This is a genomic window from Herbaspirillum sp. LeCh32-8 (genome assembly GCF_017814915.1).
Taxonomy (GTDB): domain Bacteria; phylum Pseudomonadota; class Gammaproteobacteria; order Burkholderiales; family Burkholderiaceae_D; genus Herbaspirillum.
On record NZ_JAGIPZ010000001.1, the window covers coordinates 260,343 to 435,458 of the forward strand.

Annotated in this window: 160 protein-coding genes, 5 tRNA genes and 1 pseudogene (1 of these 166 cut by a window edge); 101 read left to right on the forward strand and 65 right to left on the reverse strand. The window is 64.7% G+C overall.

Features of this window, described 5'->3' with window-relative positions; genetic code table 11:
• On the forward strand, nt 1-3,074 hold the 3' end of the coding sequence (locus J8I26_RS01230) for a calcium-binding protein (protein ID WP_245200013.1). It extends 4,921 nt beyond the left edge of the window; only the last 3,074 of its 7,995 coding nucleotides appear in the window; its start codon lies off the left edge, out of view; it ends in the stop codon at nt 3,072-3,074.
• 55 nt (nt 3,075-3,129) lie between these two features.
• On the opposite strand, the gene J8I26_RS01235 is transcribed toward J8I26_RS01230, so the two are convergent.
• Nucleotides 3,130-4,557: a PLP-dependent aminotransferase family protein gene (locus tag J8I26_RS01235; protein WP_245200073.1), complete on the reverse strand. Its 1,428-nt coding sequence runs from the start codon at nt 4,555-4,557 to the stop codon at nt 3,130-3,132.
• A gap of 238 nt (nt 4,558-4,795) precedes the next feature.
• Here J8I26_RS01235 and J8I26_RS01240 point away from each other — a divergent pair, with 238 nt between their 5' ends.
• From J8I26_RS01240 to J8I26_RS01270, 7 genes are all read left to right on the forward strand, one after another.
• The gene (locus J8I26_RS01240; RefSeq protein ID WP_209603303.1) at nt 4,796-5,854 is read left to right on the forward strand and encodes a threonine dehydratase; all 1,059 of its coding nucleotides are present in this window, start codon (nt 4,796-4,798) and stop codon (nt 5,852-5,854) included.
• On the forward strand, nt 5,851-6,213 hold the full coding sequence (locus tag J8I26_RS01245; RefSeq protein WP_209603305.1) for a DUF2917 domain-containing protein: 363 nt from the start codon (nt 5,851-5,853) through the stop codon (nt 6,211-6,213). Before J8I26_RS01240 ends, J8I26_RS01245 begins: the two co-directional genes overlap by 4 nt.
• A gap of 1 nt (nt 6,214) precedes the next feature.
• The gene (locus J8I26_RS01250) at nt 6,215-6,829 is read left to right on the forward strand and encodes a LysE family translocator (protein ID WP_209603307.1); all 615 of its coding nucleotides are present in this window, start codon (nt 6,215-6,217) and stop codon (nt 6,827-6,829) included.
• Nucleotides 6,830-6,879: 50 nt separating this feature from the next.
• Nucleotides 6,880-7,800, forward strand: a complete 921-nt coding sequence (locus J8I26_RS01255; RefSeq protein ID WP_209603309.1) for a DMT family transporter — start codon at nt 6,880-6,882, stop codon at nt 7,798-7,800.
• Between the two features lie 207 nt (nt 7,801-8,007).
• Nucleotides 8,008-8,466 carry a RidA family protein gene (locus tag J8I26_RS01260; RefSeq protein WP_209603310.1) on the forward strand — a complete coding sequence of 153 codons (459 nt, stop codon included), beginning with the start codon at nt 8,008-8,010 and terminating at the stop codon, nt 8,464-8,466.
• Between the two features lie 157 nt (nt 8,467-8,623).
• A complete protein-coding gene (locus J8I26_RS01265) occupies nt 8,624-9,820 on the forward strand; it encodes a PLP-dependent aminotransferase family protein (protein ID WP_209603311.1) in 1,197 nt (398 codons plus the stop codon).
• Nucleotides 9,821-9,835: 15 nt separating this feature from the next.
• Nucleotides 9,836-10,165, forward strand: coding sequence for a DHCW motif cupin fold protein (locus tag J8I26_RS01270; RefSeq protein WP_209603313.1), 330 nt, complete (start codon nt 9,836-9,838; stop codon nt 10,163-10,165).
• A gap of 120 nt (nt 10,166-10,285) precedes the next feature.
• Here the strand turns inward: J8I26_RS01270 and J8I26_RS01275 are convergent, their stop codons facing one another.
• Together J8I26_RS01275 and J8I26_RS01280 are read right to left on the reverse strand one after the other, a co-directional pair.
• Nucleotides 10,286-11,347 carry an MBL fold metallo-hydrolase gene (locus J8I26_RS01275; protein WP_245200074.1) on the reverse strand — a complete coding sequence of 354 codons (1,062 nt, stop codon included), beginning with the start codon at nt 11,345-11,347 and terminating at the stop codon, nt 10,286-10,288.
• Nucleotides 11,348-11,554: 207 nt separating this feature from the next.
• Nucleotides 11,555-11,938, reverse strand: a complete 384-nt coding sequence (locus J8I26_RS01280; RefSeq protein ID WP_209603318.1) for a tautomerase family protein — start codon at nt 11,936-11,938, stop codon at nt 11,555-11,557.
• Between the two features lie 220 nt (nt 11,939-12,158).
• Here J8I26_RS01280 and J8I26_RS01285 point away from each other — a divergent pair, with 220 nt between their 5' ends.
• On the forward strand, nt 12,159-13,007 hold the full coding sequence (locus J8I26_RS01285) for a LysR family transcriptional regulator (protein WP_209603320.1): 849 nt from the start codon (nt 12,159-12,161) through the stop codon (nt 13,005-13,007).
• A gap of 5 nt (nt 13,008-13,012) precedes the next feature.
• Here J8I26_RS01285 and J8I26_RS01290 read toward each other — a convergent pair whose 3' ends face one another.
• The gene (locus J8I26_RS01290) at nt 13,013-13,465 is read right to left on the reverse strand and encodes a carboxymuconolactone decarboxylase family protein (RefSeq protein ID WP_209603321.1); all 453 of its coding nucleotides are present in this window, start codon (nt 13,463-13,465) and stop codon (nt 13,013-13,015) included.
• A 135-nt stretch (nt 13,466-13,600) separates the two neighbouring features.
• The gene (locus J8I26_RS01295; protein ID WP_209603323.1) at nt 13,601-15,046 is read right to left on the reverse strand and encodes a PLP-dependent aminotransferase family protein; all 1,446 of its coding nucleotides are present in this window, start codon (nt 15,044-15,046) and stop codon (nt 13,601-13,603) included.
• 98 nt (nt 15,047-15,144) lie between these two features.
• On the opposite strand from J8I26_RS01295, the gene J8I26_RS01300 reads away from it, so the two are divergent.
• From J8I26_RS01300 to J8I26_RS01325, 6 genes are all read left to right on the forward strand, one after another.
• Nucleotides 15,145-15,630: a GNAT family N-acetyltransferase gene (locus J8I26_RS01300; RefSeq protein WP_209603325.1), complete on the forward strand. Its 486-nt coding sequence runs from the start codon at nt 15,145-15,147 to the stop codon at nt 15,628-15,630.
• Nucleotides 15,627-16,244: an NAD(P)H-dependent oxidoreductase gene (locus J8I26_RS01305; RefSeq protein ID WP_209603327.1), complete on the forward strand. Its 618-nt coding sequence runs from the start codon at nt 15,627-15,629 to the stop codon at nt 16,242-16,244. Before J8I26_RS01300 ends, J8I26_RS01305 begins: the two co-directional genes overlap by 4 nt.
• Before the next feature lie 168 nt (nt 16,245-16,412).
• On the forward strand, nt 16,413-16,868 hold the full coding sequence (locus J8I26_RS01310) for an Hsp20 family protein (protein WP_209603329.1): 456 nt from the start codon (nt 16,413-16,415) through the stop codon (nt 16,866-16,868).
• 478 nt (nt 16,869-17,346) lie between these two features.
• Nucleotides 17,347-18,552, forward strand: a complete 1,206-nt coding sequence (locus J8I26_RS01315) for an MFS transporter (protein ID WP_209603331.1) — start codon at nt 17,347-17,349, stop codon at nt 18,550-18,552.
• 175 nt (nt 18,553-18,727) lie between these two features.
• The gene (locus tag J8I26_RS01320; protein ID WP_209603334.1) at nt 18,728-19,096 is read left to right on the forward strand and encodes an Hpt domain-containing protein; all 369 of its coding nucleotides are present in this window, start codon (nt 18,728-18,730) and stop codon (nt 19,094-19,096) included.
• A 219-nt stretch (nt 19,097-19,315) separates the two neighbouring features.
• Complete coding sequence (locus tag J8I26_RS01325) at nt 19,316-20,284, forward strand: chemotaxis protein (protein ID WP_209603335.1); 969 nt, start codon at nt 19,316-19,318, stop codon at nt 20,282-20,284.
• A 96-nt stretch (nt 20,285-20,380) separates the two neighbouring features.
• On the opposite strand, the gene parC is transcribed toward J8I26_RS01325, so the two are convergent.
• The 11 genes from parC to J8I26_RS01380 all read right to left on the reverse strand — a co-directional run bounded on the left by parC (nt 20,381) and on the right by J8I26_RS01380 (nt 35,622).
• Complete coding sequence (parC, locus tag J8I26_RS01330; RefSeq protein WP_209603337.1) at nt 20,381-22,696, reverse strand: DNA topoisomerase IV subunit A; 2,316 nt, start codon at nt 22,694-22,696, stop codon at nt 20,381-20,383.
• A gap of 39 nt (nt 22,697-22,735) precedes the next feature.
• A complete protein-coding gene (locus J8I26_RS01335) occupies nt 22,736-23,653 on the reverse strand; it encodes a lytic transglycosylase domain-containing protein (RefSeq protein WP_209603339.1) in 918 nt (305 codons plus the stop codon).
• A gap of 1 nt (nt 23,654) precedes the next feature.
• Nucleotides 23,655-25,643 (reverse strand): DNA topoisomerase IV subunit B, encoded by a 1,989-nt coding sequence (locus J8I26_RS01340; RefSeq protein WP_209603342.1) that lies wholly within the window; start codon nt 25,641-25,643, stop codon nt 23,655-23,657.
• Between the two features lie 208 nt (nt 25,644-25,851).
• Entirely contained in the window at nt 25,852-27,000 is a 1,149-nt protein-coding gene (locus tag J8I26_RS01345) for a branched-chain amino acid ABC transporter substrate-binding protein (protein WP_209603344.1), read from the reverse strand.
• 246 nt (nt 27,001-27,246) lie between these two features.
• Nucleotides 27,247-28,455 (reverse strand): hypothetical protein, encoded by a 1,209-nt coding sequence (locus J8I26_RS01350; RefSeq protein WP_209603346.1) that lies wholly within the window; start codon nt 28,453-28,455, stop codon nt 27,247-27,249.
• 4 nt (nt 28,456-28,459) lie between these two features.
• Nucleotides 28,460-29,806, reverse strand: coding sequence for a hypothetical protein (locus tag J8I26_RS01355; RefSeq protein ID WP_209603348.1), 1,347 nt, complete (start codon nt 29,804-29,806; stop codon nt 28,460-28,462).
• Between the two features lie 50 nt (nt 29,807-29,856).
• Nucleotides 29,857-30,363: a type VI secretion system lipoprotein TssJ gene (tssJ, locus tag J8I26_RS01360; RefSeq protein ID WP_209603350.1), complete on the reverse strand. Its 507-nt coding sequence runs from the start codon at nt 30,361-30,363 to the stop codon at nt 29,857-29,859.
• 258 nt (nt 30,364-30,621) lie between these two features.
• Nucleotides 30,622-31,974: an amidase gene (locus tag J8I26_RS01365; protein ID WP_209603352.1), complete on the reverse strand. Its 1,353-nt coding sequence runs from the start codon at nt 31,972-31,974 to the stop codon at nt 30,622-30,624.
• Between the two features lie 219 nt (nt 31,975-32,193).
• Nucleotides 32,194-32,871: a DUF2848 domain-containing protein gene (locus J8I26_RS01370; protein WP_209603354.1), complete on the reverse strand. Its 678-nt coding sequence runs from the start codon at nt 32,869-32,871 to the stop codon at nt 32,194-32,196.
• An 86-nt stretch (nt 32,872-32,957) separates the two neighbouring features.
• Complete coding sequence (locus tag J8I26_RS01375; protein ID WP_245200075.1) at nt 32,958-34,211, reverse strand: MFS transporter; 1,254 nt, start codon at nt 34,209-34,211, stop codon at nt 32,958-32,960.
• A gap of 445 nt (nt 34,212-34,656) precedes the next feature.
• Nucleotides 34,657-35,622: a LysR family transcriptional regulator gene (locus tag J8I26_RS01380; RefSeq protein ID WP_209603357.1), complete on the reverse strand. Its 966-nt coding sequence runs from the start codon at nt 35,620-35,622 to the stop codon at nt 34,657-34,659.
• A gap of 447 nt (nt 35,623-36,069) precedes the next feature.
• On the opposite strand from J8I26_RS01380, the gene J8I26_RS01385 reads away from it, so the two are divergent.
• The 8 genes from J8I26_RS01385 to J8I26_RS01420 all read left to right on the forward strand — a co-directional run bounded on the left by J8I26_RS01385 (nt 36,070) and on the right by J8I26_RS01420 (nt 45,512).
• The gene (locus tag J8I26_RS01385; RefSeq protein ID WP_209603358.1) at nt 36,070-37,047 is read left to right on the forward strand and encodes a MurR/RpiR family transcriptional regulator; all 978 of its coding nucleotides are present in this window, start codon (nt 36,070-36,072) and stop codon (nt 37,045-37,047) included.
• Nucleotides 37,044-38,033: an isoaspartyl peptidase/L-asparaginase gene (locus J8I26_RS01390; RefSeq protein ID WP_209603359.1), complete on the forward strand. Its 990-nt coding sequence runs from the start codon at nt 37,044-37,046 to the stop codon at nt 38,031-38,033. Before J8I26_RS01385 ends, J8I26_RS01390 begins: the two co-directional genes overlap by 4 nt.
• Before the next feature lie 25 nt (nt 38,034-38,058).
• Complete coding sequence (locus J8I26_RS01395) at nt 38,059-39,936, forward strand: dipeptide ABC transporter ATP-binding protein (RefSeq protein WP_209603360.1); 1,878 nt, start codon at nt 38,059-38,061, stop codon at nt 39,934-39,936.
• 93 nt (nt 39,937-40,029) lie between these two features.
• A complete protein-coding gene (gene gsiB / locus J8I26_RS01400; protein ID WP_209603361.1) occupies nt 40,030-41,601 on the forward strand; it encodes a glutathione ABC transporter substrate-binding protein GsiB in 1,572 nt (523 codons plus the stop codon).
• Between the two features lie 142 nt (nt 41,602-41,743).
• Nucleotides 41,744-42,664 carry a glutathione ABC transporter permease GsiC gene (gsiC, locus tag J8I26_RS01405; protein ID WP_209603362.1) on the forward strand — a complete coding sequence of 307 codons (921 nt, stop codon included), beginning with the start codon at nt 41,744-41,746 and terminating at the stop codon, nt 42,662-42,664.
• 60 nt (nt 42,665-42,724) lie between these two features.
• Nucleotides 42,725-43,621, forward strand: a complete 897-nt coding sequence (gene gsiD / locus J8I26_RS01410) for a glutathione ABC transporter permease GsiD (protein WP_209604734.1) — start codon at nt 42,725-42,727, stop codon at nt 43,619-43,621.
• A gap of 8 nt (nt 43,622-43,629) precedes the next feature.
• The gene (locus J8I26_RS01415) at nt 43,630-44,667 is read left to right on the forward strand and encodes a P1 family peptidase (RefSeq protein WP_209603363.1); all 1,038 of its coding nucleotides are present in this window, start codon (nt 43,630-43,632) and stop codon (nt 44,665-44,667) included.
• Complete coding sequence (locus tag J8I26_RS01420) at nt 44,664-45,512, forward strand: M55 family metallopeptidase (RefSeq protein ID WP_209603365.1); 849 nt, start codon at nt 44,664-44,666, stop codon at nt 45,510-45,512. The genes J8I26_RS01415 and J8I26_RS01420 overlap by 4 nt, the downstream gene beginning before the upstream one ends.
• 279 nt (nt 45,513-45,791) lie before the next feature.
• Here J8I26_RS01420 and J8I26_RS01425 read toward each other — a convergent pair whose 3' ends face one another.
• The 10 genes from J8I26_RS01425 to J8I26_RS01470 form a co-directional block, all read right to left on the reverse strand.
• Nucleotides 45,792-46,286: a MarR family transcriptional regulator gene (locus tag J8I26_RS01425; protein WP_209603367.1), complete on the reverse strand. Its 495-nt coding sequence runs from the start codon at nt 46,284-46,286 to the stop codon at nt 45,792-45,794.
• A gap of 237 nt (nt 46,287-46,523) precedes the next feature.
• On the reverse strand, nt 46,524-47,423 hold the full coding sequence (locus J8I26_RS01430) for a ketopantoate reductase family protein (protein ID WP_209603369.1): 900 nt from the start codon (nt 47,421-47,423) through the stop codon (nt 46,524-46,526).
• Between the two features lie 69 nt (nt 47,424-47,492).
• A complete protein-coding gene (locus J8I26_RS01435) occupies nt 47,493-48,305 on the reverse strand; it encodes a GntR family transcriptional regulator (RefSeq protein WP_209603371.1) in 813 nt (270 codons plus the stop codon).
• Between the two features lie 12 nt (nt 48,306-48,317).
• Nucleotides 48,318-49,937 carry a gamma-glutamyltransferase family protein gene (locus J8I26_RS01440; protein WP_209603373.1) on the reverse strand — a complete coding sequence of 540 codons (1,620 nt, stop codon included), beginning with the start codon at nt 49,935-49,937 and terminating at the stop codon, nt 48,318-48,320.
• A 35-nt stretch (nt 49,938-49,972) separates the two neighbouring features.
• On the reverse strand, nt 49,973-50,923 hold the full coding sequence (locus J8I26_RS01445; RefSeq protein ID WP_209603375.1) for an oligopeptide/dipeptide ABC transporter ATP-binding protein: 951 nt from the start codon (nt 50,921-50,923) through the stop codon (nt 49,973-49,975).
• Nucleotides 50,924-50,933: 10 nt separating this feature from the next.
• A complete protein-coding gene (locus J8I26_RS01450; protein ID WP_209603377.1) occupies nt 50,934-51,893 on the reverse strand; it encodes an ABC transporter ATP-binding protein in 960 nt (319 codons plus the stop codon).
• A gap of 12 nt (nt 51,894-51,905) precedes the next feature.
• Complete coding sequence (locus J8I26_RS01455) at nt 51,906-52,799, reverse strand: ABC transporter permease (protein WP_209603379.1); 894 nt, start codon at nt 52,797-52,799, stop codon at nt 51,906-51,908.
• 15 nt (nt 52,800-52,814) lie between these two features.
• Nucleotides 52,815-53,753, reverse strand: coding sequence for an ABC transporter permease (locus J8I26_RS01460; RefSeq protein WP_209603380.1), 939 nt, complete (start codon nt 53,751-53,753; stop codon nt 52,815-52,817).
• Between the two features lie 64 nt (nt 53,754-53,817).
• Nucleotides 53,818-55,317, reverse strand: a complete 1,500-nt coding sequence (locus tag J8I26_RS01465) for an ABC transporter substrate-binding protein (RefSeq protein WP_209603381.1) — start codon at nt 55,315-55,317, stop codon at nt 53,818-53,820.
• A 378-nt stretch (nt 55,318-55,695) separates the two neighbouring features.
• Nucleotides 55,696-57,798 carry a TonB-dependent siderophore receptor gene (locus tag J8I26_RS01470; protein ID WP_209604736.1) on the reverse strand — a complete coding sequence of 701 codons (2,103 nt, stop codon included), beginning with the start codon at nt 57,796-57,798 and terminating at the stop codon, nt 55,696-55,698.
• Between the two features lie 315 nt (nt 57,799-58,113).
• Here J8I26_RS01470 and J8I26_RS01475 point away from each other — a divergent pair, with 315 nt between their 5' ends.
• Both J8I26_RS01475 and J8I26_RS01480 read left to right on the forward strand, forming a co-directional pair.
• On the forward strand, nt 58,114-58,575 hold the full coding sequence (locus J8I26_RS01475; protein ID WP_209603382.1) for a MarR family transcriptional regulator: 462 nt from the start codon (nt 58,114-58,116) through the stop codon (nt 58,573-58,575).
• Nucleotides 58,576-58,893: 318 nt separating this feature from the next.
• Nucleotides 58,894-59,913 carry an alpha/beta hydrolase gene (locus J8I26_RS01480; protein ID WP_209603383.1) on the forward strand — a complete coding sequence of 340 codons (1,020 nt, stop codon included), beginning with the start codon at nt 58,894-58,896 and terminating at the stop codon, nt 59,911-59,913.
• A gap of 59 nt (nt 59,914-59,972) precedes the next feature.
• On the opposite strand, the gene J8I26_RS01485 is transcribed toward J8I26_RS01480, so the two are convergent.
• The 3 genes from J8I26_RS01485 to J8I26_RS01495 all read right to left on the reverse strand — a co-directional run bounded on the left by J8I26_RS01485 (nt 59,973) and on the right by J8I26_RS01495 (nt 61,906).
• A complete protein-coding gene (locus J8I26_RS01485; RefSeq protein ID WP_209603384.1) occupies nt 59,973-60,614 on the reverse strand; it encodes a DUF1109 domain-containing protein in 642 nt (213 codons plus the stop codon).
• Nucleotides 60,611-61,183, reverse strand: a complete 573-nt coding sequence (locus tag J8I26_RS01490) for a sigma-70 family RNA polymerase sigma factor (RefSeq protein ID WP_245200014.1) — start codon at nt 61,181-61,183, stop codon at nt 60,611-60,613. The genes J8I26_RS01485 and J8I26_RS01490 overlap by 4 nt, the downstream gene beginning before the upstream one ends.
• An 81-nt stretch (nt 61,184-61,264) precedes the next feature.
• On the reverse strand, nt 61,265-61,906 hold the full coding sequence (locus tag J8I26_RS01495; protein WP_209603387.1) for a DUF1109 domain-containing protein: 642 nt from the start codon (nt 61,904-61,906) through the stop codon (nt 61,265-61,267).
• A 265-nt stretch (nt 61,907-62,171) separates the two neighbouring features.
• Here J8I26_RS01495 and J8I26_RS01500 point away from each other — a divergent pair, with 265 nt between their 5' ends.
• The 5 genes from J8I26_RS01500 to J8I26_RS01520 all read left to right on the forward strand — a co-directional run bounded on the left by J8I26_RS01500 (nt 62,172) and on the right by J8I26_RS01520 (nt 65,911).
• Entirely contained in the window at nt 62,172-62,447 is a 276-nt protein-coding gene (locus J8I26_RS01500; RefSeq protein ID WP_209603390.1) for a DUF2282 domain-containing protein, read from the forward strand.
• Nucleotides 62,448-62,461: 14 nt separating this feature from the next.
• A complete protein-coding gene (locus J8I26_RS01505; protein ID WP_209603391.1) occupies nt 62,462-63,313 on the forward strand; it encodes a DUF692 domain-containing protein in 852 nt (283 codons plus the stop codon).
• Nucleotides 63,310-64,068 carry a DNA-binding domain-containing protein gene (locus J8I26_RS01510; protein WP_209603393.1) on the forward strand — a complete coding sequence of 253 codons (759 nt, stop codon included), beginning with the start codon at nt 63,310-63,312 and terminating at the stop codon, nt 64,066-64,068. The genes J8I26_RS01505 and J8I26_RS01510 overlap by 4 nt, the downstream gene beginning before the upstream one ends.
• Before the next feature lie 79 nt (nt 64,069-64,147).
• Nucleotides 64,148-64,582 carry a DoxX family protein gene (locus J8I26_RS01515; RefSeq protein ID WP_209604737.1) on the forward strand — a complete coding sequence of 145 codons (435 nt, stop codon included), beginning with the start codon at nt 64,148-64,150 and terminating at the stop codon, nt 64,580-64,582.
• Nucleotides 64,583-64,591: 9 nt separating this feature from the next.
• Nucleotides 64,592-65,911 (forward strand): tetratricopeptide repeat protein, encoded by a 1,320-nt coding sequence (locus J8I26_RS01520; RefSeq protein WP_209603395.1) that lies wholly within the window; start codon nt 64,592-64,594, stop codon nt 65,909-65,911.
• Nucleotides 65,912-65,929: 18 nt separating this feature from the next.
• On the opposite strand, the gene J8I26_RS01525 is transcribed toward J8I26_RS01520, so the two are convergent.
• Nucleotides 65,930-66,598: an alpha/beta hydrolase gene (locus J8I26_RS01525; RefSeq protein WP_209603397.1), complete on the reverse strand. Its 669-nt coding sequence runs from the start codon at nt 66,596-66,598 to the stop codon at nt 65,930-65,932.
• A 192-nt stretch (nt 66,599-66,790) separates the two neighbouring features.
• Here J8I26_RS01525 and J8I26_RS01530 point away from each other — a divergent pair, with 192 nt between their 5' ends.
• On the forward strand, nt 66,791-67,411 hold the full coding sequence (locus J8I26_RS01530) for a hypothetical protein (protein ID WP_245200080.1): 621 nt from the start codon (nt 66,791-66,793) through the stop codon (nt 67,409-67,411).
• Nucleotides 67,412-67,461: 50 nt separating this feature from the next.
• Here the strand turns inward: J8I26_RS01530 and mog are convergent, their stop codons facing one another.
• Both mog and yjgA read right to left on the reverse strand, forming a co-directional pair.
• On the reverse strand, nt 67,462-68,073 hold the full coding sequence (mog, locus tag J8I26_RS01535) for a molybdopterin adenylyltransferase (RefSeq protein WP_209603401.1): 612 nt from the start codon (nt 68,071-68,073) through the stop codon (nt 67,462-67,464).
• A complete protein-coding gene (yjgA, locus tag J8I26_RS01540) occupies nt 68,063-68,662 on the reverse strand; it encodes a ribosome biogenesis factor YjgA (protein ID WP_209604739.1) in 600 nt (199 codons plus the stop codon). The genes mog and yjgA overlap by 11 nt, the downstream gene beginning before the upstream one ends.
• 74 nt (nt 68,663-68,736) lie before the next feature.
• Here yjgA and pmbA point away from each other — a divergent pair, with 74 nt between their 5' ends.
• The 4 genes from pmbA to J8I26_RS01560 all read left to right on the forward strand — a co-directional run bounded on the left by pmbA (nt 68,737) and on the right by J8I26_RS01560 (nt 73,157).
• Nucleotides 68,737-70,101: a metalloprotease PmbA gene (gene pmbA, locus J8I26_RS01545; RefSeq protein ID WP_209603402.1), complete on the forward strand. Its 1,365-nt coding sequence runs from the start codon at nt 68,737-68,739 to the stop codon at nt 70,099-70,101.
• A gap of 72 nt (nt 70,102-70,173) precedes the next feature.
• A complete protein-coding gene (locus J8I26_RS01550) occupies nt 70,174-70,689 on the forward strand; it encodes a GNAT family N-acetyltransferase (protein WP_209603403.1) in 516 nt (171 codons plus the stop codon).
• 34 nt (nt 70,690-70,723) lie between these two features.
• Entirely contained in the window at nt 70,724-71,467 is a 744-nt protein-coding gene (locus J8I26_RS01555) for a carbonic anhydrase family protein (RefSeq protein ID WP_209603404.1), read from the forward strand.
• Nucleotides 71,468-71,558: 91 nt separating this feature from the next.
• Nucleotides 71,559-73,157, forward strand: a complete 1,599-nt coding sequence (locus J8I26_RS01560; protein WP_209603405.1) for an MFS transporter — start codon at nt 71,559-71,561, stop codon at nt 73,155-73,157.
• Nucleotides 73,158-73,235: 78 nt separating this feature from the next.
• On the opposite strand, the gene J8I26_RS01565 is transcribed toward J8I26_RS01560, so the two are convergent.
• The 3 genes from J8I26_RS01565 to J8I26_RS01575 all read right to left on the reverse strand — a co-directional run bounded on the left by J8I26_RS01565 (nt 73,236) and on the right by J8I26_RS01575 (nt 75,490).
• On the reverse strand, nt 73,236-74,750 hold the full coding sequence (locus J8I26_RS01565) for a deoxyribodipyrimidine photo-lyase (protein WP_209603406.1): 1,515 nt from the start codon (nt 74,748-74,750) through the stop codon (nt 73,236-73,238).
• A 24-nt stretch (nt 74,751-74,774) separates the two neighbouring features.
• Nucleotides 74,775-75,236 (reverse strand): nuclear transport factor 2 family protein, encoded by a 462-nt coding sequence (locus tag J8I26_RS01570; RefSeq protein WP_209603407.1) that lies wholly within the window; start codon nt 75,234-75,236, stop codon nt 74,775-74,777.
• A 169-nt stretch (nt 75,237-75,405) separates the two neighbouring features.
• Nucleotides 75,406-75,490, reverse strand: a tRNA-Leu gene (locus J8I26_RS01575).
• A 238-nt stretch (nt 75,491-75,728) separates the two neighbouring features.
• On the opposite strand from J8I26_RS01575, the gene rnr reads away from it, so the two are divergent.
• The 3 genes from rnr to cysE all read left to right on the forward strand — a co-directional run bounded on the left by rnr (nt 75,729) and on the right by cysE (nt 79,861).
• Entirely contained in the window at nt 75,729-78,224 is a 2,496-nt protein-coding gene (rnr, locus tag J8I26_RS01580; RefSeq protein ID WP_209603408.1) for a ribonuclease R, read from the forward strand.
• Between the two features lie 55 nt (nt 78,225-78,279).
• Nucleotides 78,280-79,017, forward strand: coding sequence for a 23S rRNA (guanosine(2251)-2'-O)-methyltransferase RlmB (gene rlmB / locus J8I26_RS01585; RefSeq protein WP_209603410.1), 738 nt, complete (start codon nt 78,280-78,282; stop codon nt 79,015-79,017).
• A 91-nt stretch (nt 79,018-79,108) separates the two neighbouring features.
• Nucleotides 79,109-79,861 (forward strand): serine O-acetyltransferase, encoded by a 753-nt coding sequence (cysE, locus tag J8I26_RS01590; RefSeq protein WP_209603412.1) that lies wholly within the window; start codon nt 79,109-79,111, stop codon nt 79,859-79,861.
• 119 nt (nt 79,862-79,980) lie between these two features.
• Here the strand turns inward: cysE and J8I26_RS01595 are convergent, their stop codons facing one another.
• The 5 genes from J8I26_RS01595 to J8I26_RS01615 all read right to left on the reverse strand — a co-directional run bounded on the left by J8I26_RS01595 (nt 79,981) and on the right by J8I26_RS01615 (nt 84,560).
• A complete protein-coding gene (locus J8I26_RS01595) occupies nt 79,981-80,766 on the reverse strand; it encodes a UDP-2,3-diacylglucosamine diphosphatase (RefSeq protein WP_209603414.1) in 786 nt (261 codons plus the stop codon).
• 28 nt (nt 80,767-80,794) lie between these two features.
• On the reverse strand, nt 80,795-81,283 hold the full coding sequence (locus J8I26_RS01600) for a peptidylprolyl isomerase (RefSeq protein ID WP_209603416.1): 489 nt from the start codon (nt 81,281-81,283) through the stop codon (nt 80,795-80,797).
• 107 nt (nt 81,284-81,390) lie between these two features.
• Nucleotides 81,391-81,960 (reverse strand): peptidylprolyl isomerase, encoded by a 570-nt coding sequence (locus J8I26_RS01605; protein ID WP_209603418.1) that lies wholly within the window; start codon nt 81,958-81,960, stop codon nt 81,391-81,393.
• Nucleotides 81,957-83,174, reverse strand: a complete 1,218-nt coding sequence (locus J8I26_RS01610) for a L,D-transpeptidase (protein WP_209604741.1) — start codon at nt 83,172-83,174, stop codon at nt 81,957-81,959. Before J8I26_RS01610 ends, J8I26_RS01605 begins: the two co-directional genes overlap by 4 nt.
• A 36-nt stretch (nt 83,175-83,210) precedes the next feature.
• Complete coding sequence (locus J8I26_RS01615; protein ID WP_245200015.1) at nt 83,211-84,560, reverse strand: nuclear transport factor 2 family protein; 1,350 nt, start codon at nt 84,558-84,560, stop codon at nt 83,211-83,213.
• Nucleotides 84,561-84,925: 365 nt separating this feature from the next.
• Here J8I26_RS01615 and cysS point away from each other — a divergent pair, with 365 nt between their 5' ends.
• The 4 genes from cysS to tilS all read left to right on the forward strand — a co-directional run bounded on the left by cysS (nt 84,926) and on the right by tilS (nt 89,744).
• A complete protein-coding gene (gene cysS, locus J8I26_RS01620; protein ID WP_209603422.1) occupies nt 84,926-86,317 on the forward strand; it encodes a cysteine--tRNA ligase in 1,392 nt (463 codons plus the stop codon).
• 1 nt (nt 86,318) lies between these two features.
• Nucleotides 86,319-86,978 (forward strand): DNA-3-methyladenine glycosylase, encoded by a 660-nt coding sequence (locus tag J8I26_RS01625; protein ID WP_209603424.1) that lies wholly within the window; start codon nt 86,319-86,321, stop codon nt 86,976-86,978.
• A gap of 144 nt (nt 86,979-87,122) precedes the next feature.
• The gene (locus J8I26_RS01630) at nt 87,123-88,103 is read left to right on the forward strand and encodes an acetyl-CoA carboxylase carboxyltransferase subunit alpha (protein WP_209603426.1); all 981 of its coding nucleotides are present in this window, start codon (nt 87,123-87,125) and stop codon (nt 88,101-88,103) included.
• 222 nt (nt 88,104-88,325) lie between these two features.
• Nucleotides 88,326-89,744 (forward strand): tRNA lysidine(34) synthetase TilS, encoded by a 1,419-nt coding sequence (gene tilS / locus J8I26_RS01635; protein WP_209603428.1) that lies wholly within the window; start codon nt 88,326-88,328, stop codon nt 89,742-89,744.
• A gap of 136 nt (nt 89,745-89,880) precedes the next feature.
• Here tilS and J8I26_RS01640 read toward each other — a convergent pair whose 3' ends face one another.
• The 5 genes from J8I26_RS01640 to J8I26_RS01660 all read right to left on the reverse strand — a co-directional run bounded on the left by J8I26_RS01640 (nt 89,881) and on the right by J8I26_RS01660 (nt 91,344).
• Nucleotides 89,881-90,162 (reverse strand): hypothetical protein, encoded by a 282-nt coding sequence (locus J8I26_RS01640; protein WP_209603431.1) that lies wholly within the window; start codon nt 90,160-90,162, stop codon nt 89,881-89,883.
• A 61-nt stretch (nt 90,163-90,223) separates the two neighbouring features.
• Entirely contained in the window at nt 90,224-90,478 is a 255-nt protein-coding gene (locus J8I26_RS01645; RefSeq protein ID WP_209603433.1) for a hypothetical protein, read from the reverse strand.
• Between the two features lie 88 nt (nt 90,479-90,566).
• Complete coding sequence (locus J8I26_RS01650) at nt 90,567-90,851, reverse strand: hypothetical protein (protein WP_209603435.1); 285 nt, start codon at nt 90,849-90,851, stop codon at nt 90,567-90,569.
• A gap of 191 nt (nt 90,852-91,042) precedes the next feature.
• Nucleotides 91,043-91,192 carry a DUF3096 domain-containing protein gene (locus tag J8I26_RS01655; protein WP_209603437.1) on the reverse strand — a complete coding sequence of 50 codons (150 nt, stop codon included), beginning with the start codon at nt 91,190-91,192 and terminating at the stop codon, nt 91,043-91,045.
• Between the two features lie 17 nt (nt 91,193-91,209).
• On the reverse strand, nt 91,210-91,344 hold the full coding sequence (locus tag J8I26_RS01660; RefSeq protein ID WP_209603439.1) for a DUF3096 domain-containing protein: 135 nt from the start codon (nt 91,342-91,344) through the stop codon (nt 91,210-91,212).
• A 171-nt stretch (nt 91,345-91,515) separates the two neighbouring features.
• On the opposite strand from J8I26_RS01660, the gene J8I26_RS01665 reads away from it, so the two are divergent.
• A complete protein-coding gene (locus tag J8I26_RS01665; RefSeq protein WP_209603441.1) occupies nt 91,516-92,175 on the forward strand; it encodes a LysE family transporter in 660 nt (219 codons plus the stop codon).
• A gap of 96 nt (nt 92,176-92,271) precedes the next feature.
• On the opposite strand, the gene J8I26_RS01670 is transcribed toward J8I26_RS01665, so the two are convergent.
• A complete protein-coding gene (locus tag J8I26_RS01670) occupies nt 92,272-92,568 on the reverse strand; it encodes a PsiF family protein (RefSeq protein ID WP_209603443.1) in 297 nt (98 codons plus the stop codon).
• Nucleotides 92,569-92,686: 118 nt separating this feature from the next.
• A complete protein-coding gene (locus tag J8I26_RS01675) occupies nt 92,687-93,079 on the reverse strand; it encodes a lysozyme inhibitor LprI family protein (RefSeq protein WP_209603445.1) in 393 nt (130 codons plus the stop codon).
• A 203-nt stretch (nt 93,080-93,282) separates the two neighbouring features.
• On the opposite strand from J8I26_RS01675, the gene J8I26_RS01680 reads away from it, so the two are divergent.
• From J8I26_RS01680 to rmuC, 5 genes are all read left to right on the forward strand, one after another.
• Nucleotides 93,283-93,633: a hypothetical protein gene (locus J8I26_RS01680; RefSeq protein WP_209603447.1), complete on the forward strand. Its 351-nt coding sequence runs from the start codon at nt 93,283-93,285 to the stop codon at nt 93,631-93,633.
• A 240-nt stretch (nt 93,634-93,873) separates the two neighbouring features.
• Nucleotides 93,874-94,926 (forward strand): NAD(P)-dependent alcohol dehydrogenase, encoded by a 1,053-nt coding sequence (locus J8I26_RS01685; protein ID WP_209603449.1) that lies wholly within the window; start codon nt 93,874-93,876, stop codon nt 94,924-94,926.
• A gap of 106 nt (nt 94,927-95,032) precedes the next feature.
• Complete coding sequence (locus tag J8I26_RS01690; protein WP_209603451.1) at nt 95,033-97,528, forward strand: FtsX-like permease family protein; 2,496 nt, start codon at nt 95,033-95,035, stop codon at nt 97,526-97,528.
• Nucleotides 97,529-97,619: 91 nt separating this feature from the next.
• Complete coding sequence (locus J8I26_RS01695; RefSeq protein ID WP_209603453.1) at nt 97,620-98,021, forward strand: group II truncated hemoglobin; 402 nt, start codon at nt 97,620-97,622, stop codon at nt 98,019-98,021.
• Nucleotides 98,022-98,123: 102 nt separating this feature from the next.
• Nucleotides 98,124-99,599 (forward strand): DNA recombination protein RmuC, encoded by a 1,476-nt coding sequence (rmuC, locus tag J8I26_RS01700; protein ID WP_209603455.1) that lies wholly within the window; start codon nt 98,124-98,126, stop codon nt 99,597-99,599.
• A 479-nt stretch (nt 99,600-100,078) separates the two neighbouring features.
• On the opposite strand, the gene glp is transcribed toward rmuC, so the two are convergent.
• The 4 genes from glp to J8I26_RS01720 form a co-directional block, all read right to left on the reverse strand.
• Nucleotides 100,079-101,392, reverse strand: coding sequence for a gephyrin-like molybdotransferase Glp (glp, locus tag J8I26_RS01705; RefSeq protein WP_209603457.1), 1,314 nt, complete (start codon nt 101,390-101,392; stop codon nt 100,079-100,081).
• Nucleotides 101,389-102,012: a molybdenum cofactor guanylyltransferase MobA gene (gene mobA / locus J8I26_RS01710; RefSeq protein WP_209603460.1), complete on the reverse strand. Its 624-nt coding sequence runs from the start codon at nt 102,010-102,012 to the stop codon at nt 101,389-101,391. Before mobA ends, glp begins: the two co-directional genes overlap by 4 nt.
• A gap of 31 nt (nt 102,013-102,043) precedes the next feature.
• Complete coding sequence (moaA, locus tag J8I26_RS01715; RefSeq protein WP_209603462.1) at nt 102,044-103,162, reverse strand: GTP 3',8-cyclase MoaA; 1,119 nt, start codon at nt 103,160-103,162, stop codon at nt 102,044-102,046.
• 399 nt (nt 103,163-103,561) lie between these two features.
• Complete coding sequence (locus J8I26_RS01720) at nt 103,562-106,660, reverse strand: Rne/Rng family ribonuclease (RefSeq protein ID WP_209603463.1); 3,099 nt, start codon at nt 106,658-106,660, stop codon at nt 103,562-103,564.
• Between the two features lie 833 nt (nt 106,661-107,493).
• On the opposite strand from J8I26_RS01720, the gene J8I26_RS01725 reads away from it, so the two are divergent.
• From J8I26_RS01725 to J8I26_RS01740, 4 genes are all read left to right on the forward strand, one after another.
• Nucleotides 107,494-108,552: an RluA family pseudouridine synthase gene (locus J8I26_RS01725; RefSeq protein ID WP_209603465.1), complete on the forward strand. Its 1,059-nt coding sequence runs from the start codon at nt 107,494-107,496 to the stop codon at nt 108,550-108,552.
• Between the two features lie 116 nt (nt 108,553-108,668).
• Nucleotides 108,669-109,328 (forward strand): HAD-IIIA family hydrolase, encoded by a 660-nt coding sequence (locus J8I26_RS01730; RefSeq protein ID WP_209603467.1) that lies wholly within the window; start codon nt 108,669-108,671, stop codon nt 109,326-109,328.
• Between the two features lie 64 nt (nt 109,329-109,392).
• Nucleotides 109,393-109,767, forward strand: a complete 375-nt coding sequence (locus J8I26_RS01735; protein WP_209603469.1) for a Rieske (2Fe-2S) protein — start codon at nt 109,393-109,395, stop codon at nt 109,765-109,767.
• A gap of 58 nt (nt 109,768-109,825) precedes the next feature.
• Entirely contained in the window at nt 109,826-110,878 is a 1,053-nt protein-coding gene (locus J8I26_RS01740) for a S49 family peptidase (RefSeq protein ID WP_209603471.1), read from the forward strand.
• A 283-nt stretch (nt 110,879-111,161) separates the two neighbouring features.
• On the opposite strand, the gene J8I26_RS01745 is transcribed toward J8I26_RS01740, so the two are convergent.
• Nucleotides 111,162-111,926 (reverse strand): SAM-dependent methyltransferase, encoded by a 765-nt coding sequence (locus J8I26_RS01745; RefSeq protein WP_209603473.1) that lies wholly within the window; start codon nt 111,924-111,926, stop codon nt 111,162-111,164.
• Nucleotides 111,927-112,189: 263 nt separating this feature from the next.
• Here J8I26_RS01745 and J8I26_RS01750 point away from each other — a divergent pair, with 263 nt between their 5' ends.
• On the forward strand, nt 112,190-113,647 hold the full coding sequence (locus J8I26_RS01750) for a Ppx/GppA phosphatase family protein (protein WP_209603475.1): 1,458 nt from the start codon (nt 112,190-112,192) through the stop codon (nt 113,645-113,647).
• 313 nt (nt 113,648-113,960) lie between these two features.
• Nucleotides 113,961-114,995: an extracellular solute-binding protein gene (locus J8I26_RS01755; RefSeq protein ID WP_209603477.1), complete on the forward strand. Its 1,035-nt coding sequence runs from the start codon at nt 113,961-113,963 to the stop codon at nt 114,993-114,995.
• A 139-nt stretch (nt 114,996-115,134) separates the two neighbouring features.
• Here J8I26_RS01755 and J8I26_RS01760 read toward each other — a convergent pair whose 3' ends face one another.
• Nucleotides 115,135-116,289 carry a GNAT family N-acetyltransferase gene (locus J8I26_RS01760; RefSeq protein ID WP_209603479.1) on the reverse strand — a complete coding sequence of 385 codons (1,155 nt, stop codon included), beginning with the start codon at nt 116,287-116,289 and terminating at the stop codon, nt 115,135-115,137.
• Between the two features lie 141 nt (nt 116,290-116,430).
• Between J8I26_RS01760 and J8I26_RS01765 the strand changes: the two genes are divergently transcribed.
• The 5 genes from J8I26_RS01765 to J8I26_RS01785 all read left to right on the forward strand — a co-directional run bounded on the left by J8I26_RS01765 (nt 116,431) and on the right by J8I26_RS01785 (nt 122,589).
• Nucleotides 116,431-118,485: an NAD(+) synthase gene (locus J8I26_RS01765; RefSeq protein ID WP_209603481.1), complete on the forward strand. Its 2,055-nt coding sequence runs from the start codon at nt 116,431-116,433 to the stop codon at nt 118,483-118,485.
• A gap of 254 nt (nt 118,486-118,739) precedes the next feature.
• A complete protein-coding gene (locus tag J8I26_RS01770) occupies nt 118,740-119,078 on the forward strand; it encodes a P-II family nitrogen regulator (RefSeq protein ID WP_209603483.1) in 339 nt (112 codons plus the stop codon).
• Between the two features lie 26 nt (nt 119,079-119,104).
• Nucleotides 119,105-120,370: an ABC transporter substrate-binding protein gene (locus J8I26_RS01775; RefSeq protein WP_209603485.1), complete on the forward strand. Its 1,266-nt coding sequence runs from the start codon at nt 119,105-119,107 to the stop codon at nt 120,368-120,370.
• 229 nt (nt 120,371-120,599) lie between these two features.
• Complete coding sequence (gene adh, locus J8I26_RS01780) at nt 120,600-122,120, forward strand: aldehyde dehydrogenase (protein ID WP_209603487.1); 1,521 nt, start codon at nt 120,600-120,602, stop codon at nt 122,118-122,120.
• Between the two features lie 88 nt (nt 122,121-122,208).
• Nucleotides 122,209-122,589, forward strand: a complete 381-nt coding sequence (locus tag J8I26_RS01785) for a DUF779 domain-containing protein (RefSeq protein WP_209603489.1) — start codon at nt 122,209-122,211, stop codon at nt 122,587-122,589.
• A 61-nt stretch (nt 122,590-122,650) separates the two neighbouring features.
• On the opposite strand, the gene J8I26_RS01790 is transcribed toward J8I26_RS01785, so the two are convergent.
• A complete protein-coding gene (locus J8I26_RS01790) occupies nt 122,651-124,675 on the reverse strand; it encodes a sigma-54-dependent Fis family transcriptional regulator (RefSeq protein ID WP_209603491.1) in 2,025 nt (674 codons plus the stop codon).
• 239 nt (nt 124,676-124,914) lie between these two features.
• Here J8I26_RS01790 and J8I26_RS01795 point away from each other — a divergent pair, with 239 nt between their 5' ends.
• Nucleotides 124,915-126,192: a PA0069 family radical SAM protein gene (locus J8I26_RS01795; protein ID WP_209603493.1), complete on the forward strand. Its 1,278-nt coding sequence runs from the start codon at nt 124,915-124,917 to the stop codon at nt 126,190-126,192.
• A 57-nt stretch (nt 126,193-126,249) separates the two neighbouring features.
• Entirely contained in the window at nt 126,250-127,569 is a 1,320-nt protein-coding gene (locus J8I26_RS01800) for a leucine-rich repeat-containing protein kinase family protein (RefSeq protein WP_209603495.1), read from the forward strand.
• Here J8I26_RS01800 and J8I26_RS01805 read toward each other — a convergent pair.
• Nucleotides 127,553-128,395 (reverse strand): TSUP family transporter, encoded by an 843-nt coding sequence (locus J8I26_RS01805; protein WP_209603497.1) that lies wholly within the window; start codon nt 128,393-128,395, stop codon nt 127,553-127,555. The genes J8I26_RS01800 and J8I26_RS01805 overlap by 17 nt on opposite strands.
• A gap of 105 nt (nt 128,396-128,500) precedes the next feature.
• Between J8I26_RS01805 and J8I26_RS01810 the strand changes: the two are divergent.
• Nucleotides 128,501-129,285 (forward strand): annotated as a pseudogene (locus J8I26_RS01810) (helix-turn-helix transcriptional regulator).
• Nucleotides 129,286-129,311: 26 nt separating this feature from the next.
• Here J8I26_RS01810 and J8I26_RS01815 read toward each other — a convergent pair.
• From J8I26_RS01815 to trxB, 3 genes are all read right to left on the reverse strand, one after another.
• Nucleotides 129,312-129,971 (reverse strand): Smr/MutS family protein, encoded by a 660-nt coding sequence (locus tag J8I26_RS01815; RefSeq protein WP_209603499.1) that lies wholly within the window; start codon nt 129,969-129,971, stop codon nt 129,312-129,314.
• Nucleotides 129,972-130,047: 76 nt separating this feature from the next.
• Nucleotides 130,048-130,359, reverse strand: a complete 312-nt coding sequence (locus tag J8I26_RS01820) for an I78 family peptidase inhibitor (protein WP_209603501.1) — start codon at nt 130,357-130,359, stop codon at nt 130,048-130,050.
• Between the two features lie 119 nt (nt 130,360-130,478).
• The gene (trxB, locus tag J8I26_RS01825) at nt 130,479-131,432 is read right to left on the reverse strand and encodes a thioredoxin-disulfide reductase (protein WP_209603503.1); all 954 of its coding nucleotides are present in this window, start codon (nt 131,430-131,432) and stop codon (nt 130,479-130,481) included.
• Nucleotides 131,433-131,728: 296 nt separating this feature from the next.
• Here trxB and J8I26_RS01830 point away from each other — a divergent pair, with 296 nt between their 5' ends.
• Nucleotides 131,729-134,071, forward strand: coding sequence for a DNA translocase FtsK (locus tag J8I26_RS01830; RefSeq protein ID WP_209603505.1), 2,343 nt, complete (start codon nt 131,729-131,731; stop codon nt 134,069-134,071).
• Nucleotides 134,072-134,224: 153 nt separating this feature from the next.
• Nucleotides 134,225-134,866: an outer membrane lipoprotein chaperone LolA gene (lolA, locus tag J8I26_RS01835; RefSeq protein WP_245200082.1), complete on the forward strand. Its 642-nt coding sequence runs from the start codon at nt 134,225-134,227 to the stop codon at nt 134,864-134,866.
• A gap of 65 nt (nt 134,867-134,931) precedes the next feature.
• Here lolA and fdxA read toward each other — a convergent pair whose 3' ends face one another.
• Together fdxA and J8I26_RS01845 are read right to left on the reverse strand one after the other, a co-directional pair.
• The gene (fdxA, locus tag J8I26_RS01840) at nt 134,932-135,270 is read right to left on the reverse strand and encodes a ferredoxin FdxA (protein WP_209603507.1); all 339 of its coding nucleotides are present in this window, start codon (nt 135,268-135,270) and stop codon (nt 134,932-134,934) included.
• Between the two features lie 132 nt (nt 135,271-135,402).
• Nucleotides 135,403-135,747: a GFA family protein gene (locus J8I26_RS01845; RefSeq protein ID WP_209603509.1), complete on the reverse strand. Its 345-nt coding sequence runs from the start codon at nt 135,745-135,747 to the stop codon at nt 135,403-135,405.
• Nucleotides 135,748-135,949: 202 nt separating this feature from the next.
• On the opposite strand from J8I26_RS01845, the gene J8I26_RS01850 reads away from it, so the two are divergent.
• Nucleotides 135,950-137,242 carry a replication-associated recombination protein A gene (locus J8I26_RS01850; protein ID WP_209603511.1) on the forward strand — a complete coding sequence of 431 codons (1,293 nt, stop codon included), beginning with the start codon at nt 135,950-135,952 and terminating at the stop codon, nt 137,240-137,242.
• Nucleotides 137,243-137,330: 88 nt separating this feature from the next.
• Here J8I26_RS01850 and J8I26_RS01855 read toward each other — a convergent pair whose 3' ends face one another.
• Nucleotides 137,331-137,954: an anaphase-promoting protein gene (locus J8I26_RS01855; RefSeq protein ID WP_209603513.1), complete on the reverse strand. Its 624-nt coding sequence runs from the start codon at nt 137,952-137,954 to the stop codon at nt 137,331-137,333.
• Between the two features lie 196 nt (nt 137,955-138,150).
• Here J8I26_RS01855 and serS point away from each other — a divergent pair, with 196 nt between their 5' ends.
• A complete protein-coding gene (serS, locus tag J8I26_RS01860) occupies nt 138,151-139,452 on the forward strand; it encodes a serine--tRNA ligase (protein ID WP_209603515.1) in 1,302 nt (433 codons plus the stop codon).
• Between the two features lie 115 nt (nt 139,453-139,567).
• On the opposite strand, the gene J8I26_RS01865 is transcribed toward serS, so the two are convergent.
• The gene (locus J8I26_RS01865; protein WP_209603517.1) at nt 139,568-141,448 is read right to left on the reverse strand and encodes a GGDEF domain-containing protein; all 1,881 of its coding nucleotides are present in this window, start codon (nt 141,446-141,448) and stop codon (nt 139,568-139,570) included.
• 306 nt (nt 141,449-141,754) lie between these two features.
• Between J8I26_RS01865 and J8I26_RS01870 the strand changes: the two genes are divergently transcribed.
• The 5 genes from J8I26_RS01870 to J8I26_RS01890 all read left to right on the forward strand — a co-directional run bounded on the left by J8I26_RS01870 (nt 141,755) and on the right by J8I26_RS01890 (nt 147,545).
• Nucleotides 141,755-141,844 (forward strand) — tRNA-Ser (locus J8I26_RS01870).
• Between the two features lie 373 nt (nt 141,845-142,217).
• Complete coding sequence (locus J8I26_RS01875; protein WP_209603519.1) at nt 142,218-143,945, forward strand: diguanylate cyclase; 1,728 nt, start codon at nt 142,218-142,220, stop codon at nt 143,943-143,945.
• Nucleotides 143,946-144,114: 169 nt separating this feature from the next.
• Nucleotides 144,115-145,008: a phytanoyl-CoA dioxygenase family protein gene (locus J8I26_RS01880; protein ID WP_209603520.1), complete on the forward strand. Its 894-nt coding sequence runs from the start codon at nt 144,115-144,117 to the stop codon at nt 145,006-145,008.
• 106 nt (nt 145,009-145,114) lie between these two features.
• Entirely contained in the window at nt 145,115-145,990 is an 876-nt protein-coding gene (locus J8I26_RS01885; protein ID WP_209603522.1) for a TIM barrel protein, read from the forward strand.
• 175 nt (nt 145,991-146,165) lie between these two features.
• Nucleotides 146,166-147,545, forward strand: a complete 1,380-nt coding sequence (locus J8I26_RS01890) for an MFS transporter (RefSeq protein ID WP_245200017.1) — start codon at nt 146,166-146,168, stop codon at nt 147,543-147,545.
• Nucleotides 147,546-147,611: 66 nt separating this feature from the next.
• Here J8I26_RS01890 and J8I26_RS01895 read toward each other — a convergent pair whose 3' ends face one another.
• Together J8I26_RS01895 and J8I26_RS01900 are read right to left on the reverse strand one after the other, a co-directional pair.
• Entirely contained in the window at nt 147,612-148,640 is a 1,029-nt protein-coding gene (locus tag J8I26_RS01895) for a LacI family DNA-binding transcriptional regulator (RefSeq protein ID WP_209603524.1), read from the reverse strand.
• Between the two features lie 90 nt (nt 148,641-148,730).
• Nucleotides 148,731-149,156, reverse strand: a complete 426-nt coding sequence (locus J8I26_RS01900) for a MarR family transcriptional regulator (protein WP_209603526.1) — start codon at nt 149,154-149,156, stop codon at nt 148,731-148,733.
• Between the two features lie 185 nt (nt 149,157-149,341).
• On the opposite strand from J8I26_RS01900, the gene J8I26_RS01905 reads away from it, so the two are divergent.
• From J8I26_RS01905 to J8I26_RS01910, 3 genes are all read left to right on the forward strand, one after another.
• Entirely contained in the window at nt 149,342-150,538 is a 1,197-nt protein-coding gene (locus J8I26_RS01905; RefSeq protein WP_209603529.1) for an HPP family protein, read from the forward strand.
• A gap of 81 nt (nt 150,539-150,619) precedes the next feature.
• Nucleotides 150,620-150,745: a hypothetical protein gene (locus tag J8I26_RS22765; protein WP_280868023.1), complete on the forward strand. Its 126-nt coding sequence runs from the start codon at nt 150,620-150,622 to the stop codon at nt 150,743-150,745.
• A gap of 373 nt (nt 150,746-151,118) precedes the next feature.
• Entirely contained in the window at nt 151,119-151,325 is a 207-nt protein-coding gene (locus tag J8I26_RS01910; RefSeq protein WP_209603531.1) for a DUF1289 domain-containing protein, read from the forward strand.
• 18 nt (nt 151,326-151,343) lie between these two features.
• Here the strand turns inward: J8I26_RS01910 and J8I26_RS01915 are convergent, their stop codons facing one another.
• Entirely contained in the window at nt 151,344-151,976 is a 633-nt protein-coding gene (locus J8I26_RS01915; protein WP_209603533.1) for a Maf family nucleotide pyrophosphatase, read from the reverse strand.
• Between the two features lie 194 nt (nt 151,977-152,170).
• Between J8I26_RS01915 and J8I26_RS01920 the strand changes: the two genes are divergently transcribed.
• The 27 genes from J8I26_RS01920 to J8I26_RS02050 all read left to right on the forward strand — a co-directional run bounded on the left by J8I26_RS01920 (nt 152,171) and on the right by J8I26_RS02050 (nt 175,115).
• Entirely contained in the window at nt 152,171-152,668 is a 498-nt protein-coding gene (locus J8I26_RS01920; RefSeq protein WP_209604745.1) for a YceD family protein, read from the forward strand.
• A gap of 110 nt (nt 152,669-152,778) precedes the next feature.
• On the forward strand, nt 152,779-152,961 hold the full coding sequence (gene rpmF / locus J8I26_RS01925; protein WP_006463510.1) for a 50S ribosomal protein L32: 183 nt from the start codon (nt 152,779-152,781) through the stop codon (nt 152,959-152,961).
• A gap of 234 nt (nt 152,962-153,195) precedes the next feature.
• Nucleotides 153,196-154,293, forward strand: a complete 1,098-nt coding sequence (gene plsX, locus J8I26_RS01930) for a phosphate acyltransferase PlsX (protein ID WP_209603535.1) — start codon at nt 153,196-153,198, stop codon at nt 154,291-154,293.
• Between the two features lie 43 nt (nt 154,294-154,336).
• Nucleotides 154,337-155,323, forward strand: a complete 987-nt coding sequence (locus J8I26_RS01935; RefSeq protein ID WP_209603537.1) for a beta-ketoacyl-ACP synthase III — start codon at nt 154,337-154,339, stop codon at nt 155,321-155,323.
• A gap of 87 nt (nt 155,324-155,410) precedes the next feature.
• Nucleotides 155,411-156,343, forward strand: a complete 933-nt coding sequence (gene fabD, locus J8I26_RS01940; RefSeq protein ID WP_209603539.1) for an ACP S-malonyltransferase — start codon at nt 155,411-155,413, stop codon at nt 156,341-156,343.
• Nucleotides 156,340-157,092, forward strand: a complete 753-nt coding sequence (fabG, locus tag J8I26_RS01945) for a 3-oxoacyl-ACP reductase FabG (protein ID WP_209603541.1) — start codon at nt 156,340-156,342, stop codon at nt 157,090-157,092. Before fabD ends, fabG begins: the two co-directional genes overlap by 4 nt.
• Nucleotides 157,093-157,263: 171 nt before the next feature.
• Nucleotides 157,264-157,503, forward strand: a complete 240-nt coding sequence (acpP, locus tag J8I26_RS01950) for an acyl carrier protein (RefSeq protein ID WP_006463505.1) — start codon at nt 157,264-157,266, stop codon at nt 157,501-157,503.
• A gap of 33 nt (nt 157,504-157,536) precedes the next feature.
• The gene (fabF, locus tag J8I26_RS01955) at nt 157,537-158,778 is read left to right on the forward strand and encodes a beta-ketoacyl-ACP synthase II (RefSeq protein ID WP_209603544.1); all 1,242 of its coding nucleotides are present in this window, start codon (nt 157,537-157,539) and stop codon (nt 158,776-158,778) included.
• A 55-nt stretch (nt 158,779-158,833) separates the two neighbouring features.
• A complete protein-coding gene (locus J8I26_RS01960) occupies nt 158,834-159,334 on the forward strand; it encodes a protein YgfX (protein WP_209603546.1) in 501 nt (166 codons plus the stop codon).
• A 90-nt stretch (nt 159,335-159,424) separates the two neighbouring features.
• Nucleotides 159,425-160,027 (forward strand): RNA polymerase sigma factor RpoE, encoded by a 603-nt coding sequence (gene rpoE / locus J8I26_RS01965; RefSeq protein ID WP_079215344.1) that lies wholly within the window; start codon nt 159,425-159,427, stop codon nt 160,025-160,027.
• Between the two features lie 79 nt (nt 160,028-160,106).
• Entirely contained in the window at nt 160,107-160,793 is a 687-nt protein-coding gene (locus J8I26_RS01970) for a sigma-E factor negative regulatory protein (RefSeq protein WP_209603548.1), read from the forward strand.
• A gap of 1 nt (nt 160,794) precedes the next feature.
• Entirely contained in the window at nt 160,795-161,823 is a 1,029-nt protein-coding gene (locus J8I26_RS01975; RefSeq protein WP_209603550.1) for a MucB/RseB C-terminal domain-containing protein, read from the forward strand.
• A 14-nt stretch (nt 161,824-161,837) separates the two neighbouring features.
• On the forward strand, nt 161,838-163,319 hold the full coding sequence (locus tag J8I26_RS01980) for a DegQ family serine endoprotease (protein WP_209603552.1): 1,482 nt from the start codon (nt 161,838-161,840) through the stop codon (nt 163,317-163,319).
• A 94-nt stretch (nt 163,320-163,413) separates the two neighbouring features.
• Nucleotides 163,414-163,698 (forward strand): glutaredoxin family protein, encoded by a 285-nt coding sequence (locus tag J8I26_RS01985; RefSeq protein WP_209603554.1) that lies wholly within the window; start codon nt 163,414-163,416, stop codon nt 163,696-163,698.
• Nucleotides 163,699-163,837: 139 nt separating this feature from the next.
• A complete protein-coding gene (lepA, locus tag J8I26_RS01990; RefSeq protein WP_209603556.1) occupies nt 163,838-165,631 on the forward strand; it encodes a translation elongation factor 4 in 1,794 nt (597 codons plus the stop codon).
• A gap of 1 nt (nt 165,632) precedes the next feature.
• The gene (gene lepB, locus J8I26_RS01995) at nt 165,633-166,547 is read left to right on the forward strand and encodes a signal peptidase I (RefSeq protein ID WP_209603558.1); all 915 of its coding nucleotides are present in this window, start codon (nt 165,633-165,635) and stop codon (nt 166,545-166,547) included.
• A 176-nt stretch (nt 166,548-166,723) separates the two neighbouring features.
• A complete protein-coding gene (gene rnc, locus J8I26_RS02000; protein ID WP_209603560.1) occupies nt 166,724-167,884 on the forward strand; it encodes a ribonuclease III in 1,161 nt (386 codons plus the stop codon).
• Nucleotides 167,881-168,810: a GTPase Era gene (gene era / locus J8I26_RS02005; RefSeq protein ID WP_209603562.1), complete on the forward strand. Its 930-nt coding sequence runs from the start codon at nt 167,881-167,883 to the stop codon at nt 168,808-168,810. The genes rnc and era overlap by 4 nt, the downstream gene beginning before the upstream one ends.
• A 91-nt stretch (nt 168,811-168,901) precedes the next feature.
• Nucleotides 168,902-169,750 (forward strand): DNA repair protein RecO, encoded by an 849-nt coding sequence (recO, locus tag J8I26_RS02010; protein ID WP_209603564.1) that lies wholly within the window; start codon nt 168,902-168,904, stop codon nt 169,748-169,750.
• Between the two features lie 129 nt (nt 169,751-169,879).
• Nucleotides 169,880-170,650 carry a pyridoxine 5'-phosphate synthase gene (gene pdxJ / locus J8I26_RS02015; protein ID WP_209603566.1) on the forward strand — a complete coding sequence of 257 codons (771 nt, stop codon included), beginning with the start codon at nt 169,880-169,882 and terminating at the stop codon, nt 170,648-170,650.
• A 9-nt stretch (nt 170,651-170,659) separates the two neighbouring features.
• On the forward strand, nt 170,660-171,052 hold the full coding sequence (gene acpS / locus J8I26_RS02020) for a holo-ACP synthase (protein WP_209603568.1): 393 nt from the start codon (nt 170,660-170,662) through the stop codon (nt 171,050-171,052).
• Nucleotides 171,049-172,077, forward strand: coding sequence for a beta-N-acetylhexosaminidase (gene nagZ / locus J8I26_RS02025; RefSeq protein ID WP_209603570.1), 1,029 nt, complete (start codon nt 171,049-171,051; stop codon nt 172,075-172,077). Before acpS ends, nagZ begins: the two co-directional genes overlap by 4 nt.
• Before the next feature lie 27 nt (nt 172,078-172,104).
• The gene (gene uvrC, locus J8I26_RS02030; RefSeq protein WP_209603572.1) at nt 172,105-173,970 is read left to right on the forward strand and encodes an excinuclease ABC subunit UvrC; all 1,866 of its coding nucleotides are present in this window, start codon (nt 172,105-172,107) and stop codon (nt 173,968-173,970) included.
• 110 nt (nt 173,971-174,080) lie between these two features.
• The gene (gene pgsA, locus J8I26_RS02035; protein ID WP_209603574.1) at nt 174,081-174,662 is read left to right on the forward strand and encodes a CDP-diacylglycerol--glycerol-3-phosphate 3-phosphatidyltransferase; all 582 of its coding nucleotides are present in this window, start codon (nt 174,081-174,083) and stop codon (nt 174,660-174,662) included.
• Nucleotides 174,663-174,713: 51 nt separating this feature from the next.
• Nucleotides 174,714-174,789 (forward strand) — tRNA-Gly (locus J8I26_RS02040).
• Nucleotides 174,790-174,954: 165 nt separating this feature from the next.
• Nucleotides 174,955-175,028, forward strand: a tRNA-Cys gene (locus J8I26_RS02045).
• Nucleotides 175,029-175,039: 11 nt separating this feature from the next.
• A tRNA-Gly gene (locus J8I26_RS02050) sits at nt 175,040-175,115 on the forward strand.
• Nucleotide 175,116 lies beyond the last annotated feature (1 nt).

Here is a 175,116-nt window from a genome sequence, read left to right on the forward strand (position 1 = left end):
TGACCGGGCAAGGTACGGGCGGCGTGGGCAGCCTGGCCAACGGCGACACCTACGCCAATATCCAGGACGTGACCGGCGGCGCCGGCAACGACACCTTCGTCGCTTCGACGGCTGCCAACAATTTTGAAGGCGGCGGCGGTACCCATAACCGTGTGAGCTACGCCAATTCGAGCGTGTCGGAAACGGTGAACCTGATCACAGGCCAAGGTACGGGCGGCGCAGGCAGTTATGCCAACGGTGATACCTACGCCAACATCCAGGACGTCACCGGCGGTTCCGGCGACGATCTGTTCATTGCCAGCGCCGCGGCCAACAATTTCGACGGCGGCGCCAGCACGTCGGGTTCGCACAATCGTGTGAGCTACGCCAGCTCCACCGTCTCTGAAACGGTCAACCTGTTCACCGGCCAGGGCACCGGCGGCGCGGGCAGCCTGGCCAATGGCGACACTTACGTCAATATTCAGGATGTGACCGGCGGCTCGGCGGACGACATCTTCGTCGCCAATGCAGCGGCCAACAGGTTCGACGGCGGCGCCAGCGCGGCCGGTTCTCACAATCTGGTGAGCTATGCCAACTCGACGGTAGACGAAAGCGTCGACCTGTACACCGGTACTGCCAGCGGCGGTACGAGCAGCCTGTCCAATGGCGACACCTTCGTCAATATTCAGGACATCACCGGCGGCGGCGGCAACGATACTTTCTACGGCAGCGCGGACGCCAACCGCTTTGACGGCGGCGGCGGCACCCATAACCGGGTCAACTATTCGCACTCCACCGTGTCGGAAACCATCGACCTGTTCAACAATGTTGGCACAGGCAGCGTGGGCAGCCTGGCCAACGGCGATACCTATGCCAACATCCAGGACGCCACCGGCGGCTCTGCCGACGATGTCTTCATCGCCAGCGCAGCGGCCAACAAGTTCGACGGCGGCGGCGGTAGCCACAATCGGGTGAGCTATGCCAACTCCGCCGTCGACGAGACCATCAACCTGGCCGCCGGCAGCGGCCAGGGTGGTGTGGGCAGCCTGGCCAACGGCGACACCTATGCCAATATTCAGGACGCTACCGGCGGCAGCGGCAACGACACCTTCATCGCCAGCAATGTGGCCAACAACTTCGAAGGCGGCGCCGGCTCGAACACCGTCAGCTACTCCGCCTCGACCACGGCGGTCACGGTCAATCTGACAACCGGCCAAGGCAGCAACGGTGACGCTAACGGCGATACCTACGCCAACATCCAGAATGCCATTGGCGGCAGCGGCGCCGATACGCTGATCGGTTTCGCGACCGTGGGCGTGAAGTCGGTGCTTACCGGCGGCAGCGGCGGCGATACCTTGACCGGGGTGCAGGCCAATCGCGCCTATACCTACGCCAGCTACGCGACCTCGGGCAGCGGCGTGACGGTGGACCTGAATTTCACCGACGGTACCGGCACCTCGGGCGGCGATGCCGCGGGCGACAAGCTGAGCTTCATCGACAACCTGATCGGCAGCAGCAAGGACGATATCTTCATCGCCAACGACCAGGCCAACAGTCTGGACGGCGGCAGCGGCTCTGACACAGTCAGCTATGCGCGATCCACTTCCGCGGTGACGGTCAATTTGTCGACGGCGATCGGTACCGGCAGCAACGGCTATGCGCAGGGCGATACCTACGTCGGCATCGAAAACGTCATCGGCAGCGCCTTCGACGACACGCTGACCGGCTTTGCCACCGTTGGCACCAAGTCGGTGTTGACCGGCGGCGCTGGCGCGGACAGCTTGAGCGGCGTACAGGCCAATCGCGCGTCGACCTGGGCCAGCTATGCCGGCTCCGGTGCCGGCGTCACGGTCGACCTGTACTATACCGACGGCACCGGCACCACCGGCGGTGACGCAACGGGCGACAAGCTGATCTACATCAACAACCTGCTGGGCAGCGACTACAACGATACGTTCTTCGCCAACGACCAGGGCAACAGCTTCGACGGTGGACTAGGCACCAATACGGTGAACTATTCGCACTCCAATGCGGCCGTGACCGTGGACTTGAGTGCCACCGACGGCAGCGGCACCAGTGGCGGCTATGCCATCGGCGACAAGTACGTGAATATCCAGAACGTCGTCGGCAGTGACTACAACGACACCTTCTTCGCCAGCAGCCAGACCAACTTCTTCGATGGCGGGGCAGGCAACAACACGGTCAGCTACGCACGCTCGACATCGGGGGTAACGGTGGACCTGTTCCACAACACCGGCGCCAACGGCTATGCGGCCAACGACACGTACGCGCATATTCAGAACGTGACCGGCAGCGCCTACAACGACATCTTCGTAGGCAATTCGGACACCAACAGGTTTGTCGGCGGCGGCGGCAATGACACGGTGAGCTATGAGTTCTCGACAGGAGGCGCGATCGTGGCCAGCCTGGCGACCAACGGCGGCACCAGCGGCGACGCCAACAACGATACTTACTCGGGCATCTCGAACCTGACCGGTAGCGCCAACGTCAACAGCACCCTGACCGGAGACACCAACGCCAACATCCTGACCGCGAAGGGCACGGGTACGACCAACGTGCTCAACGGCGGCGGCGCAACGACGGGGCAAGACGTCTACAACGTCCTGGAGGGCGGCAGCAACTCCGTGACGGTGGGCAGCGGCAGCAATTTGATCAACGTCAGCGCCGGTTCGCACAGCTCGCTCGGCGCGCAGAGCGACATGGTGAACAAGGACACGGGCACGTCCAACATTGCTTCCATCAACGGCGTGGCCGGCACCACGACACTGCACTTCGACGATCTCGGCAGCTCGCTGACGCTGAGCAATTTCTCCAGCAAGGTCAGCGGCATTACAACGCTGGACGTCACTACCGGCAGCGCGACCAATATCGTCATTACCGCAACCGACGTCATCAACATGGGCATCGCCAGCGGTACGTCGCACATCCTGACGGTGAAGATGAACGGTACGGAAAGCTTGCAGATCATGGCCAACGGGTCGGACCATTACGTGTACTTCCCGGGCACGACCGACTACGCGTTCTACAATGCCAGCAACCAGGAAATCGCGCGTATCCACCTGGTGACGGCGTGATGTCCTCGCCGCTGCACCGCCCGAAGCAACGGGCGGATGCGGCGGCATTGACGGCTTAGCGTCCCAGTTCCTTTTCCAGGAAGCGCCAGATCCCCGGGTCGGCCATGCTGGCGACGTTGATGCGCATACGCGTAGAAGGCAGCTGGGAAGGGGAGAACAGGCTGCCCGGCGCCAGCAGGAAGCCGTGCTCCATGGCCTTTTCGGTCAGCACGTTGGTGTCGCAGCGCGCGTCCACCCACAGGAACATGCCGCAAGGCGGCTGTTCGCCCACATCCACGCCCAACTTCTCCAACTGTCGCGCCACCTTGTCGCGCGCGCTGTTGAGCCGCGTGCGCAGGCGCTCGGTGTGCTTGCGGTAGTGGCCTTCGGACAGCACCTTGTAGGCCACCCGTTCGCCGATTTCGCCGGTGGTAAGGGTGGAGAGCATCTTGCGGTCGGCCAGCTGGCGCGCCAGGTCGGCCGAGGTGGCGATGAAGCCCACGCGCAGGTTGGCCGACAGCGTCTTTGAAAATCCCCCCAGGTAGATCACCCGGTGCAGCTGGTCGAGCGCGGCGATGCGCGTGGCCGCCTGCACCGGCGCGCCCGGGTGCATGTCGCAATAGATGTCGTCCTCGACGATGATGAAGTCGTGCTCTTCGGCCACGCGCAGCAGCTGGAAGGCCTTGGCCGCCGACATCGAGGTCGAGGTGGGGTTGTGCAGCACCGAGTTGATCACGTACAGCTTGGGTTTGTGCAAGGCCGCCAGCTCGGTCAGGCGGGCGATGTCGGGGCCGTCGGCCAGGCGCGGGATGCCGACCACCTTGGCGCCCAGCGCGGCGAAGGAGCCGAACATCAGGAACCAGGCCGGATCATCGACGAAGATGACATCGCCGGGGCGCAGGAAGTGGCGCGCCACCGTGTCCAGCGCCTGGGTGACGCCGGTGGTCATGACGATCTGTTCGGGCGCGGCGGCGATTTCCAGTTCGGCCAGTTTCAGCTGCAGCTGATGACGCAGCGGCAGGAAGCCTTGCGGCGTGCCGTAGCCCAGCAGCAGGGAAGGGTTGTCGCGGCTGATCGCGCGCAACGCGTTGGCGATCAGCTCGCCGTCCAGCCAGTCGGCCGGCAGCAGGCCGCCGCCGGGCATCTTGGCCGGCGGCATCTGGCGAAACATGTTGCGCACCAGCCAGACCACGTCCAGCGCGCCGTCGCTGTCGTGCGCGGCGGCCGCGCGCGCTGCGTCGACGCCGGCGCCGTGATAGCCGCCGGCCATCGGCGAGCGTTCCCGCACGTAGAAGCCCGAGCCGCGGCGCGACTCCAGGAAGCCCTGCGCCACCAGCCGGTCATAGGCCTCCACCACGGTGAAGCGCGATACCTCGTGGGTGTCGGCGAACTGGCGGATCGACGGCATGCGCGCGCCGGAGCGCAGAAGCTTGTCGTCGATGCGCGAACGGATGCCGCGCACGATCTGTTCTACCAGCGAGTCGCCGCTTTCGCGCGAGAGCATCGGCCAGGCAGGCAGGGCGGCGTCGTTGCCCGGTTCGTTGGCGGCGCCGGCGGTGTGCAACGCGCTGCGGGGACGTTTCACTGTATTGGTCATTTTGCCGTGACAATGTTTGGAGTTATTTGAATAACTGTATAGGTACTGTACTGGTATTGTCCGCTACGATGGCTTCCATTGCAAGGCTGATCGTTCTGTGTCCGGCCTTGTTGACGAGATTGCAAAAGCCAACCGAGGAGACGCCATGACCATTGCCCAAGCCACCCACGCCGCTCGCGAGCTGCTGCCCAGCCGCGCCGAGATCGAGCAGGCCGCCGCGGTGGTGTACGGCGCAATGGCGCCGACGCCGCAACTGTGCTGGCCCTTGCTGAACCAGGCATTGGGCGCCCAGGTCTGGGTCAAGCACGAGAACCACGCGCCGACCGGCGCCTTCAAGGTGCGCGGCGGCCTGGTGTACATGGACAAGCTGGCGCGCCGGCAGCCGCAGCCGGCCGGCGTGATTTCCGCCACCCGCGGCAATCACGGCCAGTCGGTCGGCCTGGCCGCGGCGCGCTTCGGCATCGACGCCACTATCGTCGTCCCCGAAGGCAACAGCCGCGAAAAGAACGCCGCCATGCGCGCGCTGGGCGTGTCGCTGGTGGAGCACGGCAGCGAATTCCAAGAGAGCCGCGAGTACGCGCAGCGCCTAGCGCAGGAGCGTCAGCTGCACATGATCCCGTCTTACCACCGCGACCTGGTGGCCGGTGTGTCGACCTACTGGATGGAGCTGTTCAATGCCCAACCGGATCTGGACGTGGTGTTTGTGCCGGTGGGGCAGGGTTCGGGCATGTGCGGCGCGGTGGCCGCGCGCAACGCGCTGGGCTTGAAGACGCGCGTGATCGGCGTGGTCTCGGCGCATGCGCTGGCCTACAAGTTGTCCTTCGAGCAGGGCGCGAAGATCGCGTCGCCGGTGTCGACGCAGATCGCCGACGGCGTTGCCTGCCGCGTGCCGGACGAGGCCTCGTTGGCGGTCCTGCGCGCCGAGGTCGATGAGGTGATCGCGGTCACCGATGACGAAGTGATGGACGCAATGAAGTTGTTCTTCATCGCCACCCACAACGTGGCCGAAGGCGCGGGCGCCTGCGCGCTGGCGGCAGCGCTGCAGATGGGCGGCAAGCTGCGCGGCCGCAAGATCGGCGTGACGCTGTCGGGCGGCAATGTCGACCATGATGTGTTCGCCCGCGTGTTGGCGCGCCCATCGCACGTCACCGATGTATTGCAGGCGCCGGCCCAGGCGCCGTCGCCGCAAAGGAGAAGCGCATGAATCCGGAAACCGGCAATCTGCCCTTCGAGCTGACGCTGCAGCGGCGCCAGGTGCGCGCCGGCCGCGTGGCGCAGGTGTGCGAGATCAGGTTGCGCCATGGCCGCGTGTGGGTGACGCAGGAGGGGCGCGCCGAAGACTTCTGGCTGGAGCCGGGGGCGGCCATGGTCCTGCTGCCCGGGGCGCTGGTGGTGATCGAGGCCGATCATCTCTCCAGCCTGCGCATCGAGCCGGTGGCGCTACAAACCGCGCGCGCCTGGCTGCGCCTGTGCCGGGCCGGCCTGCGCGGGCTGGGGCACGCCTTGTGCCACGGTGTGCGCGGCAATGCTTCGGCCTTGCTGCATGGCGGTGAGAGGCGCTGAGATGGACGCCTTGCTGCCGCTGATCTCGTTCGCCTTCGTCTCCTCCATCACGCCGGGGCCGAACAACATCATGCTGACTTCGTCCGGCATCTGGTTCGGCTTCCAGCGCTCGGTGCCGCACATGCTGGGCATCACGTTCGGCTTTGGCGTACTGCTGGCCTTATGCGCATTCGGTATGGGCGCGGTGGTGATCGCACTGCCGCAACTGGTGTTGCTGCTCAAGGCGGCGGGTTCGGCCTACCTGCTGTATCTGGCCTGGCAGTTGCGCGCCATGCGCGTGGCCGGTACAGCCGCCGGGACGGGCGAGGCTGCCGGCGGGGGACGCCCCATGTCGTTCTGGGCCGCCGCGGTGTTCCAGTTCGCCAATCCCAAGGCCTGGGTGATGGCGGTGACCGGCGCGTCGGCCTTCATGCCGATGTTGCATAACCATCCTGTGTGGCTGGCGATTTTGATCTACTGCCTGGTCTTCTGCGGAATCAACCTGCCATGCGTCTCGGTCTGGGCCGGCGCAGGCGCAATGCTGCGGCGTTATCTGGAGCGGCCGCTGTGGCGCTCGGTGTTCGCGGTCACGATGATCCTGCTGACGGTGTACTCGGCGCTGGCGATCTGGCTTTGACCTTTCGATCATCCGGCAGCAAATAAAAACATTCAGGAGGAGCGGCAAGCATGCAGGCGCAACCCAAATCAGGCAGCGGGCAGGTGGTCGCGGGCAAGAGCCCGGGCAACGAATCGAAGGGCATGTGGCTGGGGCTGATCGGCGTGGCCGTGTTCAGCCTGACCTTGCCGTTTACGCGCATTGCGGTGGCCGAACTCAATCCTGCCTTCGTCGCCTTCGGGCGCGCGGTGGTGGCGGGGCTGTGTTCGCTGGCGCTGCTGCTGTGGATGCGCGCGCCGCGCCCGAACGCGCAGCAGTTGCGCGGGCTGGTCATCACGGCGCTGGGCGTGGTGGTCGGCTTTCCCCTGTTTTCCTCGATTGCGATGCGCTACGTGCCGGCCGCGCAGGGCGCGGTGGTGGTCGGCCTGCTGCCGCTGGCGACCGCGCTGTTCGGCGCATTGCGCTTCGGCGAGCGGCCCTCGGCCGGCTTCTGGCTGGCGGCGCTGGCGGGTTCGGCCATCGTCATCGGCTTCGCCCTGCGCGAGGGCGGCGGCAGCTTCCACCTGGCCGATTTCGCGTTGTTCGCCGCGGTGGTCACGGCCGCCATGGGCTATGCCGAAGGCGGACGCTTGTCGCAGAGCATGGGCGGCCAGCAGGTGATCGCCTGGGCGCTGGTAGTGTCCTTGCCGGTGACGGCGCCGGTGTCGGCCTGGCTGGCTTGGGAGTACGGCGTGTCGGCATCGCCGGCGTCGTGGCTGGCGTTCGGCTACGTGTCGCTGTTCTCGATGTTTATCGGGTTTTTCTTCTGGTACAAGGGACTGGCGCTGGGCGGCATCGCCCGCGTGGGGCAGGTGCAATTGTTGCAACCCTTCATGAGCTTGCTGGGCGCGGCGGTGATTGCGGGGGAAGCGTTGGATGCGAGCAACCTTTTGTTCGCGCTGGCGGTGATCGCGGTGGTGGGCGTCGGTCGCCGCATGGCGGTGCGGCGCTAGCCGGGCGGCGGGCAAAGCGAGCGGCGCAGGCGGCTGCGGCAGGCTTCCTGCCAGGCGGGAAGCGCGCGGGCGGGCGCATTGCGAGCCGCAATTGTCGGGCTAAAAGTCCGGATATTTGAGATAATCGACCTCTTATTTTTCTTAACGAGCAGCGTCCCGCCCGGGCAACCGCACAATGCGGAGACGATGCAACACAAGGAGTACTGCATGTCCGTTTATGAAAAGCTGAAAGCACTGAACATCGAACTGCCTGCCGTGGCGACCCCGGCGGCGGCGTATGTGATGTATGCGCAGACCGGCAACACCGTCTTCCTGTCCGGCCACCTGGCCAAGAAGGACGGCAAGGTGTGGGTCGGCCAGCTTGGACGCGACATCGGCACCGAAGATGCGAAGCAGGCCGCACGTGCAGTGGCGATCGATCTGATCGCTACCCTGCAGGCGGCCTGCGGCGGCGACCTCACCCGGGTCAAGCGCATTGTCAAACTGATGAGCCTGGTCAACTCGACCGGCGAATTCACCGAACACCACCTGGTGACCAACGGCGCTTCCGAACTGATCGGCGAAGTCTTCGGCGAAACCGGCAAGCATGCCCGTTCCGCCTTCGGCGTGGCGCAGCTGCCCATGGGCGCCTGCGTCGAGATCGAAATGATCGCCGAGATCGCCTGACGATCGCGCAAGTTCGCAGCAAGCCGCTCCGGCCGACAGAAGCCGGACGGTTCGTCGGCCCACCGCGTGGCGACAACGACAGAACAAGCGACCGGGATTTTTTCCGCCGGGCCTTTTTTACCGCGGCCGGTCGCCATCACCACATAGCAGAAACATCATGAAACTCGAAAATCCCGCTCCGCTGCAATGGCAATTCTCTGACCGTGCCGAAAAGATGCAAAGCTCGGCCATCCGCGAAATCCTGAAGGTGACGATGCGTCCCGACATCACCTCCTTCGCGGGCGGCCTGCCGTCGCCGCAGACCTTCCCGGTGGAACACATGAAGGCCGCGTTCGACCGCGTGCTGACCCAGCAAGGCAAGACCGCCTTGCAATACGGCCCGACCGACGGCTACCTGCCGCTGCGCGAATGGATCGCCGGCTCGCTGTCTTCCGACGGCGCCCAGATCCTGCCCGAGCAGGTGCTGATGGTGTCCGGTTCGCAGCAGGGCCTGGACCTGCTGGGCAAGGTGCTGGTCGACGAGGGCAGCAAGGTGCTGGTCGAGACCCCCAGCTACCTGGGCGCGCTGCAAGCCTTCGCGCTGTACGGCGCCAAGTTCGAATCCGTGCCCAGCGATGAAAACGGCCTCCAGCCGGAAGCCATCGAAGCCATCGCCGACGGCGCGCGCATGCTGTACTCGCTGCCCAACTTCCAGAACCCGACCGGCCGCACGCTGCCCACCGAGCGTCGCCTGAAGCTGGTCGAAACCTGCGCCCGCCTGGGCCTGCCGCTGATCGAAGATGATCCGTACGGCGCGCTGAGCTACCGCAACGAACCGCTGCCCAAGATGCTGTCGATGAACCCGTCGGGCGTGATCTACATGGGTTCCTTCTCCAAGGTCCTGACCCCCGGCATCCGCCTGGGTTACGTGGTCGCCCCGCGTCCGCTGATCCTGAAGATGGAACAGGCCAAGCAAGCCACCGACCTGCACACCGCCCAGCTGACCCAGATGGTGGTGTACGAGGCGATCAAGGACGGCTTCCTGGACCAGCATGTGCCGACTATCCGCAAGCTCTACGGCGACCAGTGCCAGGCCATGCTGGACGCGCTGCAGCAGTACTTCCCGGCCGGCTGCTCCTGGAGCAAGCCGGAAGGCGGCATGTTCGTCTGGGTCACGCTGCCCAAGCATATCGACGCCAGCGCGCTGCTGGCCGAAGCGGTGGAAAAGGAAAAGGTCGCCTTCGTGCCGGGCGCGCCGTTCTTCGCCAATACCGCCGAGCACAACACGCTGCGCCTGTCCTTCGTCACCGTGCCGCCGGAACAGATCCGCGCCGGCATGGAGCGCCTGGGCAAGCTGATCGCCTCCAAGCTGTAATCGGGGACGGGTTCGATGAAGATCGAGAACCTGCCCTTCGGCACCACCGACTGGAGCGCGATCGAGGCCACCGAGCATCCCGGCATCACCGGCAAGGCGCTGTGGCGCACCTGCAAGTTCGGCGATATCCGGGTGCGCATGGTGGAGTACACGCCGGGCTACCTGGCCGACCACTGGTGCGTGAAAGGCCATGTGCTGCTGTGCCTGGAAGGTGAACTGCACACCGAACTGGAGGACGGCCGCAGCTTCGTCCTGAAGCCCGGCGTGAGCTACCAGGTGGCCGACAATGCCGAGCCGCATCGTTCGTCGACTGCGGTGGGCGCCAAGCTCTTCATCGTCGACTGAGTTGTTCGGCATCAAAAAAAGCCCGCATCAAACGATGCGGGCTTTTTTCATTGCGGGTCCGGTCAGGGCCCGCGCAGGATCGCGCCTGACACCGGCATGAGCGCTTGCGCGCCTGCTCGTCTACTCGTCCAGCTTTAGCGTCTGGCCATGCTGCAGGGTGATGAACTGGTCGGCCGGCAGTTTCGCTTCCTTCAGCGCCTCCGCCAATTTTTGTGGCGGCTCGTCCAGCGGCTCGTCGGCCAGCTCGAAGGTGCCCCAGTGGACGCCGATGGAACGCTTGGCGCGCACGTCTTCGTGAATCTGCACCGCTTGTGCCGGGTCGACGTGCTGGTTCTGCATGAACCAGCGTGGGGCATAGGCGCCGATCGGAATCAGCGCCAGGTCGAAACGGCCGAAGCGCTCGCCGATGTCGCGGAAATCCTTGGAGTAACCGGTGTCGCCGGCAAAGTAGACCGAATAGGCATCGCTTTGCTCGGAGGCCGCCGTCTCGGTAGTAGCCGGCATCTTCAGGTTGCGGAACACCCAGCCGCCCCACAGTGTTTCCGAGCGGTCCAACAGGCCGCGCGCCGACCAGTGCGCCGCCGGAACGAAGTAGATGTCCAGGCTGTTCATCGACAGCTTGTCCCACCAGTCCATCTCGCGCACATTGGTGATGCCGATGTCGTTGAACCATTCGCGCAGACCCAGGGGCACCAGGAACAGCGGCGGGCCGCCCGGCTGCAGGTTGAGCTGTTCGACGCTGGCGCGGTCCAGGTGGTCGTAGTGGTTGTGCGAGATCACCACCACGTCGATGTGCGGCAGTTCACCGATCTGCACCGGCAAGGCCACCTTGCGCTTGGGGCCGATGAAGGAAAACGGCGAGGCGCGTTCGGAGAACATCGGGTCGGTCAGCACGTTCTTGCCGCCGATCTGCAGCAGCGCCGTGGCATGGCCGATCCAGGTCACGCTGGGCGACTTGCGGTTGCCCTTGAGCCACGCCAGGTCAGGCTTGACCACCGGGAACTGGTAATGATTGGCCGGCGGCTTGGGCAGGCCCTGGGTGAGGCGCTCCCACTGCCACTTCCAGACGGACGCGCGTTCAGGCTGCGGGTAGTTGTTGCGAAAACCCGTTTCAGTGCGGTTGGACTTGGCCGGATCGTAGTATTTGCTGGAGGAGGAGCAGCCGGTCGCGGCCAGGGTCAGCAGGACGGCGGCCAGCGTCGCGACGCCGGCTGCGCGCAGCGTGCGGCGACGGGGCAATGCAAACAAGGAAGGTTTTTTTTGCGGCAAATGAGTCGGCATGGGAGGCGGCAGCGGCGCTGCAGCAGGCAATGTCAATGAGCGACATCCTAGCAGCTCGGCCGCGCCGGTGCAGCGAAGAAGCGCGTCGGCGCTCCCATCGGAGCAGATCTACACCACGTATTGCGCGATGCCGTGGCCGAAGGACCAGTTGCCCTTGTCGCCCTCGATCAGGCTGATCATGACGTCCTCCGGGCGCACGCCGGGATCCTCGCCCAGCCGCTCGACGATGCGCTTGAACAGCGCGTTCTTCTGCTCCTGCGTGCGCGTGTTGCTGACCGTCAGCTGGATCAGCACAAAGTCGTCGGAGCGCGCGATGTTCATGTAGCTGCGGTTGAACACCAGCTCCTCCGGATCGTGTTCGCTCAGCACCATGAACTGGTCGTCCTTGGGCACGTTGAAGCTTTCCAGCATGGCCTGGTAGATGTTTTCCAGGATGGCGGCACGGTAGGCGCGCGGCTTGCCGCGCAGCAGGGATACTCGGACGAGGGGCATGGCGATCTCCTTTGATGACAGGTTGATAACGAGTTGACGGCAGCCGGCCCGCCAGACGATTCAGAAGCGACGATCTGTCCTGCAAGCCGATGAGAAGCATGCTACCTTCGGCAAATCATTAAAAAAATAACTGGATAAGTATTTCAGTGATTTGATTTTGAAATCATTCGCGGTACAACGCAATGCATGCATGCATGCAAGCAAGCAGGGAAGGGATCCCATGGAAAAGACACTCGACCTCGACGCCGTCCAGGCCTTCGTGCTGGTGGCGGACATGCAAAGTTTCACGCGCGCCGCCGAGGCGCTGGACAGCACGCAATCGGCGATCAGCCTTAAGTTGAAGAAGCTGGAGCAGCGCCTGGCGCGCCGCCTCCTGGAGCGCACGCCGCGGCTGGTGCGGCTGTCGTCCGAAGGCCAGCATTTCCTGCCGGCCGCGCGCGAGCTGCTGGCCGCGCACGAGCGCGCGCTGGGGCAGTTGAACCAGGGCGCGGCGCGTTTCTCGGTGGGCATCAGCGACCATGTGGTGGGCAGCGGCTTTGCCCAGGTGCTGGCGCAGGTGAACAGCTACGATCCCGGCGTGGTGATCGAGGTCAGGATCGGCTCTTCGCGCGACCTTCTGCAGCTCTTCGAGCGCGGTGACCTGGACGCGGCCATCGTGCGGCGCGAACCGCAGGACCAGGGCGGCGAGCTGGTGATGGAGGAGCGGCTGGGCTGGTTTGCCGCGCCGCATGGCGACTGCCGCACGGGCGATAACCTCCTGAAGGTGGCGACGTTCTCGACCACCTGCCGCATCCGCGAGCTCTCGCTGGCGCGACTGGACGAGGCGGGCATCGCCTGGCGGGAAGTGTTTGTGGGCGGCGGCATCCAGGCCATCGGCGCGGCCATCAACGCCGGGCTGGCGGTGGCGGCGCTGCTGCATCGCTCGGCCCCGGCCGGCGCCGTCGAGGTCGGCGCCCGGCTCGGGTTGCCCAGCTTGCCGTTGGCGCAGGTGATGCTGCATTCGCGCCTGAAGGAGGCGCGTACGCGCGAGGCCTTGCGCACCCTGGTGGCCGCGCTGAAGGCGGCATAGCCGGATCAGTGCTTTGCCGCCTGGGGCGGCATGCGGCCGCTGATGGCCATGCGGTTCAAGGCGTTCATCAATGCAATGGCCATGGTGAGTTCGGAGAATTCACGCTCGTTGAAGTGCGCAGTGACGGCGTCGTAGTCGGCGTCCGGCGCGGCGGTTTGCTCGATGCGCGTGACCACCTCGGCCCAGGCCAACGCTGCCTGTTCGCGCTCGGAGAACAGCTTGCCGGCTTCATGCCAGACCGGCACCAGCACCAGTTTGTCCACGCTCATGCCGCTCTTGAGCAGGTCGCGCGAGTGCTTGTCGATGCAATAGGCGCAGCCGTTGATCAGCGAGACGCGCAGGAACACCAGCTCCACCAGGTCGGCCGGCAGGCTGCAGTTTTTCAGGTAAGTGTTGACGGCCAGCAGGCCGTTGTAGGGTTCGGTGGCGTTCTTGTACATGTCGATGCGCTTGCTCATGGCGTGGCCTTTCATCTGGAGTTTGTGGAAGATCGGAAGCCTCCATCATGCGGATCGATGGCCCATAAGAAAAGTGCCAAGAATAGCTATTTCATATGGGCCATGAGATATGTCATGCAGCGTCGACGGCAGCGCTTACAGCAGCGCCAGAATGCGCTTTCCCAGTTCCTGCGCGCGCCGACGCGACTCGATGTTGGTGAAGCCCAGCATCAGTGTCGGCGGCAGGTCGCGCGCCTGCAGCGCGCACTCGGACAGGGCGCGGCTGAACATGCCGTCGCGGCGCATCTTCTCGGCTAGCGCGCGGTCGGAGCGGCGGCCGCGCAGGCGCAGCAGCAGGTGCATGCCGCCCGGTCCGGACTCGACCCGCATGGCTTGGCCCAGCACCGCTTCCAGCCCGGCCGCCGCCGCGTCGCGCCGCTCGGCGTACAGGCGGCGCATGCGCTGGATGTGGCGGGCAAAATGCCCCTCGGCGATGAAGTCGGCGACGATGCGCTGGGTCAGCGCCGGGCTGCCGCCTGAAAACTGCATGGCGACCTCCTCGAAGCGCGCCACCTGCGACAACGGCACCACCAGATAGGCCAGCCGGATGGCGGGGAACAGCACCTTGCTGAAGGTGCCGGCGTACAGCACGCGATCATCCCGGTCCAGGCTCTTGAGCGCCGGCAGCGGACGGCTCACGTAGCGGTATTCGCCGTCGTAGTCGTCCTCGACGACCCAGGCCTTGTTGCGCGCGGCCCAGTCCAGCAGCTCGATGCGCCGCTGTAGCGATAGCGCCGTGCACATCGGGCTCTGGTGGGCCGGCGTAACCACCGCGGCGCGCGCCTTGGGCGCCATGCGCACGCCCTCGGCCACCTGCAGGCCGTCACCGTCGACCGGCACGCCCACCAGTTGCATGCCCGCCGCGCGCAGCAGCGCGCCGGTAGGCGGATAGCCGGGATCCTCCACCCACACCTTGTCGCCCGGCGTGAGCAGGGCACGCGTGACCAGGTCCAGCGAGTCGCGGTAGCCGGCGGTGATGAACACCTGTTGCGGCGCGCACGACAAGCCGCGCGCGAGTTGCAGATAGCGCGCGATCTCCACCCGCAGCGCGGCGAGTCCGGCCGGCGGCGGATACAGCATGTCGACCGGCTGGGTGGCGCGCGCCGCGCGTGCCGCCATGCGCGCCCAGATCTTGCGGGGGAAGGCATCCAGCGCCGGCACGCCCATCTGGAACGGGCGCGGTACGGTGAGGAGCGCGCGCGCCGGGTTATCGAAATCGTAAGGGGCGGGAGCGGCGGCGATGGCTGGTGTTGCCGAAAGGGAAAGCGACGCACGCATCTGCAGCCCGGCGGCGATGACGGTGCCGGCCTGGCCGCGCGACTCGATATAGCCTTCGGCGGCCAGCAGCGAATAGGCGCTCTCCACGGTGCCGCGCGCCAGTCCCAGCTCCGCCGCCAGCGCCCGCGCCGAGGGAATGCGGTCGCCCGGCTTGAGCAGGCCGTCAGCCACGGCGCTGCGCAGGCGGGTATAGATCTGGCGGTAGTAGGGCTCGTCGGTGCCCGGGGTGAGCTGCAGGAAATCGTGCGCGGCGGTGGTTTTCATGGTCCAGTCCAAATGTCATTTCTTGGCTCTGCCGATTATGCCATCCGGCCATTAGGATGAGCGCTGTTCAATATCGCATCTCAACCGAAAGGACCATCATGGGCACCCGCCTGCCGGACTTGACACAAACACAATGGCGCATCGCCGACGCCGCCCTGCGCCACGCCGACAGCGACGCCGACAAGCGCGCCTGCTTCCCGGTGATGCACGAGCTGCGCCCGCATCTGCAAGACGAAGACGACTTCATGCAACGCATCGGCCGCGCTGCCGATGAAAGCTATCGCATCCTCGCCGCCTGGGAGGAGGGCCGCGTGGTCGCGCTGGCCGGTTACCGCTTCCAGGAAAACCTGGTCTACGGAAAATTCCTCTACGTCGACGACCTGGTGTCGGCCGAGGGACAGCGCGGCAAGCGCTGGGGCGAGCGCCTGCTGAAAGCAGTGGACGAGGTGGCGGCGCAGGCCGGCGTGGCGCGCGTGGTGCTGGACACCGGTATGGCCAACACCTTGGCGCAACGCTTCTACTTCCGCCAGGGCATGCTGACCGGGGCGCTGCGCTTCGGCAAACCGGTCGGGAGCGCGCAATGAAGATCTTGCATCTTTCCGCCAGCCCGCGCAGGGAAACGTCCAACGCATGGTGGCTGTCGCAGCAGATCGTCGGGCAGGTTGCACGCCGCAGCGCCGCCGCCGAAGTGCGTGTGCGCGACCTCTACGTCGACCCCATCGCCCACGTTGACAGCGAGTACGCCGACGCGCTCGGCTCACCCGTCTACGCCGGCGACGAGAACGCGGCCGGCGGCGCGCTGGCCACGTCGGAACAATTGATCCGCGAACTGGAGGCGGCCGACGTGGTGGTGATCGGCACACCCATGCACAACTACACCGTGCCCTCCACGCTGAAAGCCTGGATCGACCATGTGGTGCGCGTGCGCCGCACCTTTGCCATCACGCCCGACGGCAAGGCGGGCTTGCTGCGCGACCGGCCGGTCTACGTCGGCGTGGTGTCGGGCGGACGCTTCTCCGGATCCGGCGCGCGCCAGGCTGACTTCCTCACGCCCTATCTGAAGGTGGCGTTGGCCACCATCGGCCTGCATGACGTGCGCTTCTACAGCATGGAGGGCCTGGCGGCCGGCGCGGACATGGTGAGGGCAGAACGGGAACGTATTTCCATGGTGCTGGATACGGCGTTTTCAAGGGCCTGATGCGGCATTCACACCAGAAAAGCACAGAAAAATCCGGCGGCTGAGGTCGCCGGATTTTTTTTGAAAATATTCCCTTGAAAAGAAAAAAGCGCGTCCCTAGATCGGTACCAGCAGATGCTCAAACGCGAGGTCTGCCAACAAATCATCGCTTACCTGAAAGGATATTTTATGCGTAGCTTCGACTTCTCCCCCCTGTACCGCACCGCTATCGGCTTCGATCGCCTGGCCCAGATGTTTGACAATGCCCAGCGCGCTGATCAGCCCAGCTACCCGCCGTACAACATCGAACTGGTGGCCGAAGACAAATACCGGATCACGATGGCCGTCGCCGGCTTTGCCCGCGGTGAAATCGAGATCGAGACCGAGAACGAAACCCTGAAGATCATCGGCCGCAAGCAGAAGGAAGAGCAGCAAGTCAACTTCCTGCACCGCGGCATCGCGGCCCGCGATTTCGAACAGCGCTTCCAGTTGGCCAACCACATCAAGGTGGTCGGCGCGAACCTGGAAAACGGCCTGCTCAACATCGAACTGGTGCGCGAGATCCCGGAAGCGCTCAAGCCGCGCAAGATCGAAATCGGCGTGAACGACGGTAACGTGCAACGTCTGGATCGCGCCGCTGCCTGAGTCGCCGACGTTTCAATCCTGTCGTGAGAAAAGCCCGCCGTGTGCGGGCTTTTTTTCGTCCGGCCATATTGCTGTCGCGCGCAAAAGCAAGGGCGGCAGTGCGATAGGCATCATCGGCACACACGGATGAACACCCGCGGCAATTTATGTATAATCGCCGCAAATATTTTCACGAGGCCGCCCGGCCGCACGTGGAAATACGTAAGCGTTCACGTCAACCAACGCGTCCATCCGGCATCGCCTGCCTACTGCGACTTCGTCCGCATGCGATGCCATGACGCTATGGTGATCACTTGAAACGACACTTCCTGCCGCCGCAATTCCTGTCCCGCCCCGGCCACGCTTCTCCCTCAGTTGCACCCGCATCGACGATCGCATCGTCCTTGGTCCGTAAGGCCACGGGCTGCGCTTGCTTCCTTTCCCTCATCCTGCTCTCGCGTCGCACGGCGCAGCGCGCATCCGCTCAGCGAGGCTGATCATGTCCATGAACCTCCATACCAACCTGCATGAACGCTCCGCCGCCCGCAACCTGTTGCCGCTGGTGGTCATCATCTTCTCCGGCTTCCTCGCCATCGGCATTCCGCTGCCGGCCTTGCCGCTGCATGTGAACGGCACGCTGGGCTACAGCGCGGCGGTGGTCGGCTGGATCGTCGGCATCCAGTCCTTCGCCACCATCCTCACGCGCAAGTTCGCCGGCTCCTGGTGCGATCGCCACGGGCCGAAACAGTCGGTGTCACTGGGTTTGCCGCTGGCGTCCTGCGCCGGGCTGCTGTACCTGGCATCCACATATGTCGCCGACCCTGCGGGCAGCATTGCCGTGCTGACGCTGGGCCGCCTGCTGATGGGGCCGGCCGAGAGCCTGTTCCTGACCGGCACCATGACCTGGGGTATCGGCCGCGTCGGCATCGCCAAGACCGGCAAGGTGATGGCCTGGCAGGGCATCGCCATGTTCGCGGCATTGGGCATCGGCGGCCCGCTGGGCGTGGCGATCCAGCAGCGCTTCGGTTTTGCCGGCGTGGCCTGGAGCACCATCCTGCTGCCGCTGGTCGGCTTCGCGGTGGCGCGTTGCCTGTCCGCGCTGGCGGTCACGCGCGGCCATGTGCAGGGCTTGTCCTTCACCGGCGCGCTGGCGCTGATCTGGCGCTTCGGGCTGGCGCTGGCCTTGTCGGCCATGCCATTTGCCATCCTCACCAGCTTCCTGGTGTTGCTGTACGGCAGCTATGGCTGGCAGGGCGCCGGTTACGCCATCCTCGGGTTCTCGGCGGGCTACATCGGCGTGCGCCTGTTCTTTGCCCACCTGCCCGACAAGATCGGCGGCGCCCGGGTGGGCGCGGTGTCGGTGGCCATCGAGTTGTGCGGACAGGTGCTGCTGTGGCTGGCGCATGACCCGATGGCGGCGCTGGCCGGATCGGTGCTGACCGGCATCGGCTTCTCGCTGGTGTTCCCGTCCATGGGCGTGCAGGCGATGGCGCGCGTGCCGGCGCATTCGCGCGGGATCGCGGTGGCCTGTTTCATGGCCTTCATCGATGTGGCCTCCGGGCTGACCGGGCCCATCGTCGGTGTCGTGATCGGCTGGTACGGTTATCCGGCGGCATTTCTTGCCGGCACGCTGGCCTGCGTTGCATCACTGGTCGTAATGGCAACAAGCCGCCCACAAAAGCCCGCCAGTGTGGCGCAAGGCTGACTTATTTCCGCGCGGAACGTGACTTTCGGTTGACGCCGGTTACGTGCTTGGTTACGTTACGATGAAAAGCCGACCAAGACGCGGCGCGCCGCGAACCGCCGCGCCGCGCCGGCGTCCAACACGTTAATGAACATGCAATGCATGCGTATATTGCGTCGGACACAGGGAGAAACGCATGAATGACAATCCGTACCAGCACATCAATCCGGAGCCGCTGCTTGAAGCCATGGGCGGCGACGCCGGCGCCTGTCGCCACATGTTCGGCACCTTCGCCAAGAGCGCCCCGGCCACCTTCGGCCGCTTGGAAGCCGCCATCGCCGCGGACGATGCGGCCCAGGTCAAGCGCGAAGCCCACAGCCTCAAGAGCATGACCGCCCTGGTCGGGGCCGGCCCGTTGACGGACCAGCTCAAGGCCATCGAGCAGCTCTCCAAGGCGGAGCCGCCGCAAAGTGCCCAGCCGCAATTGCCGTCGCTCAAGAAACTGTTCAACGCCGTGGCGGCCGAGGTCAGCCAGTACGTGGAGCAAGTGGGCGTGCCGCACTGAGCAGGCTTGATGCGCCGGCCGCCGGCCGGAGTAATGACGCGGGCGGCAACATGACAAAGGGTTACGGGCATTGCGCCGGTAACCCTTTTTTCATGGATGCTCCAGCGCCATCAGGAAAAACCTCATTGCCCGACTGCGCTTCCTGACCAAGAATGATGGTTGTCCCGCCGTGCGATCCGCACAATATGGCGCCCACACAATACTTAACAGGGAGAAAGCATGGATTCTTTTCAGCAAGAAATTGATGAGCGGACCAATCTGACCGCCAACAACAAGTTCGAGCTGCTCCTGTTCCGGCTGGGGCGTCCTGTCGGCGACAACAGCCCGGGTGAGGGCGAGCTGTTCGGCATCAACGTCTTCAAGGTGCGCGAGATCGTGCCGGCGCTGCAGATCACCAAGCCGGCCGGCATGCGGCCGCCGCTGCTGGGCATGGTCAATGTGCGCGGACAGATCATGCAGGTCATCGATTTACCCGCCATCGCTGGCTGCGAGCCGCTGGCCGAACCCGGCATCCTGTTGATCACCGAGTTCGCGCGTCACACGCAGGCGTTCGCGGTGCAGTCGGTGGAAGATATTGCCCGCCTGGACTGGAGCCAGGTCTTGCCGGCCGAGTCGCGCAGCGCCAGCGACGTGGTCACCAGCATCGCGCGCCTGAGCGCGCCCGACGGCGGCAGCACGCTGGTGCAGGTGCTGGATGTCGAGCACATCCTCGACCTGGTGTCGCCGACCAAGGAAAGCGTCGCCGACCTGCCGCAGATCGGGGCCGGCATCCAGCTGCAGCCGGGCGCCGTGGTGGTGGCCGCCGACGATTCGCGCGTGGCGCGCGCCTTGATCGAAGGAAGCCTGAAGGAACTCAAGCTGCCCTTCGTGATGGCCAAGAACGGGCGCGAGGCCTGGGAAAAGCTGGAAGCGCTGGCGCGCGAGGCGGAGAAGGAAAACTGCCCGATCTCCTCCAAGGTGGCGCTGATGCTGACCGACCTGGAGATGCCTGAGATGGACGGCTTCACCTTGACCCGACGCGTGAAGACGCATGAAAAGTTGAAGCACGTTCCGGTGGTCATTCACTCTTCGCTCACCGGCAGCGCCAACGAGGATCATGTGAAAACGGTCGGCGCCGACGGTTACATCGCGAAGTTTTCGCCGTCCGATTTCGCGGCGGTGGTGCAAAAGGTATTGAGCGTGGCGTAACGACGTCGCGCAAAGAAAAACGGCCCCCGATGCAAATCGGGGGCCGTTTTCTTTTGGCGCTGCGCCCGCCGCATGTCGGCAGTGTGGCGTTCAAGCTTAAGCCAGGGCGCTCAGGCCGGCCGGCTTGATCTTCGATTCCAGCGCCTTGCCCTTGCGCGCGCGCTTGCCGATATGCAGGCCCAGCGCGGTTGCCGAGAGCGACACTTCCTGCGCCTTGCCGCCGCGACCGGCGCCGTAGACCAGCACGCCCTTCTGGCTGATGGCCTGGGCGCCCAGGAGCTTCTCGTTCTTCTCCAGCTCCATCAGGTTCACGCCGCGTCCGCCCGAGGACAGGGTCTTCATTTCGTCCAGGCCGAACACCAGCAGGCGGCCGTTGCCCGAGAGGCAGGCGACGGCGCCGGCGTCGGCGGCGACTGCGCGCGGCGCCAGCGGCAGGGCGCCTTCGTCCAGCGTGAAGAAGGCCTTGCCGCCCTTGACGCGGCCGAACATGTCGGAGGCCTTGGCGACGAAGCCGGCGCCGGCGTCGGAGGCCAGCAGCAGGGTGGTGTCGGCGGGGCCGGCGAAGTAGTGCAGGATGTTGCTGCCGCTGGCCAGCTCGATCAGCGTGGTGACGGGCACGCCGTCGCCGCGCGCGTTGGGCAGGGCGTTCACGGCGATGGTGTAGACCCGGCCGTTGGAGCCGAAGGCCAGCAGGTTGTCGACCGTGCGGCACTCGAAGGCGCCGTACAGGCCGTCGCCGGCCTTGAAGGTGAACTGCGCGGCGTCATGGCCGTGGCCGGTGCGCGCGCGCACCCAGCCCTTTTGCGAAATGATGACGGTCACCGGCTCATCGATCACCTTCTGCTCGAAGGTGGCGCGCTCGGCTTCTTCGATGATGGTGCGTCGCGCGTCGCCGTACTGCTTGGCGTCGCCTTCGATTTCCTTGATGACCAGCTTCTTCATCGAGGCCGGGTTGTCGAGCAGGTCCTGCAGCGTGGTCTTTTCACTGCGCAGCTCGGCCAGCTCCTGCTGGATCTTGATCGCTTCCAGGCGCGCCAACTGGCGCAGGCGGATTTCCAGGATGTCCTCGGCCTGGCGGTCGGACAGCTTGAAGGCGTCGATCAGCGCCGGTTTGGGTTCGTCCGACTCGCGGATGATCCGGATGACCTTGTCGATGTTGAGCAGCACCGCTTCCCGGCCTTCCAGGATGTGGATGCGGTCGTTGACCTTCTGCATGCGGAATTGCGTGCGACGGGTCACGGTCTCGAAGCGGAAGCTGATCCACTCGGTCAGGATGTCGGTGAGGCTCTTCTGGCGCGGGCGACCGTCGCCGCCGATCATCACCAGGTTCAGCGAGGCGTTGCTCTCCAGCGAGGTCTGGGCCAGCAGCGTGTTCATGAACTCGGTCTGGTCCTGGTTCTTGGACTTGGGCTCGAACACCAGGCGCACCGGTGCTTCGCGGCCGGACTCGTCGCGCACCGCGTCGAGCAGGCCGAGGATGGCGGCCTTCTGTGACTGCTGTTCCGGCGTGAGCGACTTCTTGCCCAGCTTGATCTTGGGATTGGTCAGCTCCTCGATTTCTTCCAGCACCTTCTGCGAGGACACGCCCGGCGGCAGCTCGGTGATCACCGCCTGCCACTGGCCGCGCGCCAGGTCTTCGATCTTCCAGCGCGCGCGCACCTTCATGCTGCCGCGGCCGCTCTGGTACATCTCGGCGATGGTGGATTTCGGGGTGATGATCTGGCCGCCGCCGGGGAAGTCGGGGCCGGGCACCAGTTCCATCAGTTCGGCATGGGTGATCTTGGGGTTGCGGATCATCGCCACCGCCGCCTTCGCCACTTCATTCAGGTTATGCGAGGGGATCTCGGTGGCCATGCCCACCGCAATGCCGGAGGCGCCGTTCAACAGCAGGAAGGGCAGGCGCGCCGGCAGCAGGCGCGGCTCTTCGGAGGCGCCGTCGTAGTTGGGCTGGAACTCCACCGTGCCCATGTCGATTTCATCGAGCAGCAGCTTGCTGATCGGGGTCAGGCGCGCTTCGGTGTAGCGCATCGCCGCGGCGCCGTCGCCGTCGCGCGAGCCGAAGTTGCCCTGGCCGTCGATCAACGGATAGCGCAGCGAGAAATCCTGGGCCATGCGCACCAGCGCGTCATACACCGACTGGTCGCCGTGCGGGTGCAGCTTGCCCAGCACGTCGCCGACCACGGCGGCGGATTTGCGCGGCTTGGCGGTGGCGTTCAGGCCCAGCTCGTTCATCGCGTACAGGATGCGGCGCTGCACAGGCTTCTGGCCGTCGGCGACGTCCGGCAGGGCGCGGCCCTTGACCACGGAAATCGCGTAGTCGAGGTAGGCGCGCTCGGCGAAGGTCGACAGCGTCAGCGAGTCGCCGTCCGGCGCAGGCGGGGTCTGTTCAAACAGGTTGGCTTGTTCGGTCATGTGTCTTGGTTGCAGACTGAGTATTGAATATTGATCGGGTTAATCGTGTTGATCGTTCAGCGGGCTTGCCGCGCCGGCGATGGCCTGCGGCGGCGGAGCCTCGGGCGCGGCCGCGCCCGGCGTGTGCGGCGGCAGCGTGACTTTCAGGCGCGCGGCGCGCGCGCCGGCGGCGAGTTCGGCCGCGCTGGGCGGGCGATACAGCTGGTAAAAGCGCGACACCAGCCGCACATAGCCCTGGGTCTCGGGATAGGGCGGGATCTTGTTGCCGTACTTCTGCACCGCGCCTTCACCGGCATTGTAGGAGGCGATCGCCAGCTCCGCGTGCTGCGGGAACATCGCCATCAGGTCGCGCAGGTAGCGCGCGGCCAGGCGGATGTTGATCTTCGGGTCGGTCAGTTTCTGGTGCAGGCTCTTGCGGCGGTCGCCCTGCAGGCCGTAGCGCTCGGCCGTGGCCGGCAACACCTGCATCAGGCCGACTGCGCCCTTGGTCGAGACGGCGCGCGCGTTGAAGCCCGACTCCGCCGTCATCACCGCCTTGAGCAGCGCCGCGTCCACGCCGAATTCGCCCGAGGCCTGGCTCAGCAGCTGGTCGTACTTGCGTGCGTCCGGATGGGCCATCATGGTCCGCACGAACGGCGGATCGGCGGCGGTGGCCTTGGCCTCCTTGCCGTGATGGTTCAGCGTGGCCGCGCTGCTGGCCATGAGCTGATCGCGATCGTCGACGCGCTCGGCGTAGAAGTGCACCACGCCCTGCGCATCGGTGTAGCGATAGACGATGCTCTTGCTGTCGGCGACCGCTTCCTTCTCCGCATGGGTGTGCGACACGCCGTCGGCGTCGGTATAGGTCACCATGCGCTGGGCCTGCGCCGGCGGCGCGCACAGCAGCAGGCCCGCACCCGTCAGCAGCAGGGTGCGGGCCAGCGTGCGGAGCGTGCCGCGCGGCGCCGGGATTGGCATGTCAGATATCCGCTTCGGCCTCGTTGCCGTGCTCTTCGATCCATGCGCGGCGGGAGGCGGCCTCGCCCTTGCCCATCAGCATGTTGAAGCGCTCTTCCGAGGTCTGCACGCCCGGTTCGCCGAAGCTGATCGGCAGCAGGCGGCGGGTGTCGGGGTTCATGGTGGTTTCCCACAGCTGCTCGGCGTTCATCTCGCCCAGGCCCTTGAAGCGGGAAATGCTCCAGGCGCCTTCCTTCAGGCCGTCCTTGCGCAGCTTGTCTTCGATGGCCTCCAGCTCGCCGTCGTCCAGCGCGTAGAGTTTCTGCACCGGCTTCTTGCCGCGCGCGGGGGCGTCCACGCGATACAGCGGCGGGCGTGCCACGCAGATGTTGCCGTTTTCGATCAGCTTGGGGAAATGCTTGAAGAACAGCGTCAGCAGCAGCACCTGGATGTGCGAGCCGTCGACGTCCGCGTCGGACAGGATGCAGATCTTGCCGTAGCGCAGGCCGGTCAGGTCGGGGGTGTCGTTGATGCCGTGCGGGTCGACGCCGATGGCCACCGCAATATCGTGAATCTCATTGTTGGCGAACAGGCGATCGCGCTCGGTTTCCCAGGCGTTCAGGACCTTGCCGCGCAGCGGCAGGATGGCCTGGAATTCCTTGTCGCGGCCCATCTTGGCCGAGCCGCCGGCGGAGTCACCCTCGACCAGGAACAGTTCATTGCGCGACACGTCCGAGGATTCGCAGTCGGTCAGCTTGCCGGGCAGCACGGCCACGCCGGAAGACTTTTTCTTCTCGACCTTCTGCGCCGAGCGCAGGCGGCTTTGCGCCTGCTTGATCACCAGCTCGGCCAGCTTCTTGCCGTAGTCGACGTGATGGTTCAGCCACAGCTCCAGCGCCGGGCGCGAGTAGCCGGCCACCAGGCGCACGGCGTCGCGCGAATTCAGGCGCTCCTTGATCTGGCCCTGGAATTGCGGGTCCAGCACCTTGGCCGAGAGCACAAAGGAAACCCGTGCGAACACGTCCTCGGCCAGCAGCTTGACGCCCTTGGGCAACAGCGAATGCATCTCGGCGAAGCTCTTCACGGCCGAGAACAAACCTTCGCGCAGGCCCGACTCGTGGGTGCCGCCGTTGGAGGTGGGGATCAGGTTGACGTAGGACTCGCGCACCACCGCGCCTTCCTCGGTCCAGGCCACCACCCAGGAGGCGCCTTCGCCCTCGGCAAAGCCTTCGGCGTCCTTGCCGGCGAACTGTTCGCCCTCGAACAGCGGGATCAGGGTCTCGCCGTTGCCGGTCTGGGCCAGCTGCTCCATCAGGTAACCGCGCAGGCCCTGGTCGTATTGCCAGCTCTGGCTGTCGCCGCTCTTGGCGTTGGTCAGCGTGACCTTCACGCCCGGCAGCAGCACCGCCTTGGAGCGCAGCAGGCGCTGCAGCTCGCCCAGCGGGATGGCCGGCGAGTCGAAATATTTGGCATCCGGCCAGACGGTCACGCGCGTGCCGGACTTCTTGTCTTCACGGGTGGCGGGCCGCGATTTCAGCTTCTCGATGACGTCGCCGCCGGAGAAGGCCAGCGTGTGTACGCCGGCTTCACGCCAGACGGTGATTTCCAGGCGCGTGGCCAGGGCGTTGGTGACCGACACGCCGACGCCGTGCAAGCCGCCGGAGAACGCATAGGCGCCGCCCGAGCCCTTGTCGAACTTGCCGCCGGCGTGCAGGCGGGTGAACACGATCTCGACGGTGGGCACCTTTTCTTCAGGGTGCAGGCCGACCGGAATGCCGCGGCCGTCGTCCTCGACCGAGACGCTGCCGTCGGCGTTCAGGGTGACGTGGATGCTCTTGCCATAGCCGCCCAGCGCCTCGTCGGAGGCGTTGTCGATGACTTCCTGGATGATGTGCAGCGGGTTTTCCGTCCGGGTATACATGCCCGGGCGCTGCTTGACCGGCTCCAGTCCCTTGAGGACGCGGATCGATGATTCACTGTAGTCGGACAGGGATGTTTTCTTGGTTGCCATGCAGTTCAGTAGTCGTGGCCTGTGGATGCCGGATAGTTGTGGTCTGGGTGTCGCCGTTGTTGCAGCGGTTGTTGCCGCTATTGCTGGCGCAGAGGCCGCGCTGGCCGCAAGGGCGGGTCGGCGCTGCGCTGCAAAAACGCATTCTAATGAAAATTCCGGGAGTCAGGAGATTGCCTTTTTGAAATATTGACTCAATGATAATTTCGAATCAGGGAAAGCTGCGCACCACCTTCCATTTCTTCTGGCTCACTTCATAGAGCGTGTAGCCCGGATTCAGGAGCCGGCCGTCGGCGTCGAAGGCGATGCGCCCGGTCACGCCCTCGTAGCTCATGGCGTGCAGCTGCGCCGAAATCGCCACCGGCTCGGTGGTGTTGCCGCGCCGTATCGCCTCGATCACCATGCCCGCGGCGTCGTAGGCATTGGCGACATACGGCATCACCGGCGCATGGAACATGGCGGTATAGGCTTTCTCGAAGCGGGCGAAGCCGGGCAGCTGCGACTCCGGCCGGTTGTGCGCCATCAGCAGCGTACCTTCGCGATAGCCGCCGGCGCCGCTATAGAAGTCGGTATTGAAGGCGCCGCCCGAGAGCATCAACTGCACCTTCAGATTGGCGCCGCGCAGCCGCTGCGACAAGGCGAAGGCCTGCTCCTGGATACCGGCGAAGTAGAGCAGGTCGGCCTTGTTGTCCCTGACCGTCTTGAGCACGGCGTTGAAGTCCGAAGTACGTGCGCTGATCGACACGCGCCCGGCCAACTGGCCGCCTTGCTTGCGCATCTCCTGTTCCAGCGCGTCGGCCACCGCCGCGCCCATGATCGAGCCGTTGTAGGCAATCGTGAGGCGCCGCTCGCCGCTGCCCATCCGGTTCACCGCCGCGGTCATATAGGTGGTGGCGTCGGTGATGTTGCCGATCAGCTGGAACACGTTCTTGTAACCCATCTGGGTCAGTCTGGGGCTGGGCGAGAATACCGCCAGTTCGGCCACGCCTTTCTCGGCGTAGACCTGGGCGCCGGCCAGCGTGGTCTCGGTGGTGTAATGGCCGACGACCGCCACCGCCTTGCCGGTGACCAGGGCCTGTGCGGCAAAGCCGGATACGTTCGGATTGCCGTTGTCGTCGTAGGCCAGCAGCTTGAATTCGAGCCGGCGTCCCTGGACTTGCACGCCGCGCTGGTTGGCCTCGGCGATGGCCAGCTCCACGCCTTGCTTCAAGGCTTGCGCATGCGGCTGCCGCTCGGGGCCGGCCCAGCCGATGATGACCTCTTCGGCCGCTGCAGTGCCGCCGGCCAGGCAGGCCAAGGCGACGCACAGAACGCGGGCCATGCGGCCGGGCGCGAGGCGTGATGCAAGATTGCGCCGCATGAAGCCCCTCCCTGTGAAAGATCTTGTCGTAAGGCCGTCAGTGTACATGCACATGCCGCAACGGCGCGGCTTTCCGGGCGGCAATGCGCGGCATGGCGGGCTTGCAAAAAGCAAACGCCGGCGCGTGGGCCGGCGTTGTGCGGGGCTGCCTGGCGCAGTGAAATCGTCAGCTCTTGAGCAAGGTCTCGACCGCCAGCGCGATGGACAGGATGCGTTTGTCGTGGCCGCCCGGCGCAGCCAGCGACACTATTTCTCAGAGCGTAAATGTCTTCGCAGGTAAGCAAGATTGAATACCAGGGCGCGTGCAGCGACGCGGTGGATGTTATGAGTAGCGGCGTCGGTGTTGTCAGGATCAGTAACGCGACCGCGCGTGGTGGGCAACGGCGCGGTATCGTTGGTCGATTGCTCATCACTGGCGTTCTCGGAAGTGATGCTGTTGGGTGCAGTCATTTGCGCCAGCTGTGCCAGCATGCGATCAGTGCGGACTTTGGCGGCTCCGTTGTGGTTGGATTCCAGTTCGGCCAACAGAAGGCCGAATTCCTGCTGGAACTGCGCGAAGGTCTTGGGGGCCATCAAGCTCAGGCTATAGTCATCTTCACGGTACCACTTGTCTTCGATCTCGCTCCATAGCTGACGGGCGAAGGCGGCCGCATTGAACGGTTCGGCGACACCGAGGACTGGGGCGAGGACGGGAATCCACCGTCCGTCAGCGCGCGCGATTGCCGCAATCTCCGCCTTGAGTTTGGGATCCTCTGTCTCGATATCGTAACTGCCGGGAAGTTGGTCGTTTTTGGTGAAGCCCTGCAGCTTTGCCATTCTCACGCCGGGCAGCTCGGGGCGGGGGAACGCGAAACCTTCGGCCCAGGTGCCGGGAGGCATGCCATAAATCCGTTTGTCGGTGGGAATGGTTGTGTCGATACGTGGCAGCCAACCGTAGCCTGCGCTGCCGTCGCCTTGTTTGAGGGAAGGACGCCATGCCTCTGGAGTGCGTAGATATCTTTTTCCGGCACCTATGATGAGTTTGGCGGCATCCCGTGAGCGCTTACGCCACTCGTTCATAGCCGCTTCGTCTTTAACCTTATCGCCTGTTTTTTTAGGATAAGACTCATCTGGCGGAATGATAAAAACCTGCAGGGGCACGCAGCAAATCCAGAAATAATCGATGTTTTGCTCAGCCTGTTTGCCATTGCTTAACCGATAGTGATAGAGGAACTGCCGCCCCTCTTCGTCCGTATCGATGGTGCTGCGTATCAGAGGATCAATCTTGTTTTGCAAGACATAGCGAAAGGCTCTGACACTGTCGGACTCAGTGTCGACCTCACGGATTTGCCAGGCGTTTCGGCCAGGGAGCGGGGTGATGCTGCTTTGCGACGATTCGGCACCAGGTGTTGACTGCGCGAACGCAGGCTGGCACAGGCAGGCCAGGATCAGGGTGCATTGCGTGGCAAGTTTCATGAGGTCATCCTTTCTTTTCTGCCGTCGTTTTCGCTTTTTCTTCGGCTTTGTTCATCCAGTTGCCTGCATCCTGGCAACTTTTCTTTACTGCGCCATTGGGGGCGGTGCCGACCAGATAGACGTGGAAATACTCCATGTCACGAGGAGGACCGTCATGCCAGAGAATTTTGGTGACGGGGAGTTTGTTGCTGAGTGCGCCGGGGTCTTTGGATTCGCTGCACTGATCTTTATAGGTTGCCGCCTTGGTTTCCAAGGTAATGCCGTTGGTACGTATATCCACGGCGGTGCCTGCGCCATGATCGAAATGCGAGGGTTTCCAGCTGCCCGCGATGTCGAATAGGCCACCCCAGGGTAATGCGGCGTCATTTACCCCGACCGGCTTCCAGCCGGCCTCATTCATCTCTTCAATTATTGTGTCCAGATTCCGTGCGGCTGTCTTGGTTAAATAATGCCTTTGCTCATGCTTTTCATTGCTCCCACCTACCAACTGTGCCGTTCCCGGTGCCGGCTCATACGGAGCCAGATCAGGCACCTTTACCGTCACCATTACCTCCGCGACACCGCAAGCGTCCTTCGCGCATTCCGCCTTGAGCCGATGCAGTCCCGTGAATTCCGACGCGGAGAAAAACAGCTTGATCCGTCCTTGGGCATCGGTGACCAAGGGCGCAGTGATCTCTCCTTGCTTGTCAGCAGGCAGGGCCTTCTTGTCCTCAAAGAGCACAGCCAGCGGGCGCTGGCCTTTATGCTTACGCTCGGGATGGCCGCCGGAGTCGTCTTCCACGGTCTGCGCCAGCTTCACGGGTTGACCGGCCAATGGCTTGCCGTCGGCGCCGACGATCTCGATCAGCAACGAACCTTGCCATGGCGCCAGCTTGGCTGGATTGAGCGTGTGCTTGTTCTTACCGTCGCGTTTGAGTTGAAACGGGGCATCGATTCCGGCCGGCTTCAATTCTTGAGGCGCGCTCATGCGAATGGCCTGGGGCTTGCTGCGTTGGCACCACCATTGCTGATCGTCACCCGTTGCCAGCGTATAACCGGTGTCGCAGGACTGGGCGCATTGGCGCTGCTCCGTTCGGGGGCGGGCCGGCTCGGGCAGCCCCGCCAGTTGTTGACCATGGGCATCGGGCCTGGCGGGCACGGGAAATCCATTGTCCGGTGGCCCGTTGCTACCCTCGGTCGCAGCGGCGCGTGCAGGGGCAAAGCCGGAGCGACCATCGCCATTGGGCGATGAAGGCGTATCCGCGCGAGGTGGGATGCAGCGGCTGGACGTGGGCATGTAACGGTCGCCTCGATCCTGCGCTTTCGCCTGATGCGGCGGTAGGCTGATCACCCAGACCAGTACTGCAGGCAATGTTCTTATCCATAGCCGAGAACGATTGTTTCCGGACGGGGCATGCCACTTCACTGATCTCTCACCCGGATCGTGTATTCCGAAATGTCGAGCATCAGCGCCGGCCGGGACAGCAGCGTCTTGCGATCAACCACGAGCTTCCAGGCATCATCTTTATCGGTAATACGGAAGAAGGCGACCACCCCCACATATTGGGTCGCTTGAGATAGCGGCATACTCAGACGAGTGCCGGTGTTGGGACTGACGGTCTGGGTGTCCGCGGACAAGGCATCGTAGGCCAAGGCGGTTCTGTCGCTTTTTAGCAAGGTGGCGTAGTCGGCCTGGTCGAATGCCTGGCGGTCTCGAAGCTGGTAGATGCGTGTGACGACGGAAAGGGCTCTACCTTGTCTGTCAGGGTTGGCGGTGTTATCGGTGACGATTCCGATAGTCAGCATCTCTTGCTTCTTCGAAAACACGGTTCGATAGGCATTGGTGGTGGCGTCGGACAAGGTCTGTATCGTGCTGCAGCCTGTGATCAGCGTGCTGAGCAAAAGCGCGATAAATAGTCGAAGCGGCATGGCTTCTCCAGTCAGAGTGAAAATAGGATGCGTTCGGCCTGCCATTGCCATGACCGGGAAATCCGCGGGACAGGTCAGGAGGGCATAAGATGGTAGAGGGCGGCTTGCTGACGTCGATCAGCGGGATGGTTATTTGCCGTGGATGTCGCAATATATTGAATTGCGATTCGACTCAATATTGGCCGAGGAGGTCTTCTAAAAGAAAAAGGCTTGCGCATGCGCAAGCCTTTTTGCCAAGCAAGATATGTATGCGGCTGATCAGCTGGCCAGCAAGCCTTCCACTGCCAGCGCAATCGACAGGATGCGTTTGTCATGCCCGCCCGGCGCAGCCAGCGACAGGCCGACCGGGGCGTTGCCCGGCTGGTGGCAGGGCAGGGAGACCGCGCAGCCGTCCAGGAAGTTGATCAGCGTCGGGTTGCGCAGGATCATGCCGTTGGCGCCGTAGTAGGCCTCGTCGCTGGCCTGCAGGTCGGCGATCTTCGGCGCCACCACCGGCACGGTCGGCATCACCAGCGCATCGAAGCCGTCCAATTGGGCTTCGGTATTGGCGATCCAGGCGCGGCGCGCGTGGATCACGTCCAGCAGGTCGGCCGCCCCCATGTCCTTGCCGCGCAGGATGCGCGAGACCACGCGCTGGTCGTAGCCGGCCTTGTTTTCCGCGATCAGCTCGCGGTGCCAGGCGTAGGCCTCGGCGGCGGTGAAGCCGCCCTTGGCGTTGATGGCGGCCAGCTCGGCGAAGGCCGGCACCGGCTTCTCGACGATCACCGCGCCGGCGGCTGACAGCTTGGCCAGCGCAGCCTTGTAGGCGGCGCCGACTTGCTCATCCATGCCGTCCAGCACCACATTGGTCGGGGCCAGCAGGCGCAGGCCGCGCAGCGGGTGCGGCAGCGGGGCGACGTACTCTTCGCCGGACAGCACCGCGTCCATGATGGCGCAGCACTCGACCGAGGCCGACAGCGGGCCGATCGAGTCCAGGTATGCCGACAGCGGCAGCACGCCCTTCATCGACACGCGCGAGGCGGTCGGTTTGAAGCCGGTCAGGCCGTTGAAGGCCGATGGGATGCGCACCGAGCCGCCGGTGTCGGAGCCGATGGCGGCGAAGGCCATGCCGTCGGTCACCGAGACCGCCGCGCCCGAGGACGAGCCGCCGGGGATGCGGCCGCCGTCGACGTTACGTTCCCATGCATTCTTGGGCGTGCCGTAGTGCGGGTTGATGCCCAGGCCCGAGTAGGCGAACTCGGTCATGTTGGTCTTGCCGATGACGATGGCGCCGGCATTGATCAGGTTCTGCACCACCACCGCGTTGACGAAGGCGGCGGGTTTGCCGCGCAGGACCACCGAGCCTGCCAGCGTGGTTTCGCCGGCGACGTCGAACAGGTCCTTCACCGACACCGGCAGGCCTTCGATGGGCGAGCGCGCCAGGCCGGCCGCGCGCAGCGTGTCGGAGGCGCGGGCGGCGGCGCGCGCCTGGTCGGCGTAGACGCTGGTGAAGACGCGCGCGCCTTCACCGTTGGCGTCGGCGATCTTTGCCAGCGTCTGCTCGGTCAGCTCGGCGGAAGTGGTGCGGCCGCTGTCGAGGTCGGCGGCGAGTTGGGACAGTTTGGGGAACATGGTGGCAGTTGTCTCTGATTTGCGTGGGTGGATGCGCGCGGGCGAAAGGGCGAGTATCGCATCAAACGGGCGGCTTAACGACGCTGGGTCCCGGCCTGCGCCGGGGCGACAATGAAGAGGTGGCATGAACCCTCGGCTGTTCGAGGCAATCCTCCGCCTGTCGTCCCGGCGCAGGCCGGGACCCGGCGTCGTTCGTCATGCGTCGACGGCGCCGGAGGCTCAGGCCATTTCAGGCAGCGACTCGGTCACATAGCTGTGGCGCAGCGCGCGGTTGCGGCGCGGGTCGAACAGCTCCATCGTGAACGACGCCGCCGGGCGGATGCCGCCGATGGCGCCGACGGTGCCGCAGGTCATGCCGCAGCCTTCGGGCAGGATGGCCTGGCCATCGGTGAAGCGCGCGATCAGGTCGGAGGGCGTGCGCAGCGAGGACAGCGGGCCTTCCTGGTACAGCACGGTGGCGCCGTTTTCCTCGATCCAGGAGCGGATCACCAGCTCATCCCAGTACTCGGCCACGTCCGACAGCTTCCACGCCGCCGCGCCCACCGGCTTGACGCAGGCCTGCTTGGAGAAGGCCACGCTGTGCGCTTCCAGCTTGCGGTCGGTGTGGTCCGAGGCGATCGACACATACAGCTCGCCGCCGGCGTTGAAGACGAAGGTCTCGACTTCGCCGGAGGATTCGCCGCCCAGCACCTGCACGTCCTTGTCCTGGCTCAGCTGGTTGGCCGAGACGCGGTAGAACAGCGGCACCGCGCTGGGGCGCGAGATGCCCAGCGCTTCCAGTTCTTCGATGTGGTGTTCGATGGCGGCCATGTCGCGGCCTGCCCAACCGGCGATGACCAGCTTGTTCAGTTCGGCGTCGATGACGGTATTGTCGGGGAGGGAGAAAGAGAGCTTCATGATGGTCACTTCTTCAAAACGATTGCAGGAGAATTGCGGGAGAAAAACAGCGCCGGCGCCGCAACGGCGGCAGCGGCGCGCAAGACTTATTGCTTCTTGACGAACACCACCACTAGGAAGCTGGCGATGAATTCGAGCGCGGCCACGAAGTACAGGCCGGAGGACAGCGAGCCGGTGCTGGTCTTGAGCGCGCCAATCATGTACGGCGCCACGAAGCCGGCCAGGTTGCCGATCGAGTTGATCAGCGCGATGCCGCCGGCGGCCGCGGTGCCGGCCAGGAAGGCGGCCGGGATCGACCAGAACACCGGGAACGCGGCCAGGATGCCGACCGCGGCGACGGTCAGCGAGATCAGCGCGACGGTGGCGTTGCCCAGCGTCAGACCGGTGGCGATCAGGCCGATACAGGCGATCAGGGTGGCCACGGCGCTGTGCATGCGGCGCTCGCCGGTCTTGTCGGAGTGGATGCCGTTCCAGATCATGGCCAGGGTGCCGGCGATGAAGGGAATGGCCGAGATCAGGCCGATCTGCAGGTTACCCTTGACGCCGATTTCCTTGATGATCGACGGCGCCCAGAAGGCGATGGTGGCGTTGCCGCTGACCACGCAGAAGTACACGGCGGCGCAGATCCACACGCGGTAGTTGGTGCAGGCGTCCTTGAACGAGAAGTGCTTGCCCGGGCCGGTGTTCTCGGCGGCCAGGGTGTCGGTGACGGCGGTCTTTTCAGCCTCGGTCAGCCACTTGGCGTTGGCCGGCTTTTCCGGCAGCCAGGCCAGCACGGCGAAGCCTGCCAGCAGCGAGGGGATGCCTTCGAGGATGAACAGCCACTGCCAGTTGGCCAGGTGGCCCACGCCTTCCATGCTGCTCATGATCAGGCCGGCGATCGGGCCGCCGACGGCGCCGGCGATGGCGAACGAGGTCATGAACAGGCCGTTGACGCGGGCGCGGCGCTGGGCCGGGAACCAGTAGGTCAGGTACAGCACGACGCCGGGGAAGAAGCCGGCCTCGAAGATGCCCAGCAGGAAGCGCAGGATGTAGAAGCTGGTCGGCGTAGTGACGTAGGCCATTGCCATCGAGGCCAGGCCCCACAGGATGGTGATGCGCGCCAGCGTCTTGCGCGCGCCGATCTTTTCCAGCAGCAGGTTGCTGGGCACTTCGAACAGGAAATAGCCGATGAAGAAGATGCCGGCGCCCAGGCCGTAGATCGCCTCGGAGAATTGCAGGTCCTGCAGCATCTGCAGCTTGGCGAAGCCGACGTTGACGCGGTCGATCCACGCCAGCACGAACAGGAACACCAGGAAGGGAATCAGGCGCCAGGCGATCTTGCGATAGGTGGCATCCATCGCCGTTGCGTTGCCGCCGGCCTGGTCGCGCGGGTCGAGCGCGGCGGATGTGGAATAAGACATGAAACTACCTCCCTAAGTGTTGAGCCCCGGCCGTGGCGGATCGATCACGGCCGCGTAAGTGTCTGGATAAAGATGTCTGGACTATTGCCGGCTGCCCGGCGCTGCTTTTGTTTTGCCTGGCGCATGCGTTTTCGGCGCACGGCAGGTGCCGGTCTTAAATTCAGTATGGGGATGTGCAATGCGCGCTGTCCAACAAGAAAATATGAACAGGAGTGATTGAAAAATCTTATGAGCGAAAGCGGGGCGTGCCCTGCTTCAGGATGGTGCTGCGCAGCATGGCTGATCGCGGGGTGAGCGCAAGCTGATCCGCGCCGCCGCGCAGCATCGCGTAAATCATTTGAAAGCAGCGCCGGCACGGCTGCCGCCGCTGCCGGACGCAGCCTCAGGCGATGCCGCCGTCGCCGTTGCCGGGTTTGCCGGCCGCCAGCGGCGAGGGCAGGCGGGCGATCTCGTGTCCCCAATTGAGTGCAAAGTCGGAGGCGGTTTCTTGTGCGATGCGGGCCACGCTTTCGGTCAGCGGATTCTCGTGGTCCGAGCGGAAGCAGGCGATCAGCGCCAGCGCCGGAAACTCGGTATCGACCCGCAGCACGTGCAATGTTTCTTCGTTCAACTCGCGCTGGATGATGGCCGGCGGCACCGCGGCGATGCCGAAGCCGTCGGTGGCCAGGCGGATCATGGTGGCCACCGAGGCGATGCAGTTCACGTGCAGCTCGCCGCGCTCGCTGCCCGAGAACAGGCGCTCGATCACCGCGTGCGGCCCCGAGTTGCGGGCAAAGCTGATCACCGGGAAGGCAGCCAGGTCGGACATGGACAGCGTCTCGCTGCCGATGTCGAGCTTGGGGCTGCCGACCCAGCGCATCGGAAATTCGCACAGCGCGATATTGCTGACCTGCGGCCCGATCACCGGCTCGGCCTGCAGCACCAGGTCGAGGTTGCCCTTGCTGAACTGCTCGTGCAGGTGGATGGTGGTGTCGCTGGCGATCTCGATCTGCAGGCGCGGGAAAGTCTTGTGCAGGCGGCCGAGGAAGTCCGGGAACCAGCTGTGGACGATGGACTCGATCACGCCGATGCGGATCACACCGGCGTAGACCTGCTTGTCGGACATGTCGTCCTTCATCTCGCGCATGAGCTTGACCATGCGCTCGGCATACACCAGCGCCTTGCTGCCGTCGGCGGTCAGCGCCACTTCGCGCGCGCTGCGGTCGAACAGGCGCACGCCGAAATCCTGTTCGAGCGAGGCGATGCGGCTGGAGACCGCGGCCTGGGTGGTGTGCAGGCGCTCGGCGGTGAGCCGGAAGTTGCGCAGCTTGGCCAGCCAGACGAAGGTTTCGAGGAAGCGGATGTTCATGGCGAAAGGCGTGAAGGCGAGGGCAAAAAGATGCCGGCGGGTAAGTCGAGGTCAGTCGGCGCAGCGGCGATTCAGGTCATGGCGAAGCCGCGCGAAGGAGCGTATTTTATCCGCAGCAGCGCGCATCGGCCTACGTCATTTTTGGTGCAATGCGGTAGAAAATGCTTCTATATCAGTGCATTTGACGGGCATTCCCGCAAGCTTCTGGTGCGTCATATCGATATTTGCTTTTTGAAAGTATTTTTTCTTTACTCCTAAATAAAATGAAAATATATTTACATTTTTTCGGCGGCGGGGCGTGACGCAAAGAGCGACCGGATAGGTAATTCGCGCGTTCCTGAGCGGCGGGAATCGCGGCTTCAGAGACTGAAAGAGAAGACCAGAAAGAAGCACGGGCGGCGCCGCAAGGCATCGATATAAAACATTTACCCATGGGGCAGGCGGACTGTGACGCAACAGCCGAAAAACATCACGCTGCAGGGAGCGGGCGCCGTGGCGCAGGCCGTGGGCAAGCTGTATCAGCAGCTGTCCAAGTCGCACCGCAAGACTGCGGACTACGTGCTGGGCAATCCGTTTCGCGCCGCCACCATGACCATCGACGAGCTGTCGGAGGCGGCCGGCATTTCGGTGGCCACCGCCAACCGCTTTGCGCATGCGCTGGGATTCGACGGCTATGCCTCGTTCCGCGCGGCGCTGGTGTCGGACTTCGCCACCACGCTGGCGCCGGTCGAGAAGCTGCGCCACGAGGTGCAGCGCCCGGCCACCAGCGCCGAGATCATGGCGGCTGCTTTCGAGAACGACATCCGCAACATCGAAGCCACGCGCCGCATGCTGGCGGCGGAGGATTGCGAGCGCGCCGTCGACATGATTCTCTCGGCCGAGCGCATCTTCATCCTGGGCTTTGGCGCCTCGGCCTACCTGGCCGGCCTGATGGCGCATGCGTTGGAGCCCTATGTGCGCAGCGTATCCTCGGTGGCGCTGGCCGGCGGCCCTTCGCAGGCCGGACGCCAGTTCTTCAAGCTGGACAGTCGCGATCTGGTGGTGCCAATGGTGTTTCCGCGCTATGCCGCCGACACCGTCTGGCTGACCCAGCGCGCGGTGGAGAAGGGCGCGCAGGTGCTGGCCTTCACCGACGTGCCCGGCTCGCCGCTGGTGCCGCTGGCCGATGTGACGATCTACGCCCACACCGAGCGCAACCTGTCGCCGACCTCGGACGCGGCCGCGCTGATCATGATCCAGGCGCTGTGCGACGCGGTCGCGCATCGCGCGCGCCGTTCGGTGCAGGCGGCTTCGCAGATGGCTGAATTCGTGCTGCCGTGGCTCTACGTGCCGCAGCAACAACGTCCCGGGACGACCCCGGTAGGCAAGTCCGCCAGGGCTGCCGCCGGGTCCAAGGAAAAGACCAAAGGAAAGACCAAAGCATGACGACTCCGGTAATCGCCATCCATGGCGGCGCGGGCACGATCTCGCGCAGTTCGCTCTCGGCCGAGGAAGAGGCCCGCTACCACCAGGCCCTGGCCGACATCGTGGCCGCCGGCCAGGCCGTGCTCAACGCCGGCGGTTCGGCGCTGGACGCGGTGACCGAGGCGGTGCGCCTGCTGGAGGACTGCCCGCTGTTCAACGCCGGCCACGGCGCGGTCTATACCAGCGAAGGCAAGCATGAGCTGGACGCCTGCGTGATGAATGGCGCCGATCTTGAAAGCGGCGCGGTGTCCTGCGTCACCAACCTGCGCAACCCGGTGCTGGGCGCCCGCGCGGTGCTGGACAAGAGCGAGCACGTGCTGCTGGTCGGCCCGGCCGCCGAGGCCTTCGCGGCCAGGAACGGCGTGCTCACCGTCGGCCCCGAATACTTCCATACCGATGCGCGCTATCAGCAATGGGAACGCGTGCGCGGCCAGGCCAAGGCGATGCTGGATCATGACGCTGCTTCCTTCGCCTTTGCGCACAAGGATGAACCGACCGAAAAAGCCCCGATCGACCCGGACAACAAGTTCGGCACCGTGGGCGCCGTAGCGCTGGACAAGTTCGGCAACCTGGCCGCCGCCACCTCGACCGGCGGCATCACCAACAAGCAACCCGGGCGCGTGGGCGACTCGCCGCTGGTGGGCGCCGGCTGCTACGCCGCCAACGCCACCGCCGCCGTGTCGGCCACCGGCACCGGCGAGTCCTTCATCCGCGCCGTGGCCTGCTATGACATCGCCGCGCGCATGGCCTATGCCGGCAAGTCGCTGGAACAGGCGAGCCGGGAAGTCGTCTTCGATGTGCTGCCCACGGTGGGTGGCCGCGGCGGCATCATTGCGGTGGACGCGCAGGGCAACCTGGCGCTGCCGTTCAATACCGAAGGCATGTATCGTGCATACGGCCGCGGCGAGCTCGCGCCGGTGACCGAGATTTACGCCGCGCAAGGCTGAGCGTTTCAGGCAGGAGAACAGGAAGATGCAACAGCCCCAATCCCAAGCCCAGCAGGCGCAGCGCGTGCTGGAGGTCAACAACCTGAGCGTACGCTTCGCCACCTCCGAACGGACGGTGGACGCGGTGCGCGACATTTCATTTCACGTCGGGCAGGGCGAAACCTTGGCCATCGTCGGCGAATCGGGCTCCGGCAAGTCGGTGTCGTCGCTGGCCATCATGCGCCTGATCGAACACGGCGGCGGCAAGATCGTCGGCGGCAGCATGGAGTTCCTGCGCCGTAACGGCCAGCGTCTGGATCTGGCGCAGGCCGACAACGCCACCATGCGCGGCATCCGCGGCAAGGAGATCGCCATGATCTTCCAGGAGCCGATGACCTCGCTGAACCCGGTCTTTACCGTCGGCGAGCAGATCGCCGAGTCGATCCGCCTGCACCAGGGCAAGAGCCGCGCGGCGGCGCAGGCCGAGGCGCTGCGCATGCTGGAGATGGTGCGCATTCCCGAGGCACGGCGCGTGCTGGGACGCCACCCGCACCAGCTCTCAGGCGGCATGCGCCAGCGCGTGATGATCGCCATGGCCCTGTCGTGCAAGCCTTCGCTGCTGGTGGCCGACGAGCCGACCACGGCGCTGGACGTGACCATCCAGGCGCAGATCCTGCAGCTGATCCGTTCGCTGCAGGAAGAAATGCAGATGGGCGTTATCTTCATCACCCACGACATGGGCGTGGTGGCCGAGGTGGCCGACCGGGTGGTGGTGATGTGCCGTGGCGAGAAGGTCGAGGAGAACGATGTGAAGAGCATCTTCGCCGCGCCCGCCCATCCCTACACCCAGGCGCTGCTGGCGGCTGTGCCGCGGCTGGGCTCGATGCGCGGCACCGACAAGCCGCGCCGCTTCGGCATCGCCGCCGAGGCCGAGGCCCAGCCGGAGGCGATCGCCACCGAGCTGCAAGGCCAGGGCGAGATCGCCGCCGAGCAGCGCCAGCCGCTGCTGAAGGTGCGCGACCTGACCACCCGCTTCGATGTGAAGAGCGGCATTTTCGGCCGCGTGAAGCAGCGCGTGCATGCGGTGGAGAAGGTCAGCTTCGACCTGTATTCCGGTGAAACGCTGGCCATCGTCGGCGAGTCCGGCTGCGGCAAGTCGACCACCGGCCGTTCGCTGCTGCGCCTGGTGGACATCGCCGGCGGCCGCGTCGAGTTCGGCGGCCGCGACCTGGCGCAATTGCCGCGTTCCGAGCTGCGCCAGCTGCGCCGCGACATCCAGTTCATCTTTCAGGATCCGTTCGCTTCGCTGGATCCGCGCATGACGGTCGGCTATTCCATCATGGAGCCGATGCTGGTGCACGGCATGAAGGAGGGCGCGCAGGAGCGCGTGGACGCCTTGCTGACCCGCGTGGGCCTGACGCCCGAGCACGGCCAGCGTTACCCGCATGAATTCTCCGGCGGCCAGCGCCAGCGCATCTGCATCGCGCGCGCGCTGGCGCTGAACCCGAAGATCGTGATCGCCGACGAATCGGTGTCGGCGCTGGACGTGTCGATCCAGGCCCAGATCGTCAACCTGATGCTGGACCTGCAGGCCGAGCTCGGCATTTCCTTCATCTTCATCTCGCACGACATGGCGGTGGTGGAACGCATCAGCCACCGCGTGGCGGTGATGTACCTGGGCCAGATCGTGGAGATCGGTCCGCGCCGCGCGATCTTCGAGAACCCGCAGCATCCCTATACCCGCAAGCTGATGGCGGCGGTGCCGGTGGCCGATCCCACGCTGCGCCAGCCGGGCAAGAAGCTGATGACCGACGAGATCCCCAGCCCGATCCGGCTGGTGGGCGACGAGCCGAAAGTGGAGGCCCTCAAGCAGGTGGCGCCCGGCCATTTCGTCGCCACGCACAGTATCGGCGGCGCTTTCTGAGCGACGCAGGCAGTTTTGTTTTTGTTGTCACCTCGATTCACCCCAGCATCCGACAAGCAGTATCAACCACGCAGTACTGATCAGGAGAGACAGATGTCCGCAACCGCAAAAAGCAAAGCACTGACCACCGCCAAATGGCTGGCCATGGGCACCCTGGGCGCCGCCCTGCAATTCGGCGCGGCCAACGCCTTCGCCGCCAAGACGGCAACCGTGGCGGTGGCTTCCACCTTCACCACGATGGATCCGTATGACGCTAACGACACGCTGTCGCTGTCGGTGATGAAGTCCTTCTACCAGGGCCTGTACGGCTTCGACAAGGACATGAAACTGATCCCGGTGCTGGCCGAAGGCTACCTGGTCAGCAAGGACGGCCTGGAGTACACCATCCGCCTGAAGCAGGGCGTGAAGTTCCAGGACGGCACCACCTTCAAGGCCGACGCCGTGAAGGCCAGCTTCGACCGCGTCACCAACCCGGACAACAAGTTGAAGCGCTACAACCTCTTCAACCGCATCGCCAAGACCGAAGTCCTGAACGACTACACCGTCAAGATCACCCTGAAGGAGCCGTTCTCGGCCTTCATCAACGTGCTGGCCCACCCGTCGGCCGCCATGATCTCGCCGGCCGCGCTGAAGCAGTACGGCAACAAGGACATCGCCTTCCACCCGGTCGGCACCGGCCCGTTCAAGTTCGTCGAGTGGAAGCAGACCGACTACCTGAAGGTCGCCAAGTTCGACGGTTACTGGAAGCAGGGCTACCCCAAGGTCGACGAGATCCTGTGGAAGCCGGTGGTGGACAACAACTCGCGCTCGGCCATGATGCAGACCGGCGAAGCGCAGTTCACCTATCCGCTGCCGTACGAGCAGGCCGACCTGTTGAAGGGCAAGGGCAACATGGAGGTGATCGCCGGTCCGTCGATCATCCAGCGCTACATGTCGATGAACGTGAAGCAAAAGCCGTTCGACAACATCAAGGTGCGCGAGGCGATCAACTACGCCATCAACAAGCAGGCGCTGGCCAAGGTCGCGTTCAACGGCTATGCCGTGCCGATGGACGGCGTGCTGCCGCAGGGCGTGGACTACGCCTACAAGAGCGGCGCCTGGCCGTATGACGTGAAGAAGGCCAAGGCGCTGCTGGCCGAAGCCGGCTATCCGAACGGCTTCGAGACCGAGCTGTGGTCGGCCTACACCCACACCACCGCGATGAAGGTGATCCAGTTCCTGCAGCAGCAGCTGGCGCAGGTCGGCATCAAGGTCAAGATCCAGGCCCTGGAAGCCGGCCAGCGCGTGGAGCGCGTGGAAAGCTGGCAAGACCCGGCCACCGCGCCGATCCGCCTGTTCTACGTCGGCTGGTCGTCCTCGACCGGCGAAGCCGACTGGGGCCTGCGTCCGCTGCTGGCGTCCGAGTCCTTCCCGCCGCGCCTGTTCAACACCGCTTACTACAAGAGCGACAAGGTCGACGCCGACATCGCCAAGGCCCTGACCGTATCTGACCGCAAGGAAAAGGAAGCGCTGTACAAGGAAGCCCAGCAGGAAATCTGGAAGGACGCCCCGTGGGCCTTCCTGGTCACCGAGAAGCTGCTGTACGCGCGCGCCAAGAACCTGAAGGGCATCTATGTGATGCCTGACCAGGCTTACGAATTCGAGAACATCGAATTCACCAAGTAAGCGCTGCAGCGACGCAAGGGATGCCGGCGGCGGGTGCAACTGCCGCCGCCGGCGCACCTGATATTTCAAGTGCGGGCAGGGCGCTTGCCGGCCCGCATGCAACAAGCAAGATCCAAGGTTTCGATCCACCAGCGAGAGCTTCATGTTTTCCTATGTCATCAAACGCCTGTTAGGGCTGATTCCAACGCTACTGCTGGTGGCGGTTCTGGTATTCCTGTTCATCCACCTGCTGCCGGGCGACCCGGCGCGGCTGGCGGCCGGTCCCGAGGCCGACGAGAAGACGGTGGCGCTGGTGCGCTCCGACCTCGGCCTGGACAAGCCCCTGCCGGAGCAGTTCGTCAACTTCTTCGTCAATGCCGCCCACGGCGACTTCGGCAGATCGATCCGCACCAAGCGTCCGGTCGCCGAGGAAATCGGCGCGCGCTTCTGGCCCACCATGTGGCTGACCGTGGCCGCCATGGTCTGGGCGGTGCTGTTCGGCCTGATCATCGGCATCTCCTCGGCGGTGTGGCGCAACAAATGGCCGGACCGCCTGGGCATGACGCTGGCGGTGTCCGGCATCTCGCTGCCGCCGTTTGCGCTGGGCATCCTGCTGATGCAGGTGTTCTCGGTGCAGCTGGGCTGGCTGCCCACCGTGGGTGACGACACCTGGCGCCACTACATCCTGCCGTCGCTGACGCTGGGCGCGGCGGTGGCTGCGGTGATGGCGCGCTTCACCCGCGCCTCCTTCATCGAAATCCTGCAGGAAGACTTCGTGCGCACCGCGCGCGCCAAGGGCCTGACCGAGACCGTGGTGGTCATCAAGCACTGCCTGCGCAATGCGCTGATCCCGGTGGTGACGATGATGGGCCTGCAGTTCGGCTTCTTGCTGGGCGGCTCCATCCTGGTCGAGGTGGTGTTCAACTGGCCGGGCATGGGACGCCTGCTGGTGGACGCCGTCGAGATGCGCGACTACCCCGTGATCCAGGCCGAGATCCTGCTGTTCTCGCTGGAATTCATTTTCATCAACCTGGTGGTGGACGTGCTGTATGCCGTGATCAACCCCAGCATCCGCTTCAAGTAAGGGGGCATCGTGTCGCTTTCCAACGCACCCATTTCCACGCCGGACAATAGTGGCGCGCCGCTGCCGCCGCCCGACCCGTCCGCCGTGGCGGCCGCTGCCGGCCACAAGATCCGCACCCCGTGGCGCGAGTTCTGGCGCAAGTTCAAGCGCCAGCACCTGGCCATGTACGCCGGCGGCTTCGTGATCCTGCTGATCCTGATCGCCATCTTCGCGCCGCTGATCGTGCCGTTCGATCCGGAAAACTTCTTCGACTATGACGCGCTCAATTCGCCGCCGACCTGGGTGCACTGGTTCGGCGTGGATTCGCTGGGGCGCGACATCTTCAGCCGCATCCTGGCCGGCACCCGCATCTCGCTGGCCTCGGGCTTCCTGTCGGTGGCCATCGGCGCGGTGATCGGCACCGTGTTCGGCCTGCTGGCGGGCTACTACGAAGGCTGGTGGGATCGCATCACCATGCGCATCTGCGACGTGCTGTTCGCTTTTCCCGGCATCCTGCTGGCCATCGGCATCGTGGCCATCCTGGGCGGCGGCATGTTGAACGTGATCATCTCGGTGTCGGTGTTCAGCATCCCGGCCTTTGCCCGCCTGGTGCGCGGCAACACGCTGCAGCTGAAGAACCTGACCTACATCGAAGCCACGCGCAGCATCGGCGCCTCCGACATGACCATCATGTGGCGTCATATCTTCCCGGGTACCGTGTCGGCCATCGTGGTGTACTTCACCATGCGCATCGGCACCTCGATCATCACCGCCGCGGGCCTGTCCTTCCTCGGCCTGGGCGCGCAGTCGCCCACGCCCGAGTGGGGGCTGATGCTCAATGAAGCGCGCGCCGACATGATGACCTCGCCGCACATCGCGCTGTTCCCCAGCATCGCCATCTTCCTGACCGTGCTGGCCTTCAACCTGCTGGGCGACGGCCTGCGCGACGCGCTCGATCCCAAGATCGACCAGCGCTGATGCCGCAGATGCCCGACATTCCCCACATCGGCCGGCTCGCCGCCGGTCCGCGCGGCAGCATCGCCGACGTGGCCGGCGTGACGGTGGGCCATTGCACGCTGGATGACGGGCCGGTGCAAACCGGCGTGACCGTGGTGGTGCCGCATGCCGGCAACCTGTTCACGCACAAGCTGCCGGCAGCCGTGGCCGTCATCAACGGCTTCGGCAAGAGCGCCGGGCTGGTGCAGATCGAGGAGCTGGGCACGCTGGAAACGCCGATCGCGCTGACCAATACCTTCTCGGTCGGGGCCGTCGTCACCGCCCAGATCCGCCATGCGCTGAAAGCCACACCCGAGATCGGCCGCAGCCTGCCTACCGTCAACGCGGTGGTGATGGAATGCAATGACGGCTACCTGAACGACCTGCATGCCTTCGCCGTGGGCGAGGCGCATTTCGACGCGGCATTGGCCGCAGCTACCACCGATGTCGCCCAGGGCGCGGTCGGGGCGGGGCGCGGCATGTCCAGTTTCGGCCTGAAGGGCGGGATCGGCAGCGCCTCGCGCAAGGCGCCGGTCGGCAGCGGCGGCAGCGAATTCACCGTGGGCGCGCTGGTGTTGTCGAACTTCGGCAAGTTGCCTGAACTGATCTTGAATGGTCACCCATTGGGCCGCGAGCTGGCCGCCGAAGAGAGCCCCGACGCCGCGCCCGAGAAGGGCTCCATCATCATGCTGCTGGCCACCGATGCGCCGCTGGACGCGCGCCAGTTGAAACGCCTGGCCACCCGCGCCGGCGCCGGCCTGGCGCGCACCGGTTCGGCCTACGGCCACGGCAGCGGCGACATTGCACTGGCATTTTCCACCGCCCAGCAGATCGAGGCGGGCAGCGACTGCGTGCATGCCGCGCTGCTGGCCGACCACCTGCTGGATCCCTTGTTCCATGCCGCCGCCGACAGCGTCGAGCAGGCCATCGTCAATGCGCTGTTCGCCGCCGACACCGTGCACGGCCGCGACGGCCACGTGCGCCTGGGCCTGCGCCAGCGGCTGGCTTCCCGCGAGATATCTTCATGAGCCCAAGCACACGCGCCAATATTTTGGTATCGGTCGACATCGAAGGCGTCGCCGGCGTCTTCCATCCCGAACAGACCCGCGCCGGCAACGGCGAGTACGAACGCGCCCGGCGCTGGATGACCGAGGAGGCCAATGCCGTCATCCGCGGCGCGCTGGCCGCCGGCGCCACCGCCATCAAGGTCAACGATTCGCACGGCGGTTTCCGCAACCTCTTGCCAGACCTGCTGCATCCGCAGGCGCGCATGGTGCTGGGCAAGCCGCGCGTGCTGGGCATGATGGGCGGAGTGGATCACGACATCGACGCCGTGATGCTGGTGGGTTACCACTCGCGCGCGCAGGGGCGCGGCATCCTGGCGCACACCACCAACAGCTTCGCCTTCGCCCGCGTCTGGCTGGGCGGGCAGGAGCTGGGCGAGGCCGGGCTCTACGGCGCGCTGGCCGGCGAGCATGGCGTGCCGGTGATCTTCGGCAGCGGCGACGACGCCTTCATCGAGGAAAACCAGCCGCTCTATCCGCACGCGGTGTTCGCCGAAACCAAGAAAGCCTACGGCGCCAACAGCGGCGACTCGCTCACGCCGCAGGCTTCCTGCGCATTGCTGGAAGAGCGTTCCCGCCAGGCTGTCGCCGCGTTCGTGGCGCAGCCGCAGTCAATGCCGCTGCTGCGCATGGCCGGCCCGCTGCGCTGCCGCCTGCAGGCGCAGACGGTGGCGTTGGCCGACCTGTTCAGCCAGCTGCCCATCCTGGAGCGCGCCGACAATGTCACGGTGGAGTTCGACGCGCCCACGGCAGAGTATGCGGTGCGGGTGCTCAACAGCCTGTCGGCGATGTCGGCCATGCTGCGCTGAGCGCCGTCGCGCTTTTTCTCTTTCCTTGCTTTACGCCATGCGCTCAGTCGAGCGCATGCGCTTCCACATCCGGCCCCAGCTTGCCGCGTTCCAGCGTCAGGTCAGGTTGTCGGTCAGTCAGCCGCCCAAGGCGGGGCCGGGGATGGGGCCGATCCTCACCGCCATTGTCTGTACATGCTTGCGGTGCCTATTGGTGACATGAGTTCTCGCATCGCGGCCTGTTCGGCGCCAGCGTTGCGCCGAACAGGCCCTGCAGCAGGCGCGCAAGTACGATTCCGATCAGCCGTCGAGCTGTTGCAGCAGCTTGCGCAGCAGGCCTTCGAACTGGCTCATTTCCTCCGCGCTGAAGGCCGACCACAGGTCGCGGTACTGCTTGCGGCGCGCGGGGTGGTGCTCCTCGACGAAGGCCGTTCCCTTGGACGTGAGCTGCAGATGCACCTCGCGGCGGTCGGCGGTGCCGGCGATGCGCTTGACGAAGCCTTTCTTGTCCAGCTCATCGGCGATGCGCGAGCAGTGGGTGCGCGAGGTGAGGATATAGGTGGCCAGTTCGGAGGGCAGCATGCGGCCTTCCGGCTGGCTGTAGAGCACCACCAGCGAGGTCCAGGTGGTGTAGTTCAGGCCATGCTCCTTGAGCGCGGCATCGAAGTGCACGCCCAGGTTGGATCCCAGGTGCATCAGCAGGCGCGTGAGCACGGCTTCGCGCACCGGGGAACGAGAGAAGCTCTTCGAGATCGATTTGATCGCCGATTCGTAAGGGGAAAAGCTGTCGTTCATGGCCGGCCTTTGGGTGAAGCGGAGATGATAACCTATGTTACTAATTCTTGCCGGGCGGCGATTGTTGATTGTGCGGACGATCCCGGTGCGCGATGACGACACTGGGTTCCTGCGTTCGCAGGAACGACAGGCAAAGGATGGCCTTGAACAGGCGAAGGTTGATTTTCTCCTCCGTGTCGTCCCTGCGAAAGCAGGGACCCAGCGTCGTTCAACAACCGCCGATACGAAACCGGCGCCTCATTGCCCAGCCTGCTTCGCCTCCATCAGCTTGACCAGCGTATGCATGGTCAGGTTGACCGGCGTGGCCACGCCCAGGGCCTGGCCGCGTCGCACGATGAAGCCGTTCAGGTGGTCGATTTCGCTGGTCTTGCCGCGCGCCAGGTCCTGGGCGGTGGACGAATATTGCGTAGGCATGGTCTCGGCGATGCGGCGTACCGCGGCGTCCACGTCGCCGGGCAGGGTGACGCCGTCGGCCGCGGCCACGGCGCGGCATTCTGTCACCAGCTGGGCGATGACGCCGGCCACGCCGGGGCCTTGTACGATCTTCCCGTAGGGCAGCTGGGTCACGGCCGACAGCGCGTTGTAGGCGCAGTTGAGGATGAGCTTGACCCACAGCGCGCCGCGCACGTTGTCCGAAATCTCGGTGGGCACGCCGGCGGCGATCAGCGCCTCGGCGGCTTCCTTGCTGCGCGGCGAGGGCTCGATTACCAGTTCGCCGCGTCCATGGTGCTTCACGTGCCCGGGGCCGGCCATCTCGGTGGCGACGTAGACCACGGCCGCGGCCACCGGCTGCGGGATCACGCTGCGCAGGCGGTCGGCGTTGTCGGTGCCGTTTTGCAGCGTCAGCACCAGCGTGTCGGGATCAAGATATTCGCGCAGCTGGGCGCCGGCGATTTCAGTGTCTGTGGACTTGACGCAGAACAGCACCAGGTCGGCGCCCCGGGCGATGGCGGCGTCCGTGCCGGCCTTGACCGGCATGATCTCGTCGAAGCTCTGCGCTTGCAGCCGCAGGCCGATCTGGTTGAAGGCGTCGACGTGTTGTCGGCGGCCCACCAGCACCACCTCATGCCCGGCGCGCGCCAGCATGCCGCCGTAATAGCAGCCCACTGCGCCTGCGCCCATCACCGCGACTTTCATTGCCGTATCTCCCTGAACTCTGCGAAAGGGCCAGCCTAACACAGCGCCCGGCTGCCTTCAGGCGGCGTATCAGAACTGCCGGCGCACGCGCACCGACACATACGCCGGCGGTTTGGTGGTCGAGGTGGCGCGCGCGCTGTGCAGGCGGTGCAGGGTGATCTGGTTGACTTCGGCATGACTGCCGTCGATGTGTTCACCCATGCGGCGCATGGCGTCGTCTACGTCGCCGGCGGCGATGCAGTCGAGGATGGCGGCATGTTCCTCGTAGGTCGAGTGCAGGCAGTCGCCGTAGAGGAAGTCCAGGCGGCGCACGATGCGGATGCGGTCGGTCAGGCGGTCGAAGGTGTCGGCCATTTCCTGGTTGCCGGCCGCGCGCACCAGCGTCTGGTGGAACACCTCGTCCAGCTGCGCGGCACGGGGACCGTCCGGTTCGCGCGCAGCGGCCGGCACGCACCAGGTCGCGCGCAGCGCGTCGACGGCGGACAGGTCCAGCGGCTGCGCCGCATCGCGCGCGCACAGCCGGCGCACGGCGTGGGTCTCGATCAGCTTGCGCATTTCGTACAGGTCGGCGAAGCGCTTGAAATCGATCGGCACCACCTCCCAGCCGCCGCGCACATAGCCCTGCATCAGGCCGTCGCCCTGCAGCCGTTGCAGCGCCTGCCGCACCGGCGTGCGCGAGACCTTGAAGAAGGCGGCGATCTCGGTCTCGGTGATCTGGTCGCCGGGCAGCAGGCGCATGTCGAAGATGTCTTCACGCAGGCGCGCGTAGACATACTCCGGCAGCGAACCGTTGCGCGCCTCGCTGTCACCGGGGGCGGCGGCGGATTGAGCAGCAGATTCGGCGGCAGGCTCAGGCGGCGGGGGAGCGGCGACGCTTTTCACGATGGGGCGTCCTTACCAGGCGGCCACGCAGCCGTCGGTGCGCGGCTCGGTGCCGCCGCACAGCACGCCGGCATCGTTGCGCCAGATGATTTGGCCGCGGCCGAAACCGAGCTGATTGCCGGACCACGATACCTCATGACCCAGGCCGGCCAGGCCGCGGAACAGGTGTTCGGCGGTGGTGTGCTCGATGGATACCTTGTTGCCTTTCTCCCATTCCCAGCGCGGCGCGTCCAGCGAGGCCTGCGGGTTGAGGCCGAAGTCCACCGTATTCATCACCATCTGCACGTGGCCCTGCGGCTGCATGAAGCCGCCCATCACGCCGAAGGGCCCCACCGGCTGACCGTCGCGGCTCATGAAGCCGGGGATGATGGTGTGGTAGGGACGCTTGCCCGGGGCCAGCACGTTGGGATGGCCGGCTTCCAGCGTGAAGTTGTTGCCGCGGTTGTGCAGGGCGATGCCGTTGCCGGGCACCACCAGGCCGGAGCCGAAGCCCATGTAGTTGCTCTGGATGAAGGACACCATGTTGCCCTCGGCGTCGGCGGTGCACAGATAGACCGTGCCGCCGCGCGACGGGTCGCCCGCCACCGGCAGCGTGGCGCGCTGGCCGATCAGCTTGCGGCGCTCGTCGGCGTAGGCGTCCGACAGCAGCTGTTCCACTGTCACCTTCATGTGCGCCGGGTCGGCGATGTGCGCCAGGCCGTCGGCATAGGCCAGCTTGATGGCTTCGATCTGGCGATGGTAAGTGGCCAGGGTGTCGCGCTCGGAGAAGTCGTAGGCCTTGAGCAGGTTCAGCGCCATCAGCGCCACCATGCCGTGGCCATTGGGCGGAATCTCCCAGACGTCGTAGCCGCGGTAGTTCACGCCGATCGGGTCGACCCACTCGGGCTGGTACTCGGCCAGGTCGGACAGCTCCATGCAGCCGCCGGCCTGGCGGATAAAGGCGGCGGTCTTCTCGGCCAGGGCGCCGCGATAGAAGCTCTCGGCATTGTCGGCGGCGATTGCCGCCAGCGTGGCGGCATGGCCGGCCGAGCGCCACAGCTCGCCGGCGTTGGGGGCGCGGCCGTCGATGGAGAAGGTATCGAACCAGGATTGGAAATGCGCGTCCTTGAACTCGCGCCTGAAGTTCTTGTGCGCCACCTGCCAGGCATGCGCCACCACCGGCGAGATCGGGAAACCGTCCTGCGCCAGCGCGACCGCGCCGGCCATCGACTGCGTCAACGGCAGCTTGCCGAAGCGCTTGGCCATGGCGGCCCAGGCGCTCGGGGTGCCGGGTACGGTTACCGGCAGGGCGCCGTACTTCGGCACGTCCTTGTGGCCGGCGGCGATCAGCTGTTCGGCCGAGATGGCCTTGGGCGAGGGGCCGCTGGCGTTCAGGCCGTGCAGTTTTCCGCCGTGCCAGATCAGCGCGAAGGCATCGCCGCCGATGCCGTTGGCGGTCGGCTCCACCACGGTCAGCGCGGCGGCCGCGGCGATTGCCGCATCGATGGCGTTGCCGCCTTTTTGCAGTACCTCAAGGCCTGCTTGCGCTGCCAGCGGTTGCGAGGTGGCGACCATGCCGCGGCGCGCGTAGACGGCGCTGCGGCGGGACATGTAGGGATGGTGGTTACTGTCGAATTGGGGGAAGGCGGGCATGGATGTCTCTCTTGGCGCTAAGGGTGGCGGATATTTTAGCGATACAGGTGGCAGGCCACAGTCTGGCCGTTGCCGACCTTGATCGCGGCGGGCGCTTCGGTCTTGCAGACTTCCATGCAGGACGGGCAGCGCGGATGGAAATGGCAACCCGACGGCGGCGCCGCCGGGTTGGGGATGCTTCCCTGCAGCACGATGCGCTCGCGCTTCTCGTTGGGATGCTCGCGCGGGATGGCCGAGAGCAGGGCGCGGGTATAAGGATGGCAGGGGTTGGCGTAGATCTGCTCGCGCGTGCCCAGCTCCACCATGCGGCCCAGGTACATCACGCCGATGGTGTCGCTGACGTGGCGTATCACCGCCAGGTCGTGCGAGACAAACAGGTAGGTCAGGCCCAGCTCCTGTTGCAGCTCCTTGAGCAGGTTGAGGATCTGCGCCTGGATCGACACGTCCAGCGCCGACACCGCCTCGTCGGCCACCACCAGCTTGGGCCGGGTGATGATGGCGCGGGCGATGCCCACGCGCTGGCGCTGGCCGCCGGAGAACTCGTGCGGATGGCGCGTCGCGTAGGACGGGTTCAGGCCCACCATGTCCAGCGCCTCGGCCACCATGCGGCGGCGGGTGGCGCGATCATGCAGCTGGTGCACGATCAGCGGCTCCTCCAGCACTTCGCCGATGGTCATGCGCGGGTTGAGCGAGGCATAGGGATCCTGGAACACCATCTGCATGTGGCGGCGCATGGCGCGCAGCTGGCCGGCGGGCAGGATGGTGAGTTCGCGGCCCATGAAGCGCACGCTGCCGGCGCTGGGCTCGATCAGGCGCAGCACGCTGCGCCCCGTGGTGGACTTGCCGCAGCCGGACTCGCCGACCAGGCCCAGGGTCTGGCCTTCGGCGATGGTGAAGGAAACGTCGTCGACCGCCTTCACCGCGGCGGCGCCGGGCGCGCCGAAGTGCTTCTTCAGGCCGTGGACTTCAAGCAGGGGCATGTTCATGGTGGGCCTTTCAATGCGGATACCAGCAGCGCGCGGTGTGGCCGGCGGCGATCTCGTCCAGCGGCGGCATCTCTTTGCGGCAGATGTCCTGCGCGCGCGGGCAGCGGGCTGCGAAGCGGCAGCCGGTTCCGGCCTGGCCGGGCGGCGGCACGCTGCCGGGAATCGCCGTCAACGGCGCGCCGGGCGTGGAGTCCAGTGCCGGACGCGCGCGCATCAGCGCGTGGGTGTAGGGGTGGGCGGGGCGGTCGAAGAGATCGCTGACGCTGCTTTCCTCGACCACCTGGCCGGCGTACATCACCACCACGCGCTCGCACATTTCGGCGACCACGCCGAGGTCGTGGGTGATCATCAGGATCGAGGTCTGCTGCTCGCGCTTCAAGTCGCGCATCAGGTCCAGGATCTGGGCCTGGATGGTAACGTCCAGCGCGGTGGTGGGCTCGTCGCAGATCAGCACCTGCGGCCGGCACAGCAGGGCCATGGCGATCATCACGCGCTGGCGCATGCCGCCGGAAAGACTGTGCGGATATTCATCCACCAGCTGCGCCGCGCGCGACAGGCCGACGCGTTCCAGCATGGCGACCACCTTGCCGTCGATCTCGCCGCGCGGCAGGTCGGTGTGGATGCGCAGCATCTCGGAGAGCTGCTTGCCGACCCGATGCAGCGGGTTCAGCGAGGTCATCGGCTCCTGGAAGATCATGGCGATGTCCTTGCCGCGGATGGCGCGCAGTTCTTTGTCGCCGGCCTGCAGCAGGTCGCGTCCGCCGAAGCGGATGGCGCCCGACAATCTGGCCTTGCTGGCCATCGGGAACAGGCGCAGCACCGACAGCGCGGTCACGCTCTTGCCGCAGCCCGACTCGCCCAGCAGGCCCACGGTCTGGTCGTGGCCCAGCGAGAAGGAGACGCCGTCCACCGGCGCGACGCTGCGGCCGTGGCTCTTGAATTCGACCTTGAGGTTCTGGATCTCTAGCATGGCGTGACTTCCTCAGCGGCTCAGTTTGGGGTCGAACACTTCGCGGATGCCGTCGCCCAGCAGGTTGAATCCCAGCACCACCAAAAAGATCGCCAGGCCCGGCCACATGGCCAGCATCGGGTTGGTATTGAGGTAGCCCTGGGCGATGTGCAGCATCGAGCCCCAGCTCGGGTCTTCCGGGCGCGCGCCCAGGCCGAGGTAGGACAGACCGGCTTCGGCGATGATCGCCGTACCCATGGCGAAGGTGGCCTGGATCACCAGCGGCGCCAGCGCATTGGGCAGCACGTAGCGCCACATGATGCGCAGATTGCCGGCGCCGATGGAGCGCGCCGCCATCACGTAGTCAAGGTTGCGGATGGTCATGGCCTGGCCGCGCGCCAGCCGCACGAAGGACGACGTGAAGCCGATGCCCACCGCCACCATGGCATTGTAGAAACCGCCGCCCAGGGCTGCGGCTAGGGCCAGCGCCAGGATCAGCGAGGGGAAGGCCTGCAGCGCGTCGACCACGCGCATCACCACGGCGTCGACCGCGCCGCGGTAATAGCCGCTCACGATGCCGATGGGCACGCCCAGCGAGAAGGCCAGGCCGACCGAGATCAGCGCCGCCTGCAGCGAGATGCGCGAGCCGTACAGCATGCGCGTGTAGATGTCGCGCCCGAGGTCGTCGGTGCCCAGCCAGTGGGCGGCGCCCGGGTCGGCCAGAATGTTGGCGTAGTCCTGGTCGAAGATGGGATCGTAGTGCGCCAGCAGCGGCGCGGCGATCGCCAGCAGGATCAGCACGGCGATGATGGCCGCGCCGAGCACGGCCGGCCGGTTGCCGGCGAAGCGGCGCAACGTGCGAAAGCGCGGCGCGGCCGGCAGGGCGGCGGGCGCCGGTGCGATGTCGGGAGAGGAGTTGGTCGTCATGGAATAAGCGCCGGGTCAGCGGGCAATGCGCGGGTCGATCACGCTGTAGAGCAGGTCGACGCACAGGTTGACGATGACCACCATCACGGTGGCGGCCAGCACGCCGGCCTGCACGGTGACGTAGTCGCGCTGGAAGATGGCGTCCACGATCATCTTGCCCATGCCGGGGATGCCGAAGATGCTTTCTGTGATGACTAGTCCGCCCAGCATGCCCGACACCATCAGACCGCTGGCAGTGACCACCGGGATCATGGCGTTGCGCAGCGCGTGGCCCAGCACCACCTGCCAGTCGCGCAGGCCCTTGGAGAATGCGGTGCGGATGTAGTCTTCATTGAGCACTTCCAGCAGGCTGCTGCGCACCATGCGCATCAGGATTGCCGCCTCGCGCAGGCCGGTGACCACCATCGGCATGAGCATCGCCAGCAGGTTGGCCTGCCAGTCCTCCGACAGCGGCACGAAGCCCGAGGCCGGCAGCCAGCCCAGCTTCACGGCGAACAGGATGATGAACATCATGCCCAGCCAGAAGTGCGGCACCGACATGCCGAACAGCGCGATGAAGGTGCCCACCGCGTTGGCCATGCCGCGCGGGCGCGCCGCCGACAGGATGCCGGCCGGCACCGCGATGGCCACGGCGACGATGAAGCTGCCCGCGGCCAGTTCGATGGTGACCGGCAGGCGCTGCCACAGGGCCTCGGCCACCGGCGTGTTGTCGATGAAGGAGCGGCCCAGGTCGCCGTGCAGCACAGCCCAGATCCAGTGCCCGTACTGCACCAGCAGAGGATCGTCGAGGCCGAGCTTCAGGCGCAGGGCGGCGGCGGCTTCCGGCGTGGCTTCCATGCCGAGGATGGCGGCCACCGGGTCGCCCGGCAGCACCGCCAGGAGCGAGAACACCACCATGCTGACCAGGATCAGCGTGGGGATGGAAAGCAGGAGGCGTTTCAGCAGTTTTTGCATGTCTGGCTACAGGGCTGGACGACGGCGGCCGCAAGCGGGCCGCCGCCTCGTTGCTGATGAAGATTTACTTCGAGACCGTGGCGGTGCGGATCACGCCGTCGGGCACGTACTGGAAGCCCGAGACCGCCTTGGAGATGCCGAACAGCACGTTGTCGTGCACCACATAGATGTAAGGCACTTCCTTGACCAGCAGCGCCATGGCCTGGTCGTAGAAGGCTTTGCGCTTGGCCTGGTCGCCTTCCACACGGGCCTTCTGCAGGATCTCGTCGACTTCCTTGGCGCCGAAGTGCGAGTAGTTCAGCGAGCCGTTGGTGGTGACGAAGTCATAGATGTTCTGGTCCGGGTCGGGACGGCCGCTCCAGCCCACGTACAGGCCTTCGAAGTTGCCGGTCTTGCCGTTCTCGATCTGGGTCGCCAGCTCGGTCTTTTCCAGCGTGACGTTGATGCCGGCCGGGCGCAGCATGCCCTGGATCATCTGGCCCGCCTGCAGTTCGTCGGGCGTGGTCGGCAGGGTCAACTTGAAGCTGAAGCCGCCTTCCTTGCCGGCCGCCTTCAGCAGTTCCTTGGCGCGCGCCACGTCGACCTTGGGCGGCACGTCGGCCGCGCCGTTGGCGAACTGGGCCTTGGAGAAGGGCGAGTGGCCGGGCGCCACCGCATTGTTGTAGACCACCTTGGCGATGGCGTTGCGGTCGATCAGCAGGTCAACCGCTTCACGCACTTCCTTCTTGTCGAAGGGCGGCTTGCCGGTGTTCATGTAGAAGCCGCGGAAGCCCAGCGAGGGCTTGTTGAGCACGGTGTACTTGGCGCCGGCGGCGATGTTGGTGATTTCCTTGTAGGGGAAGCGGTTGGTGATGTCGACCTGGCCGCTGCGCAGGTTGTTGAAGGCCACGTTCACGTCCGGCATGATCTTGTAGACCACGCCGTCCACCTTGGGCAGGCCGGCCTGCCAGTAGTGGGGGTTCTTCTCCAGCGTGATGGTGGCACCCTTCAGGCGGCCCTTGTAGATGAAGGGGCCGGTGCCGACCGGGTTATTGACGTAATCGTCGCCGTATTTCTTGACGGCCGCGGGCGAGGACATCATGCCGGCGCGGTCGGTCAGGATCGAGAGGAAGGGCGCGAAGGGCGTGGACAGTTCCAGCTTGATGGTGTGCTCGTCCACCACGGTGATCTTGCTGACGTACTTCAGCTCATTGCGGCGCAGGGAGGTCTTTTCCTGGCCGCGCAGCAGATTGAATTCGACCGCCTTGGCGTCGAAGGGCGTGCCGTCCTGGAACTTGACTCCTTTGCGCAGGAACAGCGTGTAGGTCTTCTGGTCGTCGGAGACGGTCCAGCGTTCGGCCAGCATGGGCACGATCTTGCCTTCGCCGTCCAGGTCCACCAGCTTGTCGAAGATGCTCTGGTAGACGATGCGTTCATTGAGCATCGACGACTGGGTCGGGTCCAGCTTGCCGGGATCGGCATCCAGCGAAATGTTGAGCGTGGCGGCCATGGCGGACCAGCCGGCGCCGGCCATCAGGGCGGAGGAAAGTGCACACAGCAGCAGACGGGGGACGCGCTTGTTCATTCTTTTTCCTTTGAAGTTCAAGACGGGACACATCAAAAACCGGCTTCGCGACCATAAGGCCATTGGCCTAATGTAGTCGGTGCACACGGCGACGGCAAGGTCGGATACGTCGATGTATACATCAACGTAGACATGCATTTTCCATGCCAAGCGCCGTCGCGGCGGCCGGCGGCATGTCGTCTCAAACGGCGGGAGCGTGGTGCGTGGCGGCGCTGCAGGGCGGGGATGTGGGAGCTTGTTGCTGGTGCGCGGGCGGCCGGGGTGGTGCAGCCGGCGACGCCGGATGACAGGCACAAGTGCCCTGGCCACCGTCGCGAGCGGCCAATAAAAAGGGCAGCCATGGGCTGCCCTCTGCCTTGCGAGGGGATGCTGCGCGGATCAGAACGCGTAGCGGCCCTGCACGTAGATTGTGCGTGGCGCGCCGACCAGCTTGCCGACGTTGCCATCCTGCGTGCGGGTGAAATAGCGGCGGTCGGTCAGGTTGTTGACGCCGGCGAAGACGTCGAAGCCCTTGGCGCCCGGCACCTTCCAGTCCACTTGCGCGTTCCACAGGCGGAAGCCGGGGATCTCGCCGCTGCCGCCGGCGGCGTTTTCCGCGATGACGTTGGAGGCATCGGCGAATTGGCGGCTCTGGTGCGTGGTCGAGATGTTCAGGCCCCAGGGGCCGGTCTGGTAGCGCGTGCCGACGGTGTCGGTGGTGCGCGAGTAGAAGGCCAAGTCCTTGCCCGAATACTGGCCGGACTCCTGCAATGCGCGCGTATAGGCGTAGTTGGCGTAGACGCTCCAGCCGCGCAGCACGCCGGTCGGGTCGAAGGTATAGTCCAGCGCCAGTTCGATGCCGTTGTGCTGGGTCTTGCCCAGGTTGCGATACAGCAGCGGCGTCGAGGACACCTGCTCGATCTGGTTGTCGAAGCGGATGTTGAACAGGGTGGCTTCCATGGACAGGCGATCGCTCTTCCAGCGCGCACCGGTTTCGGCGGTCTTGGCCAACTCGGGCGCCAGCGGATTTGCAGCGCTGGTGGTGCTGAGCTGGGTGTTCTGCACCACGCCGAACGAGGTGTTGTAGTTGGCGAACAGCGTCAGCTCATTGTTGAGCAGATAGGCGACGTTGACCGAGGGCAGCGGCTTGTTGTTGCTCATCTCGAACGTGCTGGCGCCGCCCACGGCCGCCCGCGTGGAGCGGATGCTCTCGAAGCGCAGGCCGGGGGTGATGCGCCATTTGCCGATGGCAATCTTGTCGTCGATGTAGCCGGCGTTGGCGTCGGTGGAGTTGTTGTAGGCGGTGGCCGGCACGATCACGCCGGTAGCGATGGTCTGGCTGAAGTCGTAGTCGGTGCCGCGCTCGCGCAAATAGCGATAGCCGACCGTGACGTCATGCGTGGTGCTGCCCAGCGTGAAGCGCTGGGTATAGCGCGGCTCGATGCCGGTGGTTTCATAGTTGCGCGGCTGTATGCGCAGGGTGGTGTTGCCGGTCTGGATCAGCGTGCTGGCGCGCGAGCTCTGGTTGAAGTACGTGCGGATCTCGAACTCCTGGGTGTCCGAAATGGTGTTCAGGTAGCCGAAATCGAAACCCTTGCGGTCGCCCTTCCAGAAGTCCAGCGGGCGGGTGTTCTGGAACGGGTTGGCGTTGTACTGGGCGGTGGTCAGGCCGCCCGCCGTATGCGACAGCACGTCGTAATAGCTGACCTTGCCGTAGATCTCAGCGCCGCCGCCCAGGTCAAAGCGCAGCTTGAGCGCCACATCGTTGAAGCGCTCGTTGCTCTTGTCGCGCCAGCCGGAGCCTTCCTGTCCCGAATACAGCAGCGCGACGCCCAGGCCGTTCTCGGCTTGGCCGCCGACGAAGGCGCTGTATTGCTTGTTGGAGCCGCCGTGGTCATAGCTGTTGTAGCGCATGGTGGCGTCGCCCGTGACTCCCGGCGTGGTGGGGATGGAACGGCTCTTGAAGTTGATGATGCCGCCGACGTTTTGCGGTCCGAAGCGCACCGAGCCGCCGCCGCGGATAACGTCGACCGATTCGATGTTGTTCAGGTTGACCGGGGCGAACGACAGCTGCGGTTGGCCATAGGGCGCCGAGGCCAGCGGGATGCCGTCCAGCAGGATGGTGGAACGCGGCGAGTAACGACCGGTCAGGCCGCGTACGCCGATGTTGAGCGAGATGGCGCTGCCGGCCGTGCCGGAATTGTCGGTCGACTGCACGCCCGGGACACGGCGCAACAGATCGCCGATGCTGGTGGCGCCGGTCTGCTCGATGGCGTCTTTCTTGACCACGGTGCGCGCGCCCGGATACGTCTTGACGCTGTTCTCCAGGCCGGTGCCTAGCCAGTCGCCGCTGACCTGGATGGTTTCCAGGCCGTCGGCCTGGGCGGCGGCGTCGGCCTGCTGCGCCGAGGCGGCGCCATGCAGGGACAGCAGGGCCAGCGAGATGGCGGCGGCGCAGCGGGTGGGGCGTACGGTGGGGGCGCGGTGTTGCTTGGTCTTCATCATGGTTGGTCTCGAGCGGGGAGGCGCGGCTGGGGCCGCGTTGTTTTAGTCAATCGGTAAAGGCGAGTCTGGTGGCTGTAAGCTCTTGTTAAGACGCGAATAATAACGATTCTTGTTTTCTTTAACAAAGAAAATCGGCTTGCGGTTATCACTTATCGGCTGTCGGGAAAGAGACGGGAGGCCTTGCTGCAGGCGGATGTCAATGCCCATGAAAATGTGAGCTGACGCTTTTGGACAACGCTACTGAATCAGAACTGACAAATTTTTTATTTAAGTAGCTTGCTATTTAATTTTGAGATGGATAAACTGCGCTGCATGAACTCGAAAACAGACAAGCGCAAGTCGGCCCCGCTGCTGGATGCCCAGTTGTGCTTCGCGCTGTATTCGACCTCGCTGTCGATGAGCAAGCTGTATCGCAAGCTGCTGCGCGACATGGGCATCACCTATTCGCAGTACCTGGTGTTGATGGTGCTGTGGGAGCAGGATCAGTTGACCGTGTCCGATATCGGCGAGCGCCTGGTGCTGGATTCGGCGACGCTGACGCCGCTGTTGAAGCGGATGGAAGCGCAAGGCCTGGTGACCCGCGAACGCGCGGCCAGCGACGAGCGCCAGGTGGTGATTTCGCTGACTGCCGAAGGCGACGCCCTGCGTGAGAAAGCGGTGGAGCTGCCCAAGGAAGTGCTGCGCGCTACCGAGTCAAGCGCGGCGGAACTGGCGGCGATGAAGGAAGAATTGATGGCGCTGCGGGCGCGGCTGCACAAGAATACCGGCGAGTGAGGGCGGGCGTATCCACTGGACGATGCCCGTTTTTAAAGTCAAATATATAGTGCACTATTAAATAGGAATCTATTTTAAATATGTAGTGCGCTATTTAAATTGGAAGCAAAGGGCCTTCGCCAGCGTGATGACGCAGGCCGGATTATCCGCAGAGCCAATAGCGGTGAATAAGTAGTTTGCTATTTAATAGCTTTTTATGTTGTTGCAGTTTTGTTGTTTTGAAGTTCAGGCAGCACCCGTTACAGCAAGAAGAACGAGCCGGCGCGAGCCGCTCCCGTCGACCCTCGACACCCCCCACAACCACAAAGGAAGAGCATCATGAAATCGTTCAAGCAACTCGCAGCAGTGGCCGCCATCGGCCTGGTATTCGGCAACGCCTACGCCGCCGGCGACGCCGGTGTCGAACCCACGACCCAAGCCTTCCTGCAGGCGCTGGAAGCCGGCGGCGGCAAGCCGCTCGAGCAGCTCGCGCCCAAGGATGCGCGCGCCGTGCTGGTGGGCGCGCAAGCCGGCGTGAAGCTGGAGCTGCCCAAGGCCGATGTGTCGGAGAAGACCATCAGCGTCGAGGGCCAGGACATCAAGCTGACCATCGTGCGTCCGGCGGGTGTTAAGAAGACGCTGCCGGCCTTCATGTTCTTCCACGGCGGCGGCTGGGTGCTGGGCGACTTCCCGACCCACGAGCGCCTGGTGCGCGACCTGGTCGCCAATTCCGGCGCGGTGGCGGTGTTCGTGAACTACACCCCGTCGCCTGAAGCCGGCTACGGCGTGGCGATCAACCAGGCCTACGCCGCCACCAAGTGGGTGGCCGAGCACGGCAGCGAGATCAAGGTCGACGGCAAGCGCCTGGCGGTGGCCGGCAACAGCGTGGGCGGCAACATGGCCGCAGTGGTCGCGCTGATGGCCAAGGACAAGGGCGGCCCCGCGCTGCGTTCGGAAGTGTTGCTGTGGCCGGTGACCGACGCCAACTTCGAGACGGCCTCTTACAACCAGTTCGCCAACGGCTACTTCCTGACCAAGAACATGATGAAGTGGTTCTGGGACAGCTACACCACCGACGCCGCCAAGCGTCAGGAAATCACCGCTTCGCCGCTGCAAGCCAGCCCGGCGCAGCTGAAGGGCCTGCCGCCGACCCTGATCCAGACCGCCGAGAAGGACGTGCTGCGTGACGAGGGCGAAGAGTACGGTCGCAAGCTGCAGGCTGCCGGCGTTGCCGTCACCAGCGTGCGTTACAACGGTATGATCCACGACTTCGGTTTGTTGAACGTGCTGGCCAAGGTGCCCGCGGTGCAGACCGCAATGCGCCAGGCCGGCGAAGAGCTGAAGTTCCGCCTGAAGTAATCTTGCAGGAATGAAAAAGGCCGGCGCCGCATCCGTGGCGCCGGCCTTTTTTGCGCGGGTTACCAGCGCAGCAGGCGCGGGCCCAGCAGCAGGCCGGCCAGCGCCGGGATCAGCATGCCCAGGAAATACCACAGCCCCCAGAACGGCACGCCCATCTCTGGGCAATGCAGGCAATACACCATGGTGGCGACGGCGCCGGCCAGCAAGCCGGCGACGGCGCCGGTCAGACGCAGCCGGGTCGGCGCCATGGCCCGCACCGCCCAGGTGACCGTGGCGCACAAGGGCAGCGACAGCAGCGCGATGTTGAACGGGCAGGTGCGCCAGGTGTAACCCATCAGCAAGGGCAGGCGCTCGGCGGCCGGAGCGGCCACGAACACCAGCGCGCCGCCGATCCAGATCGCGGCGGTCGGCAGGGCGAGGCCGGCCCAGTTCATTCCCACACGCAGGCCGGGCCGCAGCAGCCGGCGCAGCACCAGCAGCGCGCCGGCCGCCAGCGCCGTGGGGAAGGCCAGCTTGATCCAGAACAGCGGCACCGACAGCATAGCCAGCAGATCGGGGCGCAGGCCGAAGCACAACAGCAGCAGCACCGTCGACGCGACGGCGCCGCCGGCCAGCGCCTGCGCCATCCGGCGCGCCGGCAGGCGAGGGTCCACGGGAGCCGCGCCAGCGGCCATCATTGAAATCAGATCATCGGTTTTCATAGCTTCTCTCGAATCCTGGCCGCCAAGGCCTTCAGGCCGCGATGGATGCCCACTTTCACTGCCGACTCGGACAGGCCGGTCAGTTCGGCCGTTTCCGCTACCGACATACCTTGGAGCTTGACGTGCATGATCGGCAGGCGCTGCTTGTCGGGCAGCTGATCCAGCAGGGCGCCGACATCGCGCCGCGCCTGGGCCGGTTCTTCATCGCTGGCGGCGAACAGATCATGCTCGTCGTCCAGCGGATCGTTCAGGGCTTCGCGGCGCGAGCGGGCGCGCAGGAAGTCCATCAGCTTGTAGCGCGCGATGGCGTAGACCCAGGCCGTCAGCGGCTGGTCGGCGCGATAGGTGTGGCGCGCGTTGTGCACCGCCAGCAGGGTTTCCTGGACGATGTCTTCCACGTCGTCCTGCATGTGCATCAGGCGCTTGCGCAGGTAGGCGCGCAGCCGCGCGCTGAGCTCGGAGAGGAAGTCGCGGTAGGCCGCCGCATCACCGTCCAGCCCGGCCAGCAGCAAGGCGCGCAGGCGCTCTTCGGCGGGATGGCCGGGCTGCTGGTCGGAAAGCGGTTTCATCGGGCTGCCTGGCGCATGGTCCTGGAACAGGGCGGAATCGGGGGCGGGGAGGGAGCTGCTGGTCATGGGGCGCGCCACGGTTCACCAGCGCAGCAATAGCGGGCCGGCCAGCGCGCCAAGCGCGGTCGGCGCGGCTACGCCCAGTACATACCAGACGCCCCAGAACGGCGGCGCCATCTCCACGCAATACAGCGAATAGACTAGCACGCCCTGCGCGCCGGCCACCAGGCCGGCTGCGGCGCCGGCGGTCGCCAGGCGGGTCGGGGCAAGCCCGCGCAGGAACCAGAACATGGCCGCCAGCGTCGGCAGCGACAGCAGCGCCACGTTCAACGAACAGGCTTCCCAGGTGCTGCCCAGCAGCAGCGTCAGGCGCAGTGATGACGGCGCCAATGCCAGCCAGCCCGCGCCGGCCAGCCACAGCGCGACCGGCGGCAGCAGCAGGGCGGCCAGAGGGCCGCGCCCCACGCGCATGCCCGGATGCGCCAGGCGGGCGGCGGCGGCCAGCGCGGCCAGCAGCACCGCCAGGGGGAATGAGATCTTCAACCAGAACAGCGGCGACTGCAGCAGCTCGGGCATGTCGCTGCGTACGCCGTAGACGGCCGCCAGCAGCAGCGCCGAACCGGCCAATCCGCCCGCCAGGGCCATCGCCATGCGGGCGCCGTGGCCGGTATCGCGGTGGTCGCTGCCAGCGGCCAGCATCTCGACCAGCTCCAGAGTTTTCATTCGTTTTTCCTCGTTTCCCATGTCGGCTGATGCCGGATTCATGCGTGCTTTGGCTTTTCTTCTTGTTCGCCGGCACGCCGCATCCGGTTACACCCCGGATGAAAAATATATTTCCGCCGATGGCGGGGATGGCCTGTAACCGACCTGCAAGCGGCGGCGAATTCACTTGCAGATCGGCGCTGCGGCAACACGGCGCAGCCATGGAGAGCAGCTGCCGATCGTATCCAACTTTCATTTTTTCGCTCAATTTTTAAGGAGTCACACCATGAATGCACGTCTCGCTACCGCCGCCTTCACTCTCGCCACCCTGGCCTCCGGCGTCGCCATGGCGCAAAGCCAGCCGGCCGCCAAGCCCGCCGCGATGGAAAAATGCTACGGCGTCTCGATGGCCGGCCAGAACGACTGCAAGGCAGGCGAGGGCACGACCTGCGCCGGCACCGCCAAGATGGACTATCAGGGCAATGCCTGGAAGAACGTGCCGGCCGGCACCTGCACCTCGATCAAGACCCCGCGCGGCATGGGCTCGCTCAAGCCGTTCTGAGGCAGGTTGTCGACATGCGCACGCAGCATTTCCAGCCCGGCGCCGGTGTGGGCCTGAAGCCGCAGCACTTCAGCGACGCGCTGGAGTGCGTCGCGCCGGGGCTGTGGCTTGAGGTCCATCCCGAGAACTACCTGATGGACGGCGGTCCCAGGTTGGCCTGGCTGGAGGCGGTGCGCAGCCGCCATGCGCTGTCGTTGCATGGCGTATCGCTTTCTCTGGCCGGGCCCGATGCGCCGGATGCTGCGCATCTTGCGCGCCTGGCCCGGTTGGCGCAGAGGGTGGAGCCCTTCCTCATTTCCGAGCATCTGGCCTGGTCGCGCGCCGGCGGCAGTTACTTCCCCGACTTGCTGCCGGCGCCGCGCAGCGGCGAGATGCTGCAACGTGTCGCTGCCCATATTGCGCAGGTGCAGGACGTGCTCAAGCGCCGCATCGCCCTGGAAAACCCGTCGCACTACCTGCACATGGAGGGCCACGCGTGGAGCGAGCCCGACTTCCTCTGCGAGCTGGCGCGGCGCACCGGCTGCGGCTTGCTGGTGGACGTCAACAACGTCCATGTCAGCGCGGCCAACATCGGCATCGATGCCGATGCATATCTGGCGCAATTGCCGGGCGAGGCGATTCTGGAGATCCACCTGGCCGGACACAGCAGCGACGGCAGCTTGCCGGGCCTGCTGGTGGATTCGCATGACGCCGCGGTGGCCGAGCCGGTGTGGGCCTTGTACCGCGCGCTGGTGGCGCGCATCGGCCCGCGCCCCACGCTGATCGAACGCGACGGCAATGTGCCGGCGTTCGACGAACTGTTGGCTGAACGCGGCGTCGCGCAAGACATCCTGGCGGCGTGCGAAGCGCCGGAGGCGGTGTCATGAACAAGGACTACTACGGCCAATTCCTGCAGGCGCTGCTGCACGGTGATGCCGCCGCCGATCCGCAAATCGCCGCGCTGCAGGCGCAACCGGCGTTTGCGGTGTATCGCAATACCGTTTTCAAGGGTTGCGCGGACGCGTTGATGGCCAACTATCCGGCGGTGCGCCGCCTGGTCGGCGAGGCCTGGATGGGCGCGGCGGCGCTGGCCTATGCGTGCGCCAATTTGCCCGACGATGCTTGCCTGATCGCTTACGGGCGCACGTTTCCCGATTTTCTTTCCCGGCTGGAGCAGGCGCGCGAGCTGCCTTACCTGCCCGGCGTGGCGGCGCTGGACCGCTGCTGGACCGAGTCGCACCTGGCGGCGGACGACCCCGCCATCGATGCCGACGGCCTGTTCGCAGCCTTGTCGGCCGGGCGCGACGTGCGTCTGGCCCCGCATGCCGCCGCGCGCTGGCAGTGGGCAGCGGAACATCCCTGTTACTCGATCTGGAGCGCCAACCGCAACGAGGATGCCGCGCTGGCGCAGACGCCCGACTGGCATGGCGAGGGCGCGCTGCTGACCCGGCCCGACGGCCAGGTGCAGTGGCAGCCGCTCAGCGTCGGCGCCTGCCGTTTCCTTGATGCCTGCCGCGACGGCATGGGCGTGGCGCAGGCGGCCGGGGCGGCGCTGCAGAGCGAACCCGGGATGGATATCGCCGCCACATTGGGCCGCCTGTTGCAGGCAGGGTCCTTTACTTCCTGCGCATCCTTTCATTGAACGCGCGGCATGACTGCCGCAACAGGAGAACGACATGAATCATCACACCCTGACATCAACCGGCAACCACGACGCCACCATGCGCGCATCGCTCTGGTCGCGCGGCGCCGGCCTGGCCTCGCGCCTGATCGGCGACTCCTTGCTGGCGCTGGTGGCGCGCTTCTCGATCGCGGCCATCTTCTTCTATTCGGGCCGCACCAAGGTCAGCGGGTGGCTGACCATCAAGGACAGCACCTATGCCTTGTTCCAGGAGGAGTACCGCCTGCCGCTGGTGCCGCCGGACATCGCGGCGCACCTCGCGACGTATGCCGAACATCTGTTCCCGCTGCTGCTGGTGCTGGGCCTGTTCACGCGCGGCGCCGCGCTGGCCTTGCTGGGGATGACGGCGGTGATCGAGATCTTCGTTTATCCCGATGCCTGGCCTACCCATCTGTCGTGGGCCGGCCTGCTGTTGCTGCTGGTGGGACGCGGCGGCGGCGCCTGGTCGCTGGATCGTCGCTTCGGCATTCGCTGAGGAGTGCGCATGAAGCCCAACGACGATGTACGCGGATTCATCGAAGAGACCTTCGACAACGCCTGGCGCCTGCATGCCGCGGGCCACCTGGCCGACGCAGAGGAGCAATACCGGCTGCTGCTTGCGCTGGACGAAGAGCACGCGCCCGGCCTGCATTATCTGGGCATCCTGCTGCACCAGAGCGGCAACCGGCAGGAGGCGCTCGATTGCCTGCAGGCCGCCCAGCGCAGGCAGCCCGACAATGCCGACTGGCGCAACGACGCCGGCAACGTGATGTTCGCGCTGCGGCGCTACGACGAGGCCGTGCTGGCTTACCAGGCGGCGCTGGCGATCCGCCCCGATGACGCGCAGTTGTGGAATAACTGCGGCGCCGCCCTGCGCGAAGCCGGGCGCACCGCCGAGGCGATCGAGGCCTTTTTACGCGCGCTTGATGCCGTGCCCGACCTGGCCCCGGCCATGGTGCAGCTGGCGGCGTTGTTCGAGCAGGCCGGCGACCCCATGCGTGCGTCACGCTACCAGTGCATGGCCTATGTGCTGCCGCCGCACGAGGGCAAGTCGAAGGAACTGTTGGGGACCTCCTACTACTTCCTCGGCCGTATCGGCGAGGCCGAGCAGTTGTGCCGGCAATGGCTGCTGGAAGAGCCCGGCAATCCGGTGGCCGAACACATGCTCGCGGCCTATGGCGGGAGGCTGACGGCGGCAGCGCCGGTGGGGTATGTCGAGAAGCGCTTCGACGATTATGCCGATCATTTCGACGTCAACCTGGTGCAGCAGCTCGGCTATCGCGGCCCGGAGGTCGTGGCCGGGTTGCTGGAAAAGATAGGTATGAACGGCGAGGGCAAGCAGCTCGATGTGCTCGACATCGGTTGCGGCACCGGGCTGTGCGCACCGGTGCTGGCGCCGCTGGCGCGCAGGCTGGACGGCGTGGATCTGTCGGAAAACATGCTGCGGCATGCCGCCGCGCGCGGGCTCTACACGCAGCTGGACAAGGCCGAGGCCGCCGGCTGGATGGCGCAGCTGCAAGTGCAATACGATGTGGTGGTGGCCTGCGACGTGGTGATTTACTGCGGCCGGCTGGAGGCCTTGTTCGCCGCCGTGCGGCATGCGTTGCGTGACGGCGGGTGGTTCGTCTTTACCGCCGAAGCGGCGGAGGATGCCGAAGAGGACGGCTACCTGCTGCATCCCAGCGGCCGCTATCGCCATCACGCCGCTTACGTCGAGCGTTGCCTGCGTGAGTCCGGCTTCAGCGTGGACACGCTGCGCCGCGAGAGCATCCGGCTGGAGATGCGCGACCCGGTGCCCGGACTGGCGGTGCTGGCCCGGGCCTGACGCTGTCGGCCTGGCGTGTCAGGCCAGCACTTTGCTCAGCCACTGGCCGATGTCGGCGACTTCCTCGCCGCACACCGAGTGCTGCATCGGGTACTCGTGCCATTCGATGTGGTAACCCAGCTGTTGCAGCAGCTCGCGCGATTTCTCGGCGCGCTCGATCACCACCACCGGGTCCAGGCGGCCGTGGGCCATGAAGATGGGCGTGTCCTGATTGGCGGCATGGCGTTCGTCGGCGGCCTTGGCGGCCAGCGGCAGGTAGCCGGACAGGCACATCAGGCCGGCCATTTTTTCCGGATGGCGCAGCCCGGTCTGCAGCGTCATCGCGCAGCCTTGCGAGAAGCCGGCCAGCACGATGCGCTCGGCCGGGATGCCGCGCGCCTTTTCGTTGGCGATCAGCGCTTCGATGGCTTCTTGCGAGGCGCGCAGGCCGGGCTCGTCTTCGCGGCGCACCAGGTCGGGCGTGAAGATGTCGTACCAGGAGCGCATCACGTAGCCGCCATTGATGGTGACCGGCATGGTCGGCGCGGTCGGGAAGACGAAGCGGATGGCAGGGCATGCCGACAAATCAAGTTCGCGCACGATCGGCACGAAGTCCGAACCGTCGGCGCCCAGGCCGTGCATCCAGATGACGGCGGCGGTCGGGTTGGGAGCGGTTTCAATCTGGATGGTCTCGAGTTGGGCGGCCATGATGTTTGCTAATCCTGTGATGTTGGTCTTGTGGCGCTGATTTGTGCCCGCCGTCTTGCGGGAGCACAATACGGGTTCGCCGATAGCGCAAGACGCCAATCATACGATGAACGCCGCAGAAAATCTGCGGCGAGGACCTGGAGGATGCCGATGAACTTGAACAAACTTACCGCCGCCGCAGTCGCGGCCTGCATGGCGGCGTTTGCCGCGCTGCCCATGCAGGCGCGGGCCGAGGCCGAGGGGGCGGTGTTTCAACCGCGCGGCGAGAACCTGATGATCTCGCCGCCGGCCGGCTGGCGCATGGCCTTCATGGACGGCTCACCCGAGGGCGATTACGTGGTCGATTTCCTGCCGGCCAACGAGGCGCACGACTCTTGGCGCGAGGGCTACATGGGCATACAGCGCCGCAGCTTTCCCGATAGCGCCCTGCTCAACAACATCCTCGCGCGCAACCTCACCGTGGCGCAGGTGGCGCTGACGGAAGTGATGCAAAACGCCCAGCGCAATTGCCCGGGCCGTTTTTTGCCGATGAAGCAGAAAGACACCGTGACCAACAACATCCCGACCTCGATCAGCGGCGGTTTCTGCGATCGCGCCGGTAACACCGCGCCGTTCGGCGAGGGTACTGTGATGGGGGTGTTCCAGGGCAAGGAGCGGCTGTTCGTGGTGCAGTTCAGCTGGCGTCCGTCCACGCCCAACGAGCTCAAGGAATACACCTATCGCATCACGCCGGACCGGTTGCAGCAGTTCCTGAACCTGATGAATGCGGCCAGTCTGTGCGGCGGGCCGGATGAAGGGGCTTGCCCGAAGTAAGGGCACGCAAGGGGAAAGGCGGGCGCGTTGAGCGGCGCCCGTGTCGTAATTTACCTGGCGGCGGGGCGGATGGCCGACTTCGGGCGGAAAGCCTTGCACACTGCGTCGTGGGTCTCGACGTAAGGGCCGCCGATCAGGTCGATGCAGTACGGCACGGCGGCAAAGATGCCGGGCACCTTCTGCTTGCCGTCTTCGTCCTTCAGGCCTTCCAGCGTTTCCTTGATCGACTTGGGCTGGCCGGGCAGGTTCAGCACCAGCGCCGCGTGGTCGGCCGTCTCGCGGATCACCGCGACCTGGCGCGACAGGATCGCGGTGGGGACGAACTGCAGGCTGATCTGGCGCATCTGTTCGCCGAAGCCAGGCATCTCCTTGGTGGCGATGGCCAGGGTGGCTTCAGGCGTGACGTCGCGGCGCGAAGGACCTGTGCCGCCGGTGGTCAGCACCAGGTCGCAGCCGACCTCGTCGACCAGCTCGATCAGGGTCTTTTCAATCTGCGCGCGTTCGTCGGGAATCAGGCGGGTTTCCATCTTCCAGGGGCTGGCCAGCGCGGCGCCGAACCATTCCTGCAGGGCCGGGAGGCCCTTGTCTTCGTACACGCCGCCGGAGGCCCGGTCGGAAATCGACACCAGGCCGATCAGCAGGTGGTCGCGCTCAGTCTTCATCTTCTTCCGGGTGATCCTCGCCGGCGTCTTCGTCCTTCTTCAGGTTGGACTGGACGTACAACTGCTTGAGGATCTGGAAGATCTCGCGATAGGCCTTGGGCGGCTTGTTCTCGGCCTGTTCCTTGCGGGCATTGCGGATCAGCGTGCGCATGTGCTGCAGGTCGATCTCGGGATGCTTGTCGCGCAGTTCGGTCAGCGCCTGGTCGTCGGCCAGCAGCTTTTCGCGGCGGCGTTCCAGCGCGTGCATGACGGCGGTTTCGGCCTTGGAGGCGCCGCGCCAGCTGTCGATGGTCTTCTGGATGATGTCCAGTTCTTCCTGCTCCAGCGTGCGCATCTTCTTGCCCACGTATTGCATCTGGCGACGGCGGCCTTCGTGATCCTTGATCTGCTGGCATTCGAGGATGGCGTCGCGCACGTCTTCAGGCATGGGCACGCGTTTGACGCGGTCGCGCGGTTCTGCGACGAGGGCTTCGCCGAGCTTTTGCAGGGCTTCCATCTCGCGCTTGAGTTGGGACTTGGAAGGGCGGTCGTATTCCTGTTCGAATTCGCTCGATTGGAATCCGACTGCGCCGCGGTTGGCATTGGGCATAATCAACTTCAAGAAATATTGCTTAACGGCTGCTATGATAACCGTTTTACCCGCATTTCAGAGAATTCAGGCTCATGAGCGATACCCCATTCACCTACGGTCAGGATCAGTTGAAGCAGTTTGCGCAGGACGTGCTGCGCTACGCGAAGGAGAAGGGCGCCTCGGACGCGGCAGTCGATATCAGCGAAGGCAGCGGCCTGTCGGTGGCCGTGCGCAAAGGCAAGGTCGAGACCATCGAGCAGAACAAGGACAAGGGCATCGGCGTCACGGTGTTCCTCGGAGAGGGCCGCCAGGTGCGGCGCGGCAACGCCAGCACCTCAGACTTTTCGTCGCAGGCGCTGAAGGAAACGGTCGAGGCTGCCTACAACATTGCCCGCTTCACCTCGATTGACGACTGCGCCGGCCTGCCCGACGCCGACATGCTCGAGATGGCGCCGCGCGACCTGAAACTGTTTTCGCCGTGGAACATTTCCGCCGAGGAAGCTGTGGCGATCGCCCAACGTTGCGAGAGCGCGGCGCTGGAGACTGATCCCCGCATTGCCAACAGCGAAGGTTCCAGCGTCTACGTGCAGCATTCGCATTTCATCGCCGCCAACTCGCGCGGCTTCGTCGGCGGTTACCCGTTCTCGCGCCACACCATCTCGGTGGCGCCGATCGCCGGCAAGGGCGCCGGCATGCAGCGTGACGACTGGTATTCCTCCAAGCGCGACCCGAAGAAGCTGGCCAAGCCGGAAGCCATTGGCCGCTACGCCGCCGAGCGCGCGTTGGCGCGCCTGAACGCGCGCAAGCTGTCCACCCGCAAGTGTCCGGTGCTGTTCGAGGCGCCGCTGGCGGCGGGCTTGCTGGGCGCCTTCGTGCAGGCGGTGTCGGGCGGCGCGCTGTACCGCAAGTCGACCTTCCTGCTCGATTCGCTGGGCCAGCAGGTGTTCCCGGAACACCTGCAGATCCTGGAAGACCCGCACGTGGTCGGCGGCGTCGGCTCCGCGCCCTTCGATGAAGAAGGCGTGCGCACCGTCAAGCGCCAGGTGGTCAAGGACGGCGTGGTGCAGGGGTACTTCCTGTCGACCTATTCGGCGCGCAAGCTGGGCATGCAGACCACCGGCAACTCCGGCGGCTCGCACAACCTGACGCTGACCTCGACCAAGACCGCCAAGGGCGACAACTTCAAGGGCATGCTCAAGAAGATGGGCACCGGCCTGCTGGTGACCGAGCTGATGGGGCAGGGCGTGAACTACGTGACCGGCGACTATTCGCGCGGCGCCTCGGGTTATTGGGTCGAGAACGGCGTGATCCAGTATCCGGTGGAGGAGATCACCATCGCCGGCAACATGAAGGACATGCTGCGCCAGATCGTCGCCATCGGCAACGACACGCTGGTGCGCGGCACCAAGGAAACCGGTTCCATCCTGCTGGAAAGCATGACCATCGCGGGCGACTGAGGCCGGCAACTGGGCCGGCCTGCGCCGGTCCTTCGCATGGCTTGCCGCCACCCGCCGGGGAGGAGGCAAGCCATGGACGACATCCACATCAGGCGCGGCTATCTGCCGGGCGCCATCGGGCGCGTGGCCGAGCTGCACGCCGCCTATTACACCGAGAACTGGAGCTTCGGGGTCTACTTCGAAGCCCGGGTCGCCACCGAACTTTCCGCCTTCCTGAGTCGCTACGACGATTTGCGCGACGGTTTCTGGACCGCCACCGTGCACGGCCGCATCGAGGGCTCGCTGGCCATCGACGGTCATCAGGCCGAACGGGACGGCGCCCGCCTGCGCTGGTTCATCGCCTCAGACAAGCTGCGCGGCCGCGGCGTGGGCGATGCCCTGATGAGAGAGGCGGTGCAGTTCTGCCGTGATTGCGGCTATCCCTCCGTGTATCTCTGGACCTTCGAAGGCTTGCATGCGGCGCATCGCCTGTATCGCCAGCATGGTTTCGAGCTGGTCGACGAATGCATGGGAACGCGCTGGGGCGTGCGCGTGAATGAGCAGAAATTCGAATTGCAGCTAGAGGATCTTGGCCCGGCCCAATCTTAGAATCGTCCTCCCATCATTCCCAAGAGGACTCGCCATGATTCGCTTCCATCGCGCCTGCATGCCGGCATGCCTGGCGCTGCTTGCCCTGGCCTTGCCGTCGGGTGCGCCGGCGGCTCCTGTCGCTCCTCACTTCGACTATCGCCACCAGGACCAATGGCAAGAAATCCACGGCGACATGCAGTCGCCCATCGCCATCGACTCATCCCTCGCCCAAGCCGACCGGGATGATGACGACGATGACCGCATCGTGCTGCATCACGTCGGGGGCGACGCCACTGCGGTCGACACCGGGCACGCGGTGCAGGTCAACATGGCGCCGGGTGACTCGGCCAATATCCGCGGCCGTCGTTTCGGGCTGCAGCAGTTCCACTTTCATGCGCCCAGTGAGCACAGCATCGACGGTCGCAGCTATCCGCTGGAAGGCCATTTCGTCTACAAGGCCAGGAACGGTCGGCTGGCGGTGATTGCCGTGCTGTTCGAGGAGGGCGCGCCCAATGCAGCGGCCGCCCTGGTGCTGCTTCACTTCCAACCCGGTCGCAGCGACGTTGCGCTGCGGCTGGATCCGGCTGCGCTGCTGCCGTCGACGGCGGACTATTATCACTACCTCGGGTCGCTCACCACGCCGCCGTTGTCGCAGAATGTGGAGTGGTATGTGCTGACCTCGAAGGGGAGCATGTCGGCCGCGCAGATCGCGGGCTTCAAGGCGCGCTACGATGGCAACAACCGCGCGCGCCAGGCGTTGAACGGACGTCCGCTGCTGCATTTCGCCGATAACTGAGGCCGGCGGGGCGGCGCCAAGCGCCGATGTTCGTCCGTTGCTAAAATGCAGCATCGGCGCGCGTCGCCCATTCGATTGTCTATCAAGCAATATGGCCCTCCATACCGAAGCCGCTCATTCAAGCGGCCAAGTCCTGCCGTTCCGCGAATCTCTCTTGGCGACCCTTGGCATCTGCTTCGTCATCATGCTGGTGGCGCTGGACCAGACCATCGTCGGCACCGCCTTGCCGACCATCGTGGCCGAGTTGAAAGGCTTCGAGCTCTACGCCTGGGTGGCGACCTCTTATCTGCTGACCTCGGTCATCACGGTGCCCATTTTCGGACGGCTGGGTGACTACTTCGGGCGCAAGCCGTTCGTGATCGCTTCCATCGTGGTCTTCGTCGGCGCCTCGGCGCTGTGCGGGATGGCTGACAGCATGCTGTTCCTGGTGATCGCGCGCGGCTTGCAGGGCATCGGCGGCGGCATGCTGGTGGGCACCTGTTTCGCCTCCATCGCCGACCTGTTCCCCGATCCGCGCGTGCGTCTGCGCTGGCAGATCATCCTGTCAGCCTCGTTCGGCATCGCCACCGCCGTCGGCCCGTCGCTGGGTGGCTTCCTCACGCAGGGGCTGGGCTGGCGCTGGGTGTTTTTCTGCAACCTGCCGATCGGCGTGATCTCCCTGTTCTTTACCTGGCGTTTCGTGCCGCACATCCGCCATATCAAGCACCAGGGAAAGATGAAGCTGGACTGGCCGGGCGCGCTGCTCATTTCGCTGTCGCTGGGCAGTCTGCAGCTGTTGGTCGAGCTGCTGCCCAAGCGCGGCCTGAGCCTCGGCATGGCGGGTTTGCTGGCGCTGGCCGTGGCGGCGTTCTATGCATTGTGGAAGTGGGAGCAGAAGGCCGAGCAGCCCATCCTGCCCTTCGAGATGATGCGCGACCGCGCGCTGTCGAGCCTGTTCGCGCTGTCGATCCTGGCGGGCTTCGCGATGTTCTCGCTGCTGATGTACGCGCCGCTGCTGTTCCAGGGCGGCTTCGGCATGACGCCGCGCGAAGCAGGCCTGCTGATCACGCCGCTGGTGGCCTGTATCACCGTGGCCAGCATCGTCAATGGCCGCATCATCACCCGTATTCCCAATCCCAACATGATGATGACGATGGGCTTCGTGCTGATCTCGGCATCCTGCCTGGGCGTGGTGTTGTGCGAGCGCGGCACCGGCGGCGGCTTCATGCTGGCGACCATGCTGGCCGGCGGTTTCGGCCTGGGGTTGGTGCTGCCCAACCTGACGGTGTTTGCCCAGCAGGCGGCCAGTCGCGAACACCTGGGCATCGCCACCGCGCTGCTGCAATCGCTGCGCATGATCGGCGGCATGCTGGGCACGGCCATTACCGGCACGCTGGTGAGCCAGATGTATGGCAGCGGCGTGCAAAAGGCGCTGGAAAGCGACCACGCCGCGCAATGGCTGAAGGATTTCAGCGACCCGGAGGTGCTGGTCAACCATGACATCCAGTCGGTGCTGCTGGGGCAGTTGATGCAGGCCGGCCATAACGGCTCGGCATTGCTGGACGCGGCGCGCGATGCGCTGGTGGGCGCCATCCACATGGGGATCGCCATCGCGATCGTGGCTTCGCTGGCGGGGCTGTGGATGGTGCGGCGGGTGCCGCCGATCAAGTTCCACAGTGACGCCAAGGTCGAGCCGGTGATGTCGGAATAAGAGCCGGGCAGAACGACATGACAAAAGGCCGGGCTGCGATCGCAGTCCGGCCTTTTGTTTGTGTTGCACGCGGTGGATTCAGTCGTCCTCGGGGGCGGCGTTCTTGTCGGCCTTTTTCACGACGGCGTAGCGCTCCAGCGTGCGCGCGCGTGCCTGGGCGTGGTCGACGATGGGACGCGGATAGTTGTCGTCCAGCGCCACGCCTGCCTGGCGCAGTTCGTCGGGCGTGGCGGTCCACGGCGCATGGATGCGCTTGTCGGACAGCTTGGCCAGTTGCGGCAGATAGCGACGGATGAACTTGCCTTCCGGGTCAAACTTCTCCGACTGGGTGACCGGATTGAAGATACGGAAGTAGGGCTGGGCGTCGCAGCCCGACGACGAGGCCCATTGCCAGCCGCCGTTGTTGGCGGAGAGGTCGAAGTCGTTGAGGTGAATGGCGAAGTAACGCTCGCCCCAGCGCCAGTCGATACCCAGGTCCTTGGTCAGGAAGCTGGCCACCACCATGCGCAGGCGGTTGTGCATGTAGCCGGTCTGGTTGATCTGCAGCATGGCCGCGTCTACCAGCGGATAACCGGTGCGGCCCTCGCACCAGGCGGCGAAATCGTCCTGCGCCTGGCGGCCTTGCTCCCATTGGATGGCGTCGTATTCCGGCTTGAAGGCCTGGCCGGCCACGCGCGGATGGTGGTGCAGGATCATGAAATAGAAGTCGCGCCAGGTCAGCTCCGACAGCCAGGTCGCCGCGCCCGCGCCGCCATGGCCGGCATGCATGGCCTGCAGCGCCGCGCGCGCCAGCGTGCGGATCGACACCGTGCCGAAGCGCAGGTGCACCGACAGGTAGGAGGGGCCCTTGACCGCCGGATAATCGCGCGCCGTGCCATAGGCGCCGATGCGGCCCAGAAAGTCGTCGAACAGCGCATCGGCGCCGGACATGCCGGTGGGGATCTTCAGCGCATCCAGGTTGCTGGGCTCGAAGCCCAGTTCCTTCAGCGAGGGCATGGCGTGTTTGATGTGCGCCGGCGCCGCCGCCAGCGCCTTGCGGTATTTATCGACCGGATAGGCCTTCAGGAAGAAGTCGCCGTCCGCCTTGGCCAGGCGGGCCATCCACGCGTTCTTGTAGGGCGTGAAGACCGAGAACGGCTTGCCCGCCAGCGACAAGACCTCATCCTTTTCAAAGATCACCTGGTCCTTGCTGCTGAAGAACAGGATGCCGTCGCGCTGTAGCGCATTGGCCACGCTCTCGTCGCGCGCCACCGCATCGGGTTCGTAGTCGGTATTGGTGAACACCGCTTGCACGCCCAGGCGGGCGGCCAGCTCGGGAATGGCGCGCGCGGCGCTGTCGTGCAGCACGATCAGGCCGCCGCCGTTACGGCGCAGCGCCTGGTCGAGCTCGGCCAAGCTGTCGCGGATGAACTCGATGCGGCGGTCCTGGCGCACGCCGTCTTGCTTGAGCGCATCCAGGATGTCGGTATCGAACACGAAGGCGCAGTAGACCTGCTTGCTGCGCGAGAGCGCGTAGTACAGGGCGGCGTGGTCGGTGTCGCGCAGGTCGCGGCGAAACCAGACCAGGGATTTGTCGAAATGAGAGGGCGGCATCGGCAGGGGTTCGGTTCTTGGATCTTATTGGCGGGCAACGCATTTCAGGCCGCGCATGAAGAGGCCGACCAGCGGCAGCTTCTCGTACAGCTCTTCGGCGGCGTCCCAGTAGTCGCGATGATAGAGGACGCGGCCGTCCTCGGCCAGATGGAAATGCGTGGCGCCGCGGATGCATTGCTCACCGGCGGAAAACGGCGGCATGCGAAAGAAGAAATCCCAGGTCAGGAACACCTGCTCGCCCTGCGCAACGGTGGCGGTGATCTTGAAACGGGGATCCTTGACCTGCTTGAACATGTGGGCGAACAGATGCTGGATCGCTTCCAATCCCTGCACCTCGTTGAACGGATCCTTGAATCGCGCGTCGGCGGCGTAGATCGCGGCGACCTGGGCGGCGTTGTCTTGCGTGAGCGTTTCAAAGAAACGGACCAGCTCGCTGACGTGGCTGCTGTGATCCGCGGCGGGTGACTGCTGGTGCTGGGTGGTCATGGCGCGCTCCTGGTGGAAACAGCTTCGACCAGGGAGGGCGGGGCGCGTTCATGCGGGCAGGATGGGGGAGGGCACGGCCGCCGATTCGGTGCCTGATGGATGGCGTGTGCAAAAGCGCCGTCCAAAACGCAAAAGGCCGATTAACTTTCGTTAATCGACCTCTTTTGTTTGGTGCCCACGGAGGGACTCGAACCCCCACACCTCGCGGCACATGGACCTGAACCATGCGCGTCTACCAATTCCGCCACGTGGGCCTGCTATTTCGTGTTTCGCCGTGTTGGCGTGAACTCGAAAGACCGTGATTATATACGGCATACGGGATATGTCAACACCCTTTTGCAACGGAATGTCGATTTTTTTGATTCGCCGCGATCACGCCATCCCGGCATTGCGGTTAGGTAAATGCCGGCAACTCCGTTACACTAAGGGCTATCCAACCGGATCGGGGCTTGCGCGCCGGTTCCATCAATAACAATTGCGCGAACGATACTTTTGAGCCAATTTCCCTATTCCATTCCCAGCCGGGAAGAGATCCTCGGCATCCTGCGTACTTCGCCGGCCGCACAAGGCGCATCCAGCCTGGCTGCCGCGCTGGGCGTCAAGCCTGAAGAGATGGATGGCCTGACGCGCCGGCTCAACGCCATGGAACGCGACGGCCAGATCAAGCCCGACCGCGCCGGCAACTACAAGCTGACCCATTCGCCTAACTTCATCGAAGGGCGCGTGTCCAGCCATCGCGACGGTTTCGGCTTCCTGCTGCCGGACGACGGCAGCGACGACCTGTTCCTGCCCGAGAAGGAAATGCAGAAGGTGATGCACGGCGACCGCGTCCAGGCGCGCATCGTCGGCACCGACCGCCGCGGCCGTCCGGAAGGCACCATCGTGGAAGTGGTGGAACGCGCCAATTCCCACGTGATCGGTCGCCTGTTGAATGAAAACGGCGTGTGGGTGGTGGCGCCCGAAGACAAGCGCATCGGCCACGACGTGCTGCTGGCGGGTTCTCCCGGCAAGGCCAAGGCGGGGCAGGTGGTGAGCGTAGAGCTGACCGAGCATCCGTCGCGCTACACGCAACCGGTGGGCAAGATCGTCGAGATCCTCGGCGACATCGACGACCCCGGCATGGAAATCGAAATCGCCGTGCGCAAATACGGCGTGCCGCATGAATTTTCGGACGCCGCCAAGAAGCTCTCCGCCAAGTTGCCCAGCGAAGTACGCGCGGCCGACTTGAAAGATCGCGTTGACCTGCGCGACGTGCCGCTGGTCACGATCGACGGCGAAGATGCGCGCGACTTCGACGACGCGGTCTATTGCGAACCGGTCAAGATCGGCCGCGCCAAGGGTTACCGCCTGATCGTGGCGATCGCCGACGTCAGCCATTACGTCAAGCCCAACGATGCGCTGGACACCGACGCGCTGGAGCGCAGCACCTCGGTCTACTTCCCGCGCCGCGTGATCCCGATGCTGCCGGAGAAGCTGTCCAACGGCCTGTGCTCGCTGAACCCCGACGTTGACCGCCTGACGCTGGTGTGCGATGCCGTGATCACTGCCAAGGGCGAGATCAAGGCCTACCAGTTCTATCCTGCGGTGATCCACTCGGCCGCGCGGCTGACCTATACCGAAGTGGCCTCCATCCTGGCCAATACCAAGGGCCCGGAAGCGGCGCGCCGCATCGGCCTGGTGCCGCACCTGACGCACCTGTACGAAGTGTTCCAGGCCTTGCTGACAGCACGCCAGGCGCGCGGCGCGATCGACTTCGAGACCACCGAGACCTACATCGTCTGCAACGCCGCCGGCAAGATCGAGAAGATCCTGCCGCGCACCCGCAACGACGCGCACCGCCTGATCGAGGAGTGCATGCTGGCGGCCAACGTCTGCGCCGCCGACCTGCTCAAGCGCCACGATCATCCGGCGCTGTATCGCATCCACGCCGGCCCGACCAAGGAAAAGCTGACTCAGCTGCGCAACTTCCTCAAGCAGACCGGCCTGACCCTGGGCGGCGGCGACAACCCGAGCGCCTCTGACTACGCCGAGCTGATGCCCAAGATCAAGGCGCGTCCGGATGCGCTGCTGGTGCAGACCATGCTGCTGCGCTCGATGCAGCAGGCGGTCTACAGCCCCGACAACATCGGTCACTTCGGCCTGTCGTACGAGTCCTACGCGCACTTCACCAGCCCGATCCGCCGCTATCCCGACCTGCTCACGCATCGCGCCATCAAGGCGGTGCTGCAGGGCAAGCGTTACGATCCCAAGGGCATCGACAGCAGCGCATTGAACACCTCGATCTCGCCGGCCGCGCGCAAGATGCAGCAGCAACAGCGCGCCGCTGACAAGGCCGCCGGCAAGAAGCCGCGCAATGAAGGCAGCCAAGGCATCTGGGAAGCGCTGGGCCTACACTGCTCGGCCAACGAACGCCGCGCCGACGAGGCATCGCGTGACGTCGAGGCATGGCTGAAGTGCTACTTTATCCGCGACAAGCTGGGCGAGGAATTCACCGGCACCATTTCCGGCGTGGCCACGTTCGGCATCTTCGTGCAGCTCGACACGCTGTACATCGAAGGCCTGGTGCACGTCACCGAGCTGGGCGCCGACTACTTCCAGTACGACGAAGCGCGCCACGAGCTGCGCGGCGAGCGCACCGGCATCCGCTACCAGCTGACCGACCGCGTCACGGTGCAGGTTAGCCGCGTCGACCTCGATGCGCGCAAGATCGACCTCGCGCTGGTCAACGAGCCGGGCATCCGCACCCTGATCAAAAACGAAGCCAAGCGCGCCGAAAACGCCGCGCGCGGCAAGCCGGCCGCGACCAGGGAGCCGGCCGCCAAGTCCAAGCGGGCGGCAGCGCCCAAGCCGGCGAAGGCGGCCAAGGCCAAAGGCGGCAGTGCGAACGCCGGCGCTGGCGCCGCACGCGGCGGCGGGCGTCCGGGCGAGGCCGACCGCAAGCGCGCAGCCTCCAAGGGCTTCAACAAGGGCGGCAAGAAAAAGCGCTGAGCCCGGCGCATTCGATTCACGACAGATTTACAGCAAGTAGAAACAAGCAGGATTTATGAAGAGCAAAATGATTTTCGGCTTCCATGCCGTGACGTCCCGCATCCGCCACGAAGCTTCGTCGGTGGATGAGATCTACGTGGACGCCGATCGGCGCGATCGCCGCATGCTGGATCTGCTGCATGTGGCGAAAGAAGCCAACGTGCGCATCATCCAGGCCGACGACCAGCGCCTGTCGGCCATGGTCGGCACGCGCCGTCACCAGGGCGTGGTGGCGAAGGCCGCCGCGCTGTCGCTGGCGCGCACCCTGGATGAGCTGCTGGACGCGGTGGAAGGCCCGCCACTGCTGCTGATCCTGGACGGCATCACCGACCCGCACAACCTGGGCGCCTGCCTGCGCGTGGCCGACGGCGCAGGCGCGCATGCGGTGATCGCACCGAAGGACCGTGCAGTCGGCCTGAACGCCACGGCCATGAAGGTCTCCAGCGGCGCCTCCGACACCGTGCCCTACATCACCGTGACCAACCTGGCGCGCACCATGCGCGACCTGAAGGAGCGCGGCGTGTGGATCATCGGCACCTCCGACGACGCCGAGAAGGGCCTCTACGAAGGCGACTTCACCGGCCCCACCGCACTGGTGATGGGTTCGGAGGGCGAGGGCATGCGTCGTCTGACGCGCGAAACCTGCGACATCCTGGTCAACATCCCGATGTTCGGCTCGGTCGAGAGCCTGAACGTGTCGGTGGCTTCGGGCGTGTGTCTGTACGAGGCGCGACGCCAGCGCTTGCCCAAGTAAGTCCGGTCATCTTCAGCGTGACAATGTCGCCGGACTTTATGTCCGGCGATTTTTTTTGCTCTACTGTTTCAACCGCCACAGGAAATCCATCATGTTCAGCCGACTCAGAGAAGACATCGCCAGCATCCGCGAGCGCGACCCCGCCGCGCGCAACAGCTGGGAGGTGCTGACCTGTTATCCGGGGCTGCACGCGATGGTCATGCACCGCTGGGCCAAGGCCTGCTGGCAGGCCGACATGAAGTGGCTGGGGCGTTTCATTTCGCACATCGCGCGCGGCCTGACCGGCATCGAGATCCACCCGGGCGCCACCATCGGCCGCCGGGTTTTCATCGACCATGGATTCGGCGTGGTGATCGGCGAGACCGCGGTGATCGGCGAGGGCTGCACCATCTACCAGGGCGTGACGCTGGGCGGCACTTCGCTGTCCAAGGGCGCCAAGCGTCATCCCACGCTGGGGCGCGGCGTGATCGTCGGCGCCGGCGCCAAGGTGCTGGGTGGCTTCACGGTAGGGGACGGCGCCAAGGTCGGGTCCAACGCGGTGGTCACCAAGCCGGTGCCGGCCGGCGCGACAGCGGTCGGCAACCCGGCGCGCATCGTCGAGCGCAATGCGGTGCAGGATCCACGCGGTCAGGCTGCGGCGCGCATGTTCTCCGCCTACGGCGTGGTGCCCAATGGCGACGATCCGCTGTCGCAGGCCTTGCACGGCCTGATCAACCAGGTGGCGGCGCAGGAGTTGCAGATGGAGGCGATGCTGGCAGCGCTGAAGGAGGCGGGGATAGGGTGTCGACGCTTCGATGAGTTGAGCAAGTTCGATGCGGCGCAGTTGAATCGCCTAGTGGATTGAGCTGCATCATGCAGTTACGCGATGTCGCCACTTGAGACCGATGAATGCAGCCGTTGCAAAAAGGGCCTGACATTGTCAGGCCCTTTTTGTTTGCGTCGTCGATACGATGCCGACCGGGTTCAGGCGATGACCGCCCCGGCCGCGTCGTGGCGATGCAGCGCGCCGTCGGCCGTCAGGCTGATCCAGCCGCCGCGCGGCGCATCCACGTCGTATTCCCAGTCCGGCAGCACATAGCGCAGGCGCTTGCCGTCGTCCAGCCGGTGCATGGCGGGGCGGTGCGTGTGGCCATGGATCAGCGTGTCGGTCGCGGTCTGGGCGAACAACTGGTCGATGGCGCCGGCGTTCACGTCCATGATTTCGTAGGACTTGTTCTGGTTGACATCCTGGCTGTTCTTGCGCATGCCCTCGATGATGGCCTTGCGCTGGGCCAGCGGCATGGCCAGGAATTGCTGCTGGTAGGCCGGCTGGCGCACCTGCGCGCGAAACGCCATATACGCCTGGTCGTCGGTGCACTGGGCGTCGCCGTGGGCCAGCGCCAGCGTGCGGCCGGCCAGCGTGAGCACATGCGGGTCGTCCAGCAGCGTCAGGCCGGCAGCGTCGGCAAAGCCCTGGCCGACCAGGAAGTCGCGGTTGCCGGCGATCCAGAACACCTGCACGCCGTGCACTTGCAGCGCCTTGATGGCATCGGCGATCTGCTGGTTGTAGGGCGTGGCGAGATCGTCATCGCCGGCCCAGTATTCGAAGATGTCGCCCAGCAGGTACAACTGCTGCGTCTGGCGCGCATGGGTTTGCAGGAACGCGAGGAAGGCTGCGGTGGTGCGGGGCAGCGAAGCCTGCAGATGGAGGTCTGAAACAAAAAGCGCAACCGTCGGTTGCGCTTTTTGCATGAACTGGAAGTCAGTCATCGTGATTGGCGTGGGCCGATGCGGATGCTCAGACCACTTCAGCCTTTTCGATCACGACATCTTCAGCCGGAACGTCGGCGAACATGCCGGCGCGGGTGGTCTTGACGCCCTTGATCTTGTCGACCACTTCGGTGCCTTCGACGACCTTGCCGAACACGCAATAACCCCAGCCGTCCTGGCCCGGGAAGTCCAGGAAGCTGTTGTTCTTGACGTTGATGAAGAACTGCGCCGAAGCCGAGTGCGGAGCGGCGGTGCGCGCCATGGCCAGGGTGTACGGCTCGTTCTTCAGGCCGTTCTTGGCTTCGTTCTCGATCGGGTCGCGGGTTTCCTTTTGCTTCATGCCGGGCTCGAAACCGCCGCCCTGAACCATGAAGCCGTCGATCACGCGGTGGAAGATGGTGCCGTTGTAGTGGCCCGAGTTCACGTAAGCCAGGAAGTTTTCAACGGTCTTCGGCGCCTTTTCCGCGTCCAGTTCGATCTTGATGTTGCCGTGGTTGGTGGTGAGCAGAACAGCCATGTTGAATCCTTTGCTTGATGAATAGGTAATAAAAAAACCAAGGGGCTCGCGCAAAAGCGGGAGCCCGCCTGTGTCGGGCCGTAGCCCGGATGCATCGTCCGGTCGGCTTACTTGACCAGTGTTGCCGATTCGATCACGACCGGGGTGGCCGGAACGTCGCCGGCGCCGGTGCGCACTTGTTTGATCTTGTCGACCACATCAGCGCCCTGGATGACCTTGCCGAACACCGCGTAGCCCCAGCCGTCCTGTCCTGGATAGTCCAGGAAGCGGTTGTTGGCGACGTTGATGAAGAATTGCGCGGTCGCCGAATGCGGGGCCATGGTGCGCGCCATGGCGACAGTATAAACCTCGTTCTTCAAACCGTTCTTGGCCTCGTTCTGGATCGGGGCGTCGGTCTGCTTTTCACGCATGTTCTGGTCGTAGCCGCCGCCCTGGATCATGAAGCCGTTGATCACGCGGTGGAACACGGTGCCGTTGTACTGGCCCTTCTTGACGTACTTCAGGAAGTTGTCGACGGAGATCGGGGCCTTTTCCGGGTTGAGCTCGACCACGATGTCGCCCATGTTGGTCTTGATCAGCACGCGCGGCTCACCGGCGGCGAAGGCCGAAGCGGCAACGGAGAGGCTGAGGGCGGCGGCTGCGGCGGTGCGCAGCAGGCTACGGCGGGAGATCATCATGCGTTACCTTCGTAAATAATTTTCCATTGCGATCCTTCCTTGACCCAATACTGGCGTTTGCGGATCGCGTTCTTGCTCTTGCCGACAGCGCTTTCCTGCGTAAAAGTGCTGACGATCATGTCTTCCGGGCCGCCGGGATAGCGGAACAGGCTGACGTCGCGCAGTTTGACACTGGTGAAGCGCGCGCCGTTCATGCTTTTCTGCTGGCGGCCGAACCAGGTCGACAGGCTTTCGCCCTGGGCCGAGCGGAAATCGCTGGAATAGTAGGCCAACGTCTTGTCGCTGTCGGGGTTTTCCAGCGACTGTTGCCATTGCTCCAGCATGGCGGCGGCGGCGTCGCGCTGCTTGCCCCATTCACCTTTGTCGACGAATTGCACATGCTGGCTGATCACCACCACGGTCTTGCCGACCTCGGCGGTGGAATACAGGTTCTGCAGGTCTGGATTGGCCAGCACCACGCAGCCGTCCGAGGACAGCGGCGGACGGCTGAAATTGTCCGACGGCGTGCCATGCAGCCAGATGCCGTAGCCGCTGCGGCCGTTGCGCTTGTCCCACTCGTTCGGATACGACAGCGGCAGCGCGCCGGTGCCGTAGAAGTCCGGCAGCTTGGGGCCCGGGATGCGGTTGTTCACGTAGTACACGCCGATCGGGGTGCGCTGGTCGCCTTCCTTGGACTTGTTGGCGCCGAAGCGGCCCTGCGAGATGTAATAGTCGGTCTGGTACTTCAGCTCGCCGCCCTGGTTTTCATAGACGTACATGCGCGAGCGCGAGGTGTCGACCACCAGTACGTTCTTCTGGTCGTCGCCGACCTGCAGCACGGCCTTGGGAATGAGCTTGGGATCCGGCTTTTCCTGCAGCGAGCGGATGCGCACCATGGCTTCGTCGCGCAGTTCCTTGAGCTTGTCCTGCGGACCGTCAGGCATGGCGCCGAAGTTGCGCACCGGGCGCGCGTGCATGGTCAGCAGGTCGCCGCGCACCAGGTGGCCGAGGCGGAAGGTGGGGTAGGCCGCCACCAGTGCATCGGCCTTGACCTGGGCTTCGCGCAGGCGGTTGGCGCCGAGATCCTTGTAGATGTCGATCAGCAGGGCTTCCGGATCCGGCTTGCCGACGGCGGCGGTCGGGCCCGCGCTCTGCGGGGGAATGGAGGAAGAGGAGGCGACGCTGCCCGCCGTGGGCATGGCCGCCAGGCACAACATCAGCAGGCGGCCCAGCATGCGCGTGGGACGCCCTTGTGAAACTCGATCCACCGATTACCCTCCCGATCGTTCCTGTTTGATCAGCCACCGGTTGCCTTGCTTGACGAACACCAGTGTCTTGCGGCTGTCCACCGTCAGCCGATTGGAATTATATATCTGGCGATAGCGCACGGTCGCGATATTGCCCTTGATGCTGATCTGGGCGTTGCTGACCTTCACGCTGATGTGGCCCTTGTCCTCGATGCGGGCGCGGCGCTCTTCGGCCCATTCCTTGCGGGAAGCGCCCTTGGGCGTCTCGAAGTCGCTGGCGTAGTGGGCCAGGTAGCCGCGCACGTCCTTCTCGCTCCAGTCGCGCGCCCAGCTGTTCAGGGACGCCAGCACGGCGTTCTTGTCCTGGTCGGAGGCGGCGTCGGCCTTGGCCTGGGCGGCCTTGTCGGCCTTCGCCTTCTCGGCGGCGGCCTTGGCTTGCGCCGCCTTGTCGGCAGCCGCCTTTTCAGCCGCGGCCAGTTTCTCGGCCTGGGCCTTCTGCTTTTCCTTTTCCTTCTCGGCGCGGGCGGCCTTGTCCTTCTCCAGTTTCTCCGCCTTGTCCTTTTCCTTCTGCGCCAGCAGTTCCTTCTGTTTCTGCTCGGCGGCGGCCTTGTCGGCGGCGGCTTTCTCGGCGCGCGCCTTGTCGGCCGCCGCCTTGTCCGAAGCGGCCCTGTCAGCGGCGGCCTTTTCCTGTGCAGTCTTGTCGGCAGCGGCCTTATCGGCGGCCGCCTTATCGGCAGCGGCCTTGTCAGCCGAGGCCTTGGCGATGGCCGCCTTTTCCGCGGCGGCCTTGTCGGCGGCGGCTTGCTGGGTGGCCTTCTCGGCGGCCAGCGCGCGCGTGCGTTCCTGCTGCTCGGCGGCGGCGGCGTCGGCCTTGGCCTTGGCGTCGCGCTGCGCGGCCTGGCCGGCGGCGGCGCTGGCCAGGCGCGGCACGGTGCCGCCTGAGGCGTTGCCGTTGAGCGAACGCAGCAGCGTCAGCTTAGGTTGCGGCACATTGTTGGCCGGATCGATCTGCAGCGCCTTGTCATAGGCCTGGCTGGCCAGCTTGGCGTAGACGTCGCCCAGGTTCTCCAGCGCGGTGGCGTAAGTCGGGTTGGTGCGCATGGCCATGTCCAGCGAGGCGCGCGCCTTGTCGTACTGTCCTTCGGACGCGTAGAGGACGGCCAGGTTGTTGTAGGGCTCAGGCAGGTCGGGGAAGTCTTCGGTGAGCTTGGTGAACACCGCGATAGCCTCGGCAGAACGGTTTTGTTCTGCTAAGATCAGGCCTTTCGTGAAACGCAGTTGCGCATCGCGCGGGTGCTTCGCGAGTATGGCGTCGGTCTTGTTCAACGCTTCGGCGTACTGGCCGGCCCGCATCAGCTTGTTGATGTCGGACATTTCGCTGGCGCGGGCGGGGGCGGCAGGGGCAACAAAGAGGGCAGCCACAAGGCTGGACAGCAGCGCAGTCTTGTAGGCAGTTCTATTGATCAAACCGCGCAAACCATGAATAGATGTCTGTTCTTGTGATTCTGGGGGCATGGTTTTATCAATGCTATACTCGACGAAAGCAGGCATTTTATATCAAACAAGCACGACAAAAAGAGGTTTGGCTACCGTGACGCGTTCATGTTGCAAGCGCTGACAGAACAATGATCCCCGGGCACAGGTTCCTATCGGGAAGCACCCTTCCAGGCACCCGCCCCACGCGCAACACATGATCACTGCGTCGTTTCCACTACGGCCAACCCCAGAATTCCCATTCCATGAGCGAGCTCAAGATTTACAACACGCTGGCGCGTGATAAGCAGACCTTTTCCCCGATCGAACCAGGCAAGGTGCGCTTGTACGTGTGCGGCATGACCGTCTATGACTATTGCCATATCGGCCATGCGCGCGTGCTGGTGGTGTTCGATCTGGTGCAGCGCTGGTTGCGCGCCTCTGGCTACGACGTAACCTATGTGCGCAATATCACCGACATCGATGACAAGATCATCAAGCGCGCTCAGGAGAACGGCGAGACCATCCATCAACTGACCGAGCGCTTCATCGCCGCCATGAACGAGGACGCCGACGCCCTCGGCGTGCAGCGCCCCGACCATGAGCCGCGCGCCACGCAATACGTGCCGCAGATGCTGGCGCTGATCGACAAGCTGGAAAAGAACGGCCTGGCCTACAAGGCGACCGACGGCGACGTCAATTACTCCGTGCGCGACTTCCCGGGCTATGGCAAGTTGTCTGGCAAGTCGCTGGACGACCTGCGCGCCGGCGAGCGCGTGGACGTCAACACCGGCAAGCGCGATCCGCTGGACTTCGTGTTGTGGAAGGCCGCCAAGGCGGGCGAACCGGACGAAGCCAAGTGGGATTCGCACTGGGGCTGCGGCCGTCCCGGCTGGCACATCGAGTGCTCGGCCATGTCCAATGAGCTGCTGGGCGACCACTTCGACATCCACGGCGGCGGCCAGGACCTGCAGTTCCCTCACCACGAAAACGAGATCGCCCAGTCCGAAGGCGCGCACCAGCACGCGTTCGTCAACTACTGGATGCACAACGGCTTCGTGCGCATCGACAACGAGAAGATGTCCAAGTCGCTGGGCAACTTCTTCACCATCCGCGACGTGCTGAAGAACTACGATCCGGAGGTGATGCGTTTCTTCATCCTGCGCGCCCACTACCGCAGCCCGCTGAATTACTCCGATGCCCACCTGGACGACGCGCGCGGCGCCTTGACCCGCCTGTATACGGCCTTGAAGGACGTGCCGGCGGAGGCAGGCGGCCTGGATGCCGATGAGTCCCATGCGAAGCGTTTCGCCGAAGCCCTGAACGACGACTTCAACACCCCGGTGGCGATGTCGGTGCTGTTCGAGCTGGCCAACGAGGTCAACCGCGGCCGCTCGCCGCAGCTGGCGCGCCAGTTGAAGGCCCTGGGCGCCGTGATCGGCCTGCTGCAGCGCGACCCGGTCGAGTTCCTCAAGAGCGGCCCGACCGCAGCCGGCGGACTGGATGAAGGCAAGATCGAAGAGCTGATTGCCGCCCGCAAGGCGGCCAAGCAGGGCCGTGACTTCGCCGAGGCAGACCGCATCCGTGCGGAGCTCACCGCGGCCGGCATTGTCCTGGAAGACAAATCGGGCGGCCTGACCGAATGGCGGAGAGCTTGAGTTGAATACCCATACCAAAACAAGTCCGGCCGATCCCACGCTGATCGTGCCCGCCTACTGGGAAGAGGCCAAGGCTGAGCTGATGAAGCGCGACCGCATCATGCGCAAGATCATCCCCCAGTTCGGCGACCTGCAGCTAACCGTGCGCGGCGACGCCTTCACCACGCTGGCGCGCTCGGTGATCGGCCAGCAGATCTCGACCAAGGCCGCCAATGCCGTGTGGCAACGCTTCCTGGAAGCCTGTCCCAAGTGCATCCCGGCCCAGGTGATTCGCACCGGTCCGGAAGGGCTGGCCGCCTGCGGCCTGTCCAAGCGCAAGGCCGAATACATCCTCGACCTGGCCAACCATTTCAAGGCCAAGACCGTGCATCCGGACAAGTGGGCCGTGATGGAAGACGAGGAAGTCATCGCGGAAATGATCCAGATCCGCGGCATCGGCCGCTGGACAGCCGAGATGTTTTTGATATTTAATCTGCTGCGCCCGAATGTGCTGCCGCTGGACGACCTTGGGTTACTCAAGGGCATCAGCATCAGCTACTTCTCGGGCGAGCCCGTGTCGCGCAGCGACGCGCGCGAAGTCGCCGCGAACTGGGAGCCGTGGCGCACTGTTGCCACATGGTATCTCTGGCGCAGCCTGGATCCGCTGCCGTCGGATTATTGATACCGGGGAATGAGGGGCGGGTTCGCTGCCATAGCTGGTGTATACTCCGCTCCTCGCAAGATTGAAGGCAAACCGATGCAGCCGCTCCAACCCGCATTCTGGCGGGCCTTGCAGCGCCATCGGACTTGTTGAAAAAGGAACACAATGAGTAAATCGACAACGACTTTTCTGGGCTTCGAGCAGGCCATCGCCGAGCTGGATGCCAAGATCGAAGAGTTGCGTTTTGTGCAGGACGACTCGGCGGTCGACATCTCGGAAGAGATCGAGCGCCTGGTCAAGAAAAGCCAGCAGCTGACCAAGGACATCTACGCCAAGCTCACGCCCTGGCAGGTTTCGCAGATCGCCCGCCACCCGCAACGTCCGTACACCATGGACTACGTGCGCGAGTGCTTCACCGACTTCCACGAATTGCACGGCGACCGCACCTTTGCGGACGACCAATCCATCGTCGGCGGTCTGGCCCGCTTCAACGGCCAGGCTTGCATGGTGATCGGCCACCAGAAGGGGCGCGACACAAAGGAACGCGCGATGCGCAACTTCGGCATGCCCAAACCGGAAGGCTATCGCAAGGCGATGCGCCTGATGAAGGTTGCCGAAAAATTCAATTTACCGATTTTTACCTTCGTCGACACCCCGGGCGCATTCCCCGGCATCGACGCTGAAGAGCGCGGCCAGTCCGAAGCCATCGGCCACAACCTGTACGTGATGGCCGAGCTGAAGGTGCCGCTGATCGCCACCATCATCGGCGAAGGCGGCTCCGGCGGCGCGCTGGCGATTGCCGTGGGCGACTCGGTGCTGATGCTGCAATACGCGACCTACTCGGTGATCTCGCCGGAAGGCTGCGCTTCCATCCTGTGGAAGACCGCCGACCGCGCCGCCGACGCCGCCGAAGCGCTGGGCCTGACCGCGCATCGCCTGAAGGCGATCGGCCTGATCGACAAGATCGTCAACGAACCGCTGGGCGGCGCCCATCGTGATCCCAAGCAAATGGCAGGCCTGTTGAAGCGTGCACTGTCGGATACGCTGCGTCAGTTCCAGGGCGTCAAGACCAAGGAATTGCTGGCGGCCCGTCACGAGAAGCTGATGGCCTACGGCAAGTTCAAGGAATTGAACTCGGCCGAGTAAGCGCATCCGCTGCCTGCCCGGCTTGGCCGCACAGGGCTGAAGATCAAGCGCCAGCGATCATCGTCGCTGGCGTTTTTCGTTTCTGGTGGGCTGCATATCGTCCGGTCGTGGCTTGCTCGTTGTCCGTTCGCTGTTCGTTGTTCGTTCGTCGTCCGATGATTGCCCCGGTTCACTGCCCGGCTGCGCTTGCGTCCTTGCCCGGCACCCATTACCTCCGATTTCATGTCCGACCATTCTTCCCATTCCGATCGATCCGCCGGCAGCGCCAAGGCGTCGCAGGCCCTGCAGCATGCCTTGTCCGGCGCGCTGCAGGCGGCCGGGCGTGATCGTGCCCACACCATTGCGCTGGCCTACAGCGGCGGGCTCGATTCGTCGGTGCTGCTCGATGTTGCCGCCGCCGATGCTGCGCGCCGTGGCGTCCGCTTGCTGGCGCTGCACGTGCACCATGGACTGAGCTCCCATGCCGACGGCTGGCTGGCGCATTGCGAAGAGCGTTGCCGCGCGCTCGGCGTGGCGTTTCATGCCGAGCGCGTGGTGCTGGAAGGCGTGGCCGACAGCGGCGTCGAGGAGGCCGCGCGCGTGGCGCGCTACGCCGCGCTGGGACGCATGTGCCGCGCGCATGGCGCCGACGTGCTGCTGACCGCGCATCACCTCGACGACCAGGCGGAGACCGTGTTGCTGCAACTGCTGCGCGGCAGTGGCTTGGCCGGCATGTCGGGGATGGAGGCGTTCAACAACGCGCCGGGGTTGCTGGGAGACGGCAACACGCTGGTGCTGCGCCCGTTGCTGGCGATCACGCGCGCCCAGCTGGAAGCCTATGCGGCGCAGTGCGGCCTGGCCAGCATCGAGGACGAGTCCAATGCCGATACCCGCTATGCGCGCAACGCCTTGCGACATCTGGTGATGCCGGCGCTGGGCCAATCCTTCCCCGGTTACCAGCAGCGCCTGGCGCGCGCCGCCGGCCATGCGCAGGGCGCGCAGGAACTGCTGCTGGAGGTGGCGCAACAGGATCTGCAGCGTTGCCGGCGCGACGATCACCTGCTGATGCCGGCGCTACGCGAGTTGAGCGAGCAGCGCTTCTTCAATCTCATGCGCTACTGGTTCGCCGCACGCGGCATGCGCATGCCGTCGTCGGCGTGGATGCACGAGATGCGCGCGCAGCTGATGCAGGCCGACGTCGAGGCGCAGCTGTGCGTTTCGCATCCCGACGGCGAGGTGCATCGCTACCGCGAGCGCGTCTTCCTGGCGCCGCGGCGCACGCCGCCGGAGGAGGGCGAGGTGATTCGATTAAAGTGGAACGGCGAGGCCCGGTTGCGCATCGACGCCTACTACGGGGCCCTGCATCTGGAGCGCATCGCCGCGGCAGATCCGCGACCCGGATTCGATGCCGCCTGGCTCGCGGCGCAACCGCTGGCGGTGCAGGGCCGCAGCGGCGGCGAGCGCGTGAAGCTGGCCGCCAACCGTCCGGCGCGCAGCCTGAAACAGCATTTCCAGAGCGCCGACGTGCCGGCCTGGGAACGTCCTTACCTGCCGTTGCTGTTCGCAGGCGATGATCTGCTGTTCGCTGCCGGCATCGGCATGGATTGCGTGCATTTCGCCGCCGGCGGCGAACGCGTCGCCATCCGCTGGCTGGCCGACTGAGCCGACGCGCGCATCTGAGTGCGCAAAAAAAATGCCGCATCAACGCCTTCGCGATGATGCGGCATCCCAGTCATCCCTGACATGGGTGGGGCGCCGTGACGCCCCGGTATTGCTCCTTACGTTGCTACCTTGTTGCTTACTTCGTGGTGCTGTCTGCGGCCGGCTTGTCGGCGCCGGTGGCGTGGTCGATCTTCGCCTTGGCCTTCTTGGCGGTCTTCTTGGTTGCCTTTTTCACCTTGTGGGCTTCGGCCTTGGTGGCGGTTTCAGCCTTGGTGGCGGGGCCCGGGCCAGGGTTGGTGCCCTGGGCCGAGGCCGGGGCGGGGCTGCCAGGCGCTGCGGTCGGCGCGCCGGTTTGTGCGAACACCGGCAGGGTCAGGGCGGACAGCAGGGAAGCGACGATGATGGCTTTGGTTTTCATGGTGTATTCCTTTCAGTAAGCAGTTGGCTTTGCGGTGATGCAGGTTCGGTGTTGCGTCGGATTACTTGGCTTTGGCGGCGTCGGTTGCCGGCTTGGCTTCCGCGCCTGCGGCGTCCTTCTTTTCAGCCTTGTTTTCAGTCTTCTTTTCGCTCTTCTTCGCGACCTTGTGCTTGGCGTGCGAGGCCTTGGCCTTCGGTGCGGCATCGGTCGCGGCGGCGGCAGGAGCGGCTGCCGGGGCTGCGGCCCCGGTCTGTGCGAACACCGGCAGGGTCAGGGCGGACAGCAGGGAAGCGACGATGATGGCTTTGGTTTTCATGATGCGGTTCTTTCAGAAATCGGTTGTCTTGGTGTGATTGATGCGTATTTGTTAGTGCACTGTGTGCTGGGCGCTGCGTGTGGCCCGATTACTTGGTCTTGGCGGCAGCGTCTGCGGCAGGCTTGGCTTCGGCGCCGGCGGCCTTCTTGTCAGCCTTGGCTTCGGATTTCTTCTCGGTCTTTTCAGTCTTCTTTGCAGCCTTGTGCTTGGCGTGCGAGGTCTTTGCCTTGGGCGCTGCATCGGTCGCGGCAGCAGCCGGGGCCGCGGGCGTTGCTGCCGGGGCGGCGGCAGTACCGGTCTGCGCGAACACCGGCAGTGCCAGGGCGGTCAGCAGGGAGGCGACGATGACGGATTTGGCGGCTTGGGTCTTCATGGCAAATTTCCTTTGAAAGTGTAGGTTACGCTCGGCGTTTGATTTTGCGTTGACCGCTTGTCGTTGCGCCTTACTCCCAATAACGATCTGCCGACCCGCCGGACGACATCAAAGTGTTTCATTTCATGCCAGAGTTGTAAGCAATCGTTGCCGCCATTTTTTGATCCATGCCGGTTGCCGCCGCGAGCGTCTCAGATGAATTTGCCGTGGCCCACCAGGCCCATGACGCCGATCACGATCAGATAGATGGCAACGATGAAGTTGAGCAGCCGCGGCGCGACCAGGATCAGGATACCGGCGATCAGCGACGCCAGCGGCGCGAGGGAAAGATGCAGGTTCATGTCGTCTCCTCGCCGGCTCACCCGAACAGGCCCACCAGGCCGATCACGATCAGGTACAGCGCCACGATGTAGTTGAGCAGCTTCGGCATGGCCAGGATCAGGATGCCGGCGATCAGGGCGGCCAGCGGGCCGAAGGCGAGGTGGATGTCCATGCTGCATCTCCTGTTGTGTTTTGATGATGTTGAGATGCAAGACGGCGGACGAAGTTCGGGTATGGATTTCTCACCCTGATGTAGGCGAACAGGAAGTCCAGGCCTTCTTTATAATGACGGGCTTTCCCGCCAGCATCACAGCTTTAACAAAGAGGATAGAGAGGATCCCACATGGCCTATCAAACCTGGTTTGCATTTTTCGTCGCCGCCTGCGTCATCGCCATCTCGCCCGGATCGGGCGCGGTGCTGTCGATGAGTCACGGCCTGAACTATGGCGTGCGCCGCACCAGCGCCACCATCCTGGGCCTGGAGATCGCGCTGGTGGTGATCCTGATCATTGCCGGCGCCGGCGTCGGCTCGCTGCTGGTGGCCTCCGAGACTGCGTTCAACATCATCAAGGTGGCTGGCGCGTTGTACCTGATTTATCTGGGCTTCTCGCAATGGCGCGCGCCGGTACCGGCGCAGCAAGAAGGCGCCGCGCTGGATGCGGCCAATGCCAATGCCGCTGCCGCACGCGGCCAGGCCTGGTGGCAGCGTTGCATGACTGGTTTTCTCACCAACGCCACCAACCCCAAGGGCATCGTCTTCATGGTGGCGGTGCTGCCGCAGTTCATCGATCACGACCGCCCGCTTTGGCTGCAATTGCTGGTGCTGGCCGTGACCATGGTGGCGGTCGACCTGGTGGTGATGCACGGCTATGCCTTCGCGGCCAGCCGTCTGCAGCGCTTCTTCCGTAACCAGAAGGCGATCAAGGCGCAGAACCGCTTCTTCGGCGGCGTGCTGATGCTGGTGGGCGCGGGCCTGTTCTTCTTCAAGCGTTCGGCGCACTGAGCGGCGCCTCATATCTGCAGCAAAGAAAAAGCCCCGGCATGCCGGGGCTTTTTTCATGCGGCAAGCATTGCATTGCCTTGCCTGCGGCGGCGTGACTCAGGACTTGTCCTTCTTCAGGCAGGACGACATGAAGGCCTTGCGCTCGTCGCCCTTCTTGCCGGCGGCGTCGGCATTGCACTGCTTCATCTTGTCTTGCTGGGTAGCCGGCTTGGCGGGCTTATTGGACAGGCACTCCTTCATGAAGGCCTTGCGCTCGTCACCTTTCTTGTCGCCGGCGTCCTTGTTGCAGGCGCTCATCTTGTTCTGTTGCGTGTTCTGCGCCATGGCGGGAGTGGCCAGCAGCAGCGGGGTGGCCAGTGCGAATGAGGTGATGGCGATCAGCAGTTTTTTCATTGGTATCTCCCTGAGGTGGATTCGAGGCGTCGGCAAACCGCAGGCGCGCTGCGCCGGATTGCAGACGAGCGCATTACAGCATGAAAAAGTGCGGCTTGCCTAGCGATGCATGCGCGTCTCAGTGCGGGCAGTTCAGGTCGCCCTCCGGGCAGCCCGACAGCGCCTTGAGCTCTTGGGCGCGCTGCCGCGTTTTTTCCGCCAGGCAGGTCTGCAGGGCCATGCCGGCCGCCGAGCCCCCGGCCACGTTGGAGCTCTCGAAGCGGCAGGACAGGTCGCGGTATTTGATCCAGGCCAGCTGGACGTCGCGGATCTGGTTTTGCTGGGTCGGGCGCAGCTTGGCGCGGTAGGCCAGGTAGGTCTGGTTCAGTTCGGCGTCGGCCTGATTCAGGTCCTGGGCCACGCAGCCGTTCATTTCGGCCTGGGTCACGGCCTTGTTGCAATCCAATGCGAAGGCGGCGCTGCCAACGCCGTATAGTGACAGTAGCAGGGCTAAGCGGGGGATGACTTTCATCGGTGGGCTTTCTCAACTCAAGCAAGGGCAGGGGCAGGGGCAGGCGATGCGGCGCAGAATTGCCGGCGGGGAAGTCCGGACGTACGCGCCGCTGCATCGATGCGCCGGCGGGATAAAATCGGGTTTCAGTTGTCTTAGAAGAAGCTGTCCGGCCGAGGTTCTCGGCCATTTGCAACAAGCCGTATCTGAAAGGAGCATGCGCAATGGGATTTACCTGGATGTCCGCCATCAAGCTGATACCGTGGGGCGACGTGGTGCAGGCCACCCCCGGCATCGTCAAGGGCGCGCGCGATCTGTGGTCGCGCACGCGCAAGGCCAAGACCGAGGTGCAGGCGCAGGATGCCGCACCGGTTGCCGGTGACTCCGCGCAGCTCGCGCAACGCATCCGCCAGCTGGAGGAAGAACAACTGGAGGCCAGCCAGCTGATCAATACGCTGGCCGAACAGAACGCCCAGCTGGTGGCCGCGATGGACAAGCTGCGCCGCCGCACGCGCGCGCTCACCGCCTTCGGCGTGCTGCTGGCGTTGGGGCTGGCGGGGCTCTGGCTGCGCTGATTTTGCCTGATCCTGCAATTGGGCCGCGTCGTTTTGCCTGATCCTGCATTTCTCTCGCGGCGCCCTGCAGGATGGTCGCGACAGGATTAACATAGCCGGGTTTTTCAGCGGCCGGCTCTTGCGGCGACGGCGCAATGTCGCTCCCGGGATCCCGGCGCTGAGAGCAAGAAAATCGGTCGTGCGCCCGCTACGAGCATGCGCACGGCCTCTGTCCCCCTCTCTTTCCGAAAGGATTTTCCCATGCTGAAATCGCAAGGTTACGCTGCACAAAATGCAACTTCCCCATTGGCGCCGTTCAGCTTCGAGCGCCGCGAAGTCGGCGCGCACGACGTGCAGATGGACATCCTGTTCTGCGGCGTCTGCCACTCCGACCTGCACATGGCGCGCGACGAATGGAAGGGCACCGCGTTCCCGGTGGTGCCCGGCCATGAAATCGTCGGCCGCATCACCAAGGTCGGCGCGCACGTCACCAAGTTCAAGGTCGGCCAGATCGCCGGCGTGGGCTGCATGGTGGACTCCTGCCAGACCTGCCCGAGCTGCGACGAAGGCCTCGAGCAGTACTGCGAAAACGGCTTCACCGGCACCTACAGCGCGCCCGACAAGGTCAGCGGCGGCTTCACCTACGGCGGTTACTCCAACAACATCGTGGTGAGCGAGAAGTTCGTGCTGTCGGTGTCCGACAAGCTGGACCCGGCAGGCGCCGCGCCGCTGCTGTGCGCCGGCATCACTACCTGGTCGCCGCTGCGTCACTGGAAGGTCGGTCCCGGCCACAAGGTCGGCATCGTCGGCCTGGGCGGCCTGGGTCACATGGGCGTCAAGCTGGCGCACGCCATGGGCGCGCACGTGGTGCTGTTCACCACCTCGCCTGACAAGAAGGAAGACGCGCTGCGCCTGGGCGCCGATGAAGTGGTGGTGTCCAAGGATGCGGACCAGATGGCCGCGCACGCCAACAGCTTCGACTTCATCCTGAACACCGTGGCCGCCCAGCACAACTTGGACGCGTTCATGGTGCTGCTGAAACGCGAAGGCACCATGACCCTGGTCGGCCTGCCCGAGCATCCGCACCCGTCGCCGTCGGTGGCCAACTTCATCTTCAAGCGTCGCAGCCTGGCCGGCTCGCTGATCGGCGGCATCCAGGAAACCCAGGAAATGCTGGACTTCTGCGCCGAGCACGGCATCCACTCCGACATCGAGATCATCAAGATCCAGGACATCAACCAGGCTTACGAGCGCATGCTCAAGAGCGATGTGAAGTACCGTTTCGTGATCGACATGTCGTCGCTGGCCGCCTGAGTCGTCGCGCCATGAAGGGCGGCCTGTTCTCCTGACGGAGGCAGGCCGCCTTTTTGCTTTATCCTGTATCGGTTTCATCCCGATCCACCCCCAACCTGGCCCCTGCATGTTCCAACACGCATTGCGCATGACCCGGCGCGACTGGCGCACCGGCGAACTTCGTTTCCTGCTGATCGCGCTGATTGTCGCGGTCGCGGCGCTGTCCTCGGTCAGCTTCTTCGTCGACCGCATGCGCGCCGGCATGACGCGCGATGCCCACCAGTTGCTGGGCGCCGACTTGCTGATCGCGGCCGACCAGCCGATGCCGCCGCAATGGCTGCAGCAGGCGCAGGCCGCCGGGTTGCAGCAGGCGCAGACGGTGGTGTTTCCCAGCATGGCGCAGGCCGGCGAGGGCGACGCCGCGCGTTCGGTGCTGTCGTCGATCAAGGCGGTGACGCCGGGTTATCCGCTGCGCGGCCAAGTGAAGCTGCAGGACGGCGCCGGCGAGCGCGCAGCCCAGGGCATACCGCAGCCGGGCACGGTATGGGTGGATCCGCAGATCCTGTCGGCGCTGAACGTGCGGGTGGGCGAGATGCTCAAGGTCGGCGACGCCGAGCTGCGCATCGCCCAGGTGATCTCGGTCGAGCCCGATCGCGGCAGCGCCTTCGTCAACTTCGCGCCGCGCGTGATGCTGGGCGAGGGCGACCTGGCCGCCACCCACCTGGTGCAGGTCGGCTCGCGCGTGACCTATCGCCTGCTGATCGCCGGCGCGGCCGCACCGGTCAAGGCCTTCCAGCAGCAGGTCGAAAAGCACATCGACGACAACAAGATGCGCGCCGTGCGTATCGAGTCGTTGGAAAACGGTCGTCCCGAAATGCGCGCCACGCTGGACCGCGCTGAACAATTCCTGTCGCTGGTGGGCCTGCTGTCGGCCATGCTGGCGGCGCTGGCGGTGGCCATGGCGGCGCGTCGCTTCATGATGCGGCATCTGGACGCCTGTGCCATGCTGCGTTGTTTCGGCATGACGCAGAACCAGGTCACCGCGCTGTACCTGATCGAGTTCGTGCTGGTGGGCGTAGCGGCCAGCGTGGTGGGCATGGCGCTGGGCTATGCGGCACACTTCGCGCTGTTGCAGTGGCTGGGCAACTTCATGCCGACCGCGCTGCCGCCGCCCGGCTGGCAGCCGGCGCTGCAGGGCGTGGCTACCGGCCTGTTGCTGCTGGTGGGGTTCGCGCTGCCGCCCATCCTGCAATTGCGCAACGTGCCGCATAACCGCGTGATCCGGCGCGAGCAGGGCGCGCCGCAGGCGCTGACGGTGCTGACCTACCTGCTGGGCACGGTGGTGTTTTCCGGCCTGCTGCTGTGGCAGGCGGGCGACCTCAAGCTGGGTTTGCTGACCATTGCCGGCTTCCTAGGCGGTTTCGCCCTGTTTGCGCTGGTGGCGTGGATGTGCCTGCGCGCCTTGCGTTCGCTGCGCGGCCTGTTCGACAGCCAGAGCTGGCGCTTCGCCATCGACGGCCTGCAGCGTCGTCCGGCGGCTGCCGTCATGCAGGTGGTGGCGCTGGGCCTGGGCCTGATGGCGCTGCTGTTGCTGACCGTGATCCGCGGCGACCTGGTCGGCGCCTGGCGCCAGGCCACGCCGCAGGACGCGCCCAACCGCTTCATCATCAACATCCAGCCGGACCAGCGCGAGGCGGTGGCGCAGGAGCTGACCCGGGGCGGCGTGGCCGGGGCCGAGCTGTACCCGATGATCCGCGGCCGCCTGGTGCAGATCAACGGCCGCCAGATCAGCGCCGCCGACTATCAGGAAGACCGCGCCAAACGCCTGGTCGACCGCGAATTCAATCTCTCCACCATGGCCGATATCCCGCCGGGCAACGGCATCGTCGCCGGCCGCTGGTACGACGACAGCAAGCCCGAAGCCTCGGTCGAGCGCGGCCTGGCGCAGGCGCTGGGCATCAAACTGGGCGACCGCCTGCAGTTCGACATCGCCGGCCAATTGGTGGACGTGCCGGTGACCAGCCTGCGCAAGCTGGAATGGGGCTCGCTGCGGGTCAACTTCTTCGTGATCATCAATCCCAAGGCCATGCGCGACACCCCGCAAAGCTGGATCACCGCGGTGCACCTGACGCCGCCGCAGGAAGGTTTGGGCAACACGCTCGCGCGCGACTTCCCCAACCTGACCGTGGTGGATATCGGCAGCGTGCTGCGCCAGATCCAGGACGTGGTGGGGCAGGTGATCTCGGCGGTGGAGTTCCTGTTCCTGTTCACGTTGTGCTCGGGTGTGCTGGTGCTGTACGCGGCGCTGGCCGGTTCGCAGGAAGAGCGGGTGCGCGAAGCCGGCTTGTTGCGCGCGCTGGGCGCCACGCGCGTGGAGCTCTCGCGTGCGCAGCGCATCGAGGTGCTGCTGGTGGGATCGGTGGCGGGCCTGCTGGCGGCCAGCGGCTCGGCTGCGATCGGCTGGGCGCTGGCGCACTATGTATTCAACTTCGACTGGACGCTGAGTCCGCTGGTGTGGCTGGCGGGCATGGCCCTGGGCGCGGCATGCTCGGCCATCGGCGGCTGGGCCGGCCTGCGCCACGTGCTGGCGCGTCCGCCGCTGCAGACTCTGCGCGAAGTCTGATCCGATCCAGATCAAACCAGCCGCAAATAGCCGCCGGGCCGGTTGGCGCCGTCCGGCGGCGGCCCGGCCGCTGCGGTATCATGGCGTCCTTATGCAAATCGAAGACCCCAACGCACCGACCACCTTCGACCTCATCGGCGGCGCAGAGAAGCTGCGCGAGATGGTCGACCGTTTCTACGACCTGATGGATCTGGAGCCGGAGTTCGCCGGCATCCGCGCCATGCATCCGCCGTCGCTGGACGGTTCGCGCGAGAAGACCTACATGTTCCTCTCCGGCTGGACCGGCGGGCCCAACCTGTACATCGAGCAATACGGCCATCCGCGCCTGCGCATGCGCCACCTGCCGTTCCCCATTGGCGTGTCCGAGCGCGACCAGTGGCTGCGCTGCATGACGTGGGCAATGCAGGACGTCGGCCTGTCCGACGAGCTGATGAAGCGCCTCCTGACGGCGCTCTACCAGACTGCCGACTGGATGCGCAACAAGGCCGAGTAAGCACGCGCAGGCTTGCGCCGCGCGCCGCAATCGCGCACCATTGCATATCCCTTTTCACTGGCCTGTCCGGCACACCGGGCGGGCCGCTTTTCTTTTGTGCCCATGACATCATTCGAACTGATCATCGCCGCCCTGGTTGCGGTCGGCATCGTGCTGCAAATCCTGGTGCTGCTGCGCTCGGGCCGGCACGACGAGCGCGGCGTCGAGGCCGCGCTGCAGCAACTGAAGTCGGACCTGCAACGCCACCAGCAAGACACCGGCGAGCGCATCGAGCGCGAGCTGCGCAACCAGGTGCAGGCCAGCGCGCAAAACACGCGCCAGGAGCTGGGCGGCAACTTCGCCCAGCTGCAGCAGACGCTGGCGACCCAGATGTCCAGCGTGGCCACGCTGCAGAACAACCAGATCGACGGCTTCGCCCAGCAGCTGGTGAAGTTGAATGAAACCAATGCCCTGCAACTGGACGGGATGCGCCAGTCGATCACGCTGCAGGCCCAGGTCAGCCGCGAGGAGCAGGCGGTATCGCTCAAGCGCTTCGGCGACACGCTCAACCAGCAGCTCTCGGCGTTGACCGAATCCAACGCCCAGCGCATGGCCGAAGTGCGCGCCACGCTGGAGGCCAAGATCAAGGATCTGCAGAACGACAACGCGCAAAAGCTGGAAGAGATGCGCAAGACCGTGGACGAGAAGCTGCACGCCACGCTGGAGCAGCGCCTGGGCGAGTCCTTCAAGCTGGTTTCGGACCGCCTGGACAAGGTGCACCAGGGCCTGGGCGAGATGCAGCAGCTGGCCACCGGCGTGGGCGACCTTAAGCGCGTGCTGACCAACGTCAAGACCCGCGGCACCTGGGGCGAAGTACAGCTGGAAATCCTCTTGGAGCAGATGCTGACGCCCGACCAGTACGCCAAGAACGTCGAGACCGTACCGGCCAGCGGCGAGCGCGTGGAGTTCGCGATTCGTCTGCCCGGCGCCAAAGACGACGGCGCCCAGGTGTGGATGCCGATCGACGCCAAGTTCCCCAAGGAGCAATACGAGCGCCTGGTGGACGCCGCCGAACGCGCCGATGCCGACGGCGTGGCAACCGCTGGCAAGGAGCTGGAGCGCGCGGTGCGCAACGAGGCCAAGACCATCGCCGAGAAATACCTGTCGCCGCCGCTGACGACCGACTTCGCGATCCTGTTCCTGCCGACCGAGGGGTTGTACGCGGAAGTGATGCGCCGCCCGGGTCTCTCGGACGATCTGCAGCGCACTTACCGGGTCACCATCGCCGGCCCCTCGACCTTGTCGGCGTTGCTGAACAGCCTGCAGATGGGCTTCCGCACGCTGGCGCTGGAGAAGCGTTCGTCGGAGGTGTGGCAGGTGCTGGGCGCGGTGAAGACCGAGTTCACCAAGTTCGGCGACGTGCTGTCGTCGACCAAGGCCGCGCTGGAGCGTGTGGCCAAGAACATCGACCAGGCCGAGACCCGCACGCGGCAGATGTCGCGCAAGCTGAAGTCGGTGGAGGCGCTGCCGTCGGAGAATGCGCAGAAACTGCTGGGGACGGGGGAGCTTGATCTGGGGGATGATGCGGAGGGCGTTTGACGACGCTGGGTTCCTGCTACGCAGGAACGACACTAAGAGGCGGATTGCGCCTTCACCCGTTCAAACTATCTCACTACGTCGTCCCTGCAAAAGGAGGGAGCCAGTGGCGTTTGTCATGCCTCGACGGTCGTTGCACGACGCTGGGTGCCTGCTTTCGCAGGAACGCCTCTAAGAGGCGGATTGCGCCTTCACCCGTTCAAACTATCTCACTGCGTCGTCCCTGCAAAAGGAGGGAGCCAGTGTCGTTTGTCATGCCTCGACGTTCGTTGCACGACGCTGGGCTCCTGCTTTCGCAGGAACGACTCTAAGAGGCGGATTGCGCCTTCACCCGTTCAAACTATTTCACTACGTCGTCCCTGCGAAAGCAGGGACCCAGTGTCGTTCGGGCGCGTCTTCGGTCGTTCAGAGGCGATCAATCCCGCCATCGCCGGGATGAACGTCTTGCACCGTCAACGTCAGGCAATCCCTGCCGGGCGGCATCAGATCAAGCCATCGAAGATCACGATGGACACTTCCTCGCCCGCCGCGACATCCCCACGTTCATGTTCCAGCTCGATGATGCAATTGGCGTCCGACATCGAGCGCAGGATGCCCGATCCTTGCGTGCCAGTCAGGCGCACGGTCCATGCGCCGGTGTCGTCGGGCGCGAGGATGCCGCGCTGGTATTCGGTGCGGCCGGCCTTCTTGCGGATGGTCGCAGCGGTCTTCACGCGTACGCGCGGCAGCGGCTTGGGTTCGGCGCCGGCCAGGTGCAGCAGGGCGTCGCGCACGAAGAAGGAAAAGCTCACGGTGACTGCCACCGGGTTGCCCGGCAGACCGAACAGGTAGGCGTCGCGGCCCTTGGATCGGATGCGGCCGAAGGCCAGCGGGCGGCCGGGGCGCATGGCGATTTTCCAGAACATCATGTCGCCCAGGCTGGCCATGATCTGCTTGGTATAGTCGGCCGCGCCGACCGACACGCCGCCGGAGGTGATGACCGCGTCGGCCTCTTCGCAGGCGCTGCGGAAGGCCGCTTCCAGCGCTGCCGGGTCGTCGCCGACCACACCCATGTCGATCACGTCGCAACCCAGGCGGGTCAGCATGCCGTGCAGCGTGTAACGGTTGGAATCGTAGACGCAGCCGGGATCGAGCGCCTCGCCCACCGAGCGCAGCTCGTCGCCGGTGGAGAAGAAGGCCACGCGCAGGCGGCGCTGTACCGCGACTTCCGGAATGCCGAGCGAGGCCAGCAAGCCGATGTCGGAGGGGCGCAGGCGACGCCCGCGCGGCAGCGCCACGCTGCCCATGGCCAGGTCTTCGCCGCGCAGGCGGCGGTTGTCGCCGGGGCGCACGCGGCCGGCGGGCAGGGTGACGGCGTGTTCGCCGGCATCTGTCGTCAGCTCTTGCGGGATCACGGTGTCGCAGCCCGCAGGCATGGGCGCGCCGGTCATGATGCGTACGCACTGGCCGGGCTGCACCTCGCCGTCGAAGCGGGCGCCGGCGTGTACCGAGCCGACTACCTTGAGCGTGACCGCAGCGCCGGCGGCGACATCCGTGCCGCGCAGCGCGTAGCCGTCCATGGCCGAGTTGTCGTGCGCCGGCACGTCGATGCGCGAGATGATGTCCTGCGCCAGCACGCGCGACAGCGCGCTGCGGATGGCGACCTTTTCGATCGCCGCGATGGGCTGGATGAATTCGCGGATCGCGGCTTGCGCCTGCGTCACCGTCATGGCGTTGGGATCATAGCCGCTGATGCAGCTGACGATGTCGTTCAGGGAGGGCGTCGATGTCGGGGCGGGTGGGACGGTGTGGGTCATTGTTCTTGCTCGAGCTGCTGCAGTTCCAGCCCGGTGTTGATGTTGCGGAAAGCATGCTCGTCGGGGAAATCGACCTCCACGCAATTGAGGCTGGCGAACCAGAGTCCCATCTTGCGCTCGCCGGCGGCGAGGAAGGCGTCCAACGAGGCTTGCGCCGATTTGCGCAGCAGCGAGCATACCGGATGGCGCTGCTTCTTGTCTGCTTTGCCGGTGACGGCGAAGGCGGCGTCGGCGCCGGAGGCGACCAGCTCGTCGGCCAGGCGCGCCACCAGGTCATAGGGAATCAGCGGCGAGTCGCAGGGCGCGCTCGCCAGGAAGGGGGTGCCGCAATGCGCGAGACCCGCTTGCAGGCCAGCCAGCGGACCGGGAAAGTCGGGCGAAAGGTCATGCCAGATCGGATAGCCGAAGGCGGCGTAGCGCAGCTGCGAGCGGTTGGCGTTGATCGCCAGCGTGCACACTTGCGGCGCCAGTCGCTCCAGCACGTGCTGCGCCAGCGGCTTGCCGTGCAGCTCCTGCAGGCCTTTGTCAACGCCGCCCATACGCGTGCCGCGCCCGCCGGCCAGGACGAGGCCGGTGATGTGGCTGGCGGCGATGGCGCCGATGGTGAGTGGAGCGGACATGGGACTTGCCTGTGAGGGCGGCCGGCGTCGCCTAGCCGCCGATATAGGACATCTCGACCTTGCGCGGCGCGGCGTCGTCCTGCAGGCCGCCGCGCAATTCGGAATAGCGATCGCCGCGATGGCTCCACAGCTGGGCAATGGCGCCCGCGAGTTCGGCATCGCTGCCGCCATTGCGCACGATGCCGCGCAGGTCGTGCCCCTGGCTGCCGAACAGGCAGGTATAGACCTGGCCTTCGGTGGACAGGCGCGCGCGCGAGCAGTCGCCGCAGAAAGCATGGGTAACGCTGGAGATCACGCCGATCTCACCGCCCCCGTCGGCATAGCGCCAACGCTCGGCGGTCTCGCCCACGTAGTTGGGATCGGCCTCGACCAGCGGCAGTTCCGCGGCGATACGGCGGATGACCTCATTGGAGGGCACCACCTCATCCATGCGCCAGCCATTGGAGCTGCCCACGTCCATGTATTCGATGAAGCGCAGGATGTACGGCGTGTCCTTGAAGTGGCGCGCCATCGGCAGGATCTCGTGGTCATTCAGGCCCTTCTTGACCACCATGTTGATCTTGATCGGCCCCAGCCCCGCGGCGTGGGCGGCATCGATGCCTTCCAGCACGCGCGCGACCGGGAAGTCGACATCGTTCATGCGGCGAAAGCTCTCGTCGTCCAGCGAGTCCAGCGATACCGTCACGCGCTTCAAGCCGGCAGCCTTCAGCGCCTGCGCCTTTTGCTTGAGCAGCGTGCCGTTGGTGGTCAGGGTGAGATCGATCTCGTCGCCCTCGGGCGTACGCAGCGCGGCCAGCATCTCGACTAGGCGCTCGATGTTCTTGCGCAGCAGCGGCTCACCGCCGGTGAGGCGGATCTTGCGCACGCCGTGCGCCACGAACTGGCGCGCGACGCGGGTGATTTCTTCAAAGGTGAGCAGGGCGGAGTGAGGCAGGAATTGGTATTCCTTGTCAAACACATCCTTGGGCATGCAATAGACGCAGCGGAAGTTGCAACGGTCGGTGACCGAGATGCGCAGGTCGTGCAGCGGACGCCCCAGCGCGTCGCCCAATAGGCCCACCGGCGTTGTCGGAACCGGCAAAAAGCCCGCAGCCGCGCCCAGGGGCATGGCTTGCCGGAAGTCAACGATGGGAATGACGCGCTTGTTCATACGGGATGGCTGCTGCAGATGTGTAACGATAGCACGGCTGGCCATGACGGATAGATGCACAATTGTGCATATTCCCTATAGCCCGCACGCATGAGCCTGACGCCGGGCCTTGCAGGGCGGGCGTTTGCGCCCGACCCGGGGTGGCGACGGCGCGCGGCTTGCGTGACGGCCGCTCACTGTACCCGTCTTGCCGGCGCTCAACTGTGACCAGGCTGTTGTCGGCATGCCATGCGAGTCTGCCGCATCTTTCCAGATGCGAACGAAGCCGGCGATTGCAAGCGCGAGTCAGGCGTGGCGCCATCACGGCCAAGCCGGATGCGATGGATGGCGTGGAGGAAATGAAAAAGGGAGCCTAAGCTCCCTTTTTCATTGCATGCCGTTCAGCTGTCTTGCGACTGATCAGCGGCGGGTTTCCACCTGGACCAGCGGCTCGCTCGACTGCGGCGGCAGCGGCTTGCGCTCGCGCGGCACACGCGGCGCCGGCACGATGCTGGCCGCGGCATCCTGCGCGGCGCGCAGCTTGACCGGGTCAGTGGTGGCCAATGTCAGGCCGGCTTGGGACAGCATCTGGTTCAGCGAGTCCCACTGCGCGCCGTTGCCGGCAGGCTTGTGCTGGACCGGCGCTGCTGCCGGTGCCGCTGCAGGTGCTGCCACCGGAGCGGCAGGTTCAGCGTCCAGCAGGCTGATCTGCTGCGGCGCTGCCGGGGCCGGAGTTGCCACCGGGGCTGCGGCTTGCGCCACTTCCACCGGAGCTTCCGACGGCGCCGGGGCCGCTGCAGGCGCTTGCGCCGGGGCGAAGCCGGCGTCGATCGACGGTGCCGGCGCTGCCGCCGGTTCAACGGTTTCATTGCGCACGAACACGGCTTCGGTTGCTTCAGCTGCCGCGGCGGCCACGGCTTCCACCGAGTTCACGCCGCTTTCGACGTTGGCGGCGGTTTGCTGCGGCGCTGCGGGCGCTGCTTCAGGGCTTGCCTGCGGCACCGGGGAGGCGGCGAAGGAGGCTTGCGCCACGGCGGCGTCAGCCGACTCGGCGGCTTCTGCGCCTTCGATGCCGTCGGCACCTTCAGCGCCTTCGGCGTTTTCGATCACGTTGCCGTTTTCGTCGCGCTCACGGCGGTGACGGTTGCGGCCGCCACGACGACGACGACGACGCGGTTCGGTGCCGCCTTCGGCAGCTTCGGCGCCTTCACCGGCTTCCAGTTGCGCGCCTTCGACCTGAGCGGCTTGCTCATCGTTGGCGATAGCGACAGCGCCTGCGGCCACGGCCACGCCTGCGGTGGCTGCGCCGGCAGCCAGAGCGGCTTCCAGCGGCAGACCTTCCTCGGTCTTGGCTTCCTTGCGTTCACCACGCGGTGCGCGCGGTTCACGCGGTTGGCGCGGCTCACGCGGTTCGCGCTGTTCACGACCTTCGCGCGGTTCGCGACCTTCACGGGGCTCGCGCGGCTCGCGGGGGTCACGTGCTTCACGCGGTTGACGGGCTTCCTTGTTTTCCAAGCCTTCGCGTTGTTCGCGCGGCTCGCGGCCCTCACGCGGTTCACGCGCTTCCTTGGGCTCGCGCGGCGGACGCGGCGGGCGTTGCTGCTTGCCTTCGGCGGCTTCGCCGGCCTTCAGTTCGGGAGTTGCCGGCGCGCCGTCACGGCCGCGCTGGTTGCGCTCGCCGCTGCGGTCGTTGCGGTTGCGGCCGTTACGGTCGCGGCCGTTGCGGCTGTTGCGGTCGCCTTCGCGCTTGGCAGGGGCCTTGGCTTCGACCGGAGCGGGGGCGGGTTCGACCACCACCGGCTTCTTGCGGAAGAAGCTGAAGATCTTGCCCAGCAGGCCCGATTCCGGCGCCAGGGTCGGCGGCTGGACGGCTGCGACCGGTTCTGCAACCTTGCGCTCGACGATCGGGGCCGGCTGGTCGGGGGTGATGCCCTTGACCACGGCTTCCTGGCGCGGCTTGACGTCTTCCTTCTGGCGCTTGTTGTAGCCGATGTCGGTGTCGGCCTGCTCCGCCATGGCGTAGCTGGCTTGGGCGTCGTCCAGGCGCGGATCGTCGTGCTTGATCCGCTCCATCTTGTAGTGCGGGGTTTCCAGGTGCTTGTTGGGGATCATGATGACCGTGACGCGATGACGCGTTTCGATCTTCAGGATTTCGCCGCGCTTCTCGTTCAACAGGAAGGCGGCGACGTCCACCGGCGCCTGCACGTGGATGGCGGCCGAGTTTTCCTTCATCGCCTCTTCCTGGATGATGCGCAGGACTTGCAGGGCGGAGGATTCGGTGTCGCGGATGTGGCCGGTGCCGTTGCAGCGCGGGCAGGTCACGTGGCTGCCTTCGGACAGCGACGGACGCAGGCGCTGGCGCGACAGTTCCATCAGGCCGAAGCGCGAGATCTTGCCCATCTGGACGCGGGCTCGGTCGTGGTGCAGGGCGTCTTTCAGGCGGCCTTCGACTTCGCGCTGGTTCTTGCTGTTCTCCATGTCGATGAAGTCGATCACGATCAGGCCGCCCAGGTCGCGCAGGCGCAACTGGCGGGCCACTTCGTCGGCCGCTTCAAGGTTGGTGTAGAACGCGGTGGTTTCGATGTCGCTGCCGCGGGTGGCGCGCGCCGAGTTGACGTCCACCGAGACCAGGGCTTCGGTGTGGTCGATCACGATGGCGCCGCCGGAAGGCAGCGGCACGGTGCGCGAGTAGGCGGTTTCAATCTGGTGTTCGATCTGGAAGCGCGAGAACAGCGGCACGTCGTCGCGGTAGCGCTTGACGCGGTGAACCATGTCCGGCATCACGTGGGCCATGAACTGCTGGGCCTGGTCGTGGATGTCGTCGGTGTCGATCAGGATTTCGCCGATGTCGGGCTGGAAGTAGTCGCGGATGGCGCGGATGACCAGCGAGGATTCCTGATAAATCAGGAAGGCGCCCGATGCCGACTGGCCGGCGCCTTCGATGGCGCGCCACAGTTGCATCAGGTAGTTCAGGTCCCACTGCAGTTCGTCGACGTTGCGGCCGATGCCTGCGGTGCGGGCGATGACGGACATGCCCGAGGGCAGGTCCAGCTTGTCCATGGTTTCGCGCAGTTCCTGGCGATCTTCGCCTTCGACGCGGCGCGATACGCCGCCGCCGCGCGGATTGTTGGGCATCAGCACCAGGTAGCGGCCGGCCAGCGAGATGAAGGAGGTCAGGGCGGCGCCCTTGTTGCCGCGCTCTTCCTTTTCAACCTGGACGATGATTTCCTGGCCTTCGCGCAGCGCTTCCTTGATGGTCGCGTTGCGGACGTCGATGCCTTCCTTGAAATAGGTGCGGGCCACTTCCTTGAACGGCAGGAAGCCGTGACGCTCTTCGCCGTAGTTGACGAAGCAGGCTTCCAGCGAGGGCTCGATGCGGGTGATGACGCCCTTGTAGATGTTGGACTTGCGTTGTTCGCGTCCGGTCGTTTCGATGTCGATGTCGATCAGTTTCTGACCGTCAACGATCGCCACGCGCAGTTCTTCCTGCTGCGTGGCGTTGAACAACATACGTTTCATGTTTTCACTCCGGGATCCGAAGATCCTTCAAATGGCGCGACCCGGTTGCGGATGCGTCGCCAAAAGGTACAAGGATGTACGCGAGAACGAAGTGATTGGGGGAGGGAATTGCCTTACTGTGTGGAGTGCAGCTTGTATCAAGCTGATGAGGCACTCAAGCACAACGGGGCGCGGATGCGGTGGACCGGAACGCCGGGCAGCGCCGTATCCGCGCCGCGCGCTCCGCCATAGGCGGTCGCGCAGGCTGCTGCGGACGGTAAGCTGGTCTGTGAAGCCAAACGAAACATAGTAATAAGGGTTGGCGACGGCGATCGGGTTCAACACATCAACCGGCAAGCTTCGCGGCGATCCGGTTGCGGTCGAGGCATGGCTCGTTGCGATGCGCTGCAAGAGTGCGGGGAAGGCCGTGTGGGCCTGCCGACTTTTGCGCTGCCGTTCGCTTGGAGCTGTGCGCTGCGATCCGCTGAACCGGGACACCGGATGCGAGTCTTGCCAGACTTTTATCCTGATGATCCAAACAATTCTGTTCAACTCCCAAGTGCGTTATCCGATTGCAACTGCGGTGCAAACTGGACTCGCACAGGGAAGGTGCGTACTCGTTTTTCGAGGCCTGACGTCCATCAGGACAGCAGCAGTTACGGCGCTTGATCAAAGCGATCGAGCCGTTGCAGTGCATTTTTCGCGTCTGCCTTGCCGCATGCCGTGATTTTCGGGGCCCCCTTCGTCAATTTTGCAAAGGAGCGAGGCTGACGAAGTCTCCTCTTGTGTAGAATGTTCCTTTTTATTCTACTGACGCGGTTTTGTGACCAGCGTCAATCGATTATATATTCAAAATGAAGGACTTAGCGAGATTTTCTAGGGGCGCTTCTGAAACTGCCAAAACGGCGGCGGCTCCCCGGAACGCAGCAGCCTCGCACAGCGTCCCTCAGGTGCAGTTGCTGACCATTTCCGACGAAGAAGCCGGGCAGCGGATCGACAATTTCCTGCTGCGGGTCTGCAAGGGCGTTCCCAAGAGCCATATCTATCGCGTCTTGCGCTCCGGCGAAGTGCGGGTCAACAAGGGCCGTATCGACCAGACCTACCGCCTGGTCGAGGGCGATGTGGTGCGCGTGCCGCCAATACGAGTTGCGGAGAAGCAAGAAAACGTCGTGCCCGGCGCCGAATTCCGCATCCTGCTGGAAGACAGCCACATGCTGGTCATCGACAAGCCGGCCGGCGTGGCCGTGCACGGCGGCTCGGGCGTGAGCTACGGCGTGATCGAGCAGTTGCGCGCGGCGCGTCCGCAGGCCAAGTTCCTGGAGCTGGTGCACCGGCTCGACCGCGACACCTCGGGCGTGCTGCTGATTGCCAAGAAGCGCACCGCCTTGACCAACCTGCACGACCAGATGCGCGACGGCGTCACCGACAAGCGCTACCTGACCCTGGTGCAGGGCGACTGGAAGAATGCGCGCCAGCACGTCAAGCTGCCGCTGTTCAAGTACAGCACGCCGGACGGCGAACGCCGCGTGCGGGTGCAGGCCGACGGCCAGGCGTCGCATACCGTGTTCTCGCTGCTGCGCCGCTTCGGCGAGTTCGCGCTGCTGGAGGCTGAACTGAAGACCGGTCGTACGCATCAGATCCGGGTGCACCTGTCGTCCAGCGGTTTCCCCATCGTGGGCGACGACAAGTACGGCGATTTCACGCTCAACAAGGCGCTGCAGAAGGCCGACGGCCGCCGCATCGCCTTCAAGCGCATGTTCCTGCATGCCTGGCGCATTACCTTCACCCATCCCGAAAGCGGCGAGCGGGTGACGCTGAAGGCGGCGCTGCCGCAGGAGTGTGAAAACTTCCTGCGCAGCCTGCAGGGCGTGGACGAAGATGAAACGTTGCCGCCCGGTATCGGCGTCGAGTAGCGCGAGCGAAGAGCGACGCCCGCAGTCGGCCGGGATGTGATACTTTCTGCCGGGAATTAACAGATACGCAAGTCCGCTGGTGAAGCGCCGGCGGCCGACGAAAGCGAAAAGAAAACATGGCAAGAAAGCAATTCGACCTGATCGTCTTCGACTGGGACGGCACCCTGATGGACAGCACCTCGACCATCGTGCGCTGCATCCAGGCCGCCGCGCGCGACCTCGGCTTGCCGATCCCCGACAAGAGCGCCGCCTCCTACGTGATCGGCCTGGGCCTCCAGGACGCCATGCAGGCGGCCATTCCGGATGTCGATCCCAAATATTATCCGCGCATCGTCGAGCGCTACCGTCACCATTACCTGGGGCAGGACAAGGACCTGACGCTGTTCGAGGGCGTGCCCGAGATGCTGGCCGACTTGTCGCAGCAGGGCTATTTCCTGGCGGTGGCCACCGGCAAGAGCCGCGTCGGCTTGAACCGTGCGATGAATTCCACCGGCCTGCTGTCGGTCTTCGACGCCACACGCTGCGCCGACGAGACCTTCTCCAAGCCGCATCCTGCCATGCTGCAGGAACTGACCCGCGAACTGGGCCAGGACATGCATCGCACCGTGATGATCGGCGACACTACCCACGACCTGCAGATGGCCATCAACGCCGGCGCCAAGGGCGTGGCGGTGGAGTTCGGCGCCCACCCGGCGCCGCAGCTGCATGAGTTGAAGCCCGTGTATTCGGCCACGTCGATCCGTTCGCTGCACCAGTGGCTGAACGAGAACGCCTGAGCCGGCGAGCCTTGCGCCTGCATCCGCCCCATCCCGAATTTTCATCGCTTTCACAGCCATCGCCATGAACAGCCCGACCGAGATCCTCATCTGCGCTTCCGCCGACATTCAGGAGGGCGGGCTGGGCAAGCGTTTTCCGGTGATGGTGTACGGCGACGACACGACCGGTTTCGTGGTGCGCTACGGCGGCACGGTCTACGGTTACCTGAACCGCTGCGCCCATGTGCCGGTGGAGCTGGACTGGACCGAGGGCGAGTTTTTTGAATCGAGCGGTCTGTATCTCACGTGCGCAACACATGGCGCGGTTTATTCGCCCGATACCGGAAAATGCGAAGGCGGTCCTTGTACCGGCGCGCATTTGCGTAAGATCATGACGGTGGAGCGGGACGGCCAGATCTATTGGCGTCCGGACGACGTCGTCAAGCCCGTCGAGGCATGAGCTTTGGGGAACCTGGTGCAGGCCGGCCGCCGGCCGTAGCGCTGATTAGAGTGAGCATATGAGCAATAACGAATTTGAAAACCCGGAATCGAAACCGCAAGGTCCCGCCGCGCCCGCGCCTGAAACGCCCGGCGTGACCGGAGCGACCCCGACCAAGGCCGCGCGCGAAGAGAAGAAGTCAGGCTGGGAGCGCGACGTGCTGGAAAAGCTGGCGCTGTTCGCCGTCAAGGAACAGCGCGCACGCCGCCGTTGGGGCATCTTCTTCCGTATCGCCATCCTGGTGGTGATCGTGTTCGGCGTGTGGCTGGCCTTCACCTACGGCAAGACCGAGAGCGAGCCGCTGGGCACGCATACGGCCTTGGTCGAGATCAAGGGCACCATCGAATCCGAAGGGCAGGGCTCGGCCGGCGTGGTGATTCCGGCGCTGGACAAGGCCTTCGCTGCAGCCGACTCGGTCGGCGTGATCCTCAAGATCAACAGCCCCGGCGGCAGTCCGGTGCAGGCCGGCATGATCAACGACGAGATCACCCGTCTACGTAAGGAATACCCGAAGAAGCCGATCTACGTGGTGGTCGAGGAAGTGTGCGCCTCGGGCGGCTACTACATCGCCGCCGCAGCCGATCGCATCTACGTCAACAAGGCCAGCCTGATCGGTTCGGTGGGCGTGTTGATGGACGGCTTCGGCTTCACCGGCCTGATGGACAAGCTGGGCGTCGAGCGTCGCTTGCTGACCGCCGGCGAGAACAAGAGCTTCCTCGATCCGTTCAGCCCACAGAGCGCCAAGCAGCGCGAATACGCGCAAACCATGCTGGACGAGATCCACCAGCAGTTCATCGAGGTGGTGCGCCAGGGCCGCGGCACGCGCCTGAAGGAAACGCCGGACACGTTCTCCGGCCTGGTGTGGACCGGTTCCAAGGCGGTCGAACTGGGCCTGGCCGACGGTTACGGCACGGTCGACAGCGTCGCGCGCGATGTGATCAAGGCCGAAGACGTGGTCGACTACACACAGACCGAGAACCTGTCCGAGCGCGTGCTGAAGAAATTCGGCGTGGCCTTCGGCGCGGGAGTTGCCAAGACGCTGATGTCGTCGTCGCTGCCGCAGTTGCGCTGAAGTTCGCGGGCTTCAGTGAAAAGGCCGGCTGCAGACGCAGTCGGCCTTTTTTGTTTTTCCATGTTCCGGGGGAGTTGGGCTCAAGGCGTTGCTGCCATGGTGCTACGGTTGTTTAACGACACTGGGTTCCTGCTTTCGCAGGAACGACGCTGAGGAAGATGGGCAATACCTCCACGCGTTCAAGCTTCTCACTATCTGTCGTCCCTGCGAAAGCAGGGATCCAGTGTCGTTCGTCGCGATCCGTGAACAGCCCGTCACGCGCCGCGATCCGCAAATCGGGAGGTCAATCCGCCAGCAGCAGGAACACTGTCGGCTTCTTGTGAAAATCCGGCCCCTTGCCGGCCGCCAGCGCCGCCTTCCACTGTGCCGCCGTCTGCGTGCGCACCGATTCGGAGGGCAGGCTGAGGTCGGTGGCCACACTGAGCAGCGTGTTGGCCTGGCAATGGTTGGCCAGCGCTTCCAGCATGGCGGCATTGCGGTAGGGCGTCTCGATGAGCAGTTGGGTCTGCTTTTCCTTGCGCGAGCGGTCTTCCAGATGCCTGATGCGCTTGCCGCGGGCGTCGGCGTCGGTGGGAAGATAACCGTTGAAGGCAAAACTCTGGCCGTTCAGGCCGCTGGCCATCACCGCCAGCAGGAGCGAGGACGGGCCGACCAGTGGGCGCACCTGGATGCCGCGCTGATGCGCCAGGCGCACCAGGTTGGCGCCGGGATCGGCCACGGCGGGCACGCCGGCTTCCGAGATCAAGCCGCCGTCGCGGCCTTCAAGAATCGGCGCCAGCAAGGCAGGCAGGGCGGCGGCATCGGTGTTGACGTTGAGTTCGGCGATGCCGATTTCCTGGATGGGCTTGGCCAGCGGCTGGCGACTGCCCAGCAGCTTCAGGAAGGCGCGCGTGGTCTTGGCATTTTCTGCCACGAAGTAATCCAGGCGCGCGGCGATGGCTTGCACCTCGCGCGGGATGATGGCGTCCAGCGGATGCGATGCGCTGTCGTCGGCCGGCGGTTCGGTCGGGCCGAGGGTGTTGGGAATCAGATAAAGAATGCCCGGCATGGGAATCGAGTTGGATAAATTGTATAAAATAATATTTTCGCCGTGCATGGCGCCGGCAATATCGCCATTTTACAGGCTGCAAGCGGCTTGGCGGGCGATGAAGCCTTGCGCCGGGCGCGACAGTGGCCGGTACGGCGCACAAGGTGTCATTAAACGGTCATGCAAGCCGATTATCTTGTCTGTACGGCCACATGCAGCGGGTTAAATTGTTTAGTATTTTTGATGTCCGGAACGCAAGCCGGATTGACCTCGGAAGGGAATGAATGTTCGCAGCGGTAGACCTCGGTTCCAACAGCTTTCGCCTGCATATCGGCAAATATGAGGACGGCAGCATCCGCGTCATCAAGAGCGCGCGCGACCCCATTCGCCTTGCAGCCGGCATCGACAAAAGCGGCAACCTGACCGAGCAGGCCTGCAAGACGGCGATCGATTCGCTCACGCGTTTTCGCGCCATCCTGCGCGACTATTCCCTGTCGGCCGTGCGCGTGGTGGCGACCAACACCCTGCGCGTGGCCAAGAACGCGCATGAGCTGCTGCCCGAACTGGAGCGCGCCATCGGCTATCCGGTGGAAATCATCTCCGGCGAGGAAGAGGGCCGGCTGATCTTCATGGGCGTGGCCGGCGTGCTGGCCGATCCGCAGGAAGAGCGCATGGTGATCGACATCGGCGGCGGCTCCACCGAAGTGGCGCGCGGCCTGGGCGGGCATATCCGCCATGTGGAGTCGTTCGGCATCGGCACCGTCAACCAGAGCCTGGTCTTCTTCCCCGATGGCGCCATCACCGCCGCAGCGTTCGAGCGCGCCATCATTTCCGCGCGCTCGCACGTCGAGGATGCGGTGCACCTGTTCAGCTTCGATGACAGCGTCAACGTGTACGGTTCGTCCGGCACCATGCGCGCCATCGCCGACACCATCGAGCGCAACGCCATGGGCGACGGCCGCGTCACGCTGCCCAGCCTGGAAGACTTGATGCAGCGCCTGATCGACTTCGGCCACGTCAGCCGGATCGAGCTGGACGGCATGAAGCCCGATCGCGCCGGCGTGATCATGGGCGGCCTGGCGGTGCTGATCGGCTTTATGCAGGAGTTCGGCATCGAGGTCATCACGCCGGTGGAAGCCGGCCTGCGCATGGGCGTGATGTGGGATCTGCAGTTGCGCGCCACCCAGGCCGACCGGCGCGAACTGGCGGTGGAGGATTTCGCGCGCCGCTTCCATGTGGATGCCGCACGCGCGCACAGCGTCGCCGAGACCGCGCTGGGCTTTTTCCAGCTGTTGAAGCCGGCTACCGATTCCTATGCGCGCTACCTGTACTGGAGCGCTTTGCTGCACGAGACCGGCCTGGTGGTGTCGCCCACCGGTTATCACAAGCACTCGGCTTACATGATCGCCAATGCCGACTTGCCGGGCTTCACCACCCGCGAGCAGCGCCTGATGAGCACGTTGATCCTGGGCCAGAAGGGCAACCTGAAAAAGCTGGGCGAGATGCTGGCCGACGTCGACTTCGCCAAGGCCATCCTGGCGATGCGCCTGGCGGTGATGTTCATGCACTCGCACATCGCGCTGGACCTGGACAAGGTGAAGGTCAAGCTCAAGAACAAGATCGACCTGGAAGTGCGCCGCGATTACATCAAGGAACACCCCAGCATCGATTTCTGGTTCCAGAAGGAGCAGGAGTGGTGGGCCGGTATCGGCGTCGAGTTCGGCGTGAAAGTGCTGGCCTGAGCTGCCCGCCTGCCCGATGAAAGTACCCCGGCCGATATCGTCCGGGGTATTTTTTTGTCCCGGGTCCTCCTGTACATCGTTTAAATGATAATCCTTCTTATCTGTGATATAGTCGCATCCGGTTTTTGAAACCGCATATCCAGAACAAGGCATCGAACGATGCCGCCAACGCGAACGCGCAGGAAGCTTCGTCCTGTCGCCGCCCCGGTCGGAAATACGCTGCATCCCCGGACCGCCGCCCGCGCCAAAAAAAGAAGCCCGTCTACACCACCGTAGCCCGCGGCATTCATCAATTTTTGGAAAAGGATGGTCCATGTTCTCTCGTCAACTCGTGGTCGGCGCCTTGCTGGCCGGCACCGCGCTGTCTTCCGTCGCCCAGGAGAAGGTGCTCAACCTGTACTCGGCGCGTCACTATCAGACTGACGAAGCCCTCTATGCCGACTTCACCAAGAGCACCGGCATCAAGATCAACCGCATCGACGGCGACGACGCCGGCATCCTTGCGCGCCTGAAGAGCGAAGGCGCGTCCAGTCCGGCCGACGTGATCCTGCTGGTGGACGCCGCGCGGCTGTGGAAGGCGCAGAGCGACGGCCTGTTCCAGCCGATCAAGTCCAAGCTGCTGGACGAGCGTATCCCGGCCCAGCTGCACAGCAAGGAGGGCAGCGACGGCGCGCAATGGTTCGGCTTCTCGACCCGCGCCCGCGTGATCGTCTACAACAAGGCCAACATCAAGCCGGAAGACGTGGACACCTACGAGTCGCTGGCCGACCCCAAGAACAAGGGCAAGCTGTGCACCCGCAGCGGCTCGCACCCCTACAACGTCTCGCTGTTCGGCGCGCTGCTGGAGCATAACGGTGCCGCCAAGACCGAGGAAGTCCTGAAGGGCATGGTCGCCAATCAGGCGCGCCAGCCGGTGGGCGGCGATACCGACCAGATCAAGGCGGTCGGTTCGGGCGAGTGCGGCGTGGCCATTTCCAACTCCTACTACGTGGCGCGCCTGCTGCGCTCCACCAAGCCGGAAGACGTGGCGCTGATGGACAAGGTCGGCATCGTCTGGCCCAACCAGAAGAGCTACGGCGCGCACGTGAACATCGCCGGCGCAGGGGTGGCCAAGCATGCGCCGCACAAGGCCGAGGCCGTGCAGTTCCTGGAATACCTGGCCGGCGACAAGGCCCAGCGCTACTTCGCGGAAGGCAACAATGAATGGCCGGCGGTGGCCAGCGTGAAGACCGAGAACCCGGCGCTGCTGAAGATGGGTTCCTTCAAGGCCGAAGTGATCAACGTTGGCGCGGTCGGCGCCAACCAGCAGAAGGTGCTGCAGATGCTGGACCGCGTCGGCTACAAGTGACGCGCTGCGCCTGACGCCGTGAGGCGGTGTCCGTCGGGTCCGGGTCCGGCGGTGCCGCTTGCGGCGGGCAAGGGATGGCCGGCATTCGCTGCGTGCGGATGCCGGCCGTTTTTATTGCGGGGCCGATGACGCCGATGAATCAGCGCGGCGGGTCGCGGAAGGGATTGCGCTCGTTGAGCTCGCCCAGATAATCATCGATGCCGCCTTCCTCGCGCTGCAGGAAATGCTCGACCGCGTCATAGAAGCCAGGATGGGCCAGCCAGTGCGCCGACCAGGTCTTCTGTGGCAGAAAGCCGCGCGCCATCTTGTGCTCGCCCTGAGCGCCGCCTTCGAACCAGGCGATTTTCTGCTCGATGCAAAACTCCAGCGGCTGGTAATAGGCGGTCTCGAAGTGCAGGCAGGGGACGTGCTCCAGCGCGCCCCAGTAGCGGCCGTAGAGGGTGTCGCGGTCGTACACCGTGAGCGAGCTGGCGATGGCGTGGCCGTCGCGCTGGGCCACGGTCAGCAGCAGGTTCTGCGGCATCGTCGCGCCGATGCGCAGGAAGAAGTCCAGGTTGAGGTAGGGCGTGGAATAGTGGTCGGAGTAGGTGTGCCGATAGCAGCGGTTAAAGAAGCGCCAGTGCGCTTCGGTGATGTCCGCCCCGCGCAGCCGGTGAAAGCGCACGCCTTGCTCGCTCACCTTGCGCCGCTCGGCCAGGATGTTCTTGCGCTTCTTGCGGTCCAGCGTGGCGGCGAATTCGTCGAAGCTGGCGTAGCCCTCGTTATGCCAGTGGAACTGCACCCCGCTGCGCAGCAGGAAGCCGGCCTCGGCCAGCGCCTCGGCCTGTTCCGGCGGCGGGTAGAGCACGTGGGTGGAAGAGAACTGCTGCTCGTGCTCCTGGTCCTGCTGCAAGGCCTGCAATGCTGCCACCAGCGCCGCGCGGGCTTGGGCGTCGACCGCTAGCAGCCGGCTGCCGCGCACCGGGGTGAACGGAATCGCCGACAGCAGCTTGGGGTAGTAGGGCACGCCATGGCGTTGGTAGGCCTCGGCCCAGGCCCAGTCAAACACGTACTCGCCGTAGGAGTGGAATTTCTGGTACAGCGGCAGCGCCGCGACCAGCGCCTGGCCCTGCCAGACGGTGAGGTAATGCGGCTGCCAGCCGGTCTCGGCGCAGGCCGAGCCGCTCTCGTGCAGCGCGTGCAAGAAAGCGTAGGACAGAAAAGGATTGGCTTCGTCCTGGGCGGCGACCAGGCCGTCCCAGCCGGGCTGGCCGACTTCGGCCAGAGAAGAAACGATTCGCGTGCGATAATCCATTGACTGCAATAGGTTGCGTGGCCTGCCTGTGCGAGGAGCGAACAGGCATTCTACGCAAAATGAAAAGAACGCGTCGCCGTGATGCCGCGCCGGGCCATGGCTGCGGCAGGCGACGCAAGCACAAAGCAGAGAGCACGAAGCATGCAAAGCGATTTCTTCAATCTGTACAGCCATGGTTTCGCCCGCGTCGCGGTGGCGGTGCCCGACTGCAAGGTGGCCGATCCGGCCTACAACGCACAACGCACCATCGAGCTGGCCGAGCAGGCCGTGGCCGAGGGCGCAGTGCTGGTGTCCTTCCCCGAGCTGGGTTTGTCGGCCTACAGCTGCGAGGACCTGTTCCAGCAGCGCGCCTTGCTGGATGCCTCGCTGCAGGCCCTGCAAAGCATCGTGGAGGCATCGGCGCGCCTGCCTGCGGCGCTGCTGGTGGGATTGCCGCTGAAGATCGAGCATCAGCTGTTCAACTGCGCGGTGGTGGTGGCCGGCGGGCGTATCCAGGGCGTGGTGCCCAAGACCTATCTGCCCAACTACAGCGAATTCTACGAAGCGCGCCAGTTCAGCGCCGCCGATTGCGCCATCACGCGCCGCGTGCGCCTGCTGGGGCAGGAGGTGCCGTTCGGCAGCCTGGTGTTCGATATTGCCAACATCCCCGATTTGCGCTTCCACATCGAGATCTGCGAAGACGTCTGGGTGCCGATCCCGCCGTCGTCCTTCGCCGCGCTGGCCGGCGCTACGGTGCTGGTCAACCTGTCGGCCTCCAACGTCGTGGTCGGCAAGTCCGGCTACCGGCACCAGCTCGTATCGCAGCAGTCGGCGCGCTGCATGGCGGCTTACCTGTATTCCTCGGCCGGCAACGGCGAGTCCACCACCGACGTGGCCTGGGACGGCCAGGCCCTGATCTGCGAGAACGGCGAGCTGCTGGCCGAGTCCGAGCGCTTCGCCGACGGCGGTCATGTGATCTATGCCGACATCGACCTTGAACGCCTGTCGCGCGAGCGCTTCCACCAGACCAGCTTCGGCCAGTCGGTGCGCCGCCATGCCGACGAAGTGCGCAAGTTCGAGGTGGTCGGCTTCGAGGTCGACGTGCCGGCGCAGAAGGCGCTGCCGTTGAAGCGCGCCGTGGCGCGTTTCCCTTACGTGCCGGCCAACGCCGAACAGCGCGAGCTGCGCTGCCGCGAGGTCTACAACATCCAGGTGCAGGCGCTGGTGCAGCGACTGTCCTCCAGCAACATCAAGAAGGTGGTGATCGGCGTGTCCGGCGGTTTGGACTCGACCCATGCGCTGCTGGTGTGCGCCAAGGCCATGGACAAGCTGGGCCTGCCGCGCGCCAATATCCTGGCCTACACCATGCCGGGCTTCGCCACCAGCAGCCGCACGCTGGCGCAGGCGCACAAGCTGATGGAGCAGGTCGGCTGCAGCGCGCAGGAAATCGATATCCGCCCCAGCTGCGAACAGATGCTCAAAGACCTCGGCCATCCCTACGCCAACGGCGAGCCGGTCTACGACATCACCTTCGAGAACGTGCAGGCCGGCGAACGCACCAATCATTTGTTCCGCCTGGCCAACCACAACGGCGCCATCGTCATCGGCACCGGCGACCTGTCCGAGCTGGCGCTGGGCTGGTGCACCTATGGCGTGGGCGACCATATGTCGCACTACAACGTGAACGCCAGCGTGCCCAAGACCCTGATCACGCACCTGGTGCGCTGGGTGGCCGAATCGGCCTCGCTGGAGCTCAAGCATCCGGAAGTACTGATGCAGATCCTGGAAACCGAGATCAGCCCCGAGCTGGTGCCGGGCAAGTCGGCCGGCGAGCCGGGCCAGCGCACCCAGGACTTCATCGGCCCTTACGAGTTGCAGGATTTCAATCTGTACTACATCCTGCGCTACGGCTTCACGCCGGCCAAGGTGGCTTTCCTCGCGCACAGCGCCTGGCGCGACCGCCAAACCGGCCACTGGCCGGAAGGCCTGCACGGCGCGCATAACGAATACACGCTGGCGGAGATCAAGAAGAACCTGGGGATCTTCCTTTGGCGCTTCTTCAAGACCAGCCAGTTCAAGCGCTCCTGCGTGCCCAACGCGCCCAAGGTGGGCAGCGGCGGCTCGCTCTCGCCGCGCGGCGACTGGCGCGCCCCCAGCGATTCCGAGGCGACGGTGTGGATGGACGGGTTGGCCCGCATTCCTGACGAGCAATCCTGACATCGCCATCGGCGCAATACTCGCCAAACGGCGTTTTTTACGCCGCATCCTGCCATTCCGGGTTGAAAGAGCGCGGCGGCTGCCTGACAATGCGAAGGTAGGCGCGTGCCGGATTTGATCCAGTGGCCCCGCGCCTCGGGACAAGATCGTGTCTGCACCGGCAGCAGTGCAAAAGCGGAAGAAAATTTATAAGTTGCCAGTAAATTTTTAGTTAACAATCGAGTTTTTTACGACATATCAAGAGAGGAATTGCCATGAAGCAAGTGACCGCTATCATCAAACCGTTCAAGCTGGACGAGGTTCGGGAGTCCCTCGCGGAAGTCGGAGTCACCGGTCTGACGGTCACCGAAGTCAAGGGGTTCGGTCGCCAGAAAGGGCACACCGAGTTGTATCGCGGCGCCGAATACGTGGTGGATTTCCTCCCGAAGGTAAAGATCGAAGTCGTGGTCGATGACAAAGTCGTCGAGCAGGCGGTGGATGCAATCATCAAGGCAGCGCGTACCGGCAAGATCGGCGATGGCAAGATCTTTGTGCAGGAGGTCGAGCAGGTGATTCGTATTCGTACCGGAGAAACAGGCGCCGACGCCGTCTGATCGAAACCGGCCTTTCGGCCGGTTTTTTGTTTTCCGCGTCCTTCTTTACCCCCCGTTCGGCAAGACGGTTGTGCTGCGCAGGCAGCGAAACTTGCAATGGGGGCGTCATGCCGACAAGTGGCATCTGGGAGGGCCGTGCGCCGGCGCGCGCGGGCAGGAGTTTGATCGCGGCGGTCGGATTGTGGCTGGCGGTCATGGTGGCGGCACCACCGGCCCATGCCGAGCCGGGCATCTTTCCTGATCGCGTCGTCATCGGTCAATCGACCGCGCTTACCGGACGGCTGAGTTCAATGGTCACGCCGTGCTTCGTCGGCGCCAAGGCCTACTTTTCCGAAGTCAACGCCCAGGGCGGCGTCTACGGTCGCCGCATCGAGCTGCAAACGCGCGATGACGCCAACAGCGCCCGTCAAGCCCAAGACAATACCGAGGCCTTCATCCGCAGCGGCGCGATCTTCGCCTTGTTTGGATACGGCGGCTGGGTCGGTTCGGAAGCCGCGTTAACGTTGGCGACCAAGGCGCGTATACCTTTCCTGTTTCCGTGCAGCGGCGCATTGCCGCTCTACGACGACTTCAACCGCTACGTATTTACGATACGCGCCAGCTATCTGCAGGAATATCTCCGCCTGTTTCACCTTTTCGAGCGTTTCGGCGTCAAGCGCGTGACGGCGATTTATCAGAAGCAAAGCGAAGGCGAGCGCGTGCTCGCCGAGGTCCAGCGCCATACGAGGGGCAGTGGCATCGTTGTGAACAAGATCGGCGCCACCGTTACCAGCGACTTCCACACGATAGCCCGGCAGATGATGCTGCAAAGCCCGGACGGCGTGTTGCTGGTCAACGGCAATTCGGCCATCAACGCAAGCATAGTGCGCAGCCTGCGCGCAGCGGGTTATCTCGGCCGTTTCTTCGGCGCTTCTCCGATCGGCCAGAAGGCGCTGGCGGATGATCTGGGGCAGCGTTCGCGCGGCGTGGTCGTCACCCAGGTGGCGCCGTCGCCCTGGCATTTCTCGATGCCGCTGGTGGTCGAGTACCGGCGCCTGATGGCCGCTGCCGGCCTGAGTGAGCTGTCCTTCGGCAGCATGGAGGGCTTCATTGCCGCCCGTGTGTTCGTGGAGGCCTTGCGCCGCGCCGGCCCGCATCCGACGCGCGAGAAGCTGATCAAGGCGCTTGAGGGCATCAACGACGGCAACTATGCGCTCGGTGGCTTCGCCGTCAATTTCTCGCCGACCAATCACCACGGCAGCAGCTTCGTGGACGCCTCGTTGATGGCGGGTGACGCCACATTCGTCAACTGAAGGGCGACCGCGCGTGACGCGCCCCGCTGTTCCATAGGCTGTGCCAGATTGGCACAGCATCGGCGCAACCGGATCAGGACGGCCGGGCCTGCCATCGCGCAACGCCCGCAGCAGCAAGGCCGCGCGGCTGGCACGCCGCTTGCCCCATGTTGTCGTGAAGCCCTCGATGTCACCGGCGCAGGCCGGCCTTCGACAGGATTCCATTTCACAACCAAACGGAGACGACAACATGAATCTGGCAGACATCAGCAAGCTTGGCGTGAAGGACCCGTTCAAGCAGCGTTACGACAATTTCATCGGCGGCAAATTCGTGCCGCCGGTCAAGGGCGAATACTTCGAGAACATCAGCCCGGTCATCGGCCGCGCGTTCTGCGAAGTGGCGCGCTCCTCCGCCGAAGACATCGAACTGGCGCTGGACGCCGCGCACGCCGCCAAGAAGAGCTGGGGCAAGACCTCGCCGACCGATCGCGCCAACCTGCTGCTCAAGATCGCCGAGCGCATGGAGGCCAACCTGGAGCTGCTGGCCACGGCCGAGACGCTGGACAACGGCAAGCCCATCCGTGAAACCATGGCCGCCGACATCCCGCTGGCGATCGATCACTTCCGCTACTTCGCCGCCGCCATCCGCACCCAGGAAGGCGCCATCTCGGCCATCGACAACGACACCTATGCCTACCACTTCCATGAACCGCTGGGCGTGGTCGGCCAGATCATTCCGTGGAATTTCCCGATCCTGATGGCGGTGTGGAAGCTGGCGCCGGCCCTGGCCGCGGGCAACTGCGTGGTCCTGAAACCGGCCGAGCAGACGCCGGCCTCGATCATGGTGCTGCTGGAGTTGATTGCCGACCTGATCCCGCCCGGCGTGGTCAACGTGGTGCAGGGCTTCGGCGTGGAAGCCGGCAAGCCGCTGGCCTCCAACAAGCGCATCGCCAAGATCGCCTTCACCGGCGAAACCACCACCGGCCGCCTGATCATGCAGTACGCCTCGCAAAACCTGATTCCGGTGACCCTGGAGCTGGGCGGCAAGTCGCCCAACATCTTCTTCGCCGACGTGCTGGACAAGGACGATGAGTTCTTCGACAAGGCGCTGGAAGGCTTCGCCATGTTCGCGCTGAACCAGGGTGAGGTCTGCACCTGCCCCTCGCGCGTGCTGGTGCAGGAGTCGATCTACGAGCGCTTCATCGAGCGCGCGTTGAAGCGCGTGGCCGCGATCAAGCAGGGCAACCCGCTCGACAAGTCCACCATGATCGGCGCGCAAGCCTCGCAGGAGCAGCTGGAAAAGATCCTCTCCTACATCGACATCGGCAAGCAGGAGGGCGCCAAGGTGCTGGCCGGCGGCGGCCGCGAGGAAATGAGCGGTGACCTCGGCGGCGGCTACTACGTCAAGCCGACGGTGTTCCAGGGCAACAACAAGATGCGTATCTTCCAAGAAGAGATCTTCGGCCCGGTGGTCTCGGTGACCACTTTCAAGGACGAAGACGAGGCCCTGGCGATCGCCAACGACACGCTGTACGGGCTGGGCGCCGGCTTGTGGACGCGCGACGGCACGCGCGCCTTCCGCATGGGCCGCGAGATCCAGGCCGGGCGCGTGTGGACCAACTGCTACCACCTGTACCCGGCGCATGCCGCGTTCGGCGGCTACAAGCAGTCAGGCATCGGCCGCGAGAATCACAAGATGATGCTCGACCACTATCAACAGACCAAGAACCTGCTGGTGAGCTACAGCCCCAAGGCGCTCGGCTTCTTCTGATTGTTGTCTGTTCCAGTGCAGCTTCGGCGCCGGACCGCGTGGGCGGCCGGCGCCGTTTTTTCATGCAGGCAGAGGAGGGAGGCAAGCGATGAATGCACCTGAACGGGTGGTCGCCACCGAGGCGACACTGGCGCTGCTGGGCCAGTTGAAGGGGCGTCACGGCGAGCTGATGTTTTTCCAGTCCGGCGGCTGCTGCGACGGCAGCGCGCCGATGTGCTACCAGGCCGGCGAATACCTGCTGGGCGACACCGACGTGTATCTGGGCGACATCGGCGGCGTGCCGTTCTACATGAATGCCGACCAGTTCGATTACTGGAAGCACACCCAGCTGATCATCGACGTGGTGAACGGCAACGGCGGCATGTTCTCGCTGGAGAACGGCAGCGGCAAGCGCTTCCTGACGCGCTCGCGGCTGTTCTCAGATGAGGAGTACGAGGCCTTGCCGCGGCCGCAACTGGCGCGGCAATAAACGCAGCAGTCCAGCGCGGCGGGATGCCATGCAACGACGGTGCGCGGGCCGTCGTTGCGCGTCAGTGCCGTGCCTTGAGCCGCCGATAGATGGTGTTGCGCGACACGCCCAGCGCACGGGCGACGGCGCTGACGTTGCCGTCGTGCGCGCGCAGCGCCTGTTCGATGGCGCGCCATTCGTTGTCCTGCAGCGAGGCGGTTGCGGGCAGGGCGCTGCCTGTCGATGCCGGTTCGCGCATGGGCACAGGATCCTCTGCTTCAGCTTCCTCCAGGAAATCGTCCGGCAGGTGACGCAGGCCGATCTGCGTTTCGCCGGCGGCCATCGCCAGCGCGGTGCGGATCAGGTTGGCCAGCTGGCGCAGGTTGCCGGGCCAGCGGTGCGCGCGCAGCAGCTGTTGCGTCTCATCGTCGAACGCCGGCGCGTCGGCGCCGCCTTCCTGGCGCAGGATCAGCGCCGCCAGCTGCGGCAGATCGCTGCGCTCACGCAAGGCCGGCAGTTTCACCTGCAAGCCGTTGAGGCGGTAGTAGAGGTCTTCGCGGAAGGCATGGCGCGCGGCCATCTCGCGCAGCGGCTGGTTGGTGGCGCACACCAGCGCGAACTCCACCGGAATGACGCGATTGCTGCCCAGGGGCGTCACCGCGCGCTCCTGCAGCACGCGCAGCAGGCGGCCCTGCAGCGCCAGCGGCATGTCGCCGATTTCATCGAGAAACAGCGTGCCGCCCTGGGCCTGCGCGATCTTGCCCAACGCGCCCCGGCGGCGTGCGCCGGTGAAAGCGCCGTCTTCATAGCCGAACAGTTCGGCCTCGATCAGGTTTTCCGGAATGGCAGAGCAGTTCACCGCGACGAAGGGCGCACCGGCGCCGCGCGCCTGCACCGTCTTGCAGCGCACGCTGTCGCGATGGATGGCCTGGGCCAGCCATTCCTTGCCGGTGCCGGTTTCGCCGGTGATGAGGATGGGAATGTCGCGGTCGATCACCTTGCGCAGCTTGGCGATGAGGGCGCGCATCCTGTCGTCGCCGGTGTCCAGCGCTTGCAGGTCGGGGCGCGCCGGCGCGTGATGGTTGCGTGCGGTGCGGGTCGTCGGCGCATCGGACGTCGATGCCGCCATCGGTGAAGGCGCAGGCGCGTCGCTGAGCGCGTCGCGCGCGTTCTGGAAATACTGCTCACGCAGGCGCATCTCGGCGCGCGCATGGATCTGGATGCCGCTGTGCAGGTACAGCGCCATCATGCCGGGCGCGGCCTTGCGGTAATGGTCGAACAGCGTCGACACCGGCATGCCGAACAGCGAGCTGAAGGTATGCGACTGCAGCGCCGCCAGCGGCAGGCCGAGCTGGAACAGCGCGCTGCGGTTGGCCGCCAGGAAGCGTCCGCCGGGCGTGAAGGTGGCGATGCCTTCGACCAGCGTGCCGACGAACTCAGGACGGCTGTGGAAGTGCAGCGTAATGCAGTCGGGGAAACTGCCGGCCAGCAGCTGGTTTTCGATCATCTGCGCCGACATGCGCACCAGCGCCATGGTGTGCTTGTGGAAGCTGCCGCATTCGCCCGACACATCCAGCACGCCCAGCACCTGGCCGCGGTGGTCGAAGATAGGCGCGGCCGAACAGGTGAGGAAGCGGTTGGCGTCGAGGTAATGTTCCTGCGCATGCACGGTGGTCGGCTTCTGCTCGAACAACGCGGTGCCGATGGCATTGGTGCCGCGCAACTGCTCGGACCAGCGTCCGCCGGCGCCGAGCGCCACGCGGTCGGCCTTGGCCAGGAAGTCGCTGTCGCCCATGGTGTGGATGATGGTGCCGTCGGAGTCCGAGAGGATCACCATGCTGTGGGTATTGCGGATCTGGTCGTAGAGCGTTTCCATGACCGGCTGCGCATGGCCGAACAAGGCCTGGCTGGACTGCAGCGCCTGCGCCAGGTCGGCGCGCGAGAGCGCCGACATGTCGGGACGCTGGGCCCGCGTGAGACCGTAGGAAGAGCTGCGCTGATGCGAACGTTCGATGACCTGCTGCACATCGAGCACGCCGTCGGTTGCGGCCTGCACCACGGGACCATGGTCCAGCGAGGCGCCTGGCCGGTTTGCCTGGAATTGCATCGTTGTCTCCTTGGACGCTGGCGGTCCTTATGATCCTTATCTCCCGGTATTCTATTTCTTATGGTTCGGGAAGCTGAGGGTGTTCAAGCATAACCGATTAATCGGACCGGTTGCCGCCCGATCGCGGCGAGCGCAGAGGACGTTGGCAGAGCGGCAAGGGAAAAATTGAAACAGGGTTTGCAGCGACGGGAATGAGTGGGCAAAATACTGTTTATATATACAGTATTGGCGTTACTCCAGTGTCCCGTTTTCCCAAGTTTCCCGAAGGCATCGCAGCGCCGTTTCCGGAGCAGCCCGGCTCGTCCCGGCCGACCGACGACGACCCCACGCTCACGCCCGAGCATTACATCCACCGCAATCAGGTCGCGCGCAAGGGCCGCGGTGCGGTCACGAACCTGCGCGGCCGCTACGAGACGGTCAGCCGCGAGGAGTTCGACGACGGCTGGCAGCCCTTGCCGTTCAGCGCAGGCGTGGGCGGCGCCGAGGAGCCGGGCGAGGAGGGCAGCGAGGAGGACGACGAGCCCGCGCGCCTGAAGACCATCGTTACCGAAGAGACGGCCAAGTCCATCATCAGCCGCAACAGTTCGCCGGACCTGCCGTTCTCGCTCTCGCTCAATCCCTATCGCGGCTGCGAGCACGGCTGCATCTATTGCTTCGCCCGACCCTCGCACAGCTATCTCGGCCTGTCGCCCGGCCTTGATTTCGAGAGCCGGCTGGTGGCCAAGACCAACGCGCCCGAGCTGCTGCTGCGCGAGCTGGCCAAACCGTCCTACGTGCCCGACACCATCACGGTGGGCATCAACACCGATGCCTATCAACCCATCGAGCGCGAACTCAGGCTGACCCGGCGCGTGCTGGAGGTCTTGCACGACTGCGGCAATCCGGTGGCGCTGATCACCAAGTCGGCGCTGATCGAGCGCGACATCGACCTGCTGGCGGCGATGGCCGCCAAACGCCAGGCCATCGCCGCAGTTACCATCACCACGCTGGATCCGGCCATCGCGCGCACGCTGGAGCCGCGCGCGGCCAGCCCGGCGCGGCGCCTGCGCGTGATTCGCACGCTGGCCGAGGCCGGCATTCCGGTCAGCGTGTCGATCGCGCCGGTGATTCCCTTCGTCACCGAGCCGGACCTGGAGCGCGTGATGGAAGCAGCCGTCGAGGCCGGCGCGGGGCAGGCCGGCTACATCGTGCTGCGCCTGCCGTGGGAGGTGAGTCCGCTGTTTCGGCAGTGGCTGCAGGCGCATTTCCCCGAGCGCGCCGCACGCGTGATGAACCGTATCCAGGACATGCGCGGCGGCAAGGACTACGACGCCGACTTCGCCACTCGCATGCGCGGCACCGGCGTCTGGGCCGACCTGCTGCATCAGCGCTTCGAGAAAGCCGGAAAGCGGCTGGGCATCAGCCATCGCAACCGCGCCTTCGCCACGCTCGACGCCAGCCAGTTCAGGCGGCCGCTGGTGGCGCCGACGGTGCGCGAGCAACTGCGCCGCAACGACGGGCAGCTCGACCTGTTCTGAGCGACTGCAAAGGCGGGCGCTGCTACACTGCGCGCTTTCAATTCCATCGCCCTCGGCATGCATACCCTGGAACAATTGCGCAACGGCCAGCTGGCCGGCATCAAGCGCCTGTCGCTGTCTTGCGGCCTGCGCGAATTCCCACGCGAGATTTTCACGCTGGCCGACTCGCTCGAGATCCTCGACCTGAGCGGCAACCAGCTGAGCGCGCTGCCGGACGACCTGCCGCGCCTGCACCGGCTGCGCATCGTGTTCTGTTCCGACAATCAGTTCACCGAGTTGCCGGCGGTGCTGGGCCGTTGTGACGGGCTGGAGATGATCGGCTTCAAGGCCAATCGCATCGAACGCGTGCCCGGCGAATCCTTGCCGTCTACCCTGCGCTGGCTGGTGCTGACCGACAACCGCATCGCGCAGCTGCCGCCGCAGATCGGCCGTTGCACGCGTCTGCAAAAGCTGATGCTGGCCGGTAACCGCTTGCGCGCGCTGCCGGCCGAACTGGCCGGGTGCAACGGGCTGGAATTGCTGCGGCTTGCGGCCAATGCGCTGGAGGAGTTCCCGCGCTGGTTGGCAGATTTGCCGAGACTGAGCTGGCTGGCGTTCGCCGGCAACCCGTTTTGCCATCCGGCGGAGTCGCAGGCCGAGCATGAGGCGCATGTGCCGGGGATTGCATGGAGCGCACTGGCCCTGGTGCGCACATTGGGGGAGGGCGCTTCGGGCGTGATCCACGAGGTGCGCTGGCGCACCGGCGACGATGAACGTGCGGCGGCGCTGAAGCTCTTCAAGGGCGCGGTCACTAGCGATGGTCTGCCTGAGTGCGAGATGGCGGCCTGCATCGGGGCGGGCGAACATGATGGGCTGATTCCGGTGCTGGGGCGGCTTGAGGGCCACCCCGATGGCGTCGACGGCCTGGTGATGCCGCTGATCGATCCTGCCTTTGTCAACCTGGCCGGGCCGCCCAGCCTGCAGTCCTGCACGCGCGACGTCTACGCGCAGGATGCTGCGTTCAGCTGGCCGCACGCGCTGGGCATCGCGCACGACATCGCCACGGCGACCGCCCACCTGCATCGCCGCGGCATCATGCATGGCGACCTGTATGCCCACAACATCCTGCATCGCCCAACCGGACAGGCGCTGCTGGGCGACTTCGGCGCGGCTTCGATGTACCTCGGCGCTGCGCCCTATGCCGCAGCGTTGCAGGCCATCGAAGCGCGCGCCTTCGGCTGTCTGCTGGAAGAACTGCTGGCGCGCTGCGCGCCTGAGGGCGCCGCGGGCGCGGTGTTGCAGGACTTGTGTGATGCCTGCCTGTCGACGGCGCCGGGCGCGCGCCCCGGTTTCGATGTGATCGAACGCACGATCGAGGCAATCAGGTCGTCATTTTGAACAAGACCAGCAGCAACAGTCCCATGTAGGCGCCCACCCGGAGCCGCTCCGACAGCGCGCCGTCGAACGGCGCCGCCAGGCGCATGCCGAGCAGGCCGGCGGCAGACAGCACGGCGACTGCGCTCAGGTCGATGTAGCCGGCGTACCAACTTCCCAATCCCGCCGCTTGCCCTTGCCGCCAGGCCGCGCCCAGATACATCAGCGACGCCGCTGCGCCCGCGCTGGCCGCCAGCATGCTCGCCATGGCGGCAGCCTGGCCCGGCGCATGGCCCTGGCGCTGCATCAGCGGCACGGTTATCGCACCGCCGCCCACCCCGGCCCCGGCCGCCAGCGAACCTGCGGCCAGCAATACCAGGGCGTTGAGCGGCGCAGGCCAGCGGCGCGGCAGGGCAGGCGCCAGGATGGCGTGCGCGCGGCTCCTGCGTGCCAGGCGATCAAAGCGCAGCGCGCAGTCGGTGATCAGGGCGCTGAGATACAGCACATACAGCAGGCGCAGCCGGAACGGCGAGCACGAGAGCGCGGACAAGGCGCCGCACAGCGCGCCGGCGGCGGCATAGCCGGACATCGGCCAGGCGTTGCGCCAGTTGAGCCGGCACAGGCGCAGCTGTCGGCGACAGGCGGCTGCGGCGGTAACGGCCAGCACGCAGCACGAGGTGGCGACCGCGATATGCATGGCCAGGCGATGCGCGGCGCTGCCCGGCGGATGCAGCGCAACCAGACTGCAATACACCAGCGGCACCACGGCCGCGCCGCTGCCGGTGCGCAGCAGAGGGATGGCGCAGCCGGCCAGCAGGCCGAAGGCGGCAAGCGTGAGGTAGTAGTTCATGATGGCGCAGGGGAGAGGACGATGACTGCACGATAGGCTGCGCCGGTTTGACTGGCTTTCGATGCGGGGACAATAATGTTCGAATTTCAGCCAGCTCCGTCACTCATGAACCGGCCCTATCAACTTCCCATCGACCGCATCGACGCCGTGCCGCGCCCTGTGGTGGCCGCCGGCGCCGCCTACGAGGACGGCACGCTGCTGCATTGGCACAGCCATCGGCGCGCCCAGCTGCTGTACGGGGTCAGCGGCCTGATGCAGGTGGTCACCGAGGATGGGGCCTGGGTGGTGCCGCCGCGACCACCCGCAGCGCCTACCTCGAGCCGCAGGCGTCGCCGCGCGCCGGCGACAGTTGCCAGGTGCTGGAGGTGAGCCCCTTACTGCGCCAGCTGCTGATCGAGGCGGCCGAGATGGAGCAGCATTATCCGGAGCAGGGGCGCGACGCTGACCTGATGCGTTTGCTGGTGCACGAGATCGGCCGCGCGCGCGAGCTGCCGATGCACATCCCGCTGCCGCGCGATGCGGCGCTGGCCGGGCTGTGCCAGGGCTTCATGCTGAGCCCGAGCATACAGTCGCGGCCCGGCGAGTGGGCTGCCGCGCTGCATATGAGCGAGCGCACCTTCAGCCGGCGTTTTCGCGAGCAGACCGGGATGGGGTTTCAGGAGTGGCGCCAGCGCGCCTGCGTGGTGCTGGCGGTGTCGCGGCTGGCGGCGGGCGAGGCGGTGACGCGCATCGCCCTCGATTTCGGCTATGAGCGGCCGGCGGCGTTTTCGACCATGTTCAGGAAGCTGGCGGGGTATCCGCCCTCGGCGCATGCCGTGGGGCGGCTGGGGAAGGAAAAGCGTCTGCGGGAAGTGCCGGGCGGTGCCGGAAAATCAGCCGGTAAGGCCTGAACCCCGCCTTTCAGAGGCCGACTTGTTCAGCCGGAAGAACGCTCGCTCGACTTGAGCAGCACCACCAGCGCGCCGGCGCCGCCGTCGGCCGCGCGTGCCTGGCAGAAGGCCATGACTTCGTCCTTTTGCGCCAGCCAGCTGCGCACCTTGTGCTTGAGCACTGGTTCCTTGTTGACCGAACCCAGTCCCTTGCCGTGGATTACCCGCACGCAGCGGATGCCGCGCTTTCTCGACTGGCGCAGGAACTCGCCCAGCGCTTCGCGAGCCTGGTCGCGGCGATAACCGTGCAGGTCGAGCTGGGCCTGGATCACCCAATTGCCGCGCCGCAGTTTGGAGAGCACATCAGCGCCCACGCCGGGACGGGCGAAGCTGAGGTTTTCGTCGCTGTCCATCAGGGTATCGACGGTGAATTCGTCGGACAGCGACTCCATCAGCGCCGCCTGCTCATCGGCCAGGTGCTGGCGAGGAATGGGCAGGGGCAGTTCGGGCAAATGGTGGGCCTTGTCGACGGCCTTGGCGCGCAGCGGCGCGACCTGGCCGATGCTGTTGCGGAAGATGTCGGCTTCCGCGCGCGCTCGCGCCTCCTTGCGCAGGCGTTCAGCCTCGGCCTCGGCGCGTGCCTTTTCCTGCGCCTGCAAATCCTTGCGCAGTCCCTTGAGTGCGGAAAAATCCTTGATTGTTGCCATGATGCAGCCTGCAGAAACTCCCCAGCGGGCTACTTTAACAGAACGCCGCAGCTGGTTGCAGCAGACAGGCGCAAGCTCAGCCGCAGGCCAGCTTGATGATGACCTTGCCCGGGTCGGTATGGATGTTGAGTCGTTTGGGGTTGAAGTCCATCGTGGCGGCGGAGTCGGGTTTGAGCACGCGCACATCCTGCGCCTCGGATTCGGCCATCGCCTTGCGTTCGATGTAGCCGCTGACGTTCTCGCCGATCAGGTAGTCGACCTTGGCAGCGTCGCAGTCGCCGGGGCCGGGCTTGGCCGTGTCCGGCTCGCGGGCGGCGCTGCAGGCGGCCAGCACCCCGGCCAAGGCCAGCAGGGAGAGCAGCGCATTGTTGGTGCGGGAGCGGGGCACGGTTCTTCCTTTAATGGTTTTCGTTAATGAACGTGCAACAAAAAAGCCGGGGCGATTTTCTCGCCACCGGCTTTTTGATGGAGCATCCCGCCGCGAGTTCTATCGCAGCGCACAAATTTTTATTCCAGGCCTTCCAGGTAACGCTGGGCGTCGAGCGCGGCCATGCAGCCGGTGCCGGCGCTGGTGATGGCCTGCCGGTAGATATGATCCTGCACGTCGCCGGCGGCGAACACGCCGTCGATGCTGGTGGCGGTGGCGAAACCTTCGCTGCCGGTGCGGGTCTTGAGGTAGCCGTTGTGCATGTCCAGCTGGCCTTCGAAGATGCTGGTGTTGGGCTTGTGGCCGATGGCGATGAACAGGCCGTGCACCGGGATCTCGGTGATGGCGCCGTCCTGGGTCGACTTGATCTTGATGCCGGTCACGCCGCTGTCGTCGCCGATCACTTCATCGAGCGTGTTGTGCCACTGGATGGTGATCTTGCCCTCGGTGACCTTGTGCAGCAGGCGGTCGATCAGGATCGGTTCGGCGCGGAACTTGTCGCGGCGGTGGATGATGGTGACCTTGCTGGCGATGTTGGACAGGTACAGCGCTTCCTCGACAGCCGTATTGCCGCCGCCCACCACGGCCACTTCGCGGCCGCGATAGAAGAAGCCGTCGCAGGTGGCGCAGGCCGACACGCCGCGGCCCATGAAGGCCTGTTCCGACGGCAGGCCGAGGTACTGGGCCGAGGCGCCGGTGGCGATGATGAGCGAGTCGCAGGTGTATTCGCCGCTGTCGCCGATCAGGCGGAACGGGCGTTCCGACAGCTTGGTGGTATGGATGTGGTCGAAGATGATCTCGGTCTTGAAGCGCTCGGCGTGCTGCAGCAGGCGCTGCATCAGCTCGGGGCCTTGCACGCCCAGCGGATCGCCCGGCCAGTTTTCGACGTCGGTGGTGGTCATCAGCTGGCCGCCTTGCTCGACGCCGGTGATCAGTACCGGGTTGAGGTTGGCGCGGGCGGCGTAGACCGCGGCGCTGTAGCCGGCGGGGCCGGAACCGAGAATCAGGACCTTGGCGTGTTTGGGCGTGCTCATAAGATACTCTTCGTGTGTTGGGGGACCTGCTTCATAGCTTGAGGCGGAGCCCGGGATTTCAATTATTTCCTGGCTGCAGCCCGTCATTACCGCGCTGCAAAACGGGTAAGATTATAGTCCAAGCCCCTATGTCGGGCCGATGGAATTACGCTATCCATCCGATAGCCCGGCAGCAAGCCGGACTTGCCGAAACGATAACGCGGACGGCGGCGACATTGCCTCGCCGAACCGCGAAATGCCAAAGCGCCAATGCAATGCCGTTACAATGGCGGCTGCGTTTTTTTTGCACGGAAGTTATGTCGAAGACGAGTCAAGCCCACATCCGCAACACCAAAGCACCCGCGCCGCCGATGCCCAACCGCCTGGTGCGGCTGATTTCCGAAGCGCGCTGGCTGGCCCTGACTGCGCTGCTGCTGTACCTGGCCTTGATTCTGCTGACCTACTCGAAGACCGATCCGGGCTGGTCCGTGGCCAGCTCGGTGCCGCGCGTGGCCAACTGGGGCGGACGCGTGGGCGCCTGGATGGCCGACCTGCTGCTGTACATCTTCGGCATGTCGGCCTGGTGGTGGTGCGTGCTGCTGGGCCGCTCGGTGTGGAACGGCTATCGCAGCCTGTCCAATCGTTTCCTGGTCGAGCAGCCGGTCGAGCCCGAGCATCGCCAGGAGCCGATCATCCGTGCAGTCGGTTTCGTCTTCATGCTGACCGGCAGCCTCGGTATCGAATTCACCCGCATGCATCGCCTGGCGGCCAAGCTGCCGCATTCCTCCGGCGGCGTGCTGGGCGAGATGATCGGCAAGGCCGTGCAGCCGACCTTCGGCTTCACCGGTTCCACCTTGCTGTTGCTGCTGCTGTTCGGGCTGGGCTTCTCGCTGTTCTTCCACGTCTCCTGGCTGTCCGCCGTCGAGCGCATCGGCGGCGCCATCGAGGATGGCCTGTTCTGGGTGCGCAACTTCTTCGCCGCCCGCGCCGACCGCAAGGCCGGCGCCGAGGCGGCCGTGAAGCGCGAAGAAAGCGTGGTGCAGGAACGCGCCAAGATCGTTGAGGCGCCGCCGATCCGCATCGAGCCGCAGATCGTCGAGGTGCAGAAATCCGACCGCGTGCAGAAGGAGCGCCAGACCAGCCTGTTCGACGACGCCAATACCGACCTGCCGCCGCTGTCGCTGCTGGATGAAGCGCCGCCGGCGCAACAGACGGTGTCGGTGGAGACGCTGGAATTCACCAGCCGCCTGATCGAGAAGAAATTGTCCGACTTCGGCGTCGAGGTGAAGGTGGTGGCGGCTTATCCCGGCCCGGTGATCACCCGCTACGAGATCGAGCCGGCCACCGGCGTGAAGGGCAGCCAGATCGTCAACCTCGCGCGCGACCTCGCGCGTTCGTTGTCGCTGACTTCGATTCGTGTGGTGGAAGTGATCCAGGGCAAGAATTACATGGGCCTGGAGCTGCCCAATCCCAAGCGCCAGATCGTGCGCCTGACCGAGATCCTCGGCTCCAAGGTCTACGGCGACAGCCACTCCAGCCTGACCGTGGCGCTGGGCAAGGACATCGCCGGCAACCCGGTGGTGGCTGACCTGGCCAAGATGCCTCACCTGCTGGTCGCGGGCACCACCGGCTCGGGCAAGTCGGTGGGCATCAACGCCACCATCCTCTCGCTGCTGTACAAGTCCACGCCGCGCCAGGTGCGCCTGATCCTGATCGACCCCAAGATGCTGGAGCTGTCGATCTACGAAGGTATCCCGCACCTGCTGGCGCCGGTGGTGACCGACATGCGCCAGGCCGGCCACGCGCTGAACTGGGCGGTGGAAGAGATGGAGCGCCGCTACAAGAAGATGTCCAAGCTTGGCGTGCGCAACCTGGCCGGCTACAACCAGAAGATCGCCGACGCCGAGAAGCGCGGCGAGAAGATCCCCAACCCGTTCAGCCTGACGCCGGACGCACCGGAGCCGCTGGAGCAGCTGGAAACCATCGTCATCATCATCGACGAGCTGGCCGACCTGATGATGGTGGTGGGCAAGAAGGTGGAAGAGCTGATCGCCCGCATCGCGCAGAAGGCGCGCGCGGCCGGCATCCACCTGATCCTGGCGACCCAGCGTCCGTCGGTGGACGTGATCACCGGCCTGATCAAGGCCAACGTGCCGACCCGCATCGCCTTCCAGGTGTCGTCCAAGATCGACTCGCGCACCATCCTTGACCAGATGGGCGCCGAGACCCTGCTGGGCATGGGCGACATGCTGTACATGCCGCCGGGCACCGGCCTGCCGATGCGCGTGCACGGCGCCTTCGTCTCCGACGATGAAGTGCACCGCGTGGTGGAGCACCTCAAGAGCCAGGGGGAACCGAATTACATCGAGGGCATCCTAGAGGGAGGCGTGCTCGAGGACGCCGACGGCGGCGCGGCCGGTGGTGCAGGTGGGGCCGGCGGCGGCGAGGGCGACGAGCTGTACGACCAGGCCGTGGCCGTGGTGCTGAAGCATCGCCGCGCCTCGATCTCGCTGGTGCAGCGCCACCTGCGCATCGGCTACAACCGTGCCGCGCGCCTGCTGGAGCAGATGGAGCAGAGCGGCCTGGTATCGACCATGCAGTCCAACGGCAACCGCGAGATCCTGGTGCCGGCCGGCGCTGCCGGCGGCGAGCCCGAGTAAGCTGCAAACACGCTGCGCCGACCACGCGCAGCGAACCTTCTGAACGGATACAACAACATGGACAATTCCAGGACAAGCATGCACCGCCGCGGCGGTGCGATTTCCCGCTCTTCCCAAGCCGGCACGCGCGCGCTGAACCTGCGCCGCCTGGTGATGGCGGCAGGCATCTCGGCGCTGGCCGTAGCCGGCGCCATCGCGATCACCGCGCTGACCCCGGGCCGCGCTTCGGCGGCGGCGCTGGACCAGTTCAAGCAATTCGTCTCCAGCACGCAATCGGCCAAGGGCACCTTCACCCAGCGCCTGGTGCGCAACGACAACGGCAATGCCAAGGTGATCAACACCTCCAGCGGGAGCTTCGTGTTCTCGCGCCCGGGCAAGTTCATCTGGACCTACCAGAAGCCGTACGAGCAGGTGATCCAGGCCGACGGCGAAAAGCTGTTCATCTACGACAAGGACCTGAACCAGGTCACCACCAAGAAGCTGGGCAACGCACTGGGCTCGTCGCCGGCCGCCATCCTGTTCGGCAGCAATGACCTGGAAAAGAACTTCAACCTGAAGGAGGGCGCCGCCAAGGACGGCCTGGAATGGCTGGAAGCCGTGCCCAAAAGTAAGGACACCACCTTCGACCGCATCGGCATCGGCCTGAAGAACGGCGCGCCGGTGGCGATGGAGCTGCATGATTCCTTCGGCCAAGTGTCGGTGCTGAGCTTCGACAGCTTCGAAAAGAATCCGCCGCTGAAGGTCAACAGCTTCAGCTTTACCATCCCGAAGGGCGCGGACGTCTTCAACAACTGATTGTCCCGACATGAAAAAGCCCCGCAAGCGCAAGCCTGCGGGGCTTTTTCATTGGCGTCGCCGTTTTATTTTTCCGGCATTTGCAGCATGGGCAGCTTGTCCTGCACGTCTTTCCACTTCTCATGTTCGGGCATCGGCGCCTTGGCCTGGGTGATCGGCCTCCAACCCGGGTGCTTGGCCAGTTTGGCGTTCAGGTCTTCGAAGTGGGCCATGGCGACCGGCAGGTCGGCGGCGCTGTAGATCGCGCCGACCGGGCATTCAGGTACGCACATCGAGCAGTCGATGCAGCCATCGGGATCGATGGCCAGGAAGTTCGGACCTTCGACGAAGCAGTCCATCGGACAGACGCTGACGCAGTCGGTGTATTTGCACTGGATGCAGGAATCGGTGACAACAAAGGGCATGGCAATCAAGACGCGGAGTGGAGGAGGCGGCCGGCGCAGGGCGCGCGGCGGGCCGTATTTTACCAAGCGGCCTGTGAGCCTGCCGTGACCGGCGCGTGACGATTGCGTGACGGCCGGCCTGCGGGCGAAGGTTCAGACGCTGCGGCCGTCGTAGAAGCTGTGCTTGAGCGAGGCCAGGTCGACGTTTTCCAGGCAGCGCGCGTTGATCGCCGCCATCGGCGTGCCGTCCGGCATCTTGCCCATGCCGAACACGCCGACGCCGCAACGGGGACAGAACTGGTGGTCGATCACGTGCTTGTTGAAGCGATAGGTGCTCATGCTGCCCTTGAGGGTGACGTCGAGCTTGTCGCGTCCGACGAACCACATCAGGTGGCCCTTGCGGCTGCAGTAGCTGCAGTTGCATTCGATTACCTGTTCGAGTTCGCCTTCGGCGGTGAAGCTGATGTCGCCGCAGTGGCAGCTGCCTTGATATTTCATGGTGGTCTCCTCATGGTTGGCGGGCAGGCATCCGTCGATGCCGTTGATGCAAGCAAGGGTGAAGCCGGACAAGCAGCGCCAGTGTAATGCAGCGCCAGTGTAATCCACGCCGCCGGCATCGCTGCCCGTAGCCGCGCTCTGCGTTAGACTACGGCCTTTGGCGCTCTTTGCACGCAAGGCGCCGGCACCAACCGATTCCAAGATGAACCTCATTCCCCTGGCCGAACGCATGCGGCCGCAATCCTTCGACGACGTCATCGGCCAGCAGCACGTGCTGGGGCCGGGCAAGCCGCTGCGCGTGGCGTTCGAATCCGGCGAACCGCACTCGATGATCCTGTGGGGCCCGCCGGGCGTGGGCAAGACCACGCTGGCGCGGCTGATGGCGGACTCCTTTAATGCCGAATTCATCGCGCTCTCCGCGGTGCTCTCGGGCGTGAAGGACATCCGAGAGGCGGTCGAGCGCGCGCAGCTGATCCGCGCCAACTCCGGCCGCCGCACCATCCTGTTCGTCGACGAGGTGCACCGCTTCAACAAGAGCCAGCAGGACGCCTTCCTGCCGCATGTGGAAAGCGGCCTGTTCACCTTCATCGGCGCTACTACCGAGAACCCCTCGTTCGAGGTCAACAGCGCGCTGCTCTCGCGCGCCGCCGTTTATGTGCTCAAGTCGCTGACCGAAGACGACCTCGGCGCCATGGTCGAGCGCGCCAGCGCGGAGGAACTGGACGGCTTGCAGTTCCTGCCGGAGGCGAAAGAGATGCTGGTGGCCAGCGCCGACGGCGACGGCCGCAAGCTGCTCAACAACCTGGAAATCGTGGCGCGCTCGGCGCAGGCCAAGCAGCTGCAGACGGTCACCACCGAAGTGCTGGCCGAATGCCTGGGGGACGCACTGCGCCGCTTCGACAAGGGCGGCGATGCCTTCTACGACCAGATCTCGGCGCTGCACAAGTCGGTGCGCGGCTCCAACCCTGACGGCGCGCTGTATTGGCTCACGCGCATGCTGGACGGCGGCGTCGACCCGCGTTACCTGTCGCGCCGCATCGTGCGCATGGCCTGGGAAGACATTGGTCTGGCCGACCCGCGCGCCATGACCATCGCCAACGACGCCGCCAACACCTACGAGCGCCTGGGCTCGCCGGAAGGCGAGCTGGCACTGGCGCAGGCGGTGATCTACCTGGCCGTGGCCGCCAAGAGCAATGCCGGATACATGGCCTACAACCAGGCGCGCGCCTTCGTCGCCAAGGACAAGTCGCGCCCGGTGCCGGAGCATCTGCGCAACGCACCCACCAAGCTCATGAAGGAACTGGGCTACGGCAAGCTCTACCGTTACGCGCACGACGAGCCCGACGCCTATGCCGCAGGCGAGACCTATCTGCCCGATGGCATTCGTGAACCCGGCTGGTACCAGCCGGTGCCGCGCGGCCTGGAAGCCAAGATTAGCGACAAGCTGGCGCACCTGCGCGAGCTTGATCGCGAGGCGCGCAAGAACTCAAAGTAAGCCACTCAGGGCAAGAAGGAAAGACGGGAAAAGCGGGGCAGAGGGGCGGCCGCGAGCGAGCGCCGCGGCCGGGAGCTTGGGAGGCGAGTCAGGCCGGCTGGCGGCGCCACAAATGGAAGCTGCCTTCCATGGCCGACATGGCGGCGATCACCGTTTCGTAGGTCTTGTCGTCGTCGAAGCCGGGCAGTTTCTGCTTCATCGCGTCCTGCAGCTGGTCCAGGCCTTCGGCGTCGTTGGGCACCAGTACGCCCTTGACGGCGCCCTCGACCTGGCCGGCGATGATCCATTCCGGTTGCGGCAGCGGGCCGTCGCTGATGCGGATGGTGACGTCGCCGACGTCGCTCCAGGCGATGCCTTCGCGTTTCGCGCCGCGCACCATGGTGCGGATTTCCTGCTCGTCGAATTCCACGCTGATCTTGCGCGCGGCCTGGGCCGCCAGCTTGGCCGGGCTCAGTTCGGCCGCGCCCGGCGCCTGGACGCGCCAGTCGGTCTTGCGCTGCTTGGGCGGGACGAAGCGGTTCTTGATCTGCTGGCCGAAGGCGAAGGTGGCGCCGAAGGAAAGGCCCGCCAGCAAGCCGTAGAACAGGCTGGCGTCGTTGGTCATGTAGTGCACGCCGGCCCACACGGCGATGCTGCAGGCGGCCACCAGGCCGAGGATGGAAAGCGGCAGGGGCGTCTTGGGGGCGTCGTCGGTGTCGGGTCGGTCGGACATGGCGGGCAGATGTTTGCTGGAAAATGGCCGAATGGTACCTTGTCCGGGGCGCCGCCGGGCCAAATTGTTGACGCAAACGCTGCGGCAATGCCCGGCAAAGGCGTCCGGCTTGATACAATCGCGGTTTGGGCCGTGTTTGTCCCTGTTTTGCCCTTCCGTTTTCAAGCGCATCACTTTTTACTGTTTCCCTGTTTCCATGATCGACATCCAACTCCTCCGTAAAGACATCGACAACGTCGCGGCCCGCCTGGCGGCGCGCAAGTTCGTCCTCGATGTGGCCGGCTTCAATGCGCTCGAGGCTGAGCGCAAGCAGATCCAGACCCGTACCGAAGAACTGCAGGGCAAGCGCAACAGCCTGTCCAAGCAGATCGGCATGCTCAAGGGCAAGGGTGAGGATGCCTCCGCAGTGATGGCTGAAGTCAACGGCATCGGCGACGAGCTCAAGGCCTCGGCCGCGCGCCTGGACGAAGTGCAGAACCAGATGCACGCCTTCCTGCAGGCCGTGCCCAACCTGCCGCACGAGTCGGTGCCGGTGGGCAACGACGAATCCGGCAACGTGGAGCTGCGCAAGGTCGGCACGCCCAGGAGCTTCGACTTCGAGGTGAAGGATCACGTCGACGTCGGCGCGCCGCTGGGCCTGGACTTCGACACAGCGACCAAGCTGACGGGCTCGCGCTTCTCCACCCTCAAGGGCGGCATGGCCCGCCTGCACCGCGCGCTGGCGCAGTTCATGCTGAACACCCACACCGGCGATCACGGCTACACCGAGTGCTACACGCCTTACATCGTCAATGCCGATACGCTGCGCGGCACCGGCCAGTTGCCCAAGTTCGAGGAAGACCTGTTCGCCGTGAAGAAGGGCGGCCAGGAAGGCGAGGCCGAAAACGCCGCGCTGTACCTGATCCCGACCGCGGAAGTGCCGCTGACCAACTTCGTGCGCGACGAGATCGTGGCCGGCGATGCGCTGCCGATGAAGTTCACCGCGCATTCGCCGTGCTTCCGTTCGGAGGCCGGCTCCTACGGCCGCGACACCCGCGGCATGATCCGCCAGCACCAGTTCGACAAGGTGGAAATGGTGCAGATCGTGCATCCGGAAAAGTCCTACGAGGCGCTCGACGAGATGCTGGGCCACGCTGAAGCCATCCTGAAGAAGCTCGGCCTGCCGTACCGCGTGATTACGCTGTGTACCGGCGACATGGGCTTTGGCGCGGCCAAGACCTATGACATCGAAGTCTGGCTGCCGGCGCAGAACACCTACCGCGAGATCTCGTCGGTGTCGAACTGCGAAGCCTTCCAGGCGCGCCGCATGCAGGCGCGCTTCCGCAACGCCCAGGGCAAGCCCGAGCTGCTGCACACCCTCAACGGCTCCGGCCTGGCGGTGGGCCGCACCCTGGTGGCGGTGCTGGAGAACTACCAGCAGGCCGACGGCAGCGTGGACATCCCCGAGGTGCTGCAACCCTATATGGGCGGCATCGCCAAGCTGACGCCGGGCGCCTGATCCGCGTTCTCAGCGTCCCAAGAACAAACGGCCGCTCCGTGATGGAGCGGCCGTTTTGTTTGGTACATGGCGCGTGGCGTGAGTCGCGCTGAAAACGTTTTCTCGCCAGGTGAGCTTAGTTGTCGTTCAAGGCCCAGGAGAAGGCCACCGGGATGCGGCGTTCGATGAAGAGACTGTTGCCCTGGGTCTTCTTGGCCTGCTTCTTGGCCTTGGTGGCGGCCGAGGCAATCTGGTGCGGCGACGAGTATTGCGAGGGCTCGATCTTCACTGCGCCCAGCGAGATCGACACCAGCGGGTGCATCACGCAGTTGCCCTGGCGATCTTCTGAGTGATAGCCGCCGCGCTCCAGGTCTTCGTCGTAGTAGAAGGCCTTGGATTCGGCTTCGAAGTTCTCCAGCATCGCGCGGCAGCGCTTTTCCCAATCCTCGCTCTGGAACATGATCAGGAAGTCGTCGCCACCGATGTGGCCGATGAAGTCGAGGTCGCCGTCGCAGCCTTGCTGCAGCACGCGGCCGGTCAGCTGGATCATGTCGTCGCCCTTGCGATAGCCGTAGACGTCGTTGAAGGGCTTGAAATGGTCCAGGTCGCAGTAGCAGATGCAGAATTCCACGCCGCTTTGCAGCAGATACTCGATGTGGTCGTTGATCGGCACGTTGCCCGGCAATTGCGTGAGCGGGTTGGCGTGGCGCGCGGCGTCGATCTGCATCTGGGTGATCTCGCGCAGCAGGTCGTGGCCGGTGCCCAGGCCCATGTACTGGCCGCGGTCGGTGATGATGAAGCCGTTGGACAGGTGGTGCGACTCGGCCTGCACCAGCAGGTTGGAGAGGTCTTGCAGGCTGGTGTCCTGCTCGGCCAGGATCGGGTTGGGATCCATGAAGAAGGCGCAGGATTTCTTGCCGTACAGCTCGCGGCCATACAGGCGGGCGAAGCGCTCGACCATGCTGTAGCGGTTGATCAGGCCGATCGGCAGGCCGTTGCTGACCACCGGCAGGGCCTGCAGCTGCGGATCGTTGACGAACATGTCGTAGACGGTATCGTTGGTCACCTCGGGCGAGACATACTGGGTCTCGCGCAGCAGCTTGAAGACGGTGGCGTTGCGCTTGGCCTGGCCGTATTTGTTGGCGGCCAGCGGTACCTTGTCGCGGCGCAGGGTCTTGGTGACGTCTTCCGAGATCAGGCGCGGCGGCTCCGAGGTCGGGCGGGCGATGTGATAGCCCTGGCCGCAGGCGATGCCGAGGTCGCGGATGGTCAGCAGCTCAGCCTGCGATTCGATGCCTTCGGCGATCACGATGGAGCCCGACTTCTCGGCGATCTCCTGGATCGAGCGCACGAACTGCAGCTTCATCGGGTCGTGGTTGATGCCCTGCACGAAGTGCATGTCGATCTTCACGTACTCGGGCTGCAGCTCGGACCACAGGCGCAGGCTGGAGAAGCCCTCGCCGAGGTCGTCGATGGCGATCTGGAAGCCCATGTCGCGGTAATGCATGGCGGCATTGCGCAGCAGGGCGTAGTCGTAGGTCGGCTCGTTCTCGGTCAGTTCGATGATGATGCGCTGAGGATTGACGCCCAGCTTTTCCAGGTAGCGCAGCGTCTCGCCCTGAATCGCCTCGGGCTGCATCAGCGCGCCCGGGGTGACATTGAGAAACAGGTTGCCCGGCAAGCCCAGCTGGGCGAAGCGCGCCAGCACGATGTGGCGGCACAGGTATTCCATCTGTACCGACAGATTGTGCGCGCGCGCCACCTTGAACAGCGCCAGCGGCGAATGCAGCGGGGTATTGGAGGGGCCGCGGATCAGGCCTTCGTAGCCCAGGATCTCGCCGTTGCGCATGCGCACGATGGGTTGGAACAGCGCCGTCAACTTGCGTTGGGCGATGATTTCATGCAGCAGCGACAACATCGGATCCCCGGCATTGGACTGGGCGCCACCGGCTGCACGGGCGATCAGATCGGCAGCTTCAGCGCCGAGCGGGAAGGGGGCATTGGATAGAGGCGCCATTTGGCAGAATCCGAGGTGAATGGTTCCAAAGAACGAGAAATAATTCGCCGATGCTAGAAGTCATTTATGACAAGATGATGATAAAACGTCAGCCGGCGAACGTTTTTGCATGAAAAGAACAGGGCGTTTTGATTTGCGTCACCTGGCATCTCATCGGCCGGGAGGGCGCGGGTGAAAATGGTGGGGCGTGGCGGTAGAAAGTTGGCGGAAAAGAAAATAATTTTCGGAAGAGTGTTTCCTTCTTAAAATTTCTCTGCTATAGTCGCTGTCTTTGCTGCACCACGCAGTGAACGACCGAAGTTAACCGGAGAGGTGGCAGAGTGGTCGAATGTACCTGACTCGAAATCAGGCGTACGTGTGAGCGTACCGTGGGTTCGAATCCCACCCTCTCCGCCAGTTGGCTCAAAAAAAATAGCAGTAAATGAATAAGGCTCTGAAATTTTCAGGGCCTTATTTTTTTGTCGTCTTCCGGTAGGTGATCGGTGTTATCGCCCGCTCGCGCAAGTCCGCTCTTCGCGGCCGGCGCCGGGAGGAAGGCGATATCAATTCAATTCACCCGATTTGCCCATCCGCGGCATCGTTGCTCTCAAGGGGAGGGAGCGGCGACGTCGTCTGCCAGGCCGCATTGGCCTGATGCGTATTCAGTAGGTTCTCGCGCATCGGGACTGCCTGTGGTTTATTTTCATCCCCGCTCACGATCTTGTGCCGCCGGTTCGCTGGCCTTGTTATATTCGTAAAAAATCGTAAGCCTTCGAAGCGGGCCCAATAAATGTCCTTGAATCGTCTGTTCCGGCTGATTTCCTTCGCATTGCTGATGTTGTTTCTGGCGTTGGCGGTCTCGCTGGTCTGGATCGAATGGAGCATTTACCAGAGCGGCGCCAACAGCGTGCCGGCACTGAAGCATTTCCGCCTCGGCCTGATCGCGATGGAAAGGCTCTCCATCGAACGCGCGCCGGCCAATGCCTACATGGGCTCGACCGCCGATACGCGTGACCGCTTCTACCAGGAACTGCAGGCCGCCCGCGCCGCCACCGACAGCGCCCTTGCCGAGCTGCGCAGCGCGCTGGAAAAAGATCCCGCCAAAAACCGTTCCGGCCTGGTCGAAAGGGTGGGCACCGTCCAGCAGGCGCTGGTGCCTGCGCGCGCCGCGGTCGATCGCGTCGCGCTGCAGCCGGTGAATCAGCGCACGCATCTGTATGTCGCCTCGGCTGTCAGCGGCATGGTGGACATGATTCCGGTGATGGTGCGCGTGACCGGCGAGTTGGCCAACATTGTCGACCAGTCCGACCCCGACCTTCGCGACGGCCTGGCCGGGGTGCGCGCCGCCGCCAGCCTGCGCGAATATGCCGGCCAGATCGCTTCGCGCCTGACGCCGTCGATGATTACCCGCCGGCCGCTGGACTCCGACGAAGTGATCGAGATCGGCCGCCTGTACGGCCGCATCGACCTGCTGCGCTCGTTGCTCAGCGCGCAGTTGGCGTCTTACGCCGGGCGTCCGGAGTTCGAGCGCGCGCTGGACGATATGGACAAGCAGTATTTCGACAACGGCTTCCAGTTCCTGGACTATCTGCTGCAGGTGGGGCTGAAGTCGGGCGATTATGGCGTGACGCCGTCCGAGCTAGCCGGACGCTACGTGCCCGAGATGAAGTCCATCCTCGACCTGCGCGACCTGCTGTTGAACGACATGATGGTGCGCGCCGAGCAACGCAACGTGCAGGCACGCAATTTCCTGGTCACGGTGATCGGCCTGACCATCATCGCCTGTCTGTTCTTCCAGCTGCTGATGTACATGATCCGCAAGCGCGTGGTGCGGCCGCTGGTCGATGCCACCGACCTGGTGGTGGGGCTGGTGGACGGCAAGCTGGACCAGGAGATTCCCAAGGGGCGCTACGACGATGAGATCGGCGGCATGATGCGCGCGCTGCGCGTGCTCAAGGAGCGCATCCTTGAGCGTAACAGCCTGGCCAAGGAACGCGAGGCGCTGATCACGCAGCTGCAGACCTCCTCCAACACCGACTTCCTGACCGGGCTGCTGAACCGCCGGGCGTTCTTTTCTTACGGCCAGCAGCAGATGGGCGTGGCGCAACGCTACGAGCGCGCCTTGTCGGTGGTGCTGTTCGACATCGACCATTTCAAGCGCATCAACGATACCTACGGTCACCTCTCGGGCGACGCCATCCTGCGCGGCGTCGCGCAGACCGCCTCGCAGCTGCTGCGCAAGGTCGATGTGCTGGCGCGTTATGGCGGCGAGGAGTTCATCGTGCTGCTGCCCGAGTCCGACCTGGCGCAGGCCCGCGCGGTTGCCGAGAAACTGCGCGAGGCGCTTGCAAGTCGCGATTTCGAGATCGACGGCGGCCAGCACATCCGCGTCAGCGCCAGTTTCGGCGTGGCGACGCTGGCCGAAGGCCGGGGGCTGGAACAGCTGATCAAGCTGGCCGATACCGCCTTGTATGTGGCCAAGGAGCAGGGGCGCAACCGGGTCGAAGTGGGCGATTGAAATGAATGTTCTGATCCGGCGCGCCGTGTCGCAGGCGTCGGATTATTTTGGATGCCGGAGTTGACTCCGGTTTTTTTGCGACCTATTATGTTCGCGCGAACATTGATTTTGGAACAGGGCGGGCACGCGCTGCAAGGCGCCACGCCGCCCCTATAAAAGGAGACAAGCCATGATCACGCAACAGCAGGTATCGCAATACCGGGAAGAGGGCTGGCTGGTGGTGCCCGAGCTTCTCAACGACCTGATGCGCCAGCGCATGAAGGATGCTCTGGCGCAATGGGTGGAGCAGTCGCGCAAGGTCAGCAGCCACACCGACGTGTTCGACCTGGAGCGCGGCCACACCGCGGCCGAGCCGCGCCTGCGGCGCATCAAGCAGCCGCACAGGAATCATCCGGTGTTTGAAGAGTTCATCCGTTCCAAGCCCATGCTTGAGGTGCTGGCTGCCTTGCTGGGGCCGGGCCTGCGCCTGCAGAACTCGAAGCTGAACCTGAAGTCACCGCGCTTCGGCTCGCCGGTCGAGTGGCACCAGGACTGGGCCTTTTATCCGGCCACCAACGACGACATCCTGGCCGTGGGCGTGATGCTGGACGACACCTCGCTGGAGAACGGCGCCATGCTGGTGGTGCCCGGCTCGCACAAGGGGCCGACCTACGACCACCACGATGCCGACGGCCGCTTCTGCGGCGCGCTCGATCCCAACACGCCGGGGCTGAACCTGGACCGTGCCGTGCCCATCGTCGGTCGCGCCGGATCGGTGTCCTTTCATCATGTGCGCGCGGTGCACGGCTCGGCGCAGAACCGGTCAACCATGTCGCGCAACTTCCTGCTTTACGAAGTGAGCGCGTCGGATGCCTTCCCGCTGATGGGCGTGCCCAACTTCGAGGAATTCAACAGCCTGCTGCTGCAGGGCGAGCCCACCATCGTGCCGCGCTTTCGCGATGCGCCGGTGCGCATGCCGCTGCCGCCGGCGCTGAACCAGGGCTCGATCTACGAGAACCAGTCCTCCAGCGGCAAGCGCTTCTTCGAGCAGGTCGAGGTGCCGCAGCAGGCGGCCAGCACCTGACTTCCGGTTCATCCTTTCGGGGCTGAGACGTCCCGGCACGATCCGCCGCCAGCGCCCGTCAGGGCAATGGCGGCGGACAACGAACATCTTGCAGAGGCGACCACCCATGCAAACGTTTCGCGTGTATCAATCGCTGTGGGCCATGGAGCGGCGTCGCCCGGACGGCCAGGAATGGACGCTGGAGCAAAAGCTGGCCATGATCCGCGACGCCGGCTTCGACGGCGCCGGCGTACGCTTTTTTGACTACCAATACGCCCGCACCGTGACGCAGTTCCTGCGCGAGCACGGCATGAGCTGGCAGGCCCAGTGTTATCCACGCACGGTCGACGAGCTCAGGCCCATCATCGAGCACGTGCGGGAGCTGGGCGCCGATCACATCAACCTGCAGGCCGACGTGCGGCCCTATACGCTGCAGGAGTGCATTCCCTACATCGAAGGCTGGCGGCGCCTGGCCGACGATGCCGGCATCGCGTTGCATATCGAGACGCATCGCGATCGCATGACCACCGATCTGTTCTTCACGCTGCATCTGCTGGACCGCTTCCCCGACCTCAGGCTGACTGCCGATCTTTCGCACTACGTGGTGGGGCGCGAGTTCGCCTGGCCGATCGACGAGACCAACCATGCGCTCATGCGCAGGATCATCGACAACGCCTGGGGCTTCCACGGGCGCGTCGCCAGTCGCGAGCAGATCCAGCTGCAGCTGGAGTTCCCGCAGAACCGCAAGTGGCTGGAGCTGTTCATGGGCTGGTGGGAGTACGGCTTTAACAGCTGGATGGCGCGCGCCGGCGAGGATGCGGTGCTGACCTTCCTGTGCGAGCTCGGCCCGCCGGAATATGCCATGACCGGCGCCGATGGTTACGAGCTGTCGGATCGCTGGGCCGAGGCGCAAACCATGATGGGCATGGTGCGCGATCTTTGGCGGCGCTGTGACGAGAAGCGTGCCGCCGCGCCGCCGGCCGCAGTGCGCAAGCGCGCCTGACGACGCAGGCGGCAGTAACTCAATTCATTCAGGCATCAAACCAGCAAGGAAGGAGCAGTAACGCAACGTCCAATCGAAGGAAGGCGAGACCCGTGCCGGACACACAACAAACACAGCCGGCCGGCGCATGGAAACGCGCGCCGCATGGGCTCGCCATACAACAGGAGAGAGACACATGAACACAATCGCAGGCACCCGGGGCCACCGGGTCGATCACGGCCGTCCGCACGCCATCGGGCCGGCCTCCTCATCCACCGAGGCGCCCAGCGAGGCCGAGGTCCGGGCGCGCAAGATGGCGCTGCGCTCCTCGGTCATCGGCACGGCGCTGGAATGGTACGACTTCTTCCTCTACGGCACGGCGGCGGCGATCGTCTTCAACGTGCTGTTCTTCACCAAGCTCGATCCGATGATGGGCACGCTGGCGGCCTTCGGCTCCTACGCGCTGGGCTTCGTGGTGCGCCCGCTGGGCGGCTTCGTGTTCGGCCATCTGGGCGACAAGATGGGGCGCAAGAACGTGCTGGTGGTGACGTTGCTGATGATGGGGCTGTCCACCACGCTGATCGGCGTGTTGCCGACCTATGCCAGCGTCGGCATCGCCGCGCCGATCCTGCTGACCTTGCTGCGCCTGGTGCAGGGCTTTGCCGCCGGCGCCGAATTCGGCGGCGCGGTGACCATGTCGGCTGAGTACGCGCCGGTGGAAAAGCGCGGCTACTACGCCAGCTGGCCGGGCGTCGGTGTGGCGCTGGGCGTGGTGCTGTCGGCTGGCGCCTTCGCGCTGGTGCGCATGCTGCCGGAGGCCGATTTCATGAGTTACGGCTGGCGCATTCCGTTCCTGCTGTCGTCCATCGGCCTGGCGGTGGGCATCTATATCCGCCTGTTCGTACAGGAGTCGCCGACCTTCGAGAAGATGAAGGCGCGCAAGACTGTGGCCAAGGCGCCGGTCAAGGCGGTGTGGCAGGAGCAGAAGCGCAGCCTGCTGATCGCCATCGGCGCGCGTTTTTCCGAGAACACCGCAGGCTACATCTTCCAGGTGTGGGCGCTGTCTTACCTGACCACGCAACTGAAGGTGCCGGCCAGCATCGGCCTGACCGCGGTGCTGATCGCGGCCGGCATCGGCGCTTTGCTGAACCCTGTGTGGGGCGCGCTGTCGGATCGCATCGGTCGGCGGCCGGTCTATATCCTCGGGATCCTGGTGATGATCTTCGGCGCCCTGCCGTTCTTCTGGATGCTGGAAACACGTGAGACGCCAATGATCATCGGCGGTTTCATCCTGATGATCGTATTCGGGTTGTATCCGATGTTCTCGGTGCAGGCGGCGTTCTTCGCCGAGCTGTTCCCGCCGCGCATGCGCATGAGCGGCATCTGCACCGCGCGTGAGTTGTCCTCGGTCATCACCGGCGGCATGGCGCCGGTGATCGCCACGGGCCTGCTGGCCTACTACGGCGGCAGCTACTACCCGATCGTCGCCTATATCGTCTTCATGGGCGCGGTGGCGCTGGTGGCGTTGCTGGTGGCGCCGGAGACGCGCGGCATCGTCTATGACGAAGACCAGTAGGAGCGCGGACTACACGACAAAGGCCGGCGTCGATGCCGGCCTTTTCTTTACGGCGCGTACAGGGTGTCAGGTGCTGTCGCGTTCGATGATGGAATAGCCCAGGTCGCAGACCGGTTGCTCCACGTTGCGGCCGTCGAAGCGCGTGAGCAGCATGTCGGCCGCGGTGAGGCCGATCTGGTGCGCGCTGATCTGCACCGTGGTCAGCGCCGGCAGCACTTCCGGCGCAATCTCGAGGTTGGCAAAGCCGGCCAGGGCGATGCGTCCGGGCACGGCTACGCCGCGCCGCGCGCATTCCATGGCGGCGCCGGCGGCGATGACGTCGTTGCTGAAGAAGGCGGCGTCCACATCAGGGTGGCGATCCAGCAGCATGGCAATGGACTCGCGGCCGGCGTGCAGGAAGGAGCCCATCGGCACCCTCACATGCACCGGCTCGGCCGCGCCCAGCGCCAGCAGCGCGGTGCGCATGCCGGTGAAGCGCGCCATGCCGCGCGGATCTTCGCCGCCGACGAAGGCCATGCGGCGATATCCCTTGTCGTGCAGGTAATTGCCCATGGCGCGGCCGGCGTCGACGTTGTCGAAACCGGCCAGCATATCGATCGGCCGCCTGGTCAGGTCCCAGGTTTCGACCACCGGGATGCCTGCCGCCTTCAGCCGCTGGCGCGTACGCGCGGTGTGCTGCACGCCGGTCAGCACCAGACCGTCCACGCGGCGGCCGATGAAGGCTTCCACCAGCGCGGTCTCGGCTTCTTCGGAGTAATTGGTCTGGCCCAGCAGCAGCTGATAGCCCTGCAGGCTGAGCCGTTCGGACAGCCCGCGCACCGTCTCGGCGAAGATCGAGTGGCTGATCGTGGGCACGATGGCCGCGACGATGCGGGTGCGGCGCGAGGCCAGGCCGCCGGCCAGCAGGTTGGGGATGTAGCCCATGCTGGCGATGAAGGATTCGACCTTGGCGCGGGTGTCGGGAGAGACCTTTTCCGGCGTGTTGATCACGCGCGATACCGTGATGTGCGATACGCCGGCGGCGCGGGCGACGTCTTCCTTGGTGACGGCGCGCGCCGGGGCGGCGGGGCTGCTGGTCTCTGGTTTTCTTTTCATGGGGGCAGTGGTGGGCGGGCCGGGTTGGCAAGCATAGCAGGAGCGGGCGGGCGCGGCAGTTGCGGAAAACCGCAGCCGGGCGCGCTATGCTCAGTCGCGGTCGTTGAACGCCGAAATGTGCGACACCTGGAACACACCCGACAAGGATTGCAACTCGTTGCGGTGCATTTCGGCCAGGCGGTGCAGGTATTGCTCGCCCAGCTCGGTCAGGCGTACCTGGACCAGGCGCTTGTCGCGGTCGTCGGGGGCGCGCGTGACCAGGCCGGCTTTCACGCAGCGTGTGACCAGCGCCACCACGCCATGGTGCTGGGACTGCAGGCGCTCGGCCAGCTCGCTGATGCTGGCCCACTCGCGCCCGGGGAAGCCCTTGATGTGCAGCAGCAGCAGGTATTGCAGCGGGGTAATGCCTTCGCCCTGCGCGGCATCTTCGGAGAAGCGCAGGAAGCGGCGCAGTTGGTAGCGGAATTCGGAGAGCGCCTCGAAATCGTCTTTTTGCAGGCGGGATGTGCTTTTCATGATGGCTGCGACAGTAAAGGGCTTGCCTGAATGCCATCGTTCAGGAATAGGCCTCGGGTGGATCGGGACATATGTATCATCTTGTGATGTAATTGCGCTTTGGCCGCGCAGCGAGTGCGAAACACGCAGAACAGACAAAAGCGCGCGCCAGCGTCCAAGGTGTAGTGGAAGTCACGAAAACGGATATGCCCGATTCTATCTTGCTGTGGTTCAAAAGTTTCATTCCTGCCCGAAGCAATGTCGACCGCTTCGAGCGGATGCGGTCCTGCGCCGGCAGCCTGTTCGGCATCCTGCTGGTGGGGCTGATCAGCTACGCAGTGCTGCCGCACGAGGCGCGCACGGTCTGGCTGATCGCGCCCATGGGCGCCTCGGCGGTGCTGTTGTTCGCGGTGCCGTCCAGCCCGCTGGCGCAGCCGTGGTCCATCATCGGCGGCAACCTGTGCGCGGCGGTGATCGGCGTGGCCTGCGCCAGATTGATCGCCGAGCCGGCGCTTGCGGCGGCGGTGGCGATCTCGCTGGCCATCGGGGCGATGTTCCTGCTGCGTTGCATTCACCCGCCCAGCGGCGCGGTGGCGTTGACGGCGGTGCTGGGCGGGCCGGTGGTGCACGAGATGGGATTTTCCTTCGTGCTGGTGCCGGTGCTGCTGAACTCGGTGCTGCTGCTGGCGACCGCGCTGTTCTTCAACAACGCCACCGGGCGCCGCTATCCGCACGCGCAGCAGAGCGCCGCGCCGCATCCGCACCAGACCCGGGACGAGCCGCCGATCACCCGCCTGGGGTTCTCGCATGAAGATCTCGATGAGGTATTGAAGGGCTACAACCAGGTGCTCGACATTGGCCGCGACGACTTGGAGGAAATCTTCCTGCAGACCGAAATGCGCGCCTACCATCGCCGCTTCGGCGAGACCCGCTGCGCGGCCGTGATGTCGCGCGATGTGGTGGCGGTGGAGTTCGCCACCAGCCTGGATGAAGCCTGGCGCCTGCTGCAGATGCATCGCCTGCGCGCCTTGCCGGTGGTGGACCGGGCGCGCCACGTGATCGGCATCGTCAGTCGCACCGACTTTCTCGAGCATGCCGGCGTGGAGGTGCATACCGGCCTGGCTGCGCAACTGCGCAAGCTGCTGCACCGCGTGCCGTTCTCGCACTCGGATAAGCCCGAGGTGGTTGGCCAGATCATGAGCCGGCCGGTGATTTCGGCCACTATCGACACCCCCGTGCTGGAGCTGGTGCCGCGCATGGCCGAGGGCTTGCATCAGATTCCGGTGCTGGATGCTGACGGCAAGCTGGCCGGCATGATGACGCAGTCCGACATGATCGCCGCGTTATACGAGAAGAACCTGGCGGCCGCGCGCGGCGCGCCGGGATTGCGCAGCGTGGCTTGACAGGGCGCGCGGGCAGGGTGATTCTGGGTGCTTGGCGCCGGTCTTGCGGGGCGTCGCGCATGACCTTGCGAGGAGGCGCAGATGAGGATGATCACCTTGGTAGTAACCGTTTCCCTGGCGCTGCTCGTGGCAGCCTGCGAGCGCAAAGGCGGCAATCCGCCCAAGCCGGTGACGTCGGCGCTGACGGCGTCCGCGACCATATCGTGAGGCCCGAGCCGCCGGGGAGTGAGGGCGATGTGTGAGGAACCGCGCTTCGATGCGTCGCGACGTATCCGCCCGGAAGGCAGGTGCAGCGCGAGTTATGGCTGAGGTGAATATCTGCTATTGCTACAATAAAGCAGACTCGTCAGTGGCAGGTGGCTATAGTTGCACCTGTCTCCTCCAATCTCCTCCTTAAGAAATTGGATTCAAGCCCGCAACCATTGGTCTGCGGGCTTTTTTTTGCCTCGCGTTTTTGTCGTCGCTTTGTCCCTGCTGCACGTGCAGGAATGCGGGCGGCGCTTCTTGGTAAGATGGCGTCTGTGGCGTAGCCGGATCTGCTAGCGATCAAGCTGCCGTATTTTCAGTTCAGAATCATTCAATGTCCCAGACTCCTCAGTCCCAGCCCTTGCCCGAGCGGCCCGACACGCCTTGCGTGGCCGTCTGTTCCACCACGTTCGATGACGTCTGCCGCGGTTGCGGCCGCACCGTCGATGAGGTGGCGCAGTGGGTCTTCATGAACGTGGAAGAGCGCGAAGTGGTGTGGCAACGCATCCTGGCGCAAGGCTATCCGCGCCGTAATTACTGATTTCCCGGGTTGCGCCGCTCAGCGCGCAGGCAGGCCGAAGAAGCTGACGCCGGCGGCGCGCAGCATTCCGGTCAGAGCGATCAGCGGCAGACCGGTCAGCGCCGTGGGGTCGTCGCTGCGGATGCTTTGCAGGATGGCAATGCCCAGGCCTTCATTCTTGGCGCTGCCGGCGCAGTCATAGGGCTGCTCGATGCGCAGGTAGGCGTCCAGCTCGGCGTCCGGCAGGTCGCGCACGGTCACCAGTGTTTGCACGTTGCGAATCTGGACGGCGCTCGCAGCATCGGCGCGGCGGCCGTCCCACAGGCACAGCGCGGTATGGAACACGACTTCGCGTCCGCGCATTTTCTGCAGCTGTTTCAGCGCATTGGCATGGTTGCCGGGCTTGCCGATCTGTTCGCCGTCCAGCGTGGCGACCTGATCCGAGCCGATCACCAGTGCGGCGCCGGCCTTGGCGGCGACCGCCGCGGCTTTTTCGCGCGCCAGGCGCAGCGCGGTGGCGTCCGGTGTTTCGCCGGGCAGCGGGGTTTCGTCGATGTCCGGGATCATGGTCTCGAACGGCAATCCCAGGCGGCTCAGCAATTCCTTGCGATAGGCGGAGCTGGAGCCGAGGATCAGGCGCGGCGGGGTGGCGATGATGGCATCTTGGGGCATGGCGGCGAGTTGGATGGGTGTGTTCAGGTCGGCAAGTTTTCAGCTGCGAGCGGATGAAAAACGGCTGAAAACCGTGGGAAAAGACGTTGCGCCGCGACAGCCTGGCGAAAAAAATGCCGGAAGCGCGCTAACGCTTTGACTGGTAAGGAAATTTTCTGTTATTATCGCAGGTTTTCCGGATTGCAGCTTTGATGATGAATGCACATGTGATCGACGCGTTCGAGTTCTGCCGCCTGAAGCAGCAGGCTCAAGGCGACATTCCGGTTGCTGAATTAGGTCGTCTGGCGCAAGAGACGGTTGACCGTTCCGGCTCGATTTCCTGGACTCTGTCCGGCGATATCGACAAGCTGGGGCATGCTCAACTTAGTCTGGCAGTGTCGGGTGCAGTTAATCTGATCTGTCAGCGTTGCCTGACGGCATTGAATTTCGAGATTGATTCGAAGTCGCTGCTGGTGTTGGCAAAAGATGAGGCGCAGGCCGATGCGATCGAGGAGCTGATCGACGATGAAGAGATTGAAGTCATCGTCGGTACGGCAAACTTCGACGTGATCAACCTGATCGAGGACGAGGCGTTGCTGGCATTGCCGGTGGCGCCGAAGCACCAAGCGTGTCCCGAGACGGGCGTGGCGGCCGAGGCCAAAGGTACTGAACGGGCTTCCCCGTTTGCGGTGCTGAAGAAGTTGAAGCAGTAAATGTTTGGGATGTCTGGCGGATGCCGGGCAGCGGCAGGCGGGATCGGGGAGTGTTCAAAAACCCTGGTTCCGTATGTTAAAATTTTCAATCTTAAGGTTTAGGAGTAATCATGGCCGTTCAACAGAACAAAAAGACCCCGTCGAAGCGCGGTATGCATCGTGCACACGACTTTCTGACTGCACCCCCGCTGGCTGTTGAGCCGACGACCGGTGAAACCCACCTGCGTCACCACATCAGCCCGAACGGTTTCTACCGTGGTCGCAAAGTGCTGAAGACCAAGAACGACGAGTAATCTCATTTATTGAGCTTGCTGTTTTTGGAGAAAAGCGGCGCAATGAGCTTCCGTTGCAGGAGGTTCATTTTGCGCCGCTTTTTTATGCCCGCGACATTCGTGTCGGCGGGCTTGCCTGTCAGTCTCCGCTTGGCTGTTCACCGGCGCGTTCAAGCGCCGGAGTTTGATCCCGTTATTCTCAGCGGTGTTCAAACTGCCTCATAATGTGGGCTGGCAAGGCTCTGAATCAAATCGATGACCATCAAAATTTCAATCGACTGCATGGGTGGCGATCATGGCCCGTCAGTCACTCTCCCGGCCGCTGCCTCTTTCCTTCGTCGCGAGTCCGATGCGGAGCTGATCCTGGTCGGCCAGGAAGGCGTGCTGCAGCCGCTGCTGAAGAAATACAAGCTGGCCGGCGATGCGCGCGTCCAGATCCGCAACGCCTCCGAAGTGATCACCATGGAAGACCCGATCGAGGTCGCCTTGCGCCGCAAGAAGGATTCTTCCATGCGCGTGGCGGTGACCCTGGTCAAGGAGGGGCTGGCGCACGCGGCCGTGTCGGCCGGCAATACCGGCGCCCTGATGGCGGTGTCGCGCTACGTGCTCAAGACCTTGCCGGGCGTGGATCGCCCGGCCATCTGCACCATCCTGCCCAACCAGAAGGATGGCCCTACCTACATGCTCGACCTCGGCGCCAACGTCGACTGCGAGCCTCAGCATTTACATCAATTTGCATTGATGGGCTCGGCCCTGGTTTCCGTAATGGAAGGCAAGGCCAAGCCGACGGTCGGCCTGCTCAACGTGGGCGAGGAGGACATCAAAGGCAATGAGCTGGTCAAGGAGACCGCCGGCCTGCTGCGCGCCGATCATGAGAAGGGTATCCTCAACTTTTACGGCAACGTGGAAGGCAACGATATCTTCGAAGGCACCACCGATCTGGTCGTGTGCGACGGTTTCGTCGGCAATGTCACGCTGAAGGCGTCGGAAGGTCTGGGGCGCTTCGTCAAGATCGTGCTGACCTCGGAATTCAAGAAGGGCATCATCAACAAGCTGGGCGCCCTGATCGCCTACGGCGCCATCAAGGCGCTGTCGCGCCGGCTCAATCCCTCCCGTTACAATGGCGCCAGCCTGCTGGGCCTGAAGGGGCTAGTGTTCAAGAGCCACGGCGGCGCCGACGTGTATGCATTTGAATGGGCGATCCGCCGCGCGTATGATGCCGCCAAATACGATGTGCTCGCGCGCATCGGCGCCACCATGGCCGAGCTGATGCCGCAGGGACAAGGGAGTGCAGCAGAGACGGCCGCACCCGCTGCGGGAGTCGAGCAGCCGGCGGCGCCGGCCTCGCTGTAACGGGCGTGCAGTAATAACCGAACCAATAGAGCAAAAAGACGGTATGACCACCTATAGCAAAATCGTCGGTACGGGCAGCTACCTGCCTGCCAAGCGTGTTACCAACAATGAACTGGCTGCGCAGCTCGCGGCGCAAGGCGTCGAGACCTCGGACGAATGGATCGTCACGCGCAGCGGCATTTCCGCGCGCCATTACGCGCAGCCTGCCGAGCTTTCCAGCGATCTCGCCCTGGCGGCGTCGCAGCGCGCGCTGGAGGCGGCCGGCATGCAGCCCAACGATATCGACCTGATCATCCTGGCGACCTCGACGCCGGATCACCTGGGCGGCTTCCCCAGCACGGCCTGCGTTCTGCAGCGCAAGCTGGGCATCACCAACGGTTCGCCGGCGATGGACGTGCAGGCGGTGTGCAGCGGCTTCGTGTACGCAATGTCGGTGGCTGACAGCTTCATCAAGTCTGGCGCGCACAAGAACGTGCTGGTGATCGGCGCGGAAGTGTTTTCGCGCATTCTGGACTTCAAGGACCGCACCACCTGCGTGCTGTTCGGCGACGGCGCCGGCGCCATCGTCATGAGTGCGTCCAGTGAGCCGGGCGTGCTGGCCACCAAGCTGCATGCCGACGGCAGTCACGGCCACATCCTGTGCGTGCCGGGCAACGTCGACAACGGTGCCGTGGCCGGTAGCGCCTATCTGTACATGGATGGTCCGGCGGTGTTCAAGCTGGCCGTCTCGGTGCTGGACAAGGTGGCGCGTGAAGCGCTGGAAGCGGCTAAGGTCGATGCTTCCGAAATCGACTGGTTGATTCCGCACCAGGCCAATATTCGCATCATGCAAGGCACCGCCAAGAAGCTGGGCCTGCCGCTGGAAAAAATGGTGGTGACCGTCAACGAGCACGGCAACACCTCGGCCGCATCGATTCCGCTGGCGCTGGACCAGGCCGTGCGCGACGGTCGCGTCAAGGCTGGCCACACCGTCATGATGGAAGGTGTGGGCGGCGGTTTCACCTGGGGCGCGGTGCTGGTCCGCATGTAAGCAAGGCTGGAGCGTGGCCGGCAGTCGCCAGCATGGCGCACCGGCGGCGTTTCGATTCTTTTCATCCAACCTCAATCAAATCCAAGCATGACAAAATTTGCTTTCGTTTTCCCGGGCCAGGGTTCTCAGGCGATCGGGATGCTCAACGGTTTTGCCGACAATGAAGTCGTTCGCCAGACCGTCGCCGAGGCGTCCGATGCGCTACAGTTTGACCTGGGCAAGCTGATTGCCGAAGGCCCGAAGGAAGATCTGGACCTGACCACCAATACCCAGCCGGTCATGCTGACGGCCGCCGTTGCGTTCTATCGCGCCTGGCTGGCCGCCGGCGGCGCCGTGCCGGCGCTGGTGGCTGGTCACAGCCTGGGGGAATACTCGGCGCTTGTTGCCGCCGGCGTAATCCAATTCAAGGATGCCGTGCCGCTGGTGCGTTTCCGCGCTCAGGCCATGCAGGAAGCCGTGCCCGTGGGGCAGGGCGGCATGGCGGCGATCCTCGGTCTGACGGACGATGATGTGCGCGCTGCCTGCGCCGAAGCTGCGCAAGGCCAGGTGGTGGAGGCCGTCAACTTCAACGCGCCGGCACAGGTCGTGATCGCCGGGCACAAGGACGCGGTCACCCGCGCCTGCGACATCGCCAAGGCCAAGGGCGCCAAGCGCGCGCTGCCGCTGCCGGTGTCGGCGCCGTTCCATTCCTCGCTGCTGAAGCCGGCGTCGGATCGCCTGCAGGCTTACCTGGCCAACGTCGCCTTCTCGGCGCCGCAGATTCCGCTGATCAACAACGTCGATGTCGCCGTGGTCAGCGATCCGGCTGCCATCAAGGACGCGCTGGTGCGCCAGGCCGCCAGCGCTGTGCGTTGGGTGGAGACGGTGCAGAAGATGGGCGCGGACGGCATCACCCATGTGATCGAATGCGGTCCGGGCAAGGTGCTGACCGGCCTGACCAAGCGCATCAACGGCGAATTGATCGGCGAAGCCATCGTCGACCAGGAATCCCTGAACAAAGTATTGGAGCTGCTCAAGTGAGTGCAAATCTGCAAGGACAAGTCGCGCTGGTCACCGGCGCATCGCGCGGCATCGGCCGCGCCATCGCGGTTGAGCTGGTGAAGCAGGGCGCCAAGGTGGTGGGCACCGCCACCTCGGAAGCCGGCGCCGCCGCCATCACCGAATACCTGAACGTACTGCAGCCGGATGCCGGCCGCGGCGTCGTGCTCAACGTCAATGACGCCGAGGCTTGCGGCGCGGTGGTCGAGCTGGTGCAGAAGGACTTCGGCTCACTGTCCATCCTGGTCAACAATGCCGGCATCACGCAGGACCAGTTGGCCATGCGCATGAAGGATGAGGAGTGGGATGCCGTCATCGCCACCAACTTGACCGCCGTCGGCCGCCTGTCGCGCGCCGTGCTGCGCGGCATGATGAAGGCGCGCCATGGCCGCATCATCAACATCACTTCGGTGGTGGGTGAGGCCGGCAATCCGGGGCAAATGAACTACGCCGCCGCCAAGGCCGGCGTGGCCGGCATGAGCCGCGCGCTGGCGCGCGAGATCGGCAGCCGCAACATTACCGTGAACTGCGTGGCGCCGGGCTTCATCGACACCGATATGACCAAGGCCCTGAACGAGCAGCAGTCCGCCGCGATCCTGCAGCAGATTCCGCTGGGTCGTCTGGGCGCCGCCGAGGAGATCGCCGCCGCGGTCGCCTTCCTGGCTTCGCCGCAGGCCGGCTACATCACCGGCAGCACGCTGAACGTCAACGGCGGCATGTATATGGGATAAGAATGCGGCAAGGGACTCTGTGCTTGATTTAAGTCCTTTTGACGTATTTTGTTTGAAGTTATGCTGGACTTGGCGCAATCTTGCCAAGAATAGTTAAAAGTAAATTTTCCGCGCGCAAACCTGCTAAAATGCGCGCACTTTTGTAACCTGTCTATCCTCTGGAGGAACAATATGTCCGATATCGAACAACGCGTTAAGAAGATCGTCGCTGAGCAACTGGGCGTCGCTGAAGCCGACATCAAGAACGAATCGTCGTTCGTTGACGACCTGGGCGCTGACTCGCTGGATACCGTCGAGCTGGTGATGGCCCTGGAAGATGAGTTCGAAATGGAAATCCCTGATGAACAAGCTGAAAAGATCACCACCGTGCAACAGGCGATCGATTACGCAAAGTCGCAAGTCAAGGCCTGATAAGGGCTTTGAATCTAGTTTCAGGAGAATTGCTTGAGCCGCACTCGTGAACGTCGTGTAGTCATTACCGGCCTGGGATGCATTTCGCCTGTCGGCAACAATATTGCCGATACGTGGAGCGCCATCAAGGAAGGCAAGTCCGGCATCGCCACCATCACCAAGTTCGACGCCTCGCCTTTCACCACGCATTTCGCAGGTGAAGTGAAGGGCTTCAATATCGAGGATTACATCCCCGCCAAAGAAGCGCGTCACATGGATACCTTCATCCACTACGGGATGGCAGCGGGTATCCAGGCTGTCGAAGACAGTGGTCTGGCGGTAACGGACGAAAATGCCGAGCGCATCGGCGTCATGATCGGTTCGGGTATCGGCGGCTTGCCGCTGATCGAAGAAACGCATGCCACGCTGACCGCACGTGGACCGCGCCGTATCAGTCCGTTCTTCATTCCGGCCTCGATCATCAATATGATCTCCGGCAACCTGTCGATCAAGTACGGCATGAAGGGCCCTAACCTGGCCATCGTGACGGCTTGCACCACGGGTCTGCATTGCATCGGCGCATCCGCGCGCATGATCATGTACGGCGACGCTGACGTGATGATCGCCGGCGGCGCGGAGTCCAGCGTTTCGCCGCTGGGCATCGGCGGTTTCGCTTCGGCGCAGGCGCTGTCCCGTCGCAACGATGATCCGGCCACCGCATCCCGTCCGTGGGACAAGGATCGCGACGGCTTCGTGCTGGGCGAGGGCGCCGGCGTGATGGTGCTGGAAGAGTACGAGCACGCCAAGGCGCGCGGTGCCAAGATCTATGCCGAGCTGTTGGGCTTCGGCATGAGCGGCGACGCCTATCACATGACCGCGCCCAACCTGGACGGCCCGCGCCGCTGCGTGCTCAATGCACTGCGCGATGCAGGCGTCAATGGTGACGAGGTGCAGTACTTGAACGCGCACGGCACTTCCACGCCGCTGGGCGACCAGAACGAATCCAACGCCATCAAGGCCGCCTTCGGCGACCACGCCTACAAGATGGTGGTCAACTCGACCAAGTCGATGACCGGCCACTTGCTGGGCGGCGCCGGCGGTCTGGAGACGGTGTTGACCGTGCTGGCAGTGCACCACCAGGTGTCGCCGCCGACGATCAACATCTTCAACCAGGATCCGGAGTGCGATCTTGACTACTGCGCCAACACGGCGCGTGACATGAAGATCGATGTTGCTGTAAAGAACTCTTTCGGGTTCGGCGGCACCAACGGTACCCTGGTCATCGGCAAGATGTAAAATGCGGTACCCGGCTTCCACGTGGAAGCCGGGTTTGTCGTTTTGATGGCGTCTTATGTCGATAGCAGTCTCTGCGGATATCAAACCTTCCCGCCTGCTTTTGTTGATCATGGGTTTCGCATGCCTGTGCGTGGCCCTGATCGGCGTCTTCGTGTGCCTGTTGATGCCGGGGCAACTGTCCTGGGCGGCGCGCGGTATCCTGGCGGCGGCATGTATTCTCGCAGCGGCTGTCGCACTTTTCTTGGTCTTGCGTGACCGCAAGACCATCTGGCTGCATATTTCCGGCACCGGGCAGATCCGCGTGGTGGAGCATCTGGCCAGCGGCGCTTCCCGCGCCAAACCTCAGGTCATGAAGGCCGGCTTGGCGCAGTTGCTGGCCGGCACCACCATTTGGCCGGGCATGATGTTTTTGCGCCTGCGCCTTGAAAACGGCAAGACCCGTACCATCCCGATACTTTCTGATTCGGTCTCGGAAGACACCTTCCGCGCGCTGTCCGTGGCGTGCCGCTGGCTGATCAGTCACAATACGGCCAAAGCCCGTATGCTTGAGAAATAAGCCGGCCACTTGAAAAATTGCCGGCAGGATTCATCTGCCTAGGGCAATGACGACAGAACAACACGGCGATAAAAGAACAAGGAACCCGGTTTGACGACAGAACGCGAAATAGACCAGCAGCTTGTTGAGCGCGTCCAGCGTGGCGACAAGAAGGCGTTCGAGCTATTGGTGGCCAAATATCAACGCAAGCTGATGCGCCTCGTGTCGCGGCTCGTGCGCGACCAGGCCGAAGCCGAGGACGTAGTGCAGGAAGCCTTTATCAAGGCGTACCGCGCCTTGCCGCAATTCCGCGGCGATTCGGCCTTCTACACTTGGCTTTATCGCATCGGCATCAACACCGCAAAGAACTATCTCGTTACTTTGGGGAGGCGAGCCCCAACTTCTACTGAAGCTGACGCTGAAGAAGCGGAAACTTTTGACGATGGAGACCATCTGAGGGACATCAACACTCCAGAGTCGATGTTGGCTACCAAGCAGATTGCTCAAACGGTCAACGTAGCGATGGAGGCATTGCCGGAAGAATTACGTACTGCCATTACGTTGCGCGAGATCGAGGGGTTGAGCTACGACGAGATTGCAGATGCGATGAATTGTCCGATCGGCACCGTGCGCAGCCGCATTTTCCGCGCCCGGGAAGCAATTGCCGAGAAGTTGCGTCCGTTGCTGGATACGGCCTCGGACAAGCGCTGGTGATGTCGCTGCAAGCGTGTTGATAAAAAGCAAAAAATAATAAAGCGGGTATGGAACTAAGATTTTTGCCGGGTGACTGCTTATGGATACCAAAGTAACGACCAAAGAACAGATCTCTGCGCTTGCCGATGGCGAGCTGGGCTCTGAAGAAATGACTATTGCCCTCGCGGCTCTGCGTTCTTCGAAAGAAGACAACGAGGCCTGGGGCGTCTACCACCAGATCGGCGACGTGCTGCGCTCCGAGGATATGGGTGTGCCGCTGAGCGCCGGTTTCTCGGCCAAGATGAGTGCGCTGCTCGATGCTGAGCCTACGATCGTGGCGCCGCAAGCGCCGGCTGAAGCCGCCAAGCCGGCGCAAGTCGCTCCGGCGGCTGCGGCCAACGGCGATCACCGCGCCCAGCGCCCGCGTTTGCTGGGTCGCTTCCTGCTGCCGGGTGCAGCAGCAGCCGCCGCCGCGGTGGCGGCCGTGTTCGTCGCCATGCCGCAGCAGGCGGTCGTGACGGCTGATGCCAAGGTTGGCGCGCCGATGGCGCAGGTGGCCTCGGCGCCGGTCAGCGTGCCGTCGGCGATTGCGACTGTGTCCGCCACGGGCGCTGATGCCTCCGGTTCGCAAAACGTCACGCAACTGAGCACGCTGGCGCAGCAGGGCGAAGTCAAGCGCGATCCGCGTATCGACGATTACCTGTTCGCCCACCAACGTTTCTCGCCTTCCTTCAGCTCGGCGCAATACGCGCGTTCGGCCGCATTCTCTGTTGACGCAGATAAATAATATGCAGCGAACAGGGCATCTGCTCGGGCTCATTTCTCTACTTTCCGTGTTTCTCGCGCCATCGGCCCAAGCGGCTGATGGTGCGCCCGCCGTCGCCGACGAGGCGGCTGCATCCTCCGCCCAGGCGCAGCTGAAGAAGCTGCAATCGGCGGCGCAGCGCCTCAGTTATTCCGGCACCTTCGTCTACCAGCAGGCCAACCAGATGCGCACCTCGCGCATCACGCACGTCCTGGCCGGCAAGAACGAGCTGGAGAAGCTGGAGGTCCTGGACGGCAAGCCGCGCGAGTACCTGCGCAACAACGACGACGTCGCTTGCTACATCCCTGAAGCCAAGACCGTCCTGATCGAAAAGCGCGTCACGCGGGATGTCTTTCCCGCCATCTTGGGCGCCAGCCCGGAAGATCTGGCCAATCACTACAATGTGAGCATGGGGCCGGAAGAACGGGTCGCCGGGCGTGATTGCCAGGCGATCGTGCTGGAGCCGCGCGACAAGCTGCGCTACGGCTACCGCTTCTGGGCCGACAAGCAGACCGGCCTGCTGCTGCGCGCACAGACGCTGGACGGTCGAGGCGAGGTGGTCGAGCAGATTTCCTTCACCCAGGTCGAGATCGGTCCGATCGACCGCGCCCGCGTGCGTCCCAGCTATGCCGATACGCATGGCTGGCGCGTGGAGCGCGCGGCGATGAGCCAGGTCGACCTGTCGGCCTGGAATGTCACGCCGCCTTCGGGGTTCCGCAAGATCCAGGAAGTGCGCAGACTGATTTCCGATACGCCGCCCAGCGGCGCCGCCCCGGCCCAAAGTAAGCCGAGCGAGCGGGAAGTGTCGCAGATTGTGTTTTCCGATGGTTTGGCCGCGATTTCGGTCTTCATTGAGCCGGGCAGCCAGAATCGCAATGAAGGCGCGGTCCAGCAGGGCGCCATGAATATCGTCGGTCGTCGCCAAGGGGATTACTGGCTGACGGTCGTGGGTGAAGTGCCGGCGGCTGCGATCCGCCAGGTTTCAAATTCCATCGAGCTGAAATCCAAATAAAAGAGACTGTTGCAATGACTTCACTGAAGAACTCCATCGCCGGCTCGCTGCTGGCGGCTTCCATTTTTGCCGCGGCGCCGGTCGTGATGGCTGCGCCGCCGGTGGTGTCGCCGAGCGTGGCGGCCTTGCCGGACTTCGCCGATATTGTGGATCGCACCGGCCCCGGCGTGGTCAATATCCGCACCACCGAGCGCGTGCGCCAGAATGCGCAGGGCCAGGGCGGGATGGATGATCCCGAGATGCAGGAGTTCTTCCGCCGCTTCTTCGGCATTCCCGTGCCGCGCCAGCAGCAGCCGGGCTCGCCGCGCGGTAATGGCAAGCAGGGCGGCCAGGGCCAGCAGGAAGAGGTGCCGCGCGGCGTGGGCTCGGGTTTCATCATCTCGGCCGACGGTGTCATCCTGACCAATGCTCACGTCGTGGAGGGCGCCAGCGACGTCTACGTGACGCTGACCGACAAGCGTGAATTCAAGGCCAAGATCGTCGGTTCGGATACCCGTACCGACGTTGCCGTGCTCAAGATCGATGGCAGCAACCTGCCGCGCCTGACCATGGGCGATTCCGACAAGATCCGCGCCGGTGAATGGGTGCTGGCGATCGGTTCCCCGTTCGGCCTGGAAAATACCGTTACCGCCGGCATCGTGTCAGCCAAGGCGCGCGACACCGGCGACTATCTGCCGCTGATCCAGACCGACGTCGCCGTAAACCCGGGCAACTCGGGTGGTCCGCTGATCAACCTCAAGGGCGAAGTGATCGGCATCAATTCGCAGATCTACAGCCGTTCCGGCGGCTTCATGGGAATTTCCTTCGCGGTGCCGATCGATGAGGCGCTGCGCGTGGCCGATCAGCTCAAGTCCAGCGGCCGCGTGACGCGCGGACGCATCGGCGTGCAGATCGGCGAAGTGACCAAGGATGTGGCCGAGTCGCTGGGTCTGGCGCGTGCGCAAGGCGCGCTGGTGCAGCGTGTCGAACCGGATGGCCCGGCCGCCAAGGCCGGTCTGGAAGCCGGCGACATCATCCAGAAGTACAACGGCGCGGCCATCGAGCGCCCGAGCGACCTGCCGCGCATGGTCGGCGCCACCAAGCCGGGCTCCAAGGCGACCGTCACCGTCTGGCGCAAGGGCAGTGCGCGCGACGTCAGCGTGACCGTGGTCGAGCTGGAGGCCGACAAGCCCAAGCAGGCCGAGGAGAAGAAGGCCAAGCCCGACAATGCACCCAACTCGCTGGGCCTGATCGTCAGCGACCTGTCGGATGCCCAGAAGAAGGAGTTGAAGGTGGATAACGGCGTGCTGGTCGAGTCCGCCATTGGCGCCGCAGCGGCCGCCGGTATCCGCCCGGGCGATGTGGTTCAGCGCGTCAATGAAGTCGATGTCAAGGATGCCAAGCAATTCGCCCAGCTGGTCGCCAAGCTCGACCCCAAGAAGCGCGCCGCAGTACTGGTGCGCCGTGGCGACTCCTCGCAATTCGTGCCGTTGCGACCGGGCAACGGCGGCAATTGACCGTCCTGGCTGCAGGCACTGACGCAGTTGGTAGTGCAAGGCTGCGCTTCCCCGGGAGCGCAGCCTTTTTCATTCGAATATTGAGACGGCTCACATGCCAGAAAAAGTCGATACGATCCGTTTCGTGATCTATTCCCGCAGTTACTGCCACCTGTGCGAGGACATGCGCGATGCGCTGCAAGCCGAGCTGGGGGCGACGCCGGCCGGCATCGACATGATCGACGTGGATACCGATCCGGCTCTGGTTGAGCTGTACGACGAACTGGTGCCGGTCCTGGTCGGCTTGCGCGGCCAGGCGCCGGGTGTGCGGCTTTGCCACTATCACCTGGACCGCGAAGCGCTGCGGGCCTTCCTGGCGGCGGGGAAAACCAGGGCCTGAACGCTGCCTTGGTGCCGGAAAAGCGGGCTTGTCCCTCTGAAATCCGGTAAAATGCCGGGTCGAACAAGCTGCTGCAAAGGCGCTCGGCCGGGGTAAGTCCCGCTACTGAGCGCCTTTTTTCATCGTTTCCTGTCTGTTAATGAACAATATCCGTAATTTCTCGATCATCGCCCACATCGACCACGGCAAGTCCACCTTGGCCGACCGCATCATCCAGTTGTGCGGAGGCCTTTCCAACCGCGAGATGGAAGCCCAGGTGCTGGATTCGATGGATATCGAGCGCGAGCGCGGCATCACCATCAAGGCGCAGACCGCCGCCCTGCAATACAAGGCCAAGGATGGCCAGATCTACAACCTGAACCTGATCGACACCCCGGGTCACGTTGACTTCAGTTATGAAGTCAGCCGCTCGCTGTCGGCCTGCGAAGGCGCGCTGCTGGTGGTCGATGCCTCGCAGGGCGTGGAAGCGCAGACCGTGGCCAACTGCTACACCGCGCTGGATCTGGGCGTGGAAGTGGTGCCGGTCCTGAACAAGATCGATTTGCCGTCGGCCGACCCCGACAATGCCAAGAGCGAGATCGAGGAAGTGATCGGCATCGACGCCTCCGACGCCACGCCGTGCTCGGCCAAGACCGGCCTGGGCGTGGAAGACGTGCTGGAAACCATCGTGGCCAAGGTGCCGGCGCCCAAGGGCGATCCGGACGCGCCGCTGCAGGCGCTGATCATCGACTCCTGGTTCGACAACTATGTCGGCGTGGTGATGCTGGTGCGTATCGTCAACGGCACCCTGCGTCCCAAGGAGAAGATCCTCTTCATGGCCACCGGCGCCCAGCACCTGACCGAAAGCATCGGCGTGTTCACGCCCAAGTCGCAGTCGCGCGAAGAGCTGACCGCCGGTCAGGTGGGCTTCGTGATTGCCGGCATCAAGGAACTGAAGTCGGCCAAGGTGGGTGACACCGTGACCCTGGCTTCGCGTCCCGCACCGGCGCCGCTGCCGGGCTTCAAGGAAGTGCAGCCGCAGGTGTTCGCCGGCCTGTTCCCGGTGGAAGCCAATCAGTACGACGCGCTGCGCGACTCGCTGGAAAAACTGAAGCTGAATGACGCCGCCCTCATGTACGAGCCGGAAGTCTCGCAGGCGCTGGGCTTCGGCTTCCGCTGCGGCTTCCTGGGCCTGCTGCACATGGAAATCGTGCAGGAACGCCTGGAGCGCGAGTTCGACATGGACCTGATCACCACCGCGCCCACCGTGGTGTACGAGGTGCAGATGCGCGACGGCACCATGCTGATGGTGGACAACCCGTCGAAGATGCCGGAAGTGTCCAAGATCGAGGAGGTGCGCGAGCCTATCGTCACCGTCAACCTGTACATGCCGCAGGAGTACGTCGGTTCGGTCATCACGCTGTGCACGCAAAAGCGCGGCGTCCAGACCAATATGAGCTACCACGGCAAGCAGGTGCAGCTGACCTATGAAATGCCGATGGCCGAAATCGTGCTCGACTTCTTCGATCGCCTGAAGTCGACCTCGCGCGGGTATGCGTCGATGGACTATGAGTTCAAGGAATACCGCGCCGCCGACGTGGTCAAGGTCGACATGCTGATCAACAGCGAGAAGGTCGATGCGCTGGCCATCATCGTGCACCGCGCCGCCGCGCAGTTCCGTGGACGCGCAGTGGCCGCCAAGATGCGCGAGCTGATCCCACGCCAGATGTTCGACGTGGCCATCCAGGCCGCCATCGGCGCCACCATCATCTCGCGCGAGAACGTCAAGGCGATGCGCAAGAACGTGCTGGCCAAGTGCTACGGCGGCGACATCTCGCGCAAGCGCAAGCTGCTGGAAAAGCAGAAGGCCGGCAAGAAGCGCATGAAGCAGGTCGGCTCGGTGGAAATCCCGCAGGAAGCGTTCCTGGCAATCTTACAAGTGGAAGAGAAATAACATGCAGGCATTGTTGGGCAACTTCGCGCTGATTTTGTTCGTCCTGATGGTGGTGACCGGCGTCGTCTGGTTCGCCGACACCTTCATGCTGTCCAAGCAGCGCCGCGCCCGCGCCGATGCCGCGCTGGCCGAGTTCGACGCCCGCGTGGCGCGCGACAAGGCCGAAGGCATCGAACGCGACGGCAGCATGCCGGGCAAGCGCGCCGAACTCGAAGCCAAGCTGACCAAGCAACCGGCCTGGATCGAATACTCGGGCAGCTTCTTCCCGGTGATCGCGCTGGTGTTCTTCCTGCGTTCCTTCCTGTACGAGCCGTTCAAGATCCCTTCGAGCTCGATGGTGCCGACTCTGCTGGTGGGCGATCTGATCCTGGTGAACAAGTACACCTATGGCATCCGCCTGCCGATCATCAACAAGAAGATCGTGGAAGTGAACAATCCGCAGCGCGGCGACGTCATGGTATTCAAGTATCCGAAGGACATGACGGTGGACTACATCAAGCGCGTTGTCGGCGTGCCTGGCGACAAAATTGTCTATAAAAACAAGCGCTTAACGGTCAATGGTGAAGAAATTTCTTATAAACCGCTCCCGGATTATCTGGACGAGGAAAATCTGACGTACTATAAGCAATGGCAGGAAAACCTGACCGGCGTAGAACACAAGATCCTCACGGATGAGCGTGCCCCGAACTTCGTGCCCAACCCCGATGCCTTCCCGCATCACGAGCTGTGCACCTACAACGCCGAAGGCTTCGCCTGCACCGTACCGCCGGGCGAATACTTCATGATGGGCGACAACCGGGACAACAGCCTGGACAGCCGCTACTGGGGCTTCGTGCCGGACCAGAACATTGTCGGCAAGGCATTCTTCGTCTGGATGAACCTTGGTAATTTGAAGCGGATCGGCGGCTTCCAGTAATAGCGCCGCATCCTGGTTAAGAAGTTTCCATTTGGCATTTTTTGCGTTGTGGAGGCAGACCGGAGCAGTTTTCAGCTTTGCTTTGAACCGATCCCGCTGACTGATCAGGACGGCCGTTTCCCGGACATGCGCGCATCGCGCGCCGGGCGGCGACCTGATGAATGACGGATGAAAAAATGGATCCTCAACTCTTGCAACATCGGCTAGGCCACAACTTCAAGGACGCTTCTTTGCTGCAGCAGGCCTTGACGCACCGTAGCCATAGCGCCTTGCATAACGAGCGGCTGGAATTCCTCGGCGATTCGGTGCTGAACTGCGTGGTGGCATCCCTGCTGTTCGAACGCTACGACAAGATCGACGAAGGCGACCTCTCGCGCCTGCGGGCCAACCTGGTCAAGCAGCAATCCCTCTACGAAATCGCCCAGCGGCTGGAGCTCTCGCAGTTCCTGCGCCTGGGCGAGGGCGAACTCAAGTCGGGCGGTTTTCGTCGTCCCTCGATCCTGGCAGACACGCTGGAGGCGCTGTTCGGCGCCATCTTCCTGGACTCCGGTTTTGACGCCGCATGCGGCGTGATCCGCTCGCTGTATATCCCGGTGCTGGAGCATGTCGATCCAAAGACCCTGGGCAAGGACGCCAAGACCCTGCTGCAGGAATTCCTGCAGGGGAAGAAGATCCCGCTGCCGCAATACAACGTGATCGCCACCCATGGCGCGGCCCACAACCAGGAGTTCGAGATCGAATGCCTGGTGCCCAAGCTGGACATCCAGGTGTTCGGCACCGGCGGCAGCCGTCGCGCGGGCGAGCAGGCCGCAGCCAAGCTGGCGCTGGAAGCGGTGCAGCTGGCGCTGGCGAAGACGCCGTCGGCCGGGCGCAAGCCGCGTGCGCGCACCACCCAGCTAAAGCTGGCCGGCATCGCGACCATCCAGCCGGATGCGCCGGAGCAGGAAGTGCTGGGCAAGGGCAATCGCCCCGATGCAGGCGAGCGCGGCGGCAACGTGAAGTCGATCAAGGCGGAGAAGGGCGACAAATCCGACAAATCCGACAAGTCGGAAGCGCGCGAGAAGCACGACCTGGTCGACAAGGCCGAACGCCTGGAAAAGTCCGAAGCCAAGGCGGAGGGCAAGGTGGAAAAGCAGGACAAACAAGACAAGCAGGACAAGCAGGACAAGCAAGACAAGACCGTGAAAGAGCCCAAGGAGCAGAAGGACGCCCAAGGCTCGGCACGTACCCCGGCGGCATCCCGCAATGAGGGCAAGAGCGGTAGCGAGCGCGGCGACGCGGTCGCGGCAGAACCCATATCGGCGACGGCAGTCGCCTCGCAATCCAGAACAGCATGACAGATTCCCCAATCGCCGGCGCGCAGCCGGCACAGGCGCCGGGCGATGACTATCGCTGCGGCTACATCGCCATCGTGGGCCGTCCCAATGTCGGGAAGTCGACATTGATGAACGTGCTGGTCGGCGCCAAGGTCAGCATCACCTCGCGCAAGGCGCAGACCACGCGCCACCGCATTACCGGCATTCAGACCATCGGCAGCACGCAATACGTCTACGTCGATACGCCCGGTTTCCAGACCCGCCACAGCAACGCGCTCAACAAGACGCTCAACCGCACCGTCACCACCACGCTGACGGCGGCTGATGTGATCCTGTTCGTCATCGAGGCCGGCACGTTCGGCCCGGCCGACAAGCAGGTGCTGGAGCTGTTGCCGCCCAACGTGCCGTGCATCCTCGTGATGAACAAGGCCGACCGCAACAAGGACAAGACCACGCTGATGCCGTTTGCGCAGGAGGTCGCCTCGCATCACAACTTCGCGGCCGTGGTGCCGGTGTCGGCCAAGCAGCGCTTCCAGCTGGATGCCTTGCAGGAGGAGGTGCGCAAGCTGTTGCCGAACAACCCGCCGATGTTCGACGAGGACGACATCACCGACCGCAGTGAGAAATTCCTCGCCTCCGAGATCGTCCGCGAAAAAGTCTTCCGCTTCGTTGGCGAGGAGCTGCCTTACACCAGCACGGTGCTGATCGAGAAGTTCGAGCAGGAGGGCAACCTGCGCCGTGTGTTCGCCGCCATCCTGGTTGAGCGCGACACCCACAAGGCCATGGTGATCGGACAGAAGGGCGCGCGCCTGAAGGAAATCTCAACCCAGGCGCGGCTGGACATGGAGCGCCTGTTCGGCGGCCCGGTCTATCTGGAGATCTGGGTCAAGGTCAAATCCGGCTGGGCCGACAACGAAGCCGGCCTGCGCGCTTACGGCTACGAATGAGCCGGCCGGGCGCGATTGATCCCGCAGCATATTCGATGGCATTCGCCGCGCGCAGCTGCGACGCGGCACAACGCATTGAGGACGGACAACGATGACTACCGTGCTTTCCGAATCCCAACTGGCCCAAGGCCAGGTTCGGGCTGACCTCCGGACCGAGGCCCCGGTTGCGCCGGCCCGCAGCGAGGCCAAGAAGCCCACGCGTGCGCGCAGCCGCGCCGTGCCGGAAAAGGAGCACAAGGTCCTGGCGCAGCCTGGCTTCATCCTGCACAGCTACCCCTACAAGGAAACCAGCCTGATCGTCGACGTGCTCTCGCGCGACTACGGCCGCGTGGCATTGGTGGCCAAGGGTGCCAAGCGTCCGCATTCGGCGCTGCGGGGCGCGCTGCAGACGTTCCAGCCGCTGTCGCTGTCCTGGAGCGGCCGCTCCGAAGTGCGCACCCTGACCGGCGCCGAATGGGTCGGCGGCCTGCTGCCGCTGGAGAACTCGGCCTTGCTGTGCGGTTTCTACCTGAACGAATTGCTGGTCAAGCTGCTGGCCCGGGAAGACGCGCACCCGGCGCTGTTCGACAACTACGTGGCCACCCTCAACAAGCTGGCTCACGGCGAGAACGCGCCCATCGTGCTGCGCCAGTTCGAACGCATCCTGCTGAAGCAGACCGGCGTGGCCGGCAACTGGAGCCATTGCACCGTCAGCGGCAAGACGGTTCAGGGCGACGGCATCTACGTGGTTGATCCCGAAGTCGGCACGCGGCCCGAGCGGTTGTCCGATCGCGCGCCCAAAGTCTCCGGCAAGACCCTGCTGGACATGGAGCGCGAGGACTACAGCGATCCGACCACCCAGCTGCAGAGCAAATTCCTGATGCGCTACCTGCTGGCCCACCATCTCGGCGGCGCCCAACTCAACACGCGTCAGATCCTGATCGACCTGATGCAGCTTTGATCCGTCGGCGACGGCCGGCTGGAAATACGCCTGGTCGTCCCGATATAGACAAAGAACTCCCGCTGTTCCGCTTCCCGCCGCGTCCGCCGCGGCTTTTCCGACGAACCCAACAACAAGATTCCTGTCGCCATGAGTTTCCTGCAGCCCGCCGGCCCCACGATTGAACTGGGCATCAACATCGACCACGTCGCCACGCTGCGCAACGCTCGTGGCACCAGTTATCCCGACCCGATCAAGGCGGCGCTGGAAGCCGAAGAGGCCGGCGCCGACGTCATCACGCTGCACCTGCGCGAAGACCGCCGCCACATCCGCGACGCCGATGTCCAGGCGATCCGCCCGTTGCTGCGCACGCGCATGAACCTGGAAGCTGCGGTCACGCGCGAGATGCTGGATTTCGCCTGCGTCATCAAGCCGCAGGACGTCTGCCTGGTGCCGGAAAAGCGCACCGAGGTGACCACCGAGGGCGGTCTGGACGTGGCAGGCCACTTCGCCGACGTGCAGGCGGCGATCCGCCAGCTGCAGCAGGAAAATATCCGCGTCTCGCTGTTCATCGACCCCGACGCGCAGCAGATCCGGGCCGCGGCCGAAGCCGGCGCGCCCGTCATCGAGCTGCATACCGGTCGTTACGCCGACGCCACCAGCGCTGCCGAGCAGCAGGAAGAACTCGAGCGCATCCAGTCCAGCGTGCTGGAAGGCGTCAAGCTGGGTCTGAAGGTCAACGCCGGTCACGGCCTGCATTACACCAACGTGCAGGCGATCGCCGCCATCCCGCAGATTGCCGAGCTCAACATCGGCCACGCGGTGGTGGCGCACGCGGTATTCGCCGGCTGGCGCAACGCCGTCTCGGAGATGAAGGCGATCATGGTCAAGGCGCGCCTGGCCGCCATCGGCAAGGCCTGAGGCGCGCGCATGATCTACGGCATCGGCACCGACATCCTCAAAATCCCGCGCGTGGTGGATGCGCTGGGACGCCACGGCGACCGCTTCGCCGGCAAGATCCTGGGCCCTGAGGAAATGCAGAAATACCTGCGCCGCAAGGCCAAGGTCGAGGCGCGCGGCGTGCGTTTCCTGGCCACCCGCTTCGCCGCCAAGGAGGCGTTCTCCAAAGCCATCGGCATGGGCATGCGCATGCCCATGACCTGGCGCGCCATGCAGGTGCTGAACGACCCCAGCGGCAAGCCCGTGGTGGTGTGCAGCGGCAGCCTGAAAACCTGGATGGAAGAGCAGGGGCTCACCGCCCAGGTCACCATCACCGACGAGGCTGAATACGCCGTCGCATTTGTCATCGTGGAGAAGAAATGAATGAAGTCGTGAGGCCGCTGGGTCCGGTCATGCTGGACGTGGTCGGCACCCGCCTGGACGCCGCCGATATCGCCCGCATCGCCCATCCGCTGACCGGCGGCGTAATCCTGTTCGCCCGCAATTACGAAAACCGCGCCCAATTGACCGAGCTGACCGCAGGCATCCGTCGCGCGCGTCCTGGCGTGCTGATCGCGGTCGACCATGAAGGCGGTCGCGTGCAGCGCTTCCGCACCGACGGCTTCACCCGCTTGCCGGCGATGGGCAAGCTGGGCCAGTTGTGGGACCAGGATGTATTGCAGGCCACCAAGCTGGCCACTGCGACCGGATTCGTGCTGGCGGCCGAGCTGCGCGCCTGCGGCGTCGATCTGTCGTTCACGCCGGTGCTGGATCTGGACTATGGTGAATCGACAGTGATCGGCGACCGCGCCTTCCACCGCGATCCGCGTGTGGTGACGCTGCTGGCCAAGAGCCTGAACCATGGCCTGGCGCTGGCTGGCATGGCCAACTGCGGCAAGCATTTCCCCGGTCATGGTTTCGTGGCGGCCGACTCGCACGTCGCCATTCCGGTCGATGAGCGCGAGCTCGACGCTATTCTCGGCGAGGACGCCACCCCCTACGACTGGCTCGGCATGAGCTTGGCGGCGGTGATGCCGGCCCACGTGATCTATCCCAAGGTCGACAAGAAACCCGCCGGCTTCTCGAAGAAGTGGCTGACCATGCTGCGCAAGCGCTTCGCCTTCCAGGGCGTGATCTTCAGCGACGACTTGAGCATGCACGGCGCCAGCGTGGCCGGCGGCGCGCTGGATGCGGCACAGGCCGCACTCGACGCCGGCTGCGACGTGGCGCTGATCTGTAATTCGCCCGACAAGGCCGACCAGATCCTGGCCGGCCTCGAAGGCGGCACCGATGCCGCCTCGGCCGCGCGCCGCGCGGCGCTGGTGCCGGCGTCGCCTGCCTTGGACTGGGAGGCGCTGCAGCGCGATGAGCGCTATCTCGCCGCACGCGAGCTGGTGCTGTCGCTGTAAGACCCCATCCGTTTTTTAGCCGCCGCCATGTCCGAACCGACCGATACGCAATTGCCCGATCCGCGCGAACTCGTGCTGGAGACGGTGGCGCGGCTGCCGCACTTGCCTGGCGTCTATCGCTACTTCGACAGTGAAGACAACGTGCTCTACGTCGGCAAGGCGCGCGACCTGAAGAAGCGCGTTTCCAGCTATTTCCAGAAGACGCTGACCAGCCCGCGCATCGCCATGATGGTGGAGCGCATCGCGCGCCTGGAGACCACCGTCACGCGCAGCGAGGCCGAGGCGCTGCTGCTGGAAAACAACCTGATCAAGACGCTGCGTCCGCGCTTCAACATCCTGTTTCGCGACGACAAGTCCTATCCCTACCTGAAGATCACCGGCCACGCCTTCCCGCGCATGGCCTATTACCGCGGCGCGGTTGACAAGCGCAACCAGTATTTCGGCCCGTTTCCCAATGCCGGCGCGGTGAAGGAGTCGATCCAGATCCTGCAGAAGGTATTCCAGTTGCGCACCTGCGAAGACACGGTCTATACCAATCGTACGCGACCCTGCCTGCTGCACCAGATCCACCGCTGCAGCGGGCCTTGCGTGAAGCTGGTCAGCGCCGAGGATTACGCGATCGATGTCGAGAACGCCTCCAAATTCCTGCGCGGCCGCCAGACCGAGGTGATGCAGGCGCTGGAGCAGAAGATGCACGCCTTCGCGGCCGACCTCAAGTTCGAGCAGGCGGCGGCTGTGCGCGACCAGATCGGCTCGCTGTCGTCGGTGCTGCACCAGCAGAGCATGGAGACGGTGAGCGACGCCGACATCGACATCATCGCCGTGGTGGTGCAGGGTGGGCGCGCCTGCGTCAACCTGGCGATGGTGCGCGGCGGCCGCCATCTGGGCGACCGCGCGTATTTCCCCACGCATGTGGATGATGCGCAGGACACCGCCGAGGACAGCATCGAGGTCGAAGTGCTGAAGGCTTTTCTGGCGCAGCACTACATCGACAAATTCATTCCCGGTTCGCTCATCGTCAGCGTCGAGTTCGACGATCCGGCGCTGATGGTAGCGCTGATGGAGCAGTGCGGGCACCGCATCGCGCTGACGTTCCAGCCGCAGGGCCAGCGCCGCCAGTGGCTGGAAATGGCGGCCAAGGGCGCCGAGCTGTCGCTGGCGCGGCTGCTGTCGGAGCAGGGTTCGCAGCAGGCGCGCACGCGCGCACTGGCCGAGGTGCTGGAGCTGGAGTCGGACGACCTGGAAAACCTGCGCGCCGAATGCTTCGACATCAGCCACACACAGGGCGAAGCGACCCAGGCCTCGTGCGTGGTGTTCCATCACCACGCTATGCAGAACGGCGAATACCGCCGTTACAACATCAACGACATCACGCCGGGCGACGACTACGCCGCCATGCGCCAGGTGCTCACGCGCCGCTATGAGAAGGTCGCCAACGGCGAGGGCGTAATGCCTGACATCGTGCTGATCGACGGCGGCAAGGGGCAGGTTGAAATGGCGCGCCAGGTGCTGACCGAGCTGGGCCTGGACATCAGCCTGATCGTCGGCGTGGCCAAGGGGGAAGGGCGCAAGGTCGGCCTGGAAACCCTGGTGTTCGCGGACGGCCGCGCGCCGCGCGAGCTGGGCAAGGAATCGGCGGCGCTCATGTTGATTGCGCAGATCCGCGACGAGGCACACCGCTTCGCCATCACCGGCATGCGCGCCAAGCGCGCCAAGGCGCGCCAGACCTCCCGCCTGGAAGAGATCGAAGGCATCGGCGCCAAGCGCCGCCAGCGGCTGCTGGCGCGCTTTGGCGGCTTGCGCGGGGTGGCCGACGCCAGCGTGGATGAACTGGCGTCGGTGGACGGCATTTCGCGCCTGCTGGCCGAGGAAATCTACCGCCAGCTGCACTGAGCAGGCTGCGGGCCACGTTGGCCGTGTCGCTTAGACGAGCCGTGGCTGAGTGACTCTGCTACTATTCGTTAAAATTTTTTTGTGTACGCCGCTTCAACCTAACAAGACGTATGCCTCTCAACTTTCCCATTCTGCTGACCTGGCTGCGGGTTGCGCTGATCCCGCTGGTGGTCGGCGTGTTCTATCTTCCCGAGATCGGCCTGAACCGTTTCGAGCAAGGCGTAGCCTCCACCATCATCTTCATCGTCGCCGCCGCGACCGACTGGTTTGACGGTTTCCTCGCGCGCCGCTGGAACCAGACCTCGGCCTTCGGCGCCTTCCTCGATCCGGTCGCGGACAAGCTGATGGTCACCGGCGCCTTGCTGGTGCTGGTGCACTTGGGCCGTGTGCATCCGGTCATCGCCTTCATCATCATCGGGCGCGAGATCGCGATCTCGGCGCTGCGCGAGTGGATGGCGCAGATCGGCGCTTCCAAGTCGGTGGCGGTGAGCTCGCTGGGCAAGATCAAGACCACGGCGCAGATGATCGCCATCCCCATGCTGCTGTACTACGACACGCTGCTGGGCGTCATCGATACCCGGCTGTGGGGCGCGATCCTGCTGTTCATCGCCGCGGTGCTGACGGTGTGGTCCATGCTGTACTACCTGCGCCGTGCGATGCCGCTGATAAAAAACGTGCAGGAAAAATCATAAATGATGTTGACAATTTCCAACGGTGCCCTATAATAGCGTTCTGTTGTCGATGCGGGAGTAGCTCAGTTGGTAGAGCGATACCTTGCCAAGGTATAGGTCGAGAGTTCGAGACTCTTCTCCCGCTCCAGGTTACTTGGAAAAAAGGAAGCCTAACAAAGCTTCCTTTTTTTATTGTATGAGGCGCGTGCACGTCAACGATGTGTGGTGCAACCCAGGTTGGATCAACGCAAAAATGTTTGCTAAAAAGATGTTTGCAAACAACACGCGTTTTAGGTAGTATGCGTGTCCCCAAGGCGGGGTAGCAAAGTGGTTATGCAGCGGCCTGCAAAGCCGTCTACGCCGGTTCGATCCCGACCCCCGCCTCCAAAACACTCCATGCGGGAGTAGCTCAGTTGGTAGAGCGATACCTTGCCAAGGTATAGGTCGAGAGTTCGAGACTCTTCTCCCGCTCCAG

What these genes read in the sequence shown, in the direction of transcription:
- J8I26_RS01235 (WP_245200073.1), bottom strand. Translation starts at nt 4,557, where the DNA reads ATGCTCTCGCGCGAAAGCGGCGACTCGCTGGTAGAACAGATCGTGCGC.
- J8I26_RS01240 (WP_209603303.1), top strand. Translation starts at nt 4,796, where the DNA reads ATGACCATTGCCCAAGCCACCCACGCCGCTCGCGAGCTGCTGCCCAGC.
- J8I26_RS01245 (WP_209603305.1), top strand. Translation starts at nt 5,851, where the DNA reads ATGAATCCGGAAACCGGCAATCTGCCCTTCGAGCTGACGCTGCAGCGG.
- J8I26_RS01250 (WP_209603307.1), top strand. Translation starts at nt 6,215, where the DNA reads ATGGACGCCTTGCTGCCGCTGATCTCGTTCGCCTTCGTCTCCTCCATC.
- J8I26_RS01255 (WP_209603309.1), top strand. Translation starts at nt 6,880, where the DNA reads ATGCAGGCGCAACCCAAATCAGGCAGCGGGCAGGTGGTCGCGGGCAAG.
- J8I26_RS01260 (WP_209603310.1), top strand. Translation starts at nt 8,008, where the DNA reads ATGTCCGTTTATGAAAAGCTGAAAGCACTGAACATCGAACTGCCTGCC.
- J8I26_RS01265 (WP_209603311.1), top strand. Translation starts at nt 8,624, where the DNA reads ATGAAACTCGAAAATCCCGCTCCGCTGCAATGGCAATTCTCTGACCGT.
- J8I26_RS01270 (WP_209603313.1), top strand. Translation starts at nt 9,836, where the DNA reads ATGAAGATCGAGAACCTGCCCTTCGGCACCACCGACTGGAGCGCGATC.
- J8I26_RS01280 (WP_209603318.1), bottom strand. Translation starts at nt 11,938, where the DNA reads ATGCCCCTCGTCCGAGTATCCCTGCTGCGCGGCAAGCCGCGCGCCTAC.
- J8I26_RS01285 (WP_209603320.1), top strand. Translation starts at nt 12,159, where the DNA reads ATGGAAAAGACACTCGACCTCGACGCCGTCCAGGCCTTCGTGCTGGTG.
- J8I26_RS01290 (WP_209603321.1), bottom strand. Translation starts at nt 13,465, where the DNA reads ATGAGCAAGCGCATCGACATGTACAAGAACGCCACCGAACCCTACAAC.
- J8I26_RS01295 (WP_209603323.1), bottom strand. Translation starts at nt 15,046, where the DNA reads ATGAAAACCACCGCCGCGCACGATTTCCTGCAGCTCACCCCGGGCACC.
- J8I26_RS01300 (WP_209603325.1), top strand. Translation starts at nt 15,145, where the DNA reads ATGGGCACCCGCCTGCCGGACTTGACACAAACACAATGGCGCATCGCC.
- J8I26_RS01305 (WP_209603327.1), top strand. Translation starts at nt 15,627, where the DNA reads ATGAAGATCTTGCATCTTTCCGCCAGCCCGCGCAGGGAAACGTCCAAC.
- J8I26_RS01310 (WP_209603329.1), top strand. Translation starts at nt 16,413, where the DNA reads ATGCGTAGCTTCGACTTCTCCCCCCTGTACCGCACCGCTATCGGCTTC.
- J8I26_RS01315 (WP_209603331.1), top strand. Translation starts at nt 17,347, where the DNA reads ATGTCCATGAACCTCCATACCAACCTGCATGAACGCTCCGCCGCCCGC.
- J8I26_RS01320 (WP_209603334.1), top strand. Translation starts at nt 18,728, where the DNA reads ATGAATGACAATCCGTACCAGCACATCAATCCGGAGCCGCTGCTTGAA.
- J8I26_RS01325 (WP_209603335.1), top strand. Translation starts at nt 19,316, where the DNA reads ATGGATTCTTTTCAGCAAGAAATTGATGAGCGGACCAATCTGACCGCC.
- parC (WP_209603337.1), bottom strand. Translation starts at nt 22,696, where the DNA reads ATGACCGAACAAGCCAACCTGTTTGAACAGACCCCGCCTGCGCCGGAC.
- J8I26_RS01335 (WP_209603339.1), bottom strand. Translation starts at nt 23,653, where the DNA reads ATGCCAATCCCGGCGCCGCGCGGCACGCTCCGCACGCTGGCCCGCACC.
- J8I26_RS01340 (WP_209603342.1), bottom strand. Translation starts at nt 25,643, where the DNA reads ATGGCAACCAAGAAAACATCCCTGTCCGACTACAGTGAATCATCGATC.
- J8I26_RS01345 (WP_209603344.1), bottom strand. Translation starts at nt 27,000, where the DNA reads ATGCGGCGCAATCTTGCATCACGCCTCGCGCCCGGCCGCATGGCCCGC.
- J8I26_RS01350 (WP_209603346.1), bottom strand. Translation starts at nt 28,455, where the DNA reads ATGAAACTTGCCACGCAATGCACCCTGATCCTGGCCTGCCTGTGCCAG.
- tssJ (WP_209603350.1), bottom strand. Translation starts at nt 30,363, where the DNA reads ATGCCGCTTCGACTATTTATCGCGCTTTTGCTCAGCACGCTGATCACA.
- J8I26_RS01365 (WP_209603352.1), bottom strand. Translation starts at nt 31,974, where the DNA reads ATGTTCCCCAAACTGTCCCAACTCGCCGCCGACCTCGACAGCGGCCGC.
- J8I26_RS01370 (WP_209603354.1), bottom strand. Translation starts at nt 32,871, where the DNA reads ATGAAGCTCTCTTTCTCCCTCCCCGACAATACCGTCATCGACGCCGAA.
- J8I26_RS01375 (WP_245200075.1), bottom strand. Translation starts at nt 34,211, where the DNA reads ATGGATGCCACCTATCGCAAGATCGCCTGGCGCCTGATTCCCTTCCTG.
- J8I26_RS01380 (WP_209603357.1), bottom strand. Translation starts at nt 35,622, where the DNA reads ATGAACATCCGCTTCCTCGAAACCTTCGTCTGGCTGGCCAAGCTGCGC.
- J8I26_RS01390 (WP_209603359.1), top strand. Translation starts at nt 37,044, where the DNA reads ATGACGACTCCGGTAATCGCCATCCATGGCGGCGCGGGCACGATCTCG.
- J8I26_RS01395 (WP_209603360.1), top strand. Translation starts at nt 38,059, where the DNA reads ATGCAACAGCCCCAATCCCAAGCCCAGCAGGCGCAGCGCGTGCTGGAG.
- gsiB (WP_209603361.1), top strand. Translation starts at nt 40,030, where the DNA reads ATGTCCGCAACCGCAAAAAGCAAAGCACTGACCACCGCCAAATGGCTG.
- gsiC (WP_209603362.1), top strand. Translation starts at nt 41,744, where the DNA reads ATGTTTTCCTATGTCATCAAACGCCTGTTAGGGCTGATTCCAACGCTA.
- J8I26_RS01415 (WP_209603363.1), top strand. Translation starts at nt 43,630, where the DNA reads ATGCCCGACATTCCCCACATCGGCCGGCTCGCCGCCGGTCCGCGCGGC.
- J8I26_RS01420 (WP_209603365.1), top strand. Translation starts at nt 44,664, where the DNA reads ATGAGCCCAAGCACACGCGCCAATATTTTGGTATCGGTCGACATCGAA.
- J8I26_RS01425 (WP_209603367.1), bottom strand. Translation starts at nt 46,286, where the DNA reads ATGAACGACAGCTTTTCCCCTTACGAATCGGCGATCAAATCGATCTCG.
- J8I26_RS01430 (WP_209603369.1), bottom strand. Translation starts at nt 47,423, where the DNA reads ATGAAAGTCGCGGTGATGGGCGCAGGCGCAGTGGGCTGCTATTACGGC.
- J8I26_RS01440 (WP_209603373.1), bottom strand. Translation starts at nt 49,937, where the DNA reads ATGCCCGCCTTCCCCCAATTCGACAGTAACCACCATCCCTACATGTCC.
- J8I26_RS01445 (WP_209603375.1), bottom strand. Translation starts at nt 50,923, where the DNA reads ATGAACATGCCCCTGCTTGAAGTCCACGGCCTGAAGAAGCACTTCGGC.
- J8I26_RS01450 (WP_209603377.1), bottom strand. Translation starts at nt 51,893, where the DNA reads ATGCTAGAGATCCAGAACCTCAAGGTCGAATTCAAGAGCCACGGCCGC.
- J8I26_RS01455 (WP_209603379.1), bottom strand. Translation starts at nt 52,799, where the DNA reads ATGACGACCAACTCCTCTCCCGACATCGCACCGGCGCCCGCCGCCCTG.
- J8I26_RS01460 (WP_209603380.1), bottom strand. Translation starts at nt 53,753, where the DNA reads ATGCAAAAACTGCTGAAACGCCTCCTGCTTTCCATCCCCACGCTGATC.
- J8I26_RS01465 (WP_209603381.1), bottom strand. Translation starts at nt 55,317, where the DNA reads ATGAACAAGCGCGTCCCCCGTCTGCTGCTGTGTGCACTTTCCTCCGCC.
- J8I26_RS01470 (WP_209604736.1), bottom strand. Translation starts at nt 57,798, where the DNA reads ATGAAGACCAAGCAACACCGCGCCCCCACCGTACGCCCCACCCGCTGC.
- J8I26_RS01475 (WP_209603382.1), top strand. Translation starts at nt 58,114, where the DNA reads ATGAACTCGAAAACAGACAAGCGCAAGTCGGCCCCGCTGCTGGATGCC.
- J8I26_RS01480 (WP_209603383.1), top strand. Translation starts at nt 58,894, where the DNA reads ATGAAATCGTTCAAGCAACTCGCAGCAGTGGCCGCCATCGGCCTGGTA.
- J8I26_RS01485 (WP_209603384.1), bottom strand. Translation starts at nt 60,614, where the DNA reads ATGAAAACCGATGATCTGATTTCAATGATGGCCGCTGGCGCGGCTCCC.
- J8I26_RS01490 (WP_245200014.1), bottom strand. Translation starts at nt 61,183, where the DNA reads ATGAAACCGCTTTCCGACCAGCAGCCCGGCCATCCCGCCGAAGAGCGC.
- J8I26_RS01495 (WP_209603387.1), bottom strand. Translation starts at nt 61,906, where the DNA reads ATGAAAACTCTGGAGCTGGTCGAGATGCTGGCCGCTGGCAGCGACCAC.
- J8I26_RS01500 (WP_209603390.1), top strand. Translation starts at nt 62,172, where the DNA reads ATGAATGCACGTCTCGCTACCGCCGCCTTCACTCTCGCCACCCTGGCC.
- J8I26_RS01505 (WP_209603391.1), top strand. Translation starts at nt 62,462, where the DNA reads ATGCGCACGCAGCATTTCCAGCCCGGCGCCGGTGTGGGCCTGAAGCCG.
- J8I26_RS01510 (WP_209603393.1), top strand. Translation starts at nt 63,310, where the DNA reads ATGAACAAGGACTACTACGGCCAATTCCTGCAGGCGCTGCTGCACGGT.
- J8I26_RS01515 (WP_209604737.1), top strand. Translation starts at nt 64,148, where the DNA reads ATGCGCGCATCGCTCTGGTCGCGCGGCGCCGGCCTGGCCTCGCGCCTG.
- J8I26_RS01520 (WP_209603395.1), top strand. Translation starts at nt 64,592, where the DNA reads ATGAAGCCCAACGACGATGTACGCGGATTCATCGAAGAGACCTTCGAC.
- J8I26_RS01525 (WP_209603397.1), bottom strand. Translation starts at nt 66,598, where the DNA reads ATGGCCGCCCAACTCGAGACCATCCAGATTGAAACCGCTCCCAACCCG.
- J8I26_RS01530 (WP_245200080.1), top strand. Translation starts at nt 66,791, where the DNA reads ATGGCGGCGTTTGCCGCGCTGCCCATGCAGGCGCGGGCCGAGGCCGAG.
- mog (WP_209603401.1), bottom strand. Translation starts at nt 68,073, where the DNA reads ATGAAGACTGAGCGCGACCACCTGCTGATCGGCCTGGTGTCGATTTCC.
- yjgA (WP_209604739.1), bottom strand. Translation starts at nt 68,662, where the DNA reads ATGCCCAATGCCAACCGCGGCGCAGTCGGATTCCAATCGAGCGAATTC.
- pmbA (WP_209603402.1), top strand. Translation starts at nt 68,737, where the DNA reads ATGAGCGATACCCCATTCACCTACGGTCAGGATCAGTTGAAGCAGTTT.
- J8I26_RS01550 (WP_209603403.1), top strand. Translation starts at nt 70,174, where the DNA reads ATGGACGACATCCACATCAGGCGCGGCTATCTGCCGGGCGCCATCGGG.
- J8I26_RS01555 (WP_209603404.1), top strand. Translation starts at nt 70,724, where the DNA reads ATGATTCGCTTCCATCGCGCCTGCATGCCGGCATGCCTGGCGCTGCTT.
- J8I26_RS01560 (WP_209603405.1), top strand. Translation starts at nt 71,559, where the DNA reads ATGGCCCTCCATACCGAAGCCGCTCATTCAAGCGGCCAAGTCCTGCCG.
- J8I26_RS01565 (WP_209603406.1), bottom strand. Translation starts at nt 74,750, where the DNA reads ATGCCGCCCTCTCATTTCGACAAATCCCTGGTCTGGTTTCGCCGCGAC.
- J8I26_RS01570 (WP_209603407.1), bottom strand. Translation starts at nt 75,236, where the DNA reads ATGACCACCCAGCACCAGCAGTCACCCGCCGCGGATCACAGCAGCCAC.
- rlmB (WP_209603410.1), top strand. Translation starts at nt 78,280, where the DNA reads ATGAAGAGCAAAATGATTTTCGGCTTCCATGCCGTGACGTCCCGCATC.
- cysE (WP_209603412.1), top strand. Translation starts at nt 79,109, where the DNA reads ATGTTCAGCCGACTCAGAGAAGACATCGCCAGCATCCGCGAGCGCGAC.
- J8I26_RS01595 (WP_209603414.1), bottom strand. Translation starts at nt 80,766, where the DNA reads ATGACTGACTTCCAGTTCATGCAAAAAGCGCAACCGACGGTTGCGCTT.
- J8I26_RS01600 (WP_209603416.1), bottom strand. Translation starts at nt 81,283, where the DNA reads ATGGCTGTTCTGCTCACCACCAACCACGGCAACATCAAGATCGAACTG.
- J8I26_RS01605 (WP_209603418.1), bottom strand. Translation starts at nt 81,960, where the DNA reads ATGATGATCTCCCGCCGTAGCCTGCTGCGCACCGCCGCAGCCGCCGCC.
- J8I26_RS01610 (WP_209604741.1), bottom strand. Translation starts at nt 83,174, where the DNA reads ATGCTGGGCCGCCTGCTGATGTTGTGCCTGGCGGCCATGCCCACGGCG.
- J8I26_RS01615 (WP_245200015.1), bottom strand. Translation starts at nt 84,560, where the DNA reads ATGTCCGACATCAACAAGCTGATGCGGGCCGGCCAGTACGCCGAAGCG.
- cysS (WP_209603422.1), top strand. Translation starts at nt 84,926, where the DNA reads ATGAGCGAGCTCAAGATTTACAACACGCTGGCGCGTGATAAGCAGACC.
- J8I26_RS01630 (WP_209603426.1), top strand. Translation starts at nt 87,123, where the DNA reads ATGAGTAAATCGACAACGACTTTTCTGGGCTTCGAGCAGGCCATCGCC.
- tilS (WP_209603428.1), top strand. Translation starts at nt 88,326, where the DNA reads ATGTCCGACCATTCTTCCCATTCCGATCGATCCGCCGGCAGCGCCAAG.
- J8I26_RS01640 (WP_209603431.1), bottom strand. Translation starts at nt 90,162, where the DNA reads ATGAAAACCAAAGCCATCATCGTCGCTTCCCTGCTGTCCGCCCTGACC.
- J8I26_RS01645 (WP_209603433.1), bottom strand. Translation starts at nt 90,478, where the DNA reads ATGAAAACCAAAGCCATCATCGTCGCTTCCCTGCTGTCCGCCCTGACC.
- J8I26_RS01650 (WP_209603435.1), bottom strand. Translation starts at nt 90,851, where the DNA reads ATGAAGACCCAAGCCGCCAAATCCGTCATCGTCGCCTCCCTGCTGACC.
- J8I26_RS01655 (WP_209603437.1), bottom strand. Translation starts at nt 91,192, where the DNA reads ATGAACCTGCATCTTTCCCTCGCGCCGCTGGCGTCGCTGATCGCCGGT.
- J8I26_RS01660 (WP_209603439.1), bottom strand. Translation starts at nt 91,344, where the DNA reads ATGGACATCCACCTCGCCTTCGGCCCGCTGGCCGCCCTGATCGCCGGC.
- J8I26_RS01665 (WP_209603441.1), top strand. Translation starts at nt 91,516, where the DNA reads ATGGCCTATCAAACCTGGTTTGCATTTTTCGTCGCCGCCTGCGTCATC.
- J8I26_RS01670 (WP_209603443.1), bottom strand. Translation starts at nt 92,568, where the DNA reads ATGAAAAAACTGCTGATCGCCATCACCTCATTCGCACTGGCCACCCCG.
- J8I26_RS01675 (WP_209603445.1), bottom strand. Translation starts at nt 93,079, where the DNA reads ATGAAAGTCATCCCCCGCTTAGCCCTGCTACTGTCACTATACGGCGTT.
- J8I26_RS01680 (WP_209603447.1), top strand. Translation starts at nt 93,283, where the DNA reads ATGGGATTTACCTGGATGTCCGCCATCAAGCTGATACCGTGGGGCGAC.
- J8I26_RS01685 (WP_209603449.1), top strand. Translation starts at nt 93,874, where the DNA reads ATGCTGAAATCGCAAGGTTACGCTGCACAAAATGCAACTTCCCCATTG.
- J8I26_RS01690 (WP_209603451.1), top strand. Translation starts at nt 95,033, where the DNA reads ATGTTCCAACACGCATTGCGCATGACCCGGCGCGACTGGCGCACCGGC.
- J8I26_RS01695 (WP_209603453.1), top strand. Translation starts at nt 97,620, where the DNA reads ATGCAAATCGAAGACCCCAACGCACCGACCACCTTCGACCTCATCGGC.
- rmuC (WP_209603455.1), top strand. Translation starts at nt 98,124, where the DNA reads ATGACATCATTCGAACTGATCATCGCCGCCCTGGTTGCGGTCGGCATC.
- glp (WP_209603457.1), bottom strand. Translation starts at nt 101,392, where the DNA reads ATGACCCACACCGTCCCACCCGCCCCGACATCGACGCCCTCCCTGAAC.
- mobA (WP_209603460.1), bottom strand. Translation starts at nt 102,012, where the DNA reads ATGTCCGCTCCACTCACCATCGGCGCCATCGCCGCCAGCCACATCACC.
- moaA (WP_209603462.1), bottom strand. Translation starts at nt 103,162, where the DNA reads ATGAACAAGCGCGTCATTCCCATCGTTGACTTCCGGCAAGCCATGCCC.
- J8I26_RS01720 (WP_209603463.1), bottom strand. Translation starts at nt 106,660, where the DNA reads ATGAAACGTATGTTGTTCAACGCCACGCAGCAGGAAGAACTGCGCGTG.
- J8I26_RS01725 (WP_209603465.1), top strand. Translation starts at nt 107,494, where the DNA reads ATGAAGGACTTAGCGAGATTTTCTAGGGGCGCTTCTGAAACTGCCAAA.
- J8I26_RS01730 (WP_209603467.1), top strand. Translation starts at nt 108,669, where the DNA reads ATGGCAAGAAAGCAATTCGACCTGATCGTCTTCGACTGGGACGGCACC.
- J8I26_RS01735 (WP_209603469.1), top strand. Translation starts at nt 109,393, where the DNA reads ATGAACAGCCCGACCGAGATCCTCATCTGCGCTTCCGCCGACATTCAG.
- J8I26_RS01740 (WP_209603471.1), top strand. Translation starts at nt 109,826, where the DNA reads ATGAGCAATAACGAATTTGAAAACCCGGAATCGAAACCGCAAGGTCCC.
- J8I26_RS01745 (WP_209603473.1), bottom strand. Translation starts at nt 111,926, where the DNA reads ATGCCGGGCATTCTTTATCTGATTCCCAACACCCTCGGCCCGACCGAA.
- J8I26_RS01750 (WP_209603475.1), top strand. Translation starts at nt 112,190, where the DNA reads ATGTTCGCAGCGGTAGACCTCGGTTCCAACAGCTTTCGCCTGCATATC.
- J8I26_RS01755 (WP_209603477.1), top strand. Translation starts at nt 113,961, where the DNA reads ATGTTCTCTCGTCAACTCGTGGTCGGCGCCTTGCTGGCCGGCACCGCG.
- J8I26_RS01760 (WP_209603479.1), bottom strand. Translation starts at nt 116,289, where the DNA reads ATGGATTATCGCACGCGAATCGTTTCTTCTCTGGCCGAAGTCGGCCAG.
- J8I26_RS01765 (WP_209603481.1), top strand. Translation starts at nt 116,431, where the DNA reads ATGCAAAGCGATTTCTTCAATCTGTACAGCCATGGTTTCGCCCGCGTC.
- J8I26_RS01770 (WP_209603483.1), top strand. Translation starts at nt 118,740, where the DNA reads ATGAAGCAAGTGACCGCTATCATCAAACCGTTCAAGCTGGACGAGGTT.
- adh (WP_209603487.1), top strand. Translation starts at nt 120,600, where the DNA reads ATGAATCTGGCAGACATCAGCAAGCTTGGCGTGAAGGACCCGTTCAAG.
- J8I26_RS01785 (WP_209603489.1), top strand. Translation starts at nt 122,209, where the DNA reads ATGAATGCACCTGAACGGGTGGTCGCCACCGAGGCGACACTGGCGCTG.
- J8I26_RS01790 (WP_209603491.1), bottom strand. Translation starts at nt 124,675, where the DNA reads ATGCAATTCCAGGCAAACCGGCCAGGCGCCTCGCTGGACCATGGTCCC.
- J8I26_RS01800 (WP_209603495.1), top strand. Translation starts at nt 126,250, where the DNA reads ATGCATACCCTGGAACAATTGCGCAACGGCCAGCTGGCCGGCATCAAG.
- J8I26_RS01805 (WP_209603497.1), bottom strand. Translation starts at nt 128,395, where the DNA reads ATGAACTACTACCTCACGCTTGCCGCCTTCGGCCTGCTGGCCGGCTGC.
- J8I26_RS01815 (WP_209603499.1), bottom strand. Translation starts at nt 129,971, where the DNA reads ATGGCAACAATCAAGGATTTTTCCGCACTCAAGGGACTGCGCAAGGAT.
- trxB (WP_209603503.1), bottom strand. Translation starts at nt 131,432, where the DNA reads ATGAGCACGCCCAAACACGCCAAGGTCCTGATTCTCGGTTCCGGCCCC.
- J8I26_RS01830 (WP_209603505.1), top strand. Translation starts at nt 131,729, where the DNA reads ATGTCGAAGACGAGTCAAGCCCACATCCGCAACACCAAAGCACCCGCG.
- lolA (WP_245200082.1), top strand. Translation starts at nt 134,225, where the DNA reads ATGGCGGCAGGCATCTCGGCGCTGGCCGTAGCCGGCGCCATCGCGATC.
- fdxA (WP_209603507.1), bottom strand. Translation starts at nt 135,270, where the DNA reads ATGCCCTTTGTTGTCACCGATTCCTGCATCCAGTGCAAATACACCGAC.
- J8I26_RS01845 (WP_209603509.1), bottom strand. Translation starts at nt 135,747, where the DNA reads ATGAAATATCAAGGCAGCTGCCACTGCGGCGACATCAGCTTCACCGCC.
- J8I26_RS01850 (WP_209603511.1), top strand. Translation starts at nt 135,950, where the DNA reads ATGAACCTCATTCCCCTGGCCGAACGCATGCGGCCGCAATCCTTCGAC.
- J8I26_RS01855 (WP_209603513.1), bottom strand. Translation starts at nt 137,954, where the DNA reads ATGTCCGACCGACCCGACACCGACGACGCCCCCAAGACGCCCCTGCCG.
- serS (WP_209603515.1), top strand. Translation starts at nt 138,151, where the DNA reads ATGATCGACATCCAACTCCTCCGTAAAGACATCGACAACGTCGCGGCC.
- J8I26_RS01865 (WP_209603517.1), bottom strand. Translation starts at nt 141,448, where the DNA reads ATGGCGCCTCTATCCAATGCCCCCTTCCCGCTCGGCGCTGAAGCTGCC.
- J8I26_RS01875 (WP_209603519.1), top strand. Translation starts at nt 142,218, where the DNA reads ATGTCCTTGAATCGTCTGTTCCGGCTGATTTCCTTCGCATTGCTGATG.
- J8I26_RS01880 (WP_209603520.1), top strand. Translation starts at nt 144,115, where the DNA reads ATGATCACGCAACAGCAGGTATCGCAATACCGGGAAGAGGGCTGGCTG.
- J8I26_RS01885 (WP_209603522.1), top strand. Translation starts at nt 145,115, where the DNA reads ATGCAAACGTTTCGCGTGTATCAATCGCTGTGGGCCATGGAGCGGCGT.
- J8I26_RS01890 (WP_245200017.1), top strand. Translation starts at nt 146,166, where the DNA reads ATGAACACAATCGCAGGCACCCGGGGCCACCGGGTCGATCACGGCCGT.
- J8I26_RS01895 (WP_209603524.1), bottom strand. Translation starts at nt 148,640, where the DNA reads ATGAAAAGAAAACCAGAGACCAGCAGCCCCGCCGCCCCGGCGCGCGCC.
- J8I26_RS01900 (WP_209603526.1), bottom strand. Translation starts at nt 149,156, where the DNA reads ATGAAAAGCACATCCCGCCTGCAAAAAGACGATTTCGAGGCGCTCTCC.
- J8I26_RS01905 (WP_209603529.1), top strand. Translation starts at nt 149,342, where the DNA reads ATGCCCGATTCTATCTTGCTGTGGTTCAAAAGTTTCATTCCTGCCCGA.
- J8I26_RS22765 (WP_280868023.1), top strand. Translation starts at nt 150,620, where the DNA reads ATGAGGATGATCACCTTGGTAGTAACCGTTTCCCTGGCGCTGCTCGTG.
- J8I26_RS01910 (WP_209603531.1), top strand. Translation starts at nt 151,119, where the DNA reads ATGTCCCAGACTCCTCAGTCCCAGCCCTTGCCCGAGCGGCCCGACACG.
- J8I26_RS01915 (WP_209603533.1), bottom strand. Translation starts at nt 151,976, where the DNA reads ATGCCCCAAGATGCCATCATCGCCACCCCGCCGCGCCTGATCCTCGGC.
- J8I26_RS01920 (WP_209604745.1), top strand. Translation starts at nt 152,171, where the DNA reads ATGAATGCACATGTGATCGACGCGTTCGAGTTCTGCCGCCTGAAGCAG.
- rpmF (WP_006463510.1), top strand. Translation starts at nt 152,779, where the DNA reads ATGGCCGTTCAACAGAACAAAAAGACCCCGTCGAAGCGCGGTATGCAT.
- plsX (WP_209603535.1), top strand. Translation starts at nt 153,196, where the DNA reads ATGACCATCAAAATTTCAATCGACTGCATGGGTGGCGATCATGGCCCG.
- J8I26_RS01935 (WP_209603537.1), top strand. Translation starts at nt 154,337, where the DNA reads ATGACCACCTATAGCAAAATCGTCGGTACGGGCAGCTACCTGCCTGCC.
- fabD (WP_209603539.1), top strand. Translation starts at nt 155,411, where the DNA reads ATGACAAAATTTGCTTTCGTTTTCCCGGGCCAGGGTTCTCAGGCGATC.
- acpP (WP_006463505.1), top strand. Translation starts at nt 157,264, where the DNA reads ATGTCCGATATCGAACAACGCGTTAAGAAGATCGTCGCTGAGCAACTG.
- J8I26_RS01960 (WP_209603546.1), top strand. Translation starts at nt 158,834, where the DNA reads ATGTCGATAGCAGTCTCTGCGGATATCAAACCTTCCCGCCTGCTTTTG.
- J8I26_RS01970 (WP_209603548.1), top strand. Translation starts at nt 160,107, where the DNA reads ATGGATACCAAAGTAACGACCAAAGAACAGATCTCTGCGCTTGCCGAT.
- J8I26_RS01975 (WP_209603550.1), top strand. Translation starts at nt 160,795, where the DNA reads ATGCAGCGAACAGGGCATCTGCTCGGGCTCATTTCTCTACTTTCCGTG.
- J8I26_RS01980 (WP_209603552.1), top strand. Translation starts at nt 161,838, where the DNA reads ATGACTTCACTGAAGAACTCCATCGCCGGCTCGCTGCTGGCGGCTTCC.
- J8I26_RS01985 (WP_209603554.1), top strand. Translation starts at nt 163,414, where the DNA reads ATGCCAGAAAAAGTCGATACGATCCGTTTCGTGATCTATTCCCGCAGT.
- lepA (WP_209603556.1), top strand. Translation starts at nt 163,838, where the DNA reads ATGAACAATATCCGTAATTTCTCGATCATCGCCCACATCGACCACGGC.
- lepB (WP_209603558.1), top strand. Translation starts at nt 165,633, where the DNA reads ATGCAGGCATTGTTGGGCAACTTCGCGCTGATTTTGTTCGTCCTGATG.
- rnc (WP_209603560.1), top strand. Translation starts at nt 166,724, where the DNA reads ATGGATCCTCAACTCTTGCAACATCGGCTAGGCCACAACTTCAAGGAC.
- era (WP_209603562.1), top strand. Translation starts at nt 167,881, where the DNA reads ATGACAGATTCCCCAATCGCCGGCGCGCAGCCGGCACAGGCGCCGGGC.
- recO (WP_209603564.1), top strand. Translation starts at nt 168,902, where the DNA reads ATGACTACCGTGCTTTCCGAATCCCAACTGGCCCAAGGCCAGGTTCGG.
- pdxJ (WP_209603566.1), top strand. Translation starts at nt 169,880, where the DNA reads ATGAGTTTCCTGCAGCCCGCCGGCCCCACGATTGAACTGGGCATCAAC.
- acpS (WP_209603568.1), top strand. Translation starts at nt 170,660, where the DNA reads ATGATCTACGGCATCGGCACCGACATCCTCAAAATCCCGCGCGTGGTG.
- nagZ (WP_209603570.1), top strand. Translation starts at nt 171,049, where the DNA reads ATGAATGAAGTCGTGAGGCCGCTGGGTCCGGTCATGCTGGACGTGGTC.
- uvrC (WP_209603572.1), top strand. Translation starts at nt 172,105, where the DNA reads ATGTCCGAACCGACCGATACGCAATTGCCCGATCCGCGCGAACTCGTG.
- pgsA (WP_209603574.1), top strand. Translation starts at nt 174,081, where the DNA reads ATGCCTCTCAACTTTCCCATTCTGCTGACCTGGCTGCGGGTTGCGCTG.